Below are 225,483 nucleotides of genomic sequence, written 5' to 3'. Positions count from 1 at the left end.
CTCCTCGGGGCGGGCTAGCATGCGGAAGGACAGGTTCGGACGTTCCGGACTCTGCCCAACCGCTCTGTGAGGAGCGACGAGATGTTCGAGAGGTTCACCGACCGCGCGCGGCGGGTTGTCGTTCTGGCTCAGGAAGAGGCCAGGATGCTCAACCACAACTACATCGGCACCGAGCACATCCTCCTGGGTCTGATCCACGAGGGTGAGGGTGTGGCCGCCAAGGCGCTGGAGTCGCTCGGGATCAGTCTCGAGGCGGTGCGGCAGCAGGTCGAGGAGATCATCGGCCAGGGCCAGCAGGCGCCGTCGGGGCATATCCCGTTCACTCCGCGGGCCAAGAAGGTGCTGGAGCTGTCGCTGCGCGAGGCGTTGCAGCTGGGGCACAACTACATCGGCACCGAGCACATCCTCCTGGGCCTGATCCGGGAGGGCGAGGGTGTCGCGGCCCAGGTTCTGGTGAAGCTGGGCGCGGATTTGAACCGGGTGCGGCAGCAGGTCATCCAGCTGCTCCACGGCTACTCCGGTGGCAAGGAGCCCGCGTCGTCGGGCGGCCCCTCGGAGTCGGCCCCCTCCACCTCCCTTGTGCTCGACCAGTTCGGCCGGAACCTGACGCAGGCGGCCCGTGAGGGCAAGCTCGACCCGGTGATCGGGCGGGACACCGAGATCGAACGTGTGATGCAGGTGTTGTCGCGTCGCACGAAGAACAATCCGGTTCTCGTCGGTGAACCCGGCGTCGGTAAGACCGCCGTGGTCGAGGGTTTGGCGCAGAAGATCGTCAAGGGCGAGGTTCCCGAGACGCTCAAGGACAAGCAGCTCTACACCCTGGACCTGGGCGCCCTGGTGGCCGGTTCTCGCTATCGGGGTGATTTCGAGGAGCGGCTGAAGAAGGTCCTGAAGGAGATCCGGACCCGCGGCGACATCATCCTGTTCATCGACGAGCTCCACACGCTGGTCGGTGCGGGCGCCGCCGAGGGCGCGATCGACGCGGCGTCGATCCTGAAGCCGATGCTGGCTCGTGGCGAGCTGCAGACGATCGGCGCGACGACGCTGGACGAGTACCGCAAGCACCTGGAGAAGGACGCCGCGCTCGAGCGCCGCTTCCAGCCGATCCAGGTCGCCGAGCCGTCGCTGTCGCACACGATCGAGATCCTCAAGGGTCTGCGTGACCGGTACGAGGCGCACCACCGCGTGTCGATCACCGACGCGGCGCTGGTCGCGGCCGCGCAGCTGGCCGACCGGTACATCTCCGACCGGTTCCTGCCGGACAAGGCGATCGACCTGATCGACGAGGCGGGCTCGCGAATGCGGATCCGCCGGATGACCGCGCCGCCGGACCTGCGTGAGTACGACGAGAAGATCGCCGACGTTCGCCGGGAGAAGGAGTCGGCGATCGACGCGCAGGACTTCGAGAAGGCCGCCGCGCTCCGGGACTCGGAGAAGCAGCTGCTGGCGAAGAAGGCGCAGCGGGAGAAGGAGTGGAAGGCCGGCGACATGGACGTCGTGGCCGAGGTGACCGAGGAGCTGATCGCCGAGGTCCTGGCCACCGCCACCGGCATCCCGGTGTTCAAGCTGACCGAGGAGGAGTCCGCGCGGCTGCTGCGGATGGAGGACGAGCTGCACCGCCGCGTCATCGGTCAGGAAGACGCGATCAAGGCGCTGTCGCAGTCGATCCGCCGTACCCGCGCCGGTCTGAAGGACCCCAAGCGTCCCGGCGGCTCGTTCATCTTCGCCGGCCCGTCCGGTGTCGGTAAGACCGAGCTGTCCAAGACCCTCGCCGAGTTCCTGTTCGGTGACGAGGACGCCCTCATCCAGCTCGACATGTCCGAGTTCATGGAGAAGCACACCGTCTCGCGGCTGTTCGGCTCCCCGCCCGGATACGTCGGCTACGAGGAGGGCGGCCAGCTGACCGAGAAGGTCCGCCGCAAGCCGTTCTCGGTGGTGCTGTTCGACGAGATCGAGAAGGCCCACCCCGACATCTTCAACAGCCTGTTGCAGATCCTGGAGGACGGCCGCCTCACCGACGCCCAGGGGCGCGTGGTCGACTTCAAGAACACGGTGATCATCATGACCACCAACCTGGGCACCCGGGACATCTCCAAGGGCCAGTCCCTCGGGTTCTCCCGGCAGGACGACACCCAGGGGGACTACGACCGGATGAAGTCGAAGGTGTCGGAGGAGCTCAAGCAGCACTTCCGGCCCGAGTTCCTCAACCGTGTCGACGACATCGTGGTGTTCCACCAGCTCACCCCGAAGGAGATCATCCAGATCGTCGATCTGATGATCGCCAAGGTCGACGAGCGCCTCAAGGACCGCGACATGGGCCTCGAGCTCAAGCCCGAGGCCAAGGACCTGCTCGCCGAACGCGGCTACGACCCCGTGCTGGGCGCCCGGCCGCTGCGCCGGACGATCCAGCGCGAGATCGAGGACAACCTCTCCGAGAAGATCCTCTACGGCGAGCTGACGGCCGGACAGATCATCATCGTCGGTACCGAAGGCACCGGCGAGAACGCGAAGTTCACCTTCAAGGGCGTTCCGAAGCCGAACGCGGTGCCGGACAGCCCGCCGCCGATCGAGGGCGCGGTCAACTTCAACAAGGAGTGATCAACTCCCTCGCCTCTTCGAGGTGAGTGAAGTCGATCGCGAAAGCGAGGCGTGGGAAAGGCCCGCACCGGAAGGTGCGGGCCTTTCCCATGTCCATCGCTTGTCCGTCTCCTGCCGGCTTGTGGGACGGGATGCCGTTCCCGGGACGGATTTTGTCGGACCCGGTTCGTAGTATTTCGAACATGCGATCGAATGTGCTGGGTTCGGCGGCGGAGTTCCGGCGGCGGCCCGCGCGGCGGGTGCGCCCGCCCGTGGACTCCCATCTCGCGCAGGTGTTCATGCGGGATCTGCGCTCGCCCGCGCCACCGCAGTTGCCGATCTTCCGCTCGCGGCGGCAGGGCGAGCTGCTCGCCCGGCTGCTGATCGGCCCCGAGCGCGAGATGAGCATGCTCGACCTCGCCGTCATGCTGCGCACCGACCTCGGCACGGTCGTCCGCGAGGTGGAGCGGCTGTCCCGCGCGGGCATCCTGCGGCTGCGCCGCACCCCGGCCGGACGGCTCGTCTCGCGCGACGCGTCCTCGCCGATGTTCGCGCCGCTGGCCCGCCTGGTGATGCTCGGGTTCGGGCCGTCCGCCGTCGTCACCGAGCACTTCGCGCTGCTGCCCGGGATCGCGGAACTGCACCTGTTCGGCGCCTGGGCCGGCCACTACGCGGACGACGCGTTCCCGTCCGCCGAGGGCGAGCCCATGGGCGACGTCGAGGTCCTGGTCGTCGGTGAGGTGTCGCGTGAGGCCGCCTTCGACGCCGCGCAGGACTGCGCAGCCCGGCTCGGCCTCCCCGTCCACGCCGTCGTCCGCTCGCGCGCCTGCTGGCGTGAGGATGACGACCCCTTCCTACGCGAGATCCGCTCCGGCCCCACCCTCCGGATCCCCTTGCCCTGACCCGTGCCGCGGCGCCTTCCGCGGCCGTGTCGCGCGTTTAATGCGTTGACCGGGTACTTCCCGTATCGGAAGCATTACCGGTATGGGACTCGACGCCTTCGTGCTGTGCCGTTGTTGGCAGGACGGTCACACCACCGAGCCGCCTGTCCCGCGCGAGCTGGTCAAAATGGACGAGTACGGCCCCTATCTGGACGGCGGGTCGGCCGAAGCGGCATCCGACGCGGCGTTCCTGGAGTGGAGGCACCACGCCGCGTGCGCCCACGAGGACATGGAGATCACCAGCGAGAGGATCTCCAACTGGGCCGGCTACCGGTACCTCAGACAGGCGATGGAGACCGCCGGATGGGTGCGATTCCCCGTCCTGCACGAGTACCTGCCCCACGCGAACGGCGGCGAGTTGCCCGCCGAGCGCGCCCGGGAGGCCCTCGGCGAGCTGACGGCGTTCCGCGCGTGTGGCGACGTCGGGCGCGAGACCGTCCTGCTGGACGAGGACACCGGGGCCGTCCTGGCCGAGTACGTCCGTGCGTATGCGGGCGTGTTCGTCTGGGACGGTATGGCCAAGCGCCGCGTCGGCGTGGACGAGCGCGGGCTGTTCGTCGTCGACGACTCCGACCGGGAGCTGTTCCGGGCGCTGCGTTGCACGCAGCGGCGCGTCCGTGCGGGGCGTGTCCGGTTCCGAACCGAGGACGGCGAGGAGACGACGCTCGACCTGACGTCGACCATCGGTGAGCGGGACGGCGCGTACCCGCGGCGGCTGAACGTCGTGGAGCGGCCGCTGAGCGGAACCCACTTCGACTACGCGGTGGAACCGCTGAGACGCCTCTGCGAGGCGTCCGTCCGGACCGGCAATCCGGTCGTCTGGTGCTGAAGGCAGGTGACGAGGTCGAGGCCCCGCTCATCCTTGGGGCCCCGCCCTCGTCCTGCGGCCTGGATCAGGCGGGTGGGTCCTGGAGGACGCCGAGCGGGTTGCCGTTGGGGTCCCGCAGGGTGGCGATCAGCCTTCCGTTGCCGACGTCGCGGATCTCCTCGACGACCGACGCGCCCGCGTCGGTGAGGTCCTGGACGGCCTTCTTGATGTCGTCGACCTCGAAGAAGCAGACCGGGCCGCCCACCGCGGCGTCGCCGCGCTTCGGGGTCAGGCCGATGTCCTGCCCGCCGACCTTGTAGCCCACGTAGTAGGGCTCGTCGGAGTAGGGCTCGACGCCGAGCAGCAGGTCCAGCCGGGCCTTGGCCGCCGGGACGTCCGAGACCGAGTAGATGATCGTCTTGACGCCTGTCATGTGTGTTCTCCTTCCCTCTCACCCTGCTGACACGCGGGAGCGCGTGAGTGTGACGGATCGCTTGCCCAAATCTGGGTGAGATGTGAAGATGACGGCATGTTCCTTCGATGTGCGTAGAGAGCGCCTCGCCGCCGCGCCCGCATGCGGGTGACAACGACGGCAGACGGTGCCCTCGCACATTCACGGCGCGCGCTCTGACGCGCCGTTCGCAGAAGGAACATCCCCATGTTCGCCTCATACGGCGTTGTTCTGCGTTCCCCACGTGCCGCCCGGGTCTTCGGTGCGGCCCTGTTGGGACGCCTTTCCTACGGGACGGCCGGACTGTCCCTGACTCTGACCTTCGTCCAGGCGACCGGCTCGTACGCGCGCGCGGGTGCCATGGTCGCCTTGTTCGGCGGCGCGAGCTGCCTGCTGGCGCCCTGGCGGGCGGGCCTGGTGGACAGGTTCGGCCCGCGTGCCGCGCTCCGTCCGATGGCCGTCCTGTACGGGCTGGGCCTGATCGGGCTCGCCGTCGCCGCCCACCTGGGCTCGACGCCGGTGGCCGGCGTGGTGGCGGTCGCGGCCGGCGCCTGCACGCCGCCGCTGGGCCCGGTGATGCGGGCGCTGTGGGTCGAGCTGGTTCCCGACCGGGACCTGCTCCAGCGCGCCTACAGCCTGGACACGGTCGCCGAGCAGATCATCTTCACGGTGGGACCGCTGCTGGCCGGGTTGTTCGCCGTCCTGTCCAGCGCGACCGTCGGCCTGCTGGTGAGCGCCGGGCTGGTGATCGCCGGGACGTTCGGCCTGACCACCGTCCGCAACACGATCTCGCGCCCCGCCGGCGAAGCGGAGTCGCGTGATGGGGCCGAAAGCGATGAAGGCGGGTCTCAGGTCTCTGCGCCCGGTGCGTGGAGCGTGTTCGGGCGACTCTGGCCGATGCTGCTCGCCATGGCGGCGCTCGGGGCCGCGGAGAGCGGGCTCGCGCTGCTGAACGTCGCGTTCGCCGGAGCCGGTGGCGCGGCCTGGGCGGAGGCGGCGATGTCGGTGGCCGGAGTCCTCGGCGGACTCGTCTACGGCGCGGTGACCTGGCGGATGGCGCCGGGGACGCGGCTGCCGCTGCTGGCCGTCCCGATCGCGCTGGCGCTCGCGGCGGCGGGGCTGGCCCCCGGCGTTCCGGCGCTGATCGCGATCGTCGCGGTCTTCGGCCTGTTCATCGCGCCGACACTGACCACCGGCTACCTGGTCGCGGAGAACGCGGCGCCTCCGCAGCGGCGGACGGCCGTCTCGTCCTGGGTGAACACCGCGTTCAACACCGGATCGTCCCTGGGGGCGGCGGGTGTCGGCGTGCTCACCGACCTGGCGCCGTTGTCGCTGTGCTTCGCGTTCGCGGCGCTGCCGGTGCTGCTGTCGTCCGGGGTGACGCTGGCCGGGACGCGCCTGGCGTCCGGCCGGGCCGCGGATCAGGAGTTGGAGTCGGCGGCGGAGGACGCGCTCGCCGTCCGGTAAAGCTTCTTGACCTTGGAACCGAAGGTCACCGAGTAGGACACGTCCGGGGTGCTGCCACCCTCCTCGTGCCCGCCGATCACGCCGACGAGGGTCTTCTCGTCGTCACCGGCCAGGAACGGGCCGCCGCTGGTGCCGTTCGGGAAGCCGGCGCAGGTGAAGCGGAGCTGGGTCGTGCTGTAGGGCTCGACCCGGTTCCGGCACGCCACCGGGCGGTCGCCCGAGGACGGGTAGCCGACGACGCGGGCCTGGCCGCTCACCGGGCCCTCCGCCTCCAGGGTCATCGCGCCCGCGACGTCCTGGACCCGCCTGCCGCCGCCGTTCGCGTCCGTGACCTGGAGGAACGCGACGTCCGAGTCCTCGTCGCTGGAGGCGGCCCACTCCGGCGGGTCGTACAACGCGACCGCGCGCCAGACCCCGTAAGGCGTCTGGCCGTTGTGGTAGCCGGGCGCGAACGCCACCCCGATGTTTCCGCGCCGGGAGCCGCCGCCCACGCAGTGCGCGGCGGTGACCAGCAGGTTGTGGCCGGGGCTGTCGACGACGCTTGCCGTGCAGGTGTGGTCGTTCAGCTTGCCGTCGTCGTCCATGTCGAACAGCGCTCCGACCGCCGGCAGCCCGTCGAACGCGCTGCTGGACGACTCGGGCGGCCTCGGCGAACCGGCGGCGGCGTCCCCGATGGGCTGCGCCTCACGCGCCGCCTCGGCGGCCCCGCCTCCGGCGGCCGGGGGCCACGACACGACCGCCAGGCCGGCCAGGACCGCCGCGGCGGTCAGCGCGGGGTAGCTCCGACGCGTCACACGGTGCCCGCGTGTCCGCCTGAACAGCCCCATCCGGCCCTCCTGAAGCGATCGTCCGTCCATTCATCTCAGCCCGTGCCCGCCCGATGATTGTGCCTATCCGGTTCTGGAGAGGTCCTGGGACGACCCTGACACTTTCCTGAATGCCTCCCCACGATCGATCTACCTCTGCCCTGGGCCTTACGTTGTGCCTGGTGAGCGGGGGGGTGACATGGCCTGAAATAGGCCATTGCCCTCGCTCCGCCCCGTTGGCCGAGCCGCCCCGCCCTCGCCGACCCCAAAAGCGGGCCCGCTAAGACGAGCCGGTCAGGCAGCGCTGTTTCAGACGGGCCCGGTCAGCCAGGCGGGCCCAGGCAGGCGGTCAGGCGGGGCCGGTCAGGCGGGCCCGGTCAGGCAGGCCAGGCCTGGCAGGCAGGCCAGGCGGGGCCGGGCAGGCCCAGGCAGGCAGGCCCAGGCAGGCCGAGGCGGGCGGGGCCGGGCAGGCCGAGGCGGACGGGGCCGGGCGGGCCCGGGCAGGCGGGCCCGGGCAGGCAGGGCGGGGCAGGCGGGCCGTTTCAGGCGGGGCCGGGAGGGGGCTCCGCGCCGAACACCCAGGGCGCGAGGACGACCATCCAGCCGTCCGGATCGGCGAAGACGGCCGCGCCGTGCCGCTCCCAGTACGGGTTCGCGGGCGCGACGGCCCGATGGCCGCACGCCGTCAGGCGCTCGACGGCCGCGTCCCGCGCCTCGGGACCGCGCAGGTACAGCACGAGCTGGTTCTCCGGATGCGGCTCCGGGATCACCGGCGGAGTGCCGTGCTGCGTGATCTCCATTTGGACGGGAGTCCCGGGCAGCCCGAAGACCACGCCGTCATAGCCGTCATGGCCCCGCCAGGCCGCCAGGACGGGCAGCTCCAGGTCGTCCCGGTAGAACGCCAGGACCTCGTCATAGCGCGCCGTCGGCCGTGCGAACCGCACCGCCCCGACCTCCAGATGCGCGGGCCACACCCGCCCAGCCTCCTCGCTCATGCCTGAGCGTCCTTGGCGGCCTGCTGCGTGTCGGTCTGTGCTTGGGGGGCGGCCTGGGTGGGCTGGGGGTGGGATTCCTGCCAGGCCTGGGTGAGGGCCTCGAGGAGGGTCGTGGTCTCCTGGGCGCCGCTGATGCCGTACCTGCCGTCCAGGACGAAGAAGGGCACGCCGCGGACGCCGATGCGGGTCGCGGTCTGCTCGTCGTGGCGGACGGCGTCGGCGTAGGCGTCGCCCGCCAGGACCGAACGGACCTCGGCGGCGTCCAGCCCGACGCCGGTGGCGACCGCGGTCAGCGCGTCGGCGCCGAAGACGGAGCCCTCGCCGCCGAAGTTCGCCCGGTACAGCGCATGCCGCAGCTCCTCGCCGAGTCCGCGCTCGGCGGCGAGGTGCAGCAGGCGGTGCGCGTCGAAGGTGTTGCCGGTCGAACGGTCCGACGTGTAGGGCAGGCCCTCGGCCGCCGCGAGCCCGGCGACCCGGGCCTCGGCCTCTTCGGCCTGCTCGCGCGACATGTCGTACTTGGACATCAGCATCTCCATCACGGGCCCGGTCTCGGCGGGGGAGAGGTTCGGGGCGAGCTCGTAGGAGTGCTGGACGACCTCGATGTCGTCGCGGTGTTCGAACCCGGCCAGCGCCGCGTCGAAGCGTGCCTGCCCGATGTAGCACCAAGGGCAGACGATGTCGGTCCAGATGTCGACGCGCACGGCGGGGCCTTTCAGGTAGGGATGGGAGCCTTACCCCAAGGGCAACACCCCGCTACCGTGCGACATTTCCGCCGACCGGATGAGCGGTCGGACGGCCGACCGGGTCACGAGGCCTCCAGAGCCCGCGCCAGCGCGCCGTGGTCGTGGTAGTCGCGGCTGTGGACGATCAGCCCGTTCCGGACCCGCAGCACCTGGATGTTGCCCACCTCGAACTCGGCGCCGGTGGCGGTCACCTCACCGGCGTAGCCGAACTCGGCGACGATCACTTCGGGGTCCTGGGTCTCGTGGACGACCAGGTTCTCGACGCGCAGCCGGAACGGCCCCTTGTCCGCCTTCGCGAAGTGCTCGGCGATGGCGGCCCGGCCCTCGATGCGGGCCGGGGCCGGGGGCGTCACGAATGGCTGCTCGACCACCGCGTCCTCGGCGTAGAGGGCGGCCAGATCGCCCCAACGGCCGTCCGAGATGCCCTGGGACAGGCGCTCGAAGGTCTCGCGCGGGGTCATGAGCGGGCTCCCATCGCCGCGGTGAACGCCCGGTGGTGCGCGTAGTCGCGCGCCTCGAGGATCAGGCCGTCCCGGATCCGCATCACGAAGATGTTCGGGATCGTGAAGCGGACGCCGGTGCCGGTGTTGCGCCCGTCGTAGGCGAACTCGGCGACGATCACCTCCGGGTCGGACGTCTCGTGCACGGCGACGTCGCGGACGGTCATCTCGAACGGCATCCCCGGCACCTGGGCGAAGTGCTCGCGCAGCGCCTCGCGCCCCTCGAACCGGGACTCCGGATGGGCGAACGGGTGGGTCACGAACGCGTCCTCGGCGTAGAGGAGGTGCAGGTCATCTGTCTTCTTGGCGGCCAGGCCCTCGACCAGCCGCAGGAAGACATCCCTCGGGTCGGGCATGCTGCGCTCCCGTCGTAGAATCGGAGTGCTCACTCCGATTCCAAAAATACGGAGTCATCACTCCGCTTGTCAATCCGGGAGGTGCGATGGCCACCGAGCCGACGCCCGAGAAGTCCGCCGCGCCCGCCAGGCCGCTGCGTGCCGACGCTGCGCGCAACCGGGCGAAAGTGCTGGTCGCCGCCAGGGAGGTCTTCGCCGAGCGCGGCACCGGAGCGTCCACGGAGGAGGTCGCCAAGCGCGCCGGGGTCGGCATCGGCACGGTCTTCCGGCACTTCCCGACCAAGGAGTCGCTGCTGGAGGCCGTCCTCGGCGAGATCCTGGCCGGGTTCGCCGAGCAGGCGAGGGTGCGGACGGAGTCCCCCGACCCCGCCGGCGCGTTCTTCGACTTCTTCCAGTTCGTCGTGGGGGAGTCGGCCACCAAGAACGCCGTCTCCGCCGAGCTGACCGGCGCGGGCATCGACCTTCACGCCATCGGCGACGATGCGATGCAGGAGATGAGAAAGGAGCTGAGGGGTGCGCTGGGCGTTCTGCTCACGCGCGCGCAGGAGGTCGGGGCGGTGCGCGCCGACGTCGGCCTCGGCGAGGTGATGGCTCTGCTTGCGGGAACGTCCCAGGCCGCCCAGAACCTGGACGTCGTCGTGCGCGGGCGCGTCCTCGACGTGGTCTTCGACGGCCTCCGCGCCCAGCACCCCTGAGCGACCGCTGCGCCTCGAGCCGCTGGAGTGCTGACGCCGAGGTCAGTGCGCGGCGGGTCAAGGTCCGGCGGCGCCGAGGCTCGAGGTCCGGCGGCGACGCGGTCCGAGGTCCGGCGGTGGCGCGATGCGAGGTCCGGCGGTGGCGCGATGCGAGGTCCGGCGGTGGCGCGATGCGAGGTCCGGCGGTGACGCGGTGCGAGGTCGGGCGGCGGCGCGGTTCGAAGCCAGGCGGCGCCGAGGGTGAGCGCCTGGGCGGCGACGCCGTTCGAAGTCGGGTGGCGTCGAGGCTGCGACGGCAGGCGGCGTGGAGGGGGGAGGTCAGGTGGCGACGCGGAGGTAGTGCGCCCAGTAGCCGGCCCAAGGGCCGTACGTCTCGCCGAGTTTCCGCACGTCGGCGGGGGTGAGTGGACGGCCGTAGGCGCGGGAGGCGGCGGTGACGAGCTGCTTCTCGCCCGGCACCTCGTCCATCCGGCCGAAGCCTCTGATCAGGATGAAGGTGGCCGACCAGGGGCCGATGCCGGGGAGGTTCAGCAGGACGTCCTTGGCCTCCTCGAAGGGGGCCGTGCGCAGGTGGTCCTCGTCGAGGTCGAGCCAAGCGCGGACGGTTCCGTCGAGGTACTGGCCCTTGCGGAGGTTGCCGACGAGCTCGGCGATGCGTCCGGCGGGCAGGGACGCCAGCTGCTCGACGTCCGGGAACGCCCGGTACGGGACGTCGTCCACGGTCAGGACGTTGTCGAAGGCCTCGGCGAGGGCCTGCTTCTCCTTGGCGGCGACGGGCAGGGCCGTGCGCTGCGACAGGATCGCCCAGACGGCGTTCTCCAGCGGCGTCGGGAACTTGACCTGGTGGTAGCCGTGCAGCCGGTCGATCACCGGCGCGAAGCCGGGATCGCGGCGGCCGATCTCGTAGAAGCCGGTGAGGTCGTCGTCCAGGCTGAGCCAGGACGTGATCTGCCGCCGGACCTCCGCGATCTCGTCGTCCGAGGGCGGCCGTCCGTCGGACAGCAGGTCGCAACGCAGCCCCTCGCCGTCCGCCGACGCCGCCAGCCGGACGCCGAACGTGCGGCCGCGGGCGCGCAGGGCGCGGGTCAGCGTTCCGCCGTCCACCCGCTGCTGTCCGGCGGTCGGCCGGAACCCGGACAGGAAGCGCAGCTGCGGCGCGAAGTCGAACGGCCGGACGGCGGGAAGCGTGAACGTGGTCATGACGCCCTCTCTTTGGCTGCGCGAAGATGATCTGCGTGCATCCTAAAAGCCCCCACCGACATTCCGGCCGCGCCCGGCGCGGGCCGTCCGGGAGGGGCGGGTGGATCAGCCGGGGAGGGCGTAGCGGCCGTCGTCGAGCGGGTCGACGAGGCCGTCGGAGATCAGGCCGTCGAGGGCGCGTTCGCGCTGGACGGCGTCCGACCACACCACGTCCAGGGCCGGCTTGCCGACCGGCTCGTGGGCGTCGCGCAGGACGGCGAGCAGGCGGCCCCGGCACTGCCGGTCGGTGCCCGCGTAGGACTGTCCGCGGCGTGGCGGGCCGTCGTAGGCGGGACGGCCCCGCGCCTGCCACTCGCACTGGGAAAGGACGGGGCAGTCGACGCAGCGCGGCGAGCGGGCCGTGCAGACCAGCGCGCCCAGCTCCATGACCGCCACCGACCAGCGGGCGGCGGTCGGCGGGTCCAGGGGCAGCAGGGACTCGGCCGTCGTGACCTCGGCGCGGGTCTGCGACTTCGGCGGGTACTCGACGCCGTCGATCATCCGCGCCAGGACGCGCCGGACGTTGGTGTCCAGCACGGCGTGCCGCTGCCCGAAGGCGAAGCTCGCGACGGCCGCCGCCGTGTAGGAGCCGATTCCGGGCAGGTCGAGCAGGGCCTCGTGCGCGTCCGGAACCGCGCCGCCGTGCCGGTCGACGATCGCCTGCGCCGCCGCGTGCAGCCGGAGCGCGCGGCGCGGGTAGCCGAGCCGTCCCCAGGCGCGCACGGCCTCCCCGGACGGCTCGGCGGCGAGCGCGGCGGGCGTCGGCCAGCGCTCCATCCAGGCGTGCCAGGCCGGGAGGACCCGGACCACCGGGGTCTGCTGCAACATGATCTCGCTGACCAGGACGCCCCAGGGGGTCGCGTCGGGCGCCCGCCAGGGCAGGTCCCGGGCGTGCGCGTCGTACCAGGCCAGGATCGGGTCGGTGAACTTCCGCATGACGAGGTGCATTGTGACACGGCGGGTCGCCACGTCCCGGACGATCCCCATATGCATACTGTCCGCATGGACGCGGATACTGAACGTGATCCTGAGGAAGAGTGGGGGATCGACCAGTACTGGCGGCGGCGGGCGATCGCGCTCGCCGCGGCGCTGGGCGTGGTCGGCCTGACCGCCTGGGCCTGCGGCGCGTTCGGCGGCGCGGGCGGCGACGCGAAGAAGGCGCCGCTGCAGAGCGTCGCCGGGGTCGGATCGGCGGTGCCCGCGCCGTCGGCCTCGCCCGGCGTGCCCGTCCCGGCGCCCACGGTCACGGTCACCAAGACCTCCAAGGTCACCCTGCGGCCCAAGGTGGCGGCTCCGAAGGACGGCGACGCCTGCGCGCCCCGCGACGTCGTGGTGAACTTCGCCTCCAGCGGCGACAGTTTCGCCCGTGACGCGCGGCCGTCGTTCCGGCTCACCGTGGTCAACACGGGGCAGCGCACCTGCCGCTACGACGTCGGGACGCACAGCCTGGACGTCCGCATCACCTCCGGCTCCGACAAGGTGTGGGCGGCGTCGGTCTGCGACGGCGGCTCTGGGGCGTCCGTGCAGACGTTGCGGCGCGGCATCCCGTATGTGACCACGGTGACCTGGGACCGCAAGCGCTCCGGAGCCGACTGTTCGGGCAAGCGCGACAAGGCGCTGCCCGGGACGTACGTCGCGGCCCTGAAGGCCGACCAGGTGAAGCCCCAGAAGCAGGTCTTCCACCTGCGCTGACGGCTGCGCTGACGGCTGTGGTGACGGCGGCGGCGGTGAACCGGGTGCGTATTGGTCCTCTGGAACGGACCGCGGTTGGCCCTGTCCAGAGGACCGCCGCGGCGGCAGGGTGGTCCGCGACCATCACGCCGGACGGGGGACCATGTACTTCCAGCACTCGCCGAACCTCTGGGCCGACCACCCGGACCTGGTCGCCGGGGCCGTCGTCGTCGCGGACGGCATCACGCCGGACGCCGACGCGAGCGCCCGCGTCGCCGACCACACCGCCGCCGCCCTCGCCCGGCTGGCCGGAGCCGGCCAGGAGGCCGACCTCCCCGAGATCAAGGCCTGGCGGCGGACGTTCGCCGCGATGGGCCTCAAGCCGACGCAGTACCGGTGCGCGTCCGAGGCGCTGTTGCGGCGCGTCCGGAAAGAGGGCTCGCTGCCCGCGATCCATCCGCTGGTTGACCTGTGCAACGCGGTCTCGGCGGCCTTCGCGATCCCGGTCGCCGCGCTCGACCTCGCGGCCGTGACCGGCGGCCTCACGGTCCGTCCGGCGGACGGCACGGAGGAGTACGAGACCTTCGGCGGCGAGACCGAGCACCCTGCGCCCGGTGAGGTCACCTACGCCGACGAGGCGGGCCGCGCCCACGCGCGCCGCTGGACGAACCGGCAGAGCGGCCGGTCCGCCGTCCGCCCGGCGACCCGGTCCGTCCTGATCGTCGCCGAGGCCATGCACGAGACGGCGGTGTCGGACGTGCCGAAACTGGTCGCGGCGCTCGCCGACGAGATCGCCGGACTCTGGCCGGTCGGCCCGGTGACCGCCCGCGTCACCGCGTCCGCCCCGCGCCTCGACTTCTGACCGCGCCCGGCCGCTGCGGGGCGGCCGGGCGGGAGGTCAGACGTAGCGTTCGAGGATGGAGGACTCGGCGAGCCGGGACAGGCCCTCGCGGACGCTGCGGGCCCGCGACTCGCCGACGCCGCCGACGGCCTGGAGGTCGTCGATGGACGCGGCGAGCAGCTTCTGCAGGCCGCCGAAGTGCTCGACCAGGCGCTCCACGACCAGGCTCGGCAGCCGCGGCACCTTCGCCAGCAGCCGGTAGCCCTTCGGGGAGACGGGCAGGTCGAGCGAGTCCGGCCCGGCGAAGCCCATCACCTCGGCGACCGTGGTCAGGTCGAGCAGCTCGTTCGCCGACAGGACGTCCAGGTTCGCCAGCACCGTCTCGACCCCGACCGCGCGGGCCGTGGCGGACGGGTAGTCGCGGACGATCAGCTCGCGGTCGACGTCCACGCCGGACACCAGCTCGTCGAGCTGGAGCGACAGCAGCCGCCCGTCGGTGCCGAGCTCGACGACGTAGCCCTCGATCTCGTCGGCGATCCGGCGGACCATCTCCAGCCGCTGCACCACCGCGGACACGTCCCGGACGGTGACCAGGTCCTCGATCTCGAGGGCCGAGAGCGTGCCGGACACCTCGTCCAGCCGCAGCTTGTAGCGTTCGAGCGTGGCGAGCGCCTGGTTCGCCTTGGACAGGATGGCCGCCGAGTCCTCCAGGACGTAGCGGACGCCGTCCAGATAGAGCGCGATGATGTTCATGGACTGGCTCACCGAGATCACCGGCCGTCCGGTCTGCCGCGCGACCCGTTCGGCCGTGCGGTGCCGGGTGCCGGACTCCTCGGTCGGGATCGTGGAGTCGGGCACGAGGTGCACGGCGGCGCGCACGATCCGGCCCCGGGTGTCGTCGATGACGATCGCCCCGTCCATCTTGGCGAGCTCGCGCAGCCGGGTCGCGGAGAACTCCACGTCCAGCTCGAAGCCGCCGGTGCAGATCTCACTGACCTGCGCGTCGTAGCCGAGCACGATCAGTCCGCCGGTGTGGCCGCGCAGGATGCGCTCCAGACCGTCCCGGATCTGGGTGCCCGGGGCCACCGCGGCGAGCGTCGCGCGGCGTCGTTCGTCATGACCCTTGTCGATTGCTGGCACCTGGCCCCCGGAGGTCGCTTACCGGCGTCAGTTTACCGAGAGGGCCGGGCGGGCGGCTCCTCCCCTGGTCGCAAGCGTGACGTGAACGGAACCGATCGGTGAGGCGGACGTGTCAGGGGGCCGTGAAGGACACCTGCAGCGCCTGGGTCAGGCTGTCCACCTCCATCACCTTCATACCCTCGAAATCGCTGAGCAGGGGGTCGGCGCGCCTGAGCGGCGATCCGTCGCCGAGCTCCAGCGACCCGCGCGGCACCACCGCGTGCTTGAACCCGAGCCGGGCCGCCTCGGCCAGCCGCCGCTGGACGCCCGGCACCACCCGAACCTCGCCCGCGAGCCCGACCTCGCCGAGCGCGACCAGCGTCGGCGACAGCGACTGCTCGACCGTCGACCCGGCCACGGCCAGGGCCATCGCGAGGTCGACGGACGTCTCGTTCAGCCGCACCCCGCCGACCGTGGAGACGTACACGTCCTGCTCGTGCATGGAGATCTTGCAGCGCTGCGCGAGGACGGCCAGCACCATCGCGACGCGCGAGGCGTCCAGCCCGGAGTGCGCGCGGCGCGGGGACGGCAGGTGCGACTTGGCGACCAGGGCCTGCACCTCCGCGACCAGCGGACGGCGGCCCTCCAGCGTGACCGTCACGCAGGTGCCGGGCACCGGCTCCTCGCGCCGGGTGAGGAACAGCCCGGACGGGTCGGGCAGCCCGACGAGGCCGACTTCGGACAGGTCGAAGCAGCCCAGCTCGTCCGTCGGGCCGTACCGGTTCTTGATGGCCCGGATCATGCGCAGCCGGCTGTGCCGGTCGCCCTCGAAGTACAGGACGACGTCGACCAGGTGCTCGAGCAGCCGGGGCCCGGCGATCGCGCCCTCCTTGGTGACGTGCCCGACCAGGACGACCGTGATGCCGCGTTCCTTGGCGACCCGGATCAGGTTGGCGGCGACCTCGCGGATCTGGGTGACCCCGCCGGGCGCGCCGTCCACCTCGGACGTCCCGATCGTCTGGATGGAGTCGACGACCAGCAGCACCGGCTCGACCGCGTCGATGTGGCCCAGGATCGCCGACAGCTCGGTCTCGGCGGCCAGGTACAGGTCGTCGGTGATCGCGCCGACCCGGTCGGCCCGCAGCCGTACCTGCTCGGCCGACTCCTCCCCGGTCACGTAGAGCACCGGCGTCCGCTCATGCCCCTCGGCGCCCGCCTCTCCGGCGTCGTCGTCCGCGCCGCCCCCGGCGCGGACGGAGGCCAGCGGATCCTGCGCGGAGCCCTGGCCGGTGCGGGCCTGCGGCGGGACGTTCGCGAGCGCCGGAGCGGACGCGAGGGCCGCGACCTCCAGCAGCAGCGTGGACTTGCCGATGCCGGGCTCGCCCGCCAGCAGCAGGACCGCCCCCGGCACGATGCCGCCGCCGAGCACCCGGTCGAGCTCGTCCAGGCCGGTGGGGCGGGTGCGCGCGGACCGCACGTCCACCTGCCCGATCGGACGCGCCGGAGCCGACACCGGCCCGGCCGACACCACCCGTGCGGGCGTGGCGGAGGCGGACTCGACGATCGAGCCCCACGCCTGGCACTCGCCGCACCGCCCCACCCACTTGGACGTCTGCCAGCCGCACTCGCCGCAGTGGTAGGCCGCCCGCGCGGTCTTCGCCTTCGCCATGCGCCGAAGCGTACGTCCCGCCACTGACAGAAGCGCCGGACCCCGTCCCGACCAGGCCAGATTTGGGTCACCTCGCGTGTCCGGCCGATGACCCCCCGCCCGGAAACCCCTACCGTGACTCCGGGAGCCCGGCCCGGGGAGCGCCGGCTCACGGTTCCGCCGCGAAAGGACCCGGGACATGCGCAGACTCGCCACCACGCTCGCCCTGACGATCACCGCCGCCGCGCCACTGCCCGCCACGGCCGCCGGACGGACGGGCGGAGGCCTCCGCTACGCGGCCCTCGGCGACTCCTACACGGCCGGTCCGATGATCCCGAAGCAGCACGGCCTGGTGGGCTGCCTGCGCTCGGACCACAACTACCCGTCCCTGGTCGCCGCGTCCCTGAAGGCGAGGCTCTCCGACGCGAGCTGCACCGGCGCCGAGACCTCCGACATCACCCACCCGCAGTCCACCACGTCCGGCGACAACCCGGCCCAGATCGACTCGGTCACCCGCGACACCGACCTGGTGACCCTCGGCATCGGCGGCAACGACGTGGGCTTCAGCAAGATCCTCCTCGCCTGCGCCGCCGAGAGCCTCAGGTCCCCGAGGGGCGCCCCCTGCTCCACCCACTACGGGGACACCCTCGACAAGCGCATCAAGGACACCGCGCCGAAGATCGGGGCCGTCCTCCGCAAGATCCACGCCCGGGCCCCGCACGCGCGCGTCCTGCTCGTGGGCTACATGCGCCTCCTGCCCGACGGCGCCGGCTGCTGGCCCGCAGTTCCCTTGTCCGCCGGCGACGTCCCCTACCTGAACACCGCCGAACGCCACATGAACGCCATGCTCGCCGCCACGGCCGCCGCCAACGGCGCCACCTTCGTCGACACCTACAAGGGCACCGAGGGCCACGACGTCTGCGCCTCGTCCCGCACCCGCTGGGTGGAGGGCTTCCTCCCGGCCCACAGGGCCGCCCCAGGCCACCCCAACAAGGCCGGCATGCGCCAGATAGCCGCCCGCGTCCGCTCAGCCTTCAACTCCACCACCAACACCTGAGCGGCGGCCCGCAGGGCCTCAGAGGGAGAGGTTCTTGCGGGTTCGGGTTATGAGGTCGGCGAGGTGGTCGGAGACCGCGGCGGGGCGTTCGAGCATGGCCATGTGGCCGGCGTCGGCGAGGACCTCGAGGCGGGCGGTGGGGATCCGGGCGGCGAGGCGGAGGGTGTGGCCGACCGGGGTGAGGAGGTCGTGCTCGCCGCCCAGGACGAGGGTCTCGATGCCCGCGAGGTGGGCGCACTCGGAGACGACGTCGGTGGTGATCATCGAGTGCAGGAAGTCGAGGACGGCGTCCATGCGGGTGTCGTCGGCCATCCGCTCGGCGAAGGCGACGGCGGCGGGACTGGCGTCCGGGCCGAAGGCGACGTGGTCGATGAAGAGGAGGGAGCCGTCGCGGCCGAGGTGGCGGGCCTTCTCGATGAGGGACGAACCGGCGCCGGCCATGCGGAGGGTCCGGGGGAGGGTGTGCTGGGTCAGGCGGGCCGCGAGGGCCGGGAGGCCCAGGGTGACCTCGCCGAGGCCGCCGGACGAGGTGTTGCAGAGGGCCGCGGCGACGACGCGGTCGCCGAACAGGTGGGGGTACTCGTCGGAGAAGCGCTGGACGGTCATGCCGCCCATGGAGTGGCCGACGAGGACGACCGGAACGCCCGCCGGGACGGTCTGCTCGATCACGTCGGCGAGGTCGTGGCCGAGGCGGTGCAGGCCGTTGTCGTCGCGGGCGCCGCCGTCGGAGCGGCCGTGGCCGCGCTGGTCCCAGAAGACGAGGCGGCCGAGGTCGCGCAGGGCGCGGCGCTGGAAGTGCCAGGAGTCCTGGGAGAGCGTCCAGCCGTGGGAGAAGACGATCGCCAGGTCGGCGCGGTCCTCGCCGTCCACCTCGGCGTAGAGGCGGGTGCCGTCGGACGCGCGGACCGGGGCGGGACGGCCGCGCAGGGAGCCGAACGGCTCGGCGGCGTGCGGGTCGGGACGGTTCCGGAGGCGGCGGACGGCGCGGCGCTGCGCGGCGATCCCGGCTCCGCCGAGGAGCGCTGCCGAGCCCGCGCCGACGGCGGTCGCGGTGAGGGTGGTCCTGGCGCTGCGCATCGGTCTCCCAGGGGGCGGAGGGGGCGGGCGGACCGATTGTTATACAAGTCGTCTAGTAGGCGGAAGGGGATGTGACCTACCAGTCAGTTGTGCGCCACCAGAGGTTGACCGCGTAGTCCACCGTGAGGCCCTCGTGCTCGCGCTCGAAGGCGGCGGCGAGCTTCTCGGGGAACTCGATCCGCAGGACGGCGGCGAGGTCGGCGCGGTTCTGGAACTCCCAGCGGATCATGAGGGGCTCGCGCCGGAAGCCCCGGCGCGTCCAGAAGCGCTCGACGCCGGACGGGTCGTAGGACGGCAGCCCGCGCCGGAACCAGCCGCCGAAGGTGCTCCGGGTGGCGTCGTTGTCCACGATGAAGATCGTCCCGCCGCGCCGGACGACCCGCTCCAGCTCGGCGAGGCCCGGCTCGCAGCCCGGCCCGAAGAAGTAGGCCCAGCGGACGTGCACGACGTCGATCGACGCGTCCGGAAGGGGCAGGGCCTGGGCGGCGCCCACCCGGACGGCCACGTTCTGGAGGCCCTGGACGCGCCTGCGGGCGGCGGCGGCCAGGCCCGCGTGCGGCTCGACGCCCACGACCCGGGACGCCTCGGCCGCGAACCGGGGCAAATGGAACCCCGTTCCGCAGCCGAGATCGAGGACGGTGCGGCCCGCCCAGGGGGCGATCCCGCGCATCGCGGACTCGATCAAGCCGTCCGGGTCGACGGCGCGGTTCTCGATCTCGTAGACCGAGGGGGAGTTCCAGATGTTGGGGCTGGGCACGGCGCCCGGTGCGATCTCGACCACGCTGCAGAGGGTAGCCACCCGTCTGAGGTCGGGAAACGTCGGGAAACGCGGCGGGCGCGGCACCGGGGGGTTGAGGGCGGGGTCCTGGCGATTAGGCTGGCGACGAACGCACCCGGCGGCGCCGACGACGCCCGCCGGCCGGGAGACCGTGCGAACCGAGACGGCGAGGGAGCCTTGACCCCGCAGCACAACGGCACCGCAGCTCCGGCGATCCGCGTCCCGGACGCCCCGATCACGCTGTCCAGCGCGTCGGTGTATCCGGAGAAGGTGCCGAGCGCCTTCGAGATCGCCGCCCTGCTCGGGTACGACGGCGTGGAGGTCATGGTCTCCACCGACGCGTCCTCGCAGGACCTCAACGTCCTGCGCCGGCTGTCGGACTACCACCAGGTGCCGATCAAGTCGATCCACGCGCCCTGCCTGCTGCTCACCCAGCGGGTCTGGGGGCGCGAGCCGTGGGGCAAGCTCGTCCGCTCCAAGGAGGTCGCCGAGCAGCTCGGCGCGGACGTCGTGGTCGTCCACCCGCCGTTCCGCTGGCAGCGCGAGTACGCCCGCGACTTCATCGACGGCATCACCCGCATGCAGGACGAGACGGACGTCCACTTCGCCGTCGAGAACATGTTCCCCCTGAAGGCCCGGGGCGCCGAGGCGGGTCTGTACGCCCCCGACTGGAACCCGGTCGACCAGCCGTATCCGCACGTCACGCTGGATCTCTCGCACACGGCCGTGTCGAAGTCGGACGCGTTCGAGATGGCCGTCCAGCTCGGTGACCGGCTCCGGCACGTCCACCTGGCCGACGGCCTCGGCGTCACCAACAAGGACGAGCACCTCGTCCCGGGGCGCGGCAACCAGCCGTGCGGCCCGGTGCTGGAGAAGCTGGCCGAGGACGGCTTCGGCGGGCAGATCGTCATGGAGGTCAACACGCGCCGCGCGTCCAGCCGCGCCGAGCGCGTGGAGGACCTGGCCGAGGCGCTCGCCTTCGCCCGCCTGCACCTCGCCGCGGCCCACCGCACCTGGGAGGTCAGCGCCGCCGGCGAGGTCTCCCCCCGGACGGGCGGCCGATGACCGGCGGACCTTCGCCCTCCTCCCCGTCGGGAGCGGCCTCTCAGGAGGCGCCGGGAGCGGAGTCCGCGGGGGCGGGACGGCGTGCGCCCGGGCGTCCCGCCGGACGCACCGACACGCGGGAGAAGATCCTCGCCGCCGCCCGCGACCTGTTCGCCGAGAAGGGCTTCGACGGCGCGTCGCTGCGCGCCATCGCGCGTGAGGCCGGGGTCGACCCGGCGCTCGTCCACCACTATTTCGGCAGCAAGGAGGGCGTGTTCGTCGCGGCGATGCGCTTCCCGGTGAACCCGGCTGAGCTGCTGCCGAAGGTCATGGCCGGTGATCCGGACCGGCTCGGCGAGCTGTTCGCCCGCTCGTTCATCGGCGTCTGGGACGACCCGGACAAGCGCGCCCCGATCGTGGCCATGCTCCGCAGCGCGATGACCAACGAGCGGGCCGCCACGCTGATGCGGGAGTTCGTCACCTCGACGCTCCTGGAGCGGTTCGCCGCCGCCCGCGAGGTGCCCCTGCTGCGGATCCAGGCCGCGATCGGGCAGCTGATCGGCATGATGATCCTGCGGCACGTGATCCGGGTGGAGCCGCTGGCCTCCGCCACCCCGGACGAGCTGGTCGCCCTGGTCGCCCCGACGCTCCAGCGCTACATCGACGGCAAGTAGCCCCGGCTCACCGCCCCCCGGCCCGCACGCTTCCCCCTGCCCCACCCTCCTTCTCGGCGTTTCGCCGACCCCCTTCCCGCGCCCGCGGGTCCTTGACCTCGCCCTCGTGCGGACGTAAATTCAACACATGATGAGTTCTGTGCCGGCCGTCGAGGTCGAGGGCCTCCGGGTCGTCCGCGGTGGCAAGCCCGTGCTCCGCGACGTCTCGTTCGAGGCGCCGCGCGGAGCGGTCCTCGGCCTCATCGGGCCGAGCGGCTGCGGCAAGACCACGCTCATGCGCTGCCTGGTCGGCGTCCAGATCGTCCAGGCGGGGACGGTCACCGTGCTCGGCGAGCCCGCCGGATCCAGGGGGCTGCGGCGCCGGGTCGGGTACTCGACGCAGATCCCGGCCGTCTACGCCGACCTGTCCGTCCGGGAGAACATGCGGTACTTCGGGGCCGTCCTCGGCGCGCCGCGCACCGACGCCGACCGGGTCATCGAGGAGGTCGGCCTCGGCGACCTCCGCGACCAGGTGGTCGGAACGCTGTCCGGCGGGCAGCTGAACCGCGCGAACCTGGCCGCCGCGCTGCTCGGCGAGCCCGAGCTCCTCGTCCTGGACGAGCCGACCGTCGGCCTCGACCCCGTCCTGCGCGAGGAGCTGTGGGCGCTGTTCCGCGAGCTCTCCGGGCGCGGGACGACGCTGGTGGTGTCCAGCCACGTCATGGACGAGGCGGGCCGCACCGACCGCCTGCTGCTCATGCGGGAGGGCGAGATCCTCGCGGACGCCGCGCCGCGTGAGCTCACCGAGCGGACCGGGACCGCCGACCTGGACGCGGCGTTCCTCCACCTGATCCACGAGCGAGCGGAGAGCCCGGCATGAGTTCCGGCATCGGCGCCGTCCTGAGCCCGGCGATCACCCTCGCCACCACCCGGCGCATCCTGTCCCAGCTCAGGCACGACCACCGCACCCTCGGGCTGCTGATCGGCGTGCCGAGCCTGCTGATGATCCTGCTCCGGTACGTGTTCGACGAACCGGCGCTGTTCGACCGGATCGGGCCGATGCTGCTCGGCCTGTTCCCGTTCATCATCATGTTCGTCGTGACCTCGGTCGGCACTCTGCGCGAGCGCACCGGCGGCACGCTCGAGCGCCTGATGACCACGCCCACCGGCAAGCTGGACTTCCTGCTCGGCTACGCCCTGGCGTTCGGCCTGCTGTCGCTGGTGCAGGTCGGGGTCGTCCTGGTGATCTCGCTGTCCTGGCTGGGGCTCGACCTGAAGGGCTCGGTCTGGTCGCTGGTCCTGGTCGCGGTCCTGGACGCGCTGCTCGGCATGGCCACCGGCCTGTTCGCCAGCGCGTTCGCGCGCACCGAGTTCCAGGCCGTCCAGTTCATGCCCGCGTTCGTCCTGCCGCAGGTGCTGCTGTGCGGGCTGCTGATCCCGCGCGACAGCATGGCGACCTGGCTGCGGGTGATCTCGGACGTCCTGCCGCTGTCCTACGCGGTGGACGCCATGCAGCGGGTGTCGCGCGAGCCGTCCTTCTCCGCCTCGCTCCTCTGGGACGTGGTGGTGATCGCCGCCTTCACCCTGGCCTCCCTGGCGCTCGGGGCGGCCACCCTCCGCCGCCGCACCGGCTGACCTCCGCGGGGCGGGCCGGCCGACCTGCGAGACTCGCGGGACGGGGCCGTGATCGTTTCGCGACGGGTGGGTATGACCTCGGACGACGCGGGACGAGCACGAGGAGGTCGCCGTCCCGCTCACCGGAAGGACAGACCCGTGCTCCGTCAGGCTCTGCTGGCAGCCTCGCACAGCCGCGCCGCGCGCAAGGTCATGGAGACCGCGCCCGGCGCGCGCCGCGTCGTGCGGCGCTTCGTCGCGGGCGAGACGACCGACGACGCGCTGCGCGTCACGGGCGAGCTGACCGCCGCGGGCCTGCTGGTCAGCCTGGACGTGCTGGGCGAGGACACCCTCGACACCGACCAGGCCGACGCGAACGTCGACGACTACGCCGCGCTGCTCGTCCGCCTGGGCGAGGAGGGGTTCGCCGACCGGGCCGAGGTGTCCCTCAAGCTCAGCGCCGTCGGCCAGTCCCTGGACGAGTCGCTCGCCCTGGCCAACGCCGGCCGGGTCTGCGCCGCCGCCCGGGACGCGGGCACGACCGTCACGCTGGACACCGAGGAGTGCGAGACGGTCGACGCGACCCTGCGCGTCCTCACCGAGCTGCGCCGCGAGTACCCGGAGACGGGCATCGCGATCCAGTCCTACCTGCGGCGCTCCGAGGAGTACTGCGCGGAGCTGGCGTACGAGGGCTCGCGCGTCCGGTTGTGCAAGGGGGCCTACAGTGCGCCGGAGTCGGTGGCGTTCACCGACACGGTCGAGATCGACAAGTCCTACGTCCGGTGCATGCGGGTCCTGATGGCGGGCCAGGGCTACCCGATGCTCGCCACGCACGACCCGCGGCTGATCGAGATCGCGGGCGCGCTCGCCGCGCTGCACGACCGGGACTCGTCCGGATTCGAGTACCAGATGCTCTACGGGGTCCGGCCCCAGGAGCAGCGGCGGCTGGCGGACGAGGGCGGGCGGGTCCGCGTCTACACGGCGTTCGGACGCGAGTGGTACGCCTACTTCATGCGGCGGCTCGCTGAGAACCCCTCCAACCTGGGGTTCTTCTTCCGGTCCATGGCCGGAAGGTCCTGACCGGGCGCTCGCTACGCTGGGGTGCGTTCCCGTTCCCCGACGTCCCATGGCTAGGTGTGCACAATGATCGCGATTCTCGGTGCGGGCAAGATGGGCGAGGCGCTGCTGTCCGGCGTCCTGCGGGCCGGGCGCCGGCCGGCCGAACTGAGGGCCACGGCCCGCCGTGAGGAGCGCGCCGCGCTGCTGCGCGAGCGGTACGGCGTCGAGACGGTCTCCAACCGGGAGGCCGCCAGGACCGCCGACGTGCTCATCCTCGCGGTGAAGCCGCAGGACATGGGCGCGCTGCTGGACGAGATCGGCGCGCACGTCCCGGCCGGGACGCTGGTGATCTCGATGGCGGCGGGCATCACGTCCGGCTTCGTCGAGGACCGGCTCGGCGAGGGCGTCCCGGTCGTCCGGGTCATGTCGAACACGCCCGTCCACGTGGACGAGGCGATGAGCGTGATCTCGCCCGGATCGCACGCGGGGGAGGACCACCTCAAGCTCACCGAGGAGCTGCTCAGCCCGGTCGGCAAGGTGCTGCGCATCCCCGAGTCCCTGCAGGACGGCGCGACCGCCCTGTCCGGCAGCGGCCCGGCCTACTTCTTCTACCTGGTCGAGGCCATGGTGGACGCGGGCATCCTGCTCGGCATGCCGCGCGCCGCCGCGCTGGAGATGGTGATCCAGTCGGCCGTCGGCGCGGCGATCATGCTGCGCGACTCCGGCGAGCACCCCGTCCTGCTGCGCGAGGCGGTGACCTCGCCGGGCGGGACGACCATCGCCGCGATCCGCGAGCTGGAGAGGCACGGCGTCCGGGCGGCCGTCCTCGAGGCGATCGAGGCGGCCCGCAACCGAGGCCGCGAGCTCGCCGCCGGCTGACCGCCAGGCCATGCCGCGAGCGGGGCAGGGCCGAGAAATCCGGGATGAGTTTCGGTGGGATTGAGCCGAATGGCCTCTGCCGTACGTGTTAAGGGCATGGGACTTGTGCTTCGCCTACTCGTGGCAGCAGGGCTCGCCGTGGACGCGGTGGTGCACTGGCGGTTCGCGCCGCAGATGAAGTACGTGCCGGGCGGATCGATCCACGCCGACACGATCTTCTACGTCCAGGCGGTCGTGGCCGGGATTGCCGGGCTGCTCGTCCTCGTGCGCGCGCGCCGCTGGACGTACGCGCTCGCCCTGCTCGTCGCGGCGAGCGCCGTCGGCGCGCTGCTCCTCTACTTCTACGTGGACGTCGGCGTGCTCGGACCGATCCCGAACATGCACGATCCGATGTGGTACCCGGAGAAGACCCAGTCGATCGTCGGCGAGGGCGTGGCCGCGCTCGCCGCGCTGGTCGGGCTGCTGACCGTCCGCGGTCGGCCCAGTCCGGCCATGGAGCGCCGCGTGCCCGAGAGCGTCCGTTGACCCCGGGACGCCTCGGGCACGGGGTACGCCCCGCGCGACCGCCGTCGTCCTAGGTCAGGCCACGGCCGACGCCGGTACGGGGCCTGCCGCCGTCACGCGGGCCACGAACCGTGCGGCCTCGCTCATAGCGGCACTGGCCTCCGGCAGCATCCGGTTGAGGATCTGGAAGACGTGCATCTGGCCCGCCCAGACCTGGAGCTCGCAGTCCACGTCCGCAGAGGTCAGGACGTCCGCGAACGCCTCGGCCTCGGGACGCAGCACCTCGGCGCCGCCGACCTGGACGAGGAACGGCGGCGCGTCCCGCCACCGGCAGCCGAGCAGCGCGAGCCGCGGGTCGTCGAACCCCGTGGGCCCGACCACCAGGCGCGCGACGCGGCGGGCGGTCGACGCGCTGATGTACGGGTCGCGCGCGTTCTCCTGCTCCCTTGTGGACAACTCGCAGGTCAGGTCCACCCAGGGGGAGAACAGGACGGTCCCGGCGGGGTGCGGCAGCCCCGTCCGCAGGATCTCGCCGGTCAGTGACGCGGCCAGGTGGCCGCCCGCCGAGTCCCCGGCCAGGACGATCCCGGACGCGGGCACGCCCCGGTCCAGCAGCCACCGGTAGGCGGCGACGGCGTCCTCGAGGGGCGCGGGGAACGGGTGCTCGGGGGCCATCCGGTAGTGCGGAGCCAGGACGGGCAGCCCGGTCTCGACGGCCAGGCGCGAGGTGATCGGACGGTGCGTCCGGGGCGAGCACACCACGTATCCGCCCCCATGTAGGTAAAGGATCGCTCCGCCCGCGCCCCGCGGTGCTTCGGACTCGCGGCTGACGACCCATTCGCCGACGATGGGCGGCGCGTCCTCGCCGGTCTCGACGCGGGGGTCGACCAGGGGGAGCACTCGGGCGCGCTGCCCCGCGCGCATGAGGAGGGACGCCGCGTCCACGGTGGACCGGGCCGCGCGGAGGCTCACGGCATGGCCGGGGACGCGGTGGATGAACGGCCGCAGCCCGAGGTAGAGGGCGCGGGAGATGGCTCGGCTGCGGATGCTGGGGCGGTGGTCGTGGGTCCAGCGCTCCGGATCGTCGGGCGCGGGCAGCGGCACGGGTAGAGGCGTGGGCAGAGGGGTGGGCGTCGCCAGAGGGGTCACCTCGGCCGGACGCGGGGAGGGTGGCTTCGGGTCCATGAGCACCCCGCTCGTCATGTTTTCGGGTGTGTTACTTAAATGCCCGAAAACAGGGGTAGTTCACGCCACAACTTTGTTGCGGCTCAGCGACATCCGCTGAGGTCGGGTCATGGTCCCGGGGCCGTCCGGACGTGGAGGGCCGATCACCGGCCGCCGTCCCGGGTGGTTCCGGCGGGTCGGCGTGGCGCTACCGTGAGACCCATGACCAGCCCCTCGGCTTCCGGTGAGTGCGACCTCACGGTCTTCTGGGACGAACGGCTCACCTCCTACGACTTCGGCCCGGGGCATCCCATGAACCCCGTCCGGGTCGAGCTGACGATCGCGCTGGCCCGCGAACTCGGCGTCCTCTCCGGCCCGGACGTGCGCGTCGCCGGGTTCGAGGCGGCGGACGACAAGGTGCTCCGGCTCGTCCACGAGGAGGCCTACATCGCGGCCGTCCGGCACGCGGGCGAGACCGGCCTCGTTGAGCCCAGGCACGGCCTCGGCACCGACGACAACCCCGTCTTCCTCGGCATGCACGAGGCGTCCGCGCTGGTGGCGGGCGCGTCGGTGGCCGGAGCGCGGGCGGTCTGGCGCGGCGAGACCGGCCACGCGGTGAACGTGTCCGGCGGGCTGCACCACGCTCTCGCGGGGGCCGCGAGCGGCTTCTGCGTCTACAACGACCCGGCCGTCGCGATCGCGTGGCTGCTGGAGAATGGCGCCGAGCGCGTCGCCTACGTGGACATCGACGTCCACCACGGCGACGGCGTCCAGGCCGCGTTCTACGACGACCCGCGCGTCCTGACGATCAGCCTGCACGAGACGCCGCGCACGCTGTTCCCCGGCACGGGCTTCCCGAACGAGACCGGCGGAAGCGGCGCGGTGGGCACGGCGGTGAACGTGGCGCTGCCGCCCGGCACCGGCGACGCGCTCTGGCTGCGGGCGTTCGACGCGACCGTCCCGTCCCTGCTGCGCGCCTTCCGGCCGCAGGTCCTGGTCACCCAGCACGGCGCCGACACGCACGCCCTCGACCCGCTCGCCCACCTGATCCTCACCGTGGACGGCCAGCGCACCGCCTACGCCATGCTGCACCGGCTCGCGCACGAGGTCGCGGGCGGACGCTGGCTCGCGACCGGGGGAGGCGGCTACGAACTCGTCCAGGTCGTGCCGCGCGCCTGGACGCACCTGATCGCCGAGGCCGCCGGGCGTCCCGTCCCACCGGACACCGCGACCCCCGACGCCTGGCGCGAGCTGGTCCGGCTCCGCACCGACGAGATCGCGCCGCGCCGGATGACCGACGGTCACCAGACCGTCGAGTTCCGCCCCTGGTCGGACGGCATGGACCCGTCCAACCCGGTCGACCAGGCGGTCATGGCCACCCGCCGTGCGGTCTTCCCCGAACACGGCCTCGATCCCATGCTGGACCTCTGAACGGTGGAGCCGAACCTCTGATGGCGGACGCCCCCACTCGCGCCGAACTGCGCGCCCACCTGCTCCGCACCATGATCGCCGGGGACGTCGCGACGCCCCGCCAGAACAACCTGGTGCACTACCGGCGGATGGCCGCCCGCAACCCCTACTACCTGTTCGGGTTGCGGCTCTCCAGGCCGTGGAGCGAGCGGGACGTCCTGGCCATGATGGTCGAGCTCTGCGGCGTCGACCCGAACCCGCTGCACATCTACGGGGACGACACGATCGACCCCGAACTGACCCTCGACGCGCTGGAGGCGATGGCGGGCCGCATCGGCCTCGCCGCGCGGCGCAGGGAGACCGTCCTGCTGGCGACGGGGCATCCGGCCACGCTCAGGCCCGTCTACCAGGCCGTCTCGGAGGCCCTCGCCGCCCGGGGCTGCCAAGTCCTGACCCCGGCACGCGGCTGGACGTACGAGATCGAGCGCTACGGCGTCGTCGAGCCCCGCACCATCGTCTACACGCCCGAGGGCGTCGCGTCGGTGGAGGACGAGTCCGGGAGCGCCCAGCACACCCACGACGCCGCCCCCATGGAGGCGATGCTCGCCGAACTCCGCGGTGAGGCGGACGGGAACGGCGGGCCGAACGGCACCGCCGCGCGAGGTTCCGCTATCGCTCCGGACGGTTTTGTGGGGGCTAAACCTGCTCATTGGCCGGATCTGGCCATAGCTGACCACGGCTGGGCGGGCGCGGCGGGTGAGGCGGGCATCGACACCGTCGGATTCGCTGACTGTAACGACCCCGCGCTGTTCGCCGGGGCCGCCGAAGGCAAGATCCATGCGGTCGTGCCGCTCGACGACGGTGTATCGCCGCACCACTATGCCCCGATGACGGCCTATCTGCTGGAGCGCGCGGGGCTGGCGTGAGGCCCGGATCCCGGATTTCGTGATGACCGTGAGTCACATCGTGTGACTTCAGGGCGGCGCCGTGACGGGTGGGACGGCCGGGACCGCGTCGTTCGGCGGAGTCGCAGGTCAATGCCTGGTTCGGGGATTTCGGTCCTGATCGTTGCACGCTCGGTGCCGTCCCGATGGCGCTCCGTCCGGAACAGCACTGTGGCCCCGGCGTCAGGTCGGGTGGTGCAAATGGGTGGAACTCCCCTCTTGCGACTGCCGATACACGATTTACGCTGGGGGAAGTACACGTGCGTGATCAAAGTCACCCAAAGGGCCGGTGCGCGGCACGTGTGGAAGAGGGCGTCCGATGAGCTCAGGCGAGCGACCTCTCAGCGAGGTCAGGTTCCTGACCGTCGCCGAAGTGGCGGCGGTGATGCGGGTGTCCAAGATGACCGTCTACCGCCTCGTCCACTCGGGCGAACTCCCCGCGATCCGTGTGGGACGTTCGTTCCGCGTTCCCGAACAGGCTGTACACGACTATCTGCGCGACGCGTTCATCGAAGCCGGATAGCGGGGCAACCATCGGGGAAGACGACGACAAGGACGGCCGGAGCCCTTGCGGGCACCGGCCGTCCTGCCTTCGTCCCGCCCGCCCGGGCGCCGTCTCGCCGGTGCGATCGGGCGGCCCGTGAACGGGTGACGCGCCGGTCAGCGTCCGGACCTGCGAAGTCGTGCTCGCCGTCGCGGCGGACGGGGGCCGGGAGGTCCCTGGACGGACCGGCTTCGGCTCAGCGGTACTCTTGGGCGACGGACCATGCGCACAAGGTGGCTCGCCGACCGCGACCCGCCTCGTGACATGGCCCGTTCCCTGTACCGCACCCGACTCCGAGCGAGGTCCCGTGGGCTCTGTCATCAAGAAGCGCCGCAAGCGGATGGCTAAGAAGAAGCACCGCAAGCTGCTGAAGAAGACGCGCATCCAGCGTCGTAACAAGAAGTAAAAAAGACGCCGGCCACAAAGCCGTAAGGGGTGGGGCGCACAGTGTCCTCCATGCCCTCCACCGCGGCCCGTGTCGTCCTCGTCACGGGCGTCTCCCGTTTCCTGGGGGCGCGGGTCGCGAACACCCTCCAGGCAGACCCGGGCATCGAGCGCGTCATCGGCGTGGACACCGTTCCGCCGACGACGTCGCTGGGTCGCACCGAGTTCGTGCGGGTCGACATCCGCACGCCCGGCATCGCCAAGGTCATCTCGTCCGCCGGCGTGGACACGGTGGTCCATCTCAGTCTGGTCACCGGCCAGGCCGGGCCGCGGGCGAAGGCCAAGGAGCTCAACGTCATCGGGACGATGCAGCTGCTCGCGGCCTGCCAGCGCTCGCCCGACATGCGCAAGCTCGTCGTGCGGTCGTCGGCGGCGGTGTACGGGTCCTCACCACGGGATCCGGCGGTCTTCACCGAGGAGGACGAGGCGGTCGAGGCGCCCGCGCACGGGTTCGCCAAGGACACCGCCGAGGTCGAGGGCTACGTCCGGGGGCTGACCCGGCGGCGCTCCGACCTGACGGTGTCGGTGCTGCGCTTCGCCAACTTCCTCGGTCCGGGCGTGGACTCACCGCTCACCCGGTACCTCGCCATGCCCGTCGTCCCGACGGTGCTGGGGTTCGACCCCCGGCTCCAGTTCCTGCACACGGGTGACGGCGTCGAGGTGTTGCGCCGGATGACCGTCGAGGACCATCCCGGCTGCTTCAACGTCGCGGGCGACGGCGTCCTGCTGCTCTCGCAGGCGCTGCGCCGCGCGGGCCGTCCGCACGTCCCCGTCCCGGCCCAGTCCATCGCCGCGTTCGGCGAACTCGGCCGGCGCTTCGGCGGCATGCCCGCCTTCTCCCCTGAACTTCTGCGCTGGCTCATGCACGGGCGCGTCCTCGACACGTCCAGGCTCGCCGCGGAGCTGTCCTGGCGGCCCAAGTACGGTTCGGAGGAGGCGTTCGCCGACCACGTCTCCGGGCGCGGACGCGCCCTGCTCGACCGGCTGGCATCGGTGATCGGACGCGACTGACCGTTCGGCGAGGGAGGAGTGACCGGCATGAACGCCCACCACGAGGAACCCTTCGACGAGGTGGACGGCGCCCGGGTCATCCCGATCCGTCCCGGCGGCTCAGACCCCGACCCCGACCCGGCTCCGGAGTCCCCTGATCGGAACACGGTGGAACACGCCGTCGCGTCCGGCCTGTCCTTCCTGCGCCGCCGCCTGGCCGGTGACTACGAGGTCGACGAGTTCGGCTTCGACCCCGAGCTCAACTCGACCGTCCTGCTCCCGGCCTTCCGCGCCCTGTACGAGCACTGGTTCCGCGTCGAGCTCCTAGGCCTTGCGAACGTCCCCGCCAAGGGCGGCGCGCTGATCGTCGCCAACCACTCCGGCGCCCTCCCGCTCGACGGCATCATGCTCTCGGTCGCGACGCACGACCACCTGGACCGTCCGCTCCGGCTCCTCGGCGCCGACCTCGTCTACCAGGTCCCGGTGCTCGCCCACCTGGCCCGCAAGGCCGGCCACACCCTCGCCTGCCCCGCCGACGCCGCCCGCCTGCTGGCCAAGGACGAGCTGGTCGGCGTCTTCCCCGAGGGGTTCAAGGGCCTCGGCAAGCCCTACGGCGACCGCTACAAGCTCCAGCGCTTCGGCCGCGGCGGCTTCGTCGAGACCGCCCTGCGCGCCGACGTCCCGATCGTCCCCTGCGCCATCGTCGGCGCCGAGGAGATCTATCCCAAGATCGCCGACCTGAAGCCGCTGGCCCGCCTGCTCGGCCTCCCGTACTTCCCGATCACCCCGACCTTCCCCCTCCTGGGCGCCGCCGGGCTCGTCCCCCTGCCGTCCAAGTGGGTGATCCGCTTCGGCGAACCCATGTCCCTCGCCGAGTACGGCCCCGAGGCCGCCGACGACCCCATGACCGTCTTCAACCTCACCGACCACGTCCGCGAGGTCGTCCAGCAGATGCTCTACGAAACCCTCCTCCGCCGAGGCCACCCCTTCCTCTGAGCCCGGCGCCGCTCGCCCCGGGCCACGCAGGACGACGTCCGGGAACCGGGTGGCCGGCCGTCGGCGAGGGGCGGACGGACTCTCGGACAATCGGGACCTGAGACATCGCGTGTTCCTTCCGTTGCGCATTGCTCCCTAAGGGGATCCTCCGACTCGGGCGGAACTCACTGCAACGTGGTGCGTGACTTGTGGATAACCCTGCGTCGCTCATCGGCCGGCAACAGATTGAGTTCGGGGTGGGCGAGTTCATCCCGCGGGCTCCGCTGCCCGCGTTGTGGAGGCCGCCCGTGGACGTTCCGGAGGACGCGCCGCTGATCGACCGGATCGTGGGTGTGACCGGCCGCAACCCCGCCTGGGACGCGGGGCGCTGACGCCGGTTCACCGGAGGGGCGGCGAGGACGCCCTCGAGCTGGCGGACGAGTTCGCCGCCGCCACGGACGTCCCGACCGAGAAGTCGCTCAAGCTCTGGACGAAGGCGCCAAGGCCGTCACCGACCTCACCCCGCTGGCGGGGCTGCGCGAGCTGGTCCGGCTGGAGCTGAGCAGCAAGGAGGTCGAGTCCCGGCCCTCACCGACGTCAGGGCGCGGGACGTCAGGACGGCGACTTGTAGTGGTTGCGCAGGGCGATGCCCGCGGCCACGCCGCCCGCCAGGGCGCCCAGGCCCGCGGCGGCCGGGAGGGCGACCATGGTGACCTTGCGTCCGGTGCGGAAGTCGTGGATCGGCCAGCCGTGCTCCCGGGCGTGGTCGCGGAGGGCCGGGTCCGGGTTGACGGCGTGCGGGTGGCCGACGGCGCTCAGCATCGGAAGGTCGTTGACCGAGTCGCTGTAGGCCGAGCAGTGCGCGAGGTCGAGTCCCTCGCGCTGGGCCAGGGCGCGGATGGCCTCGGCCTTGGCGTTGCCGTGCAGGAGGTTGCCGACCAGGCGTCCGGTGTAGACGCCCGCCTCGGTCTCGGCGACGGTGCCGAGGGCCCCGGTCAGGCCGAGGCGGTGGGAGATGGTGCGGGCCACCTCGACCGGGGTGGCCGTGACGAGCCACACCTGCTGGCCCGCGTCCAGGTGCTGGAGGGCGAGGGACCGGGTGCCGCTCCAGATCCGGTCGGCCATGACCTCGTCGTAGATCTCGTCGCTGAGCCGGACGATGTCGCTGACCTTCTGGCCCGCGACGAACGCCAGGGCGGCCTCGCGGGCGCTGGAGATGTGCTCGGCGTTCTCGGTGCCGCGGACGCGGAACATCGCCTGGCCCATGGCGAAGGTGGCCAGGTCGCGCAGGGTGAACAGCTTGCGGGCGGCGAGGCCGCGGGCGAAGTAGTAGATGGACGCGCCGCGCATCATGGTGTTGTCCACGTCGAAGAACGCGGCGGCGCGGCGGTCGGCCTCGGGGACCGGCGGGCGGCGCTCCGCCGCCGCCGCCGCGGCCTCTCCCGCGCTCACGTGGTCCTCGTCTTCGCGCTGCCAGAAGTCGCGCTGCCAGATTCGCCGCATGACCCGAGCGTATTCAACCCGCCGCACGCTCAGCCCCGCAGGTCGTCCGGGAGCATCCGGGCCAGCGACCGGACGGCCCGGTACTGCAGGGCTTTGACCGCGCCCGTCTTCTTTCCCATGATCATCGCGGTCTCGGCGACCGAGAGGCCGTGCAGGAAGCGCAGCACGACGCACTCGCGCTGCTCCTCGCCCAGCCGCCGGACGGCCGCGAGCACCGTCCGGTGGGTGATCGAGTCGAGCACGGCGCGCTCCGGGCCCTCCTGCGGACGGTCCGGCTCGACGACGTCGCCGGTGGAGACCTCCAGCCGGTGCCGTCCGGACTTGAAGTGGTCGGCGACCAGGTTCCGGGCGATCGTCACCAGCCAGGCGCCGAAGTCCTTGCCCTGCCAGTTGAAGTCGCCCATCCGCCGCCACGCGCGCAGGAACGTCTCGCTGGTCAGGTCCTCGGTGAGGGAGTGCGCGCCGACCCGGTGGTAGACGTACCGGTAGACCTGGTCCAGGTACCGGTCGTAGAGCTGCCCGAACGCCTCGGCGTCGCCCTCGCGGGCCCGCAGCACCAGCGCCTTCAGCGGATCGCCCGCCTCCCGGACCCGCCGCCGCGACGAGACCGCCGTCACGCGGGAGACCCCCGCGACCCGAGGGGACGGCCGGAGGAACCGGATGTCGAGGGTCAGGCTGCCCATGCGGTTCTCCTCGGTGCGTACGCGACCCGGGGCGTGAAAGGTCACTGTAGATACGGGTCGGTATGCGGGGCAATGCCCCTGTCGGTCCGCTGCCCACGGCATCGAAGGCCGTGACCAAAAGTGCATCAATTGGCGTAAATCGCGCCCGGGTTACCTCTCATCCCTCCGCATCGGGCACCATGGGGCGCGATGCTCAACGCTCTCCTCGCCCTGCTGGCGACCCTGGGTGCCCTAATCGCCACAGGGTTGCTGGTCAAGCGCGCCTCCACGGACCGGATGCTCTTCCTGATCGCCTGGTCGGTCACGCAGGTGGCACTGTCCCTGGCGCTGCTGGCCATGGCGGCGGGCTTCCTGATGAAGTTCAACGCGCCCGTCTTCCGGGTCGTCGAACTCGGCGCGGCGCTGCTCGCCCCCGTCTGGCTCGCGCTGGGCATGGTCGAGCTGATCGCCCGTCTCGTCCAGGTGCGGTTCGCGGCCTGGCTCTTCGCGGTGTCCTACACGCTGGTGGCCACGGTCATCCTGCTGGTGGACCCGCTGAAGACCACCGAGCTCACCAAGAGCCTGCCCAAGCCGTCCGACACCTACGACGCCCTGCCGCTGCTGCTGATCGACGGCGCGCACGTGGTGTCGGTGCTGGCGTTGGTCGGGTGCGCGGGCTTCACGGCCTGGCTGGCGTCCAAGCGGGACGCCGAGGCCCAGGAGCTGATGATCCCGATCGCGCTGGTCGCGCTCGCCGGGGTCCTGGTCGTCAGCGGCACCCGCGGGCTGCTGCCCGCGCCCGCCGAGGTGATCGCGCTCGGCGTGGCCGCCGGGCTGGTCTGGTACGGCGCGACGCGCACGCTCCCGATCTTCGAGGACGACGAGGAGGCGCTCGACGGGCCCGCGACGGGCTACGACGAGCCGCCGGCGCGCCCGGTCCCCGCGGCGAACGCGATGTCCGCCGCTCCGGACCGTCCGGCCGGACGCCGCCGCCGAGAAGAGCTGACCTTCCCCCCGCCCGCCGAGGAGCCACTGCCGCCGCAGCCCGCGCTGAGCGGGCCGAACGCGCTGGCCGAAGTGATGGCCCTCGCAGCCGCCGCCGCCGGAGGATCGATCGACATGTCCCAGATCTGTGGCCAGATCACCGTCTACACGCTGGCCGAGGGCCGGGAGGCGGCGTTCGACCGGCTCGCCGCCGACCTCGCCGCGGCCGCCCGCTCGTCCGAGCCGGACACGCTCGTCTTCGCCTCCCACCAGGTGGTGAACGCGCCCACCCAGCGGATCTTCTACCAGCTGTTCCGCAACGAGGCCGCGTACGCCGCGCACCAGCGCCTCCCGCACCAGCTCCGCTTCCAGGCCGAGGCGCGCCAGCACGTCCTGGCGACGAACGTGATCGAGATCCGGCTCGGCGCGTCGAAGATGCCCGGAGAGGGGCCGTCCCAGGGGAACGCGCCCCGCCAGGGGACCGGCGGCCACCCGGGCACCGGAGGCCACCCCGGCACCGGACCCCACCCGGGCACGGGACCCCACCCCGGAGCCGGCCCCCGCCCGGGGACCGCGCCCCACCAGCGGCCGCACCGATGACCGGCTCGCCGACGGCCGACGTCCCCGCCGACGGCGGGGTCGTCGTCACCATGCTGGGCAAGCCCGGCTGCCACCTCTGCGACGCGGCGCGCGAGGTGATCACGCGGGTCGCGGCGGACGAGGGCGTCCGCTTCGAGGAGCGCGACATCACCACCGACGAGGCGCTGCACGCCGAGTACTGGGAGCAGATCCCCGTCACGCTGGTCGACGGCGTCCAGGTGGACTACTGGCGGGTCAACGAGACCCGCCTCCGCGCCGCCATCGCCAAGCGCCGCCCCTGACCCCTCCGCCACGCAGGACGCCTCCGCCGGGCCTGCTGCCTTCGCCGAGGACTGCCTCTCCGCCGGGGCCTGCCCCTCAGGCTCGCCGGGCCGCGCGGCGGGTCTGACCTTGCCGGGTTCCTCGGAGATCGGACGTCAAGCCTGGAAAAGGCTGAATGCCGAATGTTCCGTCAGTCACACTCAAGTGCGGTGAAAGTCGGGGGACGAGCGGGCGGAAACGCCCATTCTTGTGCCTCTGACGTGCGATGACGTCGTGGGAAGCCGCGGAACGCCGTCTTCGGTAAGGCGGGGGCGACTTTGTGCGCGTATTCACAAAGGCTTAATCTGGAGGGCAGCCTCGGGTCCCGGGCACGGTTCCCGTCGCTTCCGGCCGGACCACGTCGCCCGTGCCCGGACCGGACTCAGCGTCGAGCCCCCGAAGAGCAGGCCGTGACATCTCGACAGACCCGCCACCGCGAACGCGTGGACGCCGCCCGACCCCGGGGGATCCCGGAGGCCACCGTGGCCCGGCTGCCGGTCTACCTCCGGGCGCTGCACGCCCTCCAGGACCGGGGCGTCGCCACCGTGTCCTCGGAGGAGCTGGCCGCCGCCGCCGGAGTGAACTCCGCCAAGCTGCGCAAGGACCTCTCCCACCTCGGTTCGTACGGCACCCGGGGGGTCGGGTACGAGGTCGAGTACCTCGTCTACCAGATCTCTCGTGAACTGGGCCTGACCCAGGATTGGGTCGTGGCAATCATCGGCGTGGGTAACCTGGGGCGCGCCCTCGCAGGCTATGGCGGCTTCGCCTCTCGCGGCTTCCGCGTGGCGGGCCTGCTGGACGCCGACGAGCAGATCGTCGGTCAGGAGATCTCCGGCCTGACCGTGCGGCACATCGACCGGCTGGAGGACGTCATCGGTGAGCACGGCGTGTCCATCGCCGTGATCGCCACGCCCGCGGCGGCGGCGCAGGGCGTCTGCGACCGGGTGGTGGCCGCGGGCGTGACCAGCGTGCTGAACTTCGCGCCGGTGGTGCTCACGGTCCCCGAGTGGGTGGACGTCCGCAAGGTGGACCTGTCGATCGAGCTGCAGATACTGGCGTTCCACGAGCAGCGCAAGGCCGGCGGCCCGGACGGCGCCAGCGGACTGAACGGGCGTCCGGCCGCCGTCCCCGGCGACCGGCCCGAGCCCGTGCACTACGTGGAGGCGGCCGAATGACGTGCGGTCGGACGCCCCCCGGACGACCCGCGCACGCGCGGGCGACAATACGGACGAACAGGAATGGACATGCTGCGACCGGCGGGCGAGCCGCCGGGAACACGACGGACGAGCGGGCGATGAGCGAACGAGAGCGGAGAAGCGGCCGATGAGCGTGCTGGTGGTGGGACTGAGCCACCGCAGTGCACCGGTGGCGCTGCTGGAGCGGGCCGCGGTGTCGGGCGACGACCTGCTGAAACTGTTGCACTCGGTGCGCGACTGCGGGCACGTGTCGGAGACGGCGATCGTCTCCACGTGCAACCGCGTCGAGGTCTACGCGGTCGTGGACCGCTTCCACGGCGGCGTCACGGCGGTGTCCGAGCTGCTCGCCCTGCACAGCGGGGTCCCGCTGGAGGAGCTGTCCCGGCACCTGTACGTGCACTACGAGGAGCGGGCCGTCCAGCACGTGTTCGCGGTCGCGAGCGGCCTGGAGTCGATGGTCGTCGGCGAGGGGCAGATCCTCGGCCAGATCCGGAAGACGCTCAAGCTCGCCCAGGACGAGCAGACCATCGGACGCGACCTGCACGACCTGCTCCAGCGGGCGCTGCGGGTCGGCAAGCGCGCGCACCACGAGACCGGGATCGACCAGGCCGGGGCGTCCCTGGTCAGCGTCGGCCTGGAGGTCTCGGAGAAGCACCTCGGCCCGGTGGCCGGCAAGCGCGCCCTGGTCGTCGGCGCCGGGTCGATGAGCTCGCTGGCCGCGGCCACGCTGAGCCGCGCCGGCGCGGGCGAGATCGTGATCGCCAACCGCACCTTCGAGAGCGCCGTCCGGCTCGCCGCGTCCCTTTCGACCCCGGCCCGCGCGATCCCGATGGACGGGCTGAACGCCGCACTCGCCGAGGCCGACCTGATCGTCTCGTGCACCGGCGCCACCGGCCGCGTGATCACCGCCGACATGCTGACCTCGGACGACTCCGGCGCCTCCCCGGTGCAACGCCGGTTCTTCCTGGACCTGGCGCTGCCGCACGACGTGGACCCGGCCGTCCGGGAGGTGCCCGGGGTGGCGCTCGCCGGCCTGGACGACCTGCGGGTCGCGCAGGAGGCGGCGCGGGCGGTCGGGCCGGAGGCGGTCGAGCAGGTCAAGCGGATCGTCTGCGACGAGGTCTCGGCGTACCTGTCCGCGGCGCGGGCGGCGGCGGTCGCGCCGACCGTCGTGGCGCTGCGGTCCAAGGCCGCCGAGGTCGTGGACGCGGAGCTGTCCCGGCTCGCGGGCCGGTTGCCCGACATCGACGAGCGGGCCTACAAGGAGATCGCCCAGACCGTCCGGCGGGTGGCCGACAAGCTGCTGCACGCCCCGACCGTCCGGGTGAAGGAGCTGGCGGCGGCGCCCGGGGGGGACGCCTACGCCGACGCGCTGCGCGAGCTGTTCGGGTTGGACCCGAGCAGGCCCGAGGCCGTGGCGCGCGCCGACAACATCGAAGGAAGCCAGACGTGACGGAATCGGACCGGCGACTGCGGCTCGGCACCCGCAGGAGCCTCATGGCCACCACCCAGTCCGGTCTGGTCGCCGACGCATTGACGCAGGCCACGGGGCATGGCGTCGAGCTGGTCGGGGTAACGACCGAGGGTGATGTATCCAAGGCACTGCTCGCGCAGATCGGAGGGACCGGGGTCTTCGTCAACGCGCTCCGGGACCGGCTGCTCTCGGGTGAGGTGGACTTCGCGGTGCACAGCCTGAAGGACCTGCCCACCGGGCCCGCCGACGGGATCGCGCTCGCCGCCGTCCCGCGCCGCGACGACCCGCGTGACGCGCTCTGCGGCTCGCACAAGCTGGCCGACCTGCCCGCAGGCGCGCGCGTCGGCACGGGCTCGCCGCGCCGGGTCGCACAGCTGCGCGCGCTGCGCCCCGACCTCCAGATCGTGCCGATCCGCGGCAACGCCGACACCCGGCTCCGCAAGATCGCCGACGGTGAGCTCGACGCGGTCGTCCTGGCGCACGCCGGGCTGCGGCGCATCGGCCGCCTCGACGACGTCGCCGAGGTCTTCGAGACCGACGCCATGCTGCCCGCGCCCGGCCAGGGCGCGCTGGCGCTGGAGTGCCGCTCGGACGACCCGGAGCTGGTCGCGCTGCTCGCCGCCGTGGACGACCGGGACACCCGCGCCGCCGTCCTCGCCGAGCGCACGGTGCTCGCGGTGCTGGAGGGCGGCTGCTCGGCCCCCGTCGGCGCGCACGCCGTCGTCTCCGAGAACACACTGCACCTGACCGCCGCCGTCGTCGCGCACGACGGGACCCGCCAGGTGCGGCTGTCCGCGAGCGGCCGTCCGGACGAGGCCGCCGAGACGGGCCGCGCGCTCGCCGAGGCGATGCTCGACCGCGGCGCCGCCGAGTTGATGGGGGAGGATTCGTGAGCCCCGTGAACGGCCCCGGCAATCCGGTGACCGACCCGGAGGCCGGCCGGGTCTTCCTCGTCGGCGCCGGTCCCGGCGACCCGAAGCTGCTGACCCTGCGCGCCGTGGAGGTGCTGGCGGGCGCGGACGTGGTGATCGCGCCGGTCGCGCACGTCCACCCGGAGGTGCTGGCGCACCGCCGCGCGGACGCCGAGCTGGTCGACTCCGCCGAGGTCGCCGACCCGGTGAAGCTCGCCGTGAAGCACGCCCGCGCGGGCCGCCGCGTCGTCCGGCTGTTCCAGGGCGACCCGGCGCTGGCCTGCGGGATGGCGTCCTGGGGCGAGGCCCTGTACAAGTCGGGCGTCTCGTTCGAGGTCACGTCCGGTGTGTCGTCGCTGACCGGTGTGCCCGGGTACGCGGGCATCCCACTGACCGACGACAAGCACCGCGAGGTGCGGTTCATCGACGCGTCCGAGGGCGGGGTCGACTGGGCCGCGTTCTCCGACCCGTCCGCCACGCTGGTGATCATCGGCGTCGAGCAGTCGGTCGCCGAGGTCTGCAAGTCGCTGATCGCCGTCGGTCGCCCGGACTCCACGCCCGCCGCGATGACCATGCTCGGCACCACGACCGAGCAGGAGACCGTGGTCTCCGACCTCAAGCGCCTGGCCAGCGAGGCCAAGGGCATGGAGACCCCGGCGATGATCATCGTCGGGGACGTGGTGAAGTGGCGGGACAAGCTCGGCTGGTTCGAGGCCAAGCCGCTGTTCGGCTGGCGCGTCCTGGTGCCGCGCACCAAGGAGCAGGCCGCGTCGCTGTCGGAGCAGCTGCGCTCGTACGGGGCCGTCCCGGACGAGGTGCCGACGATCTCCGTCGAGCCGCCGCGCACGCCGCAGCAGATGGAGCGCGCGGTCAAGGGCCTGGTCACCGGACGGTACGAGTGGGTGGTGTTCACCTCCACCAACGCCGTCCGCGCGGTCCGGGAGAAGTTCCACGACTACGGCCTCGACGCGCGCGCGTTCGCCGGGCTGAAGGTCGCGGCCGTCGGCGAGGCGACCGCGAGGGCGCTGGTCGAGTTCGGCGTCCACCCCGACCTGATGCCGTCCGGGCAGCAGTCGTCGGAGGGCCTGGTCGAGGTCTGGCCGCCCTACGACGAGGACCTCGACCCCATCAACCGGGTCCTGCTCCCGCGCGCCGACATCGCCACCGACACGCTCATCGCGGGCCTCACCGGCCTCGGCTGGGAGTGCGAGGACGTGACCGCCTACCGGACGGTCCGGGCCGCGCCGCCGCCCGCGCCGATCCGCGAGGCGATCAAGGGCGGCGGGTTCGACGCGGTGCTGTTCACCTCGTCGTCCACCGTGAAGAACCTCATCGGCATCGCGGGCAAGCCGCACAACGTGACCGTGATCGCGTGCATCGGCCCGCAGACGGCCAGGACGGCCGAGGAGTACGGCCTGCGGGTGGACGTGATGTCGCCCACGCCGTCGGTCCAGGCGCTGGCGGAGGCCCTCGCGGAGTACGGTGCGAAGAGGAGGGCCGCCCAAGTCGAGAACGGCGACCCGCTGCGCAAGCCCAGCCAGATGCGCCGGGGCGCGCGTCGCCGCAAGTAGAACCCCGAAGGCGGGCGCGCCGACACCCCGGCGCGCCCGCCGTCCTCTTTTCTGGAGATGCCTGAGATGTCCGCCCAGTTCCCCGTCGCCCGGCCGCGCCGTCTCCGCCGCACCCCGGCGCTGCGCAGGCTGACCGCCGAGACCCGGCTCGCCCCGGCGGACATGGTGCTGCCGATGTTCGTCAAGGAGGGCCTGGACGAGCCGCAGCCGATCACGTCCATGCCCGGCGTCGTCCAGCACACCCGCGAGTCGCTGCGCAAGGCCGCGCACGAGGCCGTCGAGGCGGGCGTCGGCGGGATCATCCTGTTCGGCGTCCCCGAGGTGAAGGACGCCGTGGGCTCGGCCGCCGACGCGACCGACGGGGTCGTCCAGGTCGCGCTGCGCGACCTGGCGTCCGACCTCGGCGACTCGACCGTCCTCATCTCCGACCTGTGCCTGGACGAGTTCACCGACCACGGCCACTGCGGCATCATCACCCCGTCCGGCGAGGTCGACAACGACGCGACCCTCGAGCGGTACGCCTCCATCGCGGTCGCGCAGGCCGCCGCGGGCGCCGCCGTCGTCGCGCCGTCCGGGATGATGGACGGCCAGGTCGGCGCGATCCGCTCCGCGCTGGACTCGGCCGGCCACGAGAACGTGTCGATCCTCGGCTACTCGGTCAAGTACGCCTCCGCCTTCTACGGCCCGTTCCGCGAGGCCGCCGAGTGCGCGCCGAGCTTCGGCGACCGCTCCTCCTACCAGCAGGACCCGGCCAACGCCGACGAGTCCCTGCGCGAGGTCTTCCTCGACCTTTCCGAGGGCGCCGACATGGTCATGGTCAAGCCCGCCGGGGCCTACCTGGACGTGCTCCGCCAGGTCCGCGACGCCGTGGACGTGCCGGTCGCCGCCTACCAGGTCAGCGGCGAGTACGCGATGATCGAGGCCGCCGCCGCCAACGGCTGGCTGGACCGCGACCGCACCGTCATGGAGTCGCTGATGGCGATCCGCCGCGCCGGCGCCGACTTCATCCTCACCTACTACGCCACCGAGGTCGCCCGCACGCTGGGCTGAACCCCCGCCGCGAGGTAGGTGATCGTTTGCCGGGGATCACTTCCTCCTAGTCAATTGGAACCGTTTCCGGGGGGTTGCCGTGTCCGGGCGGCCTCCCGCCCGGCATCATCGACTAACAAGGAGCCGGACGGGGCCGGTGATCCCAGGCCCGGCGTGATTGGGGGACGTCATCGTGCTTGCGGTCTCGGGCAACAGGAACAACCGGCGGGCCCGCGAACGGAACCGCGAGCGCCCGCGGCCCCTCGCCAACGCCGCCGCCGCGTCCGCCTACGCCGCCCTCGGCTGGCCCTGCGTCCCCGGCGCGCACGCGCCCGTCGGCGGCGACCGCGCCTGCTCCTGCGACCGGGTGGGCTGTCCCGACCCCGCCGCGCACCCCGTGTCCGCCGCCTGGGCGATCCAGGCCAGCGTCGACCCCGCAGTGATCGACCGCTGGTGGACCGAGCGTCCCGACGCCAACGTCATCCTGCCGACCGGACGCGTCTTCGACGTCTTCGACGTCCCCGCCGAGGCGGGGGCCGCGGCCCTGGCCCGCATCGACGCCGAGGGCCTTCCGAACGGCCCGGTCGCGAACGTCGCCGACGAGCGGTGGCTGTTCTTCGTCGCCACCCGCACGCCCGTGGACGAGGACGAGTGGTGGTCCTGCCATCTCGACTGCTCGCCCGAGACCGTCGCCGAGACGCCCGGCATGCGCTGGCATTGCCGCGACAGCTACGTAGTAGCGCCGCCGTCGCTTCTCACCTATGGCCGGACGGTCAGCTGGATCCGTCCGCCGGAGAACCCTCTTCCCGACCCCCTGCGCCTGCTCGGCGTCCTCTCGGACGCCTGCGAAGCCCTGTAGCCGCCTCTCAGCAGCCGCCTCTCGCCAGCCCGCCACGGCCTCGGGGGTGCGATGCTCGCCCGGCACCCGCCTCAGCGGAACCGTCGAAGGGGTCACCGCGATTCGTCCCGGGAAAAGGGAAAGGCACCGGCCGGGGGATGCCCGGCCGGTGCCGTCCGTCCGGAGGCGCGGAGCGTGGCGATCGCCGTTCCCACCGCAACAGGGGAGGGCGACGCTACGCTCCGCACGACCGGCCGCCGATCAGGTGCAGTAGGTGTGACCGGCGTAGACGCAGCAGTACAAGCCGTTCGACCACCAGCACGCCTCGGCCTTGGCCTTGGTGGACGGGAGGACCCTGTCGATCATTCGGTCGCTGAGTTTGCTCAGAGCACGGACCATGGAGAACACCTCCAGACACGCCGGATTGCTCCGGTCGCAGGACAGGTCGGGCGCTTCGTCGGTTCCGGAACCCGCTCGGCGCCCGCTTGAGCAGAAATTAACCGGCGGCGATCAAGTGCTCAAGAGGCCGGTTCCACGTTGTGACTTCTGCGATCAGCCGAGAGGTGATCTTGGTGACTGTTGCCGGTTTGGCCCGTCCGCGACGCCGTCCTCGCCGCCGTCCGTGAGGGCGTCCGCGCGGCTCAGCCTGCGTACGACGACGCCCAGCATCCGGTCGCCCGAGTAGAGCCCGCGTTGCCGGGAGTCCACGCTATCCGGATTGTCCCCGAGGACGGCGAGCCGCCCGGACGGCACCGTCCCGCCCTCTCCGGGCACCCCGCGCGGCACCGGATCACCCGGCAGCGCGACGACCCGCTTCACGTTCCACACCGTCCCCGCCGTCCCCTCCGTCCCGGGGCGGGTGGAGCGGTAGTCGGGGGTGTCCGGCGGTTCGAGGACGACCGCGTCGCCGACGCGCACGCTCGCGAGCGTGCGGCGGCGGACGAGGACGCGGTCGCCGTCCTGGAACGTGGGGGCCATGCTGTAGCCCTCCACGGTGACGACGATCAGGCTGCGCCGGGCCCAGAGGAAGGTCCCGGCGCCGAGCGCGACGGCGGCGAGCGCCCAAGCGGCCGACGTCCGGGAACGCCGCATCATCTTCTGGCCATTCGTCTGGTCAACCATCTGCTCGATCTGCTGGACCGCCCGGTCAGGCGCCCGTCTTGGGCGCGGCGATCGGGGGCTTGCGGGCCCAGTCGGTGTAGTTCGTCAGCAGCCAGTGCGGCTTGGCGCCCGCGCGCAGCTTGAGCTGGACGGGCCGGTTGGCCTTGTCCACGCGCAGGAAGAACGTGACCTCCTGCGCGCCCGTGGCCCGCGCCAGATCGGCGTACAGGCCGCCGAAGCCCGGCTGCTGGCCGAGGGCGCCGAGCGCGGCCGTCCCCTGGTAGACGGCGCCGGTGTGCTGGAACTTGGTGGAGTTCTCCAGCAGTGCCGTCAGGGCCGGGACGGACCCGGCCGAGCGGATCTGCGAGGCCAGCGACGGGTAGCCCTTCGCCGACACCGGGGTCTGCCGCCACGCCTTGCCCGCGCGCACGTAGGCGTTCTCGCCGATCACGACGGTCCGGCCTGGACGCTTGGTCTCGCCGGGCCCGGCGAGCTGCATCGTGTAGGACGGCTCGGCGCCGTTGACCAGCGTGAACGAGCCGTGCGCGTTGACGTTGCCCCCGGGGCCCGACCGCTTGAACGTGAAGGTCGCGGAGGGCGTGCGGGTCGTGGCCTCCCGGATCTGGGCGGCCAGGGCGGCGCCCGGACCCGCCGGGGCGGTCGGCGTGGGGGCCGGGGTGCTGGCCTCCTGCGACGGGTGCGGCGGGTCGGCGGTGTCCTTCTTGCCGCCCATCGTGAAGTAGGCGCCGGCCGCTCCGCCGCCGAGGACCACGACGGCCAGCCCGACGACGGCCCAGCGGCGTCCGCCGCCGCTCCGCCCGCCGGACGGGGCCGCCACGCGGTTCTGGCCGGTGATCCGCATCCGGGACGGGGTGGGCTCGGGGGTGGCCGCGGCCTCCTTGACCAGCTCGGCGAGCCGTCCGCGGCCCTGGGCCTCCCAGGACGGCCCGTACGCCGCGACCGCCGCCTCCTCGAGCTCGGCGGCGAAGTCGGCGGCCGAGGCGGGCCGCTTCTCCGGCTCCTTGGCCATGCCGTGCGCGAGGACGTCGCGCAGCGGGCCGGGCACCTGGTCGACCGGGACGGGCGTCTCGCGGTGCGCCTTGGCCCAGCCGGAGTTGCCGCGGGCGCTGAACGGGGGCCGCCCGGTCAGGCACTCGAAGAAGATCGCGGCGGCCGCGTACAGGTCGGACGCGGCCGACGGCGGCGCGCCGTCCCAGAGCTCGGGGGCGGCGTAGGCGGGCCCCGCCGCCGGGCCGAAACCGAGCCCGAAGTCGGTGAGGCGGGCCTCGCCGTCCGGCGCGACCATCACGTTGGAGGGCCGGAGCGCCCCGTGGACGACCTCCCGTCCCTCGCCCGCCGCCAGTCCCAGGAGGACGCCGCCGAGCGCCGACAGGGCCGCCAGGGGCCCTCCGGGGCCGCGCGAGGCGAGGATGCGGCGGAGCGAGACGCCCTCCGCGCGCTGCATCACGATCGCCGTCCCGCCGCTCGGCGACGGGTTCTCCACGAAGTCGAAGACGTCGACGACGTTCGGATCCTCCAGTTGGGACAGCCTGCGCGCCACCATCCGGTACCGCGACAGCAGCGCCTCGTCCGATTCGAGGCGCTTGTCGAGATAGCGGATGGCGACCTTGGTCTGGGTCATGTCGTCCACCGCGAGCACAACGCGCCCCGCGGAACCCCCGCCAAGGTCCCGCTCATGGGTGAATCCCGGAACCGTCCAGCCGTCGACCACGGTGTGAGCCATCCCTCCGATCCGGCGGCGCCGGTGGAAACCCGGGGGTGTCGCCGCTCGCGACACCCGACATCCCGCCTGAAGCATTCTCGCCTGTCCCGAAGGGGCAGACGACGCCTTTGCTGGAATATCGGCCGGTACCAGGCGAGGTCAAGGCGCGTCACCGAACTGCAACTGGTTGACTGGAGGTGTGACCGAAGCAGACAAGTCCCAGGAGTTGTTCGAACGGGCCGGACGGGTGATCCCCGGCGGCGTGAACTCGCCGGTGAGAGCGTTCCGGGCCGTGGGCGGCACCCCGCGCTTCATCGCGTCCGCGCGCGGGCCCTACCTCACCGACGCCGACGGGAACGAGTACGTCGATCTCGTCTGCTCGTGGGGGCCGATGATCCTTGGGCACGCCCATCCCGTGGTCGTCGAGGCCGTGACGCGGGCCGCGGGCCGCGGCACGTCCTACGGCGCCCCGTCCGCGGGCGAGGTCGAGCTGGCCGAGGAGATCGTGGCGCGGACGCCGGTGGAGGCCGTCCGGCTGGTGAACTCCGGCACCGAGGCGACCATGTCGGCGATCCGGCTGGCGCGCGGCTTCACCGGGCGCTCCAAGGTGATCAAGTTCGCCGGGTGCTACCACGGGCACGTGGACGCCCTGCTCGCCGCAGCCGGGTCCGGCGCGGCGACGCTCGCCCTCCCCGACACCCCCGGCGTGACCGGCGCGACCACCGCCGACACGATCGTGCTGCCCTACAACGACGTGATCGGGATCGAGCGGGCGTTCGCCGTCCACGGCGACGAGATCGCCTGTGTGATCACCGAGGCGGTGCCCTGCAACATGGGCGTCGTCCCGCCGACCAAGGGCTTCAACCTGCTGCTGAAGCAGCTGTGCGAGCGGTTCGGCGCGCTGCTGATCGTGGACGAGGTGCTCACCGGGTTCCGCGCGTCCGCGTCCGGCTGGTACGGCGTGGAGGGCGTCGCGGGCGACCTCATGACGTTCGGCAAGGTGATGGGCGGCGGCCTGCCCGCCGCCGCGTTCGGCGGACGCGCCGACGTGATGGCCCGGCTCGCCCCCGCGGGCCCGGTCTACCAGGCCGGGACGCTGTCGGGGAACCCGCTGGCCACGGCGGCCGGGCTCGCAACGCTGCGGAACGCGACCGAGGACGTGTACGCGGCGATCGACCGGAACGCGAAGATCGTTTCCGAGGCGGCTTCCGAGGCGCTGGCCAAGGAGGGCGTGCCGCACCGGGTGCAGCGCGCGAGCAACCTGTTCTCGATCTTCTTCACGGACGCCCCGGTCGTGCAGAACTTCGCCCAGGCGCAGACGCAGCACACCGCCGCGTTCGCCGCGTTCTTCCACGCGATGCTCGACCGCGGCGTCTACCTGCCGCCGTCGGCGTACGAGGTGTGGTTCCTGTCGGCCTCGCACGACGACACCGCGCTCTCGAAGATCATCGAGGCCCTCCCGCACGCCGCCGCCGCCGCGGCCGCGGCCGCGGCGAAGGCGTCGGTCTAGGTTCTCCTCAGGTCGGGGGCGCACTGCTGGGGCGCCCCCGACCTGGCATTTTCGCTAGAAGGCGGCCTTCAGGGCGCGCTCCACGGTCTCCGGTCGCGGCGGCTGGAACGGCGCCCGGACGGACGGGTCGTCGATCAGCCCGCGGGCGGCCAGGCACGCCTTGAGGACGGAGGGCGACGGCTCCGAGAACAGCGCGTCCACCAGTGGGACGAGCCGGTCGTGCGTGGCGAGGTCGAGGTTCGCGTAGGCGGACGGCACGAGATTGGCCGTCGCGGCGATCGCGCCTGCCGCGCCCAGCGCGCGCATGGGGAAAACGTACGGGTCGTCCCCGCACAGGACCTTCTCGCCCGCCTCGGCCAGCAGGACGAGCGTGTCGCCGTCGAGGCCGCCCGGACAGTGCTTCATGCCGACGACGCCGTCCAGGTCCAGGATGCGCAGCAGGGCCTCGGCGGAGAGGGTTCGGCCCGTCCGGTACGGGATGTTGTACATGAGGACCGGGACGTCCACGGCGGACGCGACGGCGGCATAGTGCGCGACGACGCCGTCCTCGGTCGGCCGCAGGTAGTACGGGGCGACGACCAGCAACGTGTCCGCATAGGCCGCGCGCTCGCGTGCCTGCGCGATGGTGGCGTCCGTGCCCATCGTCCCGGCGCCGATGGTCAGCGGCACCCCGTAGGCGTCGCAGACGCCTCGTGAGACGCGCAGGACGGTCTCCAGCTCGTCCGGGGTGAGGGTCGCGGCCTCGCCGGTGGTGCCGAGCGCCACGAGGCCGTCCGCCCCGCCGTCCAGGGCGTGCCGGGCCAGCCGTTCGAGCGACGCCACGTCCACCTGGCCCTCAGGCGAGAATGGCGTGACCAGCGGGACATGAATTCCTTGCATCGGAGTCACCTCGTAGGGACGGAATCGGAGACGGGACCGGGGGCAGGGACGACGACCAGGGGCGTCCGGCGCGAGCGGATCCGGATGGCGCCGAGCGCGACCCCGCCGACGATCAGCGCGGCGGCGCCCAGCCGCGCCGGGCTCACGTGCTCGTGCAGGACGACCATCGCCGCGGCCAGTCCGAATGGAGGCACGAGCAGGGAGTACATGCTGACCGTGCTGGCCTCGTACGTGCGCATGAGGAAGCCCCACAGGCCGTAGCCGACCAGCGTGGACAGGTAGGCGATGTAGGCCAGCGCGCCCACCCCCTCCAGGGACGTGTGCGCCAGCGAGTGCCCGATCTCGCCGGGGCCCTCGAAGGCCAGCGACAGGGCGAGCATCGGCAGCGGCGGCACCAGCGACATCCACACCATGAACCCGAACGAGTCGACCGGGCCGGTGGCGTGCGCGTTCATCCGGCGCATCGCGACGTTCGCCAGGCCCCACATGAACGCCGCCGCGACGCACAGCAGGAACGCGCCGAGCGGTCCGCTCGTCCCGCCGGACTGCAGGATCCCGAGCCACGCGACCCCGCCGAACGCGACCGCCATCCCGGCGATCTGCCCCGCCTTGAGGCGCTCCCGCAGCGTCACCCACGCGATCAGCGCCGTGAACAGCGCGGACAGTTGCAGGACGACCGACGACAGCCCGGCGGGCATGCCGATCCGCATCGCGATGAACAGCAGCCCGAACTGCCCGACGCCGAGCGGCAGCCCGACCAGCAGCAGCCAGCGCGCCGGGACGGGCGGACGCCGGACGAAGAACACGGCGGGCAGCGCGGCCACGGTGAAACGCAGGGCGGCGAAGAACAGCGGCGGGTAGTGTTCGAGGCCGATCTTGATCGGCACGAAGTTGAAACCCCACACCGCGGCGATCAGCACGGCGAGCAGCACGTGGCGGAGACGCATGCCCTGATCGTCCTTAAAAGGTGTGTTTAGGACAAGCTAGAACTTCTTGACAGATGGATTTAGCATTGCTTCATGCTGGATCTCGAAAGGCTGCGCGCGCTGCACTCGGTGGCGACCTACGGGTCGGTCAGCGCGGCCGCCGACGTGCTCCACGTCACCACCTCCGCCGTCTCACAGCAGCTGGCCAAGCTGGAGCGTGAGACCGGCCAGAAGCTGCTCGAACGCAACGGCCGCGGCGTCCGGCTCACCGACGCCGCCCAGCTGCTCGTCGGGCACGCCGGCCGGATCCTCTCGCTGGTCGAGCAGGCCCAGTCCGACCTCGAGGCCCACCGCGGCGCCGTCGTCGGGCAGCTGTCGGTCGGCGCGTTCCCGACCGCGATCCGCGGCCTGTTCCCGGCCGCCCTGCGCACCCTGCACGCCGATCATCCCGACCTGCGCGTCCTGCTGAGCGAGCAGGACCCGCTGGAGAGCATGCCGCTCGTCCTGCGCGGCGACCTCGACATGGCCGTCGTCCAGGACTGGAACAACGAGCCGCTGCCGCTCGCCGAGGGCCTGGTCAAGGGCGCCATCTGCGCGGACGTCGCGGACGTCGCGCTGCCGCCCGGCCACCGCCTCGCCGGCCGCACCGGGATCAACCTGGAGGAGCTCGCGGGCGAGACCTGGATCAGCTCCACGCCCGGCTCGATCTGCTGCGACTGGCTGCACCGGACGCTGCGCTCGATCGACTGCGAGCCGCACATCGACCACCACGCCTACGAGTTCGCGACCCAGCTCGCCCTGGTCGCGGCCGGGCTGGGCGTCGCCATACTGCCCCGGCTCGGCCGCTGCGACGTCCCGTCCGAGGTCGAGATCGTCACCATGAGGGCCCCGCTCACCCGCCGCGTCTACGCGGTCTGGCGCGAGGAGGCGGCCCGCCGTCCCGCCATCCGCGCCGCCCTGGACGCCTTCCGGACGGCCGTCCCCGCCGACGTCCCCGTCCCCGCCTGACCTTCCACCCCCGACCGCCCGCCCACACGTGCGGGTGGTGAGCGGCGGGACTCACGAGCCCCGCCGCGTGCCCACCCTCGTGCGCGCGGGTGTTCACGGTCGGGGTGGGAGGATCCGCTACATTCGCCCGGATCGATCAAGGTCCGAGGGGTGCAGGCGACATGAGCGGGTGGCGGGTCCCGGGGTTCACGACGGTCCGGGAACTCGGCGCGGGCGGGCAGGGCTCGGTGGTACTCGCCCGGCACGACACCGCCGGGACGCTCGTCGCGATCAAGTACGTCGCCGCCGACGCGGACCGGGCCCTGCTCCGGCACGAGGCGGCCATGCTCGGACGCGCCGACAGCCCGCACGTCGCGCGGCTCTTCCAGCTGGTGGAGACCGACGAGGGCGCCGCGATCGTCATGGAGGCCGTGGACGGGGTGCCGCTGCGGACCGTCCTCGAGCGCGAGGGCGCGCTCGCCCCGGAGGCCGCCCTCACGGTCCTGAAGGGCTCGCTGTTCGGCCTCGCCGCGGCGCACGCGCTCGGGGTCGTCCACCGGGACTACAAGCCCGCCAACGTGGTCGTCCCGCCGGACGGGCGCAGCAAGCTGATCGACTTCGGCATCGCCGTCAGCGCCGGGCGGGAGAGCGGCGGAGCCGGGACGCCGCCGTACATGGCGCCCGAGCAGTGGCGGCGCGGCGTCGCCACTCCCGCGACCGACGTCTATGCCGCGACCTGCGTGTTCTTCGAGTGCGTCGCGGGCAGCCGGCCGTTCTCGGGATCCCTGGCCGCCATCGAGGACGCCCATCTGAACGAGCCGCCGCCGGTCGAGGCCGTTCCGGAGGCCCTGCGCCCGCTGGTCGGGCACGGGATGGCCAAGGATCCGGCGGAGCGCCCGCCGAGCGCGGCGGACTTCGTCACCGAGCTGGAAGCCGTCGCGTCCGCCGCCTACGGGCCGGACTGGGAACGCCGGGGAGTCCGGGCCCTGGCGGCCTCCGCCGCTGCTTTGGCGTCCTTGTTCCCGATCGCCGCGCTGATCGGCTCCAGTGGCGGTGCGGCAGGCGCGGGCGCGGGGGCCGGCGCCGGGGCGGGCGGCGCCGCCTCCACGGTGGCCGGGACGTCCGCGGCGGCGTCCCAGGGGCTGCTGGCGTCCACGACGGCGAAGATCGCGCTGGGCGTCGCCGCGACGGCCCTGGTCGCGGGCGGTGCGGCGACCGTCCGGCACTACGCGGCGTCGCCGCCGCCGAAGCCGCGTCCCACACCGAGCCCGACGCCGACCGTCCAGCTCGTCGCGTCCCACCAGTGCAAGGTCAGCGGGCCGTTCGGCGACGACCAGACCCCGAAGAGCGCGCCCCCGAAGGTCCGGACGGCCGTGCGCCTCCCGGCCGGGGCCGCCGTCTACCGCACCGTCCCGGGCGACTACGTGGTCGGGCCCGCCGGGCAGACCTGCTCCCACTCGTCCGGGAACAGCGCCGCCGCCGGGACGATCGGCCGGGGCGGGGCGGCCGGGAGCGTCCTCACCTACTCGCCGTTCTCGATCGGCTCGTTCAACATCTCCACGTGCCTGTACTTCCCGGACTCGCCCGAGGCCGCCAAGATCAGGAAGTCCGGCGGCGAGTGCACGTCCGACCTGCGCGTCCGCCGCCCGCTCGACCTCGGACGGCCGTCCCCGAAGATGATCGTCGGGCTGGACCCGAGCACGACCGAGGCCGCGCCGCCGTCGCCGTACGTGTCGGTCGTCCTGGGGATCATGAACGGCCCGTCGCTCACCTGCCGCCTTCCCCAGGCGCAGGCGGACGTCTGCACCGCCGCGCTGACCTTCGGCGTCGAGCGGGCGACCGCCGAGAACCCCCTCACGTCCGCGGCGCTGGCGGGGGTCCAGCGCCAGATCGCCGACGCGGTCGCCGCGTCCAAGCGCTGAGCTGGGATGATGAAGCCATGACGTACGAGCTGCTCCTCTGGCGATCCGACCGCCCGCTGACCCGGGAGGACGCGGCCGGGATCGACGAGACCGGCGCCGAGCCGACCCCGGTGATCGGGGAGTTCGTCATCGAGCTGCGCCGCCTGCACTCCGACGTCCAGGTCACCGAGACCGGCGGCGGACGCTTCGCGCGCGTCGAGATGGCCGACGACCGCGCCGACCAGGTCTCCACGGACGTCTACGCGATCGCGCAGGGCCACGGGCTGATCGTCTGGGACCCGGTCCGCGGGCTCGTCCACAACATCGCCCCGGTCGGCGTCTACCCGGGGATGCAACTCCACACCGGCGACGGGATGGTCGTGATCGATCCGGACCTCGGGCTCGTCCGGGACGTCCTGACCCGGCTCGGCCCGGAGAACCCGTTCGCCGCGCTGGTCGTGTTCGGCCACCACTTCATCCAGGTGTCCCCGGAGGAGGGCGCCTACGAGCTCGAGTACAAGGACGGCGCGCGCGGCGAGCTCTACCGCGCGCGCGTCCCCGAGCTGGCCGAGGTGCAGCGGGCCTTCACCGAGTACGCCAACGACGACCGCGGCTTCCTCGACCGCCACACCTGGGCGAACGTCAGCACGGGCTGAGCGTCACCACCGGCTGAGCGTCACCACCGGCTGGACGTCACCACCGGCTGGACGTCAGTGCCTCTTGGACGTCAGTACCGGAAGATCGCGCCCTGCGAGGTGGGGATGCCGTCCCAGACGAAGGCGCCCGTGGCCCAGGCGGACGTGCCGCCCGGCACGTGGGACAGGTGGCCGACCCGCGTGTCCTTGCCCTTCACCGTGGGCAGGGCGGCCTTCGTCCAGTGGCCCTTGCTGAAGTGGAACATCTCGGAGTGGGTGGAGGCCCACACGCCGCCCTTGCCGTCCTGGGCCATCGAGAGGACGTTGTTCTTGGTCGGCGGGTCGAACCGGCGCCAGGACTTCCCGTCGAAGTGCAGCGCCATCGGCAGGGTGGCGTAGTTCGCCGGGTTCACGTACCGCGCGCCGGCGATCCACACGTCCGAGGACGAGCGGGCGGTGACCGTCCGCAGCTCCGACGCGTGGCCGCCCACGACCGGCAGCGCGGGCAGCTTGACCGTGGACCAGGACTTGCCGTTCCAGTGCCGGGCGACCGGGGACGGCTTCGCCGACCCGTTGTCGCCGACCGCCCACATGTTCTTGCTGGAGACCGAGGCTCCGGCGGTCATCCTGAACCCGGGCTTGAGACGGCTCCAGGACTTTCCGTTGTAGTGCCAGGTGCCGAACTTGAACCCGCTGTACTCCTCGCCGTGGACCCAGACGTCCTTCGGGCCGTTGACGACCGCGCCGCCGATCTCCGACGTCGCCTTCCAGGTGTGGGAGACCGTCCACTTGGCGCCGTTCCAGCGCAGCGCGTACGCCCCGGCCGCGCCGGCCGCGAAGGCCCAGACGTTGTTGGTCGCCGATCCGGCGACGGTGTAGATGTAGCCGCTCTTCTGGAGCGCCGCGGGGAGCTTGGTGTCGGACCATCGCTTCCCGTCGAAGCGCCAGGCGTGGGGCTTCGCGCTGACGCGTCCCACGACCCAGACGTTCTTGCTGTTGATCGCGGTGACGCCGGTGTAGGTGGCCTTGGCCTCCGTGCGGGCGGTCCGCCAGGCCGGGGTGGCGGCGTCCGCGGCCGGGACGAGCGCGGCGAGCGCGACTCCGGCGGCGGCGACGATTGAGACTGAACGGCGCATCGTTGGCCTTTCTCGTGATCTTGCCAGTGGGACGCCCGAATTGATCTTCGGGTTGTCACACCCCGGGGCGGTATTTCCGGCGCGAACGGTGTCCGATTCGTCCTATCTTGTGTGGCGGAAGGGGAACGAGGTGGCGCGGCTCGGGAGTGGGCCGGTGCGTCACCAGGGTCGGGGGTGCGCCGTGTACGGAGCCGAGGTCGGAGAGCTCATCGGGGCGGTCGAGCTGGCCGCCGTCGCGTCCAGCGTGGCGCTCGCGCGCCGGTTCGTCCGGGACGAGCTGGCGGACGATCCGCGCCGCGACACGGCCGAGCTGCTGGTCTCGGAGGCCTGCACCAACAGCGTCCAGCACTCCCGCTCGGGCGACGGCGGCTGCTTCACCCTGGCCCTGCACGACCGGGGCGGCGTGCTCCGCTGCGAGGTCGTGGACGAGGGCGCCGAGACCGTCCCGACCAGGCGCGTCGGCGACGAGCCCCGCGACAACGGGTACGGGATCATCCTGATCGAGTCCCTGTCCGACCGGTTCGGGTTCTCCTCCGGCGAGTCGGGCCGCCTCCACACCTGGTTCGAACTCGGCCCCACGGCCTGAAGGCGTCCCGCCGCCCGACCGCGTCCTACCGCCCGACCGCGTCCTGTCGTCGGACCGCGTCCCACCACCTGCAGGCGTCCCACCGTCTGACCGTGTCCCGTCGTCCGGCCGCGTCCCGGCAGGTCGCGTCCATGGTCTGACCAGGCGTTTCGGTGCTCGTCCGGGCTCGGTTCTCCCGTGCGCGTGGGGGCGGGGCGGTTGGCGTCCGCGGGGCGGGTAGCCTGGCGACGCGATGACTGAGAAGACGATCGTTCACCTGCTGCGGCACGGTGAGGTGCACAATCCTGACGGGGTCCTGTACGGCCGGCTGCCCGGTTTCCGCCTGAGCGAGGACGGGAACGAGATGGCCAGGACGGCGGCCAAGTGGTTCGAGGGGCGCGACGTGACCGCGCTGTTCTCCTCGCCCATGCAGCGCGCCCTGGAGACCGCGGCCCCGCTGGTCGACGCGTTCGAGCTGCCGGTCACGGTGGACGATCGGCTGATCGAGGCGGACAACCACTTCGAGGGCCTGACGTTCGGCGTCGGCGCGGGCAGCGTGAAGCGGCCCGAGCACTGGCGCTACCTGTGGAACCCGTTCCGCCCGTCCTGGGGCGAGCCGTACACCCAGATCGCGCGCCGGATGCGGTCCGCGGTGATCGCCGCCCGGGACGCCGCGGCCGGCCACGAGGCCGTCTGCGTCAGCCACCAGCTGCCGATCTGGATCCTGCGCCTGCACGCCGAGCACCGCCGCCTCTGGCACCACCCGGGCCGCCGCGAGTGCAACCTCGCCAGCGTCACCAGCCTGGAGTTCGAGGGCAGCCGCCTGGTCGGGGTCTCCTACGCCGAACCCGCCCTGGGCATCGGCGGGGGGACCGGTGTCGCCGGCGCCTGAGCCTGTCGGTACATTGAGTACTACGTCTTGTAGTAGGAGGGTGCGTTGAGCCCCCGGATCTCCCTTGTGGGCGCCGCCGCGGCGTCCACTGCCGCCGTCGTGCTGCTCGCGGGCTGCGCGGGCGGCGGCACCGGCGGTCCCGCCGCCGGCGACAACCGGTTCATCGCCGGCAACGGCAAGATCCAGGAAGTGTCCCTGTCGAGCCGCCATGCCGCGCCGCGGGCGGACGGCAGCACGCTGGAAGGCAAGCCGGTCAAGCTGTCGGACCTGCGCGGCAAGGTCGTCGTGGTCAACTTCTGGGCGTCCTGGTGCGCGCCCTGCCGCGGCGAGGCGCAGTCGCTGGAGCAGGTCTACCAGCAGAACAAGAACAACGGCGTCGAGTTCCTCGGCGTCAACTTCAAGGACGACAAGGACAACGCCATCGCCTTCGAGCGCGGGCGCAAGGTGTCCTATCCGAGCGTGTTCGACGGCGACGGCCGCATCGGCCTGGCGTTCAAGGACGTCCCGCCGAACGCCATCCCGACCACCCTCGTCCTCGACCGGCAGGGCCGGATCGCGGCGCGGGTGCTCGGCGCGACGACCTTCTCCACGCTGAATCCGATCGTGACCAAGGTCCTCGCGGAAAAGTGATCCTCGCGGCGGTGAACACCGAGACGACCGTCACCAGCGGCTCGCTGCTGGCGGCGGCCCCGCTGGCGGCGCTCGCCGGGCTGGTGTCGTTCGTGTCGCCGTGCGTCCTGCCGCTCGTTCCCGGCTACCTGTCGTACGTGACGGGGATGACCGGCGCGGACCTCGCCGAGCAGCGGCGCGGCCGCCTGCTCGGCGGCGTCGCGCTGTTCGTCGGCGGCTTCACCTTCGTGTTCGTCAGCATGGGCGCGGTCGCGGGCGGCCTCGGCCGCTGGATGCTGGAGTACCAGACCCCGATCCAGCGCGTCCTCGGCGTCATGACGATCGTGTTCGGGCTGGCGTTCATGGGCTTCATCCCCGGCCTCCAGCGGACGCTGAAGACGGGCCGGCTGCCGAACGCGGGCCTGGCCGGGGCACCGCTGCTCGGCGTGATCTTCGGCCTGGGCTGGACGCCCTGCATCGGCCCGACGCTCGCCGCCGTCCAGTCCCTGGCGATCACCGAGGCCAGCTCGACCCGCGGCGCGCTGCTGTCGGTCGCCTACTGCGTCGGACTCGGCCTGCCGTTCCTGCTCACCGCGCTCGCCTACCGCCGCGCGCTCGGCGCGTTCGCCGCCGTCAAGCGGCACTACGCGCTGGTCATGCGGGTCGGCGGCGGGATGCTGGTGCTCATCGGGCTCGCGCTGGTGACCGGGCTCTGGAACGAACTGACCATCCAGATGAAGTCGTTCATCGGCGGCTTCGAGACCCCGATTTGAGCCATGGCCGAGACAGAGACTGAGAGCGCGAAGGCGGAGAAGGCCACCACGCCGGACGAGGTGGAGGAGGCGGCGACCGCCGCCCCGGCCGGACGCACGCCCGCCGCGGAGGGCCCGCGTCCCAAGGGCATCGGCCCGATCGGCTGGCTGCGCTGGGCGTGGCGGCAGCTCACCACCATGCGGACGGCGCTGATCCTGCTGTTCATGGTGGCGCTCGGCGCGATCCCCAGCTCCTTCCTGCCGCAGCGCCCGCAGGCCCCGGAGAAGGTCACCGTCTACTTCCAGCAGCACAAGGCGCTCGCGCCGTGGCTGGACAAGTTCTCGCTCTTCAACGTGTTCTCCGCGCCCTGGTTCGTGGCGATCTACGTCCTGCTGTTCGTGTCCCTCGCGGGCTGCGTCATCCCGCGCCTGGTCAAGCACTTCAAGGCGATGCGCGCCCAGCCGCCCGCCGCGCCCCGCAACCTGAAGCGGCTCCCGCAGTCGGCCACGTTCGAGACGATCCGCACCCCGGACGAGGTGCTCGCCGAGGCGAAGGCGCTGCTGAAGAAGCGCCGGTTCCGGGTCGCCGACGGCAAGGGGGCCGTGGCGTCCGAGAAGGGCTACCTGGGGGAGCTCGGCAACCTGCTGTTCCACCTGGCGCTGCTCGGCCTGCTGTTCTCGCTGGGCGTCGGCAACCTGTTCGGCTACCGGGGGGACGTGCTGCTCCGCGAGGGCTCGTCCTTCGCGAACACGCTCGCCCAGTACGACCAGTTCAAGCCTGGACGCGCGTTCGACACCGGCCAGCTCTCGCCGTTCTCGATCACGCTGGACGACTTCCAGGCCAAGTACGAGCTCAAGGGCCCCAAGCGCGGCCAGGCCACCGACTTCCACGCCTCGCTCACCTACCGGGACACCCCGAACAGCCCGCCCAAGCACTACAACCTGAAGGTCAACCACCCGCTGGAGATCGGCGGGACCAAGGTCTACCTGCTCGGACACGGCTACGCGCCCCAGTTCACCGTCCGGGACGGCAAGGGCCAGATCGCCTTCCGCGGCGCCGTCCCGTTCCTGCCGCAGAACCCGGTCAACCTGCAGTCCGAGGGCGTGATCAAGGTCCCGGACGCGCAGCCGGACCAGCTGGCCTTCTACGCGATCCTGTGGCCGACCGCGACCGCCACCACCGACGGCAAGCAGATCATCTCGGAGTTCCCCGCGGCGCTCCGCCCGGTGATCTCGATCGTCGGGTTCAAGGGCGACCTCGGCCTGGACAGCGGCAACGCGCAGTCGGTGTACCAGCTCGAGGGCCTCGGCAAGACGCTGAACCCGATCAAGCACGGCGAGAAGCTGATGGAGCCGGGGGAGACCTTCAAGCTCCCCGACGGCTCCGGGTCCATCACCTTCGACGGCATGAAGGAGTGGACGAGCCTCTCGGTCAACCACGACCCGGGACGCATGCCCGCCCTGGTCGCGGCCGTCCTCGCCATCCTCGGCGTGATCACCTCCTTCACCGTCCGGCGGCGCAGGGTGTGGGTCCGTGCGAGCGCCGCGGAGGACGGGCGTACCGTGGTGCATGTCGGCGGGCTCACGCTCGGGAACCCGACCCAGGAGTTCGACGACGTGGTGGCCGCGCTGCGCGGCACGCCGCAGGGCTCCGACATCCCGGAGCCGAAGACCGCGGAGCCGTCCCCGGCCCCGGTGTCCGAGGAGACCGGAACGCCGGAGGACGCGTCCACCGGCGACAAGTCCGAACAGTCCGGAGCCGAGACGACCACGTCGGCGGCGGACGACCCTTCTGACAAGGAGTGACGAGGGTGCATACCGCCGACCTCGCCAACCTGAGCGACAAACTGATGCTCAGCACCGTCGTGCTGTACATCGTCGCGCTGGTGGCCTACGCGGCCGACCTGGGCTTCGGCCGAAAGAGACAGCCCGCCGCCGCGGTCCGCACCGAGGCGAAGGTCCTCGTCGGGGCCGACGGCCCGGACGTCGCCGAGGTCGTCGCCTCGCCGGAGCCGGCGGAGGAGGACGACCGCCGCCGCATCGACTGGGCCCGCCTCGCCATCCTGCTGAACTCCCTCGGCTGGGCGTCCCACCTGGGCGTCATCCTGTCCCGCGGCCTCGCGGCGCACCGCTGGCCGTGGGGCAACATGTACGAGTTCCTCACCGCCATCGCGTTCGCCGCGGTCACCGCGTTCCTGATCGTCATGGCCCGCTACAAGGCCCGCTTCCTCGGCGCGTTCGTCATGTTCGCCGCCGTGATCGCGCTCGGCGTCGCCAACATCTGGCTGTACGACTCGGTCGGCCCGGTCACCCCGGCGCTGAACTCGTACTGGATCGCCATCCACGTCACCGCGGCGATCATCGCCACCGGCTCCTTCACCGTCGCCGGCGCCGCGACGATCATGTACCTGCTGAAGTCCCGCCGCGAGGCCGCCGGCCCGATCCCCGAGGACTCGGTCTGGTCCCGCGTCCCCGGCGTCGAGGCCCTGGACCGCCTGGCCCTCCGCGTCACCACCTTCGCCTTCCCGATCTGGACGGCCGCCATCGTCATGGGCGCCATCTGGGCCGACGAGGCGTGGGGCCGCTACTGGGGCTGGGACCCCAAGGAGACCTGGTCCTTCGTCACCTGGATCGCCTACGCCGCCTTCCTCCACGCCCGCGCCACCGCCGGCTGGAAGGGCCGCAAGGCCGCCATCCTCTCCCTGGTCGCCTTCGCCTGCCTGATCTTCAACTTCTTCGGCGTCAACTACATGTTCTCCGGCCTGCACTCCTACGCCTGAGACCCGGCCTGTGCAAGGGCGTCCTCCACACCTCGGAGGACGCCCTTTCGCATGCCCGCCAAGCCCCGGGGCCAAGAGCGACCGCGAGTTGTCCACAGGATGCGCACCGGCTTGTGATCACTCCTCGCCGTCCCGGATGATCGCTTCAGAACAGTCCGTGACGAAGGGATCACAGTCATGCATCTCACTCAGATGTGGTCGCTCATCGGCGCCGCCGTGGCGGTCATCGGTGTCATCTTCCGCCAGATGGGCCTCATCCGCTCCGAACTCACCACCCGCATCGACGGCGTCGCCACCAGACTCGACAGCAAGATCGACGGCGTCCGCGCGGAACTCGACGCCAGGATGGACGGCACCAACTCCCGCATCGACGGCCTCCGCGCCGAGATGAGCGCCAAGTTCGACGGCGTGGACGCCAAATTCGACGGCCTCCGCAACGAGATCCTGATGGCCCTCAAACCCATGGCCAGCACAATCGAGCGCCTCGACCAGGACTCCCGCGACCATCTGAAGAGTCACCACGGCCCCGGCTGACCAGCCCCCGCTTCCCCGCTCGGCCCCAGCCCACCGCCGCCCCCAGACAACAAGGTCCTCGCTCCGCTCGGGCAGTCCCATCGGGGCTCCCGCCCCAAACCCCAAGCCGGGGGCTCCGCCCCCGGACCCCCGAAGGCGGGATGGTGAGGAGGGGATGTCGTAGGAACTGACCGGAACGACTTCACTACATCATGTCGTCTTCGATGGCGTGGATATCGTTCCGCCGCGGAACTGATCGGATGGGGAGAAAATCTCCTGGCACGAGTCCCTCTTCGCCGTTTATGATCATCGCCGCCAAGGCGGTCGAATCGTCGAAGTCATGTCGAGCCTCCCTTCGGAGTCGCGTGTCGCGCTCATCGACCGTTCCGTGTGAACGCACCATCGAAGTGCGAGAAGGGCGGTCTGATGTATCGGATAAGGAATTTGACGGCGGTGGGCCCAGTGGTCGCGCTGACCGCGGCCATCGCGATTTCCGGGCTCATCGGCTCCACGGGCGCGGCGGCGGCCGAAGAGTCTCCGTGCGGGCCCAGACTCGCCACGCTCGAGTTGCCCACGACGGCGGTGCACTCGGGAGGTGTGGCCCAGGGCAGGGTGCGGCTGCGCTGCCCGGCCGGTGCCGCCACCAGAGTGGCCCTCGCCTCGGCGGACACATCCTGGGTGAGCGTGCCGGCGAGCGTCGTCGTCCCTGCGGGTGCGGCTGACGCGCCGATACCTGTCGAGACGCACCAACCAGGCAACGTGATCGGTGCACTCGGCGTCCCGATCACCGCGACGCTGGATCACCAGAGCGTGAGCCGGTCGCTTCCCCTCCAGCCTGGGCTGAAGTACTTCAAGGCCGATGTCCCGGTCATCAGCGGTGACAATGTCGGATTGCAGTTCGGACTGAACGGCAGCGCGCCCGAAGGTGGGACGGTCGTGCGGCTGTCGAGTGACAATCCCGCTCTTCGGATGCCCGCCACCGTCACTTTGGACAGGCCGAGCAGTGGGGCTTCCTTTTTCGGTTGGAGCACTCGTATTTCGCAGGATGCGAATGTCACCCTCACCGCCGAACTGCCGGGACAGAGGCTGACCGTCGATGTCGCGCTGCGCGCTTGGACCTATGACCCGGGAGACTGGAGCATCACCGCACCCCCGGTCATTCGCGGCGGCACGCTCTATGGGATGAAGCTCAACCTTCCTTATCCTGTCCCGCACGGTGGCATCAGCATCACCTTCAGTTCGAACAATCCGAAGATCGGCCTTCCGAGCGCCACGAACCTCGTGGAAGGCACGAGTGGTCCGGTGAACTTCGACATCTCCGCGGCGACCACCATCGACGCCGACGCCACGGTCACCGCGAACATCGAGGGCGTCGGCTCTCGCAGCCTGACGCTGCACGTGCTCCCCGGCCTGGCGAGCCTCGGCCTGCCCTGGGAGGTCACCGGAGGTCAGCCGTTCGAGGGGACGGTCGAGCTCGGCACGACCACGAGCGTGGCGACCACGATCCGATTGAGCAGCGACAACCCGGCGGTTCAGGTTCCCGCCGAGGTGACCGTCCCGGCCGGAGCGTCCTCGGTCACCTTCAGCGGTACGACCACGTCCGTGACGGACCTCAGCGTCGCCACGGTGACGGCCCAGTTGGAAGGGGACAGCGTCGTTCAGTACCTGATCGTCGACCCCACACCCGCAGGCTGATCATCCACCCGAGGCTCTGATCTCCGGAGCGGAGGTGCCCGCCTCCGCTCCGGACATCAAGGTCCTCGCCCCGCTCGGGCCGCCCCTATCGGGTCCCCCGCCCCGAACTCCAAGCTGGGGGCTCCGCCCCAGACCCCCGAAAGGCGACCACAGGAGCATCCAATGCTCCGAACCGGCGGACGGGTGGGCGCGATCTCAACTCTTGCAATGCACCCGCCGAAGCCGCTGATCGCACTGGCGGGCTACGTCCAGACGTCCTCGTGACGTTCGATCGCCCGGAACGTGCCTTCGCTCACCCGACGGGAGCACTCTCGCCATTCGCGGAGCACCCGCCGCTCGCCATCAGGTACAGAAGGCCAGGAGGCACGGGTGACGGGCTGACCCGCGTAGACCGGGTCCCAGCCGTGGGCGTGGAAGGCGTCCAGCGCGGGAAGCTGAGTGGCCAGGCAGTGGAGGGCGCGCCGGTGGTACCACTTGCTGACGGCCGTGATGCGAAGCCCCGATGCGAGCGCTTCGTGTATGCGAGGTAGCGAGTTCTCGACGTTCTGCCAGGTGTCGGCGGAACGGTCCTCGCAGCGGACGGCGGCCTCGGGGACGTCGCGTGCCAGAAGCTCCGTGAGGAACCACTGCCCTTCGATGATGCCGGTGTGACGGTTCACGCCGCCGGTGACGATGATCAGTGGCGCCAAACCCCGGTGGTGGCGAGCGGCGACGTGTTCGATCGGCTGGATCTGATTGGTGCCGAAGACCAGGTGCGCCGTGGGGAGGCCATCAGGCGGGGGCGCCTCGATGTCGACGAATGCGGTGGCTTCGCGGATCAGCGCCGGGGAGAGGCCGTCGTCGCTCAAGTCCCACTCCCGCTCGATTCAGGGAGGAGCTGCAGACGCTGCAGGGCGGCGCAGTCGACAGCCTCCAGGTAGCGGTCATGGTAGTGCGAGGTCGCAGCGGCGTCAGGATGGCGCGAGAGCAGCGTCCGGTCCAGCTTCTTGGCGAGCGACATCGTGGGCCAGGCGGGGCGGGGCGCTGAGAGGGCGGTGTGCCCGGCTGCCGCCGCGCTCTCCAGATCGCCTGCTCCCGCTTGGGCCAAGCCGAGGATGAGCAGGGAGCGGGCGTACCCGGACGGATGCTCGCCGCGATCGTGGACTTCGGGCTGGTAGACGGTCTGGATAACACGTCCGGTGGCGGTCACCGCTTCCTTGTAATCGCCGAGGAGCAGGAGCGATGTCGCTGTGTAGGGCGGGTCCTCGCCAAGGGCGATGGAGAAGGCGCCAGTGGTGGTCGCGTTGGCTGGCAGGATCGCGATGGCCTCGGCAGCGGTCCTACGCGCGCTCCTCATGTGGGCGCCGTCGCCGAGCAGCGCGGCGGCACGCATTTCCTGGGAGGCCAGCTTGGCGTGGATCACCGTGCCACGAGGGGCCCGCGCCGCCCCCTTGGACGCCAGGTCCAGGGACTGCCGGGAGTGGTCGCGGTAGAAGGCGATCATGGAACGGGTCAACATCGCCCAGGCGCGGAGTTCGGGGTGGTTGATCTCGGAGCCATGACGTTCGGCTTCGGCGCACCAGAGGCGGGCTGCGGTGCGTTCGCCCATGTCACAGGCGGCGATGGCCAGCAGGTTCGACAGCCATCCATTGGCGGCGATCAGGTCGCGCCTGTGGGTGGTGGTGCCTGACCTCGCGAGGATGCCGCCCACATGCGCTCTGATGGTCAGCAGCTCGTCATAGGTCTCGGCGGGCGGCTGGGTGCAGATCGTGATGGCGTAGTCGTGGAGCAGCTCGTCCAGACTGGCGATCAGGGCTCCGAGGTGCGCGCCACCCGTGGCTTCGAGCGCCTGAAGGATGCGGCCGGCGTGCGCTGTCGGAAGCGTGACCACGCCGGTCTTCAGGAACGTCCGTCGGAGCAAGCCCTCGTCCCCGCTCTCGTGCTCGTCGGCCGCTTTCATATCCGGGAGATCGAGGACCCCGTTGGCTTCAAAGGCCCGCCGATACAGCTCCGCGTACAGTGCCCGCGGATGGGTCGTCCCCGCCAGATGCATGCGGATCGTTCGCTCGACGGACGTCCGCAAAGGCAGCTTTCGGATCAGATCCGGCTTGGCGGCCCGGCGCAGCTCGGCTGCGAGCTCCTGAGGTCCCCATCCCAAGCGGTGGCTGCGCGCCCGGATGGCGCTGGCCGTCCACCTGTACGTGTTCCGATCATCGCTCATCACGTGGCCGCCAATCGGACGCTCACCTGGGCTTCTTCCGCTTGCTTCCGCCTTCTTCACCAGTGTGCTCGTGGTCACGCCCCGGGGTGAGGTGTTCGCATGGACGAGCGCGGTCGGCGATCAGGAATCCGGCTCGCGAACCACCTCATCCGACACAGAACGGAGGTGAGGCTCGTGGTGGCCCAGACGGCCATGAACGTCGGTGGCTTCAGCCTGACCACGGGGCTCGTCCTTACAGGAGGGTGCCTTTTGGTCGGCGCTCTGGGGACGGCAGTGCTGCGCGTCGTGCTGGGACGCATTGGTCCTCGGCATACCGGTCAGCAGCAGGGAGGGCGGCACCGGAGGGATGCAGGCCAGCATCACCCCGCGGCATTGACGGATCGGCATCTTCACGACCGCAAGGGAGCGCGGTGACCCCATGAGAAGGCGAGTGTGCAGGAGCCTGGGCCGTGCAAGGCGCTGTGTGTGGCGTCCGTCGATGCCGGAGATCGGGCCGTGAGAGGAGAGCGGAGCACCTCCCTGAGAAGAGGGAGATGGATGGCTGGCGGGATGGCCACCGAGCCCGGCGGGACGCTCACCGGGTGGGTGTGGGCGCTGGAGGAGATGCGCTGGCGCCGCGCCTTCCCCGGAACGCTGGATCAGGTGCCGGTGGCTCGTCGCTTCGCGGGGGCGATGTTCGAGGGCTCGCCCTGTGCCGACGTGGTCGAGTACGCGGTTGCGGAGCTGGCCGGTAATGCTCTGCGACACAGTGATTCGGCCGAGAAGGGCGGTTGGTTCGGAGTGGAGCTGGTCCACGACGACCCCGTCCACGTGGCGGTCACCGACATCGGTGGCAAGGGTGTTCCGGCCGTGCGTGACTGTGTGGACGAGTTCGCGGAGAGCGGCCGCGGCCTTCACATGTTGTCGCGGTTCGCGATCTCGCTCGGTGTCCACGGAAGTGCGGGGAAGGGGCATACCGTCTGGGTGGATCTCGATCTCGAGCAATCCCTTGAGGCCCTGCTCGAGCGCGAACTCCCTGACACCCCATGAGGGGGACCAGCCTGTGGTTGGCAGGCTGGTCCCGTGCTCAGGATAGGGAGCCAGAAGGAGGGTTTCGCCTGCCTTTCGCCCATTCCGGACGAGAGGTAGGCGAGGCTCTCCTCGTTCCTCTTCGGATCAGTTCTTGGGGGTCTGGGGGCGGAGCCCCCAGCTTCGGGGGGTGGGGCGGGAGCCCCGAGGGGCTGCCCGAGCGGAGCGAGGACCTAGCTGTTGGGCTTCGTGGCCTGGTGGTAGTGGGGGGCAGACGATCACGCGGGGCGGGCGGGGGAGTCCAGCTGGGCGATGCCTTGGTCGATCCAGGCCAGGTAGTGGGTGAGGAAGGACGGGCCGAGCCGCCAGTCGGCGGTGCTGTTGTTGATGGCCACGACGTGGCCGCGGGACGGGCCGGACGTGATGACGCCGAGGAAGTCGCCGCAGCCCTGGCTGGTGGTCAGGACGTACCCGTGTTCGAGGCCGTCCTCGTCGTCATCGCTCTGGTAGAGGGGACCGGCGTCGCCCTCGGGGAACGGGATGGCGCAGTCGGGGGTGGCGAAGTCCCTCAGGAACCCCCAGTCGATGCCGTAGTAGGGTCCGCCTCCGCAGCCGATGTCGGTGAGGAAGGCGCGGAACTCCTCGGGGAGTTCGCAGCCCATGTTCGACTCCAGGGTGGCCAGGACGTCGGCCGGGACCGGGCGGTTCTCGTACCGGTGGAGGTCGGCGCCGAACAAGACGTAGCGGTCTCGACGGTTCCCGTCGCGGTCCACGAAGCGGGACGCACCGGGTTGCGGTGGGTCGAGCTCGCGGAGCCGGTCCAGGCGGGCGCGGATGTGGTCGAGCCGGTCTCGGATCTCCTGGCGCATGGTGTCGAGCATGGAGCGTTCCGAGGCGGACGGACCACCCGTTTTCAGTCGTCGCCGCGGATGCGCCGGTTCAGGTCGCGGAGGAAGGCGGGGTCGTCGTCGGGGCCCTTCGGGGCGTCCGGGTGCCGGTCGGAACCGAACTCGGCTCCGGGCGGCCACAGCACCGACTCCATGGAGCGGCCGCGCGGACGGCCCGCCAGCAGCCAGAGGACGGAGCCGAGCACGAATCCGAGGAGGGCGATCAGCAGCCAGACGGACTTCGGGAGGAGACGCACGTCGCGTTCGTCGCTGGTGAGGACGTCCAGCAGGCAGAAGAGCCAGCCCCCGACGAGGGCGACGGCGATGAGCGCGTAAGCCATGGGTCAACGTTAGTCCCCGACTTGGGGGGATGACGGCGTGTCGGGATTCGGCTTACGCTGCCCGGAGGCCCCGCACGGGGCCCCGCGAGAACGCGAGGAGCCCGATGCGGTTCAAAGGCATCCACCGCCGGTCCCCCGGAGGCGGGGCGCGCCCCGGCGACGCCCGGTACTCGCCCTCGCCGCCCGACCCCGGACGGTCACGGGACTCGGGTTCCTGGCAGAGCCCCGAGCCGACGCAGATCCGCCCGCGGGGAGCGCAGCCGCGCGACCGGTTCGGACGGTTCCGCAAGGGCGGACGGGACGACGCGTACGCGGCCCGTCCCGAAGGCGACGCCCCGGGCCCGGACCCCGCCGCCGCGGTCGGACGCCATCGGATGCGCGCCGAGCAGCCCGCGAAGGTCTACTCGTGGAGCGACTTCGAGCTGGACGACGAGCCCGGCCCGCCGCGCGCCGCTCCGCGTCCGCCGGACAGTCCTCCCATGCTGGACGGCCTCCGCCACTGCGGCGTCCTGGAGAAGGTCCTGCACCGCCAGTGGGACGCGCGGCAGGGCCCGCCGTCACCCGAGGTCGTCCGTGCCGTCGAGAGCCTGGCGTCGCTGCCGGACGCGCTGAAACTCAAGCTCGCGGACGGTCTCTCCGGGATCTATGTCGGGCCCGGAGGCGTCCCGCACCTGGACGACATGGGGCACCTGCGTGGCCGTCCGCTGCCGTCCGGGCGCGCGACCTGGGACATCTGCGCCGGCGCCTACGGCGACCGGAAGATCGTCGTGGGCGACCGTCCGTCCCCGACCCCGGACGTGATGATGCACGAGGTCGGGCACGCGCTGGACGACGTCGACGGCGGGGACGCCGGCTGGCAGTCCGACACGCCCGCGTTCCGCGAGCTCTACGACATGTGCGGGCCGTACCTGATGAGCGACTTCCACCAACAGCCCGACGCCTTGGGCCGCCGGGAGTTCTTCGCCGACGCGTTCGCCGCGATTTCGGCCCGGCAGCGTCCGGCATTGGTGGATATGCTCTCCGGCAACATCCGCGCCGCCCTCGAGGTCATGCTCTTCTTCAACCGCCGATACGGAATCTGACCTGACCCTCCGCCAACGGAAGACCAGCCAGCGAAGGTGATTCCCGATGTACGTGATCCGGCTCCCCGACGGCACGCTCAGGGTGCCGCACGGCGTCCTGCTCGAGGGCGGTGACGACGGACGGGGCATCGCCGACGCGTACGTGGAGGTCGGCCCGGACGACCCCGACTACGACCGCCTCCTCGCCCAGTCCCTCACCGAGGACGAACTCGAGGACCGCCGCCGCTCCTGGCGCGAAGGCGACGCCGACCTCCAGGCCGTCTTCGAAGCCTGGAAACACGAACAAGACTCCTGACCCGCCCCCCGAACACCCGCCCCACCGCGAACACCGCCCCAGGGACCCCACCCCCGGATGCCGCCTTCCCCGCGATGGCGCCCCGCGCGAACACCCCACCCCTGCGTGAACACCCCGCCGCCGCGCGAACACCCCGCCGCTAGTACCCAGGGCTCCGCCCCGGCTCTCTCACTAGCTCGGTCGCCCGAAGCTGCGCCCCTGTGTGAACCCCTGCCTCCGCACGTCGCTTCCTGCGCGAACCCCTGCCTCCGCACGTCGCTTCCTGCGCGAACCCCTGCCTCCAAACGTCGCTTCCTGCGTGAACGCCATCCAGCGGAACGCGGTGACCGGGCCCACTGGAGGGACGTGTGGAACGGCGTTGGCCCTGAGTAGTGCGATTGGCGCAATCTTCCGGGTGTGGAGGCCGGGGTCGCGGAGGAAGCGGGAAATGTGGAAAGGGGGAGTGGCGGAGGTGAGAGAACGCGAAATCCGTGGAAATGCGGCACCGGGAGTGGAGAAATCAGTGGGGTTTCGGAATTGCGCCGGACGCAAGGGGACGGGAACGGCGTGATCCGTCGGCTGTGGGAACGGTACAAACCGTGAGATGTGGGAATGCTGAGAGCCACGAGGCGTCAGGACCGACGCGAAGACCTCGGACGGAGGTGTGCGGGCGTGGCCGTGGCCGACGACGTTGACGACGCGCGGGCTCGGCGGGACGCCCGCACGTCGTCAACGTGTTCGTTCCGGCGCCCGCGAACGGGCGCGCAAAACAGGAAACCGCCTGCTACCGGCGGGGTGTGCCGGGGCGGCGGTGCCGGAAAGGCGGCGGCGGGTCCGACCGCGCCGGAAGGGCGCGGGCGGGTCCCGTCAGCGGACGACCGAGTGCTCTGCGACCGGTTCGTCTCCGCGCAGCAGCGCGTGCACTTCGGACTCGCGGAAGCGGCGGTGGCCTCCCGGCGTCCGAATGCTGCTGATGCGGCCCGCAGCGGCCCATCGGGTGACCGTCTTGGGATCAACCCTGAAGAGCGCGGCGACCTCTCCGGGGGTCAGCAGGCGCTCGCTGGTGCTCTCCACGTTCTCTCTCCCCCTTTGTCCCGCTCTCGGCGCGGGTGGACTGTTTCCTAGTGTGGCGGAGCAAGACCGATTTCTCCCTTGTTTTCGCAAAACATCACGCTGCGTAGTTTGGTGAGCTGGCCAGATCACCGACCGTAAACACGGTTTTGGACACTACGGACACCGCGCCCACCTTCCGCACCTCGCACCCCGCCCGTGACGGACGCCGGGCGGTCCGTTATCGCACGCTGATCGTGAGCGAATAACCTCGCTTCCATGCCCGCACTGGTGACCCTCGCGGACGTCGAGCACGCGGCCGGACTGCTCGCCGGAACCGCCGTCCGCACCCCGCTCGTGCCGTTCCCGACGCCCGACGGGGAACGGCTGCTGCTGAAGGCCGAGTCGCTCCAGCCCGTCGGCGCGTTCAAACTGCGCGGCGCGTACGCGACCATCGCCGGACTGCCCGAGGACGAACGCGCCAAGGGCGTCGTCGCGCATTCCAGCGGCAACCACGCCCAAGCCGTCGCCTGGACGGCCCGCGCGTTCGGCATCCGCTGCGTGCTGGTCATCCCGCACACGACGCCGGGCGTGAAGGTGGACGCGTGCATGGCGCTCGGCGCGGAGATCGTCTACGTCGAGCCGACGCTCGAGGCCCGCGTCGAGACGGCCGAGAAGCTCGCCGCCGCGCACGGTTTCACGCTCGTCCCCCCGTTCGACGACCCGCGCGTGATCGCCGGGCAGGGCACGGTCGGGCTGGAGATCATCGAGGACGAGCCGGACGTCGACCTCGTCCTCGTCCCCGTCTCGGGCGGCGGCCTGGTCTCCGGGATCGCGGTCGCGGCCAAGGCACTCAACCCGGACATCAAGGTCGTCGGCGTCGAGCCGGAGCTCGCCGCCGACGCCCGCGAGTCGCTGCGCACCGGGTATCCCGTCCAGTGGACCGCCGAGGACACCGGGCGCACCGTCGCCGACGCGCTGCGCGTCCAGCGGCTCGGCGACCTCACGTACGCGCACATCCACGAGCTCGTGGACGACATCGTGACCGTCTCGGAGGACCAGATCAGGCTGACCATGCGCCGGATCGCGCGTGAGTCCCGTCTCATCGCCGAGCCGGGCGGCGCGGTCGCGGCCGCCGCGTACCTGTACCGCCGTCCGTTCCTCCCGCCCACGCGGACGGCCGTGGCCGTCCTGAGCGGCGGAAACGTGGACCCGGCCCTCTTCCTCGACGTCCTCCGCCAGGGGTGACCGGCCCCCGAACGAGCCCGAACCAGCCTTCCGCCACGCCCGATTTGAGGACCTTCGGCAGGCCGAACCGGGCTGCTCGGCCGGGAGCGCAGGGCCGACCGGCGAGGTCGGGCAGGGCCGTTCGGCGGGGCCGGACCGGGCCATCGGGAGACCGGGAGTAGCCTGGAGCCGCCATGCGTTCCGTACTGTTCTATACCTCCGCTCGCCTGGGGATCTTCGTCGCGACGACCGCCGTCCTCTGGCTGACGCCCATGCGCAAGTCGCCGGTGTTCCTGCTGCTCGGCGCCCTCATCATCAGCGGTGTCATCAGCTACGTGCTGCTGTCGACCCAGCGTGACGCGATGTCCGCGACGATCGCGAACACCGTCCGCGACAAGAAGACCAAGATCGAAGAGGCCCGCGGCAAGGAGGACTGACCTCCCCACCCCGCGGCACCCGCCCCCACGACCACCCGTGGGGGCTTTCGCATGCCCGGCCCCCGCGTCCAGGGTCCTGTTCGGGTGCGGCTCGAGGGGGTCGAGGTGGCGTTCGAGGCCGGTGGCCGTGGACCGTTCGCGTGCGTTCGCGGGGGGCCTCCTAGGCTGGAGGTATGACCCGCGCCAATCTCGACAAGAAGCCCGCCGACGTGGCGGCCATGTTCGACCGGACCGCCGACCGGTACGACCTGCTCAACACTCTGATGACCGGCGGGATGGAACGGTGGTGGCGGCGGGAGGTCGTGCGCGCCGTGGCCGCCCGGCCGGGGGAGCGGGTGCTCGACCTGGCCGCCGGGACGGGGACGTCCTCGGTGCCGTTCGCGGACGCCGGGGCCGAGACCGTCGCCTGCGACTTCTCGCTCGGCATGCTCCGCGTCGGACGTGAGCGGCAGGCCGGCGTCGGCAATCTCGCCTTCGTGGCGGGCGACGCGATGAGGCTGCCCTTCGAGGACGGCTCGTTCGACGTCGTGACGATCTCCTTCGGCCTCCGGAACGTCCAGGACACCGAGGCGGCGCTGCGCGAGATGCGCCGGGTCGCCAAGCCCGGCGGACGGCTTCTGGTGTGTGAAGTCAGTCACCCTCCGAACCGGCTCCTGGACGCTGGGCACAAGGCGCACCTCAAGATCGGGCTGCCCCTCCTGGCCCGGGTGTCGTCCAATCCGGACAGCTACACCTATCTCGCCGATTCCACCCTCGCGTGGCCCGATCAGGCTGCCCTGGCGGGGATCGTGCAGTCCGCCGGGTGGACGAAGGTGCGGTGGAAGAACCTGACCTTCGGGGTCGCGGCGATGCACCACGCCGTCAACCCGGGCTGATCCAGCCGCTCGTGGAGCTTTGCATCGGTCCAACGCCAGGTCGGCGCAGAGTTAGCCACAAGCGGCTCCAAAGGAATAGACTCCCCATCGGATTCTTGTGAAGTACTTCACAAGCGAACGAAGTAAGAGGAACGCTGTGACCGACTCCACCCGACACGCAGACGTCATCGTCGTCGGGGCCGGACCCGCCGGGTCGTCCACCGCCTACTGGCTGGCGCGCGCCGGTCTGTCCGTGTTCCTGCTGGAGAAGGCGACGTTCCCGCGCGACAAGATCTGCGGCGACGGACTGACCCCCCGCGCCGTCCGGGCCCTGATCTCGATGGGCGTCGACATCGACGCCCCCGGCTGGAGCCGCAACAAGGGCCTGCGCATCTACGGCGGCGGATCCCGCATCGAGCTTCCCTGGCCCGAACTGGCCAGCTTCCCCGACTTCGGCCTCGTCCGCTCCCGGATGGACCTGGACGAGCTCCTCGCCCGGCACGCGGCCTCCGCCGGCGCCGAGCTGATCGAGGGCTGCAACGTCACCGGCCCGATCATCGACGAGCGCACCGACCGCATCACCGGCGTGACCGCCAAGCACAAGGGCGAGGAGATCACCTTCCACGCCCCGCTGGTCGTCGCCGCCGACGGCAACTCGACCCGGCTCTCGGTGGCCATGGGCCTGGAGCGCCGCAGCGACCGTCCGATGGGCGTGGCCGTCCGGCGCTACTACGAGTCGCCGCGCTCCACCGACGAGTACATGGAGGCGTGGCTCGAGCTGTGGGACGGGCAGCGCCTGCTCCCCGGCTACGGCTGGGTCTTCCCCCTCGCCGACGGCACGGCCAACGTCGGCCTCGGCCTCCTCAACACCTCCAAGTCGTTCCAGAACGTGGACTACCGCGGCATGCTCAAGGGCTGGACGTCCCAGATGCCGCCGGAGTGGCAGTTCGACGAGGAGCACGCGACCGGCCCGATCCGCGGCGCGGCTCTTCCCATGGGTTTCAACCGGCAGCCGCACTACGCGCGCGGCATGCTGCTGGTCGGCGACGCCGGCGGGATGATCAACCCGTTCAACGGCGAGGGCATCGACTACGCCCTGGAGTCCGGCCGGCTGGCCGCCGAGATCATGGTCCAGGCGCTCGCCAGGCGAACCCCGGCGCAGCGCGAGCGGACCCTCTACGAGTACCCGCGCATCCTCAAGGACGAGCACGGCGGCTACTTCACGCTCGCTCGGGTGTTCGTGCAGGCCATCGGTGACCCGCGGGTGATGAAGTTCCTCACCGCGCACGGCCTGCCGCATCCGACGCTGATGCGCTTCACCCTCAAGCTTCTGGCGAACCTCACCGACCCCAAGGGCGGGGACGCGTTCGACCGGATCATCAACGCCATGCAGAGGGTGGCGCCCGCAGCTTGACCCCGACCCCCGGAGGGGAGTGCTATTTGATCACCTTGGACAGGACGACACCCCGGCCTTGTGACCGCAGTCGCAGGCGGGGCGTCGTCGAGGCGTGGGCTCCGCGAGCGCGGAGACCCCGTCCGTACAGCGTCGTACGCCCCGAGGAGAGGAAGTAGGACTCCGTGGACCTCTATATCCCGATCATCGTGTTGGGGGTTCTGGCGTTCGCGTTCGCGGCGGGTTCGGTGTTGATGGCCTCGATGACGGGGCCGAAGCGTTGGAACCGGGCGCGACTGGACGCCTACGAGTGCGGGATCGAGCCGACCCCGCAGCCGGTCGGCGGGGGCCGTTTCCCCGTCAAGTACTACCTGACGGCGATGCTGTTCATCGTCTTCGACATTGAGATCATCTTCCTCTACCCCTGGGCCGTCACCTTCGACAGCCTGGGGGTTTTCGGTCTTGTGGAGATGGTCCTTTTCATCCTCACCGTGCTGGTGGCGTACGCCTACATCTGGCGGCGCGGTGGTCTGGAGTGGGACTAAATGGGTCTTGAAGAGAAGCTCCCCAGCGGCTTCCTGCTGACGACCGTCGAACAGGTCGCCGGCTGGGCGCGCAAGAGTTCGGTGTGGCCCGCCACCTTCGGTCTCGCCTGTTGCGCGATCGAGATGATGGCGGCCGGCGACCCCCGGCACGACTTCTCCCGGTGGGGGATGGAGCGTGCCTCGGCGACGCCGCGGCAGGCCGACCTGATGATCGTCGCGGGCCGGGTGAGCCAGAAGATGGCGCCGGTGCTGCGCCAGATCTACGACCAGATGACCGAGCCCAAGTGGGTCATCGCGATGGGCGTGTGCGCCTCCTCCGGCGGCATGTTCAACAACTACGCGATCGTGCAGGGCGTGGACCACATCGTCCCGGTGGACATCTACCTGCCCGGCTGCCCGCCGCGGCCGGAGATGCTGCTGGACGCGATCCTGAAGCTGCACGACAAGATCCAGAACACCAAGCTCGGGCCGCAGCGGGCCAAGCAGATCGCCGAGCTGGAAGTGGCCAAGCGCCGCCAGCTCCCGCTGCTGGGACAGGGGGCCTGATGAGCAGCCAGAACCCCGAGCAGCAGGCCGAGCAGGCCGCCGACCGGCTTCCCGCGCACCGCGAGGAGGACCGGGGCGAGCAGCCGGTGGCCCGGATGGGCATGTTCGGCATCCAGGGCAGCGGCGACACCTCCGGATACGGCGGGCTCGTCGTCCGGCAGGCGCCGAAGGTGTCCACGCCGCGTCCGTTCGGCGGGCCCGAGGGCGCCGCCGACCCGGGCGAGTTCGACGAGGTCGCCGACGCGCTGGAGCGGCTGCTGCCGACCTTCGGCGACGCGGTCGAGCGGATCGTCGTCCACCGCGGGGAGCTGACCCTCCACGTGCGGCGCGAGCACCTCGTCGAGGTCGCGACGACCCTCCGGGACGCGCCGGACCTGCGGTTCGAGATGTGCATGGGCGTGAGCGGCGTGCACTACCCGAAGGACGAGGGCGCCGAGCTCCACGCGGTCTACCCGCTGCTGTCGATCACGCACAACCGGCGGATCCGGCTGGACGTGTCGTGCCCCGACGCCGACCCCCACATCCCGTCGCTGGTCCGGCTGTACCCGACCAACGACTGGCACGAGCGCGAGACCTTCGACTTCTTCGGAATCGTGTTCGACGGCCACCCGGCGCTGGTCCGGATCATGATGCCGGACGACTGGGTCGGGCACCCGCAGCGCAAGGACTACCCGCTCGGCGGCATCCCCGTCGAGTACCGCGGCGCCGAGATCCCGCCGCCCGACCAGCGGAGGTCGTACACATGAGCCCCTCCACCAAGTACACCGAGTACGACGCGTACGCGGCCGCCGCCGAGGAGGCCGCCGAGGGCCGTGTCTTCGACGTCAGCGGGCAGGACTGGGACCAGGTGGTCGCGGACGCCCGGGACGCCGGCGACGAGCGGCTCGTGGTGAACATGGGCCCGCAGCACCCGTCCACGCACGGCGTACTCCGGCTGATCCTGACGCTCGACGGTGAGACGGTCGACGAGTGCCGCGTGGGCATCGGCTACCTGCACACCGGCATCGAGAAGAACATGGAGTTCCGCACCTGGACGCAGGGCACCACGTTCGTCACCCGGATGGACTACCTCGCGCCGATCTTCAACGAGACGGCGTACTGCCTGGGTGTCGAGAAGCTGCTCGGCATCACCGACCAGATTCCGGAGCGGGCCTCGATCATCCGCGTGATGATGATGGAGCTCAACCGGATCTCCTCGCACCTGGTCGCGATCGCCACGTTCGGCCTGGAGCTCGGCGCGACGACCGTCATGCTGAACGGCTTCATCGAGCGTGAGTACACCCTCGACCTGTTCGAGGAGATCAGCGGCCTGCGGATGAACATGGCCTACGTCCGTCCGGGCGGCGTCGCGCAGGACCTGCCGTCCGGCGCGATGAGCAAGCTGCGCGACTACCTCGACCGGATGCCGAAGCGGCTGAAGGCGATGCGCAAGCTGATGGACGACAACCCCGTCTACAAGGCGCGCACCAAGGACATCGCGTACCTGGACCTGACGGGCTGCACCGCGCTCGGCATCACCGGCCCGATCCTGCGCTCCACCGGCATCCCCTGGGACCTGCGCAAGTCCCAGCCGTACTGCGGTTACGAGACCTACGACTTCGAGGTGGCCACCGAGACCACCTGCGACGTCTACGGCCGCTACCTGGTCCGGATGAAGGAGATGGACGAGTCCCTGAAGATCGTGGAGCAGTGCGTCGAGCGGCTCCAGACGGTCAAGGGCCCGGTGATGGTCGAGGACAAGAAGATCGGCTGGCCGGCGCAGCTCGCGATCGGCGCGGACGGCATGGGCAACTCGCCCCGCCACATCGCGCACATCATGGGCACCTCCATGGAGGCGCTGATCCACCACTTCAAGCTGGTGACCGAGGGCTTCCGGGTCCCGGCCGGGCAGGTGTACGCCCCGGTCGAGTCGCCGCGCGGCGAGCTCGGCGCGCACCTCGTCAGCGACGGCGGGACGCGCCCCTACCGGGTGCACTTCCGCGAGCCGTCGTTCACCAACCTGCAGGCGGCGCCCGCGATGGCCGAGGGCGGCATGGTCGCCGACGTCATCGCCGCGGTCGCCTCGATCGACCCCGTGATGGGAGGCGTGGACCGTTGAGCGAGCAACTGCTCAAGCTGGAGCCGCCGTTCCGGAACACCGAGCCGTACGACCCGGAGGTCCGGGAGCGGCTGGACCGGGACGCCAAGGACATCCTGGCGCGCTATCCCAAGACCCGTTCCGCGCTGCTGCCGATGCTGCACCTGGTGCAGTCGGTGGACGGCCACGTCACCGGACGCGGGATCGCGTTCTGCGCGGAGACGCTCGGCATCACGCCGGCGCAGGTCACCGGGGTCGCGACGTTCTACACCCAGTACAAGCGCGAGGCGGTCGGCGACTACCACGTCGGCGTCTGCATCAACACGCTGTGCGCGGTGATGGGCGGCGACCAGATCTGGTCCGAGCTGACCGACCACGTGGGCGTCGGCCATGACGAGGCGACCGAGGACGGCAAGGTCTCGCTCGAGCGCATCGAGTGCAACGCGGCCTGTGACTTCGCGCCCGTCATGACGGTGAACTGGGAGTTCTTCGACAACATGACGCCGGAGAAGGCCAAGCGTCTGGTCGACGACCTCCGGGCGGGCAAGGAGGTGCTGCCTTCGCGCGGCCCGAACAAGCTCGCCACGTGGAAGGAGGCCAGCCGCGTGCTGGCCGGCTTCGACGACGGGCTCGCCCACGAGGGCGTCCAGGCCGGACCCGAGTCGCTGCGCGGGCTCGACCTCGCGCACGAGCGCGGCTGGACGGCCCCCGACGCGGACGCCAAGCCGACCGCCGACGGGGCCGGGGAGGGAGAGAAATGACCACGCTGACTCCCATCCTCACCAGGAACTGGGACCAGCCCGACTCGTTCACCATGGCCGGGTACGAGCGCGACGGCGGCTACACCGCGCTGCGCAAGGCCCTCGCCATGGAGCCGGACGCGATCGTGCAGACGGTGAAGGACTCCGGCCTCCGCGGACGCGGCGGCGCGGGCTTCCCCACCGGCATGAAGTGGGGCTTCCTGCCCGCGGACAGCCCGAACCCGCGCTACCTGGTCGTGAACGCGGACGAGTCCGAGCCGGGAACGTGCAAGGACATCCCGCTGATGCTGGCGAACCCGCACGTCCTCGTCGAGGGCGTCATCATCAGCTCGTACGCGATCAAGTCCAACCACGCGTTCATCTACGTGCGCGGCGAGGTGCTGCACGTCATCAGGCGTCTGCAGCAGGCGGTACGGGACGCCTACGCCGCCGGGTACCTGGGCGAGAACATCCTCGGCTCGGGCTACGACCTCGAACTGGTCGTGCACACCGGCGCCGGGGCGTACATCTGCGGCGAAGAGACGGCCCTGCTGGACTCCCTTGAGGGATATCGGGGTCAGCCCAGGCTCAAGCCCCCCTTCCCCGCGGTCGCGGGACTCTACGGCGGTCCCACCGTCATCAACAACGTCGAGTCCATCGCATCCGTTCCCTCGATCGTGACGAACGGCGCCGACTGGTTCACCTCCATGGGCACCGAGAAGTCCGCCGGGTTCGGCATCTTCTCGCTGTCCGGGCACGTGACCAGGCCCGGACAGTACGAGGCCCCGCTCGGGATCACCCTGCGCGAGCTGCTCGACATGGCGGGCGGCATGCGCGGCGGCCGGAAGCTGAAGTTCTGGACGCCGGGCGGCTCGTCCACGCCCCTGTTCACCGACGAGCACCTGGACGTCCCGCTCGACTTCGAGTCGGTCGGCGCGGCCGGGTCCATGCTCGGCACCCGGGCGCTGCAGATCTTCGACGAGACGGTCTGCGTCGTCCGGGCCGTCCTGCGGTGGTCGGAGTTCTACGCGCACGAGTCGTGCGGCAAGTGCACCCCGTGCCGCGAGGGGACGTACTGGTACAAGCAGCTGCTCAAGCGGCTGGAGGCGGGCCAGGGCTCCGAGGAGGACCTGGACACCCTGCTGGACCTGTCCGACAACATCCTCGGCCGCTCGTTCTGCGCGCTCGGCGACGGCGCGACCAGCCCGGTCGTGTCCTCGATCAAGCTCTTCCGGGACGAGTACATCCGCCACTTCGAGCAGGGCGGCTGCCCGTTCGACCCGGCCAAGTCCACCCTGTGGGGAGGTGCTGCGGTATGACCGTCGCCGACGAGAAGAGCACCGTCGAGCGGCAGCAGGTCGAGATGGTGACCTGCACCATCGACGGTTTCGAGATCAGCGTCCCCAAGGGCACGCTGATCATCCGGGCGGCGGAGCTGCTCGGCATCCAGATCCCGCGGTTCTGCGACCATCCGCTGCTCGACCCGATCGGGGCCTGCCGCCAGTGCCTGGTGGAGATCCCGGACGCGGGCAACGGGCGCGGCATGCCGAAGCCGCAGGCGTCCTGCACCACCACGGTCATGCCGGGGATGGTCGTCAAGACGCAGCTGACCTCCCCGGTCGCCGACAAGGCGCAGCACGGCGTGATGGAGCTGCTGCTGATCAACCACCCGCTGGACTGCCCGATCTGCGACAAGGGCGGCGAGTGCCCCCTGCAGAACCAGGCGATGTCCAACGGGCGCGGCGAGACCCGGTTCACCGAGGCCAAGCGGACCTTCCCCAAGCCGATCCCGCTGTCCACCGAGGTGCTGCTCGACCGCGAGCGCTGCATCCAGTGCGCGCGCTGCACCCGGTTCTCCGACCAGATCGCCGGGGACGCGTTCATCGACCTGTTCGAGCGCGGCGCGAAGGAGCAGGTCGGGGCGGCGACCGACAACCCGTTCCAGTCCTACTTCTCGGGCAACACCGTGCAGATCTGCCCGGTCGGCGCGCTGACCGGCGCGGCCTACCGGTTCCGGTCGCGGCCGTTCGACCTGGTGTCCACGCCGTCGGCGTGCGAGCACTGCGCGTCCGGCTGCGCGCTGCGCACCGACCACCGGCGCGGCAAGGTCACCCGCCGCCTCGCCGGGGACGACCCGCAGGTGAACGAGGAGTGGAACTGCGACAAGGGCCGGTGGGCGTTCTCCTACGCCACCCAGCCCGACCGGCTCACGCACCCGCTCGTCCGGAACGAGAAGGGTGTGCTCGAGGTCGCGTCCTGGCCCGAGGCGCTGACGGTGGCCGCTCGCGGCCTCGCGCGCGCACGAGGCAAGGCCGGTGTCCTGCCGGGTGGACGGCTCACGCTGGAGGACGCCTACGCCTACAGCAAGTTCGCCCGGATCGCGCTCGGCACGAACGACATCGACTTCCGGGCCCGTCCGCACAGCTCCGAGGAGGCCGAGTTCCTGGCCTTCGGGGTGGCGGGCCGTCCGATCGAGGTGTCGTACAGCGACCTCGAGAAGGCGCCGGTGGTGCTCCTCGCCGGGTTCGAGCCCGAGGAGGAGTCGCCGATCGTCTTCCTGCGGCTGCGCAAGGCGTTCCGTAAGAAGGGCCTGAAGGTCGTCTCGGTCTCGCCGTTCGAGACCCGCGGCCTGAAGAAGACCGGCGGGACGCTGCTTCCGGCCGTGCCCGGCGCCGAGGCCGAAGTGCTCGGCGGCCTGGTCGCGGGCGAGAACACCGAGGTCCGCGAGCTGCTGGAGAAGCCCGGCGCGGTGATCCTGGTCGGCGAGCGCCTCGCGACGAGCCCGGGCGCGCTGTCCGCGGCCGTCCGGCTGGCGCACGCCACCGGCGCGGGCTTGGCCTGGGTGCCGCGCCGCGCGGGCGAGCGGGGCGCGGTCGAGGCCGGGGCCCTGCCCGGGCTGCTGCCGATCGGACGTCCGGTGTTCGACCCGGACGCCCGCGCCGAGACCGCCCGCGCCTGGGGCGTCGCGGAACTGCCCGCGACGCCGGGCCGCGACACCGCCGGGATCCTGGCGTCCGCGGCGGCCGGGGAGCGCGGGGCGCTGCTGGTCGGCGGGTTCGACCCGAACGACCTGGCCGACCCCGAGGCGGCGCTCGCCGCGCTCGACCGCACGCCGTTCGTGGTGAGCCTGGAGCAGCGGGTCAGCGCGGTCACCGACCGCGCGGACGTCGTGCTCCCGGTCGCGGCGGTCGCCGAGAAGGCCGGGACGTTCGTCGACTGGGAGGGCCGCGGCCGCCCGTTCGAGACCGTCCTGAAGACCGCCGGGAAGATGTCCGACCTGCGCGTCCTCGACGCGCTGGCGAACGAGATGGACGTCCACCTCGGACTGCCCGACCCGGACGCGGCGCGCCGCGAGCTGACCGGGCTCGGCGCGTTCCGCGGCGAGCGGCCGCCCGCGCCGTCGGTCGCGACCGGCGTCCTGCCGCAACCCGGACCGGGCGAGGCCCTGGTGTCGAGCTGGCGGCTGCTGCTCGACCGCGGCACCCTGCAGGACGGCGAGCCCTACCTCGCCGGGACGGCCCGCGACGCGGTCGCCCGGGTGTCCCCGGCGACGGCCGAGGAGGCCGGTGCGGACGGCGAGCTCACGGTGCGCGGCCCGCGCGGCGAGGTCACGCTGCCGCTGGTGATCACGCCCGGCATGCCCGACCGGGTGGTGTGGCTCCCGGCCAACTCCGCTCCGGTCGCGCTGCACGCCGACCTGGGCGCGGCGGCCGGGGACATCGTCTCGATCGGAGGCTCCCGATGAGTCTGGTGAGTTCGGCGGGAGCGGCGGTGCTGGCGGGTCCGGCGCCCGCCGACCCGACGCTGTCCACCTTCGGCAAGGACCCGTGGTGGCTGATCGGGGGCAAGGTCCTCGCGATCTTCGTCTTCCTGGTCCTCACCGTCCTGATGTCGATGTGGGTCGAGCGGCGCGTCATCGGCCGCATGCAGCTGCGCGTCGGCCCGAACCGGACCGGCCCGTTCGGCCTGCTCCAGGGCCTCGCGGACGGCGTGAAGCTGGCGCTGAAGGAGGACATCGTCCCCCGGAACGTGGACAAGGTCGTCTTCGTCCTCGCGCCGGTCATCTCGGCGGTGCCCGCGTTCATCTCGTTCGCCATCATCCCGTTCGGCCCGACCGTGTCGGTCTTCGGGCACCACACCGCGCTGCAGGGCACCGACCTGCCGGTCGCGGTGCTGCTGGTGCTCGCGATGTCCTCGATGGGCGTCTACGGGATCGTCCTGGCGGGCTGGTCGTCGATGTCGCCCTACTCGCTGCTCGGCGGGCTCCGCTCGTCCGCGCAGGTGATCTCCTACGAGATCGCGATGGGGCTGTCGTTCGTCGCGGTGTTCCTGTTCGCCGGGTCGATGTCCACCACCGAGATCGTCAACGCGCAGGCCGACACCTGGTACGCGGTGCTGCTGTTCCCGTCCTTCGTGGTCTACATCATCACGATGATGGGCGAGTCGAACCGCATCCCGTTCGACCTGCCCGAGGGCGAGGGCGAGCTGGTCGGCGGCTTCCACACCGAGTACTCGTCGCTGAAGTTCGCGATGTTCTTCCTCGCCGAGTACATCAACCTGGCGACGCTGTCGGCGCTGTGCACGACCCTGTTCCTCGGCGGCTGGCGCGCCCCCGCGCCGATCTCCACCGTGTGGGCCGGCGCGAACTCCGGCTGGTGGCCGGTGCTGTGGTTCATGATCAAGCTCTGGCTGTTCATCTTCTTCTTCATCTGGCTGCGCGGCTCGCTGCCCCGCGTCCGGTACGACCAGCTGATGAAGCTCGGCTGGAAGGTGCTGATGCCCTTCTCGATCGGCTGGATCCTGCTGGTCGCGATCATCCGGGTGTGGAAGAACGAGGGCCACAACGCCACAGGCGTGATGGCGGCGATCGCCGGCATCGCGATCGTCGTGATCCTGCTGACCTTCGCCTGGGAGTTCACCCGGAGCGGCGGCGACGCCACGGACATGGAGCAGCCACCACCGACCCCCGATCCGGACGCGGGCGGCTATCCCGTCCCGCCGATGGACGCCCCGCACTACCACGGCCACCGCGACGTGCCGCGGCCGCGGATCACCGAAACCTCTCGTGAGGAGGTCAGCAGTGGGACTCACTGACTTCCTGAACCCGGTGAAGGGGTTCGGGGTCTCGTTCCACCAGATGTTCACCAAGAGCGAGACCGTCCAGTACCCCGAGGTGAAGAAGCCGACGGCCCCGCGCTTCCACGGACGCCACCAGCTGAACCGCTGGCCGGACGGTCTGGAGAAGTGCGTCGGGTGCGAGCTGTGCGCCTGGGCGTGCCCCGCCGACGCCATCTTCGTGGAGGGCGCCGACAACACCGAGGACGAGCGCTACTCGCCCGGTGAGCGGTACGGCCGGATCTACCAGATCAACTATCTGCGCTGCATCCTCTGCGGACTCTGCATCGAGGCGTGCCCGACCCGGGCGCTCACGATGACCAACGAGTACGAGCTCGCCGACGACAGCCGCGAATCGCTCATCTACACCAAGGACATGCTGCTCGCGCCGCTGCGCGAGGGCATGGAGCCCCCGCCGCACGAGATGCGGCTGGGGGACACCGAGGAGGACTACTACCGCCTCGGCCTGCAGCCCGAGGAAGGCGGTGAGAAGAAATGACCACCGCCCACGTCCTCGCGGGCCACGCGGGCACGGCGCACGTGCTCGCGGGCACCGTCGCCGACAAGCAGTCGGGCGAGCCGTTCTTCTTCTGGCTCCTGGCGATCGTGTCGGTCGCCGCCGCGCTCGGCATGATCTTCATGCGGAAGGCCGTGCACTCGGCGATGCTGCTGGCGACGGTGATGCTGTCGCTGGCCGCGCTCTACGCGATCCAGGACGCGCCGTTCCTGGCGTTCGTGCAGGTCATCGTCTACACCGGCGCGGTGCTGATGCTGTTCCTGTTCGTCCTGATGCTGGTCGGCGTCTCGTCCACCGACTCGCTGGTGGAGACGCTGCGCGGGCAGCGGTTCTGGGCCGCGGTCAGCGGCATCGGGTTCATCGCGCTGCTCGGCACCGGCTTCGCCAACGCCGCGCTCGGCGACTCGGCCGGCCTCAAGGCGGCCAACGCCGAGCACGGCGGGAACATCCGCGGCCTGGCGTACCTGCTGTTCACCAAGTACGTGTTCGCGTTCGAGGCGACCAGCGCGCTGCTCATCACGGCGGCGCTCGGCGCGATGGTGCTGGCGCACCGCGAGCGCACCACGCCGAAGCCGACCCAGCGGTCGCTGTCGGTCGAGCGTTTCCGCAGGGGCGCCCAGACCGGCGCCCACCCGGGCCCGCTGCCGGGCCCCGGCACCTACGCCCGCCACAACGCGGTCGACATGCCCGCGCTCCTGCCGGACGGCACGCCGTCCGAGCTGTCGGTCAACCCGGTCATCGCGGCCCGGACCGACACCGCGCACCGGCACACCGACCTGCGGGGCAAGACCGAGCGGCAGGCCCTGGACAAGGACGTCAGGGCCGTCCGCACGGTGACCGAGACCGCCGACTCCGAGGCCGGCGCCGTCGCCGAGACCGAGGAGGTCGAGAAGTGAGCCCGGGACACTACCTGGCGCTGTCGGCGATCCTGTTCACCATTGGCGGGATCGGCGTGCTCGTGCGCCGCAACGCGATCGTGGTGTTCATGTGCGTGGAGCTCATGCTCAACGCCTGCAACCTGGCGTTCGTGTCGTTCTCCCGGAAGCAGGGGAACCTCGACGGCCAGATCATCGCGTTCTTCGTGATGGTCGTGGCGGCGGCCGAGGTCGTGGTCGGCCTCGCCATCATCATGACCATCTTCCGGACCCGCAGGTCCTCGTCGGTCGACGACGCGAACCTGCTGAAGTACTAGGGGGCCGCGGCCAGTGAAAGCGGAAGGGATCCAGGCCGCGGCCTGGTTGCTCATCGCGTTCCCGCTGCTCGGGGCGGCGGTCCTCCTGCTCGGAGGACGCCGCACCGACCGGTGGGGACATCTCCTCGGCGTCGCGATGTCACTCGCGTCGTTCGCCGTCGGCGCCGGGATGTTCGTCCAGATGCTCGGCTACGACGACGCCGAGCGCCGTCGCACGCTGCACCTGTGGAACTTCTTCGACGTCGGCTCGCTGCACGTCGGGATGGACCTGCTGGTCGACCCGCTGTCGATCAGCTTCGTGCTGCTGATCACGGGCGTCGGCTCGCTGATCCACATCTACTCGATGGGCTACATGGCCCATGACGAGGACCGGCGGAGGTTCTTCGCCTACCTCAACCTGTTCGTCGCGGCGATGCTCACGCTGGTGCTCGGCGCGAACTACGTCGTGCTGTTCCTCGGCTGGGAGGGCGTGGGTCTCGCGTCCTACCTGCTGATCGGGTTCTGGCAGTTCAAGCCGACCGCCGCGGTCGCCGCGAAGAAGGCGTTCGTGGTGAACCGCGTCGGCGACCTCGGCCTGGTCACCGCGATCATGCTGATGTTCGCCACGTTCAACTCGGTCGACTTCACCACGATCCTCGGCACGGGCGCGGAGCACGTGGGCCTGGCGGCGAAGCTGACGTCCGGCACCGCGACCGCGCTCGGGCTGCTGCTCCTGCTCGGCGCGTGCGGCAAGTCGGCGCAGCTCCCGCTGCAGTCCTGGCTGCTGGACGCGATGGAGGGCCCGACCCCCGTGTCGGCGCTGATCCACGCGGCGACCATGGTCACCGCGGGCGTCTACCTGATCGTCCGGTCCGCCCCGATCTTCGAGATGTCGCCGGACGCCCAGATGGTCGTGACCATCGTCGGCGCGGCCACGCTGCTCGCCGGTGCGATCATCGGGTCCGGCAAGGACGACATCAAGAAGGCGCTGGCCGGCTCGACGATGTCGCAGATCGGCTACATGACCCTCGCCGCCGGGCTGGGAACGCCCGGCTACGCCCTGGCCATCGCGCACCTCATCGCGCACGGCTTCTTCAAGGCGGGCCTGTTCCTCGGCGCCGGGTCGGTCATGCACGCGACCGGCGACGACGTGAACATGCGGCACTACGGCGCGCTCCGCAAGGTCATGTACGTGACCTACGGGACGTTCGGTCTCGGCTACCTCGCGATCATCGGGTGCCCGCCGTTCTCCGGCTACTTCACCAAGGACGGGATCATCGAGGCCGCCTACAACAAGGGCGGGACGTCCGGGGCGATCCTCGGCACGTGCGCGCTGGTGGGCGCCGGCATCACGGCCTACTACATGTCGCGTGTGATGATCATGACGTTCTTCGGCGAGAAGCGCTGGCAGGAGGGCGTCCACCCGCACGAGTCGCCGAAGGTGATGACCATCCCGCTGATCCTGCTGGCCGTCGGGTCGGTGTTCGCGGGCGGGTTCCTGGTCCTCGGCGGGTTCTCCGACTTCCTGGCCCCCGTGGTCGGGACGCCGGAGGAGGAGCACTTCAACCCGGTGAGCGCGCCGGGCGTCGCGACGTTCGTCCTGATGATCGTCGGCGTCGCGATCGCGTGGCGGCAGTACGGGGCGCGGCCGGTTCCGCTCGAGGCCCCGGCCGGGTCCTTCCTCACCCGCGCCGCGCGCCGCGACCTCTACGGGGACGCCATCAACGAGTCGCTGCTGATGCGGCCCGGCCAGTGGCTGACCCGGCTCGCCGTCTGGTTCGACAACCGAGGCGTGGACGGCGCGGTGAACGGCATCGCCGCCGGCGTCGGCGGGACGTCCGGCCGGATCCGGCGGATCCAGACCGGGTACGCCCGCTCCTACGCCCTCTCGATGTACCTCGGCGCGGCGATCGTGGTCGCCGCCCTCCTGGTGGTGAACGTCTCATGACCGACTTCCCCTGGCTGACCGTCCTCATCGCGCTGCCCGCCGTGGGCGCGCTGCTGGTGGGGCTGCTGCCGCGCGAGAACGAGAGCCTGGCCAAGCAGGCCGCGCTCGGGATCTCGGTGGTCGAGGCCGTCCTGGCGATCGTGATGACGACCGCCTTCAAGACCGGCGGCGACCGCTTCCAGTTCCAAGAGAAGTACTGGTGGATCAAGCAGTTCGGCGTGCACTGGGCCGTCGGCGTCGACGGCGTCGCGCTGGTGCTCGTGCTGCTGTCGGTGATCCTCGTCCCGCTCGTGATCATCGCGAGCTGGGACGAGGCGGGTCGCTCCGGCGGCACCGACACCCCCCCGAAGCGCTCCGCGAAGATCTACTTCGCGCTGCTGCTGGCGCTCGAGGCGATGATGGTCGGCGTCTTCGCGGCGACCGACGTCTTCCTCTTCTACGTCTTCTTCGAGGCGATGCTCATCCCGGTGTACTTCATCATCGGGTCCTACGGCGGTCCGCAGCGGTCCTACGCGGCCGTGAAGTTCCTGCTGTACTCGCTGTTCGGCGGGCTGCTGATGCTCGTCTCCGTCATCTGGCTGTACCCGCTGTCGCAGGAGCAGCTCGGCCACGGCACGTTCATGTTCGAAGAACTGAACAAGATGCAGCACGTGGACGGCATGACCGCCAAGTGGCTGTTCCTCGGCTTCTTCGTCGCGTTCGCGATCAAGGCGCCGATGGTGCCCGTCCACACCTGGCTGCCCGACGCGGCCGCGCAGGCCCCGGCGGGCGCCCTGGTGCTCGTCGTGGGCGTGCTGGACAAGGTCGGCACCTACGGCATGCTGCGGTTCTGCCTGGAGCTGTTCCCCGGCGCGGCCAAGTGGGCGACCCCGGTCGTCCTCGCGTTCGCGGTGATCAGCATCGTGTACGGCGCGGTCCTGGCGATCGGGCAGGTCGACCTGAAGCGCCTGGTGGCCTACACCTCGGTGTCGCACTTCGGGTTCATCGTGCTCGGCATCTTCGCCATGACCTCGCAGGGCCAGTCCGGCGCGACGCTGTACATGGTGAACCACGGGTTCTCGACCGGCGCGCTGTTCCTGCTGGTCGGCTTCATGATCGCGCGGCGGAAGTCGGCGCGGATCGACGCGTTCGGCGGTGTGCAGAAGGTGGCCCCGGTGCTCGCCGGGACGTTCCTGGTGGCGGGCCTGTCCGGGCTGTCGCTGCCGGGACTGTCCACCTTCGTGTCCGAGCTGATGGTGCTGATCGGCACCTTCAGCAGGCACCGCCTGCCGGCCGTGCTCGCCGCGTCCGGGATCGTGCTCGCCGCGATCTACATCCTGTGGACCTACCAGCGGACCATGGGCGGACCCGCCCGCGAGGAGGTCAAGGGCATGCCCGACCTCTCCCTGCGGGAGAAGGTCGCCGTCGCCCCGATCATCGCGATCATCGTGGCGATGGGCCTGTTCCCCCAGCCGGTGCTCAAGGCCATCAACCCGTCGGTCGACAAGGGCCTGAGCCGGGTGCAGGTCCAGGACCCGGCCCCGAAGATCAACGGTAACGTCGCCGAGAACGGAGCCCGGCCGTGAGCGTGTCAATGGTCGCCGCGGGACTCGCGGCAGCCCCGTCCGGCGTGGAGAAATTCCCCAGCCCGATCATCGAGTACCGGCAGCTCGCGCCGATGCTGATCGTGTTCGGCGTGGCGCTCGCCGGGGTGCTGGTGGAGGCGTTCGTCAACCGGAGCCTCCGGTACTACGTGCAGGCCCCGCTCGCCGGGGTCGGCCTGATCGCCGGCTTCCTCTGGACGGTCTACCTGGCCGGTGGGTTCAACTGGATCGGCCTGCACCACGACCCGTCGTTCCACGCCGCGGCGATGGGCGCGATCGGCCTGGACGGCCCGACCCTGCTGATCCAGGGCACCATCCTCGTGCTGGCGACTCTGTCGCTGCTGCTCATCGCCGAGCGGCGGCACGCCAGCTTCACCGCGCAGGCGGCGGCGCTGCCCGGCACGGAGGCCGAGCAGGAGACGATGGCGGCCGGGATCACCCAGACCGAGGTGTTCCCGCTGATGCTGTTCGCGGTCGGGGGCATGCTGATGTTCCCCGCCTCGAACGACCTGCTGACGATGTTCGTCGCGCTGGAGATCATGTCGCTGCCGCTGTACCTGCTGTGCGGCCTGGCCCGGCGCCGCCGCCTGCTGTCGCAGGAGGCCGCGGTCAAGTACTTCCTGCTCGGCGCGTTCTCCTCGGCGTTCTTCCTGTACGGGACGGCGCTGCTGTACGGCTACGCCGGCTCGGTGCGGCTGGCGGACATCTCCACGCAGCTCGGCAAGGACGCCGGCAGTGAGACGCTGATGCTCGCGGGCGTGGCGCTGCTGTCGGTCGGCCTGCTGTTCAAGATCGGCGCTGTGCCGTTCCACATGTGGAAGCCGGACGTCTACCAGGGCGCCCCGACCCCGGTCACCGCGCTGATGGCGTCCTGCACGCTCGTCGCGGGGTTCGGCGCGCTGATGCGCGTCTACTACGTCGGGTTCGAGACGCTCCGCTGGGACTGGCGGCCGTTCACCTGGGGTGTGGCGATTCTCACGATGGTCGTCGGCGCGATCATCGCGATCACCCAGACCGACCTGAAGCGGCTGCTGGCCTACTCGTCCATCGCGCACGCCGGTTTCCTGCTCACCGGGATCGTCGCGGTGACGCGGGACGGCCTTGCGGGCGCGCTGTTCTACCTGGTCGCCTACGGCTTCACCACGGTCGGCGCGTTCGCGGTGATCACGATGGTCCGGGACGGCGGAGGCGAGGCGGCGCACCTGTCCAGGTGGGCCGGGCTGGGCCGGAAGTCCCCGGTGGTGGCGGGCGTTTTCTCCTTCTTCCTGCTAGCCTTCGCCGGAATTCCGTTGACGTCCGGCTTCACGGGGAAGTTCGCGGTCTTCAAGGCGGCGGTCGAGGGACACGCGACCCCGCTGGTGGTCGTCGGCGTCCTGTCGTCGGCGGTCGCGGCGTTCTTCTACGTCCGGGTCATCGTGGTGATGTTCTTCAGCGAGCCCGAGGCGGACGGTCCGACCGTGGTCGCGGGCCCGATGACCGCGGCTGCCGTGGCGCTCGGCGTGGCGGCTACTGTGGTACTCGGCGTCCTGCCCCAGCCCATGCTGGATCTGGCGGGACACGCCGCGACACAGATGTTCGTCCGGTAGTGCTCCGTAGGGGGTTTGGGTGAGTAGCGCCGTTCCGTTCGGTCTGCCCGATGGGCTGACCTCAGATGTGCGGGAGCGGCTCGCCGCGGTGGAGGAGCTGTTGCTCTCCTCCGTGCAGGGCGAGGATCCGCTGCTCTCCGAGGCCTCCAAGCACCTCGTCGATGCGGGGGGCAAGCGGTTCCGGCCGATGCTGGTGCTGCTCGCCTCCCACTTCGGCTCCCCGGAGGCGCCGGGCGTCGTCCCGGCCGCCGTCGTCGTCGAGCTGACCCACCTGGCGACGCTCTACCACGACGACGTGATGGACGAGGCGACCGTCCGGCGCGGGCAGGAGTCGGCGAACTCGCGGTGGACCAACACCGTCGCGATCCTCACCGGCGACTACCTGTTCGCGCGGGCCTCGGACCTGCTGGCCGACCTCGGTCCCGAGGCCGTCCGGATCCAGGCGCGCGCGTTCGCCCGGCTCGTCCGCGGCCAGATCCAGGAGACCGTGGGCCCCGCCGAGGGCGTCGACCCGCTCAAGCACTACCTGTCGGTCATGGCCGACAAGACCGGCTCGCTGATCGCCGTCTCCGGCCAGTTCGGCGCGCTGCTCGCCGGCGCCTCTCCCGCGGTCGTGGACACCATCACGTCCGCGTGCGAGAAGATCGGCATCGCCTTCCAGTTGTCCGACGACATCCTCGACATCGCGTCCGAGACCGAGGAGTCGGGCAAGACGCCCGGCACCGACCTGCGCGAGGGCATCCGCACGCTTCCGATGCACCTGGTGCTGGAGGGCGTCGGCTCCGGGCCGGACGACGAGCGGCTCCGCGAGCTGCTGGTCACCGACCTCACCGACGACGTCCTGCACGCCGAGGCGCTCGCGCTGCTGCGCGCCCACCCGGCGATGGAGCGGGCTCGCGCCGACATGCGCTCCTGGGCCGAGGACGCGCGCGCCGAGCTGCTCACGCTCCCGGACATCCCGGCGCGGGACGCCTTCATCGGCCTCTGCGACTACGTCGTCTCCCGCACCGGCTGACGCTCCGGTTCCCGTTCATGGACATGAGAAAGGCCCTCCGAGGAGGGCCTTTCCTCTTGCTCGGGGGGCTCGGTTCACGCGCGGAATCCGAGCTCGAGCGTCGAGGCGGTGCGCGGGGGCTTCAGCGGACGCCGGGCTCGCGTGGGGGCTTGCGTGGGGCTCAGCGGACGCCGGGCGTCAGCGGCGAGGGGATCACGGCGGGCCACGGCTTGTTCGAGACGCGGACCTTGGTGACCAGGGCGCGGCCTCCGCAGTGCGCCGTCACCTTGTAGTTGCCGGACTTCACACCGTGCTTCACGACCACCTTGGCCTGGCCGTTGGCACCCTTGCCGTAGACGGTGGCGTCCTTGGCGAACGCCTTCGAGTGCACCCAGTGGCGGCTCTTGCCGACCGGGCACTTCAGGATGTCGATCCGGATGTGCTGCCCGGGCTGCGCGACGGAGGGGTTGAAGATGACGTCGCGGGACGCGGCGGTGGCACCCGAGACCGGGGCGAGTAGACCGGCTCCGACAATGGCCGTTCCGACGACGGCCGTGCTGAGCAGACGCAACCGGGGGCTCCTCGGGGGATGGGGAGTTGGATGGCTTCAGGGTGTGATCTCCCGCACTCTAGCGGGTGCAGGCATCTCACTCTATAGACAGGTTTAATCCGCCGAAGGTTGACGGTTCGCTCAGGAAATTTTCAGGGTTTTCCCTACCTGCCGCGCGCCATCCGCATCGTCCGAGGTCAGGCGGAGGGGCCGCGTCAGGTGGCGGGCTCGGCGACCGGGTCGCTTCCGCTGGGCGCGGGCACGGCCGTCGTCGAAGGCGCGGCTGCGGGCTCAGGAGCCGCCGACTGGCGGGCGAGGCGGCGGGTTCGGCGTCCGGTGAGCAGACCGTCCACGGTGAGGACGATCAGCGCGGCCCAGACGAGCAGGAACCCGGCCCAGCGGCTCGCGGGCATCTCCTCGTGCTGCACGAACAGGCCGATGAGGAACTGCAGGATGGGCGCGAGGTACTGGAGCAGTCCGATGGTGCTCATCGGCACCCGCACCGCCGAGGCGTTGAACAGCAGCAGCGGGATCGCCGTCACGACGCCCGACAGGGCGAGCAGCGCCATGTTCCCGGATCCGTGGTGGCCGAACGACGCCGTCCCGTGCGCCTGCAGGACGATCGACACCGCGGCCGCCGGGACGAACATGACCGTCGTCTCCACCGCGAGGCCCTCCGCGGACGGCATGGACACGAACTTCTTCAGCAGCCCGTAGACGCCGAACGAGCACGCGAGGGTCAGCGCGATGTAGGGGAGCCGTCCGTAGTCCACCGTCAGGACGGCGACCGCCGCCGTTCCGAGGCCGACCGCGACCCACTGCCACCGGCGAAGCCGCTCCCGGAAGATGAACACCCCGAACAGGATGCTGATCAGCGGGTTGATGAAGTAGCCGAGGGACGCCTCGATCGTCTTCCCGGTGTTCACCGCGTAGATGTAGACGCACCAGTTGATCGAGATGAACACGGACGCGAGCGCGAGCAGTCCGATCTTCCTGCGGTCCAGCGTCCGGATCCAGGACCAGTTGCGTCCCACCGCGAGGATCGCCAGGAACGCCACCAGCGACCACATGATGCGGTGCGAAACGATCTCCACCGCGGTGGCGGGCTTCAGCAGAGGCCAGTAGAGGGGGAACAGCCCCCAGAGAACGTACGCAGCGACACCGAATACCAAACCCCGACGGTTGACCACAAAAGGCACGCTATCAGCACGTAAGCAGTCAATCTAGGTGACACTGATGACTGCGAACGGGGTCACAGAGGGACGAGGGACACGGTCCGACCGGCGGTGCGTGCCCAGATCGAACGGAATCCTTACGGCGACCGCGCGACCGACGATCCCGGCGACGCGGACGTAGTCTGAGAGACATGTTCGGCTTCGCGAAGACCCAGATGGTCGCCCCTGAGAGGGCCCTGCCCGGCCGGGACGAGCCGATGCCCGTCCCGTCCCGCCACGAGGTCCTGGGCACCCCGCTCACCCCGCCCTACCCCGGCCACGCCGAGACCGCCGACTTCGCCCTCGGCTGCTTCTGGGGCGCCGAGCGCAAGTTCTGGCAGACCGAAGGCGTGATCACCACCGCTGCGGGCTACCAGGGCGGCCACACCCCCAACCCCACCTACGAAGAGGTCTGCTCAGGCCAGACAGGCCACACCGAGGCCGTCCGCGTCGTCTACGACCCGGCCAAGGTCTCCTACGAGACCCTCCTCAAGGTCTTCTGGGAGTCCCACGACCCCACCCAGGGCATGCGCCAGGGCAACGACGTCGGCACCCAGTACCGCTCGGCGATCTTCACCCACACCGAGGCCCAGCAGGCCCAGGCCGAAGCCTCCAGGGCCGCCTACCAGCAGACCCTCACCGCCGCCGGCTACCCCGAGATCACCACCGAGATCACCAAGGCCCCGCCCTTCTACTTCGCCGAGCCCTACCACCAGCAGTACCTCCACAAGGTTCCCAACGGCTACTGCGGCCTCGGCGGCACCGGCCTGAGCTGTCCCGTGGGAGTGGCCTCCGTCGAGTGAAGACGAGACGGATCGCCTGCTTCGCGCGCTCACGGACGAGGGCAGGGGGGCGATCGCACTCCTTGACCTGCAGGTCTTGACGCGAGAGAACGCCGGGCGGCGCTTCAAGGCCAGTGAGCCGACCTACGGCGTCCTCAACTGCCTGCGCGACTGGGAGATCCTGATCTCCCGTATGGAAGAGGGCCGGCCTCGCCAGGAGCGCTACATGGTGCACGTGTACCTGAACGATCTGGATGTCAGAGGAAGCATTGAGGACTTCCTCGACGACATGCCGTCGTCCCTGCGCAGCAAGGTGGGTCGTTGCCTGGAGCAGCTCGACGCGCGCTTCCGGGCTGTCACCCGCGAAGACGGCGGGGCGGAGCTGTCGCAGTACTCGCGCCCTTTGGCTGAGGGGCGTGAAGTTCGCTGGTGGTGGACTCGCCGCCCCATCGAGCTGCCGCCCGGGTGGTGAATGACCGTCCGGCAGTCGCGAAGGGCGCCTGCCAGGTCGGGGCATCGGTTGCTCACGGGTTGCCGTTCGGTGGGTGGCCGGGCCTGGCCGGAACGGGCCGGGCGCGAACCGTGCGGCGGTGGATAATCGGTGGCTGATCGTCCACGGCGGGCCTCACCATCGACGTCATGGAAGAACCACTGCACCGAATCCGTGCTCTGCACACGGCGTCCACGATCATCGTCTACCAGGCGTACGCCCCCGAGATCGGGCTGGCGGCAGCGCGCGAAGGCGGGTTCCCCGCGTCCTGGAAGCGGGATCGGATGACGTGGATCAAGCCGTCCTTCCTGTGGATGATGTACCGCTGCGGTTGGGGCACGAAGTCGGGGCAGGAGACCGTCCTCGCCGTCGAGATCACCCGCGATGGCTTCGAGTGGGCCGTCCGCCACGCGTGCCTTTCGCACTACGTGTCGGGATTGCACGCGGATCGCGACGCCTGGCGGCGCCAGCTCAAGAGCGCACCGGCCCGCGTCCAGTGGGACCCCGAACGCGATCTGCACCTGCGCCCCCTGCCCCACCGCTCCCTGCAACTGGGCCTGTCCGGTGAGGCCACACGACGTTACGCGGACGAATGGATCGTCTCCATCAACGACGTGACACCCCTCGCCCGCGAGATCCGCGCGCTCGTCGGCAACCGTGACCTGGACGCTGCCGCTCGACTCCTGCCACAGGAGTCTCCGTATCCCTCCGGAAACGACCTCCTGACACATCTCGGCGCATGAACCCGCGAACGGACAAGGCCGGTTGGTACGGAGTTCGCTGCTTGTTCCGTTGGCCGCAGGAAGCGGGGCGGCCTTACGAGGAGAGCGTCACCGTGTGGCGGGCGACGTCCTTCGACGACGCGGTGGCGAGAGCGGAATCCGCGGCGCGCGAGCAGGCCAGGACGACATCGCGCTGACCGACTCATGAGCTGTTCGTTGTGTGGGTGTGGGGGCGGCTGAGTGAGTGGGTTTGGGGAGATTCCTGACGTTCCGGCGTCGGTGTTGCGGTTGGCGGAGACACTGGTGCTGCTGGCCGCGTCGCCTTCGGAGCAGATCGCCTGGTGCGCGCGGCATGAGTGGAGCGTGGACGAGCTCGGACTGGATTTCGACTGGGCGACGAGCTGGGTCGTCCGGAGCGTCGACGAACGTGCCCCCGGGCTGTTGTCGGACGCTCTGAAGGACGAGCTGCGGGCGATCGACGGGCTGCTGAGCGAGGTGAGCGGCCGGGACGGCACGGCGCGATGGAGCGCCGAGGGGCTGGCCGAGGGTGCGCCGTGGGCGGAGGTTCGGCGGATGGCCGGCCAGGCGCTTGACGAGATCGCCTTGCTCTACCTGGTCGGTATTCCGGATCCCAAAGAGCTCTAGCGGGCGTCCGGCGGCGGGTTCTTGGTCAGCCTGGGCCGCCTTGGGTGGCGGCCCACCACCAGAGCCAGATCAGCCAAATGGTGGTGAGCACGCCTAGGAGCAGTGGCCAGTTGAATCCGGCCTTCCTGGCAGTTCGCTTGTGTGCCATGGGTGCTTCGCGTCCTTCCCTTGGGTGGGCGGGGACGGCCTCGTGCGTGCGCGCGGGTGCGCGCGTGGGCGCGGCGCTTGCGAAGAGGCGGCGCTGGGCGAGGAACGCCGCGACGGCCACCGCGACGGCGGCGGCGACTCCGGTGAGCAGCGGCCAGTTGTGCGCCGCCCTCCCGCCGGTTCGTCGGCGAACCATGAGCGCCTCGCTTCCTCTCCCCGTCAACGGGGAAGATGCGGCGAAGGTGGGGGTCGGTAACCTCACGGCCGCGCAAAGTAATTGTGGCCGCGGCGGGAGGGGCGGGCGGTGGCTCGAGGGCACGCGAATTCGGGCACATTGTGACCATGACGGATTCTGGCCTGCGGGTTGAACTGCACCTCGAGGTGACTCTGGGGGATACGGCCGTCGTCGTCGGTTCCGGAGATGTTCCTGTTCTGGCGACGCCCCGATTGGTGGCGCTGTTCGAGGCGGCCACAGTGCGGGCGCTTGAGGGACGGCTCGACGTGACGGAGACGTCGGTAGGGACGCGGGTGGAGATCGATCACCTGGTGGCGAGCCCGGTGGGGGCACTGGTGGCGATCGTCGCCGAGCTGAGCGAGCGGGACGGGCGGCGGGTGATGTTCGACGTCCGGGCCGTGGGGGAGGACGGAACGCTGCTGGCCACCGGGCGGGTGCAGCGCGCCGTGGTGGACCGGGAGCGGTTCCTGGCGCGGCTCGAGCGGGCGGACGAGGGGTAGCGGCGGGGCGCTGGAGGGCGTGTTCGCGTTCAGCGAACAGGAGACGGCGGAGCGCCGGGCCCCTCAGGTGAGGGGATCCGGCGCTCGGCTCGGTGGTTCCGCCTGAGGCGGAAGGCTGATGTCAGTACGGCAGGAGGCGGCCCGAGGGCGTCCTGAGGTCGAGCGGGCTCGGTTGACGTGGGGGTCGCGGGCGTTTGACGAGCTGCTGCCGTGCCATGGTGATCATCTCCCCCGTCGGGCCGGGTTTAACCCGTTCGATCGAGCCGATGTCGCGCTCACCTCGTTCGACGTGACCGCCGAACGCGAGGTTCGATGAGCTTATGCGACGCCCTCTGCGCCGTTCGACCGATTTTTCGGAAGTCGGTCGTGTCCTGCGCGGTGGGAAGGTGACCCAGGGGAGGGGGTGAAGATCGTTTCGGTTGTTCTCCGCAGGGGTCAGGAGACGATGTCGCGGTTGCGGAAGCGGCGGAACGCCAGGGCCAGCAGGACGAGGCCGTAGGCGACCGAGAGCGCGGTGCCCTTGATCATGCCGGTCCACTGGATCTGCGGCTGGAGGGCGTCCGTCCACGCGTACATCCAGTGGGTGGGCAGGAAGTCGCGCCAGCCGCCGAGCGCGGTCACGGCGTCCAGGATGTTGCTGACGATCACCAGGCCGACCGCGCCGCCGACCGCGCCGAGCGGGGAGTCGGTCATGACCGACAGCAGGAACGCCAGCGCCGCCACCACCAGCTCGCTGAGCAGGGCGTACGCGACGACGATCGCCATGCGGCCGAGCGCGGTGCCGACCGGGACGGTGCCGCCGGTCGGCAGCCGGACGTCGTGCCAGCCGAACGCGACGGCACCGGCGACCAGGGACATCAGCGGCAGGCTGACGACGGCGACGGTCGCGTAGGCGAGTCCGACGATCAGCTTCTGGCGGAGCAGCCGGGCGCGCGGGACGGGAGCGGCGAGCAGGTAGCGCAGCGACGACCAGCTCGCCTCGCTCGCGACGGTGTCGCCGCAGAACAGCGCCACCGCGACGACCAGCAGGAAGCCCGCCGACACGAACAGGGTGAACAGCGCGAAGTTCAGCGCGCCCGCGGTCGCCACGTCCACCAGCCCGGGTGCGCCCTGCCGGGACGAGTCACCGCCGATCTTGAACGCGGCGACCAGCACCCAGGGCAGGACGAGCAGGATCGCGAACGCCAGCAGTGTCCGGCGGCGCCGGAACTGCCGGATCGCCTCGACGCGCAGCGGCAGCGTCCGCCCGACCGCGTACCCGGTGGACGAACCGTCCGCCGCGTGCGGAGCGATCGGGGTTTCGGGCGTTGCCTGGACGGTGGTTTCGGACGGGGAGGGCGCGCTGCCGTTGAGGGGTGCGGTTCCGGTCATGATCCCTCTCCGATGATCTCCAGGAACGCGTCCTCCAGGCGGCGTCCGGCGCCGGTGAGCTCGCTGACCGGGCCCGCCGCGACGCGCCGTCCCCCGGCCATGACCACCGCGTGCGTGCAGCTCTGCTCGACCTCGGCGAGCAGGTGGCTGGACACGATCACGGTCCGGCCGGCCGCGGCGTACCGCACCAGCACCTCGCGCATCTCGCGGATCTGCGGCGGGTCGAGGCCGTTGGTCGGCTCGTCCAGGACGAGCAGGTCCGGCAGGCCGAGCATGGCCTGCGCGATGGCGAGGCGCTGCCGCATGCCCTGCGAGTAGGTGCGGACGGTCCGGTCGAGCGCCGCGCCGAGGTCCGCGATCTCCAGGGCCTCCTCGAGATGCGCGGATCCGGCCGGACGGCCCGTCGCCCGCCAGTACAGGTCGAGGTTGTCGCGCCCGGACAGGTGCGGCAGGAACCCCGGCCCCTCGACGAACGACCCGAGCCGCGACAGCACCGGCGCGCCCGGCGTCACCCGGTGCCCGAAGATCCGGATCTCACCCTCGTCCGGGTGGATCAGCCCCATCAGCATGCGCAGCGTCGTGGTCTTCCCCGCGCCGTTCGGCCCCAGCAGCCCGAGCACCTGCCCGCGCTCGACCCGGAACGACAAGTCGGACACCGCCCGGTACCCGTTCGCGTAGGCCTTGGTCAGCCCACTGATCTGCAGCGGCACCTCGGCCAGCCCCGGATCGAACGCGGCACCGGCGGACCGTCGCTCCAGCCCGTCCCCGCCCGCCCGGGAGCCGCCGCGCGACACGGCAGCGTCCGCCTGTGTGTCGTCGCTTGGGACAGCGCTGGCGTTCGCCTTTGCGTCGCTGTTGGGGACGGCGCTCGGCGGTGAGCCGTTGTTGGAGACTGACCCGTTCTCCTGTGTCTCGGCGATGGCAGGAGGCTTGGCCGGTGACGAGGCGGTGGCCTGGTCGGCCTGCGGTGCGGTGCCCGCAGTGGCCTCCTCGGCTCGCGCCTTGGTGCTTGTGGCGGCTTCGCCTGTGCGTGGGACGGCGCCTGTGGCGGGGATCGGGAGGGATGGCTTTCTGCGACCGGTGAGGAGGATCCCGGCGGCGACCGCGGCGGCGGCCAGGGGGAGGGCCCAGACCCACGCGGGCAGCGGGGCCGCCGGAGTGCGCAGGGACGGGACGGACGGGACGGTGATGCCCGACGTGGCCGCGATCGTGTACGCGGCGGGCCGGGGCGGCGTCGCGAAGCCCATGTCGGTCGTCGAGACCATGATGCGGATGCGGTGGCCCGCCTCGAAGCGGTAGTCCAGCGCGGGCAGCGTGACGGTCACGTCGTCCGGTGAGGACACGTGGAAGGGCGCGGCGAGCCGCCGGGCCTGGGTCGCGCCCCCGCCCGGAGCCACGTCGTAGAGCTTGGCGAACAGCGACGCGCCGTCCGACCCCATGCCTGTGACCTTGAGATGCACGGATGCGGCTCCCGTGAGCTGGACCGCCCCAGTGAGCGCAGGCGTGTCGAACACGGCCGACTGGCCCGGGACGTCCAGCGCGAAGCCGCCCCCGCCGCCCGCGCCGCCGCCGCCAGCGCCGCCGTCGCTGCTGCCGCCACCGTCACCGCCGCTGCCCATGACCTGGCCGCCGAGTGAGCCCAGCGCTTCCAGGCCGCCGAGGCCGGGCAGTGCGGAGATCGACGCAGGGGTGCCGCCCGCCGGGTTGTGGACGGTCTGCGCCGCTCCTGTCAGCGGCAGCGTCCGCGAGTTCGCCGACAGGCCCGGATACGTCCCGGTGGACGCGGCGCGCACGACCACACGCTGGCTGGACGAGTCGATACCGCCCGCACGCGTCACGGTGAACCCGTCACCGACCGCCCCGCCACCGCGCGAGTCGGCCGTGCCGCCGCCACCGCGCGAGCCGACCGCCGCGCCGCCGGTGGGGCCGGAGGCCGGTCTGCCGTTCTTCAGGTAGGTGTCGAACCAGGTGCGTACATAGCCCTCCAGTCGGCTCGTCTCGGGATCGCCGCCATCATGTCCCCCCTGATACCAAACGGTTCGCACGGGCGAATCGTTGTGGGCGATCGCGCGTGCGTTCGCGTCCGCCTGGTCCAGTGGGAACAATGAGTCGGATTGTCCCTGGATGAGTAGCGAGGGAACCCGGATTCGGTCAGCCACGGACGCCGGACTCGACGCGGCCAGAATGCGCACGGCCTCCTGCGTCGGACGTCCGGACTCGGCGACCTGCTGGTACATCGTGCACAGCGAGGGCAGGAAGCGGCCGCAGGCCGAGCCCCCCGCGCCGCTGGTGAAGAAGAGCCCGGCCCACAGCTTCTTGAAGACGCCGGTCTCCGGGCCCCGGCCGTCGGCGTTGGGGAAGAAGACGTCGGGCAGGCTGTTCCAGGTGATGCGCGGGGCGATCGCGTCGACGCGGCGGTCGTATCCGGCGGTCATCAGCGCGATCGCGCCGCCGTAGGACTCGCCGGTCATGCCCACACGCGGGTCGCCCGGGCCGTCCAACTGGACCTCGGGACGGCGCGAGAGCCAGTCGATCAGCTGCCGGACGTCCTTGACCTCGTAGTCGGGGGAGTCCAGCGCGATCTGACCGGTCGAGCGGCCGAAACCGCGCGCCGACCAGGTCAGGACCGCGTACCCGTCGCGGGCCAGCCGCCGCGCCTCGGCGCGCATGTCGTCCTTGGTGCCGCCGAACCCGTGGCCGAGCAGGATCGCCGGGGAGCGCCCGCTCCCGGCCGGACGGTAGAACGCCGTGTCCAGCCGGACGTGCTGGTCGTCGTGCGGGCCGTCCAGCACGGAGATCCACTGGTCGGACGAGGCGACGGCCCGTCCGTCCGACACGCCGACGCCGTAGGCCAGCCCGCCCGCTGCGACCAGGGCCGCGACGCCTCCGGCGGCCACCCAGCGTCGTCCCGGGCCTCCGATGGCCGCCCAGCGTCGCACGAATCCCCCTCCCACCCGCATATCCGGCAGACTACGTGGCGGTCCGCGCCGGTCGCTCGGCCGTTGGTCCAAATTGATCATGCGCCCGGTGACGTACTCCCGGCCCGGCCGTCCTCCTCAGGCAGGACCCGCCCCGGCCACCTGGCCGCCGGCCTGGTCGTCATGGCCGTCCGGCGCGAACCTCGAGGCCGAGCGAGCGGCCGTCAGGACTCGTCCGAGCGCTCATTGACCGCGCCCAAGCGTTCATCGACGGCGCTGGAGCGTTCATCGACGGCATCCGGGTGGACGTCGACCGCGTTGGAGCGCTCATCGGCGGCGTTCGGGCGGACATCGGCGGCGTCCGGGTGGACGCCGAGGGCGGCGGCGAACATGATGGTCAGGCGTTCGACGAGTTCGGCGTGGTCGATGGAGCGCAGGTCCTCGATGTCGAGCATCCGCCGGACCGGGCCGCCGCCCATGATGATCAGGGCCGCCACGGTCGCGCGGGCGCGCCGGTTCGGTCCGGTGAGCTTGGCGACCAGCGGTCCGAGCAGCACCTCGTCCATGTGCTCGCGCAGGATCTCCTGGACCTCGGGGTTCCCGACCGAGCGGTCCAGCATCCGCAGGAGCGGGCTCGGCGGCACCCGGTGCGTCTGCCGGACGACGTGCTCGGCCAGCCGCCGGGGCAGGCTCGTGGCGTCCGGTGTCCCGATGATCACCTCGTGCAGGGCCGACTCGCCCGCCAGAACCCGTCCGAACAGCGCCGCCTTCGACCCGAAGTAGCGGTTGACCAGCGCGACGTTCGCGTCCGCCGCGGCGGCGATCGTCCGGACGGTCACCCCGTCGTAGCCGTGCTCCCCGAACAGGTCGCGCGCCGCGTCCAGCAGCCGCCGTTCGGTCGCCTCGCGGTTCCGCTTCCGGGTGGTGTGCTCCTCGCACTTCTCGCCGCCTCCGCCGCTTTCCGGGCGGGTGCCTCCGTTGGTGGGACCGGTGGTGGCGGGCTCACGACGGGTGTCGCCGATCGGGTTGCTCATGAGGTCGATCATCGCTCCGGCTCCAACGTGATCCTGATCGCTTCCAGTATCCCCGCGTTGCAAGTAAACGGACGTCTACATAACATATATGCAAAACACAGGTAATCGATGGGCAGGAGACAGAGTGGCTCAGACCGGCATGGTGCCGCGGAGTCCGGGTGCGGCGACGGCCGGGCACGCGACGGCGCCGGTGCGGTACTCGCACCGGCAGATCCTGGAGATCCTCTCCGGGCTGATGATCGCGATGCTGACCACGATGATCTCGACATCGGTGGTCGGCACCGCGCTGCCGACGATCGTCGGGGACCTCGGCGGCCAGGACCAGCTGTCCTGGGTGGCGAGCGCGTCGCTGCTGACGATGACGGCCTCGACCCCGCTGTGGGGCAAGCTGTCGGACATCCTCGGCCGCAAGCTGATGTTCCAGTCGGCGCTGGTCATCTTCGTCCTGGCGTCGGTCGGCGCCGGACTGTCGCAGAACATCGGCCAGCTCATCGGGGCCCGCGCGTTCCAGGGACTCGGCGTCGGCGGCGTGTCCGCGCTGGCGCAGGTCATCCTCGGCGACGTCGTCCCGCCGCGCGAGCGCGGCCGCTACTCCGGCTACATGGGCGCGGTGTTCGGCGTCGCGACCGTCGCCGGGCCGATGCTCGGCGGCTTCATCGTGGACGCCGACGGACTCGGCTGGCGCTGGTGCTTCTACGTCTGCGTCCCGCTGGCGATCATCTCGCTCGCGGTCATGCAGAAGGTGCTGAAGCTCCCGAAGATCAAGCGGGACACCCGCATCGACATCTTCGGCGCCTTCACCATCACCGGCGCGGCGACCGTCGTCATGCTGATCCTCACCATGGGCGGCAAGGAGTTCGGCTGGAACTCCGCCTGGACCTACGTCCTGGCGGCCGTCGCGGTCGTCCTGGTGATCGGCGCGGTGTTCGCCGAGCGCGCGGCGCGCGAGCCGATCCTGCCGCCCCGGCTGTTCCGCAACCCGACCTTCGTGCTCTGCTCGATCGCCTCGCTGGCCGTCGGCGTCGCGATGTTCGGCGCGATGATCTACCTGCCGCAGTACCTGCAGATCGTCAAGGGCATGTCGCCCACCAAGTCCGGCCTGATGACGCTGCCGATGGTGGCCGCGATGTTCGTCACCTCGACCGGATCCGGGCAGGTCGTCACCCGCCTCGGCCGCTACAAGTGGTTCCCGGTCGCCGGCCTCGCGCTGGTCGCGAGCTCGATGTACCTGCTGTCCCGGCTGCACGTCGACTCCAGCAAGCTGGTCATCGGCGCGGACATCGCGGTGCTCGGCGCGGGCCTCGGCCTCACCCTGCAGATCATGATCCTGGCCGCGCAGAACGCCGCCGCGATCACCGACCTCGCCGCCACCACGTCCGGCGTCTCCTTCTTCCGGAACCTCGGCGGCGCGATCGGCACCGCCGCGTTCGGCGCGATCCTCAACAACCGGCTCACGCACCACCTCGCCGAGGGACTGGCCGCCGCGCACGTCCGCCCGCCGGCGGGCGGCACCTCGCTCGGCACGCCGGACGCCGTCCAGCACCTGCCCGAACCGTTCAAGGGCATCGTCCTGGAGGCGTTCACGCGGTCGCTGCAGACGGTGTTCCTGGTGGGCGTCCCGGTCGCGGTGGTCGGATTCTTCGTGGTCCTCTTCCTGAAGGAACTGCCGCTGCGCAGCGCCACGAGCCGCGTCGAGGAGACCCCGGGCGCGTCCGCCGCCCCCGCTCCGGCGGACGCCCCGGCCCCCACCCCCTCGCCGGACGCCCCGGCCCCCACCCCCTCGCCGGACGCCACGCCCGGACCGAGCAAGACCTCGTGAGCGTCGCCGCGTCCACGTCGTCGCCGGATGCCCCAGCCGCAAAACGCCCTGACCAACGCGGAAGGCAGGTCTGTGGACGCCCTGACCAGCGCGGTCGGCGCGTCTGTGGACGCTCTGACCAGCGTGAACGGTCTCGTCGCTGCTGACGGGCCTGCCGCGGGCAGTGCGTTCCGGACGGAGGCCGACCCGTTGTCCACAGGTGTGGGCGCTGGCGGCGGTGCGGAGGTGAACGGTGTCGTTCGCGGCGGGGACGGATCGCTCGTCGGCTCCGCCACGCTGACCCTCATCGACGTGAGCGGACGCCGGCTCGTCCGGCCCGAGCAGTGAGGCCCCCGGGGCCGTCGTGCGGGGCGGCCCCGGGCCGGACGCCGACGGATGCTGCCGTCGGCGTTCGCCGCCTGCGCGCGCCAGGGCAGAGCGCCCGGTAGTACGACCGGCCCACGCACTGTCCGGTGTGGACGGGCACTGGTTTTCGCGCCGTCGTGGCTAACCCGCGTGCCTCACGTGCCCTGAGCCGGCCGCCGCCAGGCGGTCACACCGAGACCGCCCCTGCTCGGGCGCTGCAAGACCCCCGGAGCGGCGGGCCGTCCGCACCCTTCGGCCCGTCGCTCCGGGCTCGGCCGTCCTGGAGGACGACGGCAAGAGTCGTGACGGCCGTGGGCTGCGCGCCGTCCGCGTCCGTTCTGATTTTCACCACGTCCGGACGCGTCGACCCAGGCAGGACCGTCCTCGCGTGGGTGGGAGGGGCGAACTCCCGCCGCCTGGCCCGTAGACGATCGACCCGGCGCACTCGTCCGTCGCCAAGACCGCTGGACCGTCGCCGACCGCTGGACCGTCGACGGCCACCTCACACTCAATGGCCACACCTGCCCGGTCTATCTGGGCTCACCTACCTCGGCACCGGGCCCGACCCGTGGGGCGGCGTCCGGGCGACCGCTCGGCTCCGCCGCGCCGACCTCGGCGTCCGCTTCACCCAGACCCCAAGGCGGGCATCGCCGCCGTGGGAGACAGCCTCAAGATCGAACTGGAGATCCAGGCTGCTCAGGGTGTTGCTCTCCCCAGCTGGCCCCAAGTTATCCACAGGTTGTGGATTGTCTTGAGGTTGTGTGGCCGCCGCGGCGACGATGGAAGCGAAGTCCACGATTCGCGCACAGGGGAAGGAGCTCTCGATGAGCTTTCAGCACATTCAGGCGTTCTCGGTCTCGGGACGCCGGTCGGACGTTCGGGGTCAGTGGCCCTTGAGGTCGCGCACCAGGCGGGTGGCGGAGGTGCGGTCCGGCGTGCCGGTGATGACGACCTTGCCGTCGGTGATGGCCATCTCGACGCGCGGAGCGGTGATCAGGCGATCACCGATGACGAACGCGACGTCCCGCCCGACGGTCGAGCGGGTGAGCTGGGCGAACGCCTTACGGTCGGTGGGACGCAACGTGACCGCGACGTCGTAGCCGGCACCGGTGCGTGCACGCTGGACGCGCAGGTCGGTGACCTTGCGGATGGCCATGCCCTGCGTGAGCTGGTAGCAGACCAGGCCCGTGGTGGTCTGCCCGGTGACGCCCTGCGTGCCCGCCGGGCACTGGCCGGGGCTCGTCTGCGCGACCGGGAAGATCTGCAACGGTGAGGTCAGCGCGACCGGGCGGTTCCGCATCGAGTTCGCGATCAGCCCGCCCGTCACGGCCACGGCGGCGATCAGGATGCCCAGGGTCAGCACCATCGTGACGAGCGCCGCGCGATGCTCGCGAGCCGCCTGGTCCCGTCCGTCCTGCCGGGTGTGCCCGCCGCGCAGCTCGGCACGGCTCCGCTTGACCTCGGCCGCTTCCTGCTGCCGAGCCTTCGAGCGTGCCCGCCGCCGCGCGACGGTGTCGTCCCCGTCCTCGTCCCCGTCGGCCTCAACGTCGAGCCGCCGGGTCATCGTCGACGTGGCAACCGCACCAGGAGCCGCGACCTTCGCACTCTCCGAGTCACCGTCGCCGAAACCGGCCGCCGCGTCACCTCGGCCCGCACTGGCCGCCACGACGCCGGCGGATGCTCCTCCGCCTCGTCCGGACGAGCCGAGGCCCGTGGAACCGGGGGACACCGTCGCGTCATCTCCGGCCGCGCCGGACAGAGGAGCCTGACGGCTTTCAGCCACGCTGGGCTTCGTCCGTCCACGACGTCCGGACGAACCAGGCCTGCCGCGACGTCCAGAGGAGGCGGGCGCGCCGGGGATGGCAGTGGCGCCGGAGCCGCTGTCCGGGGTGGACCCGGCTGCGTCAGATCCGCCCTGTGCGGGGGCCTCCGAGGCGTCCTCGGAGGCGCTCGGGAGGGCGGCGCCAGTCGAGATGGCGGCGTCCCCTCCGGTCGTGTCGGTGGGCTGGGACTCCTTGGCCTGCTTCGACCTCCTGCGGCCCTTCGCGCTGTGGCGAGGCGAGGGAGGCGTCGAAAGCGTCCCGGCCGCGGGTTCGTCGTGGGAAGGAGTGGCCGACGGCGTCGTGAGGTCGAGCCCAGCGGTTTCCGTGGGGTTGGGAGAGGGCGCGAACTGCTGGGCGGCGGTCGCGGCTTGGAGGCGTTCGAGGCGCTTGCGTTCGCGTCGGCCCAGTTTCGGCGCGGGCGGCGAAGCAGCGTGCTTCGGTGCCGATCCTGACTCCGATGCGGGTGCGGGGGCCGACGCCGATGTTGGTGCCGGCGTGGGGGCGGCGTGCTTTGGCTTGTGAGTGCCGTCGACTCCGCCGTCCTGGCCGCGCTGCTCGTCCGAGGCGTTGTGCCGCTCAGGCTCGTCGTCCGGGACGTGGTGTCGACTGCTGTCGGCGTCCGGGGCTTGGCGCTGGCCGCGCTGCTCGTCCAGGGCGTTGCGCTGGTCAGGCTTGTCGTCCGGGACGTGGTGTTGGCCGCTGTCGGCGTCCGGGGCTTGGCGCTGGCCGCGCTCTTCCTCCGGGACGGTGGGCTGCTCGGACGTGGGAGCGTCGGGGGTCTCGCTGCGGTGGCGGCCCTTGGAGGCTTGCTCTGGCGCGGGACCGGCGGACGTGTCCTGACGACCCTTGCTGCGGCGCGGAACGACCCGCATCGTCACCTCCCCGGCAGTTGATCTCCAAGTCTTGCAGGAACGGACCCGCCGCCGCACCCCTTGACGGGGCGGAGGTCGCGACACGGACGAATCCGGCCATGAACAAGTGAGCAAAACCAGACTTTGGGTGCGGACGAAATTCGCCCTCATGGGCAAAACGTGTGTCGATCATGCCGACACGCGCATCGAATGGCCCATTGGTGATGCGAACCGTGGACGCCCCGCTGGCGATCGCCGCCGCATGCTATTTCGGGCCGGGGTTGGGAGGGCCCGGGTTTGGAGGGGCGGGCGGAGGGGGTTCGTGGTGCCTCCGCCCGGCCCTCGACGTTGGGACGGTCAGTCGACTCGCCAGGTGTCGCCGCTGGCCAGGAGGGCGGCCAGGTCGCCCTTGCCCTGGGTCTCGACGGCGTCGTCGAGCTGGTCGCGCATCAGTTCGTCGTAGGACGGGCGGTCCACGTTGCGGAAGATGCCGATCGGGGTGTGCTCGAAGGCCGGGGAGTCGAGGCGGGACAGGGCGAACGCCTGGGACGGGTCCGGGTTGGACGCGTCGTGCACGGCGATCTCGGACGGGTCGACGTCCGCGGTGTTCACGACCTCGAACGAGCCGGTCGGGGTGCGGCGCAGGGCCTTCTGGCCCTCGGCGCCGAACACGATCGGCTGCTTGTCCTCGAGACGGATGGTGATGTCGTCCCGCACCGAGGCGTCCTTGAGCGGGGCGAACGCGTCGTCGTTGAAGATGTTGCAGTTCTGGTAGATCTCGACGAGGGAGGTGCCGCGGTGCTCGGCCGCCGCGCGCAGCACCGACTGGAGGTGCTTGCGGTCGGAGTCGATCGTCCGGGCGATGAAGGTGCCCTCCGCGCCGATCGCCAGCGAGAGCGGGTTGAACGGGGAGTCCAGCGAGCCCATCGGGGTGGACTTGGTGATCTTCCCGGTCTCGGAGGTGGGCGAGTACTGGCCCTTGGTCAGCCCGTAGATCCGGTTGTTGAACAGCAGGATCTTCAGGTTGACGTTGCGGCGCAGCGCGTGGATCAGGTGGTTGCCGCCGATCGACAGCGCGTCGCCGTCACCGGTGACGACCCACACTGACAGGTCGGGCCGGGACGTCGCGAGGCCGGTGGCGATCGCCGGGGCGCGGCCGTGGATCGAGTGGAACCCGTAGGTGTTCATGTAGTACGGGAACCGGGACGAGCAGCCGATGCCGGAGACGAAGGTGATGTTCTCCTTGCGCAGCCCGAGCTCGGGCAGGAAGGACTGGACGGCCGCCAGGATCGCGTAGTCCCCGCAGCCGGGGCACCAGCGGACCTCCTGGTCGGTCTTGAAGTCCTTCATGGTCTGCTTGGCGTCGGTCTTCGGCACCAGCGACAGCGCGAGGGGGCCGCTGCCGTTGACGCCGTGGCCGTTCGCGGCGCCGCCGCCATGGCCGTTGACGGCGCCGTTGCCGTTGGTCTCACTCACTGTCGATCACATCCCGGATCACGCCCGCGAGCTCCTCGGCCTTGAACGGCAGGCCGCGCACGCGGTTGTAGCTGACGACGTCGATGAGGAACCGGCCGCGCAGCAGCATCGCGAGCTGGCCGAGGTTGATCTCCGGCACCACGACCTTGTCGTAGGAGCGCAGGACGGCCTCGGTGTTGGCCGGGAAGGGGTTGAGGTGTCGCAGGTGCGCCTGCGCGATCGTGCCGCCGGACTTCCGGACGCGCCGGACGGCCGCCGAGATCGCGCCGTACGTCCCGCCCCAGCCGAGCACCAGCACCCGGGCCTCGCCGGACGGGTCGTCCACCTCGAGCGGCTCGACGTCGCTTGCGATGCCGTCGACCTTGGCCTGCCGCAGCCGGACCATCTTGTCGTGGTTGGCGCCGTCGTAGGAGATGTTGCCGGACCCGTCCGCCTTCTCCAGGCCGCCGATCCGGTGCTCCAGGCCGGGCGTGCCGGGCACGGCCCACGGCCGCGCGAGCGTTTTGGGGTCGCGGCTGAAGGGCTGGAAGTCCTCCTGGTCGGGCTCGGCGAAGTTCGGCTCGATCACCGGCAGGGAGTCGACCGCGGGGATGTTCCAGGGCTCGGAGCCGTTGGCGAGGTAGCCGTCCGACAGGACGATCACCGGGGTGCGGTACTTGACCGCGATCCGGGCGGCCTCGATGGCGGCGTCGAAGCAGTCCGACGGCGAGCGCGGCGCGACGACCGGGACCGGGGCCTCGCCGTTGCGGCCGTGCATGGCCTGCATGAGGTCGGCCTGCTCGGTCTTGGTCGGCAGGCCCGTGGACGGCCCGGCGCGCTGCACGTCGATGACCAGCAGCGGGAGTTCGGTCGCGACCGCGAGGCCGATCGTCTCGGACTTCAGCGCGATGCCCGGCCCGGACGTCGTGGTGACGCCGAGCGAGCCGCCGAAGGACGCGCCGAGCGCCGCCCCGACCGCCGCGATCTCGTCCTCGGCCTGGAACGTCCGGACGCCGAACCGCTTGTGCCTGGACAGCTCGTGCAGGATGTCGGAGGCCGGGGTGATCGGGTAGGAGCCGAGGAACACCGGCAGGCCGCTGCGCTCGCCGGCCGCGACCAGCCCGTAGGCGAGCGCGGTGTTGCCGGTGATGTTGCGGTACAGGCCGGGCGCGTGCTCGGCGGGCTTGATCTCGTACTGGACGGAGAACGCCTCGGTGGTCTCGCCGAACGACCAGCCCGCCTGGAAGGCCGCGATGTTGGCCTTCATGATCTCGGGCTTCTTGGCGAACTTGCGCTCCAGGAAGGAGAGCGTGCCCTCGGTGGGACGGTGGTAGAGCCAGCACAGCAGCCCGAGGGCGAACATGTTCTTGGCCCGCTCGGCGTCCTTCTTGGAGATCTCGAAGTCCGCGAGCGCCTTGACCGTCATCGAGGTGAGCGGCAGCGCGTGCACCCGAAACTCGCTGAGCGACTCGTCCTCGACCGGGCTCGCCTCGTACCCGACCTTGGCCAGGTTCCGCTTGGTGAACTCGTCGGTGTTGACGATCAGGTCGGCGCCGCGCGGCAGGTCGCCGAGGTTGGCCTTGAGCGCCGCCGGGTTCATCGCGACGAGCACGTTCGGCGCGTCGCCGGGGGTCAGGATGTCATGGTCGGCGAAGTGCAACTGGAAGCTGGACACGCCGGGGAGGGTGCCGGCCGGGGCGCGGATCTCGGCCGGGAAGTTCGGCAGGGTCGACAAGTCGTTGCCGAACGCCGCCGTCTCCTGGGTGAAGCGGTCACCGGTCAACTGCATACCGTCACCGGAGTCCCCGGCGAAGCGGATGATGACGCGGTCGAGTTGCTGGACCTGTTTGGTCACAGAGGAAGACCTCCTCGACGCGCAGCGTCCGTCCCGGAGGAGGCACCCGGGATCATGGCGCTACTTAGGCTTACCTTCATCGTATGTCCGGGCCGTGGTGCCTCGGTCGGCATACCGTCGAGCCCTCGCCCCGCAATTTCAGGCGTATCACCCGTGCGGGGCCGTCATATCTCTGTCCTTGCGCGGTAGGGGATTCGGGCCGTTACGACCGGAAGGACGGCCGATCGGGGCAGGTCCGGAACCGGCAAGATCGGCTTCGGTCGTTCGGGGCGTCCGAATCATCCCAGGGCCGGAGCGCCGGCGGGGTTCCCGTACCGGGAACCGACCCGCGGTCCCTGGTTCAGGGGTGGTCGCGGGTCAGGCCGTCAGGCACGACGTCGACACAGGCAGCTGGTCAGCCGGCAGTAGTCGACGTGGAGTCGCCGGACGAGCGCGGCACGGCGAGGGCTCCCCGGGGGCACGGGTTTCACGCCACGCACTATAAGCAGCGGCTTGCGTCCCGGTGCGCACCACCCCCTGCCCGGGATCCCCCTTGTGTCCCAGGTCACCGCCCTGCCCGGACGTCCCGTGTCGCGCATCGGTGACAAACCGCAGGCCGTCAGGGGGTGCCGGTCGGACGGTGCCGGTCGAGCTGCGCGAGCAACTGCGGGACGCGGGACGACGAGACCGCCTCGCCCAGCACCCTGGCCTGCGCCTCGTACGCGTGCGCGCCCGGATCGTCCAGCGCCGACTGCATCCAGGACCGCCAGCCCTTGCTCGTCACGGTGCAGCGCAACACGAGCGAGCCGTTCGACGGCACGGCGCCCGAGCCCGTGCAAGAGCCGAGATTGCGGTGGTCCGCCAGGATCGTGACGCGCAGCGTCCCCCGCGAGCCCTCCGGCGGGGAGCCGCTCGGGCGGACGAGGGTGGCCGGGACACTGACCGTGCAGCCCACGGTGTTCTGGTCGCAGTTGATGAAGCTCAGTTTGCCGGGACGGAACCGCAGCGCCGGGTCGGCCGCGCCCGCGAGCGCGGCGACGCGTGCCCGCACCTCGGCGAACGCCTTCTTCGCCGCGAAGACGGTGCCGACCGTGAAGACCGGCTGGTCGCCGACCGCCGCCTGGACCCGCAGGAGCGCGTTCGGCGCGTCCGCTTGGACGAGGTAGTCGGCGCGCGGCGTCTTCACCCGGTACGCGCGGATGTTCCCGAGCTTCTCGGTGGACGGCTCGTCCGGCGCGGACGCGAGCCGCTTGGCGATCGTGTCCGGCGCGAACACGGACTTGACGTCCAGGCCGGGGAGGTTCGCGGGGGCCTTCGTCCAGCGTCCCGCGTAGTCGGCGGCGTGTTCGACCTCGCCGCCGTAGTTCTTCCAGAAGGACGCGGCGGCGCGCAGATAGGTGTCGCCGCCCGCCGCGACGACGTCCGCGTGCTCGGGACCCGCGGTGAGCGTCCCGGACGCGGCGCCCCCGGCGAACACGGTCAGCGTCAGGTGGACGGGCCTGCCGTCGCTGCGGACCGTCCCGTCGTACCGGACACCGTTCGTCGCCAGCAGCCGCTGCCGCGCGGCGGATGCCCAGGGCGCGGTCGCGCGCGGCTTCGCGCCGCCCCGCCGCTTCTTCCCCGAGTCGTCGCCGGTCATCATGAACGCCGCGGCCGCCAGCACGATCGCGACCACAGCCGCACCGGCGATGAGCAGCGGCGACGGTATGCCGAGCACCCGTCCGAGCAGCTTCTTCCGAGACGCGGACGGCCCGGACGTCTCCGCCGCCCCAGGCTCGCCCGGCCCGGCCCCGGACGGGGCGGACGCTTCGGGCGGACGGTTCTCGACGTGGGGGGAAGGGGGAGCGGGGGAGGTCCCCTCCTGGTTGGAACTCACGCAGCGCTCTTCCTGCCGACGACCGGATCAAGAACAAAGAGTGCCGGACGGGACGCACTGGTGCAGCCCGTCCGGCACTCCTCACGCCGGTGTCACGCGGTCCTACCTGGCGCCCGTCACTCGGAGTCCAGGTTCCGCTGGAGCGTCTGGACGTCGGAGGACGACATGGCGAGCGACACCGCGTACGGCGTCACCCAGATCCGGGTGTAGTTCTTGCCCGACCGGGCCCACTCGCCGCCCGAGATCGTGCACTGCACGGGAACGTCGTCGTAGGACGTGACGGTCCCGCTGTTGGTGCAGTCGCCGAAGTACTTCCCGCCGTCCTGCTTCTCGGTCAGCCGGAAGGTGACCTTGACCGTGATGGACGACAGCGAGCCGCGGGTGCTCCAGACGTTCGCCTTCACCGTGCAGGGGCTGCCGAACGTCTTGCAGCTGACGAACTCCGCCTTGCCCTGGATGCGCGCGGTGTGGTCGGAGTCGACGGCGTCCGACAGCTGCCCCATCTGGGACCGCATGTCGGCGAGGGCCGGGGCCGCCGCGCCGCCGGTCAGCGGGGTCACGTCCGCGCTGACCCTCGGGTAGCCGCTCTCGTAGCGCAGCAGCTGCGGGTCGCCGTCGGCGGTGATGTAGAAGCTGGTCCCGATCGCGGTGATCTTGAGCGCCTTCTTGCCCTGCGCCGTGGTCTTGGTCGTCGTGAGGCGGTACTTGCTGTACTTGCGCATCTGGTCGGCGACCGCGCCCGGGGAGAGGTCCCGCTTGAAGTCGACCGAGAGGTCGCTGGAGCCCAGCGCGCCCCACTGGTCGTTGTCCTTGAGCATCCCGGAGTTGACCGTGGACGTGAACTTGCCCGTCCAGTACGACTTGGGCGCCTTCACGAACAGCTTGTCGTCGGCCGACAGGAAGGTGACGTTCTGGCCGCTCCAGTTGACCGGGCCGAAGGCGCGGCCGGCCTTGGTGACCTTGATCTCGCCGTTCAGCGTGTCGGACGACGAGCCGACCGTGCCCTTGTAGGTGAGCACGCGCGCGGCGGCGACGGCGTCGGCGGCCTTGGCGAGCCGGTCGGCCGGCTTCTGGCCGCTGTTCTTGACGACCACGACGACGACCACGACCACGATGATCGCGATGAGCAGCACCGCGCCGCCGACGATCGCGGCGATCAGGCCGCCGCTGCCTCCCGACTTGGCGGGCGCCATCGGCGGGGGCATCCCCGGTCCGGGCGGCATGCCGGCGCCGGGCGGCGGCGGTGGGCTGTAGAACGGCGGAGGGGTCTCGGGTGTGCCGTAGCCGGGCGTTCCCGGTACGCCCGCTCCGGGCATGCCGGGCGGCGGCGGCCCGTATCCGGGGGCGCCGGGTGCTCCGGGCGCGCCGGGATACCCGGGCCCGCCCGCCCCGCCGGGACCTCCGGGGCCCTCGGGCGGCGGAGGCGGCCAGGAGGGACCGGCCGGGGGGTCCCATCCGGGCGGTGGCGGCGGAGGACTACTCATCCGGTCACATCCTTCCAGGTCATATGACCTCAAATGCCTGTCCAGTGTGCAGCAAAGTGAGGCATCGTAGATCCCCGGCCCCCCAATTGACGGGTAATTGTGAGGTTTGAGTTATTCGGCGGCCAGTTCGTGCTGCATCCCGGGAACGTCCTGAGGCCCTATCGCCAGTTGCAGTGCGAGGACGCGGACCCACACGCGCGTGTACTCGCTTCCGTGCTTCGCCCACTCGCCGCCCGAGAACGTGCATCGCAAGGACCGCCCCTGCCCCGCCGGGACGACGCCCTCCGCACGGCAGTCGCCGAACACCTTGCCGCCACCGTTCTCCTGCGACGACAGCCGGAAGTACGCCCTGATCCGGGCCTGTCCGGACGTGTCCGGATCCGGCTGGACCTTCAGGCTGACCGTGCACGGCCGGCCGAACTGCTCGCAGCTCGTGAACACCGGCTTCGCGTCGGCCTTCACGGCCCGAGTCGCGTCGAACGCGTCGCCGAGCCGTCCGATATCGGCCATCATGTCCGCGACCGTAGCGGGACCCGCCGACACCGGCTGTGCGGTCACGTCCGCCGCGATCTTCGGAACGGACGACTCGTACCGCAGCAGTTCGTGCCCGCCTGTCCGGGAAATGTAGAACGCGACGCCACTCACGCTGATCTTGATCGCCTCGCGGCCGCGCGCCGTGGTCTCGGATCGCCTGGGGTGCTGCCCCGCGTGGCCGCGCATGAGCGCGGCCATCCCGGGCGGCGACAGCGAGCCCTTGAAGTCCAGGCCGAGGTCGTCCGGATCGATGGAACTCCACTTGTCGCCGTCCGGGACGAGCGCGGCGGCCGTCGTGTTCAGCTGCAACCGGTCCACCCAGGACGATTTCGATTCCTTCAGGAAGACGTGCCCATCCGCGGCGAGCAGGGTCATGGCGGTGCCATTCCAGGTGACGGGCCCGTAGGCGCGACCACCTTTGGTCACTTTCAGCTTCCCGACGAGCGTCGCCGACGCGGAGCCGATGGTCCCGGAGTAGGTGAGCGTGTGGACGTTCGCGAGCGCGGACGCCGCCTTGAGCAGCGTGTCGCGCGGCTTCTCCTTCGCGTTCGCCCGGACGGTCAGGACGATCGCGGCGGATGCGAGCCCGAGGAGCAGGAGCGTCCCGAGCGTCACGCCGACGATGAGGCCCCTCCGGCGGCGCGGGCCCGTCGGAGGAGGACCGCCCGGACCCGCGGGAGAGAACGGCGGCGGCGTGCTCGCCCCCTGCCATGGCCCGGCCCCCTCGGGTGAAGGGGGCGGGTACGGCGGCGGCGTTGCGGGCTGGGGTGCGTTCCACCAGTCGGGACGGCCGGACGGAGGCTCCCAGCCGGATGGCGGTGTACTCATGTGATCACGTCCCTCCGGTCGCCACGGCGCCGGCGGACCCCGGACGCCGTCGGAACACACCGGAACGCGGTGGCTCCTCCAGCCAACGTGAGGCGAAGTGTCCGGTTTGTGAACCCGCCATATGCGTGGACCGCGCTACGCCTCCCGCCGGAGCCGGTCGGGGATACTTGACGGGACCCGGCCACGGAGGAGCCCGTGCAGGACTATTTCCACACGTACGGCGTCGTCGCCGCGCTGCTCGTCGTCGGCGGGGGCATCGTCGCCGGCGGCCTCGCCGCCAACCGGATGCTGCGTCCGAGCCGTCCGACCGGAGAGAAGCTCACCACCTACGAGTGCGGCGTCGACCCGGTCGGCGAGGGATGGGCGCAGTCGTACGTCCGCTACTACGTCTTCGCGTACCTGTACGTCGTGTTCGCCGTGGACGCGGTGTTCCTCTTCCCCTGGGCGACGGTGTTCTCCGCGCCCGGCTACGGCATGACGACGCTGGGCGAGATGTTCGTCTTCCTGGCCTTCCTCGCCGTCGGCCTCGCGTACGCGGGCAAGAAGGGCGTCCTGTCGTGGGTGTGAGCGACGAGCCGGTCCGGCCGGCCGGTGTGACGGGTGCAGGGGACGGTGTGACGAGTGCCCGCGACGGTGTTGCGGGCGCGCGCGCAGGAGCGGGGGGTGCGGGGAACGGTGTGGGTCACAATGGCGGGATGAGCGCAGTGGATCTTCCGTCGCCCAGCGTCGGTCCCCTGTCCCGGCTCGCGCCCAAACCGGTGCGGTTCGTGCTCAACTGGGGCCGCCGCTACTCGCTGTGGGTCTTCAACTTCGGGCTCGCCTGCTGCGCCATCGAGTTCATCGCGACGTCGATGAGCCGCCACGACTTCATCCGGCTCGGCGTGATCCCGTTCGCGCCCGGCCCGCGCCAGGCCGACCTGATGGTGGTGTCCGGGACGGTCAGCGACAAGATGGCCCCGGCCGTCCGCCGCCTGTACGAGCAGATGCCCGAGCCGAAGTACGTCATCTCGTTCGGCGCGTGCTCCAACTGCGGCGGCCCCTACTGGGACTCCTACTGCGTCACCAAGGGCGTCGACCAGATCATCCCGGTGGACGTGTACGTGCCCGGCTGCCCGCCGCGTCCCGAGGCGCTGCTGCAGGGCATCATCCGGCTCCAGGAGAAGATCGCCGCCGAGTCGCTCGGCGACCGGTACCAGGGCGGGGGCGGGTCCGAGTCCGTCCTGCCCCCGCCTCCGCCGCGTCCACTTCCGGCCACGGTTCTACGCCGTCCGCTGCAGCCCGCCCCGCCGCCTCCCGAGCCCGAACCCGCGCCGGAACCTGAGCCTGAGCCCGAGCCCGAGCCGCCCGCGTCGGACGAGGCCACCCGGCCCGCGCCCGAACCGGAGACCCCGGACACGGCGTCGACGATGCCCGTCCCGCAGGTCACCGAGCCGGACGCGACGCGCCCTCTGGAGACACCGCCGCCCACCAAGAACGGCAACGGGCGAAAGCGCAGGTCACGGCTCGAGGACCACGACCCGTCGATCATCCCCGGCCTCACGGACGACGACGAACACCACGAGGGTCCCGAAGGCCACGAGGGTCGCGAAGCCGACGAACCAGACGAAGGCGACGACCAGATCGGCGGGACGCGGTGACGCCCGCCGAACTGGCCGAGGCGTGGACGACGCGGTTCGGCGACGAGGCCACCACGTCCGAGAGCCACGGCGAGGTCACCGCCGACGTCCCCGCCGAATCCTGGCTGGACGCCCTGACGTTCGCCCGCGACGACCTCGGCTGCGCCTTCTTCGACTGGCTCACCGCGGTGGACGAGCTGGAGGACGGTTTCGCCGTCGTCGTCCACCTGTACTCGCTCGAAGAGAAGCACCACCTGCTCGTGCGCACGCGCCTTCCGCGCAGGCACCCGGAGCTCCCGACCGCCACCGGCGTGTTCCGCGGCGCGAACTGGCACGAGCGCGAGACGTCCGAGATGTTCGGGATCGCCTTCGAGGACCACCCGAACCTCGTCCCGCTGCTGCTCCCGGACGGCTTCGAGGGGCATCCGCTGCGCAAGGACTTCATCCTCGCCGCGCGCGTCGCCAAGCCGTGGCCGGGCGCGAAGGAGCCGGGCGAGTCGGGGCACGGCGCGCCGTCCCGCCGCCGCGTCCGCCCGCCGGGCGTCCCGGACGACTGGGGGCCGCCGCATGCTTGAGGTCGTCGTCAAGCTGGTGCTGGTCGCCGCCGCGTTCGCGGTGCTCCCGCTGCTGGTCGGGCAGGCCGAGCACAAGGTCATGGCGCACATGCAGGGCCGCCTCGGCCCGATGTACGCCGGCGCGTTCCACGGCTGGGCGCAGCTGGTCGCCGACGGGGTCAAGTTCGTCCAGAAGGAGGACGTCGTCCCGGCCGCCGCGGACCGGCGGATCTTCAAGCTGGCCCCGGCGGTCGCGCTCGTCCCGTACCTGCTGGTGCTGCTGGTGATCCCGGTCGGGCCGCACGGCCAGGTCGCGCTGGACCTCGGCCCCGGCGTGTTCTTCGCGCTCGCCGTGATGGGCGTCGGCGTGATCGGCGCGATCATGGCGGGCTGGGCGAGCGCGAACAAGTACTCCCTGCTCGGAGGGATGCGGGTCGCGGCGCAGCTGATGTCCTACGAGCTGCCGATGGTGTTCACCGCGGCCTCGGTCGCGATGGCCGCGGGCACGCTCTCGCTGTCCGGCATCGTCGAGCAGTGGCGCTGGTACTGGCTGCCGTGGCAGCTGGTCGGCGGCGTGGTGTTCTTCATCGCGGGCCTCGCCGAGCTGCGCCGTCCGCCGTTCGACATGCCGGTCGCCGACTCCGAGATCATCTTCGGCCCGTACACCGAGTACGGCGGGCTGCGGTTCGCGCTGTTCCTGCTCGCCGAGTACGCGGGGATCGTCGTGCTGTGCGCGCTGACGACCGTCCTGTTCCTCGGCGGCTGGAAGGGCCCGTTCATGGACGGTCAGCTCGGCTGGCTCTGGACGCTCCTCAAGGTGTTCGCGCTGGCGTTCGTCGTCATCTGGGTCCGCGTCAGCTACCCGCGGATGCGCGAGGACCAGCTGCAGAAACTCGCGTGGGCCTGGCTCGTCCCGCTCTCGCTCGCGCAGCTGGCCCTGACCGGCGTCCTCGTGATCGCCCTCGGCTGACCCGGCTCTCGCGCCTCACTCGCGCTCGGCCGACCCGGCCCTGAGCGGCGTCCTCAGGACCGCGCTCGGCCGACCCGGATCTCGCGCCTCACTCCAGGAAGATCACGTACTCCTTGAGCTTCGGCGGCAGTGCGGGCGGGAGGTCGACGTCCACGGCCAGTTCCTCGACCGAGACGAAACCACCGTGCTCGGCGCGATGCGCGACGATCCGTCCGACCAGCTCGTTCGTCATCCCCGGAAGGGTGGCGAGGGCGGCGGCCGGGGCGTGGTTCACGTCGACCAGGCCGCCGTCGTCATAGGCGCGGTGCAGGTCGGGACGCCCGATCCGGAGTTCGTCCGCGAGCGCCGGGTCGTCCGCGCAGAGGCGGCGGGCCTCCGCGCGCAGCTCGCGCCGGTGCTGCGCGACCCGGATGGCGTGCTCGTTCATCTTCCGGTCGTGCGTCGCGTCGGGCGCGAAGACCGAGGACCGGACGGCGAAGGCATTGGCCGTCCCGGCGATCCACACGACCGTCATCAGGAAGCTGCCGAGCAGAAACAGGGATATATCCCCGACGCTCCACAAAAGTATCGAGAGCCCGATCCCGAACGTGTAGGCCGCCGCGCCGACCGCGAGCCCCCGCGAGTGGGTCTTGACGGACGCGTACAGGAACGCGAGCGGCGTGCCCCAGCCGAGCGTGACGAACGGGATGAAGGCCCAGCCGAGACCGCGCGGGACGAGCGGTCGAGGCGGCGGGCCGGACGGCACGGGATGATGGCCGAACGGCAGCGGACCGTCCGGGAATCGAGGGTCGGAACCCGGTGTCACGCGGCGTGCCCTCCTTCCACCCCCACACCCGAACAGACGAACGCGGCGCCCGGCGCGTTCCCCATCGCCGCCGGTTACGCAATCATGGGCCCGTGGGACGGTTGCCAGGAGGCGGGCTTGCCAAGGGGCTCGCCGTCACGTTGCGAACGATGACCAGGCGTTCGATCACGCGTCAGTACCCGGAGGCCGAACCGGACCTCCCGCCGCGCAGCAGAGGAGTGATCGCGCTCTTCGAGGAGAACTGCACGGTCTGCATGCTCTGCGCGCGCGAGTGCCCGGACTGGTGCATCTACATCGACTCGCACAAGGAGACGCTCCCCGCCGAGGGCGGTGGACGCCCGCGCACCCGCAACGTCCTCGACCGGTTCGCGATCGACTTCGCGCTCTGCATGTACTGCGGCATCTGCATCGAGGTGTGCCCGTTCGACGCGCTGTTCTGGTCGCCGGAGTTCGAGTACGCCGAGTACGACATCGCCGAGCTCACCCACGAGCGGGAACGCCTGCGCGAGTGGATGTGGACCGTCCCGCCGCCACAGGCCCCCGACGAGCGCGCCGAGCCGACCAAGGAAGTCCAGGCTGCGAAGAAGGCCGCCGAACGAGGAGGCCGCGGATGACCGCCGAACGCGGAGGCCGCGGATGACCGGCCGGGACGTGGTGTTCGCGCTGCTCGGAGTGGTCGCCGTGGGCGCGGGCCTGCTGGTCGTGACGACGCGTCAGCTCGTCCACGCGGCGCTGTGGCTGGTCGTGTCGTTCGGCGCGCTGGCGGGCTGCTACCTGGTTCTGACCGCCGAGTTCGTCGCCTGGGTGCAGGTGCTGATCTACGTCGGCGCGGTCGTCGTGCTGCTGCTGTTCGGCATCATGCTCACGCGGGCGCCGGTCGGGCCGTCCGAGGGGCTGGACTCCGGCAACCGCTGGGCCGCGCTCGCCGTCGCGGCCGGCACGGCGGCGCTGCTGGTCACGGTCCTGGTCATGGGCTTCCGCTGGACGAGACTGAACGACGCCCGGCACTGCCCGCCGGACGCGTCGTCCTGCACGGCCCAGGCGAACGGCAGCGCCGAGCACCTCGGCGCGTCGGTGTTCCGGACGTGGGTGCTGCCGTTCGAGGTGCTGTCGGTGCTGCTGCTCGCCGCGCTCGTCGGCGCGATCGTCCTGTCCAGGACGGACCTGCCGACCCGGAAGGACCGCTGATGCATCTCGCCTTCCCGCTCGTCACGGCCGCGCTGCTGTTCTCCGCCGGGGTGTACGGGGTGCTCGCGCGGCGGAACGCGATCCTCGTGCTGATGTCGGTCGAGCTGATGCTGAACGCCGTGAACCTCAACCTCGTCGCGTTCGACGTGCACCTGCGCGACCGGCTGCACGGCGGCCAGGTGCTCACCCTGTTCACCATCGTGATCGCCGCCGCCGAGGTCGGCCTCGGCCTCGCCATCGTCCTGCTGGTGTTCCGGAACCGCCGGATGATCGACGTCGACCGGCTGCGCTCGCTCGCCGAGTCCGAACCGGCGAAGTCCGAACCGGCGAAGTCCGAACCGGCGGAGCCCTCCACGGCGGAGCGCGAGGCGGTCAAGTGATCACGCTGGCGGCCCTGGTCGTCCTGCTCCCGTTCGCCGGCGCGTTCGCCGGGATGCTCGGCGGACGCCGCCTGCCGCAGCCATGGGTCGCGTGCGTCCCGGTCGCCGTCTCGACCGTCCTGGCCGCGATCGTCGCGATCGCCGTGTGGCGGTCGCCCGGCGAGCGCGCCGGCACGCTCACGCTGATCCAGACCGGTTCGCTGCCGATCCGCGTCGGACTCCAGGTGGACGGCCTGTCCGGGCTCGTCGGGATCATGGTGTGCTGCGTCGCGGTCGCCGTCCAGGTGTACTCGGTCGCCTACATGGCGGACGACCCGCGCTACCCGTCCTACGCGGCGTTCGTGTCGCTGTTCACCGCCGCGATGCTGCTGGTGGTCTTCGCGGGCGACCTCCTGCTGCTGTACGTCGGCTGGGAGGTCATGGGCGTCTGCTCGTACTTCCTGATCGGCCACCACTGGGAGGACCGCGCGAACTCCCGCGCCGCCGTCAAGGCGTTCCTGGTGACCCGGCTCGGCGACGTGGGCTTCCTCTTCGGAATCTTCGTCCTCGGCGTCGCCGCCAAGTCGTTCACCATCTCGGACGTGCTGGCTCGAGCCGGGAGCATGTCGCACACGACGCTGACCGTCGCGGCGCTCCTGCTGCTGTGCGGTGTCGTCGGCAAGTCGGCGCAGTTCCCGCTGCACACCTGGCTCCCGGACGCGATGGCCGGCCCGACCCCGATCAGCGCCCTCATCCACGCGGCAACCATGGTCGCGGCCGGAATCTACTTCGTCGCGCGCGTCTACGCGGTGTTCTGGCTGGTCCCGACCGCGCTGGCCGTGCTCGGCATCGTCGCGGTCGTGTCGATGGTCGGCTCGGCGCTGGCCGCGCTCGCCCAGGACGACCTGAAACGCGTCCTCGCCTACTCGACGATCAGCCAGCTCGCGGTGATGGCCGCCGGGCTCGCGGTCGGTGCGCGCTCGGCGGCGATCTTCCACCTGGTCACGCACGCCGCGTTCAAGGCGCTGCTGTTCCTGGCCGCGGGCTGCGTCATCCACGCGACCGCCACGAACATGCTCGCCCGTTACGGCGGCCTGCGCCGCACGATGCCGATCACGTTCTGGACGATGTCCATCGGCTTCGCGGCCCTCGTCGGCGTCCCGCCGTCCAGCGGCTGGTTCAGCAAGGACGCCGTCATCGCCGCCGCCCAGCACGGCGCCCTCCACCACGGCTACTACGACATCTCGGGCCAGACCGCCGCCTGGTTCCCCGTTCAGACGTTTCAGCCGACCACGTTGCCCAGCGCGCCGGGGGCGCCGTCTGTGTCGTTCGAGTACACCGGCACCCTCGGAGCCGCGGGCCACCAACTGCCGAGTGGCGTCGCCTGGACGATCTATATCGGGCTCCTCCTCACGGTCGCGCTCACGGCGGCGTACTCCGCGCGCGCGTGGTTGATGACGTTCTTCGGTGAGGCGCGCGGCGACGCGCGTGCGCGCGAGGGGCCGAAGCTGATGACGTGGCCCGTGATGGTGCTGGCCGTTCCTGCCGCGATCCTGGGGTTCTTCGGGCTCGGCGCGCCGGAGCTGCGCCCCGAACTGGTTCCGTCCCTGCTGGGGATCGTCCTCGCGGCGGCCGGGTTCGCCGGGGTGTGGCTGGTCTGGAGCCGTGATCCGGCACGCGACCCGGCGCGGATGCTCGGCCCGGTGCGTCCGGTCTTCGCGAAGGCGTTCTACATGGACGAGCTGTACGCGCTGGTGATCGTCCGGCCCGTCCAGGCGCTGGCGCGCGGTGTCGCCCGAGTCGACCGGGTCGGCATCGACGCGGCCGTCGTCGGGACGGCCCGGGCCACGCGCCGGCTCGGAGGGACACTGCGGATCCCGCAGAACGGCAACGCCCAGTCCTATCTGACCGCGCTGCTCGGTGGCGTGGTCGTCATCACGGCCCTGGTGGTGATCTTCAAGTGATCTTCCTGCTGATGATGGCGATCCCGGCGTGCGCGGCGCTCGCGCTGCTCGTCCCGAAGGCCCGCTTCCTTCCGGACGACGCGTCGCTCGGCCGGTTCGGGATCCTGGTGTCCGGCGCGACGCTGCTGGTCGGGCTGTCGGCGGTGACGGCGTTCGACTTCTCCCACGCCTCCCGGGCGCAGCTCGCGGTGAACCGGGCCTGGGAGCCCTCCATCGGGCTGCGGTTCCACCTCGGCGTGGACGGGATCTCGCTGCCGCTGGTCCTGCTGACCGCGCTGCTGACGTTCCTGTGCTTCCTCTACACCCGCCGGCATCCCCCGGCGGGCGGGCGGCTCCGGCTGTTCACGGCGCTGCTGCTCGTCCTGGAGATCGGGATGCTCGGCACGTTCACCGCGCTCGACCTGATCCTGTTCTTCGTGTTCTTCGAGGTCGTCCTGATCCCGATGTTCGCGGTGATCCTGCTGTGGGGCGGGCCCGGACGGCGCGCCGCGGCGACCAAGTTCATCCTCTACACGCTGCTCGGCTCCGGCCTGCTGCTCGCGGGGATGCTGCTCATCGCCGTGAACGCGGGCACGCTCGACATGACCGAGCTCGCCCGGCGGCACGGCGCGGGGATCTCCCACGGCGTCCAGGTCGCCGGGTTCCTGCTGATGATGCTGGGTTTCGGGGTGAAGGCCCCGATGTGGCCGCTGCACACCTGGCTGCCGGACGCGCACACCGAGGCCCCGACGGCCGGATCCGTCCTGCTCGCCGGGGTGCTGCTGAAGATGGGCACGTACGGGCTCGTGCGGATCGCCGTCCCGTCCGCGCCGGACGGCGCCCGCTCGTGCGCGCTGTGGCTCGGCCTGCTCGCGGTGATCGGGATCGTCTACGGCGCGCTCGCCTGCCTCGCGCAGACCGACCTCAAGCGGATGATCGCCTACTCGTCCGTCGGGCACATGGGGTTCGTCCTGCTCGGCATCGCGACGCTCACGCCGGTCGGCATCAACGCCGCGCTGTTCGGCAACATCGCGCACGGCCTGATCACCGGCCTGCTGTTCTTCCTCGCCGGATCCGTCAAGGAGCGGTACGGCACCGGCGACCTCGAACGGATCGGCGGCGGCATGCTCGGCACCGCGCCCCGGCTCGCCTCGTTCCTCACCTTCGCGGCCGTCGCGTCCCTCGGACTGCCCGGACTCGCCGGCTTCTGGGGCGAGATGCTGGCGCTGCTCGGCGCGTACCGTCCGGACGCGGGCCTGTCCCGTCCGGCGTTCGTGACGTTCATGGCGTTCGGCGGCCTCGGCGCGGTCCTGACCGCCGCCTACTTCCTCCGCCTGCTGTCGAAGATCACCCACGGCCGTCCGCGTGAGGACGCCGAGGTGATCGTGGCGCCCAGCGCGTACGAGTACGCCGCCTGGGTCCCGCTGGTCGCGCTGACCCTGCTGGTCGGACTGTGGCCGAAGACCTTGCTGGCCGTGACGTCCGAGCCCGTCCGCGCCCTGTTCGGAGGTCTCGGATGATCCAGGGGATCGACTACGTCGCGATCCTGCCGCCGGTGCTGTGCGCGGTGGCGGCGGTCGTCGTGCTCCTCGCCGACGCCTTCGACCTTCCGCGCCGCTGGCTCGGCGTGCTGACCTGCGGTTTCCTCGTCGCTGCCCTGGCCGCGGTCATCGCCTTGGCGGCAGGGGAGCGGCGCCGGACGTTCTGCGTGCCGTCCGGGCTGCGCGACGCCGGCCCGCGCTCGTGCTCCTACGTGACCGACGACTTCACGCTGCTGTTCCAAGGGCTGGTGCTCGTCGCCGCCGTCATCGTCGTCCTGCTGTCGCTGCGCGTGATCGACGCGGACGACCTGCCCGCGGGCGAGTACCACTTCCTGCTGCTCTCGGCGATCGTCGGCGCCCTCGCGCTCGTCGCCGCCCGCGACCTGGTGACGCTGGTCGTCGCGCTGGAGACGCTCTCACTCCCGGTGTTCGCGCTGGTGGGACTGCGCAGGCAGGACGGCGTGGCCGCCGAGGCCGCGCTCAAACTGTTCCTCGTCTCGGTCGTCTCCACCGCCGTGATGCTGTTCGGGATCTCCCTCCTGTACGGCGTGACCGGCGCGATGCACCTCGACCGGCTGTCCCTCGGACTGCACGGGCTGCCCGCCGACCTGAAGCCGGTCGCGTCGGCCGGCGCGGTGCTGGTGCTGGCCGGATTCGCGTTCAAGGTCGCGGCCGTCCCGTTCCACTTCTGGGCCCCGGACGTCTACCAGGGCGCCCCGCTGCCCGTCGCGGCGTTCCTGTCGGTCGTGTCGAAGGCCGCCGGATTCGCCGGGCTCGCGATCGTCGTCGGGCTCGGCATGCCGTCCTACGGGCACGTCTGGGGGCCGGTCATCGCCGCCCTGGCCGCCGTGACGATGACGCTCGGGAACCTGATGGCACTGCGGCAGGGCACCGCGATCCGGCTGCTGGCCTGGTCGTCGGTCGCGCAGTCCGGCTACATGCTCGCGCCGCTCGCGGTCGGGGAGCGCCGCCTCACCGAGGCCGTCGCCGCGACCGTCGCCTACGTCGCGCTGTACGCGGTGATGAACCTGGGCGCGTTCGCGGTCGTCGTCGCCGTCCAGAAGGCCGGTGAAGCGCCCGTCACGCTGGACGGGTTCCGCGGGCTCGCCCGCCGCGACCCCGTCTCCGGGACGGCCCTGGCGTTCTTCCTCATCTGCCTGGCCGGACTGCCGCCGGGTGTGATGGGCCTGTTCGCGAAGGTCGTCGTCTTCCGCGCGGCGGTCGCGGGCGATGTGACATGGCTCGCGGTCGTCATGGCCGTGAACACCGTCATCGGGCTGTACTACTACCTCGCCTGGGCCGTCCGCGTCTTCGGGCCGTCCGGTTCGTCCGAGGAGGGGACGGCGCGTCCCGGACCCGCGGTGCGCGCGGCGATCGCGGCCACCGGCGCGGGCGCGCTCGTGCTGTCGGCCGCGCCGCAACTGGTGCTCTCCGCCGTCACCGCCGCGACCGGCTGACGATCCGCCGCGACCGCCCGAAGCGCCGCCCTGCTCCCGGACATACTGGACCGAAGGGAACGTTTTTCCTGGTCAAGCCGTTGTCGCTAAGGAACGAACAGTCAACGGGAAGCAGGGGAACACGTGCGGTTGAACGGCATCAAGACGGCGGCCCTCATCGCCGCGCTGTCTGCGTTGATGCTGGCGGCGGGTTGGGCGCTGGGCGGCGGAGTCGGCCTGACCATCGCCCTGGTGATCGCGTTGGGCACCAACGGGGTCGCCTTCTTCTTCAGCGACCGGATCGCCCTGCGGTCCATGCGCGCCCACCCGATCAGCGAGGTCGAGGCGCCGGCGCTGTACCGGACCGTCCGGGAGCTGTCGACGTCGGCGCGCCAGCCGATGCCCCGGCTGTACGTCTCGGAGACCATGCAGCCCAACGCGTTCGCGACCGGCCGCAACCCGCGCAACGCCGCGGTCTGCGTGACGCGCGGCATCCTGCGCGTCCTGGACGAGCGGGAGCTGCGGGCCGTCCTCGGCCACGAGCTGTCCCACGTCTACAACCGGGACATCCTCATCTCCTCGGTGGCCGCCGCGATCGCGACGGTCATCACCTACCTGGCCCACCTCGCGATCTTCCTGCCCATCGGCCGCTCGGACGACGACGAAGGCCCGGGCATCATCGGCGCGCTCCTCATGATGGTCCTCGGCCCGATCGGCGCCGCCGTCGTGCAGATGGCGATCAGCCGCACCCGCGAGTACCAGGCGGACGCGTCGGGCGCGCAGCTCACCGGTGACCCGCTCGCCCTCGCCTCGGCGCTGCGCAAGATCGAGGCCGGCGCGCAGGCCCTGCCGCTCCCGCAGGACGCGGAGCTCGCCACGACCAGCTCCCTCATGATCGCCAACCCGTTCCGCGGCGGCGGCATCGGCAAGCTGTTCTCCACCCACCCGCCGACCGCCGAGCGCGTCGCCCGCCTCGAGCGCATGGCCGGCATCAACTGACCGCCGGGGAAAGCGTCAGAATCCGCTCTCTGTGAGCGGCGCGATCCGGGCCTCCACCCACATCGGAGGCCCGGATCGCCCTTTTTGAGATCTCTAGAAAAAAGACCGAACCTCTCGGCCCTCGCCTCCGTCAAAGAACACAGGAGCGCGCCGTCCGCGCCCTTCAGCGGGGGAAGGGCCGCGGGGCGCGCTCTGCCTCGGCTCACGCGGCCGGGACGCCATCCCCCCGGCGCCCCGGCCGCGTGACCGCTTTCCCCAGGACTACGGGGCGAGCGGCAGCCGCCGCTTGTGGTCCGTGAGCCGGTAGCGCCGGACGATCGTCTCGAAGGCCCGCTCACCCACCGGCTTACCTTCCAGGAAGTCGTCGATGTCGTCGTAGGTGACCCCGAGCGCGTCCTCGTCGGCCTTGCCCGGATCCAGCGTCTCCAGGTCCGCCGTCGGGGTCTTCCACACCAGCTCGGACGGCGCGCCCAGCGCGTCCGCCACGGCCCGCACCCGCCGCTTGGTCAGCCCCGTCAGCGGGACGAGGTCGGCGGCGCCGTCGCCGAACTTGGTGAAGAAACCCGAGATCGCCTCGGCGGCGTGGTCGGTGCCGACGACCAGGCCGTTGTGCGCGCCGGCCACCGCGTACTGCGCGATCATGCGCTGCCGGGCCTTGATGTTGCCGTGCACGAAGTCCTGGTGGCGGACGTCGCGGAAGGTCACGCCGGCGGCCAGCGCCGCTTCCAGCGCGGCGTCGCTCGCGGGCTTCACGTCCACGGTCAGCACGTCGTCGGGGCGGATGAAGGAGAGCGCCAGCTGCGCGTCCCGCTCGTCGGCCTGGACGCCGTAGGGCAGCCGCATCGCGTGGAAGCGCGCCTCGTGCCCGGCGGCCCGGGCCCGCTCGACCGCCAGCTGGCACAGGCGCCCGGCGGTCGTGGAGTCGACGCCGCCGCTGATGCCGAGCACCAGGGAGGACAGGCCGGTCGACGTCAGCCGCTCGGCGAGGAAGGCCACCCGGCGCTCGATCTCGTGCCCGGCGTCGAAGGTCCCGGCGACCTCGAGTTCCCGGGCGATCTCCTGCTGCAGGGCGAGGGCCGCCGGTTCGTCCATGTCTGCTCCCCTTGTTCCGATATACCGGATCCTAAAGGCGGGGCGCTCCCGTCACGGACATCACCAGCGAGTACAGCGAGCTGGACGCGGTGATGAACATCCGGTTGTTCTTCGGCCCGCCGAACGCGATGTTGGAGACGCGCTCGGGTATCCGCAGCCGTCCGATCAGGGTGCCGTCCGGGTCATAGCAGTGGACCCCGTCGTCGAGCGCGGCCGCCCAAAGACGCCCCTCGGTGTCGAGACGAATGTTGTCGAAACGGACGCCGTCACCGGCCTCGGCGAACACCTTCCGCCCGGAGAGCACGCCGTCCCCGAGATCCAGGAGGCCCACGTCATCGCGGGCGCCGCCGCCGTCCTCGTGAAGGTCCGCGCGGCGACCACCGAGCACCTCCAGGACGTCCTGCGCCGCCTGTACGCGATCGACGGCGTCAGCGGAACCCAGGCGACCGTGGTCCTGGAGACCTTCTTCGAACGCCCTCTGAACCCGGGCCAGGAAAGCCGACAGGGGCGCGACGCGTTCCGCGCCACGCCCCTGCCGTCCCGCGTCAGCGGTAGTTCACGAACTGAAGGGCGACGTCGAGGTCCTGATCCTTCAGCAGCGCGATGACGGCCTGCAGGTCGTCCCGCTTCTTGGAGCTGACGCGCAGCTCCTCACCCTGGATCTGGGCCTTGACGCCCTTCGGCCCCTCGTCCCGGATGATCTTGCCGATCTTCTTGGCGTCCTCCTGCGAGATGCCCTCCTTGAGCGAGACGCTCAGCTTGTGCACCTTGCCGGAGAGCTTCGGGTCCGACGGGTCGATCGACTTCAGCGAGATCCCGCGCTTGACCAGCTTGTCCCGCAGGACCTCCAGGACCGCGCTGGCGCGCTCCTCGGTGTTGGCCTGGATCTCGATCGTCTCCCCGGACCACTTGATACCGGCGTCCACGTTACGGAAGTCGAACCGTGTCGAGACCTCCTTGGCCGCCTGGTTCAGCGCGTTGTCGACCTCCTGGCGGTCAAGCTTGCTCACGATGTCAAAGGAAGAGTCCGCCACCGGACACCCCACCCCTTCTAGGCTGCGAATTCGTCCGCTCCGAGCAGCAGGCGCGCGACCCTGGGCCCACCCCGGCGCGCCCCGCCAGCGTAGCGACCCCGAGGGATGTCACACCCACTCCCCGGGTCCGCTATTCTTTCCAGTGCCGCCGCGACAGCGGCGACCACGGCGGGTTGCCCGAGTGGCCAATGGGAGCGGACTGTAAATCCGTCGGCTTAGCCTACGCAGGTTCGAACCCTGCACCCGCCACAGCAAGAGGATCAGCCCCTCACCAGGGAAAACTTGGTGAGGGGCTGATCGTTTTCATGCCGGTGGTTCCCGGCTCCTACCGGCGGTTGCCGGGTGTCTCTGTAACAGGCGTGAAACGCCTGACGGCTCGATCAGCCCTGACCGTCGCCCCCCGTACCCGCCTCGACCGCCGTCCGGCGCGACATCCCCATCATTGAGGGCTTCCTCGGTGTGGCCCCGAGGGTAGATCCAACGGCCGCAGAATCCCCGAGCCCGGAACGTCTGCATCCCCACGAACCCGACCCACGGCACGTCGCCCCGGAGCTTGGCCAACGACGGCCGCACACCCGGGTAGAGATCAGCCTCCCCGAACGTCTCCGGCCCCCGCGGCCCGCTTCTCCCGCTTTGAAGCCGGGGCGAACGCCTGGGACGTCTCCTGGTAGTCCAGCCCCGAGCCATGACTGCCCCGAACGCCGCGAGAACGTGTAGACGGTTGGGGCTCGCTGGTTGCCGAATTTGGCCGTTTGAGATCAAGGGGCGGCGGCGCTCGCGCCGTTGGCGCGGCCCGCCGCCAGCGCGGCCGGAGCGTGCGGCGTGGGTGCCGGTCCCCGCCCGCGCGCGCCCGGCCGCGCATCGGCGACGCTCCTGCCCTGCGTCCGGCGAACGGCGGTCGCCCGGACGCACCGCCGCCCGATGTCGCAGGCGGTGGCTACCGTGTCCACGCGCGGCCGACTTCGGGGCATCCAGCACGGTAGAGAGGCGGTCCTCCCGGTCTTCATGAGGGCGGCACACGTGCCCAACCATGAGGCCAGGCATCAGCAAGGAGCCGAAAGCAGCCCGTCAGGGTCGGCCGCGCATCGGTGACGCCCGGCCCTGTCTCCCTGCCAACGGTCGTGCGCCGGGGCGCACCGCCGCCTCACGGGCATCGGTCGCAGGCCGCCGGCCAACGGGCAAGCCCGCCCTACGGGTGCCTACGGAATTGGCAGGCCGCCCGCTCACACCGTCTGACCTGCCTATATGATCTCTCGACTATTCGGTCACAGAAAGGCCCACCGTGGCGGAACTCAGCTTCGCTGAGGTGTTGATCATGCTCGTCATCCTTGGGGGTGGGTTGGCCGTCGCCGTCACCCTGCTCCTCGTGCTCGTCAAGGTCGCCAAGCGACTCTGATAGGTCAGCGGAGCGGCATCGCTCGACGGTAGAGCGCGCCCGAACCAGGGGGCTGCGCCGCCCCCTGGACCCCCGCGAACCAGAGCACTCATTCGCGCGAATCTGTCTGTCACGGGTCCGCGCCGTTCGCGCGAACGAGCACTCCGGACCGACCCCGCCGACAGCCTGGTCAGCCTGCGCTGCGATCCGCCGCAGGGTGGCGACGCGTCGACCTGCCCAACAGCGTCACTGGAGCAGCCTGCAAGTGACCGCCCTGGCAAGGGAACGGCCTCTTGCGCGACACAGGCGAGGGGGCGTTCCGCCGTGCCCGGCGATCACCGGGTCTCTGGCTGGCCGTGCCGAATGCGTGCCGAGATTCCTGCCTGGATCTAGGCGGGACGAGGGCCGCGGACGTCCGTCCGATCCCCGAAGACTTCGAGTACGTCCGAACACGGCTGAGCGGTGAGGGCTGGGTCTCGTAGGGGACGGGCCCGAGCGTTTGAGACATGCCTGATGACATCGGCGCCACCTTTCCAAGCCTGTCCGGGCGGTGGCCATGTCGGGGTTGTGGCTGAAAGTGGGCTTGGCGGTGGAGGGCAGGGGATCGTTGCGGTACGGGCGTGGATCGGCGGGTGTTCGGCATCTGGACCGCGGTCGTGTCGCTGCTCGCGCTGGTGGACGCGCTGGGTTGGTGGAAGGACTACGCGGACGGGGCGCACAGCGTAGGGCTGGGGTTCGCGCAGACCATGGCGTCGTCACTGACGTGGGTCCTGGTGAATATCAGCGTGTACCTGCTCACCGTGTGGTTTCCGGTTGGCCGGCCTCGTGTGGTGCGGGCGGTGCTGGTTCACGTGGCGGGCTATCTGGTCACACTTTGCTGGCTCAGCGGGCGGATGTTCCTGTTCGATCCGGTGCTGCACTGGCTGCCGCCCGGACGGGGGTTCGGCGCGGAGTACCTCCGCGATCTCGGGGCCTACCTGGCGATGTACCTCGAGTGGGTCGGCGTGGCCCACGGGGTCTACTACTTCACCCAGTGCCAGCGGCGGCGCGACCAGCTGCTCGCAGGCCCGCGAGCAGCTGGCCCGGGCCAAGCCGCAGGCCCTGCGGGCGCAGGTCCGGCCGCATTTCCTGTTCAACGCGATGAACACCATCGCCTCGTTCGTCCATGACGACCTGCTGCGCGCGGAGCAGATGGTCGTCCGGCTGAGCACCATGCTGCGGCAGTCGCTGGAGCACGACGGCTCGCTGGAGGTGACGCTGCGCGAGGACCTGGAGGTCCTGACGGCATACGTGGACATCGAGCAGGCCCGGTTCGAGGACCGGCTCGCGGTGGAATGGTGGCTTCATCCCAAGGTACTGGACGCGATGGTCCCGCCGCTGCTGCTTCAGCCGCTGGTGGAGAACGCGGTACTGCACGGGTTCTCTCCCCCCCCCGGACGCACCGGGCACGGTGACCATCTCGGCCCGGCCGGACGGCTCCTGGCTGCAGCTGATCGTCACCGACGACGGCGTCGGGCTATCGTCCGACCGGCGGGGCTCCGGGATCGGACTGGCCAACGCCCGTGCCCGGCTCACCCAGATGTACGGCCCGGAGCACCGCTTCAGCGTCGACCCGAGCCCCGACGGCGGCGTCGCGGCGACCGTGCGGCTGCCACTGCGGACGGCACGGGCGTGATCAAGACCCTGGTCGTCGACGACGAGCCGCCAGCCCGGCGGCGGCTGCAGCGCATGTTGACCCCTCACGAGGACATCCGGCTGCTCGCCGGCTGCGGGTCGCCCGCGACGGCGATCGCCGCCCTCGACCGGCACCGGCCCGACCTGGTCTTCCTCGACATCCAGCTGTCCGAGGGCGACGGGTTCGACATCCTCGAGGCGATCTGGGGACGGCACGACCCGGCCGTCGTGTTCGTGACGGCCTTCAGCCAGCACGCCGTCCGCGCCTTCGAGATCGACGCGGTCGACTATCTGCTCAAGCCCTACGGCCAGGAGCGGCTGGACCTGGCGCTCACCCGGGTCCGCGGACATCTGGCTCAGCGTCCCGCCGCCCCCGCACTGGACCGGCTGCCCGTCGAGATCGGCGGCCGGATCCGGCTGCTGGACCTGGACGCGATCGACTACGTCCGGGCCGAGGACGGCTACCTGCGCATCCACACCGGCGCCCGCTCGCACCTGATCCGCGGCACTCTGGCCAGGCTTCAGGAGCGGCTCGGTTCCGCGGAGTTCCTGCGGATCCACCGCTCGGTCATCGTCCGGGTCGACCGGATCCGCGAGCTCGAGATCCTCGGCCACGGGGAGATGCAGCTGATCCTCAGCTCCGGCGACGTCCTCAGCTCCGGCCGCGCCTTTCGGGATCGGGTGCGGGCCGCGCTCGGCCTGCCGAACTGACCGCCGCTCCCGTTCGCCGGCCGCCCGCTCCCGTTCGCCATACGGCCCCGTCCACCGCCCCGGGAGCGCTCTTACGGTGAGCGCAACCCGTCTCCGGCAGGGTCGGGGCCGGCATCCGCTCGGGGGCGCATGTGCCGGTTCTTTCACACCACGTGGGAGTTCGCGATGAAGTACCCTCGCCGCCCTCGCGTGCGGCATCGCCGTCATGGCTCCGGCACCCGCCGCGAACGCCGCGCTCCAAGGCGCGCAGGCCACCGCTCAAGGCGCGCACGCCACCGTTCAGGGGCTCCGTGACCCGCGTCCGTGTCTGAACGACGGTGCCGTGCAGCCGGGCTTCACCTGCTGGAAGCTGACCGTCCCGTTCGACCATTCCGGCCGGACGCCCGGCACGCTCTACCTCCAGGTCGGCGCCGCCGACGGCCCGGCCAACCCCAAGGGGACGCTGGTGTTCCTCGCCGGCGGTCCTGGCCAGGAGGGCGTCGCCCTGCTTCAGCGCATCGCCGGGTGTATGCCCGAGGTGTTCAAGCAGTACCGCCTCGTCATGCTCGACCAGCGTGGCACCGGTCCGTTGGGCGCGGTCAACTGCCCGGCGATGCAGGCCCAGATCGGCGGCTCCGCGCCCGCCTGCGGGTTCGACCCGGCGCAGGATCTCGCCGAGCTCGTCCGGCGGCGCACCCCGGACGGTGGGCTGGCCCTGTTCGGCGACGTCGTGGGTTACGAGTTCATCGATCCGACCTACCGCAATCCCGGGCCGATTCCGGGCAGCGGCCTGCCGGGCGACCTCATCGGCGCGATGCATCAGGCCGTCGCCGGCGACACCCGAAAGCTCGACGCCATCGAGGCCGTCATGAACCCGGCGGACGGCACCCCCGCGAGCCGGCTGAGCGCCGGCCTGCACGCCGCCACCATCTGCAGTGACCTGCGCTTCCCCTGGGGCTCCTCGGCCACCCCGAACGGGCTTCGCCAGCCGTTCGTCGACCACGTCGCGCAGACCCTGCCCCCGTCGGCCACCTGGCCGTACACCTCGGCGGTCGCGCTCGCCCAGAGCAGCGTCCGGACCTGCCTGCGCTGGCCGGCCGAGCCCCCGAACTCCAATCCGTCCGGTCGGCTGCCCGCCCTGCCCACGCTGATCCTCAACGGCGACCACGATCTCAGCACCCCACTCGAGTGGGCCCGGCAGGAGCTCGCCGTCGGCCCGGCCGGCGCCGACCTGGTGGTCGTCGAGGGCGCCGCGCATTCCATCCAGAGCCGCGAATCCGGCCACGCCGGACGCGATGCAGTGGTCGAGTTCCTGCTGGGCTGAGCGGGATGAGTGGCCCCTGACCAGCGACAACGGTCGGGGGCCGCTCGCATGCCCAGTCCGTCTCGCAGCGGAGGAGCACCGTGAATCGGGACGGCTACACAGGCCGCCGCCCCCTGATCGGCGATCCACTAAGGGTCAGGGGCGTTCGAGTGTCGGTGCCGGACGGAGGTGGGCCCGTGGGCTTGCTTGCAGGACCGGGGGGGCCAGTAGGTTCTGCGGGTGGCGAATGTGTTGAACGACGCGGTGCGGCGGTTGCTGGACGAGGACAACCCCGCGGTGCTGGCGACGGTGAATCCCGACGGCAGTCCTCAGACGTCCGTGGTGTGGGTCGGACGGGACGGGGACGACCTGCTCGTCTCCAGCCAGGAGGGGCGGCGGAAGGTTCTGAACGCCCTGCGGGATCCGCGGGTCTCGTTGAGCGTGTACGACCGGAGTGACCCGCTCTGGTACCTCGAGGTGCGCGGTGAGTGCACCGTAGCCGAGGACGAGGGGCGCGCGCTCGCGGTGGCGCTGGCGGAGAAGTACGAGGGTGCGGGCGCGGGTGAGGAGTACCTGGAGCTGCCGCCCGAGCTCGTCCGTGTCGTGATGCGGATTTCGCCCCGGAAAGTCGTCGGGACGGCCGCGCAGGCATGAGCGGCCGTCCCGGGTGAGTCCGTTAGCGGCGGAACCGGATCCCTAGGCCCAGGGGCAGGATCAACGCGGCGAAGGCCGGGACGGGCCCCGGGTCGGGGGCCGGCAGTGGGGCGAACGCCTTGCTCTGCTTCAGTGCGGGCTGCTTGAACGTCCCCGGGATCGGGATCGTGCCCATCCGGTTGAGCGGCCAGACCTTGACGAACGCGCGTCCGATGACGTCCTTGGTCGGGATCGAGCCGTTCTCCGGGCCGTCCTGGTGCGCGCGCGAGTCGAGCGAGTTGGAGCGGTGGTCGCCCATGACCCAGAGCTGGCCGTCCTGGAGCGTGATGTCGAACGGGGTCTCGGACGGCTTGTCCTGCTGGTGGTCGTTCGGGTCGACGTAGATGTAGGCCGTCTCGTCGAGCGCGACGCCGTTCACCGTGATGCGGCCCTTCGCGTCACAGCACTTCACGTGGTCGCCCGGGATGCCGATGACGCGCTTGATGTAGTCCTTCTCGGTGGGCGCGACGCCGAAGGCCGTCCCGATCCAGCGCATCGCCTTGGAGAACGGGTTGCCCGGCTTCGACACCTGCACCTCGGGCTGCCACGAGGGCGGGCCCTTGAAGACGATGACGTCGCCCCGCGTGATGTCCCTGGTGTGGAACACGATCTTGTTCACCAGGACGCGGTCGCCGACCAGGAGCGTGTTCTCCATGGAGCCGGACGGGATGTAGAAGGCCTGGACCGCGAACGTCTTGATGACCAGGGCGAGGATCACGGCGACGGCGATGAGGATGGGCAGTTCCTTCCAGAACGACCCCTTCTTCTTGCCCTCGCTCTCTTGTTCCTCCTGGTCGGTGCCCTCCTGAGAGGGTTCTGAGTGCTGGTGTTCAGCGTCAGGTCGCACGTTCGAGAACCTCCCCGGGGACAGGCTTGCCAGCTTATGGTGTCCGATGCCTCAGCGCGCCTGTGGATCGGCCCCAAGTCGTGGACGTGCCACTGGGCTTCGTTGTTCCCAGACGGCCGTTGTTGTTCCCGGGACGAACGGACGTGTAGACCAGGCTCGTGCATGTGAGCTTCGCGAGCGAACCGACGCCCGGACGTCCGAACGAGGATTTCGTCGTCGCCGGCCCGGACTGGGCCGTCGTCCTAGACGGGGCCACCGCACCCCCGGGTGTGGACAGCGGATGTGTGCACAACCCCGCCTGGCTCGCGCGACGCCTGGGCGGGGCGCTTGCGCTGAGGCTCGCCGCAGAGGACGACCGGCCGCTGGACGACCTGCTCGCCGAGGCCATCAAGACGGTGTGCGAACTCCATGCCGACCGGTGCGATCTGGCCAACCCCGACAGTCCGTCCGCGACGGTCGCGATGCTGCGGCATCGGGACGACGCGTTGGAATGGTTGGTTCTTGCGGATTCGCCGGTTCTGATCGATGTGGATGGTGAGGTGCGTGTCGTCCGCGATGACCGCGTTGAACACCTGACCAGTTACACGCTTGAGGCCGTCCGTGCGGCCCGGAACGCGCCGGACGGGTTCTGGGTCGCGAGCACGCGCCCCGAGGCCGCCTACGAGGCTCTCAGCGGCCGTGTCGAGGCCGCCTCGGTCCGGCGGGCCGCGATGTTCACCGACGGCGCGTCCCGGCTCGTGGAACGGTTCGGCGCGCTCGACTGGCCGGGCCTTCTCGACCTCACCGACCGCGAGGGGCCGCGCGGGGTGATCGAGCGGACGCGCGCCGCCGAGTCCGCGGAACCGGACGGCACGCGCCGCGGGAAGCGCTACGACGACGCCACAGCCGTCATGGTCCGCCTCTAAACGCCACGCACGCCCGCACGTGGCACCCACGTGCGGGCGTGCGCCGAGCAGCTGGCCCGCAGTACCCGGCGCGCGCGGCGGTCGTGCTTAGCGGCCCTGGTCCGGAGCGATGTGCGGCCACCAGGCGTCGAGGTCCTCAGCATGGTGGACGCCCTCGACGGTGAGGGTCGCGTTCATCATCGGGAAGCGTCGTCCAGCAGGGAAGTGACGCGTGTACGAGGGCGGGTCCAGGACCACCACACGAGTGCCGTTGATGGCGGGGATGTCCGCGGGGACGCCCTCGTTGTAGATCCAGGCGCCATGGCCGTCCACGAGGTTCCACGTGCTGTTGACGACGGGACGGCCTTCCGGGTCCTGGTCGGTGAACCACGCGACCCACTCAGGCGGAAGCGGCTCTCCAGGCATGCATTCGGGACGGCCTAGAAGCGCCCCGGCCAGGAGGATGTGCAACTGGAAGTTGTCGCCGATGCCCGCGATCTGAACCGTCCAGCCCCGCTTGCTGGCACGGTCCAGCACCAGGAGGCGCTCGCCCTCCAGTACGCGCAGGACGTCCCGCACGTAGTTCATGTGCGAGTGGTACTCGACTAGTTCGTTGGCGAGGCGGCCGCGGCCCTCCCGTTCCTCGATGGCTCCACGCACCATCGCGGAGTTCTGCAGGATCGTCGTCATCGCCAGAGCGAACTGGGGAACCGAGAACCAGGCCAGCATCGCGCTGACGGAGTCTTCCCCGAGCTTCGCGATGAGGGCGTCCACGATCTCCTGGGACGGGCCGTCATCCTGCATGTCGGGCGGCGCGCTGCCCGTCGTCTCGCTCCATGCGCGCGAGAAGGCGACCGCTTCGGCGAACACCTCGGTCGCGCGCTCGACCAGGGGCAGGCCGATGGCTTCCGGAGTCGCGCCGTTCTCCACCCAGGAACCGGACAGGACCGAGAGCCAACCGCCGATGGATGGCTGCGCCTTGTTCAGGCCGTCCGCGATACGCGGCAGCGCCGCGGACAGATCGTCGGGAGAGACCTGCTGGCTCATGCCCATGACCTGGGGCAACAACTCGCTGAACGCGGGGTTGTCGTCGATCGCGGCCTGGACGAGGGCATCGCAGGCCCGGTGGAAATCCTCGGAACCCATGTGGATCACCCTGGCATACCGGATTCTAGAGTCGAATTCTAGAATCACCGGCATGGACGCTCAGGACTTCGCCGACGTCGTTTCGGCCGTGCGCGCCTTCGTGCGCGACCAAGTCATTCCCCGCGAGGACGAGATCGAAGAGTCCGACTCCATCCCGGAGTCGATCCGTCAGGGCGCGCGCGAGATGGGCCTGTTCGGATACGCGCTCCCCGAGGAGTACGGCGGCCTCGGCCTGTCGCTGAGCGAGGAGGTGAGGCTGGTCTTCGAAGTCGGCTACGCGAGTCCCGCCTTCCGGTCCATGTTCGGCACGAGCAACGGCATCGCCGGGCAGGTCCTCGTGAAGTCCGGCTCACAGGAACAGCGGGCGTCCTGGCTGCCGCGCCTGGCGTCCGGCGAGGTCGTGGGCGCGTTCGCGCTGACCGAGGCGGAGGCCGGCTCCGACCCCAGCACTCTCACCACGACCGCCCGGCGCGACGGGGACCACTACGTCATCGACGGCGCCAAGCGGTTCATCACCAACGCCACTGAGGCAGATGTGTTCATGGTGTTCGCGCGCACAGGAGGACCGGGCTCGCGCGGGATCTCCACCTTCCTCGTCCCTGGGGACGCACTCGGCCTGAAGGTCGGAACGCCGGACGCCAAGATGGGCCAACGCGGCGCGCACACGGCCGAGGTCTTCTTCGAAGGCGTCCGGGTCCCCGCGTCCGCGATGGTCGGGCAGGAGGGGACGGGCTTCCGCACCGCAATGGCCTCGCTCGCGCAAGGCCGCGTCAGCATCTCCGCCGTCTGTGTGGGGCTGGCCCAGCGGATCGTGGACGAGACCGTCGCGTACGCGCGCGAGCGCACCCAAGGTGGCCAGGCCATCGGCGAGTACCAGCTGATCCAGGGCCTCATCGCCGATTCCCAGGCAGAGCTGTATGCGGGCCGGGCGATGGTCCTGGAAGCCGCCCGCGCCTTCGACGCGGGCGAGGACACCAAGCTCGGACCGTCCTGCACCAAGTACTTCTGCTCAGAGATGGTCGGACGCGTCGCCGACAGGGCCGTCCAGGTGTTCGGTGGCATGGGCTACATGCACGGCGTCCCGGTGGAGCGGTTCTACCGGGACGCGCGGCTGTTCCGGATCTACGAGGGGACGAGCCAGATCCAGCAACTCGTCATCGCCCGGCACCTCCTCCGCTGAGCGTCCCGGAGCCCCCGCAAGAGCGTCGGCGAGCCCACGCCATGGGCTTGTCCCCGCCCTGCTGATCGCCTGGTGACGCCCCTGCCGAACGGGCCTGCGGCCCCAGCGGATTGATTTCGCACTACGCCGCCGGACCGTGTACTGTTCTTCCTGTCGCCGCGAACGGAAGAACGCGGAGGACAAGGCCCCTTTAGCTCAGTCGGCAGAGCGTCTCCATGGTAAGGAGAAGGTCTACGGTTCGATTCCGTAAAGGGGCTCAGACAGAAGAGCCGCACTCCGATCAGGGAGTGCGGCTCTTTTCGTATGTGCGCCATGTGCGCCTCGTATGCGCGCCGATCCGGCCGTGACCGGGTTCACGTATGTGGTCCATGGTGGCGGTGGTGCGGATTGTGCACGGAAGGCGCTGGTCAGGCGGGTGCGGGATTCGCTCGTACGCGGGCGTTGTGGTACCGTCCATCCGGTCCCAGCGGGATGATTCGCAGGTCACCGCGACAGCGGGTAACCTGGGGTCCGGTCCGCTGCGGGCCACGAGGAAACGAGTCCCCCCTGCAAGCCTCGGGAGCTCGCGTTTCCCCGGTCTGGTGAACTTCCGGTATCCTTGCAATCCGGTCGTCACCGACCATCACGGCGGGGTAGCTCAGTCAGGCAGAGCAAGCGGCTCATAATCGCTGTGTCGCCGGTTCAAGTCCGGCCCTCGCTACTACCCGAACCTCTCGGCCCCCCACGGGGTCGAGAGGGCTGGGTTGAAACAGCCGGCCTTCCACTCCTGGACGGCCGACCGAGAACGTCCATGTCCCTAGCCCAGAAAGGCACTCCAACGTGGCTGCCACCGACGTCCGGCCAAAGATCACGCTGGCCTGCCAGGAGTGCAAGCACCGCAACTACATCACGCGGAAGAACCGGCGGAACGACCCGGACCGCCTGGAGATCAAGAAGTACTGCCCCAACTGCCGGACCCACCGGCCGCACCGCGAGACCCGCTAGTAGCCGTTCGAGCACAGCGGTCCGCGCAGGCAGCTTCGCGCTTGCCTCAGACGCGCCACAGCCCGTCCTCGCCCTACCCGCGAGGGCGGGCTGAACGTCGTTCTGTTAGCGTCCCGGAGCGAGGCCGGTAAGCGGGTGCTTCGGCGCGGGTGCCCTCCCCGGTCTCCGCGCGCACGAGCCCGGACGGGAACTCCACGCGCGAGCCGGCGGACTCCACCGGGGAGTCCGCACGCGAGCGAGAAGGACGGAGTGCATGGCGATCAACCGTGAATTCATCGGGCGGACGTTCCCGACCAGCGATCCCTACGAGGTCAGCCGGGTGAAGATCCGGGAGTTCGCGGACGCCATCGGCGACGCCAATCCCGTCTACCGGGACCCCGAGGCCGCCCGCGCCGCCGGCCACCCCGACGTCATCGCGCCCCCCACCTTCCCGATCGTGGTGTCCCTCGGCGGTGGCGCGCTCGGCGACCCCGAGCTGGGAATCAACTTCGCCATGGTCGTCCACGGCGAGCAGCGCTTCGAGTACGTCCGCCCCGTGCGCGCGGGGGACGTCGTCACCTGCACCTCGACGATCACCGAGATCAAGGCGATCGGCAATAACGAGAAGGTGGACATCGTCACCGAGGTCCGCACGGCCGAGGGTGAACTCGTCTGCAAGTCGTACAACACGATCGTGGAGCGGGGGGCCTGATGACCGCCAAGGTGAAGTTCGACGAGGTCGACGTCGGCGACGAGCTGCCCGCCCAGACCTACCACGTGGACCGGGCGAACCTCGTCATGTACGCGGGCGCGTCCGGTGACTTCAACCCGATCCACTGGCGGGAGAGCTTCGCCAAGCAGGTCGGACTGCCGGACGTCATCGCCCACGGCATGTACACGATGGCCCAGGGCGGCCGTTACGTGACCGACTGGGCTGGCGATCCCGGCGCCGTCGTCGACTACGGCGTGCGCTTCTCCGCGCCCGTCGTCGTGCCCGACGAGGGCGGCGCCGATCTCGAGATCACCGGGAAGATCGAGGAGAAGCGCGACGACAACACGGTCGTCGTGGCCCTGACGGCCCGGTCGGTGGGGCAGAAGGTCCTGACCCGCGCCAAGGCCGTCGTCCGGCTCGCCTGAGTCCGGTCGAGGTCCGCGAGTACGGTACACATGAGCCGGGGGCGGCTGGCCGCCCCCGGCTCATGCGCGCGTAGGGGAGGGGAGACACCACGTGGCGGTGTTCGCTGAAGAGGTGAACCTGGCCGGATACACGACGCTGCGTCTCGGCGGCCCGGCCCGGCGGTTCGTCGAGGCCACCACCGAGGCCGAGGTCGTCGACGCCGTCCGGGAGGCCGACGCGGAGGGCGAGCCCGTCCTGGTGCTCGGCGGCGGCAGCAACCTCGTGGTGTCGGACGAGGGTTTCCCCGGGACGGTCGTCCACGTCGGAACCCGGGGCGCCGAGCAGCTGACGGACGGCCAGGGGCGCGTCCTCGTGCGCGTGCAGGCGGGTGAGGAGTGGGAACCGTTCGTGGCCCGCTGCGTCTCCGACGGCCTCTCCGGAGTCGAGTGCCTGTCGGGCATCCCCGGACGTGTGGGCGCGACCCCGATCCAGAACGTCGGGGCCTATGGGCAGGACGTGTCGGAGACCATCGTCGAGGTCCGCGCCTACGACCGCCGGTCAGGGGCGATCGTCACTCTCTCCCGGGAAGAGTGTCGTTTCACCTACCGCAACAGCCTCTTCAAGCAGACCCCGGACCAGTACGTCGTCCTTGGCGTCACCTACGCCCTGCAGGAATCCGACGAGTCCCAGCCGATCGCCTATGCCGAGCTCGCACGTCGGGTAGGTGCCGAACCGGGTGAGTGCGTCCCCCTGAAAGAGGCGCGTGACGCCGTCCTGGAACTGCGGCGAGGCAAGGGCATGGTGCTCGACCCCTCCGACCCGGACACGCGCAGTGCTGGATCGTTCTTCACCAACCCGATCCTGGACGCGGCGTCCCTCGCCGGTCTCGAACGACGCGTCGCTGAGCGCCTTGGGCCGGACGTGACGTTCCCGCGCTTCCCCGAAAGCGAAGGCCGTACCAAGACGTCCGCCGCATGGCTCATCGACCGAGCCGGGTTCGCCAAGGGCCACACCCGCGGGCGCGCGCGCATCTCCACCAAGCACACCCTCGCGCTCACCAACCCGGATGGCGGCAGCACCGAGGACCTGCTCGCGCTCGCGCGCGAGGTCCGCGCCGGCGTCCATGCCGCTTTCGGCGTCGAGCTGGTCAACGAGCCGGTGTTCGTCGGCGTGACGCTCTGACCTGCAAGATCACTCCTCGCCGCCGGTCACTTTCCGAAACGGAAGAAGAGTGTGGCGGGCCCGGGTTGACGAAGTTAGTGATTGACCAATAACTTGGGACCCATGAGTCCACGGATGAGCGCCGACGAGCGCCGCGAGCAGACGATCAGGGCCGCGATGGCCGAGTTCGCCCGCAGTGGCTTCGACGGCACCTCCACCGCGGCGATCGCCGAGCGGGTCGGGGTGTCGCAGCCCTACCTGTTCCGGCTGTTCCCGTCCAAGCGCGCGCTGTTCCTCGCCGCCGCCGAGCGCTGCTTCGACGACATGGAGCTGGCGATGCGCGACGCGGCCGGCGGCCTGTACGGCGGCGAGGCGATCACCGCCATGGGCCATCGCTACCGCGAGATCCTGGCCGGTGACTCGACCCTGCTCCGCCTCCAGCTGCAGATCTACGCCGCCGCCGTGGACGACCCCGAACTCCGTGCCCTCGGCAATGCCAAGTGGGCCAAGCTGTGGCGAACGATCGGAGAGCTCTCCGGCGAGACCCCCGAAGAGGTGATGCGGTTCATCTCCGTCGGCATGCTCCTGAACGTCCTGACCGCCTTCAATATCCCGTTCGACCGTGGCGAGCGGCTGCCCCACGTGCTGGTGGAGTGGTCGGAGCATCCCTATGAGGCTCCGATGGGGCATCGCGCCACCGACGGCTCACCGCCGATCCCGACCTCCCCGGCACCCCCCGCCGGAGAGGAGTAGCCGAGACCGGCGAAGCCTTCTTCGATTGAGCGCGCGTCCAGGCGCGCGCCTTCTTTTGCCCACTGAAGTTAGTGACTGATAACTAATCAAGGAAACTGCATGAGACCTCACGCTCTCCGCACCTTCGTGGTGACCGGCATCGCGTTGTTCATGGTCACCCTCGACAACCTCATCGTCACGAACGCCCTGCCCGCCATCAGCGAAGACCTCGGCACCGGCCTCGAGGGCCTCCAGTGGACGGTCAACGCCTACACGCTCACCTCCGCCGTCCTGCTGCTGCCCGCGGCCGCCGTCGCCGACCGGCACGGCCGACGGCGCCTGTTCATGCTCGGAATCGCCCTGTTCACCTTCGCGTCGGCCGCCGCGGCACTCGCCCCCGGCGTCGGCGTCCTCGTCGCCGCGCGGGCCGTCCAGGGCATCGGCGGTGCGATCGTCGCCCCGCTGACCCTCACCCTGCTGGCCCACGCGGTCCCGCCCGCCCGCCGGGCCGTCGCCCTGGCGGCGTGGAGCGTGATGAGCGGCCTCGGCGTCGCCCTGGGCCCGGTCGTCGGCGGTGCCATCACCGAGTACACCACCTGGGAATGGATCTTCTGGATCAACGTCCCCGCCGGCCTGCTGGTGCTCGTCCTCGCCCCGCGTTTCCTGACCGAGAGCCACGGCCCCGCCAAGCGTCTCGACCCACTCGGCACCGTCCTGGTCACCCTCGGCCTGCTCGGCGTCGTCCTCGGCCTGGTCCGCGGCAACGAGCACGGCTGGACGAGCCTTCAGGTCCTCGGGTCCGTCATCGTGGGCCTCGTCCTGCTGGGCGGCTTCCTCGTCCACGAGGCCCGCACCCCACACCCGATGCTCCCACTGACCCTGTTCCGCTCCCGCGGCTTCACCCTCGTGAATCTGATCAGCCTCGCCATGAGCTTCGGCATGTTCGGCGTGACGTTCCTGCTGATCCAGTTCCTCCAGCTCATCGGTCACATGTCGCCGCTCGAGGCCGGCGTCCGCACCCTGCCCTGGACGGCCATGCCGCTCCTGGTGGCGCCCCTCACCGCTCCACTAGCGTCCCGCATCGGCACCCGCACGGTGCTCGCCCTGTCCCTGCTCTTCCAGGCCGCAGGGCTGGCCTGGCTGGCCCTCCGCCTGACTCCCACCTTCAGCTACGCCGAACTCGTCCCCGGCTTCGTCCTGGCGGGCATCGGCATGGGTCTGTTCTTCGCACCGGTCACCCGCCTCGTCCTGTCCTTCGCCCCGGCCGCCCAGACCGGAGTGGCGTCCGGTATCAGCAACGTCGGCCGCCAACTCGGCACCGTCCTCGGCGTGGCGGCCCTGGGCGCCGTCTTCACCGCCACCGGCGACATGACCACCCCCCACCACTTCGCCACCGGCGTCACCACCGCCCTCTGGACGGCAATGGCAGTCCTGACCACCGCCACCCTGGCCACCTTCGCCGTCCCCCAACTCACCTCACCCCCCACCCAGACCACCCCCAAGCCCACCCCCCAATCCACCCCAACCCCCACCACCTGACCCACCCGCCGCGCGCGCGGCCCACCCCTCGACGCAGGCCCGCACCGCCCCCATGCTCAGCTCAACTCCCCCCGCATGAGCCAGCCCCCGCGCCGTCCCCACCCGCGCGGGGGCACGGTACTCAGCTCAACCTCCCTGGGAGCCCGCCTCCGCCGCGCCCCACCCGCGTGGGGCACCACCCGCGTGGGGCACCACCCGCGTGGGGCACCACCCGCGCGGGGCTCACGCCTGTGCTTGTGGCCGCGCCGCCGCGTGGGCCCACGCCGCCGCGTGGCCTGCGCTGTCGCGTTGGCCCACGCCGCCGCGTGGCCTGCACTTTCGTGCAGGCCCTAAGCCTGTGCGCGGCGCGAGCCTCTGTGTGGGTTTCGCCTTGGTGTGGGGATGCACCTCAGGTGCAATCCCGGTCCTTGCCTGGCGTGAGCCTGCGCGGGGCTGCGGCTTCATGGGGGCTGCACTTTCGTCTAGACCCTGAGCCTGTGCGCGGCGCGAGCCTCTGTGGGGTGCGCTTTGGTGTGGGGATGCACCTCAGTGCAGGTACGAGCCTTTGCCTGGCGTGAGCCTGTGCGCGGCGGCGACCCTGCCTTGCCTGGCGTGAGCCTGTGCGTGGCACCGCGCCTTTGTGATGGCCCGAGCCTGCGCACGGGGGTGAACCTGCGTGGACGACCCAGCTCAGCGCGGGTTCGCATCTCGGCGCATGGTCTAGTTTTTGCGTACGGAGCGCCTTCCAGTGCACGGCCCAAACCCGGTGTTGGCTACTGCCTTCGGGGGCCCCGCCCGCATGTGGGGCTCAATTGGGTGCAGGCCTCGCAGTCCGGTGCTTGGCGCGGCCTCCGCCCCGGATGGTCCTGTCGCTCGGGCGCGCCGGTTGGCCTAGCGTCGCGCATGGCGCATGGCGCAGCGTGGCGCATGGTGCTTGGCTCAGCGTCCGCACATGGTTCAGCGTCCGCACATGGTTCAGCGTCCGCGCGGGGCGCTTGGCTCGGCCTTCGTGTGCGGCATGTTTTGGCGGGCGGTCCGGCTCAGACGGGCCTGCCTCCGTGGTGGCCTTCTGTGCGTGTGGCCGCGTCTTCGAGTAGGTCCGAGTCTTTGTGTTGGGGCCTGCCTGGCGCGGGCCCGCGCTTTCGTGCCTGGCTTGGCTCTTGGGGACGGCGCTGTCTGCTTCTCCAGCAGTCGCGTTCGCGTGGCGTCGACCTGGGGGCGTCGGTCCGCGAGGGGTGCTTGTTCGTGACTGCGGTTGGGCGCCCTCTGCGGTTGGGCGCCCTCTGACCTCTGTGGGTGGGCGCCCTCCGTGGGGGCGCCCTCTGTGGGTGGTGCGGTCTTTCGCGCTTGGCCTCCCGCGCTTGGCCTGCTGTGCGTGGTCTTCCGCGTGCGGTCTTTCGTGCGTGGGTTGTCGTCTGCGGCTTGCCGTCTGCGGGGGAGGGGGTGCGGGGTGGGCGTCTGACGGCGGGCAGGGGGATGGGGGGATGGTGCGGGATGTGTGGGTGGGCGGGGTTATTCGGGGGGGTTTGCCAGCCAGGTGTCGACTTGGGCGAGGAGGCGGGTGCGGAGGGGGGTGGGGGCGGCGGAGGCTTGGATGGAGTGGCGGGCCAGGTCGGCGAGCTCGGGGTCGGTGAAGTGGTGGACTTCGCGGGCGAGTTCGTACTGGCGGGCCAGACGGGAGCCGAAGAGGAGGGGGTCGTCGGCGCCCAGGGCGAGGTGGGCGCCCGCCTCGTAGAGGGTGCGGAGAGGGACGTTGGACGGGGTGGAGGCGACCCCGAGGCTCACGTTGGAGGCAGGGCAGACCTCCAGGGCGACGCCGCGGTCGGCGATGCGGGCGAGGAGGCGGGGGTCCTCGACGGCGCGGACGCCGTGGCCGATGCGGTCGGCCTCGAGGGTGTCCAGGCACTCGCGGATGCTGGCCGGGCCGAGGAGTTCGCCGCCGTGCGGGACGGACAGGAGACCCGCGCGCTTGGCGATGCGGAAGGCGCCGTCGAAGTCGTAGGCGCGGCCTCGGCGTTCGTCGTTGGAGAGGCCGAAACCGACGACGCCCTGGTCGACGTAGCGGGTCGCCAGGCGGGCGAGGGTCTTGGCGTCCAGGGGGTGGCGGGTGCGGTTCGCGGCGACGATCACGCCGATGCCGACGCCCGTGGCCTTCTCGGCCTCGCGGGCGGCCGACAGCACCAGTTCGACGGTGGGGGTGAGGCCGCCGAAGCGGGCCGCGTAGCCGCTCGGGTCGACCTGGATCTCCAGCCAGCCGGACCCCTCGGCGGCCTCGTCCTCGGCGGTCTCGCGGACCAGCCGGCGCAGGTCGTCAGGGGACTGCAGGACGGACCGGGCGATGTCGTAGAGGCGCTGGAACCGGAACCAGCCGCGTTCGTCGGTGGCGCGGAGCCGGGGCGGCCAGTCCTCCACGAGGGCGTCCGGCAGATGGACGCCGTACTTGCCGGCCAGCTCCACCAGGGTCGAGTGACGCATCGAGCCGGTGAAGTGCAGATGCAGGTGGGCCTTGGGGAGCGTCGCCACCGGACGCGGGCGCGGAGTCTCGAGCAGTGGGGACGCGACGGACGTGGTAGGGGCCTCCATGAGCCAATGTTGCCGGATCCGAGCCGGTGTGGAACCCGCGCCTCACCAGGATCATCAGTCCGGACTACCCGCCATGACCCGTTGCGGCCATCCGCCACATGATCCTTTAGGTGGTCCGGACGGACGCCTCCACGCATCGAAAACCCCGCAGGACAGGGTGATATGAAGATTCCGGACGTTGGCGGGAACGAGGGAACGAATCGCGTGAGCCCGGGCGCGCTGTGTGGAAAATCACCTCGCACGTCCCGCGCGGGGCATGGGAAAGCCCCGGCCCGAAAACCGAGGGCCGGGGCTTCACGAATCCGGTCAGTGGGCCTCGTTGAGAAGCTTGGCGACCCGGGACACGCCCTCGACGAGGTCGTCGTCGCCGAGCGCGTAGGAGAGGCGGAAGTAGCCGGGGGTGCCGAACGCCTCACCCGGGACGAGCGCGACCTCGGCCTCGTCCAGGATCAGGGCGGCCAGCTCGACCGAGGACTGCGGGCGCTTGCCGCGGATCTCCTTGCCGATCAGCTCCTTGACCGACGGGTAGGCGTAGAACGCGCCCTCCGGCTCGGGGCAGAGGACGCCGGGGATCTCGTTGAGCATCCGGACCATGGTCTGGCGGCGGCGGTCGAACGCCTTGCGCATCTCGGCGACGGCCGACAGGTCGCCGGTCACGGCGGCGAGCGCGGCGGCCTGCGAGACGTTCGCGACGTTGGACGTGGCGTGGGACTGCAGGTTCGCGGCGGCCTTCACCACGTCCTTCGGACCGATCATCCAGCCCACCCGCCAGCCGGTCATCGCGTAGGTCTTGGCGACGCCGTTGAGCACCAGCGTCCGGTCGGCCAGCTCAGGCACGACCACCGGCATCGAGTGGAACTCCGAGTCCCCGTACACCAGGTGCTCGTAGATCTCGTCGGTGACGACCCAGAGGCCGTGCTCGGCGGCCCAGCGCCCGATCGCCTCGATCTCGTCCCGCGGGTAGACCGCGCCGGTCGGGTTGGACGGCGAGACGAACAGCAGCACCTTGGTCCGCTCCGTGCGGGCGGCCTCGAGCTGCTCCACGGTGACCCGGTAGCCGGTGGTCTCGTCCGCCACCACGTCCACCGGGACGCCGCCGGCGAGCTTGATCGACTCGGGGTAGGTCGTCCAGTACGGGGTCGGGACGATGACCTCGTCGCCCGGGTCGAGCAGCGTCGCGAACGCCTCGTAGACCGCCTGCTTGCCGCCGTTGGTCACGAGCACCTGGGCGGCGTCCACCTGGAGGCCGGAGTCGCGCAGCGTCTTCTCGGCGATCGCCTCGCGCAGCTCCGGCAGGCCGCCGGCGGGGGTGTACTTGTGGAACCGCGGCACGCGGCACGCGGTCACGGCCGCCTCGACGATGTAGTCGGGCGTCGGGAAGTCGGGCTCGCCGGCGCCGAACCCGATGACCGGACGGCCCGCCGCCTTCAGCGCCTTGGCCTTGGCGTCGACGGCCAGCGTGGCGGACTCGGAGATGGCGGCGATGCGCCTGGAGATGCGGGGACGCTCAGTGCTCATGTCCGTAACGTTACCGAGGGCCGGGCATGACTTCAGCGAGATATCGCAGCCGTTGTGGCTGGTCGGAGAGACATGCCGGGGGCGGTTTTGGGTTTCCGGTTCGACGGGAGGGCGTTCGGGGCCGTAGACTCCACTGCCTAGTGACGCGTCACCGGGATACGGCCCTGTCCGCACAAGCCGTAAGCTGGGACCGGCACGAACCGTTCCGCGAGGAACGGAGTCTCCTCCGGGAGGCGTTGAAGGGCAGTGGCTCAATTGGTAGAGCTCCGGTCTCCAAAACCGGCGGTTGGGGGTTCGAGTCCCTCCTGCCCTGCGAGGTGCGGTGCGCGCTTCCCCGCGCGGCCACGGGCTGCCGGGGTCCGCGCGAACAACCACGACGTGGTTGAACACGACCTATGAGGTGAACGGCGGCACAATGGCGACTGAGACGCGCGGCGAAGCCGCGGCCAAGGACGAGGGCAAGTCGAGCTCCGCGCCCAAGCGGACGACGCCCCCGCTCTTCGTACGCCAAGTGATCGCCGAGCTGCGCAAGGTCATCTGGCCGACGCGCCGTGAGCTGATCACCTACACCACGGTCTCCCTGGTCTTCGTTCTGGTCATGGTCGCGCTCGTCGCGGGCATCGACTGGGGTCTGCAGAAGGGCGTGTTCTGGCTCTTCGGCTGATCCGCGCCGACCGCGGGACGCACGTTCGCCGCGTGTCCCCGTCGCCGGAGACGTGATCTCCGGCGCCGTCCCCGTGGTCCGCGTCAGCAGAACGAGTCGACCAGCCCCCCGCGTCCGGTCTCACCGCCGGAAAACTCCAGCCATGCCAGACCGAGAGAAGAAGGATCAGCACCGTGTCCGAGTCCTCACAGCCCAACGACGAGGCCATCGAAGAGGCCCAGTCCGCTGCGGCTGACGCGGCCGAGCCGACGGACGAGGCGGCCGCCGCGCCCGCCGACGGTGTCGCGGACGCCCCGGCCGGCGAGGACGCCGCCGCAGAGGGCGACGCCACGGAGGACGCCGCTGCGGAGGACGCCGCTGCGGAGGGCGACGCCACGGAGGCCGAGGCCGCCGGGACCGAGGCCGAGGTCGAGCAGACGGACGCCGAGGATGGCGAGGACGCCGAGGACGCCGAAGAGGCTCCGCCCGCGCCGCCGGCCGACCCGTACGCGGACTTCAAGATGCAGCTCCGGCTCCAGCCGGGCGACTGGTACGTCGTGCACTCCTACGCGGGGTACGAGAACCGGGTCAAGACCAACATCGAGACCCGTACCCAGACGCTCAACATGGAGGACTACATCTTCCAGATCGAGGTTCCTCAGCACGAGGTGACCGAGATCAAGAGCGGCAAGCGCCAGAAGGTCAACGAGAAGGTCCTGCCGGGTTACATCCTGGTCCGCATGGAGCTGACCGACGAGTCGTGGGCCGCGGTCCGCAACACGCCGGGCGTCACCGGGTTCGTCGGCCTGTCGAACAAGCCGTCCCCGCTGATGCTGGACGAGGTCGCCAGGCTGCTGGCCCCGGAGCCGGAGGAGACCCCGGAGACCAAGGCCAAGGAGACCGCCAAGATCGCCAGTACCGTGGACTTCTCGGTCGGCGAGTCGGTCACCGTCATGGACGGCCCGTTCGCCACCCTCCCGGCCACGGTCAACGAGATCAACATCGAGCAGCAGAAGCTCAAGGTGCTGGTCTCGATCTTCGGCCGCGAGACCCCGGTGGAGCTCTCCTTCAACCAGGTCTCCAAGATCTGACGAGGCTTCCCGCGAACGCTCCCGCCGCCACCCGGCGCGGGGGCGTTCCGCTTTTCCGGCCCTGACCGTGTCCCGCTGGACGAGTCGCTCCGCCGGATCGCCTACACTTGCTGGTCGGCCCCGCCTCGGCGGGGAAGGCTCCGAACGTCGCGGACGGGTCGCACGACCTCCGCGCCGGCCCCGCGTTCCGCGGGATGCCGGAGCCGCCTTTTCCCGGCTTCTACACGGCGGGTTCGTCCCGGCCGTCGTGTTGCCCGTTCCCACGGGAGTCGAAGCCACCATGAAACGGGACAGAGGAGGGCGCATGCCTCCCAAGAAGAAGAAGATCTCCGCGATCGTCAAGGTCCAGCTGAACGCCGGCGCCGCGACCCCCGCGCCGCCCGTCGGTACCGCGCTCGGTCCGCACGGCGTCAACATCATGGACTTCTGCAAGCAGTACAACGCTGCCACGGAGTCCCAGCGCGGCAACGTGATCCCGGTCGAGATCACGATCTACGAGGACCGCTCGTTCACCTTCGTCACCAAGACCCCGCCGGCCGCGCAGCTGATCCTGAAGGCCGCGGGCGTCGAGAAGGGCTCGGGCGAGCCGCACAAGACCAAGGTCGGCAAGGTGACCCGCGACCAGATCCGCGAGATCGCGACCACCAAGATGCCCGACCTGAACGCCAACGACCTGGACGCCGCCGAGAAGATCGTCGCCGGCACCGCCCGCTCCATGGGCATCGAGGTCGAGTAGTGCTCCGGCGCCCGCCCCGTGCGGGCGCCACCACCCGCTGATCGGTGGGTACCGGCCGTCCACCTGCCCGGTGGACGGCCGCCCGTCCGCCCCGCGCGGACGTCGAGAAGACAGTGGAAGGGCCGCTGCGAGGCCCGCACCACGATCCCCTGAGGAGGGAACATGAAGCGCAGCAAGGCGTACCGCGCCGCCATCGAGAAGATCGAGAAGGACCGTCTCTACACCCCGGCCGCCGCTGTGAAGCTGGCCAAGGAGACCACGGTCACCAAGTTCGACGCGACCGTCGAGGTCGCCCTGCGCCTGGGCGTCGACCCGCGCAAGGCCGACCAGATGGTCCGCGGCACCGTCAACCTGCCGCACGGCACCGGTAAGACCGCCCGCGTGCTGGTCTTCGCCGGTGGCGCCAAGGCGGACGAGGCCCGCGAGGCCGGCGCCGACATCGTCGGCTCGGACGACCTGATCGAGCGGATCCAGGGCGGCTTCCTGGACTTCGACGCGGTCGTCGCGACCCCGGACCAGATGGGCAAGGTCGGCCGCCTGGGCCGCGTGCTCGGTCCGCGTGGCCTGATGCCGAACCCGAAGGTCGGCACCGTCACCATGGACGTCGCCAAGGCCGTGACCGACATCAAGGGCGGCAAGATCGAGTTCCGCGTCGACCGGCACTCGAACCTGCACTTCATCATCGGCAAGGCCTCCTTCTCCGAGACCCAGCTGGTGGAGAACTACGCCGCCGCGATCGAGGAGATCATGCGGCTCAAGCCGTCCGCCGCCAAGGGCCGGTACGTGAAGAAGGCCGCGATGACCACCTCGATGGGCCCGGCCATCCAGGTCGACCCGAACGTGGTCCGCAACCTCACCGCCGAGCTCGAGGGTTCCGCCGCCTGAGCGGTCCCCGTGAGCGGCTCGGCGAGCCGAGCGTGCTGAATTGGACGTCCCCGGACACGGGGGCGTCCTTTTCGCTTTCCGGGACGGAATCGACGCCTCATGGTCCCCTGGGGTACGCCCATGGTCGTACCGGAGGGGAAGGTGTTCGTACCACCGGGGGATGCGGAGCGGTGTGCGCCAGCGCAGACTGAAGGTCATCAAGCAGTGAGACCTAGGAGGCACCTTTCATGAAGCGCCGAATCGCCGTGGCCGCCGGCGCGACCTCCGTCGGTGCCGTCCTTCTCCTGTCGGGGTGTGGCGGGACGGGAACGAAGGGCGGAACCACGGGTGACATCAAGCTCACCGCGGCCGACGCCGTGATCAAGGCGTCCGAGAAGACGGGGAAGGCCGACACGTTCAAGGCCGACCTCACCGTCGCCGACTCCGCCAAGGGCGGTTCGGTGCACGCGACCGGGCAGTTCCGGCTCCGCCCGACGCTCCAGTTCAACGCCACGCTCGACAACGTCTCCAAGGGCGGGCAGGGCCTGTCCGGCCTGAGCGGGCAGGCGATCTTCACCGGGGACACCCTGTACGCCAAGGTGCCCCAGCAGTTCAGCCAGTTCGTCGGCGGCGGCAAGCCGTGGGTGAAGATCAGCGTGGCCCAGGCCCAGCAGCAGTCCGGCATGGACCTGCGCGGCGTCATCGACCAGATCCAGCAGGTCGACCCCGCCGAGCAGACCAAGATGTTCACCGCGTCCAAGGACGTGCACAAGGTCGGCACCGAGTCCGTGGACGGCGTCCAGACCACGCACTACCAGGGCACCGTGACGGCCAAGGAGGCGCTGCAGCAGCTGAACGCGCAGCAGCGCGCGAACGCCCAGAAGTGGCTGTCCAAGGCCGCGAACTCCGACCGGAAGATGAACTTCGACCTGTGGGTCGACTCGTCCAACCTGCCGCGCAAGATGACGACCAAGAGCGCCGCCAACGGTGACGGTGGCACGGTGACCGTCCTGTACAGCGACTACGGCAAGTCCTTCAAGGCGAGCCCCCCGCCGTCGGACCAGGTCGGCGACTTCTCGCTGCAGGGCCTGTTCGGCAAGCACAACTGATCCGGTCCGCGCGATCGGAGGCGGCCGCCCGCGGGACCACCCGCGCGCGGCCGCTCGTCCGTATGCAGGGGGGGCTTGGACGCGGCCGGCCGGACGTACACGCGGCGGGTCGGGCGCACACGCGGTCGGCCGGGCGTGCACGGCCGGTCTCGATGACGTTTCTGTCGGTGATCTCCCGTATAGTGCCGGATCCCCGCGGCTAGTGGAGATCATCGAAAAGGGAGCTTGGTCATGAAGCGTCGTCTCGTCGCCGGAACCGCAGTATCGGCGGGACTGGTCCTCTCTCTGACCGGCTGCCTCGGCGACTCCGGGGGTGACAAGGGCACCGGCGCGTCCGGAAGCGGCAAGGGCGTGGTGCTCGCCGCCGCGGACATGGTGCGCAAGTCGTCCGAGAAGACCTCGAAGGTGCAGACCGTCAAGGCCGAGCTCCAGACCGAGGTCACGGTTCCCAGTGTGGGCAAGCCGGTCACCATGCACATGCGGATGGCGTCGAAGCTGCGTCCTGAGCCGGCCTTCCGGATGACCATCGACTCGATGGCCATGGGCGGCACGAGCATGGCCGGTCAGGAAGGCATGGAGCTGGTCATGGTCGGCCGCACCGTCTACATGAAGTCGGCGGTGTTCGCCCAGCTGTCGCACGGCAAGCCGTGGCTGAAGCTGTCCGCCTCCGAGCTGGGCGCCGCGTCCGGGCAGAACTTCGACCAGCTGATCGAGCAGCAGAAGCAGGCCGACCCGGCCGAGCAGACCCGGATGCTCACCGCCTCCAAGGACGTCCGCGAGGTCGGCAAGGAGACGGTGAACGGCGTCCAGACCACGCACTACCAGGGCACGGTGTCGGTCCAGGAGATCGCCGCCAAGCTGCCCGACGCGACGCGCCAGCAGCAGATGAAGAACTTCCAGAAGCTCGGTCTCCAGTCGCTCGCGTTCGACCTGTGGGTGGACGGGCAGCAGCTTCCGGCGAAGGTCGTGATGAAGTCGCCGGAGGGCTCGTCCACGAAGATGAACACCACGGTCACCTACTCCGGCTGGAACACCCCGGTCACGGTCACCGCGCCGCCCGCCTCCGAGGTCGGCAAGATGCCGAAGCTGCCGGGCCTCACCCCGGGCGCCTGACCTCAGCCCGGGCGTCTGACCTCAGCCCAGGCTCCTGGCCTCGGCCCGGGCGTCTGACCCGTCCGGCCCCGGCTTCCGTGGCCCCTGGGCCGCTGTCACCCGCGCGATTTGGCATCGGCGGCCTTCGGCACGTAATCTGAGCTCTGCCGAAGACCGCCGGTCGCCGTTCCTGTGTTCGCACAGCGAACGGCCGAAGGACTCGGCCTCCGATCCGTCGGAGGACGAGCGGCCCGCGTAGGTGAGACGAGAGCTTCCCGCATGACTTTCCCGTGGTCGTGCCTGACGCCCCGTGCGCCTGCGCCGGGGCGTTTTTGTTTTCTTCGCCCCGGCGGCTTCCCACCCAAGGTAATCGGAAGGAGGCCACATGGCTAAGGCCGAAAAGGCCACGGCGATCGCCGAGCTCAAGAACGACTTCGAGAGCTCGAACGGCGCCGTGCTGACCGAGTACCGCGGGCTCACGGTCGCCCAGCTCAAGGAGCTGCGCACCAACCTCGGCGAGAACGCGAAGTTCTCCGTGGTGAAGAACACGCTGACCAAGATCGCCGCGAACGACGCCGGTGTGGACGACGACTTCAAGAATCTTCTTGAGGGCCCGTCCGCCATCGCGTTCGTCCAGGGTGACGTGGTCGAGGCCGCCAAGGGCCTGCGTGACTTCGCCAAGGCGAACCCGCTGCTGGTGATCAAGGGTGGCTTCATCGACGGCAAGTCGATGGACGCCTCCGAGATCAACGTGCTCGCGGACCTCGAGTCCCGCGAGGTTCTCCTCGCCAAGCTCGCCGGCGCGATGCAGGCGTCCATGGCCAACGCCGCGGCCCTGTTCAACGCGCTGCCGACCAAGACGGCCCAGCTCGCGGAGGCGCTTCGCGCCAAGCGCGAGGAGGCTGGCGAGACGGCCGAGGTTCCGGCCGCCGACGCCGCCGCCGAGGCTCCGGCCGAGGCTGCTGCCGACGAGGCGTCCGCCGAGTAACGGTCCGTCCGGACTGAGACCCGCGGTCATCACTGACCACCCGTACCAAGCCATAGCGGAGGAAACATCATGGCGAAGCTCACCACCGAAGAGCTGCTCGACGCTTTCAAGGAAATGACCCTTCTCGAGCTCTCCGGCTTCGTGAAGCTGTTCGAGGAGACCTTCGACGTCAAGGCCGCCGCCCCGGCCGCGATCGCCGTCGCCCCGGCCGCCGGTGGCGGTGGCGGTGGCGCCGAGGCCGTCGAGCAGGACGAGTTCGACGTCATCCTCGAGTCGGCCGGCGACAAGAAGATCCAGGTCATCAAGGAGGTCCGCGGCCTGACCTCGCTCGGCCTCAAGGAGGCCAAGGACCTGGTCGACGGCGCGCCGAAGCCGCTGCTCGAGAAGGTCAACAAGGAGGCCGCGGAGAAGGCCAAGGAGGCCCTGGAGAAGGCCGGCGCCACGGTCACGGTCAAGTAAGACCCTTCAGGACTCTCTTTCAGAGCGTCTTTCCGCGCGAGGCGGTCGTCCCACATCGGTGGGGCGACCGCCTCGCCGCTTTCCGCCTCAAAGACGCCTTGGGGCGGGGCCCCGGCTCGTATGCGCGCGATGTGAGTGACCGGCGGGACGAAGTTGTCCACAGGTGAGCGCACCGGTTGTGCGGGCTCTCGCACGGCGCGTAGCGTCTGCTGAGTCAGGGGAGACGGAAGTTTTCCGAAGATTCCTCCGATACCCGCCTTGAAGTGCTGGTTCTCGGGGCAGTAGTGTCACCCGCGATGTAAGTAACGATTGTCTTACGGCGTCGCCTTTCGTGGTAGTTGCGGCCTCGCACCTCTTCCATTTCGGGCGTGGACCGCTACGGTAGTGGCACCCGCCACAGCTACCGGACGGTAGTAACCGGCCCGGCACCTGATGTCACGGCGGATGTCAGGGCGGCGACCCCGGTGAGCCGGCGGACAACACAACTGCACGGCGATCCCGTCCGCGGCGCGGCGGCGCGGGACCGCACCCCGCCTGAGTGCTACTCGCCTCATTGGTTCCGGATTCCCCCCGGCCTGGACGAAAGGTGACGAGTGGGCGTCGAGATCAGAGTCGAGGGGCTGACCAAGTCCTTCGGCCGCCAGGTCATCTGGCAGGACGTGTCGCTGAGCATTCCCGCAGGAGAGATCTCCGTCCTGCTGGGCCCCTCCGGCACCGGCAAGTCGGTCTTCCTGAAATCGCTCGTGGGGCTGCTGAAGCCCGACCGCGGGCATATCTACATCGGCGACCGCGACCTGCCCTACCTCCCCGAACACCAGCTCTATGAGACCCGCAAGCTGTTCGGCGTCCTGTTCCAGGACGGCGCCCTGTTCGGGTCGATGAACCTTTTCGACAACATCGCCTTCCCCCTGCGCGAGCACACCCGCAAGACCGAGGCCGAGGTCAAGCGGATCGTCCTGGAGAAGATGGACCTGGTCGGCCTGATGGGCGCCGAGGGCAAGCTGCCCGGTGAGATCTCCGGCGGGATGAAGAAGCGCGCCGGGCTCGCCCGCGCGCTGGTGCTCGACCCCGAGATCCTGCTGGTGGACGAGCCGGACTCCGGCCTCGACCCGGTCCGCACGGCGTTCCTGAACCAGGTGTTCATCGACCTGAGCGCGCAGCTCGACTGCACCTTCCTGATCGTCACCCACGACATCAACACCGCGCGCACCGTCCCGGACAACATCGGGCTGCTGTACCAGCGGCACCTGGCCATGTTCGGACCGCGCGAGATGCTGCTGTCCAGCGAGGAGCCGGTCGTCCGGCAGTTCCTCAACGCGAGCAAGGTCGGCCCGATCGGCATGTCGGAGGAGAAGGACGCCTCCGAGCTCGAGGCCGAGGCCAAGATGGGCCTCGACTCCGGCAAGCTGCCGCCGATCCCGCCGCAGCAGATGCCGAGCAACGGCCTGGTCCGGCGCGGCCAGCACGCGCCCGGCGCGTGGTGCGCGGCGCACGGCGTCACCCCGCCGCCCGGCTCGTTCATCGACGAGCTCGGCCGCAACTGGGTGGACGAGTGGCCGCGGTACGTCGCGTCGATGCAGGCCGGGCAGGCCGCGGGCGCGGCGGGAGTCACCCCACCGGGCGGCCCCGGCTTCCCGCCGCCCGCGCCCGGACCGGGCGGTGCCGCGTACTGATGACGACCGACGGCATCACCCCGGGGGGCATCGGGGGATCGAACCCCCCGGGTCGTTCGACCTCCCGGCGCGCGCGTCGCGCCGGGGGAGGAGGAGGCGGCTCCGCCGCGCTCCGCAAGATCTCCGACGGCGCGGTGAACGTCGCCGTCAAGGAACCCGGCCGCTTCTTCGCCCTGTGTCTCGACACGTTCCGGGCGATCTTCAAGTGGCCGTTCCAGTGGCGCGAGTTCATCGAGCAGTCCTGGTTCATCGTCAGCGTGACCGTCATCCCCACGATGCTGGTCGCGATCCCGTTCGGCGGCATCCTGTCGCTGCAGGTCGGCGGGCTGATCCGGCAGCTGGGCGCGCAGTCCTACACGGGCGCGACCGCGGTGGTCGCGATCGTCCGCGAGGCCAGCCCGCTGGTCACCTCGCTGCTGGTCGCGGGCGCGGCCGGGTCGGCGATGTGCGCCGACATCGGCTCGCGGAAGATCCGTGAGGAGATCGACGCGATGGAGGTGCTCGGTATCAATCCGCTGCACCGCCTGGTCGTCCCGCGCATGTTCGCCTGCGCGTTCATCGCGCTGTTCCTCAACGGCCTGGTGTCGGTCGTCGGCCTGGTCGGCGGCTACGTGTTCAACGTGATGCTGCAGGACGGCACGCCGGGCGCGTACCTGGCGTCGTTCAACGCCATCGCGCAGCTGCCCGACCTGCTGCAGGCCGAGTTCAAGGCGTTCGTGTTCGGCATCACCGCCGGGCTCGTCGCGGCCTACAAGGGCCTGAACGCCAAGGGCGGCCCGAAGGGCGTGGGCGACGCGGTCAACCAGACCGTCGTCATCACCTTCATGCTGCTGTTCGTGGAGAACTTCATCATCTCCACGCTGTACTTCCAGTTCGTCCCGTCGAAGGGCATGTGAGCATGGCCGCCCAAGGAAGGACGGGAAGGGCCGTCAGGACCGCCGTCAACGCGCCGTTGTCGCGGCTGGACGACTTCGGTCACCAGATGTCGTTCTACGTGCGGGCCTTCGCCTGGACGTTCCGGGTGCTGCGCCGCTACCGCACCGAGGTGCTGCGGCTGCTGGCCGAGGTGTCGCTCGGCACCGGCGGGCTCGCGGTGATCGGCGGCTCGGTGGTGATCGTCGGGTTCATGACGTTCTTCACCGGATCGCAGGTCGGCCTGCAGGGCTTCAACTCGCTGAACTCGATCGGCGTCTCGGCCTTCACCGGATTCGTCGCGTCCTACTTCAACACCCGTGAGATCGCGCCGCTGGTGTCGGCGCTGGCCCTGTCGGCGACGGTCGGCTGCGGGTTCACCGCGCAGCTCGGCGCGATGCGGATCTCGGACGAGATCGACGCGCTGGAGGTCATGGCCGTCCCGTCGATGCCGTTCCTGGTGACCACCCGCATGATCGCGGGGATGGTCGCGGTGATCCCGCTGTACGTGGTGGGCCTGCTGGCGTCCTACGGCGCGACCCGGATCATGGTCACGCTGTTCTACGGGCAGTCGACCGGCACCTACGACCACTACTTCCATCTGTTCCTACCGCCGAACGACATCCTGTGGTCGTTCGGCAAGGTCATCATCTTCTCGGTGCTGGTGATGCTGATCCACTGCTACTACGGCTACCACGCCAGCGGCGGTCCCGCGGGCGTCGGTATCGCGGTCGGCCGGGCGGTCCGCACCAGCATCGTCGTGATCAACGTGGCCGACCTGATGCTCGGCATGGCCATCTGGGGTTCCAGTATGAACGTCCGGATCGCGGGGTGACCGGGCGATGACCATCCCCGCACCCCCCACCCCCGCGGTCCCCGCCCCGGCCGGGACCCCGCCTCGCACCGGACTCAGCGAGCGCACGCGGTCCCGCCTGCTCGGCCTCTCGATGATCGTCGTGATCATCATGCTGGTCGCGCTCACCATCGGCTTCTACGAGAAGGCGTTCACCCCCGTCCTGAAGGTCCGGGTGGAGGGCGCGCGCGCCGGGCTGCAGCTGCTGCCGCACTCGGACGTGAAGGTCCGCGGCCTGATCGTCGGCGAGGTGCGCGGCACGCACGCCACCGCGAACGGCGCGACCCTCGACCTGGCGCTCGACCCGGACAAGGCCAAGCTGGTCCCGGGCAACGTCCAGGCGCGGCTGCTGCCGAAGACGCTGTTCGGCGAGAAGTACGTCGACCTGGAGATCCCGGCGCAGGCCGGCCCGCTCGGGCTGAGGCGCGGCCAGGTCATCCAGCAGGACCGGTCGCAGGCCGCGGTCGAGATCGACCAGGTGCTCGACAAGCTGCTTCCGCTGCTCCAGGCCGTCCGGCCGGAGAAGCTGAACACGACGCTGAACGCGCTGGCGACGGCGCTGCAGGGCCGCGGCGACCAGATCGGCCGCGACCTGGAGCAGGCCGACTCGCTGCTGGCGAAGGTGAACCCGCAGCTCGGCACGCTCGTGCACGACCTGAACGCGCTGTCGGCGACGTCCGAGATCTACGCGGACGCCACGCCCGACCTCATGCAGGCGCTGCGCAACCTCAACGTCACCAGCAAGACGATCACCGACAAGAAGCGGCAGATCGAGGACCTGATCCCGATGGTCACCGGGTTCGCCCGGGACGGGAACCGGTTCGTCCAGGACAACGGCCCGAAGATCATCGGCTTCAACGTGGCGAACCGGCCCGGCCTCGAGCTGCTGTCGTACTACTCGCCGTCGCTGCCGTGCGTGTTCAACACCTTCGAGAAGATCAAGCCCGAGATCGAGCGGGTCGCCGGCGGGAACGGCGGCACCACCTTCAACCTCACGATCGAGATCGTGAAGCCGCGTCCGGCGTACAAGTACCCGCTGGACCTCCCCGAGGCCAAGGACCGGCGCGGTCCCCGCTGCTACAACCTGCCGAACCCGAAGGTCCCGTTCCCGGACTACCTCGCGCGGGACGGCACAGAGGACGACCTGTGGTGGAAGAACCCCGACCCGGCCAACGCCCCCGCGAACGCCCGCGGCCGGGCCGTGTCGGACGTCTTCGTGGACCCGGGCTCCATGAGTGAGAAGGACAAGATCAAGAGCATCGTCGGCCCGGCCACCCGCACCCCCGCGGACCAGGTCACCGACGCCGTCCAGCTGTGGTGGGGCCCGCTCATGCAGGGATCGGTGGTGAACGTCCGATGAGAGGCAGGACGCTCTCCGCCGGCATCAAGCTGGTGATCTTCGTGGTGCTCACCTCGCTGGCGACCGGTGTGCTGGCGATGACGATCAGCAACCTGCGGTTCGCCGACACGCGCAGCTACAAGGCGCTGTTCACCGACGTCACGGGCCTGCTCGACAAGGACGACGTGCGGGTCGCGGGCGTCCGGGTCGGCCAGGTCGAGAAGATCAGGCTGACCAGGGACAATCAGGCCGAGGTCACCTTCTCCGTCGAGAAGGGCGGCGTGTTCGCGGCCGGACTGCCCTCGTCCACGCAGGTCAACGTCCGGTACCGGAACCTCATGGGGCAGCGGTACCTGTCGCTGACCGAGGGGCCGGGCACGGTCGGGCAGACGCTGCGTCCGGGCGGGACGATCCCGGCGGCGCAGACCCACCCGGCGCTCGACCTGACCGTCCTGTTCAACGGGTTCCGGCCGCTGTTCAAGGCGCTGGAGCCGCAGGAGGTCAACAAGCTGGCCTACGAGATCGTGCAGACCCTCCAGGGCGAGGGCGGCACGGTGAACAGCCTGCTCACGCACGTCGCGTCGCTGACCAACACGATCGCCGACCGGGACAAGGTCATCGGCGACGTGATCACCAACCTGAACAGCGTTCTCGGGACGATCGACGACCGCCACCAGCAGGTGGAGCAGGTCGTCGGCGACCTGCGCTCGCTGGTCAGCGGCCTGTCGAACGACCGGGAGGCGATCTTCCAGTCGGTGGACGCCATCAACGGCCTCACCGGCACCACCGCCGATCTGCTGAAGGACGCGCGGCCGGACCTGAAGAACGACATCGCCGGGCTGCGTCAGCTCGCGTCCACGTTCGACCAGAACCAGGACGCGCTGAACACGCTGTTCCAGCGCAGCCCGCTGCGGCTGCAGCGGCTGGTCAACATCTCGTCCTACGGCTCGTGGTTCAACATGTACATCTGCGGCCTCGACGCGCGGGTGCGGCTGCCGGGCGGTCCGGTCTACCAGACCCCGGCGATCGTGAACGAGAACGCGAGGTGCAAGTAGATGAGGATCCCGTTCCGGGAACGCAATCCGGTCCCCATCGGGCTCACCGCGTTCGCCGTGATCATCACCGCGCTGGTCGTCGCGATGAACCTGGACAGCATCCCGTTCATTGCGGGCGGCAAGACCCACACCGCCTCGTTCGCCGAGGCCGCCGGGCTGAAGCCGGACGAGGAGGTGCGGATCGCGGGCGTCAAGGTCGGCAAGGTCGAGTCGCTGTCGCTGCAGGGCGACCACGTCAAGGTCACCTTCCGGGTGGACGACGGGCTCCGGCTGGGCGACCAGACCCGCGCCGAGATCAAGATCAAGACGCTGCTCGGCTCGCACTTCCTGGCCCTCGACCCGCGCGGGTCGGGCCGGCTCGGCAAGAACATCCCGGTCGAGCGGACGGCCACGCCGTTCGAGGTCGTCCCGGCGATCAGCCAGCTCAGCCAGCATCTCAGCGCGATCGACCATGTGCAGGTCGCCAAGTCGTTCAACGTCCTGTCCGACACGTTCAAGAACTCCGGGCCCGAGGTGCGCGCGTCGCTCCAGGGGCTCCAGCGGCTGTCCAAGACCGTCGCCTCGCGCGACGACCAGCTGCACGAGCTGGCGGGCAAGGCCAAGAACGTCTCCGGGATCCTCGCCGACCGCAACCAGGACTTCGCCAAGCTCATCCAGGACGGCGACAAGGTGCTGGCGGCGGTGCAGGCGCGGCGGACGGTGATCCACCAGCTGCTGGTGAACACCGTGGCGCTCTCCGAGCAGGTGAACGCCCTGATCCGGGAGAACCGGGCACAGCTCAAGCCGATGCTCGACAACCTGAGGAACGTGACGGCGCTGCTCGTCCGGAACCAGGACAACCTGGACAAGATCCTCAAGTTGTTCACCCCGTTCGCGCGGCAGTTCACCGACGTCACGGGCACAGGGCGCTGGTTCGACAGCTACATCCAGAACCTCCTCCCGATCCCGGCCTCCATCCAGAACCCGCCGTCCGGCTCCGGCAACACCGGACGGCAGGGGACCGGACAGCAGGGCAACGGCCAGTCGGGCGGCGGCAAGAACAACCCGCTGCCGTTCCTCCCGTGATCGCGACCAGGCAGGTGCACCACCGTGCGTAACTCAGGACTGATCCTCCGCATCGGCGGGGCGGTGCTCGCCCTCGCCGTCGTGGCGGCCGCGGTCGTGCTGCTGCTGCGCGAGCCGAAGCAGAAGCACGTGACGGCGTATTTCACCCGCAGCGTCGGCCTGTACAAGGGCGCGGACGTGCGGATCCTCGGCATCCCGGTCGGCAAGGTGACCAAGGTCCAGCCGGTCGGTCCGGCGGTCAGGGTCGAGCTGACCTACGACGCCAAGTACAAGGTGCCGAGCGACGCCACCGCGGTCATCGTCAACCAGACCCTCGTCGCCGACCGGTACGTCCAGCTCACCCCGGTCTACAAGGGCGGCGCCACGCTGCCCGACCGGACGACCCTGACCACCGCCCGCACCCAGGTGCCGGTCGAGGTGGACGAGGTCGGCTCCAGCCTGAGCGACCTCAGCAAGGCGCTCGGGCCGCAGGGGGCGAACAAGGACGGCGCGCTGTCCCGGCTGCTCCAGGTCGGCGCCGACACCCTGCAGGGCACCGGCGGCGACGTCAACGCGACCATCCACGACTCGTCCAAGGCGCTGAGCACGCTCAGCCAGGACCGCGAGGACGTGGCCACGACGATCGCCAACCTCAAGGTGATCACCGACACGCTGCGCCAGAACGACGACCAGGTGCGGTCCCTGACCGGGCACCTGAACTCGGTGTCCGGTCAGCTCGCGGGGGAGAAGGACGACCTCACCGCCGCGCTGCGCACGCTCGGGCCGACGCTGCGGAACGTCCAGCAGTTCGTGAAGGAGAACCGGGACGGGCTGTCGACCAACGTCCGGCAGCTCGCCCAGGTCACCGGCGTCCTGGTCAAGGAGAAGGACTCCTTCGCCGAGCTGCTCGCGACCGCGCCGCTGGCCATCAACAACCTGGCCCGCGCGTACGACCCGATCAGCGGGACCATCCACAACCGGGCCGACCTGCGCCAGTTCCACGACCTGGCCGACTGGGTCTGCTCGCTGGCCTACTCGGTCGGCGCGCCGCCCAAGCAATGCCTGAACTTCGTCCGGCCCTACAACGGCATCGGCAAGGCCCTCACCGGCCTCAGCCTCGACCTGTCCTGGATCACCGCGCTGACCACGCACTACGACCCGGTCCCGATCCCGCCGGACGCCTACGGCCCCGGCGAGGAGCGCCCGACCACCAAGGGCAAGACGAGCAAGTCGGGCAAGACCGCCAAGCCGTCCACGACCAAGCGCGACTTCACCGCCCTGCTGCCGGGAGGTACCCGATGACCCGCCGGTCGTTCCGGTCCCCCCTCGGCCGCGGGACGCTCCGCGCCGCCGCCGGGGCGGGGGGCCTGGCCAGGACACCCGTCCGCCTGGGCGTGATCGCCCTCGCGGGCGCGACGGCCCTGTCGGGCTGCTCGTTCCGCGGCGTCGACTCGATCCCGCTGCCCGGAGGCCCCGACCTCGGCTCCCACCCGCGGACGGTCAAGGTCGAGTTCGGCAACGTGCTCGACCTCGTCCCGCAGTCGGTGGTCAAGGTCAACGACGTGTCGGTCGGCAAGGTCGACGGCATCAGGCTCGGCGGCGGGCAGGAGGGCTGGCACGCCGTCGTCACCCTCAAGATCCGCTCGGACGTGAGGCTGCCCGAGAACGCCTACGCCCGGATCGGCCAGACGTCCCTGCTCGGCGAGAAGTTCGTCGAGCTGGACCCGCCGCCCGTCGGCGAGCCGGCCCGCGGGCAGCTGAGCGCCGGAGCGGTGATCCCGCTGTCGCGCACCAGCCGGTCCACCGAGATCGAGGAGGTCCTGTCGGCCATGTCGCTGCTGCTCAACGGCGGCGGACTGGAGCAGGTCACCACGATCACCCGGGAGCTGAACGCCGCGATGAGCGGCCGTGAGGCCACCATCCGGTCGGTGCTGGCGCGGATCGACACCTTCGTCGGGACGCTCGACCGGAACCGTCCGGCGATCACCAAGGCCTTGGACTCGCTCGACCGGCTGACCACCAAGCTGGCCGCCGAGCGCAAGACGATCAAGGCCACGATCGACACCACCGGCCCGGCGATCACCGTCCTGAAGGACAACCGGGCCGACCTCACCGAGATGCTGGTCGCGCTGGACAAGCTCAGCCGCACCACGACCAGCGTGGTGAACCAGTCGCGGGACGACCTGCTCGCCAACCTGAAGACGCTCGACCCGCTGCTCCGCAACCTCAACAAGGCGGGCGCCAACCTGCCGCGCAACCTGGAGATGCTGACGAGCTTCCCGTTCCCGCCGACGTTCGGCAACGTCGTCCGGGGCGACTACGGCAACATCCGGCTGACGCTCGACCTGGACTTCCAGAGCATCGCCCACAACCTGCTGGGCGGCACCGACCTGGAGGGCCTGGCGGGCGGCCAGCAGATGCGTTCGATGCTGAAGGTTCCGAACGTGACCCTGCCGCGGACGCCACTCGGCATCCTGCCGCAGCTGCCGTCCACCGGCGGCCTGCCCGGCCTCGGCGGCAAGACCGGCCAGAACGGCGGCAAGACCGGGCAGACCGGGAAGCCGAAGCCCAAGGCGCTCCAGGGCCCGGGCGACCTGCACACGCTGATGACCGGGGGGCTGTCGTGATCCTCAAGCGCGGCGTCAAGATCCAGCTCATCGCCTTCGCCCTGATCACGATCATCGGCATCTCGATCGTGTCGGTGAACTACATCGGGTTCGGGAAGAAGGCGCTCGGGCAGCAGTACTACGCCTACGTCGACCTCAGCGACTCCGGCGGCGTGTTCACCAACGCCGAGGTCACCTACCGGGGCGTCCCGGTCGGACGCGTCGGGCCGATCCAGCTCACCCCGGACGGCATCAAGGTCAAGCTGCTGCTCGACAAGAGCCACCGGATCCCGCGCGAGGGCACCTCCGCCATCGTCGCGAACCGGTCGGCCGTCGGCGAGCAGTACATCGACCTGGAGCCGAGCCGCGACAGCGGCCCCTACCTCGACCAGGGCAGGCCGTACACGATCCCGCGCCGGCTGACGAAGCTGCCGGTGTCGACCGAGGAGCTGCTCCGCAACGTCGACCAGCTCGTCGGCTCGGTGGACCCGAAGAACCTCGGCACGATCGTGGACGAGCTGGACAAGGCGTTCTCCGGCACGTCCACCGACCTGCAGAAGATCCTCGACGACACCGACCGGATCCTGAAGACGGCGAACCGGGCCTACCCGGACACCAAGGCCCTGCTCGACAACAGCCGGGTCGTCCTGGACACGCAGGCCGCCGAGGGCGCCAACATCCGCGGCTTCGCCCGCAACCTGAACAGCCTGACCGCCACGCTCCGGGACAACGACGGCGCGATCCGGGACGACATCGCCGCCGCCCCCGGCGCGATCACCCAGGCGGACGGCACGATCAAGGACCTGGCCCCCACCCTGCCGGTGTTGCTGGCCAACCTGACCACCACCGGGCAGATCATCGCCTCCCGGAAGGCCGGGCTGCGGTCCCTGATGATCCTCTACCCGGTCACGCTGGCCGGCGTGTTCACCGTCATGCCGGGCGACGGCACCCAGCACCTCGGCCTCGCCCTGAACATCGACTCGCCGCCGCCCTGCACCAAGGGCTACGAGAAGACCCCGCACCGCTGGCCCCAGGACACCCGGGACCGCATGCCCGACCTGAACACCGGGTGCAAGGCGGCGCACAACGCCCCCACCGACGTGCGCGGCGCGCGGAACTTCCCGAAGGACGCCATCGAGCCGGCCCCGAAGGTCCCGCCGGGCGCGACGTCCGGCGCGGGCTTCCCGGCGACCGGCGGCTCGGGCGACGCGTCCGGGAAGAAGGGCGAGGACGGCAAGTCCGCCGCGGCGGGCTCCGACGCGGCGCCCGGCCCGATGGGACAGCTGACCGGCATCAACGTCCCGGTCGCCGACAACACCGTGGAACTGGCCGGGTACGATCCTTCGACCGGCGTGATCTACGGGCCGGACGGCCACCGCTACGGCCTCGGGAACACCGGCGGACAACAGCGCCTCCTCGGGGACGCCTCCTGGAAGATGCTCCTGCTCGGCCCCCTCATGGGTGGGAAGTGACCCCACATCCTGGGCCCGGAGCAAACCCCCACAACGCGATGAAGGAGACGACGCGATGAAGTACGGCGCGACCGACGCGGTCGACGCCGCGGCGTCGAGGGGCGGTGGCGGCGTCTCGATCGCCGCGATCGTCCTGGGCGTGCTGGCCGCCGCCCTCGCTGTGGCGACGGTGTTCGCCGGCGTCCGGTACTGGTCGGCGGACGGCGACTCCGGGGACCGCAAGGACGTCCTGCAGTCGGCGCGGCAGACCGGGGTGAACCTCGCGAGCATCGACTACCGGACCGTCCAGCAGGGCGTCGAGCGGGTCACCAGCGGGATGACCGGCGACATCAAGGCCCAGTGGGCCACGCAGGCCAAGCAGATCGCCGACATCGCGACCAAGTCCCAGTCCACCTCGTCGGTCCAGCAGGTCCGCGCGGGCGTCGTGTCCCTGGAGGGCGGCTCGGCCGAGGTCCTGGTCTCGATCTCCGCGACGACGACCAGCCCGAAGGTGCCGAACGGCCAGCCGCGGTACTACCGGTTCGCGATGGACATGACCAAGGTCAAGGGCAAGTGGCTCGTGTCGAAGATGGGGATGGTCCCGTGACGACCGACATCAACGCCGAGGAGAGGGCCCGCCGGGCCCAGGAGGCCAAGCTCAAGGCCGAGATCACCCGCCGGATGGCCGAGGAGGCCGCTCGAGAGGCCGAGGAGGCCGCTCGAGAGGCCGAGGAGGCCGAGCGGGAGGCGGAGCAGGCAGCTAAAGCCGGGGATGCCCCGGAACCGCCGGAGAAGCCCGCTGAGGCCCGTACGGACGCCAAGCCGGCCAAGCAAGCCGACGCGGACAAGGGCGCGGCCAAGGACGCCGAAGCCGCTCCCGCCGAAGCCGACGCCGACGCCGACGACACGAAGATCGCCGACGCGCCGGACGAGGCCGACGACGAGACGTCCACCGCGTCCGACACGATCACCGACACGCCGACGTCCGCCAAGGACGAGCCCGCCGACGACACCGAGCCCGAGCCCGAGCCCGAGCCCGAGGACGAGGACGAGGACGCCGAGAAGGCCGAAACGCCCAAGGACGAGGACGCCCCGGCGGCGGCCGAGGAGTCCGGCGCCGAGAAGGCCGACGCCGAGAAGGCCGACGCCGAGAAGGCCGACGGGAAGAAGAAGCGGAAGCGTGCTTCCCGGGCCGAGATCATCGCGGTCGATGACGACGACGAGACCGACGACGAGCCCCAGGCCGAGCCCGCTGAAGCGAAGGTCGCCAAGGCGAAGGTCGCGAAGGCCGAGAAGCCTCGCCGGACGCGAGCCTTCTTCGCGTCGATCAGCGGAACGGTTTGGGCCCTGATCGCGGTGAACATCGCGCTCGCGGCCGCGCTGGGCGGCTTCCTGTACGGCAAGGCGGACATCCCGGGCGGCAGCGCCAAGGAGACCAAGCAGGTCCAGTTCGCCGCGACCCAGGCGGCCGAGGACATCTCGTCCTACGACTACCGGACGATCGACTCGGACCTGAAGCGCGCCGCGGGCCACACCACCGGCAACTTCAGGACCCAGTTCGACCAGCAGATCACGCAGGTCAAGGGCAGTGCCGCCCAGCAGCAGGCGGTGGTCCAGGGCCAGGCCGTGAAGACCGCCGTGGAGAGCGTGGACGGCGACAGGGCGATCGCGCTGGTCTACCTGGACCAGACGACGGCCAAGCAGGCCACCGCGTCCCGAACCCCGAACCAGTACACGCTGCGCATGGTCATGAAGAAGATCAAGGGCCAGTGGCTGGTCTCGGACCTCCAGATGCTCTAGCCCGGCCCGCCGCGCACGGCCTCGGCCCGCCCCCGAAACCGGACAAGGCCCCCGCGAGCGGACCCGCGATGGAGCGGGGCCCCGGCCGGTGAACCGTCCCGAATCCGGACGGCGGCCGGCCCGGAATCGGGCCCCATGACAGCCCGTCACGTCGAGCGACCTCCCTGCCCGGGACGGTCGCTCGTCGCGTTTCGGCACGCCGTCGCACCGAGCCTGCGGGGAGGCCGCCGCGAGGGCTCTAAACTATGGCCTTCCTCACTGCAGGTCAGAGCCCGAAAAGTCCAAGTGCGCTCTTGACTAGTCGGGTCGGAGGAGCGATGCTCGCAGGCAACTGTGATGCATACTGCGGCGCTGGAGTTGCGAGCGGTGTGGTTGTCGACTACACTGCCCCTTTGCGCTGCCCTCTGACTATTCACGTGCGAGAGCACACCTGCCATGGTCCGTTTTGGACCTCATCGTGCCGGTCTCGCTACTTGGATCGTCTGGCGTGCGTGTCGTCAGTTACGCCGCGAGCCCTCGGAAGGACCACTCTTGGCAGCCTCGCGCAACGCCTCGAATACCGCAACCGGTCCGAACCGCGTCTCCTTCGCGCGCATCAAGGAGCCGCTCGAAGTCCCGGACCTCCTTGCCCTTCAGACCAACTCTTTTGACTGGCTGCTGGGCAACGAGAGGTGGAAGGCCCGGGTCGAGGCGGCCCAGAAGGCCGGTAGTAAGAGCGTCCCGACGCAGTCGGGCCTCGAAGAGATCTTCGAAGAGATCAGTCCCATCGAGGACTTCTCCGGGACCATGTCCCTCTCGTTCCGCGACCACCGGTTCGAGCCGCCCAAGTACTCCGCGGAGGAGTGCAAGGACAAGGACATGACCTACTCCGCCCCCATGTTCGTCACGGCGGAGTTCATCAACAACACCACCGGTGAGATCAAGAGCCAGACGGTGTTCATGGGCGACTTCCCGCTCATGACCTCCAAGGGCACCTTCATCATCAACGGTACCGAGCGGGTCGTCGTGTCCCAGCTCGTCCGCTCGCCCGGCGTCTACTTCGACCGCGCGCTCGACAAGGCCAGTGACAAGGACATCTACGGCTGCCGGGTCATCCCCAGCCGCGGTGCCTGGCTCGAGTTCGAGATCGACAAGCGCGACAACGTCGGTGTGCGCATCGACCGCAAGCGCAAGCAGCCCGTCACGGTGCTGCTGAAGGCGCTCGGCTGGGACGAGGCGCGCATCCGCGAGCGCTTCGGCTCCTACGAGTCGATCAACATCACCCTGGAGAAGGACCACACCTCCGGCCAGGACGACGCGCTGCTGGACATCTACCGCAAGCTGCGTCCGGGCGAGCCGCCGACCAAGGAGTCGGCGCAGACCCTGCTGGAGAACCTGTACTTCAACCCGAAGCGCTATGACCTGGCCAAGGTGGGCCGTTACAAGGTCAACAAGAAGCTCGGGCTGGAGCTGGAGACCAACCAGGGCACGCTGACCGAGGACGACATCGTCGGGACGATCGAGTACCTCGTCCGCCTGCACGCGGGTGAGGAGGAGGCGTCGCTCGGCGGCGCGTCCGTGCCGATCGAGGTCGACGACATCGACCACTTCGGCAACCGTCGCCTGCGCACCGTCGGCGAGCTGATCCAGAACCAGGTCCGCCTGGGCCTGGCGCGCATGGAGCGTGTCGTCCGCGAGCGGATGACGACCCAGGACGTCGAGGCGATCACGCCGCAGACCCTGATCAACATCCGGCCGGTCGTCGCCTCCATCAAGGAGTTCTTCGGCACCAGCCAGCTCTCGCAGTTCATGGACCAGACCAACCCGCTCGCGGGCCTGACCCACAAGCGCCGCCTCAACGCGCTGGGTCCGGGCGGTCTGTCCCGTGAGCGCGCGGGCATGGAGGTCCGTGACGTCCACCCGTCGCACTACGGCCGCGCCTGCCCGATCGAGACGCCGGAAGGCCCGAACATCGGCCTGATCGGCTCGCTCGCCGCGTTCGGCCGGGTGAACCCGTTCGGGTTCGTCGAGACGCCGTACCGCAAGGTCGTCGACGGCCAGGTCACCGAGCAGATCGACTACCTGACCGCCGACGAGGAGGACCGCTTCGTCGTCGCCCAGGCGAACTCGCTGCTGGACGATGACGGCCGGTTCACCGAGAACCAGGTCCTGATCCGCAAGAAGGGCGGCGAGATCGAGCTGATCCCGCCGCAGGACGTGCAGTACATGGACGTCTCGGCGCGTCAGATGACCTCGGTCGCGACCGCGATGATCCCGTTCCTGGAGCACGACGACGCGAACCGCGCGCTGATGGGCTCCAACATGCAGCGCCAGTCGGTGCCGCTGCTCCGCAGCGAGGCCCCGCTGGTCGGCACGGGCATGGAGTACCGCGCGGCCGTGGACGCCGGCGACGTCATCGTCGCCGACAAGGCCGGCGTGGTCGAGGAGGTCTCCGCCGACTACGTGACCGTCATGAACGACGACGGCACCCGCAACACCTACCGGGTGTCCAAGTTCAAGCGGTCCAACCAGGGCACCTGCTTCAACCAGAAGCCGATCGTGCTCGAGGGCCAGCGGGTCGAGGTCGGCCAGGTCGTCGCCGACGGCCCCTGCACCGACACCGGTGAGATGGCCCTGGGTAAGAACCTCCTCGTGGCGTACATGCCGTGGGAGGGCCACAACTACGAGGACGCGATCATCCTGTCGCAGCGCCTCGTGCAGGACGACGTCCTGTCCTCGATCCACATCGAGGAGCACGAGGTCGACGCCCGGGACACCAAGCTCGGCCCCGAAGAGATCACCCGGGACATCCCGAACGTCTCCGAGGAGGTCCTGGCGGACCTGGACGAGCGCGGCATCATCCGGATCGGCGCCGACGTCGTCCCCGGTGACATCCTGGTCGGCAAGGTCACCCCGAAGGGCGAGACCGAGCTGACCCCGGAGGAGCGGCTGCTCCGCGCGATCTTCGGTGAGAAGGCGCGCGAGGTCCGTGACACCTCGCTGAAGGTGCCGCACGGCGAGCAGGGCAAGGTCATCGGCGTCCGGGTGTTCTCCCGTGACGAGGGCGACGAGCTCCCGCCGGGCGTGAACGAGCTGGTCCGCGTCTACGTGGCCCAGAAGCGCAAGATCACCGACGGCGACAAGCTGGCCGGCCGGCACGGGAACAAGGGCGTCATCTCCAAGGTGCTGCCCGTCGAGGACATGCCGTTCATGGAGGACGGCACGCCCGTCGACATCGTGCTGAACCCGCTGGGCGTCCCCGGCCGAATGAACGTCGGCCAGGTCCTCGAGTCCCACCTCGGCTGGGTCGCCAGCCAGGGCTGGAAGGTCGAGGGCGACGACGCCGAGTGGAAGCGCGAGCTCAGGGAGATCGGCGCGGACGAGGCCGAGCCCTGGACCCGCGCGGCCACCCCGGTGTTCGACGGCGCCCGCGAGGACGACGTCACCGGCCTGATCTCGTCGACCCTGCCCAACCGGGACGGCAAGCGCATGGTCGGCCCCGGCGGCAAGGCGAGGCTGTTCGACGGCCGCACCGGCGAGCCGTACCGCGACCCGATCGCGGTCGGCTACACCTACATCCTGAAGCTGCTGCACCTGGTGGACGACAAGATCCACGCTCGTTCCACCGGCCCGTACTCGATGATCACCCAGCAGCCGCTGGGTGGTAAGGCGCAGTTCGGTGGCCAGCGCTTCGGTGAGATGGAGGTGTGGGCGCTGGAGGCGTACGGCGCCGCCTACGCCCTGCAGGAACTGCTCACCATCAAGTCCGACGACGTTCTCGGCCGTGTGAAGGTCTACGAGGCCATCGTCAAGGGCGAGAACATCCCCGAGCCCGGCATCCCCGAGTCCTTCAAGGTCCTCATCAAGGAGATGCAGTCGCTCTGCCTCAACGTCGAGGTGCTTTCGAGCGACGGCATGTCCATCGAGATGCGGGACACGGACGAGGACGTCTTCCGCGCCGCGGAAGAGCTCGGCATCGACCTCTCCCGTCGCCCCAATGAGGGCGCGATGAGCGTCGACGAGGTCTGATCAAACTCAAGGGGAATCAAGTTGCTTGACGTCAACTTCTTCGACGAGCTTCGCATCGGCCTCGCGACCGCCGACGACATCCGCCAGTGGTCGCATGGCGAGGTGAAGAAGCCGGAGACCATCAACTACCGGACCCTGAAGCCGGAGAAGGACGGGCTCTTCTGCGAGAAGATCTTCGGTCCTACCCGCGACTGGGAGTGCTACTGCGGCAAGTACAAGCGCGTCCGGTTCAAGGGCATCATCTGTGAGCGCTGCGGCGTCGAGGTGACCCGTGCCAAGGTGCGCCGTGAGCGGATGGGCCACATCGAGCTGGCCGCGCCCGTCACGCACATCTGGTACTTCAAGGGCGTGCCGTCCCGGCTGGGCTACCTGCTGGACCTGGCGCCCAAGGACCTCGAGAAGATCATCTACTTCGCGGCCTACATGATCACCAGCGTGGACGCGGAGCGGCGTGACCGCGACCTGCCCACGCTCGAGGCCCACATCTCGGTCGAGCGCCAGCAGGTCGAGCAGGCTCGTGACGCCCAGGTGGAGGCCCGCCAGCAGAAGCTGGAGGCCGACCTGGGCGAGCTCGAGGCCGCCGGGGCCAAGGCCGACCAGAAGCGCAAGGTGCGCGACAGCGCCGAGCGTGAGATGAAGCAGCTGCGCGACCGCGCCCAGCGTGAGCTGGACCGCCTCGACGAGGTGTGGAACCGCTTCAAGAACCTCAAGGTCCAGGACCTCGAGGGCGACGAGATGCTCTACCGCGAGATGCGGGACCGGTTCGGCAAGTACTTCGAGGGCGGCATGGGCGCCGCGGCCATCCAGGCCCGGATCCAGAACTTCGACCTCGACGCCGAGGCCGAGAAGCTGCGCGAGATCATCCGCACCGGCAAGGGCCAGAAGAAGGCCCGCGCGCTGAAGCGGCTGAAGGTCGTCTCGGCGTTCCTGAACACCAGCAACAGCCCGCTCGGCATGGTGCTGGACTGCATCCCGGTGATCCCGCCGGACCTGCGTCCGATGGTCCAGCTGGACGGTGGCCGCTTCGCGACCTCCGACCTGAACGACCTGTACCGCCGCGTGATCAACCGGAACAACCGGCTCAAGCGTCTGCTCGACCTCGGCGCGCCCGAGATCATCGTGAACAACGAGAAGCGGATGCTGCAGGAGGCCGTCGACGCGCTGTTCGACAACGGCCGCCGCGGCCGTCCGGTCACGGGTCCGGGCAACCGTCCCCTGAAGTCCCTCAGCGACATGCTGAAGGGCAAGCAGGGCCGGTTCCGCCAGAACCTGCTGGGCAAGCGCGTCGACTACTCCGGCCGTTCGGTCATCGTCGTCGGCCCGCAGCTGCGCCTGCACCAGTGCGGTCTGCCCAAGCAGATGGCGCTGGAGCTGTTCAAGCCGTTCGTCATGAAGCGGCTGGTCGACCTCAACCACGCGCAGAACATCAAGTCCGCCAAGCGGATGGTCGAGCGCGCGAAGTCGGTCGTGTGGGACGTCCTCGAAGAGGTCATCACCGAGCACCCGGTGCTGCTGAACCGTGCGCCCACGCTGCACCGTCTGGGCATCCAGGCGTTCGAGCCGCAGCTGGTCGAGGGCAAGGCCATCCAGATCCACCCGCTCGTCTGCACGGCGTTCAACGCCGACTTCGACGGCGACCAGATGGCGGTGCACCTGCCGCTGTCCGCCGAGGCGCAGGCCGAGGCGCGGATCCTGATGCTGTCGACCAACAACATCCTGAAGCCGTCGGACGGCAAGCCCGTCACCATGCCCACCCAGGACATGGTCATCGGCCTGTACTGGCTGACGACGCAGAAGGACGGCTCGGCCGGCGAGGGCCGGGCGTTCGGCTCGATCGCCGAGGCGATCATGGCCTACGACCGGCGCGAGCTGGACCTGCAGGCCAAGATCCAGCTGCGCTTCAAGGACGTCCCGCCGCCGCGCGAGTGGGTCGCCCCGGAGGGCTACGAGCCCGGCCAGGCGTACCGGCTGGAGACCACCCTCGGCCGCGCGCTGTTCAACGAGACGCTGCCGTCGGACTTCCCGTTCGTCGACGCCGAGATCGGCAAGAAGCAGCTCTCCGCGATCGTGAACGAGCTGGCCGAGACCTACCCCAAGGTCGAGGTCGCCGACGCTCTGGACGCCCTCAAGAGCACCGGGTTCCACTGGGCCACCCGGTCCGGTGTGACCATCTCGATCGAGGACGTCATCACGCCGCCGAACAAGGCGGAGATCCTGACGCAGCACGAGCGCGACGACGCCAAGGTCCAGCGCGAGTACAACCGCGGCCTGATCACCGACGAGGAGCGCAAGCAGGAGCTCATCGGGATCTGGAACAAGGCCACGGCCGAGGTCGCCGCCGACATGGAGAAGGCGTTCCCGAAGGACAACCCGATCTGGATGATGATCCAGTCGGGCGCCCGAGGCAACCCGCTCCAGCTGCGGCAGATCGCCGGTATGCGTGGTCTGGTGTCCAACCCCAAGGGTGAGACCATCCCGCGTCCGATCAAGTCGTCCTTCCGCGAGGGCCTGTCGGTCGTCGAGTACTTCATCTCGACGCACGGCGCCCGCAAGGGTCTGGCCGACACCGCGCTGCGTACCGCCGACTCGGGTTACCTGACCCGTCGTCTGGTGGACGTCGCGCAGGACGTGATCGTCCGCGAGATCGACTGCGGCACCGACCGCACGATCGCCTTCCGGGTCGCCGACCGCGCCGCGGACGGCACCCTGAGCAAGCCGGTGCAGTCCGAGACCAGCCTGGTCGGCCGGACGATCGCCGAGGACGTGACGGTGGACGGGACGGTCATCTTCCCGGCCGACACCGACCTGTCCGACACGGTGATCACCCGCCTGGTCGAGGTCGGCGTGGAGGAGGTGCGGACCCGGTCCGCGCTCGTCTGCGAGGCCAAGATCGGTGTCTGCGCCGCGTGCTACGGCCGCTCGCTCGCCACCGGCAAGCGCGTGGACGTCGGCGAGGCCGTCGGCATCATCGCCGCCCAGTCCATCGGTGAGCCCGGTACGCAGCTGACCATGCGTACCTTCCACACCGGTGGTGTCGCGGGTGGAGACATCACCCACGGTCTGCCGCGTGTCCAGGAGCTCTTCGAGGCCCGCATCCCCAAGGGTGTGGCCCCGATCTCCGAGGTCGCCGGCCGGATCAAGATCGACGAGACCGAGAAGACCCGGAAGATCGTCGTGGTGCCGGACGACGGCACCGACGAGATCGCCTACCAGGTCCCGATGCGGGCCCGGCTGTCGGACGGCGTCTTCGAGGGCGCCCACGTCGACGTCGGCCAGCAGCTGATCGTCGGTGCGCAGAACCCGCACGAGGTGCTGCGCATCCTCGGCCCGCGCGCGGTGCAGCTCCACCTGGTCCACGAGGTCCAGGAGGTGTACCGGTCGCAGGGTGTGTCGATCCACGACAAGCACATCGAGATCATCGTCCGCCAGATGCTCAAGCGGGTGAACATTCTCGAGTCGGGCGACACCGACCTGCTGCCGGGCGACCTGGTCGAGCGGCCGATGTTCGAGGAGACCAACCGTTCGGTGGTCGCCGAGGGCGGCAAGCCCGCGGCGGGCCGTCCGGTCCTCATGGGCATCACCAAGGCCTCGCTCGCGACCGAGTCGTGGCTGTCGGCGGCGTCCTTCCAGGAGACGACCCGGGTGCTCACCGAGGCGGCCATGCACGCCAAGAGCGACCCGCTGCTCGGCCTCAAGGAGAACGTCATCATCGGTAAGCTCATCCCGGCCGGTACGGGCATGCCCCAGTACCGCAACGTCCGGGTCGAGCCGACCGAAGAGGCGAAGGCGGCCGTCTACTCCGTCGGTTCCTACGACGATGGTGCGGACTACTCGTTCGGGCAGGGCTCCGGCGAGGCCGTCCCGCTGGAGGAGTACGACTTCGGCCAGTACAACCGCTGACCGTAGCCAGTCGGTGAAGGGCCCCCGCTTCGGCGGGGGCCCTTTCCCGTTCCCGCCGGACGTCCGTAGGCCTGGGCGGCGCGTCCGGCGCGCCGTCCTCTCACGTACCCGGACGTTCTATAACGGCCGCGTCATCAGCGTCGGTTTAGGGCTGGATGGGACGTCACGGGCGGGAACGGACGGACGGACAGGGGCGTCGAACCGGGTGATGATTTGCGATTCCCCCGGAGATCGGGGCAGGCTTGAGCCGATGCGTCACATCGTGGGGACCCCCCTCACGTGGGAATATCCGCCCGAAGGAGCCTGACGATGACCGACAACGACGGCACGCAGGGACCGCAGTGGCCGTCGCCCCGGGACGACGAGAAGTCCGGGGGCGCGGAGAGCCGGGCGGCCGGTTCCAGTGAGGACGGCAAGGGCGCCGAACCGCCCGCGCGTCCGATGGGTGACCGCACGGTCGTGTTCGGAGCGCCGCAGCTCGGCGGCGCCGGCGGCGGGCAGCCGTCCGCGCCGCGGCCTCCCGCCCCGGCTCAGCCCGAGCGGCCCGCACCGCCGGCCGCTCCGCCCACGATGATCGAGTCGATGCCGGTGCTCGGCCAGCAGCCCCCCACTCCGCCGCACGAGCCGCAGGGCACGCCCGGTGGTTTCGGCGCTCCGCCCGCGGACCCGCAGGGCGGCTTCGGCGCGCCGCCCGTCCAGCCGGGTGACCAGCAGCCCTACGGCCGGCAGCCCGGCCCGCCGCCCTTCGGGCAGCAGCCGCACGAGCAGCAGGGCTACGGCGCACCGCAGGGCCCGTACGGCCAGCCCTCGGCTCCGTCGCAGGGCTTCGGCGGCCAGCCGCACCCGGGTCAGCAGCAGGCGGGGGACCCCGGTTACCCGCAGCAGCCCTACGGCCAGCAGCCGGAGGCCGGTCAGTTCGGCCAGCCCGGCCAGCAGCCGTTCGGCGCGCCGGACCCGTACGCCCCGCCGCAGGGCTCCGCCTACCCGCCCGCCGGTGAGCCGTTCGCGCCGCCCGCGGAGCCGAAGGCCCCGGCGGCCGAGGCGCCCGCCCCCGTGCAGGGCGAGGACCGGACGCTCATCGTCCCCGGCCCCGCCGTGACCTCTCCGGTGCCCGCCGGGTCCGACCGCAAGGCCCCGAAGGTGGACGACCAGGCGACCGTCGCGTGGTCGCCCGGGCCGGACGTCCCGGTGGCCTCGGGCCCGGAGCGGCGTCCCGCCGAGCCGTGGCAGGCCCCGGCGGCTCCCGACGGCCCGGAGCCGTGGGCGACCCCGCAGCCCGGCCAGCCGGGCGGTCGGCAGGGCGGCGACCACGAGCGCACGCTGATGGTCCCGCCGCCGGACAAGGGCCTCGGCACGCCCGTCGCCGGGTATGAGGCGTCCAGGCCGTCCACGCCGGCTGCGCAGTCCGGCCCGTCCGGGTTCGGCGGCGACCGCCCGCAGGCCGAGGACGGCATGCCCACCCAGGCGTTCGACCCGTCCGCGCAGGGCCGGCAGCCCGGCCAGCAGGGCGAGGGCCTGGGCGAGGCCACCCGCATGGACGTCGGCCGCCAGCAGTGGGACGCGCCGGCGCAGCAGGGCCAGTTCGGCCAGCAGCCTTACGGCCAGCAGGACCAGGGACAGTACGGCCAGGGTGCCCAGCAGGGCCAGGGCCAGTTCGGGCAGCCGGACCAGGGACAGTACGGCCAGCAGCCCTACGGCCAGCAGGACCAGGGGCAGTTCGGTCAGGGCGGCCAGCAGCAGTACGGCCAGCAGGACCAGGGGCAGTTCGGCCAGGCCCAGCAGGGTCAGTTCGCTCAGGGGCAGCAGGATCAGTTCGGCCAGGCGACGACGGCCTTCAGCCAGGGTCAGGCGCAGGGCGGCGGCCAGTTCGCCGGTCAGCAGCCGTACGGCCAGCCTGCCCAGGGCGGCGAGGTGTATCCCGGCTACCAGCAGGCCCCCGAACAGCCGGGTGGTGGGAAGAGCAACAAGAAGCTCTGGTTCATCGTCGCCGGCGCCGCCGTCGCGGTGATCGTCATCGCGGCACTGGTCGTCAACTTCGTCATCTGATCAGAACCGAAGCGGAAGCCGGTGCCGAAGCGGTGTCGCGCGGCAGCGACACGCAAAGATCCAGACCGGATTCCTTGACCCCGGCCCGGAGGCCGGGGATGGTGAGAGCGAAACGCCGACGGGATTTGCGTCACATGACGGGAACATCCCGTCGGCGTTCGACCGTTGTGACTACGGGAAGATGGCCCGCAGGGGCGCCGTGAGCTTGCGCCGGAGGGTGCGCTCGCGATAGTGCACCGTTCGCTTTGACCTTTCGCGTAGTGGTCGGTAACCTCTTAGCTTGTGCCCGCTGTGTGCGGGCCAATCTGCGTGCGCGTCGGCAGGTCCCTGCGATTTGACAGGGCGGCCCAGTGCCGCAGCAAACTCCCCGGCTTGTTTCGGCCCATGCACTGGGCCGGGCGGTCTCGTGTCGGATCCTGGTCATCTTTGGTGAGCAAGATGCGACACGCCCGACCGCGTGGGTCGGAGAGGTCGGGAAACCGGCAGGTCACAGCCTCGCACGAGGTGGTGATGACGGGCCTCGTCCATACGGGGTTCAGGCAGAACAAGACTTACCGGCTCGGTACGAGGAAGACGGAGACGCGGTGCCCACGATCCAGCAGCTGGTCCGAAAGGGCCGCCAGGACAAGGTGACCAAGAACAAGACGCCGGCGCTGAAGGGCAGCCCCCAGCGCCGGGGTGTCTGCACGCGCGTCTACACGACGACGCCAAAGAAGCCGAACTCTGCGCTTCGCAAGGTCGCCCGTGTCCGGCTGACCAGCGGGATTGAGGTCACGGCCTACATCCCCGGCGTCGGCCACAACCTGCAGGAGCACTCGATCGTGCTCGTGCGCGGCGGCCGAGTGAAGGACCTCCCGGGCGTTCGGTACAAGATCATTCGCGGTTCGCTGGACACCCAGGGCGTCCGCAACCGCAAGCAGGCGCGCAGCCGCTACGGCGCCAAGAAGGAGAAGAGCTAATGCCGCGCAAGGGCCCTGCTGGCAAGCGCCAGCTCATCGCCGACCCGGTGTACAACTCGCCGCTGGTCACCGCGCTGATCAACAAGGTTCTGCTGGACGGCAAGCGCTCCATCGCGCAGAGCATCGTCTACGACGCCCTGGAGGGCGCGCGCGAGAAGACCGGCAACGACCCGGTCGTCACGCTCAAGCGCGCGCTGGACAACGTCAAGCCGACCCTGGAGGTCCGCTCCCGCCGTGTCGGTGGCGCGACCTACCAGGTCCCGGTCGAGGTCCGGCCCGCCCGCTCCACGACCCTCGCGCTGCGCTGGCTGGTGCTCTACTCCCGGCAGCGTCGCGAGACGACCATGACCGAGCGCCTGATGAACGAGCTGCTCGACGCCTCCAACGGCCTCGGCGCGTCCGTCAAGAAGCGCGAGGACACGCACAAGATGGCGGAGTCCAACAAGGCCTTCGCTCACTACCGCTGGTAATCCGGCGGATCCAGGTTTACGACGAGACGACGCGAGGACGAAAGTGGCTACCAAAACCGGTGTAGACCTCTCCAAGGTCCGCAACATCGGCATCATGGCCCACATCGACGCCGGCAAGACCACCACCACTGAGCGGATCCTGTACTACACGGGCATCAGCTACAAGATCGGTGAGGTCCACGACGGCGCGGCCACGATGGACTGGATGGAGCAGGAGCAGGAGCGGGGAATCACCATTACCTCCGCGGCCACCACCTGCACCTGGCCGGTCGAGGACGTCAAGCACACCATCAACATCATCGACACTCCGGGCCACGTCGACTTCACCATCGAGGTGGAGCGGTCGCTGCGCGTCCTGGACGGTGCCGTCGCGGTGTTCGACGGTGTCGCCGGTGTCGAGCCGCAGTCCGAGACCGTGTGGCGCCAGGCGGACCGCTACGGCGTCCCGCGGATCTGCTTCGTCAACAAGCTCGACCGGGTCGGCGCGGAGTTCCACCGCTGCGTCGACATGATCAAGGACCGCCTCAACGCGACTCCGCTGGTCATGCAGCTCCCGATCGGCGCCGAGGCGGACTTCAAGGGCGTCGTCGACCTGGTCACGATGAAGGCCCTGCTCTGGAACGCCGAGGCCAAGCTCGGCGAGATGTACGACACGGTCGAGATCCCCGACACGCACGTTGAGGCCGCCCAGGAGTGGCACAACACGCTGATCGAGACGCTGGCCGAGGCCGACGACGAGATCATGGAGCTGTACCTGGAGGGCACCGAGCCCACCGTGGAGCAGCTCTACCCGGCGATCCGCCGCGCCACCATCGCGGGCAACCTGTTCCCGGTCCTGACCGGAACGGCCTTCAAGAACAAGGGCGTGCAGCCCCTGCTCGACGCGATCGTGCGCTTCCTGCCCTCGCCGCTGGACGACGGCGGCGTGGACGGCCACGCGGTCCGCGACGAGGAGAAGACCATCCACCGCAACGCCAGCGAGGACGAGCCGTTCTCCGCCCTGGCGTTCAAGATCGCCTCCGACCCGCACCTGGGCAAGCTGACCTTCATCCGCGTCTACTCGGGCGTGCTGGAGGCAGGTTCCTCGGTCCTGAACTCCGTCAAGGAGCGCAAGGAGCGGATCGGCAAGATCTACCGGATGCACGCCAACAAGCGTGAGGAGATCAACCTGGTGGGCGCCGGCGACATCGTCGCCGTCATGGGTCTGAAGCAGACCACCACCGGTGAGACCCTCAGCGACGAGAAGGACCCCGTCGTCCTCGAGTCGATGAACTTCCCGGCGCCGGTCATCCACGTGGCGATCGAGCCGAAGACCAAGGCCGACCAGCAGAAGCTCGGCACCGCCATCCAGCGGCTCGCGGAGGAGGACCCCTCCTTCCAGGTCCGCACGGACGAGGAGACCGGCCAGACGGTCATCTCCGGCATGGGCGAGCTGCACCTGGAGATCCTGGTCGACCGCATGAAGCGGGAGTTCAAGGTCGACGCCAACGTCGGCAAGCCCCAGGTGGCCTACCGCGAGACCATCACGCGGAAGGTCGAGAAGGTCGAGTACACGCACAAGAAGCAGACCGGTGGTTCCGGTCAGTTCGGTCGCGTGATCATCAACCTGGAGCCGGCGGGCGAGGGCAACGACGGTTACGAGTTCGAGAACAAGGTCACCGGTGGCCGCATCCCGCGGGAGTACATCCCGTCGGTCGACGCGGGCTGCCAGGAGGCCGCCGAGTTCGGTGTACTCGCCGGCTACCCGATGGTGGGCGTGAAGGTCACCCTTCTCGACGGTGCCTACCACGAGGTGGACTCCTCGGAAATGGCGTTCAAGATCGCCGGTTCCATGGCGTTCAAGGAGGCCGCCCGCAAGGCCGGGGCGACCATCCTCGAGCCGCTGATGGCCGTCGAGGTCAGCACGCCCGAGGACAACATGGGCGATGTCATCGGCGACATCAACTCCCGGCGCGGTCAGGTCCAGTCGATGGACGAGCGCGCGGGGCTGCGGGTCATCAAGGCGCTCGTGCCCCTCTCGGAGATGTTCGGCTACGTGGGTGATCTGCGCAGCAAGACCCAGGGCCGGGCTGTTTTCACCATGCAGTTCGACTCCTACGCCGAGGTTCCCAAGAACGTCGCGGAGGAGATCATCGCCAAGGCCCGGGGCGAGTAGTAGCCGGCCCCGGCCCGGCGACGGTCGTCGAGCCAGCACAGTCACCCAGCCAGCACACGAAGCGGCCTCCAGCAGGCCGAGGATCGCAACAAGGAGCAACCAGTGGCGAAGGCCAAGTTCGAGCGGACCAAGCCGCACGTGAACATCGGCACCATTGGGCACATCGACCACGGTAAGACCACGCTTACCGCGGCGATCACCAAGGTGCTCCACGACGCTTACCCGGACATCAACCCCTTCACGCCGTTCGAGGACATCGACAAGGCGCCGGAGGAGCGCGAGCGCGGTATCACGATCTCGATCGCGCACGTCGAGTACCAGACCGAGTCGCGGCACTACGCGCACGTCGACTGCCCGGGTCACGCCGACTACATCAAGAACATGATCACCGGTGCGGCGCAGATGGACGGCGCCATCCTGGTGGTCGCCGCCACCGACGGCCCGATGCCGCAGACCAAGGAGCACGTGCTCCTGGCCCGCCAGGTCGGCGTCCCCTACATCGTCGTCGCCCTGAACAAGTGCGACATGGTGGACGACGAGGAGATCCTGGAGCTCGTCGAGCTCGAGGTCCGCGAGCTGCTGTCGGAGTACGAGTTCCCGGGCGACGACGTCCCGGTCGTGCGCGTCTCCGCCTTCCAGGCGCTGCAGGGCGACGAGAAGTGGGGCAAGTCCATCCTCGAGCTCATGGCCGCGGTGGACGAGAACGTTCCCGAGCCCGTGCGTGAGACCGAGAAGCCGTTCCTGATGCCGATCGAGGACGTCTTCTCGATCACCGGCCGTGGCACCGTCGTCACCGGCCGCATCGAGCGCGGTGTCGTCAACGTCAACGAGGAAGTCGACATCATCGGCATCAAGGAGACGTCGACCAAGACGACGGTCACCGGTGTCGAGATGTTCCGCAAGCTGCTCGACCAGGGCCAGGCGGGCGACAACGTCGGCCTCCTGCTCCGTGGCATCAAGCGCGAGGACGTCGAGCGCGGCCAGTGTGTCATCAAGCCGGGCACCAACACCCCGCACACCGAGTTCGAGGCTCAGGTCTACATCCTGTCCAAGGACGAGGGCGGCCGCCACACGCCGTTCTTCAACAACTACCGCCCGCAGTTCTACTTCCGTACCACGGACGTGACCGGCGTCGTGTACCTCCCCGAGGGCACCGAGATGGTCATGCCGGGCGACAACACCGAGATGCGCGTCGAGCTGATCCAGCCCGTCGCCATGGAAGAGGGCCTGAAGTTCGCCATCCGCGAGGGTGGCCGGACGGTCGGCGCGGGTCGCGTCACCAAGGTCATCAAGTAACACTCTCGTAGTTCGGCGGGCTGACCACTGGCCTGGAACGCCATGTCGGCCCGCCGTTCCACGACTGACGAAGCAACAGCGGCACTACCAGCAAAGGACACCGAGGCCACCATGGCGGGACAGAAGATCCGCATCCGGCTCAAGGCCTACGACCACGAGGTCATCGACACCTCCGCGAAGAAGATCGTTGAGACGGTGACGCGGACGGGCGCCAAGGTCGCGGGCCCGGTGCCGCTGCCGACCGAGAAGAACGTGTACTGCGTCATCCGCTCGCCGCACAAGTACAAGGACAGCCGCGAGCACTTCGAGATGCGCACGCACAAGCGGTTGATCGACATCATCGACCCGACGCCCAAGACGGTCGACTCGCTGATGCGACTCGACCTTCCGGCCGGCGTTGACATCGAGATCAAGCTCTGAGGGACGCACCAAAATGAGTACGCAGAGGAAGGGCGTCCTGGGCGAGAAGCTCGGCATGACCCAGGTCTTCGACGATGAGGGCCGGATGGTTCCGGTAACCGTCGTCCAGGCCGGGCCGTGCGTGGTCACCCAGCTCAAGGACCAGGAGAAGGACGGCTACACCGCCGTTCAGATCGGCTTCGGCCAGATCGACCCGCGCAAGGTCAACAAGCCGCGCACGGGCCACTTCGAGAAGGCCGGCGTCACGCCGCGCCGGTACCTTGTCGAGCTGCGCGTGGACGACGCCGCCGAGTACGAACTCGGCCAGGAGATCACCGCCAGCGTCTTCGAGGCCGGCCAGAAGATCGACGTGACCGGCACCAGCAAGGGCAAGGGCACCGCGGGTGTCATGAAGCGCCACGGCTTCAAGGGCCTCGGCGCCTCGCACGGCACCCAGCGCAAGCACCGCTCGCCGGGATCGATCGGCGGCTGCGCGACCCCCGGTCGCGTCTTCAAGGGCCTCCGCATGGCGGGACGGCACGGCAACGCCCGTACCACCGTCCAGAACCTTACCGTCCACGCGATCGACGCGGAGAAGGGCCTGCTCCTCATCAAGGGCGCGGTCCCCGGTCCCAACGGCGGCGTGGTCCTGGTCCGCGACGCAGTGAAGGGGACGGGCAAGTGACCTCCAAGCTCGACATCGAACTGCCCGCCGAGATCTTCGACCGGAAGACCAGCGTTCCGCTGATCCACCAGGTCGTCGTCGCGCAGCTCGCGGCGGCTCGGCAGGGCACGCACTCCACCAAGACCCGGGGCGAGGTCTCCGGTGGTGGCAAGAAGCCGTACCGGCAGAAGGGCACCGGCCGCGCGCGCCAGGGTTCGACCCGTGCGCCGCAGTTCGCCGGTGGTGGCATCGTCCACGGCCCGCAGCCGCGCGACTACTCGCAGAAGACGCCCAAGAAGATGAAGGCCGCCGCGCTCCGCGGCGCGCTGTCGGACCGCGCCCGCTTCGGCCGGGTGCACGTCGTCGACAGCCTCATCGAGGGCGACGCTCCGAAGACGAAGACGGCGCTCGCCGCCCTGCGCGGCGTGACCGAGGCCAAGCGCGTGCTCCTGGTGCTCGACCGTGAGGACGAGACCACCTGGAAGTCGCTGCGCAACGAGCCGAGCGTGCACGTCATCGTCGACGACCAGCTCAACACCTACGACGTGCTCGTCAACGACGACGTGGTCTTCACCCAGAAGGCGTACGAGTCGTTCCTGGCGCGCGCCGCGAAGTAACGAGGGCAGACATGAACAAGATCTCTGACCCCCGCGACATCATCCTCGCGCCGGTCGTCTCGGAGAAGAGCTACGGGCTGCTCGACGAGGGTAAGTACACCTTCATCGTCCGCCCGGACGCCAACAAGACGCAGATCAAGCAGGCCGTCGAGGCGATCTTCGATCGCAAGGTGGCCGGCGTCAACACGATCAACCGTCCTGGGAAGCGCAAGCGGACCCGCTTCGGCTACGGCCAGCGCAAGGGCACCAAGCGCGCGATCGTGAGCCTGGCCGAGGGCGAGCAGCCGATCGACATCTTCGGCGGACAGACCTCCTGACGAGGTCCGAGCCCCGAAGCGTGAACTAAGGGATTGCACGAAAAAGATGGGCATCCGTAAATACAAGCCGACGACCCCGGGTCGTCGCGGCTCCAGCGTGGCCGACTTCGTCGAGATCACGCGCACCGAGCCGGAGAAGTCGCTGCTGCGTCCTCTCCCGAAGAAGGGCGGCCGTAACAACCACGGCCGCATCACCACCCGGCACCAGGGCGGTGGCCACAAGCGCGCGTACCGGCTGATCGACTTCCGCCGGCACGACAAGGACGGCGTCCCGGCGAAGGTCGCTCACATCGAGTACGACCCGAACCGCACCGCGCGCATCGCGCTGCTGCACTACGCCGACGGTGAGAAGCGCTACATCCTCGCGCCGCAGGGGCTCAAGCAGGGCGACCGGGTCGAGAACGGCCCCGGGTCGGACATCAAGCCCGGCAACTGCCTGCCGCTTCGCAACATCCCGACCGGTACGGTCATCCACGCCATCGAGCTGAAGCCCGGTGGCGGCGCGAAGATCGCCCGGTCCGCGGGCGCCGGCGTCCAGCTGCTCGCCAAGGAGGGCAAGTACGCCACGCTGCGTATGCCGTCCGGCGAAATGCGCATGGTGGACGTCCGCTGCCGCGCCACGGTGGGCGAGGTCGGCAACGCCGAGCAGTCCAACATCAACTGGGGCAAGGCCGGCCGTATGCGCTGGAAGGGCAAGCGCCCGACCGTCCGCGGTGTGGCCATGAACCCGATCGACCACCCGCACGGTGGTGGTGAGGGTAAGACCTCCGGTGGCCGCCACCCGGTCAACCCGAACGGTAAGAAGGAAGGCCGGACTCGCAAGCAGAACAAGTCCAGCGACCGTCTTATCGTCCGTCGTCGCAGCAAGAAGAAGCGGTAGGAGTCGCTCGCAATGCCACGTAGCCTTAAGAAGGGCCCCTTCGTGGACGCTCACCTGATCAAGAAGGTGGACGCCCAGAACGAGAAGGGGACGAAGAACGTCATCAAGACGTGGTCGCGGCGCTCCATGATCGTGCCGGACATGATCGGTCACACGATCGCCGTGCACGACGGCCGCAAGCACGTCCCGGTGTTCATCACCGATGCCATGGTGGGACACAAGCTCGGCGAGTTCTCGCCGACGCGCACGTTCCGCAGCCACGTCAAGGAAGACCGTCGCAGCCGTCGCGGCTGAGCGGGCAGGAAACTGTAGGAGAGAGGAACAGCGATGGAAGCCAGGGCCCAGGCACGGTTCATCCGTGTCACGCCCATGAAGGCTCGGCGCGTGGTGGACCTCATCCGCGGCCTGCCTGCCGCGGAGGCGCAGCAGGTGCTGCGGTTCGCCCCTCAGGCGGCGAGTGAGCCCGTGGGCAAGGTGCTCGCGAGTGCCATCGCCAACGCCGAGCACAACTTCAAGCTCGACACCGAGACGCTGGTCGTGAGCCACGCGTACGTGGACGAGGGGCCGACGCTCAAGCGTTTCCGCCCCCGCGCCCAGGGTCGGGCTTACCGCATCAACAAGCGCACGAGCCACATCACGGTGGTCGTCGCCCCGCGTGACGAGGTCGCTGCGGCCGGCGGTAAGAAGACGAGGAGGGCCCGGTAGTGGGTCAGAAGATCAACCCGCACGGGTTCCGGCTCGGGATCACCACCGACCACAAGTCCGTGTGGTTCGCCGACAAGCTCTACAAGGACTACGTCAAGGAGGACGTCCAGATCCGGCGCATGCTCTCCAAGGGCATGGACCGGGCTGGCATCTCCAAGGTCGAGATCGAGCGCACCCGTGACCGCGTCGAGGTGAACATTCACACCGCGCGTCCGGGCATCGTGATCGGCCGGCGTGGCGCCGAGGCCGAGCGCCTCCGGGGCGACCTGGAGAAGCTCACCGGCAAGCAGGTGCGGCTGAACATCCTCGAGGTCAAGAACCCCGAGATCGACGCCCAGCTCGTCGCGCAGGGCGTGGCCGAGCAGCTGAGCTCCCGCGTGGCCTTCCGCCGCGCGATGCGCAAGGCGATCCAGTCGTCCATGAAGTCCGGCGCCAAGGGCATCAAGGTCCAGTGCTCGGGCCGTCTCGGCGGCGCCGAGATGTCGCGGTCGGAGTTCTACCGCGAGGGCCAGGTCCCGCTGCACACGCTGCGCGCCGACATCGACTACGGCTTCTACGAGGCCCGGACGACCTTCGGCCGCATCGGCGTCAAGGTGTGGATCTACAAGGGCGAGGCCGCCCAGACCCGCGCCGAGCGCGAGGCCCAGGCCGCGCAGCAGCGCGCCGCGGGCGGCGGTGGCCGTGGCGGCGAGCGTCGTGAGCGCCGTGGCGGCGGCGGTGGCGGCGGCCGTGGTGGCCGTGGCGGCCGCGGCGGCCAGGGCGGCGGCGGCGACCGCGCGCCCCGTCAGCAGCAGAACACCGAGCAGCAGGCCCCCGCCTCCGAGGCTGCTCCGACTGGTGAGGGGAGCTGAACCCGATGCTGATCCCTCGTAAGGTCAAGCACCGCAAGCAGCACCACCCGAAGCGCCGGGGAATGGCCAAGGGCGGTACGAAGGTTACGTTCGGTGAGTACGGCATCCAGGCCGTCGAGCCCGCGTACGTGACCAACCGGCAGATCGAGGCCGCGCGTATCGCCATGACCCGCCACATCAAGCGTGGCGGCAAGGTCTGGATCAACATCTTCCCGGACCGCCCGCTGACCAAGAAGCCCGCCGAGACCCGCATGGGTTCCGGTAAGGGTTCGGTCGAGTGGTGGGTGGCCAACATCAAGCCGGGCCGCGTGATGTTCGAGATCTCCTACCCGAACGAGCAGATCGCTCGGGAGGCGCTCACTCGCGCGATCCACAAGCTGCCCATGAAGTGCAAGATCGTGAAGCGAGAGGTGGGTGAGTCCTGATGGCCAAGGGTCTTACCGCCGATGACCTGCGGACCGAGCCTGAGGACGTGCTGGTCACCAAGCTCAAGGAGGCGAAGGAGGAGCTCTTCAACCTTCGTTTCCAGGCAGCGACCGGACAGCTCGAGAGCCACGGGCGTCTGCGTACGGTGAAGCAGGAGATCGCCCGCATCTACACCGTCATGCGCGAGCGCGAGCTCGGCATCGTCACGGTTGCCGACGACGCCGCGGAGGGCGGGAAGTAATGGCTGAGCAGACCGAAGCGCGCGGCACCACTCGCAAGGTGCTCGAGGGCCTGGTGGTCTCCGACAAGATGGACAAGACCGTGGTCGTGTCCGTCGAGGACCGCGTCAAGCACGCGAAGTACCACAAGGTCATCCGCCGCACGAAGAACTACAAGGCGCACGACGAGGCCAACGAGTGTGGCATCGGCGACCGCGTCCGCCTGATGGAGACCCGCCCGCTGTCGGCGACCAAGCGCTGGCGCGTGGTGGAGATCCTCGAGAAGGCCAAGTAACCAGGGAGCTCCGCCCCATCCGGGGCGCCTCCCGACAGACTCCCCGTGTACGGGCCCTCCTTGAGAGGGCCCGTGTTCGGGGGGAGACCAGTGAAGGTTCCGCCAGGCTCCACGAGCGAGGCTCTGTGGAGAACCGGTGTGACGAAATGGAGTTGACGTGATCCAGCAGGAGTCGCGACTCAAGGTCGCCGACAACACGGGTGCGAAGGAGATCCTTTGCATCCGCGTTCTCGGTGGCTCGGGTCGGCGCTACGCGGGAGTCGGCGACGTCATTGTCGCGACGGTGAAGGACGCCCTTCCCGGCGCGGGCGTGAAGAAGGGTGACGTCGTCAAGGCGGTCGTCGTGCGCACCCGCAAGGAGCGCCGGCGCCCGGACGGCTCCTACATCCGCTTCGACGAGAACGCGGCCGTCCTGATCAAGGACGGCGGGGACCCCCGCGGCACCCGCATCTTCGGCCCGGTCGGCCGTGAACTGCGCGAGAAGAAGTTCATGCGCATCGTCTCGCTCGCGCCGGAGGTGCTGTGATGAAGATCAAGAAGGGCGACGAGGTCGTCGTCATCGCCGGCAAGGACAAGGGTGCGACCGGCAAGGTCATCCGTGTCATTCCGCGTGAGGAGCGCGTCGTCGTCGAAGGCGTCAACCTCATCACGAAGAACATCAAGGCCGACGCCCAGCGAGCCGGCAAGGAGAGCGGCCGCGTGACCGTCGAGGCGCCGCTCCACGTGAGCAACGTGGCCCTGGCCGAGGACGGCAAGCCCGTCCGGGTCGGCTACCGCTTCAACGAGGACGGCACCAAGGTCCGGATCTCGCGCCGTAGCGGCAAGGAGATCTGAGATGACCGAGACCGTTACCGAGCGTCCCGTGCCGCAGCCGCGCATGAAGCTCCGCTACCGTGACGAGATCGTCAAGGGCATGCAGGAGGAGTTCGGCTACAGCAACATCATGCTGGTGCCGGGCCTGACGAAGATCGTCGTCAACATGGGTGTCGGCGACGCCGCCAAGGACGCCAAGCTGATCGAGGGCGCCGTCCGCGATCTGGCCGCGATCACCGGCCAGAAGCCGGCCGTCAACCGGGCCAAGAAGTCCATCGCGCAGTTCAAGCTGCGTGAGGGCATGCCGATCGGTGCGCACGTCACGCTGCGCGGCGACCGCATGTGGGAGTTCCTGGACCGGCTGCTCGCCACCGCGCTCCCCCGTATCCGCGACTTCCGCGGCCTGTCGCCGAAGCAGTTCGACGGCAACGGGAACTACACCTTCGGTCTGACCGAGCAGGTCATGTTCCACGAGGTGGACCCGGACAAGATCGACCGCGTCCGTGGCATGGACATCACCGTGGTGACCACCGCCAAGACCGATGACGAGGGCCGGGCGCTGCTGAAGCTCCTGGGCTTCCCGTTCAAGGAGAACTGAGCATGGCGAAGAAGAGCCTGATCGCCAAGGCGGCTCGGAAGCCCAAGTTCGGCGTGCGCGCGTACACCCGCTGCTCGCGCTGCGGCCGTCCGCGCTCCGTGTACCGCAAGTTCGGCCTGTGCCGCGTCTGCTTCCGCGAGATGGCGCACCGGGGCGAGCTGCCGGGCATCACGAAGTCGAGCTGGTAAACAGCCCAGCCTGTAATAACCACCGGGCACCTGACGAAGGTGCCCATGACCGCGCCAAAGGTCCATCCGTCCCGCCCGCCGAGCGGGCCGGGCGGATGGAAACCGTGGCGAGGGAGGGCCAGTAGGCCATGACGATGACCGACCCGATCGCAGACATGCTTACGCGTCTGCGGAACGCTAACTCGGCGTACCACGACTCGGTGTCGATGCCGTACTCGAAGATCAAGGCGCACATCGCCGAGATCCTGCAGCAGCAGGGTTACATCTCGGGCTGGAGCGTCGAGGACGCCGAGGTGGGCAAGAAGCTCGTGATCGAGCTGAAGTTCGGCCCCACCCGCGAGCGTTCGATCGCCGGCATCAAGCGCGTTTCCAAGCCCGGTCTCCGGGTGTACGCGAAGAAGGACAACCTGCCCAAGGTCCTGGGCGGCCTGGGCGTCGCGATCATCTCGACGTCCTCCGGCCTCATGACCGACCGGCAGGCGGGCAAGCGCGGCGTGGGCGGCGAAGTCCTCGCCTACGTCTGGTAGAGGGGAGGATTCAGAGAATGTCTCGCATTGGACGTCTCCCCGTCACCGTGCCCGGCGGCGTTGAGGTGAAGGTCGACGGCCGTGACGTTTCGGTCAAGGGCCCCAAGGGCGCCCTGTCGCTGACCGTCGCCGAGCCGATCGAGGTCGTGCTGGAGGACGGTCAGGTGACCGTGACCCGGCCGAACGACATCAACACGGTTCGCGCGCTGCACGGCCTGACCCGGTCGCTGATCAACAACATGGTGGTCGGCGTCACCGAGGGGTACAAGAAGACCCTGGTCATCCAGGGCGTCGGTTACCGCGTGGTGGCCAAGGGCAAGAACCTCGAGTTCTCGCTCGGGTACAGCCACTCGATCACGGTCGAGCCGCCGGAGGGCATCACCTTCACGGTGGAGAAGCCGACCCAGCTGGTCGTCGAGGGCATCGACAAGCAGAAGGTCGGCGAGGTCGCCGCCAACATTCGTAAGCTGCGCAAGCCCGACCCGTACAAGGGCAAGGGTGTGCGGTACGAAGGCGAGCAGATCCGCCGCAAGGTCGGAAAGGCTGGTAAGTAGTCATGGCAGGCACGAAGCACCTGGCCGGCAAGGCCACGTCGAAGCGTGCGATGGCCCGCAAGCGGCGGCACCTGCGGGTCCGCAAGAAGGTCGTCGGCACCGCCGAGCGTCCTCGCCTTGTCGTGACGCGCTCCAACCAGCACATGTTCGCTCAGGTCATCGACGACTCCAAGGGCCACACCGTGGCGTGGGCGTCGACGATGGAGGCCGACCTGCGCGGCTCCGACGGCGACAAGACGGCGAAGTCCCGCAAGGTCGGCGAGCTCCTCGCCGAGCGCGCGCAGGCCGCCGGAGTGACCGCTGTGGTCTTCGACCGTGGCGGCAACAAGTACCACGGTCGCGTCGCCGCCGTCGCGGATGGCGCTCGTGAGGGGGGCCTGAAGCTCTGATGGCTCTCACGACCAACGAGAAGAGGAACCACTGATGGCAGCGCAGAGGCGTGGTGGCGGTCAGGGTGGCGACCGTCGCGACGGCCGCCGCGATGACCGTCGCGGTGGCGCCGACAAGGGCCAGTCGTACATCGAGAAGGTCGTGGCGATCAACCGTGTCGCCAAGGTCGTCAAGGGTGGACGGCGCTTCAGCTTCACCGCCCTGGTGATCGTCGGTGACGGCAACGGCACCGTCGGCGTCGGCTACGGCAAGGCCAAGGAAGTGCCCGCGGCGATCGCCAAGGGCGTCGAAGAGGCCAAGAAGCACTTCTTCAAGGTGCCGCGGATCCAGGGCACCATCCCTCACACCGTTCAGGGTGAGGCCGCCGCGGGCGTCGTCCTGCTGCGTCCCGCCTCCCCCGGTACCGGTGTGATCGCGGGTGGCCCGGTGCGCGCCGTGCTGGAGTGCGCCGGCATCCACGACGTGCTGAGCAAGTCGCTCGGCACCGACAACGCGATCAACATCGTCCACGCCACCGTGGACGGTCTGAAGCAGCTCAAGCGTCCCGAGGAGATCGCGGCCAAGCGTGGCCTGTCGGTCGAGGACGTGGCGCCGGCCGCCATGCTGCGGGCCCGGGCCGCCGGCTCGGAGGCCCGGACGGAGGCCACCGCGTCATGAGCCAGCTGAAGATCACGCAGACCAAGTCTGTGATCAGCGAGAAGCAGAACCAGCGTGACACGCTGCGGACGCTGGGCCTCAAGAAGATCGGCCAGTCGGTCGTCCGTGAGGACACCCAGCAGGTCCGTGGCATGATCCGGACGGTTGACCACCTGGTCGCCGTCGAGGAGGTCGACTGACATGGCGGACGCCATCGAGGGCACTCCGCTCAAGGTGCACGACCTGCGTCCGGCCCCCGGCGCCAACCGCGCGAAGACCCGCAAGGGTCGCGGCGAGGCGTCCAAGGGCAAGACCGCGGGCCGCGGCACCAAGGGCACGAAGGCCCGTAACACCGTTCCGGTCGGGTTCGAGGGCGGTCAGATGCCCCTGATCCGCCGGATTCCGAAGCTCAAGGGCTTCAAGAACCCCAACCGGGTCGAGTTCCAGGTCGTGAACCTGGACAAGCTCGGCGCCCTCTACCCCGAGGGTGGCGAGGTCACCGCCGAGGACCTGGCGGCCAAGGGCGCTGTGCGCTCCGGCCGTCCGGTGAAGATCCTCGGTACCGGTGAGATCTCCGTCGCCGTCCAGGTGAAGGTGCACGCCTTCTCCGGCGCGGCCAAGGAGAAGATCGCGGCCGCCGGCGGAACCGCCGAGCAGCTCTGAGATCGCACCCGTGAGACCGGGGCCAGAGTCCACCACGTGTCCGGGCCGGTGGGCCCGCCACGCGGGGACCGGCCCCGGTCTCATCTGCTGTTAGAGTCTCCCCGGCGGTGGTGGTCGGCGTTTCGCACGTCAGACCCCCCGCCGTCGTTGCCCAAGGGCTGATTTTCCGCAAGCTCCGCAGGAGGAATGGTGCTGACCGCGTTCGCTCGGGCCTTTAGAACGCCCGATCTGCGTAAGAAGCTGTTCTTCACGCTCTTCATGATCGTGGTGTTCCGAGTCGGCCAGAACCTGCCGACCCCGAACGTGAACGTGGAGGTGCTCAAGCAGACGGCCGACGCGGCCAAGAAGTCCAACCAGCTCTACGGTCTGGTGGACCTGTTCTCCGGCGGCGCGCTGCTGAAGCTGTCGGTGTTCGCGCTGGGCATCATGCCCTACATCACCGCGTCGATCATTCTGCAGTTGTTGACGGTGGTGATCCCCCGGCTGGAGGCCCTGAAGAAGGAGGGCCAGGCCGGGACGACGAAGATCACGCAGTACACCCGGTACCTGACGGTGGGTCTGGCGATCCTGCAGGGCACCGGCATCGTCGCGATGGCCGCGACCGGCAGCCTGTTCCAGGGCGCCGGCGGCAACCAGGACATCCTGTACAAGACCAGCATCTTCCCCGTCATGACGATGGTGATCTGCATGGTCGCCGGCACGTCGGTGATCATGTGGCTGGGTGAGCTGGTCACCGACCGCGGCGTCGGCAACGGCATGTCGATCCTGATCTTCACGCAGGTCGTGGCGGTGTTCCCGTCCCAGTTCTGGTCGATCTACAAGGCCAAGGGCGGCTTCGTCTTCACCCTGGTGATCGTGGTGGGTCTGGCGATCATGGCCGGTGTGGTGTTCGTCGAGCAGGCCCAGCGGCGGATCCCGGTGCAGTACGCCAAGCGGATGGTCGGACGCCGCATGTACGGCGGGACCTCGACCTACATCCCGCTGAAGGTGAACCAGGCCGGCATCATCCCGGTCATCTTCGCCTCCTCGCTGCTCTACCTGCCCGTCCTGGCGACCCAGCTGTGGCCGAACGTCAAGTGGCTGCAGAAGGTCCAGCCCTACCTGCACCAGGACAACCCCTGGCACATGGGCATCTTCTTCGTCTTCATCATCTTCTTCACCTACTTCTACGTCGCGATCACCTTCAACCCCACTGAAGTCGCCGACAACATGAAGAAGTATGGTGGGTTCATCCCAGGTATCCGTCCGGGTCGGCCGACCGCCGAATATCTGGACTACGTGCTGACCCGGATCACCACTCCGGGTGCGCTCTACCTGGGGCTCGTCGCGCTGATTCCGATGGTGGCGTTCGCCATGCTGAACGCCACGCAGAACTTCCCCTTCGGCGGGACGAGCATCCTGATCGTCGTCGGCGTCGGACTGGATACCGTGAAGCAGATCGAATCTCAGCTCCAGCAGCGCAATTACGAAGGTTTCCTGCGGTAGATGCGTATCGTTCTTGTGGGCCCCCCCGGAGCGGGCAAGGGGACGCAGGCCCAGTACATCGCGTCGCATCTGTCGATCCCGAAAATCTCGACGGGTGACATCTTCCGCGCCAACATCAAGCAGCGCACCGAGCTCGGCCAACTGGCCAAGCAGTACATGGACCGGGGCGACCTGGTGCCGGACGAGGTCACCATCAGCATGGTGCGCGACCGGCTCCAGCAGGAGGACGCCGTCGACGGCTTCCTTCTGGACGGTTTCCCGCGCAACGTGCCGCAGGCCGAGACCCTGAAGAAGATGCTCGCCGAGTGGGACAGCAGGCTGGACGTCGTCCTCGAGCTCGTCGTGGACGAGGACGAGGTCGTCCGGCGGCTGTCCGGGCGCCGGCAGTGCTCGCAGTGCAACCGCATCTGGCACGTCGACTTCGACGACAAGAAGGACGACGTCTGCGACGACTGCGGCGGGCGGCTGTACCAGCGTGACGACGACCGCGAAGAGGTCGTCCGGCACCGCCTGGAGGTCTACGCGGAACAGACCGCGCCTCTCGTCCAGTTCTATTCTGATGAGGGCATCCTGCGCGGCATCGACGCGACCGGACCGGTCGAGGACGTCACCCGGCGGGCCATGGACGCGCTGCGTCCGTTCGAGAAGTAGATCGCCGGGTAGGCGGGAGTCGGGTCACCCCCGAGGCCCCGGCCGCCCCTGGGGGAGTGACAGTGTTCAAGAGGCGCAAGCCCGCCATCCAGATCAAGACGCCCGAGCAGATCGAGCTCATGCGCGCGGCCGGCCTGCTGGTCGGCCGCACGCTGCAGCTGCTGCGCGAGTCGGTGAAGCCCGGCATCACCACGCTGGACCTCGACCGGCTGGCCGAGCAGCACATCCGGGACAACGGCGGCGTGCCGTCCTTCAAGGGCTACCACGGGTTCACCGGCACGATCTGCGCCTCGGTCAACGAGGAGATCGTCCACGGGATCCCGCGGCCGGACAAGACGCTGCGCGACGGTGACGTGATCTCGATCGACTGCGGCGCGATCGTCGAGGGCTGGCACGGCGACTCGGCGATCACCGTTCCGGTGGGGGAGGTCACTCCCGAGCTGCGGAAGCTGCTCGAGGTGACCGAGGCCTCCATGTGGCACGGCCTCGCCGCCGGGATCGTCGGCGCCCGGCTGACCGACATGTCCCACGCGATCGAGAAGCACATCCGGTCCGAGGGCGAGTACGGGATCGTCGAGGGCTACGGCGGGCACGGCATCGGCACCGAGATGCACATGGACCCGCTGATCCCGAACCACGGCGCCCCCGGCCACGGGCCGGTGCTGGAGGCGGGCATGTGCTTCGCCGTCGAGCCGATGGTCAACCTCGGCACCAAGGACACCGCCGAGCTCGAGGACGGCTGGACCGTGATCACCACGGACGCCAAGGCCTCGGCGCACTTCGAGCACACCTTCGCCGTGACGCCCGAGGGTCCGCGCGTGCTGACCGCCCTGGACGAGGGCCGGGAGTGGTTCGCCAAGCTCGGCCTCTGATCTTCCCCCGCCGCCACCCGGACGGGGTGGTCCAGGGGACCGGGGCAAGGTGAAGCTGTCTACCTTGAGAGCACCGCGAATCTTTGGGCACTCTGGGAGGTAGCGGTGGATCGTTCCTCCCCCGCTCCGAACGACGCGTGAAGGGGTCGCCATGGCGCCCAATCCTGATATCCGAGCCTCGGACGCCGACCGGGACCGGGTGGCCGCCAGTCTGCGCGAGCACACCGCGGACGGCCGGCTCACCATGGACGAGCTCGAGGGGCGCCTGGAGGCGACCTACGCCGCCAAGACCATGGGTGATCTGGAGCGGGTGACCGCCGACCTGCCCGAGGCCGACCTGCACAACCGTCCGATACCGGCCTACCAGCGGACGACCGTCGCGCCGCCGGCCCGGCGAGGCGCGATCTGGTACGGCACGCGGGCGATGTGGAGCGCCTGGGCCGTCGTCGTGGGGCTGAACATCGCCATCTGGGCGATCGTCGCGGTGACCTCGCCGGTCGTCCCGTACCCGTGGTGGCTCTGGATCGCCGGTCCCTGGGGCGTGATGTTGCTGGTCCGGAGCATCTTCGGGCAGGACGGCAAGCGCTAGGCCAGCGAGATCGACACGAGAAGGGGCCCGCCGGATTCCGGCGGGCCCCTTCTGTGCGCCCTGGGTTCTCGGGGTTCCCCGGTTTAGTCGACCTCCATCAGCGGGCGGTAGTTGCCCGTCGGGACGAAGTGGGTGACGGCCGACTCGCCCTCGATCCGGTGGATCGCGAAGCCGGCGGGCTCGCCGGTGAGCGCGGCCCGTCCCGGCCGGGTGAGGTCGAGGAACAGCTGCCGGTAGGTGCTGGACGTGGTGGAGCAGACCGTCCCGGCGAGGGAGCCGACCGAGCTGCGGTGCACGTATCCGCTGATCACCCGGACGACCTGGCGGTGCCTCTTGAGGATCTCGGCGAGGCCCTCGGTCCCGGACAGGCCCATGTCGTCGATGAACCGGATGCCGATCGGGTACGGCGGGTGGTGCATGGCGATCACGGTCGGGACGGTCGGCTGCTCGGCGAGCGTCGCGTCCAGCCAGGCCAGCCGCTCCACGTCGAGCTCACTGGCCGTGGAGCCGGGGACCGTGGTGTCGCAGCAGATCAAGCGGGTTCCGGCGACGTCCACGGCGTACTGGACGGGAGCGCCGGGGCCGCCGCTTCCGGCCACGGCCGGGTGGTCGCGGAAGGCGTGCCGCAGCGCGTCTCGGTCGTCGTGGTTGCCGGGGAGCGGGTACACCGCCATCGGCAGCGGGGACAGCAGCGCGTGCAGCCGGGCGTACTCGGCCGGAAGGCCGCCGTCGGCCAGGTCGCCGGTCAGGACCACCGCGTCCGGCCGGGCGGGCAGCGCCAGCAGACTGGACACCGCGGCGCGCAGCGAGCGGACCGGCCCCGAGCCGTCGTCCACCTCGCCGTTCTGGCCGACCGCGAGATGGATGTCGCTGAGCTGCGCAATGATCGCCATCGATCCTCCCCCTCCTCCAAGCGAACCACGGACCGGACGGGTTCGCACGCCCGGCCGCCGCCCGCCCACGGCGTCCACGCCGGAGGGAGCGCTTACCCGATCTTTGTCCCCGGTTGACCGGGCTGTCGAGGTGGCCGGGCAAAAAATGATCATCGGTTCCGTCCGACCCCGGGACCGGTGGGGGAGACCATGCCCTTCCAGCGGCCCGGCAGGCGTGCGGCGCAGGCCCGAGTCCTGCTCCTGACCGCGCCGCTCCTGACCGCGCTCGCCACCCCGGCCGCGTCCGCGGACGATGGGGTGACGCTGAAGCCTCGGAAGGGGCACCTTCGGGCAGGGCGGACGCTCACGATCATAGCCCCGCCGGACTGCGTCGATCCCGAGGTGAGGTCCGACGCGTTCCCCGGGGAGATCGTCAGGCCGGTCGCGCCGAAGGGCGGCACGGGCCCTTCCCGCGGGCGGGTGACGATCGCCGCGGACACCGCTCCAGGCCCTTACGGGCTGATGGTCACGTGCGCCGGCGCCGATCCGGGAATGGGCGACGACAAGCTGCTCTATGCCCAGGTGGACGTGTTGCCGCCGCTTTCTCGACGTGAACATCACCACCGTGGGCCGCATCGGACGGAGAACGCCCTCTCCCCGGCCTTCCAGACCTCGCCGTCCTCGCTGTTCCCGGTCCTCCAGGCCCCGTCCGCGCCCCAGAACCAGGCGATGACGGTGCTGGCCCCGGCGCCCGCGGCCTACGGCCGGGCGACCGGCAGCGGCTGGCTCGCGTTCCACGGCGAGCGGGCGCCCGGTGGATTTCCGCTCGGACTGGTCATCGTGCTGGGCTCCGCACTGGGTTCCACGCTGGCCGGAGGGGCCCTTGGCGGGCTCTGGTGGGGCCAGTGGCAGCGGAGGAGGGCGGATGCCTAGGCCGTGTCCGGGGCGACGCCGGCGGCGGGCACGCTGCGTCCTGGCGGCCGCGCCGGGGGTGTCCCCGGCGGTCTTCGCCTGTGCGCTCGGACGTCGTGATCACGTGCCGCTCGCGCTTCCCGAGATCGTCCCGCCGAGCCGGACGGGGGCTCCGGCGCCGCTGCGCGCGGCGCTGGCGCACGCCGTCCCGACGCGGCTGCTGATTCCGCGGATCGACGTCTCCGCGCCGCTCGGACGCGTCGGGCGCGGGCCGTCCGGCGTGATCCAGGCGCCGCCGGCGTCCGATCCGGACCGCGTGGGCTGGTTCGCGTCCGGGCCGAGTCCGGGCGAACCGGGCGCCGCACTGCTGCTCGGCCACCTGGACACCACGTCCGGCCCGGCGGTCTTCGCCCAGCTGGACGAGCTGCGGCCGGGGGACATCATCGGCGTCGCCCGGACGGACGGGACGGTCGCGGTGTTCCGCATGACCCGCTCCGAGCAGGTGCCGAAACACCGGTTCCCGGAGGGGCGGGTGCTGCTGGCCGGGGCCGTCCCCGAACTGAGGCTGATCACCTGCGCCGGGCGGTACGACCAGGTCAGGCGCGCATATGACGACAATCTCATCGTCTACGCGACCTTCGCGGCCGCCTACCGGACCGCCGACCTGGCCTCCATGCCCGGCGCCTGACCGGGTGACGCCCCCGGGAGGGGCGGGTGCGGGCTCAGGCCACGTGGGTGAGGACGGCGCTGAGCGCCGACGTGACGGCCTCCGGGGCGGGCGCTATGTCCGGCACCACGTCGCGGAGCGCGAGCCAGCCATTGATGGCCTGGGTGGTGGGACGGGCCTCCCGGAGCTGGGGGTCCTCGATGTCGTACCAGGCGGCGATCTTGGACCAGCGCCAGAGCCGGTGCCCGCCGGTGGACATCTCCGAGGCCGGGAAGCCGCCCGGCCCCCGCGCGCCCGTGATCGACAGCCGCACGGACTCGACGGACCGGCGGACGCGTTCGGCGATGTCCCGCATGGTCAGCAGCGGGTCGGCCTCGACCTGCCGGACGTGCAGCCCGGGCGCCGCGTCCTCCAGGTGGGCGACCACCTGCATGACCGCCTCGGCCAGCGTGGACGCGTGCCAGGACGCGGTGGCGTTGCCGGGCCGTCCGGCGTGCTGGGGCTCGGTGATGATGGAGACCGTGACCTGACCGTGGGTGCGGTCGAAGAGGGGGTCCAGCTCCTCCTCGTAGAGGGGACGGCTGAGGATCAGCGCGAAGTCATAGCTCGGCATCCGTCCTCCCCTGGGCGTTGGTCCTCCTGGAAAGGTACAACGCGCGAGCGCTGTATGCTTGTGTCGGGAGCAGTATCCGGTGCCGGGTCATGGGATGATTTCGCGTTCCACCGCCCGGTGACGTACACTCTTGTGTCGGTCCGTGTTCGGCCGCCTTGAATCCCTGCTTTGACGCGTGTGTGCGTCCGGGCGTGGGTGCGGCCGGGTTCTCCACCTCGTCGGTGATCTTCAGATCCTCATGACGTGATGGGACGTCGCGGACCGCGTCCAATGAGCCGATCAGCGAAGCGCGGAGGACATGCCCAAGAAGGAAGGCGCCATCGAGATCGAGGGCACCGTCATCGAGTCCCTCCCGAACGCCATGTTCCGGGTTGAGCTGGACAACGGGCACAAGGTGCTCGCCCACATCAGCGGCAAGATGCGGATGCACTACATCCGGATCCTGCCGGACGACCGCGTCGTCGTGGAGCTGAGCCCCTACGACCTCACGCGCGGTCGGATCGTCTACCGCTACAAGTAATCACTGGGGTTGCCTTCCTCGCGTGTGGCGGCGTGAGGGTGACCCTGATCTATAGGAGACCCAGTGAAGGTCAAGCCGAGCGTCAAGAAGATCTGCCAGAAGTGCCGCGTCATTCGCCGGCACGGCCGGGTCATGGTCATCTGCTCCGACCCGCGTCACAAGCAGCGTCAGGGCTGACGTTCAACAACTGATCCACGCATCGCAGCCTTCGCACGTGGTCGCCGTACGGTTCCGGTCCACCAAGATCGGGTCGTGCGGCACCGTCGTGTGAAGGGGCCACCCCCGGACGGAGGCCGGGGCCGCCACCCGAACGATTGTCGGGTGTGTGCGGACGCGATGCGACTGACACCTCCGCATAACGAAGGGAAACGCCAGAGATGGCACGCCTCCTCGGCGTCGACCTCCCGCGCGACAAGCGCGTGGAGATCGCTCTCACCTACATCTTCGGCATCGGTCGCACCCGGGCCCAGGAGACGCTGGCGCAGACCGGCGTCTCCGCGGACACCCGCGTTCACCAGCTCACCGACGACGAGCTGCTGAAGCTGCGCGACTGGATGGAAGCCAACTACAAGACCGAGGGTGACCTCCGTCGCGAGATCCAGGCTGACATCCGCCGCAAGATCGAGATCGGCTGCTACCAGGGCATTCGGCACCGCCGCGGTCTGCCCGTGCACGGTCAGCGGACGCAGACGAACGCGCGTACCCGCAAGGGCAAGAAGAAGACCGTGGCCGGCAAGAAGAAGGCCGGCAAGAAGTAGTAGTCCGTCGGGACTCATCCGTCCCGGACGGATCGACGACCTCAAAGGAAGAGAGCAGAGATGCCTCCCAAGAGCCGTGTCGGCGCGAAGAAGGTGCGCCGCAAGGAAAAGAAGAACGTCGCTCACGGGCACGCCCACATCAAGAGCACGTTCAACAACACCATCGTCTCGATCACCGACCCCAACGGGAACGTGATCTCCTGGGCCTCGTCCGGCCACGTCGGCTTCAAGGGCTCCCGCAAGTCCACCCCGTTCGCCGCGCAGCAGGCCGCCGAGGCCGCCGCCCGGCGCGCGATGGAGCACGGGATGCGCAAGGTCGACGTGTTCGTCAAGGGTCCGGGCTCGGGCCGTGAGACCGCGATCCGCTCCCTCCAGGCCACCGGCCTCGAGGTGGGTTCGATCCAGGACGTCACGCCCGTTCCGCACAACGGCTGCCGCCCGCCCAAGCGTCGCCGGGTCTGAGCACCGTAGGGGAGATCACAGAACAATGGCTCGTTACACCGGTGCGGACTGCAAGCTCTGCCGCCGCGAGAAGATGAAGCTGTTCCTCAAGGGCAGCAAGTGCGAGGGCCCGAAGTGCCCGATCGAGATCCGGCCCTACCCGCCGGGTGAGCACGGCCGCGGTCGTCCGAAGGAGACCGAGTACCTGCTCCAGCTTCGTGAGAAGCAGAAGGCCAAGCGCATCTACGGCGTGCTTGAGCGGCAGTTCTCGAACTACTACGTCGAGGCCAACCGCCAGCAGGGCAAGACGGGTGACAACCTGCTCTCGCTGCTGGAGCGCCGCCTGGACAACGTCGTGTACCGCGCGGGCTTCTCCAAGTCCCGCGACATGGCGCGCCAGCTGATCCGGCACGGTCACATCCGGGTCAACGGCAAGAAGGTCGACATCCCGAGCTTCCTCGTCTCCGAGGCCGACATCGTGGACGTCAAGGCCAAGTCCCTCGAGATGACGCCGTTCCAGGTCGCCAAGGCCGAGGTCGGCGAGCGTCAGGTTCCGGCCTGGCTGGGCGTGGACGCCGAGCGGATGCGCATCTTCGTGCACTCGCTGCCGGTCCGCCAGCAGATCGAGGCTCCCGTCCAGGAGCAGCTGATCGTCGAGCTCTACTCCAAGTAAGAGCTCACCGGGCCCCGCCCGGCGGCGGGGCCCTCGTGGCCTCGCCTCCGGGCGGGGCCGACGGGTTTCCGCCTTTCGGCGGGGATCAAGGTCCTCGCCGCGAGGCGGGGGCCGTCGGGCCTCCGCCTTTCGGCGGGCGCCCGTTCGTCCCGCCGTCCGTCCGCGTCACGCGTGGGTGGACGGCGGACAGGGAAGAACTCCACTGCGGTCGTCATATAGCGGGCACCGCGGAAAGAAGGAACACCCATGCTCATCGCTCAGCGTCCCACCCTCACCGAGGAGCAGGTCGACGAGTACCGGTCGCGGTTCACCATCGAGCCGCTGGAGCCGGGCTTCGGCTACACGATCGGCAACTCGCTCCGCCGCACCCTGCTGTCGTCCATCCCCGGAGCCGCTGTCACCAGCATCCGGATCGAGGGCGTCCTGCACGAGTTCTCCACCGTTCCGGGGGTGAAGGAGGACGTCACCGACATCATCCTGAACCTCAAGGAGCTCGTCGTCTCGTCCGAGCACGACGAGCCGGTGGTCATGTACCTGCGCAAGCAGGGCCCCGGCGAGGTCACCGCGGCCGACATCGCGCCGCCGGCGGGCGTGGAGGTCCACAACCCGGACCTGCACATCGCCACGCTGAACAACAAGGCCAAGCTGGAGATGGAGCTGACGGTCGAGCGCGGCCGCGGCTACGTCTCGGCCGCCCAGAACAAGCAGCCGGGCCAGGAGATCGGCCGGATCCCGATCGACTCCATCTACTCGCCCGTGCTGAAGGTCACCTACAAGGTCGAGGCGACCCGAGTCGAGCAGCGCACCGACTTCGACCGCCTGATCCTGGACGTGGAGACCAAGGCCGCGATGCTGCCGCGCGACGCGGTGGCCTCGGCCGGCAAGACCCTCGTCGAGCTGTTCGGCCTGGCCCGGGAGCTCAACGTCGAGGCCGAGGGCATCGACATGGGCCCGTCCCCGACGGACGCCGCGCTCGCCGCTGACCTGGCCCTGCCGATCGAGGAGCTGAACCTCACGGTCCGCTCCTACAACTGCCTCAAGCGCGAGGGCATCCACTCCGTGGGCGAGCTGGTGGCCCGCAGCGAGCAGGACCTCCTGGACATCCGCAACTTCGGTGCGAAGTCCATCGAGGAGGTCAAGCAGAAGCTCAACGACATGGGCCTCTCGCTGAAGGACTCCCCGCCCGGGTTCGACCCGTCCGCCGCCGCCGACAACTACGGCGACGACGACGGTGGCTACGCCGAGACCGAGCAGTACTGATCCCGGCATACCGTTAACACGTCCGTTTGACCCGTCGCCGGTACCTCGTACGGCCGGCGCGGAGATTTGCCACCGGTTCCTGAACCGGCCGGTGCAAGAAGGGAACGACCATGCCTCAGCCCACCAAGGGCGCCCGTCTGGGCGGCAGCGCGGCTCACCAGAAGCTGCTTCTGGCGAACCTGGCGACCTCGCTGTTCGAGCACGGCCGCATCACCACCACCGAGGCCAAGGCCCGCCGCCTGCGCCCGCTGGCGGAGAAGCTGATCACCAAGGCCAAGAAGGGCGACCTGCACAACCGTCGCCTCGCGGCCAAGACGATCCGCGACAAGGGCGTCCTGCACGTCCTGTTCACCGAGATCGCTCCGGCCATGGCCGAGCGTCCCGGCGGCTACACCCGGATCACCAAGGTCGGCCCGCGCAAGGGCGACAACGCCCCCATGGCGGTCATCGAGCTGGTGACCGAGCCGGTGTCGGGCTCGTCCCGTCCGGCCACCGCCGCTCCGGCGGAGGTCGAGACCGAGGCCGCGGCCGAGGAGAGCGCTGAGTAAGACCCCTCCGGGGATCTTTCTCGCTCGACATGTGAGGGCCCGCCGTTCCCCTACGGGACGGCGGGCCTGATCTTTGAAAGACTGGATCACATGGTCAGGGGGTCGATGATGCACTGGGGCACTCCGTTCTCGGGAGACGGCCTGAGGTCGGCCGTCCGCTCCGGCGGGACTGGCGACAAGGGTTGGGACGCGCTATGGCCGACGCTCACGACAAGGAATCCCCGGCACCCATGACCGCTCTCGTACGACTCCGGCTCGACATCGGCTACGACGGGTCGGACTTCGCCGGCTGGGCCCGGCAGCCCGGCCAGCGCACCGTCCAGGGCGTGATCGAGGACGCGCTGGCCCGGGTGCTGCGCCTCGACCCGCCGCCGGTGCTGACCGTCGCCGGACGCACCGACGCGGGCGTCCACGCGCGCGGCCAGGTCGCCCACGTGGTCGTGCCGGTCGCCGCCTACTCGGCGATCAACGGCACGCTGCCACGGCGGCTCGCCGGCCTGCTACCACCGGACGTGCGCGTCTGGCGCGTCACCACCGCTCCCGAGGGCTTCGACGCCCGGTTCTCCGCGCTGTCCCGCCGCTACGCCTACCGCGTCTGCGACGACCCCGTCGGCGTCGACCCGCTGCGCCGCCACGACGTCCTGTGGCACCCGCGTCCGCTCGACGTCGACCGGATGAACGCCGCCACGAGGCTGATGCTCGGCGAGCACGACTTCGCCGCGTTCTGCCGCAAGCGGGAGGGCGCGACGACCATCCGCGAGCTCCAGATCTTCGAGTGGAACCGCGAGGAGAAGCACCTGGCGGTCGCCACCGTGAAGGCCGACGCCTTCTGCCACTCCATGGTCCGCGCCCTGGTCGGCGCGATGCTGGTCGTCGGCGACGGCCGGCGCGCGATCGAGTGGCCCTCCGAGGTGCTGGGCGCCCGGGTGCGCGACTCGGCGGTCAACGTCGCCCCGGCCCACGGCCTGTCCCTGGAGGAGATCTCCTACCCGGACGAGGCGGACCTGGCCACGCGGGCTCAGCAGACCCGCCGTGTGCGGACGCTGTCCGGCTGACCGTCCGTCTCATGGAGCGTGCAACGTGACGCGCCCGGTGCCTTCCGGCACCGGGCGCGTTCGTTCTCAGGTGCGGGTCAGCCTCGGGCGCGGGCGTCCAGGGCCTTGGTGCCGTAGTCGAGGAACTGCTGTGCCAGGCCCTTGATCTGGGTGTCCTGGGGCGTGACGTGGGTTCCGTCGACGTAGGCCGCGTACGCGTAGGCGACGTAGCGGCCTCGAACGGTGGCGGCGGCGTAACCGCCCGCGCCGTCGATGTCCGGGGCGTGCGGGCCGGTGAGGCCGCGGAACCATTCGTACTTGCCCGGGTTTCCGGCGCGGCTCACCCTCAGGGCGGCCTCGTGGTTCGGCAGGACGGCCACGCCGCTGGTGACGGCGAACTTCTTGTCGTCGCTGACGAACGTCACCCGGACGACGGCACGGCAGCCGTCGTGCGCGAGCGCCGCGGCCATCGAGCCGCGCGCGGTCAGGCCGCACTGGTGGTTGACCGACGAGCGGTCGCGCTGGAAGGCGTGCCCGGCCAGCTGGACCGCAGGGCTCGGGAACACCTCGGTCAGCGCGAGCGGCTTGGTGTCGCTCTTCTCGTTGTTGATGTCCACAGGGTGGTGGACGGGCCCGCTCGGCGACGGCGAGCCGGGCACGCCCGGCGCCGCCGTCGTCTTGTGCTTGCCCTTGTGCCTGCTCTTTCCGTCGTCGTCCCCGGAGACCGCTCCGGCCACGGCGACGCCGCCGATGGCGATGATCGCCGCAGCGACGCCACCGCCGATCAGCAGCTTCCTCCGGCTCGCCGGGTTCCCCTTGAAGCCGCCGCCCAGCGGACCGGACGGGAACGGCTGCGGGCCCGTGTTGCCGTCGTTCGAGGCGTTCGGGCTGCTTTGTCCGGGGAAGGGCGAGTGGGGCACGGGGGTGCCCGCCGACGCGTCCGGTGGGGGTGGCGGCGGGGCGGGGGAGCTCGATGGCATCGGCGGAGGCGCCGCGTTCGGGATGGGCTGAGGCGTCGGCGGGACGACCGGCATGTCGGTGGCCGTGGCCCGCCCGTCCTGTTTGCGGAATTCCGGCTTTGGAATGTCCGGCTTCGGGGTCTCCCTGACGACCTTTTCTGCCGGGGGCAGGACCACCGCGGGCGGCAGGGTCACCCCTGGCGGGAGGATCGCGTCCGGCGTGAGGACGGGCCCGGACGACCGGCTGTCGGTGTTCGCCTCCAGTGCCGCCATCTCGGGGGCCACCGGTGCGGCCAACGGCATCGGCTGGGGGCCGGTGCCTGCGGGCAGGCCGGCCGGAGGGTGGATGGGAGTGCCGTCCGGGACGGTCTCCCGGGCGGCTCGGGTCTCGGGGCGGGGGACGGCCCGGCGTGAGTCCACGCCGGGGGCGCCCTGACCGGCGACGAGCCGGTCGTCGGGCGAGGGGTTCGCCGAGGGCGCCGGAGTCCCGGCGGCGGGGGCCCCGGGGGGCCCGGCCTGGGCGGATTCGTCGGATTCCGGCTCGTCCGAGTCGGGGGACTCGGCGGCCCACCAGGGGGCCTGGAGCCGGAACGGGGTCGGGATGCGCAGTTCGCCGTCCACGCGCAGCGGCTCGTCATGGCCGAAGCTCGGGGGCGCGGAGGGGGCGGGGTCCGCCGCCGCCTCGGCGGGACGGATCTCGTCAGGTTCAGGCATGGGGGTTCAGAGTCCTCGTGCCGATCAGCTCCGGAGGGGCTTGCCCTCGGTCTCCCGGTAGCGCAGCGCCATGCCGAGGCCGCTGCCCTTGATCACCTGTTGTCCGAAGTCGGAGACGTCCTTGTGCGCGCTGTCGGCGATCTTCTTGCCGTCCGGGCGCTGCACCCAGGTCATGACCAGGTAGTGGCCCTGTGCCTCGGCGGTGCCGAGGGCGAGCCCGGTGCCGATCTTCTTGGTGTTGCCGGAGCCTTGCAGCGGCTTGAGGTAGGCGTCCTTGGCGGCCGCCGCCTTCACCGCCGCCTTGGCCGCGGTCTCGGTCTTGAGGTTGAAAACTCCGACGGTGCCGATGAGCTTGCCGTCGCCGCGCGTGTAGGTGGCGCGGAGCACCTGGGAGCAGCCGCCCTTCTTCACTTGTGAGGTCAGGGCCGTGCCGCCGATCGCACCCGTGCAGGTCTTGGCGGCGTTCCAGCCGGTCCGCTTGTACTTCTCGCCCGCGCCCGAGAAGGACGACTTGCCGAAGATCTCGCTCAGGCTCAGCGGGCTGGGGTCGGTGGCCCGGGTCTTGAGCTTCACCGGGCTGAGGGTCTGGGAGGGGGAGGCGGACGGCGTCGACGACGTCTTCGGCGAGGCCGACTTCCCCGCCGCGGTCTTCGTCTTGGGCTTGGAGTCGCCCTTGAACATGGACGCGGCGGCGACGCCGCCGCCGATGAGCACGATGCCGGCCACGGCCGCGCCGCCGATGATCAGCGGCAGCTTGCCCTTCTTCTTCGCGCCCGGGGGCGGGCCGGCCACGTGCTGGTCGAAGCCGCCACCCTGATCGAAGCCGCCGCCCTGGTCGAAGCCGGGGCCCTGGTCGAATCCGGAGCCGGGCTCGGAGCCGCCCGGACCGTGCGGGCCGCCGAAGCCGTTGCCGTCGGCGAAGCCGTGCTGCTGCTGCTCGCCGAAGCCCTGCTGAGGGCCGCCGAAGGCGCTGCCCTGGTCGTCGTACCCCGCTCCGCCGAAGCCCTGCGGGGCGTCGCCGAACTGCCCGGCGCCGCCGAACGAGGACGGCTCGCCGAGGGCGGCGGTGCCGTTCGGGTCGCCGAGCGCGGCCGTGCCGTTCGGGTCGCCGGGGCCGGACGCGGCGCGCGGCGGCTCGTTCGTCAGACCGCCCGGGGGCGCGCCGAAGGAACCGGGGGCGAACCGGTTCTGGTCGTCATCCCACGAGACCGGCGCGGACTCCGCGCCGCCGGGACCGTGGGGCTGTCGCGGCGGCTGCTCCGGAGGCCAGCCACCGTTATTGCCTGTGTCACCGGGGTAACCCATGGCTTGGACCCTACCGTTCTCCACTCAGGGCTCTGGACTCATCGGCACACCCACCATGACATGGGGGCGAACCGGACGCCGCCGATTTCGGGAAGCTCACGCGGCGTCCGGAAAGGCTCACTTCCAGCCGAAGTCCTGCGTCCAGAGGGTGCCTCCGGAGCCGTCCGCGCGGCCGACGCCGAGGGCCTTCAGGCCGCAGTTCAGGATGTTGGCGCGGTGCCCGGGGCTGTTCATCCAGCCCTTCATGACCGACGCGGCGTCCGAGTAGCCCTTGGCGATGTTCTCCGCGCCCGGCTGGGAGTAGCCCTGCCGGGCGATCCGGTCCCACGGGCTGTCGCCGTTCTGGGAGTCGTGGCTGAAGTAGTTGTGCGCGGCCATGTCCTGCGAGTGCAGGCGGGCGGCGCGGGTGAGGCGCGCGTCCAGCCGCAGCGGGGAGCATCCCGCCTTCGCGCGCTGCTTGTTGGTGAGCTGGAAGACGGCCGCCTCGGACGCGGTCGCGCTTCCTCCGCCGCCGGAGCCGGAGCCTGAGCCGCCGTTCCCACCGGATCCCGAGCCTGATCCCGATCCGGAGCCGCCGCCGCTGCCCGACCTGCGGGGGGACGAGCCCGAGCCGCCGCCGGACGTCCCGCCGGGCTTGCTGGAGGTGGGCTTCGAGCTGGGCTTCTTCGAGCTCGGCTTGGCCTTGGGCGTGCTGCTGGGGGTCTTGGACGGCGTCCGGGACGGGGTGTCGCTGGGAGTGGCGTCCGGCTGGGCGCCGCCCTGGCCGCCGGTCGCGCCGTCCGGGGCCGCGGCCGCGGTCGGCTTGCGCTTGCCGTCGTCCGAGGTGAGCCGGCTCACGGCGACGCCCGCGCCGACGACCAGGGCCATCGCCCCGGCCGCGCCCGCGATGATCAGCGGCGTCCGGCGCCTGCGGCTCGGGCCGCCGCCGGGCGGGGAGCTCCAGAAGTCGCGTCCACCGGGGCCTCCAGGGCCGCCCGGGCTGCCCGGGGCGTCGGGTCCGCCGGGGCCCGCAGGGCTTGCGGGGATGTACTGGGTGCGTCCGGTGGGGGAGTAGGCGAGCCGGTCGCCCTCCTCGGGGACGTAGGCCCTTGTGGCGTCCATCGCGCGGTCGGCGTCACCCGGTCCGAAGCCGTGGGCCTGCGGGGCCTCGGCGGCGGTCGGACGGTGCCGCTCGTGCTCCAGCGGCCGCGGGCCCGAGGGAGGGGCGAACCGGGCCGGGTCACCGCCATGGGACGGGCCGGGGCCGTACGGCTCGGGCGGGGGAAAGGCCCCGTTCCCAGGGACGGGGCCGGGATTGCCAGGGAACGGGGAACCTGGCGTGGGGCCGCCGGACGCGTGGCGTCCGGGACCGTCCCGGTGGGGGTCGCCCGCCCGGGGATCTCGGGGACGGGACGAGCGGGAGGCGCGGCGGGGAGGGCGCATCGTGAGCTCCTGGGGGCCGGGCCGGCGCGCTGCCGGCGAGGGTTACCGGACGGGCGGCACCTTATCCATATATGGGGCATTAGTCGTGGATCGCCTTCCGGATGATCTCCCCGAGGGGGCGGGAGCGGGCCGGGACGGGGTCGGGGCACGGCGCGGGATGGTGCATACTGGAGGATGGCCGGGAAAGTAGCCGTCGGCGGTTGACGCACGAGCATGTGAGAGCGCAGCGTGAGCACCGTGTAGCGGCCACGCTTTGACCCGTGCCCGCGCGGCTGGATATGCTGCCCAGTCGCTGTATTGCGTGCCCGACCTCATGGGCGGGCGGCGATCACAACCGCGCGGCACGCCCGTCCCGCGATCCGCGGGGTCCGGGCGAGATCAACCGCCAGTCGACTAGAAACGAAGGTCTACGACCGTGCGCACGTACACGCCTAAGCCCGCTGACGTCCAGCGTCAGTGGCATGTCATCGACGCGACCGACGTCGTGCTGGGCCGGCTCGCGAGCCAGGCCGCGCAGCTGCTCCGGGGTAAGCACAAGGCGATCTACGCGCCGCACCTCGACACCGGTGACTTCGTCATCATCATCAACGCCGACAAGGTCGCGCTTTCGGGCAACAAGCTCCAGGACAAGCGCGCCTACCGGCACTCGGGGTACCCGGGCGGCCTCCGCTCGATGTCCTACGCGGACCTGCTCGCGAAGCACCCGCAGAAGGCCGTCGAGAAGGCGATCAAGGGCATGCTGCCCAAGAACACCCTCGGCCGTCAGATGCTCGGCAAGGTGAAGGTCTACGCAGGCCCGAACCACCCGCACGCCGCGCAGAAGCCGGTTCCGTTCGAGATCTCCCAGGTCTCTCAGATCATCAAGAAGTAAGACCCCGCGCGCCCTCGGGTGCGCACGACGATCCGTGGCCGCCGGGGCACCCGTGACATCGCGGGCCAGCCGCCCTGGCTAGAAGACTTCATGAGGAGAACAGTGTCCGAGACCGGCATTGAGACGCCCGCCGAGGGCGTCGAGTACGACTCGTACGAGGACGCGCCGTCCGAGTACTCGACGGAGACCCCCGAGGCCGAGGCCGGCTTCCTGGGCCAGCCCGTCGCCACCGGCCCCGCGGCCGCCACCGGCCGCCGCAAGGAGGCCATCGCGCGCGTCCGCATCGTCCCGGGCTCGGGCAAGTGGACCATCAACGGCCGCACCCTGGACCAGTACTTCCCGAACAAGGTCCACCAGCAGATCGTGAACTCGCCGTTCGTGCTGCTGGGTCTGGAGAACCAGTTCGACGTGATCTGCCGGGTCAACGGCGGTGGCACCACCGGCCAGGCCGGCGCTCTGCTCCTCGGCATCTCCCGGGCGCTCCAGTTCGCCAACATCGAGCACCGCCCGGCGCTGAAGAAGGCCGGGTTCCTCACCCGTGACGCGCGGGCGACCGAGCGTAAGAAGGCCGGTCTCAAGAAGGCCCGCAAGGCGCCGCAGTACAGCAAGCGCTAAGCGTTCCGATCGAGCCGCCGCGTTCCGTGTGGCACGCCGCCGACCCCCCTCTGCGCGGGGTCGGGCGGCGTCCGCGGGCGCGGCGGCTCGTTCGCATTTCACGGGGACGGTCGGGGCGCGCACCGCAATCCGGGCGCGCACGCCATCGCGGACTACATTGAGCGTGCCGGCGCGCGGGGTTCGGGGTTTCCGCGCCCGGTCGAGCTAGGAGTTGATCGTGGGTCGTCTGTTCGGAACCGACGGAGTGCGCGGGCTCGCCAACCGCGATCTCACCGCGCCGCTCGCCATGGACCTGTCGGTCGCGGCGGCGAGGGTCCTCGGCGAGGCCGGGGCCTTCACCGGTCACCGTCCGGTGGCGGTGGTGGGCCGTGACCCGCGCGCCTCGGGCGAGTTCCTGGAGGCCGCCGTCGTCGCGGGCCTCGCCAGCGCCGGGGTGGACGTGCTGCGGCTGGGCGTCCTGCCGACCCCGGCCGTGGCGCACCTCACCCACGCGCTGGACGCCGACCTCGGCGTGATGCTGTCGGCCTCGCACAACCCGGCCCCGGACAACGGGATCAAGTTCTTCGACCGCAGCGGCTTCAAGCTGGCCGACGACATCGAGGACCGGATCGAGGCGACCCTCGGCCAGGACTGGGAGCCGCCGACCGGCTCGGGCGTCGGCCGCGTCCGCGAGGCGCACGGCGCGGTCGAGCAGTACGTCGCGCACCTGCTGAGCACGCTGCCGGTGTCGCTGGACGGCCTGAAGGTCGTGGTGGACTGCGCCCACGGCGCGTCCTGCGAGGTGGCGCCCGAGGCGCTGCGCCGCGCCGGGGCCGAGGTGATCACCATCGGCGCCGCGCCGGACGGCCTGAACATCAACGCCGGCGTCGGCTCCACCCACCTGGACGCGCTGAAGGCGGCCGTCCGCGAGCACGGCGCGGACGCGGGCATCGCCAACGACGGCGACGCCGACCGCTGCCTGGCCGTCACCGCGGGCGGCGACGAGGTGGACGGCGACCAGATCATGGCGATCCTGGCGCTGGACCTCCGCGAGGCCGGACGGCTCGCCGACGACACCGTCGTCGCCACCGTGATGTCCAACCTGGGCTTCAAGCTGGCCATGCGCGAGGCGGGCCTGACGGTCGTGGAGACCGCCGTCGGCGACCGCTACGTCCTGGAGGCGATGAAGGAGCGCGGGTTCAACTTCGGCGGCGAGCAGTCCGGCCACGTGATCATGCTGGACCACGCCACCACCGGCGACGGCGTGCTGACCGGCCTGCACCTGCTCGCCGCGATGGCCCGGCTCGGCCGTCCGCTGGACGAGCTGGCCAAGGCCATGACCCGGCTGCCGCAGGTGCTGATCAACGTCCGGGGCGTGGACAAGGACCGCGCGGGGTCGTCGCCCGAGCTGTCGGCGGCGATCGCCGAGGCGGAGGCCGAGCTCGGCGCGTCCGGACGGGTCCTGATCCGGCCGAGCGGCACCGAGCCCATGGTCCGCGTCATGGTCGAGGCCGCGTCCGAGGACCAGGCCCGCGGCGTGGCCGAGCGTCTCGCCGAGGTCGTCCGCAGCGCTCTCGGCTAGCGCCCGCAAGGGGTCGCGCGGCCTTGATCGGAGGGCGGCCCCTGCTCTTGGTCGAGGCGTTCGGATCGGTGTTCCAGGCCCGGGTGAGGCCTCGCGCGGGCCTCACCTAGGCTGGCCCCATGACCCAGCCTGACGAGAACAAGCCCGGCGAGCAGCGGGAAGAGGAACGGGGCGGGGAGCGTCCGCACGTCCGCACCGAGCGCGGGATCGGCGCTCGCGCCGTCGGGGCCGAGGTGACCGGCGCGTCCGCGACCGGCGCCACGCTCAGGCCGCTGAACGGCCTGGGCTCCCTGGCCCTGGGGTCCGCCGCCGTCGGCGCCCTGGCCATCGGGGCCGTCGCCATCGGGCGTCTGGTGGTCAAGCGGGCCGTGATCGGCCACCTCGAGGCCGGGGTCGTCGAGATCGCCCACCTCAAGGTCGGCCGCCTGGAGATCACCGAGAGCTGACCGTCCGCCTCGGGTGCTGATCAGGGCTGCCGATCAGGGCGCCCTGCCGGGTGCGGGACGATGGTGCGTGTGTTGCACCTGAGATCGATCGTCCCGGCCGGCCGTACGGACGCGGTGTGCGCGGCGCTGGCCGCGCACGTCGGCGTCACGAACGTCGTGGTGCTGCCGGGCGCGGCGCGCAGCCCGGAAGGCGACGTGGTCACGGCCGACGTGGCCCGGGAGGCCGCCAACGAGATCCTGGACGCGCTGCGGGAGCTCGGCGTCGACAGGGACGGCTCGATCGCCGTCGAGAAGATCGACCTGTCGCTGTCGGAGACCGCGGACGAGGCGGAGCGGCGGGCGCCCGGCGCGGGCGACGACGCGGTCGTCTGGGAGGAGCTGGACCGGCAGACGGCCGAGGGGGCCCGGCTGACCTGGTCCTATCTGACCTTCCTCACGCTCGCCACGCAGCTCGCGGGGATCGCCGCGATCACCGACTCGGCGATCCTGGTGGTCGGCGCGATGGTGCTCGGGCCGGAGTTCTCCTCGGTGGCGGCGATCTGCTACGGCCTGGTCACCCGGAACTGGGGGCGCATCCGCGGCGCCGCCTGGACGCTCACCGTGGGGTTCGCCGTCGCGATCGCGATCACCTATGTGTGCGCGGTGGTCGGGCGGTGGACCGGCGTGATCGACATCAGCCGGTTGCCGGCCGAGCGTCCGGCCACGGCGTTCATCTACAGCCCGGACCGCTGGTCGTTCATCGTCGCGGTGCTCGCGGGCGCGGCCGGGGTGCTGTCCATGACGGCGGGCAAGTCGTCCGCGCTGGTCGGGGTGTTCATCTCGGTCACGACCGTCCCGGCGGCGGGGAACCTCGCGGTCGCCCTCGCGCTGAAGCACGGCAGCCAGATCGACGGATCGATCCTGCAGCTCGCGCTCAACCTCGCGGGGATGCTCGTCGCGGGCGTGCTCACACTGCTGGTGCAGCGGACGGTGTGGTCATGGGTGGGAAGCCGACGGCGCGTCCGCGAGTAGGTGTGGTTCCGGAGTGGCAGCGGGCGGGGTGGTCCTGGGTAGTACGCCGCTTGGGGGATAGGCCGAACGGCCTACTCCCGTGGGGTGACGACTAACACATGGAATGCCGCTAAGTTCTGGGTATGCCGCCGATCATCGCGACCCGGGGCCTCTCGATGAGGTTTCCGAGGGTGACCGCGCTCGACGACCTGACGCTCGCGGCGCCCGCGGGCGTGGTCGGTCTCGTGGGCGCCAACGGGGCCGGGAAGTCGACCCTCATCAAGATCCTGCTGGGCCTGCTGCCGCCGTCCGCCGGCGGCGCGGAGGTGCTCGGTCTGGACATCGCCCGGCAGGGCGACCAGATCCGGCGCCTGGTCGGGTTCATGCCTGAGTACGAGTGCCTTCCGCCGGACGTCTCGGCCACCGAGTTCGTCGTCCACATGGCCCGGATGTGCGGGCTGCCTCCGACCGCCGCCCGCGAGCGCGCCGCCGACACGCTGCGGCACGTCGGGCTGTACGAGGAGCGCTACCGGCCGATCGGCGGCTACTCCACGGGCATGCGGCAGCGCGTCAAGCTGGCCCAGGCGCTGGTGCACGACCCGCGCCTGGTGTTCCTGGACGAGCCGACCAACGGCCTCGACCCGGCCGGACGCGACGAGATGCTCGGCCTGATCCGCCGGATCGGGACCGACTTCGGGATCAGCGTCCTGGTCACCTCGCACATGCTCGGCGAGCTGGAGCGGGTCTGCGACCACGTGATCGTGATCGACGGCGGGAAACTGCTGCGCTCGCAGGCCGTCGAGGCGTACACCGAGGCCAGCGGCATGCTGGTCGTGGAGGTGGACGAGGGCCGCGACGATCTCGGCCGCTGGCTGCACGAGCGCCAGGTCGCCGTCCGTCCCGAGGGACGGCAGCTGGTGATCGACATCGGCGACGAATCCGTCTACGACCTCGTCCGGGACGGAGCCGCCGAGCTCGAGCTGCGGCTCGTCCGGATGGAGCAGCGCCGCCACCACATCGAGGAGATCTTCTCGATCGCCCAGCAGCCCGTTCCGGGGCCGCCCGCCGTGGCGAGGATGACCGGATCGTCCGCCGAGGATCTGAGGGGAGGCGCCCAGTGAACGTCAGCACCATCCATGACATCGGCTACCGGCACTACGAGGGCAAGCGGCTCGGCCGCGCCTACGTGACACGGTCGTTGTTCGTGCACAACCTGCGCGCCGCCTACGGGCTGGGGCGTCCGGCGCGTGCCAAGGTCATGCCGTTCATCCTCGTGGGGATCATGCTGCTGCCCGCCGTCGGCGACATCGCGGTGGTCGCGATCGCCAAGCGGCCCGAGGCGCTGTTCCCGTACACGCGCTACCAGTTCATGCTCCAGCTGATCATCTCGATCTTCGTGGCGACGCAGGCGCCGGTGCTGGCGTCCCGGGAGATCCGGTTCCACTCCGTCCCGCTGTACTTCTCGCGACCGGTCGGGCACCTGGACATCGTCCTCGCCAAGCTCGCGGCGTTCACGACCGCGCTGTTCGCGCTCACCGCGGTCCCGGTCACCGTGCTGTACGTCGGCGGCCTGGTCACCCAGGTGCCGGACTCGGGCAAGCAGCTGCTGCACTACCTCGGCGGGCTCGCCGCGTGCCTGCTGCTGTCGCTCGTCCTCGGCGCGCTCGGGCTGGTCGTCGCCGCGTTCACGCCACGCCGCGGATTCGGCGTGGCGGCCGTGATCGCCGTGCTGCTGATCTCCGGGGCGCTGGTGTCGATCCTGCAGGGGATCACCGAGCGGACCGGGCACTGGACGCTGTCCGGCTGGCTCGGCCTGCTCACCCCGTACAGCCTGGTGGACGCCGTGTCGTACCGGCTGCTCGGCGGGAAGCTGTCGGCCGTCTCCGCTCCGCCCGGCGCCGGTGGCGGCCTCGCCGCCCTGGCGGTGTGCGTCGCGATCGTGCTCGGCGCGGTCGCCGTCCTGTACGCGCGGTTCCGGAAGGCGGGCCTGTCGTGACCGAGATCAGGCTGCGGGACGTGTCCCGCTGGTACGGCAACGTGGTGGCTGTCAACGGCGTGACCATGACCATCGGCCCCGGCGTGACCGGGCTGCTCGGGCCGAACGGCGCGGGCAAGTCGACGCTGATCCACATGATGGGCGGGTTCCTGTCGCCGTCGTCCGGCTCGGTGACCCTGGACGACGAGCCGATCTGGCAGAACCCGGGCATCTACCCCAAGCTCGGCCTGGTCCCGGAGCGCGAGAGCGCCTACGACTTCCTGACCGGCAAGCAGTTCATCCTGGCCATGGCCAAGCTGCACAAGCTGGCCGAACCGGGCAAGGCGGCCGCCCGCGCGATCGCCGAGGTCGAGATGGACCAGGCCGCCGACCGGACGATCGGCACCTACTCCAAGGGCATGAAGCAGCGGATCAAGATGGCGTCCGCGCTGGTCCACGACCCGCCCGTGCTGCTGCTGGACGAGCCGTTCAACGGCATGGACCCGCGCCAGCGCCTCCATCTGATGGACCTGATCCGCCGGATGGCCGCCGAGGGCCGGACGATCCTGTTCTCCTCGCACATCCTGGAGGAGGTCGAGCGGCTCGCCGGGCACATCGAGGTGATCATCGCGGGCCGGCACGCCGCGTCCGGCGACTTCCGCGAGATCCGGCGGCTGATGACCGACCGTCCGCACCGGTTCCGGGTCCGCTCCGGCGACGACCGCGCGCTCGCCGCCGCGATCATCGCCGACGGCTCGGCCCGCGGCGTCGAGCTGACCCCGGAGGGCCTGTCGGTCGAGGCGTCCGACTTCGGCCGGTTCACCTGGCTGCTGCCCCGGCTCGCCAAGGACGCGGGCGTCCGGCTCTGGGAGGTCGTCCCGGCCGACGAGTCCCTGGAATCCGTCTTCTCCTACCTGGTGGCCCGTTGACCTCCTCCCCCCGGGACAACGAGGGGATTTCGACCAGTGCCCCCCGGAGGGAGGACAGGTTGTGGTTCACGGTTCGTCCGCCCCGGCGTTCCGGAGCGTCCCCGTGCAGCAACGGCCGGTCCGGCCGCCGTCCACGCCAGCCTTGCTTGGCGTGCGATGTTGCGTGCCGCGTTCACATCGGCGTTGGACGCGATGCCGCAGGATCGGCACCGGAACCGCGCTTGGCTCTCGCGCGCCTTCCGGTCCCTGATCCCGCACGCCGAACAACGTTGCGAGGTGTACGCGGGGTTGATCTTGTATACGCGGCCGGGGGCCTTGTGTTCCAACCGCTGCACCAGTCCGCCCCAGCCGGCTGCGAGGATGCCCCGGTTCAGTCCGGATTTGGCGGCGATGCCGCGGCCCGGCCGTGCGGTTGTGCCCTTCGCCGATCGGGTCATACTCCTGATGTCGAGGTCCTCAACGCCGATCACCTCGAACGACCGCGCGATATGTGTGCTGGTTTGTTCCACCCAGTTCCTGCGGCGGTCGGCTTCGCGCGCCTTGAGCCGAGCGAGCGCGTTCTTGAGGGCGGTCCGTCGGCCGGAGCCCCGTTTGGCCCGCCCCAGGCGACGGGTCAACAACCTCAGACGGCGCTTTCCCCCAGAGGTGAGGCCCGGGAGGTGCAGGAGGGCCCCGGTGGACAGGGCGGCGCTGACCGCGATACCCCGGTCCACTCCGACCACCGTGCCGTTTCCGGGCCCGGGGAGCGGGCTGGGAACCTTCACGAACGCCACATGCCAGCGCCCGGCGCGGTCACGTGTGACCCGATAGGACTTCGCTCCACTCGGTACCGGCCGCGACAGGCGGAACCTGACCCATCCGCACTTGGGCACCAGCACGGCGCACCACTTGCGCGAGAGGCGCGTGACCTGACGCGGCTTCACTCCCACCTGCCGAAATCCCTCGTGAACCCCCCGCTTTCGCCAGGAGGGTCGTCGGTGCGTTCCGGCGAAGAAATTCGTCATTGCCTGGGCGTAGTCGCGCAGGGCCTGCTGCTGCACTGTCTGGGACCCGGCTCGAAGCCAGTCGAACTCGGCACGTGCCTCGGTCAACTGTCGCGACTGCTCGTTGTAACCGGGGGCCCTGCCTCGGGAGCGGGACCAGAAGCCGTGCTGCTCGACCGCCAGGTTCCACACGTACCGGGCGTGCGCGCAATGCGAGAGCAGAACTTTCTCTTGCCGGGACGTTGGAAACAGTCGGTAGCGCGACATGTGCCGAGCGTACGGCACATGGTCGAACGTAGTGGCGAAAGCGTGCCGGACGGTTGCCGACCGACCGATCTTCGTCATGCGAAGCGGGGGCCGGTCTCCTTCCCCGATCTTCAGGGGATCCGTTTCTCCCCTGGCCTTGAGGTCAGGGTCTTCTCGGAGGTTCTTCGATGAACTCCACGATCGCGATGATCACGTTCCGGTCGATGCTCGGCCGGCGGCGGGCGCTGCTGCTGTTCGTGCTGCCGGGCGTCCTGCTGCTGCTGGCGCTGATCCTGCGGCTGACCAACACCAACGACCTGCAGGTCGACACGGACGTCCTGCAGAAGTTCGCGCTCGGCGCGGTGCTGCCGCTGCTGGCGCTGATCGCGGGCACCGGCGTGATCGGCCCGGAGATCGACGACGGTCAGATCATGTACATCCTGACCAAGCCGATCCCGCGCCAGGTCGTCATCCTGACGAAGCTGGCCGTGGCGATCGTCCTGGTCGCGCTGTTCGCGGCCGTCCCGACCCTGCTGGCCGGGCTGATCCTGGGCGCGCCGGCGGGCATCACCCCGGCGTTCACCGTCGGCGTCCTGGCCGGTGGCGTGGCCTACGCCTCGGTCTTCGTGGCGCTCGGCGTCATGAGCCGCAACGCCGTGACGATCGGCCTGCTCTACGCCCTGGTCTGGGAGAGCCTCTTCGGCAACTTCGCGCCCGGCGCGAAGAAGGCGTCCATCCTGCAGTGGGCCCTGTCGGTCACCGACTCGCTGACCGACGCGTCCACGGTCAAGTCCGCCGTCTCCCTGCCGACCGCGGCCATCCTCCTGGTGGTCGTCACCCTGGCCTCCACGGTCCTGGCCTCCGTCCGCCTCCGCTCCCTCACCGTCGCCAGCGCCGAGTGATCCGGACGATCGGCTAGATGCGGCGGAGGCGGACGCGGTTGATGGAGTGGTCGCGGCTCTTGTGCAGGACGAGGGTCGCGCGGCCGCGGGTCGGGAGGATGTTCTCGACCAGGTTGGGCTCGTTGATCGAGCCCCAGACGCCGATCGCGAAGTCCTCGGCCTGCTGCTCGCTGAGCTTGGCGTACTCGCGGAAGTAGGAGCGGGGGTCGGTGAAGGCCGTCCGGCGGAGGGCGAGGAGCCGGTCGATGTACCAGCGCCGTATGTCCTCGACCTTGGCGTCCACGTAGATCGAGAAGTCGAAGTAGTCCGAGACGCCGAGGCCGCCGGGCGGCGGGGCCTGCAGGACGTTCAGGCCCTCGACGATCAGGATGTCCGGACGTTCCACGGTCTGCCGGGCCTTCGGCACGATGTCGTACTCGAGGTGGGAGTAGATGGGGATGTCCACCCGCGACTCGCCCGACTTCACCGACTGGACGAATCTCACCAGCGCCCGGCGGTCGTAGGACTCCGGGAAGCCCTTGCGCTCCATCAGCCCGCGGTCGGCCAGAACGGCGTTCGGGTACAGGAAGCTGTCCGTGGTGACGAGTTCCACACGGGGGTGCTCGGGCCACCGCGCCAGCAGCGTCCGCAGCAGCCGGGACGTGGTGGACTTGCCCACCGCGACCGAGCCCGCCACGCCGATCACGAACGGGGTCGGCGGGACGGTCTCGCCGAGGAACCCGCTGACCGTGTCCCGGGTCCCGCCGCGGGCCACGAAGAACAGGTTGAGCAGGCGGGAGAGCGGCAGGTAGACCTCTTCGACCTCGGTGATGTCGATGGGGTCCCGGACGCCGCGCAGCTCGTCCAGCTCGTCCAGGGTGAGGGTGAGTGGGGTGGAGGCCCGCAGCGCCCGCCATTGCGCGCGGTTCAGTTCGACGTATGGGCTGGGCACAAGCGCCAACGGTACTGGTCCGGGGGGTGTGCCGATCCACCAGGGCCGGTCTAGTCCGGGCGGCCGCGCCCCGATCGAGACCGAATAGGCTGGCCGCCATGTGCGGAATCGTGGGTTACGTCGGCGACAGGCCGGCACTGGACGTCGTGGTCGAGGGTCTGGCGAGGCTCGAGTACCGCGGCTACGACTCGGCCGGGGTGGCCGTGCTCGCGGACGGGGGCCTCGCCACCGCCAAGCGGGCGGGCAAGCTGGTCAACCTCCGCGAGGCGCTGGCTGAGGAGCCGCTCCCGGCCGGGACGCTCGGCATGGGCCACACCCGCTGGGCCACGCACGGCGCGCCGAACGACCGCAACGCGCACCCGCACACCGACTGCGCGGGCGAGGTCGCGGTCATCCACAACGGGATCATCGAGAACTTCGCGGCGCTCCGGTCCGAGCTGGAGGAGGCCGGCCACAAGCTGCGCTCCGACACCGACACCGAGGCCGTCGCGCACCTGCTGGAGGACGCGCTCAAGACCACCGGCGACCTCGCCGAGGCCATGCGCCGCGTGTGCGGCCGCCTGGAGGGCGCGTTCACGCTGGTCGCGGTGCACTCGGGCGACGACGACCTGGTGGTCGGCGCGCGCCGCAACTCGCCGCTGGTCGTCGGCGTCGGCGAGGGCGAGAACTTCCTCGCCAGCGACGTCTCCGCGTTCATCGCGCATACCCGCGACGCCATCGAGCTCGGCCAGGACCAGGTCGTCGAGCTGCGCAAGTCCGGCGTGACGGTCACCGACTTCCAGGGCCGTCCGGCCGAGACCAAGGCGTACCACGTGGACTGGGACGTCTCGGCCGCCGAGAAGGGCGGCTACGACTACTTCATGCTCAAGGAGATCGCCGAGCAGCCGCGCGCGGTCGCCGACACCCTGCTCGGCCGGATCGGCGCCGACGGCCGCCTCACCCTGGACGAGATGCGCATCTCCGACCAGGAGCTGCGCGAGGTCGACAAGATCATCATCGTCGCCTGCGGCACGTCCTACCACGCGGGCCTGATCGCCAAGTACGCCATCGAGCACTGGGCCGGGCTGCCCTGCGAGGTGGAGCTGGCCAGCGAGTTCCGCTACCGCGACCCGATCCTGTCCCGCTCCACGCTGGTGATCGCCATCTCCCAGTCGGGCGAGACGATGGACGCCCTGATGGCCGTCCGGCACGCCCGCGAGCAGCACGCCAAGCTCCTCGGCATCTGCAACGTGAACGGCTCGACCCTGCCCCGCGAGTGCGACGGCGTCCTCTACACGCACGCGGGCCCGGAGATCGCGGTCGCCTCGACCAAGGCCTTCCTCACCCAGCTCGTCGCCGTCTACCTCATCGCCCTCTACATCGCCCAGGTGCGCGGCACCAAGTTCGGCGACGAGGTCTTCGCGATGATCCAGCTCCTGGCCAAGATGCCGGAGAAGGTGGACGAGGTCCTCGGCACCATGGAGCCCGTCCGCGAGCTGGCCCGCTCCCTCGCCGGCGAGAAGTCCGTCCTGTTCCTCGGCCGCCACGTCGGCTTCCCGGTCGCCCTCGAGGGCGCCCTGAAGCTCAAGGAACTCGCCTACATGCACGCCGAGGGCTTCGCCGCCGGCGAGCTCAAGCACGGCCCGATCGCCCTGATCGAGCCGGGCCTCCCGGTCATCGTCGTCGTCCCGCCGCGCTCCCGCGTCGTCCTGCACGACAAGATCGTCTCCAACATCCAGGAGATCCGCGCCCGCGGCGCCCGCACCATCGTCATCGCCGAGGAGGGCGACACCTCCGTCGAGCCCTACGCCGACACCCTGATCGGCGTCCCGGCCGTCCCCACCCTCTTCCAGCCCCTGGTCACCACCGTCCCGCTCCAGGTCTTCGCCTGCGAGCTGGCCACCGCCAAGGGCCACGACGTCGACCAGCCCCGCAACCTCGCCAAGTCCGTAACCGTCGAGTAACCACCTCCGACACCCGCCCGCCCGCCGCTCCCACCAGGCCGGCGGGCGGTCGCATGTCCGGGAGCACACGGCGGCGCCGGAGACTCGGCGCGGCGGACGGTAGCGCTGCGGTCGGGTTGGGCTTGGTGGTTGCGCGGTGGGCCATACGGCGGGGCGACGGTCGGCCGTCCCGCCGCACGGCTTGTGTCAGGCGGGCGTCACGCCGGTAGGTCCAGTGCGCCTTCGCGGATGTCGGTCAGGAGTGCGTGCCATTCCTCGGCCGAGAGGCGGAGGACAGGGCTGGCGTCGCCGATGCGGGCGTCGCGTGCGCCGACCAGGTGGTTCGGGAGTTCCGCCACTTCCACGCAGGCGCCGCTGGCGCTGCAACGGGAACTCCTCGTCCACCGGACGGCTCGCTCGATGGGCCGGTTGTCCAACGGGATTACCTCAGACCTTTCTCACGGGCGCCGCCAACGGTCCGCGATCCTCGTGATCAGGTCGCGCGACTCACCGGGAGACGAGGCGAACCGCGTCATCCCCTCGAAGGCGAGCCGGTACATGAAGGCCAGCTTCTCGTCGATGACCTGGTTGTCCGTCAGGGCTCCGACGTAGACGACGTCCGGGAACACGATGTCCCAGACCGGCTCGTACTCCATGAGCTGGAAGGCCCCCTCCACGATCGTGTGGAGGACGTCCAGCCGGATGACGCGCAGGTCCACGTGCGGAAGTTCGGAGACGTCGAGCAGATGCCGGAGCTGGCCGTGCATCGTGGCCGGGTCGCCGACCAGCCGCTGCAGGACGGACTCGTCGAGCAGCACCGAATACTGGATGGGCGTTTCTCGGAAGAGGATCTGCTGCCGGCGCATCCGGACCTCGATCCGGCGTTCGATCTCGCGTGGCGGCGCGGGGTCGTAGGACCGCGCTCCGCCCATCACCGACCTGGCGAAGTCCTCGGTCTGCAGCAGCCCCGGGACCAGATAGGTCTCCCAGTGGACGATGCGGGTCGCCTCGTCCTCCATCGCGATGAACTGCGTGTACGCACCGGGCAGCTCCCGATATCCCTCCCACCAGCCCTTCTGTGCCGCGTCGTGGGCGAGGGCGAGCAACTCCGCATGGTGGGAGAGGTCGATCTGGTACAGCTGGGTGAGCTTCCGGACGTCGCTGATCCTGGTGCTGGTGCGCGCGTTCTCGATCCGGCTGACCTTGGCTGTGGACCAGGACAGCCGCGCTGCGACGTCGTCGCCCGTCAGCCCCCTCTCCTCACGCAGCCGACGAAGCTCGGCCGCCAGCCGGCGCTGCCGGACGGTCGGTCCTCGGAAGGGGCTCATGGCACCCGCTGAACCGCGAGACGTCGTCATGTCTCCGGTCGCCTCCCGACCAGCGCGAGTTACTCAGCGAAGTGTGCCCTATGCAATGTGCGTTCCTTGGGGAGGACACGTCAACGTGTGAGGGCTCTTACTGGCTTTGCGTTCAGGTGGATCTTCCTGGCGTCAATGGGGGTGAAACTTTCACCGAATCGTGCGTTGCTACACCATTGACTCGTCAGGGCGCACCCGTCAAGCCGAAGGTCGCGTGGCACCCTGGAGGAAATGATCGCGGAAAGGGGCCGGGGTGAGATACGCGCACGAGGTCGGTAAGGTGCGGGCCGCCGAGGGCGCGCTGATGGCGCGGCTGCCCGAGGGGGCGCTGATGCAGCGCGCGGCGGCCGGGCTGGCGCGGGTGTGCGCAGGGCTGCTGGGCCGGGTGTACGGCGCGGACGTCGTGGTGCTCGTCGGGTCCGGCGACAACGGCGGGGACGCGTTGTACGCGGGCGCGCGGCTGGCCCGGCGCGGGGCGCGGGTGCGGGCGGTGGCGGCCGGGTCCCGGCTCCACCGGGAGGGGCTCGCCGACCTGCGGGCCGCGGGCGGGCGGATGATCGAGCTCGCGGACGCGGACGAGGCGGTCCGGGCGGCCGACCTGGTGATCGACGGCCTGACCGGGATCGGCGGGTCCGGGGGGCTTCGGGAGCCGCACGCGTCGCTGGCGCGGGCGGCGTCCGGTTCGGGCGGGATCGTGGTGGCCTGTGACGTGCCCAGCGGCGTGGACGCGTCGTCCGGGCGGGTCGAGGGCGCCGCCGTCCGGGCGGACGTGACCGTCACGTTCGGGACGCTCAAGCCGGGCCTGCTGGTCGATCCCGGGGCTTCGCACTGCGGGGTCGTCGAGCTCGTCGACATCGGTCTCGGGCCGTACCTGGACGATCCGGACGCCGTCTCCCCGGCCGCCGAGGACGTCCGGCCGCCCGTCCCAGGTCCCGAGTCGGACAAGTACCGGCGCGGCGTGGTCGGCATCCTCGCAGGTGGCGAGGAGTTCACCGGGGCGGCGGTGCTGGCGGCGGGCGGGGCGGTGCACGGGGGAGCCGGAATGGTCCGGTTCGCGTCGGTGCGGCATGCCGTCGAGCTGGTGCGTCAGCGCTGGCCGGAGGCCGTGACCACGGTGATCGAGCCCGGTGAGAAGGCGCTGGACAAGATCGGCCGGGTGCAGGCGTGGGTGGTCGGGCCGGGGCTCGGCACCGGCGAGGACGCCGAGGGGCTGCTCCAGGCCGTCCTGTCGACCGAACTGCCCGTCCTGGTCGACGCCGACGGGCTGACCGTCCTGGCGCGGCGGCGTGATCTGCTGACCCGGGACGCGCCGACCCTGCTGACGCCGCACGCGGGGGAGCTGGCCCGGCTCCTGGCCGCGGACCGCGGGGACATCGAGGCCCGGCGGCTGGAGTTCGTCCGCGCGGCCGCGGCCGAGCTGGACGCGACGGTGCTGCTCAAGGGGTCGACGACGGTGATCGCGGAGCTGGACCGTCCGGTCCGGGTGAACCCGACCGGGACGTCCTGGCTCGCGACGGCGGGCACCGGGGACGTCCTGTCCGGTCTGACAGGCGCGATCCTGGCGGGCGGGTTGTCCACCCTGGACGCCGCCACCGCGGGCGCGTACCTGCACGGACTCGCGGCGCGCCTGGCGGCGGGAGGCCCCTCGGTGGACGCCGGGGAGGCCCCGATCGGCGCGTTCGACGTGATCACCGCGCTGCCCGCCGCGTTCCGGACCCTCTCATAGTGACGCGAACCACACGGATCACTCCGGCATCCAAGGGAGACGGGCCCCCGGACGAGGCATCGACCGGCGGCGGGCACACTGGGGTGACTATGAGTAATCCTGCGCAGGCACGCATCGACCTCGACGCGATCAGCGGCAACGTGGCCCTGATTCGCGAAGCGGCCGATGGGGCCGAGGTTATGGCGATGGTCAAGGCCGAGGCGTACGGGCACGGGCTCGTCCCGGCGGCGCGCGCGGCGCTGGCCGGCGGCGCGACGTGGCTCGGCGTGGCCAAGCTCGACGAGGGCCTGCGGCTCCGCGACGCCGGGGTGCGGGACGTCCCGGTGCTGGTCGGCCTGGCCGTGCCCGGCGAGGATTACACGCGTGCCGTCACCGAGCGGCTCGACATCGCGGTCGGCGCGCGCTGGCTGCTGGACGAGCTGACCGCCGCCGCCGAGCGCGCCGGACGGCCCGTCCGCGTCCACCTGAAGGCCGACACCGGCATGACCCGCGGCGGGGCAACCCCGGAGGACTGGCCGTCCCTGGTCGACGCGGCCCTCGCCGCCGAGGCGACCGGCCTGGTCAACGTGGTCGGGCTCATGTCGCACTTCGCCTGCTCGGACGAGCTCGACCACCCGTCGGTGCCGCGCCAGCTCACCACCTTCACCGACATGGTCGAGGCGGCGGAGAAGGCCGGGGTGCGGCCCGAGGTCCGGCACCTGGCGAACTCGGCCGCCGCGCTCACCCTGCCGGACTCCCGGTTCGACCTCGTCCGGCCCGGGATCGCGACGTACGGGCTGAGCCCGGTGCCGTCGCTCGGCTCGTTCGGCCTGCGCCCGGCGATGACGCTGACCGCCTCGACGTCCCTGGTCAAGCGGGTTCCGGCGGGCAGCGGCGTGTCCTACGGGCACACCTACACGACCGACCGCGAGACGAACCTCGCGGTCGTCCCGGCCGGGTACGGCGACGGGGTCCCCCGGCATGGCTCGAACGTGATCGACGTCCTGGCGGGCGGCAGGCGCCGCAGGATCGCCGGGCGCGTCTGCATGGACCAGTTCGTGATCGACCTCGGCGACGACGTCATCGCGGCGGGCGACGAGGTCGTCCTGTTCGGCCCCGGCGACCGCGGCGAGCCGACCGCGCAGGACTGGGCCGAGGCCCTGGACACCATTTCCTATGAGATCGTCACTCGTATCGGCGTCCGGGTGCCGCGCGTGTACGAGGGCGGCCCGGCGCTCAGCTAGGCGACGGGGTAGAGGCGACGGGGAATGGACGCGAAGCACAAGCGCAGGATGGGCGTGGCCGGGGCCGTGGCGGGCCTCGGCGCGGCCGGGGTGGGCGCCGCGGTCGGCATCCGGCACCTGGCGGTCGGACGGGTCAGGCTGCGTCCCGACCCGGACGCGGCCGAGCCGTTCGGCGGGCTGCGAGGCCGCGCGCTGACGGTGACCGCGGACGACGGCGTGCCGCTGCACGTCGAGGTGGACGGCCCGGACGAAGCGCCGCTGACCGTCGTGTTCTGCCACGGCTACACGCTCAACCAGGACGTCTGGCACTACCAGCGACGCGACCTGGCCGGCCGGCCGGCGGACGGGCGGCGCCTGCGCATGGTCTTCTGGGACCAGCGCAGCCACGGCCGGTCCGGACGCGGCGAGGCGGGCGGCGCGACGGTCGAGCAGACCGGTTCCGACCTGTACGAGGTGCTGCGCGCCACGGTCCGTCCGGGCACTCCGGTGATCCTGGCCGGGCACTCCATGGGCGGTATGTCGATCATGGCGCTGGCCGAGCGGCACCCCGAGCTGTTCGAGGACGGCCCGGACGCGCTGTGCCGGGTGCGCGGGGTCATGCTGGTCAACACCTCCGGCGGCGACCTGGCCGAGGAGATGACGCTCGGGCTGCCGCAGGCGCTGATCAAGGTCGTCCGGCCGATCGCGCCGACCGCGCTGCGCGGGCTCGGCCGGCAGGCCAGAATGGTGGACCGGGCCCGCGGCCTCGGCGCTGACCTGGCGTTCGTCGTCACCCGCCACATGGCGTTCGCTGACAAGCGGGTCAGCCCGACCGTGGTCGACTTCCTGGAGCAGATGATCCGGGCCACCCCGATCGATGTGATCGCCGAGTACTACCCGGCGCTGATGGCGCACGACAAGGCGGCGGCGCTGAAGACCGTCGGGCGCGTCCCGGTGCTGGTCCTGGCGGGCGGACGGGACCGGCTGACCCCCGCCGCGCACGGCCGCCGGATCGCCGAGGCGCTGCCGGACGCCGAGCTCGTCGAGGTCGACGAGGCGGGCCACGTGCTCCCGCTGGAGTACCCCGGCGTGGTGACCGGCTCGCTGCGCCGCCTGGTGGACCGGGTCCCGCCCGGCCCGGAGGAACGCGGCGCATGAACACGCCGCACGAACCGCGGGCGCGGCGCGTGGCCGCGCCCGAACCGCGAGCGCGGCGCGTGGACGAGGGACGCCGCGCATGACGAACGAGGGGGAGCCGATCGTGATCGAGGTGCCGACGTCCGAGGACATGCGGGCGCTGGGCGTCCGGCTGGGCGGGATGCTGCGCGCCGGCGACCTGCTGGTGCTGACCGGTGACCTCGGCGCGGGCAAGACGACGCTGACCCAGGGCATCGGCGAGGGCCTGAAGATCCGCGGGCCGGTGACCTCGCCGACGTTCGTGATCGCGCGCGTCCACCCGTCGCTGGCGGGCGGCCCGTCCCTGGTGCACGTGGACGCCTACCGGCTGGGCGGTTTCGCCGAACTGGACGACCTCGACCTGGACGCGTCGCTCGACGAGTCGGTGACGATCGTGGAATGGGGCGAGGGCCTGGCCGAGGGGCTCGCCGAGGACCGTTTGGAGATCACCATTTCGCGGGGGCCCGCCGGGGCGTCCGAAGAGCGCGCGGTAAAGATCATCGGAGTGGGCGGCCGCTGGGCGGCCGTTCTCGATGATCTTGCCTGATCAGGCCACGTTCGAATTCAGGTAAGTGGAAGGCGACCACCGCCCCGATCCATGTCGTACTCTTTGCCGGACGAAACCCGACAATTTGGATTACTGATCGGGAGTGGATCCGGTGAGTGGCAACCATCGCGGCGGTGGTCACCGCGGCTCGCGCAGCGGGGAGTACCGCTCGTTCAGCGGAGAGCCCCGCGCGGGCGGACACCGCCCCGTAGAGGGCCTTCCCGGCGAGTACGGCCGACCCACGGGCGAGTACGCCGCTCCTTCCGGTGAACACGGCGGCCGCTCCGGCGAGTACACCGGTCGTCCGGACGAGCACGGCCGCCGGTCCATCGAGTACGACGCCCGCGCCAACGAGTACGCGGCCCCTCCCAGCGAGTACGCCGCCCGCACAGGCGAACACGGCGGACGGACGGGCCAGTACGACGCCGGCCAGTACGACGCCCGCTCCGGCGACTACGCGGGCCCGTCTGGCGAGTACACGGGCCGTTCCGGCGGCTACGCGGGCCGCTCTGGCGAGTACGCGGGCCGGTCCGGCGACTACACCGGCCGCTCTGGCGAGTACGCGGGTCGTTCCGGCGACTACGCGGGTCGTTCGGGCGAGTACGACGGTCGTTCGGGTGAGCATCGGCCCCGCAGCGGCGAGTACCGGACGCGGAGCGGCAGTCACCGGGTCGTCCGGGAGCGCCGCAAGGGCAGGCGGCTCGCGGCCGTGCTGCTCGGGATCGGGGCCGGGGCGGGGGCCTGCGCGCTCGCCGCGTTCGTGGTCACCAGCGGCCTCGGCGGCCACGACCGGGGCACGACCGGGCAGGTCGTCGGCAGCACCGCCCGGACCCCGGCGGCCAAGGCGGAGAAGACCGCCGTGCCGGACGCCTGCACCCTCCTCGACACCAGGATCGCCGA

Annotated in this window: 228 protein-coding genes, 4 tRNA genes and 1 pseudogene (1 of these 233 running past the window's edge); 178 read left to right on the top strand and 55 right to left on the bottom strand. The window is 70.6% G+C overall.

The window, feature by feature from the left end; all coding sequences use genetic code 11:
• Positions 1-81: 81 nt before the first annotated feature.
• The 3 genes from AB0L06_RS06090 (at position 82) to AB0L06_RS06080 (ending at position 4,347) form a co-directional block, all read left to right on the top strand.
• The gene (locus tag AB0L06_RS06090; protein ID WP_500229797.1) at positions 82-2,598 is read left to right on the top strand and encodes an ATP-dependent Clp protease ATP-binding subunit; all 2,517 of its coding nucleotides are present in this window, start codon (positions 82-84) and stop codon (positions 2,596-2,598) included.
• 182 nt (positions 2,599-2,780) lie between these two features.
• Positions 2,781-3,479 carry a hypothetical protein gene (locus AB0L06_RS06085; RefSeq protein ID WP_500229796.1) on the top strand — a complete coding sequence of 233 codons (699 nt, stop codon included), beginning with the start codon at positions 2,781-2,783 and terminating at the stop codon, positions 3,477-3,479.
• 82 nt (positions 3,480-3,561) lie between these two features.
• Positions 3,562-4,347 carry a hypothetical protein gene (locus AB0L06_RS06080; RefSeq protein WP_500229795.1) on the top strand — a complete coding sequence of 262 codons (786 nt, stop codon included), beginning with the start codon at positions 3,562-3,564 and terminating at the stop codon, positions 4,345-4,347.
• Between the two features lie 64 nt (positions 4,348-4,411).
• On the opposite strand, the gene AB0L06_RS06075 is transcribed toward AB0L06_RS06080, so the two are convergent.
• Positions 4,412-4,759 carry a VOC family protein gene (locus AB0L06_RS06075; RefSeq protein ID WP_500229794.1) on the bottom strand — a complete coding sequence of 116 codons (348 nt, stop codon included), beginning with the start codon at positions 4,757-4,759 and terminating at the stop codon, positions 4,412-4,414.
• A 225-nt stretch (positions 4,760-4,984) separates the two neighbouring features.
• On the opposite strand from AB0L06_RS06075, the gene AB0L06_RS06070 reads away from it, so the two are divergent.
• Positions 4,985-6,244 (top strand): MFS transporter, encoded by a 1,260-nt coding sequence (locus AB0L06_RS06070; RefSeq protein ID WP_500229793.1) that lies wholly within the window; start codon positions 4,985-4,987, stop codon positions 6,242-6,244.
• Here AB0L06_RS06070 and AB0L06_RS06065 read toward each other — a convergent pair.
• The 5 genes from AB0L06_RS06065 to AB0L06_RS06045 all read right to left on the bottom strand — a co-directional run bounded on the left by AB0L06_RS06065 (position 6,199) and on the right by AB0L06_RS06045 (position 9,644).
• Complete coding sequence (locus AB0L06_RS06065; RefSeq protein WP_500229792.1) at positions 6,199-7,071, bottom strand: trypsin-like serine peptidase; 873 nt, start codon at positions 7,069-7,071, stop codon at positions 6,199-6,201. The two genes, AB0L06_RS06070 and AB0L06_RS06065, sit on opposite strands and share 46 nt — an antisense overlap.
• 521 nt (positions 7,072-7,592) lie before the next feature.
• Positions 7,593-8,045: a VOC family protein gene (locus tag AB0L06_RS06060; protein WP_500229791.1), complete on the bottom strand. Its 453-nt coding sequence runs from the start codon at positions 8,043-8,045 to the stop codon at positions 7,593-7,595.
• Entirely contained in the window at positions 8,042-8,746 is a 705-nt protein-coding gene (locus AB0L06_RS06055; RefSeq protein ID WP_500229790.1) for a DsbA family oxidoreductase, read from the bottom strand. The genes AB0L06_RS06060 and AB0L06_RS06055 overlap by 4 nt, the downstream gene beginning before the upstream one ends.
• Positions 8,747-8,850: 104 nt before the next feature.
• A complete protein-coding gene (locus tag AB0L06_RS06050) occupies positions 8,851-9,249 on the bottom strand; it encodes a nuclear transport factor 2 family protein (RefSeq protein WP_500229789.1) in 399 nt (132 codons plus the stop codon).
• Positions 9,246-9,644 carry a nuclear transport factor 2 family protein gene (locus AB0L06_RS06045; RefSeq protein WP_500229788.1) on the bottom strand — a complete coding sequence of 133 codons (399 nt, stop codon included), beginning with the start codon at positions 9,642-9,644 and terminating at the stop codon, positions 9,246-9,248. The genes AB0L06_RS06050 and AB0L06_RS06045 overlap by 4 nt, the downstream gene beginning before the upstream one ends.
• Before the next feature lie 86 nt (positions 9,645-9,730).
• On the opposite strand from AB0L06_RS06045, the gene AB0L06_RS06040 reads away from it, so the two are divergent.
• The gene (locus AB0L06_RS06040; RefSeq protein WP_500229787.1) at positions 9,731-10,339 is read left to right on the top strand and encodes a TetR/AcrR family transcriptional regulator; all 609 of its coding nucleotides are present in this window, start codon (positions 9,731-9,733) and stop codon (positions 10,337-10,339) included.
• A gap of 318 nt (positions 10,340-10,657) precedes the next feature.
• Here the strand turns inward: AB0L06_RS06040 and AB0L06_RS06035 are convergent, their stop codons facing one another.
• Positions 10,658-11,539, bottom strand: a complete 882-nt coding sequence (locus tag AB0L06_RS06035; protein WP_500229786.1) for a DNA-3-methyladenine glycosylase 2 — start codon at positions 11,537-11,539, stop codon at positions 10,658-10,660.
• Between the two features lie 105 nt (positions 11,540-11,644).
• Entirely contained in the window at positions 11,645-12,514 is an 870-nt protein-coding gene (locus AB0L06_RS06030; RefSeq protein ID WP_500229785.1) for an HhH-GPD family protein, read from the bottom strand.
• A 66-nt stretch (positions 12,515-12,580) separates the two neighbouring features.
• On the opposite strand from AB0L06_RS06030, the gene AB0L06_RS06025 reads away from it, so the two are divergent.
• Positions 12,581-13,270, top strand: a complete 690-nt coding sequence (locus AB0L06_RS06025) for a hypothetical protein (protein ID WP_500229784.1) — start codon at positions 12,581-12,583, stop codon at positions 13,268-13,270.
• 142 nt (positions 13,271-13,412) lie between these two features.
• Positions 13,413-14,111 carry a B3/B4 domain-containing protein gene (locus AB0L06_RS06020; RefSeq protein ID WP_500229783.1) on the top strand — a complete coding sequence of 233 codons (699 nt, stop codon included), beginning with the start codon at positions 13,413-13,415 and terminating at the stop codon, positions 14,109-14,111.
• A 36-nt stretch (positions 14,112-14,147) separates the two neighbouring features.
• Here the strand turns inward: AB0L06_RS06020 and disA are convergent, their stop codons facing one another.
• Both disA and radA read right to left on the bottom strand, forming a co-directional pair.
• The gene (disA, locus tag AB0L06_RS06015) at positions 14,148-15,230 is read right to left on the bottom strand and encodes a DNA integrity scanning diadenylate cyclase DisA (protein ID WP_500229782.1); all 1,083 of its coding nucleotides are present in this window, start codon (positions 15,228-15,230) and stop codon (positions 14,148-14,150) included.
• A 112-nt stretch (positions 15,231-15,342) separates the two neighbouring features.
• Positions 15,343-16,878, bottom strand: a complete 1,536-nt coding sequence (gene radA / locus AB0L06_RS06010) for a DNA repair protein RadA (RefSeq protein ID WP_500229781.1) — start codon at positions 16,876-16,878, stop codon at positions 15,343-15,345.
• Positions 16,879-17,056: 178 nt separating this feature from the next.
• Here radA and AB0L06_RS06005 point away from each other — a divergent pair, with 178 nt between their 5' ends.
• The gene (locus tag AB0L06_RS06005; protein ID WP_500229780.1) at positions 17,057-17,914 is read left to right on the top strand and encodes an SGNH/GDSL hydrolase family protein; all 858 of its coding nucleotides are present in this window, start codon (positions 17,057-17,059) and stop codon (positions 17,912-17,914) included.
• Positions 17,915-17,932: 18 nt separating this feature from the next.
• Here AB0L06_RS06005 and AB0L06_RS06000 read toward each other — a convergent pair whose 3' ends face one another.
• Together AB0L06_RS06000 and AB0L06_RS05995 are read right to left on the bottom strand one after the other, a co-directional pair.
• Entirely contained in the window at positions 17,933-18,991 is a 1,059-nt protein-coding gene (locus AB0L06_RS06000) for an alpha/beta fold hydrolase (RefSeq protein ID WP_500229779.1), read from the bottom strand.
• A gap of 76 nt (positions 18,992-19,067) precedes the next feature.
• Positions 19,068-19,772 (bottom strand): class I SAM-dependent methyltransferase, encoded by a 705-nt coding sequence (locus tag AB0L06_RS05995; RefSeq protein ID WP_500229778.1) that lies wholly within the window; start codon positions 19,770-19,772, stop codon positions 19,068-19,070.
• Between the two features lie 174 nt (positions 19,773-19,946).
• On the opposite strand from AB0L06_RS05995, the gene AB0L06_RS05990 reads away from it, so the two are divergent.
• The 7 genes from AB0L06_RS05990 to AB0L06_RS05960 all read left to right on the top strand — a co-directional run bounded on the left by AB0L06_RS05990 (position 19,947) and on the right by AB0L06_RS05960 (position 25,543).
• On the top strand, positions 19,947-20,834 hold the full coding sequence (locus AB0L06_RS05990; RefSeq protein WP_500229777.1) for a sugar phosphate isomerase/epimerase family protein: 888 nt from the start codon (positions 19,947-19,949) through the stop codon (positions 20,832-20,834).
• Positions 20,831-21,487, top strand: a complete 657-nt coding sequence (locus AB0L06_RS05985) for a TetR/AcrR family transcriptional regulator (RefSeq protein ID WP_500229776.1) — start codon at positions 20,831-20,833, stop codon at positions 21,485-21,487. Before AB0L06_RS05990 ends, AB0L06_RS05985 begins: the two co-directional genes overlap by 4 nt.
• A gap of 127 nt (positions 21,488-21,614) precedes the next feature.
• The gene (locus tag AB0L06_RS05980) at positions 21,615-22,346 is read left to right on the top strand and encodes an ABC transporter ATP-binding protein (protein ID WP_500229775.1); all 732 of its coding nucleotides are present in this window, start codon (positions 21,615-21,617) and stop codon (positions 22,344-22,346) included.
• Positions 22,343-23,101: an ABC transporter permease gene (locus AB0L06_RS05975; protein WP_500229774.1), complete on the top strand. Its 759-nt coding sequence runs from the start codon at positions 22,343-22,345 to the stop codon at positions 23,099-23,101. The genes AB0L06_RS05980 and AB0L06_RS05975 overlap by 4 nt, the downstream gene beginning before the upstream one ends.
• A 138-nt stretch (positions 23,102-23,239) precedes the next feature.
• On the top strand, positions 23,240-24,160 hold the full coding sequence (locus tag AB0L06_RS05970) for a proline dehydrogenase family protein (protein WP_500229773.1): 921 nt from the start codon (positions 23,240-23,242) through the stop codon (positions 24,158-24,160).
• A gap of 63 nt (positions 24,161-24,223) precedes the next feature.
• Positions 24,224-25,018, top strand: coding sequence for a pyrroline-5-carboxylate reductase (proC, locus tag AB0L06_RS05965; protein WP_500229772.1), 795 nt, complete (start codon positions 24,224-24,226; stop codon positions 25,016-25,018).
• A 96-nt stretch (positions 25,019-25,114) separates the two neighbouring features.
• Positions 25,115-25,543 carry a hypothetical protein gene (locus AB0L06_RS05960; protein WP_500229771.1) on the top strand — a complete coding sequence of 143 codons (429 nt, stop codon included), beginning with the start codon at positions 25,115-25,117 and terminating at the stop codon, positions 25,541-25,543.
• Between the two features lie 54 nt (positions 25,544-25,597).
• Here AB0L06_RS05960 and AB0L06_RS05955 read toward each other — a convergent pair whose 3' ends face one another.
• Positions 25,598-26,725 carry an alpha/beta hydrolase gene (locus AB0L06_RS05955; RefSeq protein ID WP_500229770.1) on the bottom strand — a complete coding sequence of 376 codons (1,128 nt, stop codon included), beginning with the start codon at positions 26,723-26,725 and terminating at the stop codon, positions 25,598-25,600.
• Between the two features lie 183 nt (positions 26,726-26,908).
• Between AB0L06_RS05955 and AB0L06_RS05950 the strand changes: the two genes are divergently transcribed.
• From AB0L06_RS05950 to AB0L06_RS05920, 7 genes are all read left to right on the top strand, one after another.
• Positions 26,909-28,117, top strand: coding sequence for an acetoin utilization protein AcuC (locus tag AB0L06_RS05950; RefSeq protein WP_500229769.1), 1,209 nt, complete (start codon positions 26,909-26,911; stop codon positions 28,115-28,117).
• 20 nt (positions 28,118-28,137) lie between these two features.
• Positions 28,138-29,022, top strand: coding sequence for a phosphatase (locus AB0L06_RS05945; protein ID WP_500229768.1), 885 nt, complete (start codon positions 28,138-28,140; stop codon positions 29,020-29,022).
• Positions 29,023-29,359: 337 nt separating this feature from the next.
• Positions 29,360-29,563 carry a helix-turn-helix domain-containing protein gene (locus AB0L06_RS05940; protein WP_026414196.1) on the top strand — a complete coding sequence of 68 codons (204 nt, stop codon included), beginning with the start codon at positions 29,360-29,362 and terminating at the stop codon, positions 29,561-29,563.
• Between the two features lie 328 nt (positions 29,564-29,891).
• Positions 29,892-29,990, top strand: a complete 99-nt coding sequence (locus AB0L06_RS05935) for a 30S ribosomal protein bS22 (protein WP_018654693.1) — start codon at positions 29,892-29,894, stop codon at positions 29,988-29,990.
• 50 nt (positions 29,991-30,040) lie between these two features.
• Positions 30,041-31,039, top strand: a complete 999-nt coding sequence (locus AB0L06_RS05930; RefSeq protein ID WP_500229767.1) for an NAD-dependent epimerase/dehydratase family protein — start codon at positions 30,041-30,043, stop codon at positions 31,037-31,039.
• Positions 31,040-31,066: 27 nt separating this feature from the next.
• Entirely contained in the window at positions 31,067-32,014 is a 948-nt protein-coding gene (locus tag AB0L06_RS05925; RefSeq protein ID WP_500229766.1) for a lysophospholipid acyltransferase family protein, read from the top strand.
• 236 nt (positions 32,015-32,250) lie between these two features.
• On the top strand, positions 32,251-32,385 hold the full coding sequence (locus AB0L06_RS05920) for a hypothetical protein (RefSeq protein WP_500229765.1): 135 nt from the start codon (positions 32,251-32,253) through the stop codon (positions 32,383-32,385).
• Positions 32,386-32,605: 220 nt separating this feature from the next.
• On the opposite strand, the gene AB0L06_RS05915 is transcribed toward AB0L06_RS05920, so the two are convergent.
• Positions 32,606-33,496: an HAD family hydrolase gene (locus AB0L06_RS05915; RefSeq protein ID WP_500229764.1), complete on the bottom strand. Its 891-nt coding sequence runs from the start codon at positions 33,494-33,496 to the stop codon at positions 32,606-32,608.
• A gap of 29 nt (positions 33,497-33,525) precedes the next feature.
• Positions 33,526-34,179, bottom strand: a complete 654-nt coding sequence (locus AB0L06_RS05910) for a sigma-70 family RNA polymerase sigma factor (RefSeq protein ID WP_500229763.1) — start codon at positions 34,177-34,179, stop codon at positions 33,526-33,528.
• Between the two features lie 189 nt (positions 34,180-34,368).
• Between AB0L06_RS05910 and AB0L06_RS05905 the strand changes: the two genes are divergently transcribed.
• From AB0L06_RS05905 to AB0L06_RS05870, 8 genes are all read left to right on the top strand, one after another.
• Positions 34,369-35,742: a putative quinol monooxygenase gene (locus AB0L06_RS05905; RefSeq protein WP_500229762.1), complete on the top strand. Its 1,374-nt coding sequence runs from the start codon at positions 34,369-34,371 to the stop codon at positions 35,740-35,742.
• Entirely contained in the window at positions 35,739-36,023 is a 285-nt protein-coding gene (locus AB0L06_RS05900; protein ID WP_500229761.1) for a glutaredoxin family protein, read from the top strand. Before AB0L06_RS05905 ends, AB0L06_RS05900 begins: the two co-directional genes overlap by 4 nt.
• A 429-nt stretch (positions 36,024-36,452) precedes the next feature.
• On the top strand, positions 36,453-37,217 hold the full coding sequence (locus AB0L06_RS05895; protein WP_500229760.1) for a redox-sensing transcriptional repressor Rex: 765 nt from the start codon (positions 36,453-36,455) through the stop codon (positions 37,215-37,217).
• Between the two features lie 148 nt (positions 37,218-37,365).
• On the top strand, positions 37,366-38,691 hold the full coding sequence (locus tag AB0L06_RS05890) for a glutamyl-tRNA reductase (RefSeq protein WP_500229759.1): 1,326 nt from the start codon (positions 37,366-37,368) through the stop codon (positions 38,689-38,691).
• 44 nt (positions 38,692-38,735) lie between these two features.
• Positions 38,736-39,605, top strand: coding sequence for a hydroxymethylbilane synthase (gene hemC, locus AB0L06_RS05885; protein ID WP_500229879.1), 870 nt, complete (start codon positions 38,736-38,738; stop codon positions 39,603-39,605).
• Between the two features lie 5 nt (positions 39,606-39,610).
• The gene (locus AB0L06_RS05880; protein WP_500229878.1) at positions 39,611-41,194 is read left to right on the top strand and encodes a bifunctional uroporphyrinogen-III C-methyltransferase/uroporphyrinogen-III synthase; all 1,584 of its coding nucleotides are present in this window, start codon (positions 39,611-39,613) and stop codon (positions 41,192-41,194) included.
• A 66-nt stretch (positions 41,195-41,260) separates the two neighbouring features.
• Positions 41,261-42,244, top strand: coding sequence for a porphobilinogen synthase (hemB, locus tag AB0L06_RS05875; RefSeq protein ID WP_500229758.1), 984 nt, complete (start codon positions 41,261-41,263; stop codon positions 42,242-42,244).
• A gap of 172 nt (positions 42,245-42,416) precedes the next feature.
• Positions 42,417-43,082, top strand: coding sequence for a bifunctional DNA primase/polymerase (locus tag AB0L06_RS05870; RefSeq protein WP_500229757.1), 666 nt, complete (start codon positions 42,417-42,419; stop codon positions 43,080-43,082).
• A gap of 240 nt (positions 43,083-43,322) precedes the next feature.
• Here AB0L06_RS05870 and AB0L06_RS05865 read toward each other — a convergent pair whose 3' ends face one another.
• The 3 genes from AB0L06_RS05865 to AB0L06_RS05855 form a co-directional block, all read right to left on the bottom strand.
• On the bottom strand, positions 43,323-43,460 hold the full coding sequence (locus tag AB0L06_RS05865) for a hypothetical protein (RefSeq protein ID WP_500229756.1): 138 nt from the start codon (positions 43,458-43,460) through the stop codon (positions 43,323-43,325).
• Between the two features lie 153 nt (positions 43,461-43,613).
• Positions 43,614-44,183 (bottom strand): S26 family signal peptidase, encoded by a 570-nt coding sequence (locus AB0L06_RS05860; protein ID WP_500229755.1) that lies wholly within the window; start codon positions 44,181-44,183, stop codon positions 43,614-43,616.
• A gap of 25 nt (positions 44,184-44,208) precedes the next feature.
• Positions 44,209-45,906, bottom strand: coding sequence for a serine/threonine-protein kinase (locus AB0L06_RS05855; RefSeq protein WP_500229754.1), 1,698 nt, complete (start codon positions 45,904-45,906; stop codon positions 44,209-44,211).
• Positions 45,907-46,084: 178 nt separating this feature from the next.
• Here AB0L06_RS05855 and hemL point away from each other — a divergent pair, with 178 nt between their 5' ends.
• Positions 46,085-47,395, top strand: a complete 1,311-nt coding sequence (hemL, locus tag AB0L06_RS05850; RefSeq protein WP_500229753.1) for a glutamate-1-semialdehyde 2,1-aminomutase — start codon at positions 46,085-46,087, stop codon at positions 47,393-47,395.
• Positions 47,396-47,449: 54 nt separating this feature from the next.
• On the opposite strand, the gene AB0L06_RS05845 is transcribed toward hemL, so the two are convergent.
• Positions 47,450-48,274: a dihydrodipicolinate synthase family protein gene (locus AB0L06_RS05845; protein WP_500229752.1), complete on the bottom strand. Its 825-nt coding sequence runs from the start codon at positions 48,272-48,274 to the stop codon at positions 47,450-47,452.
• A gap of 5 nt (positions 48,275-48,279) precedes the next feature.
• Positions 48,280-49,221 carry an EamA family transporter gene (locus tag AB0L06_RS05840; protein WP_500229751.1) on the bottom strand — a complete coding sequence of 314 codons (942 nt, stop codon included), beginning with the start codon at positions 49,219-49,221 and terminating at the stop codon, positions 48,280-48,282.
• A gap of 72 nt (positions 49,222-49,293) precedes the next feature.
• On the opposite strand from AB0L06_RS05840, the gene AB0L06_RS05835 reads away from it, so the two are divergent.
• The 3 genes from AB0L06_RS05835 to AB0L06_RS05825 all read left to right on the top strand — a co-directional run bounded on the left by AB0L06_RS05835 (position 49,294) and on the right by AB0L06_RS05825 (position 52,744).
• Complete coding sequence (locus tag AB0L06_RS05835; RefSeq protein ID WP_500229750.1) at positions 49,294-50,208, top strand: LysR family transcriptional regulator; 915 nt, start codon at positions 49,294-49,296, stop codon at positions 50,206-50,208.
• Positions 50,209-50,369: 161 nt separating this feature from the next.
• Positions 50,370-52,109, top strand: a complete 1,740-nt coding sequence (locus AB0L06_RS05830) for a serine/threonine-protein kinase (protein WP_500229749.1) — start codon at positions 50,370-50,372, stop codon at positions 52,107-52,109.
• 17 nt (positions 52,110-52,126) lie between these two features.
• Complete coding sequence (locus AB0L06_RS05825) at positions 52,127-52,744, top strand: hypothetical protein (RefSeq protein ID WP_500229748.1); 618 nt, start codon at positions 52,127-52,129, stop codon at positions 52,742-52,744.
• Positions 52,745-52,815: 71 nt separating this feature from the next.
• Here AB0L06_RS05825 and AB0L06_RS05820 read toward each other — a convergent pair whose 3' ends face one another.
• Positions 52,816-53,859, bottom strand: a complete 1,044-nt coding sequence (locus AB0L06_RS05820; RefSeq protein WP_500229747.1) for a hypothetical protein — start codon at positions 53,857-53,859, stop codon at positions 52,816-52,818.
• A 181-nt stretch (positions 53,860-54,040) separates the two neighbouring features.
• Between AB0L06_RS05820 and AB0L06_RS05815 the strand changes: the two genes are divergently transcribed.
• From AB0L06_RS05815 to AB0L06_RS05780, 8 genes are all read left to right on the top strand, one after another.
• On the top strand, positions 54,041-54,445 hold the full coding sequence (locus AB0L06_RS05815; protein WP_500229746.1) for an ATP-binding protein: 405 nt from the start codon (positions 54,041-54,043) through the stop codon (positions 54,443-54,445).
• Positions 54,446-54,677: 232 nt separating this feature from the next.
• Positions 54,678-55,316, top strand: a complete 639-nt coding sequence (locus AB0L06_RS05810) for a histidine phosphatase family protein (protein ID WP_500229745.1) — start codon at positions 54,678-54,680, stop codon at positions 55,314-55,316.
• Between the two features lie 45 nt (positions 55,317-55,361).
• Positions 55,362-55,946 carry a TlpA family protein disulfide reductase gene (locus AB0L06_RS05805; protein WP_500229744.1) on the top strand — a complete coding sequence of 195 codons (585 nt, stop codon included), beginning with the start codon at positions 55,362-55,364 and terminating at the stop codon, positions 55,944-55,946.
• A gap of 11 nt (positions 55,947-55,957) precedes the next feature.
• Positions 55,958-56,698, top strand: coding sequence for a cytochrome c biogenesis CcdA family protein (locus tag AB0L06_RS05800; protein ID WP_500229743.1), 741 nt, complete (start codon positions 55,958-55,960; stop codon positions 56,696-56,698).
• A gap of 3 nt (positions 56,699-56,701) precedes the next feature.
• Positions 56,702-58,483 carry a cytochrome c biogenesis protein ResB gene (gene resB / locus AB0L06_RS05795; RefSeq protein ID WP_500229742.1) on the top strand — a complete coding sequence of 594 codons (1,782 nt, stop codon included), beginning with the start codon at positions 56,702-56,704 and terminating at the stop codon, positions 58,481-58,483.
• Between the two features lie 5 nt (positions 58,484-58,488).
• Entirely contained in the window at positions 58,489-59,457 is a 969-nt protein-coding gene (ccsB, locus tag AB0L06_RS05790; protein WP_500229741.1) for a c-type cytochrome biogenesis protein CcsB, read from the top strand.
• A 177-nt stretch (positions 59,458-59,634) separates the two neighbouring features.
• Positions 59,635-59,991, top strand: coding sequence for a hypothetical protein (locus AB0L06_RS05785; protein WP_500229740.1), 357 nt, complete (start codon positions 59,635-59,637; stop codon positions 59,989-59,991).
• A 441-nt stretch (positions 59,992-60,432) separates the two neighbouring features.
• On the top strand, positions 60,433-61,665 hold the full coding sequence (locus tag AB0L06_RS05780) for a hypothetical protein (RefSeq protein ID WP_500229739.1): 1,233 nt from the start codon (positions 60,433-60,435) through the stop codon (positions 61,663-61,665).
• A 242-nt stretch (positions 61,666-61,907) separates the two neighbouring features.
• Here the strand turns inward: AB0L06_RS05780 and AB0L06_RS05775 are convergent, their stop codons facing one another.
• Both AB0L06_RS05775 and AB0L06_RS05770 read right to left on the bottom strand, forming a co-directional pair.
• Positions 61,908-62,513 carry a YdcF family protein gene (locus AB0L06_RS05775; protein ID WP_500229738.1) on the bottom strand — a complete coding sequence of 202 codons (606 nt, stop codon included), beginning with the start codon at positions 62,511-62,513 and terminating at the stop codon, positions 61,908-61,910.
• Positions 62,510-63,925 (bottom strand): NsdA family TPR-like regulatory protein, encoded by a 1,416-nt coding sequence (locus tag AB0L06_RS05770; protein WP_500229737.1) that lies wholly within the window; start codon positions 63,923-63,925, stop codon positions 62,510-62,512. Before AB0L06_RS05770 ends, AB0L06_RS05775 begins: the two co-directional genes overlap by 4 nt.
• 489 nt (positions 63,926-64,414) lie before the next feature.
• Between AB0L06_RS05770 and AB0L06_RS05765 the strand changes: the two genes are divergently transcribed.
• Entirely contained in the window at positions 64,415-64,894 is a 480-nt protein-coding gene (locus AB0L06_RS05765; protein ID WP_500229736.1) for an ATP-binding protein, read from the top strand.
• 257 nt (positions 64,895-65,151) lie between these two features.
• Here the strand turns inward: AB0L06_RS05765 and AB0L06_RS05760 are convergent, their stop codons facing one another.
• Together AB0L06_RS05760 and AB0L06_RS05755 are read right to left on the bottom strand one after the other, a co-directional pair.
• Positions 65,152-65,754 (bottom strand): SMI1/KNR4 family protein, encoded by a 603-nt coding sequence (locus AB0L06_RS05760; RefSeq protein WP_500229735.1) that lies wholly within the window; start codon positions 65,752-65,754, stop codon positions 65,152-65,154.
• Between the two features lie 32 nt (positions 65,755-65,786).
• Entirely contained in the window at positions 65,787-66,101 is a 315-nt protein-coding gene (locus tag AB0L06_RS05755; RefSeq protein WP_500229734.1) for a PLD nuclease N-terminal domain-containing protein, read from the bottom strand.
• 104 nt (positions 66,102-66,205) lie between these two features.
• Here AB0L06_RS05755 and AB0L06_RS05750 point away from each other — a divergent pair, with 104 nt between their 5' ends.
• Complete coding sequence (locus AB0L06_RS05750) at positions 66,206-67,183, top strand: hypothetical protein (RefSeq protein WP_500229733.1); 978 nt, start codon at positions 66,206-66,208, stop codon at positions 67,181-67,183.
• 46 nt (positions 67,184-67,229) lie between these two features.
• The gene (locus AB0L06_RS05745; RefSeq protein WP_500229732.1) at positions 67,230-67,478 is read left to right on the top strand and encodes a hypothetical protein; all 249 of its coding nucleotides are present in this window, start codon (positions 67,230-67,232) and stop codon (positions 67,476-67,478) included.
• Positions 67,479-68,324: 846 nt separating this feature from the next.
• Here AB0L06_RS05745 and AB0L06_RS05740 read toward each other — a convergent pair.
• Entirely contained in the window at positions 68,325-68,531 is a 207-nt protein-coding gene (locus AB0L06_RS05740) for a BldC family transcriptional regulator (protein ID WP_026414219.1), read from the bottom strand.
• A gap of 255 nt (positions 68,532-68,786) precedes the next feature.
• Between AB0L06_RS05740 and AB0L06_RS05735 the strand changes: the two genes are divergently transcribed.
• The 19 genes from AB0L06_RS05735 to AB0L06_RS05645 all read left to right on the top strand — a co-directional run bounded on the left by AB0L06_RS05735 (position 68,787) and on the right by AB0L06_RS05645 (position 89,261).
• Positions 68,787-69,755, top strand: a complete 969-nt coding sequence (locus tag AB0L06_RS05735; protein WP_500229731.1) for a threonine ammonia-lyase — start codon at positions 68,787-68,789, stop codon at positions 69,753-69,755.
• A 173-nt stretch (positions 69,756-69,928) separates the two neighbouring features.
• On the top strand, positions 69,929-70,171 hold the full coding sequence (locus AB0L06_RS05730) for a DUF4229 domain-containing protein (RefSeq protein WP_500229730.1): 243 nt from the start codon (positions 69,929-69,931) through the stop codon (positions 70,169-70,171).
• Between the two features lie 173 nt (positions 70,172-70,344).
• Positions 70,345-71,046, top strand: a complete 702-nt coding sequence (locus tag AB0L06_RS05725) for a demethylmenaquinone methyltransferase (protein WP_500229729.1) — start codon at positions 70,345-70,347, stop codon at positions 71,044-71,046.
• Positions 71,047-71,182: 136 nt separating this feature from the next.
• Complete coding sequence (locus AB0L06_RS05720; protein WP_500229728.1) at positions 71,183-72,439, top strand: geranylgeranyl reductase family protein; 1,257 nt, start codon at positions 71,183-71,185, stop codon at positions 72,437-72,439.
• A 164-nt stretch (positions 72,440-72,603) separates the two neighbouring features.
• Positions 72,604-72,963: an NADH-quinone oxidoreductase subunit A gene (locus tag AB0L06_RS05715; protein ID WP_026414223.1), complete on the top strand. Its 360-nt coding sequence runs from the start codon at positions 72,604-72,606 to the stop codon at positions 72,961-72,963.
• Positions 72,964-73,509, top strand: coding sequence for a NuoB/complex I 20 kDa subunit family protein (locus AB0L06_RS05710; protein ID WP_500229727.1), 546 nt, complete (start codon positions 72,964-72,966; stop codon positions 73,507-73,509).
• Positions 73,509-74,255 carry an NADH-quinone oxidoreductase subunit C gene (locus tag AB0L06_RS05705; protein WP_500229726.1) on the top strand — a complete coding sequence of 249 codons (747 nt, stop codon included), beginning with the start codon at positions 73,509-73,511 and terminating at the stop codon, positions 74,253-74,255. The genes AB0L06_RS05710 and AB0L06_RS05705 overlap by 1 nt, the downstream gene beginning before the upstream one ends.
• Positions 74,252-75,607: an NADH-quinone oxidoreductase subunit D gene (locus AB0L06_RS05700; RefSeq protein ID WP_500229725.1), complete on the top strand. Its 1,356-nt coding sequence runs from the start codon at positions 74,252-74,254 to the stop codon at positions 75,605-75,607. The genes AB0L06_RS05705 and AB0L06_RS05700 overlap by 4 nt, the downstream gene beginning before the upstream one ends.
• Positions 75,604-76,347 carry an NADH-quinone oxidoreductase subunit NuoE gene (nuoE, locus tag AB0L06_RS05695; RefSeq protein ID WP_500229724.1) on the top strand — a complete coding sequence of 248 codons (744 nt, stop codon included), beginning with the start codon at positions 75,604-75,606 and terminating at the stop codon, positions 76,345-76,347. Before AB0L06_RS05700 ends, nuoE begins: the two co-directional genes overlap by 4 nt.
• Positions 76,344-77,645, top strand: coding sequence for an NADH-quinone oxidoreductase subunit NuoF (gene nuoF / locus AB0L06_RS05690; RefSeq protein ID WP_500229723.1), 1,302 nt, complete (start codon positions 76,344-76,346; stop codon positions 77,643-77,645). The genes nuoE and nuoF overlap by 4 nt, the downstream gene beginning before the upstream one ends.
• Entirely contained in the window at positions 77,642-80,071 is a 2,430-nt protein-coding gene (locus tag AB0L06_RS05685; protein ID WP_500229722.1) for an NADH-quinone oxidoreductase subunit G, read from the top strand. Before nuoF ends, AB0L06_RS05685 begins: the two co-directional genes overlap by 4 nt.
• Positions 80,068-81,420, top strand: a complete 1,353-nt coding sequence (gene nuoH / locus AB0L06_RS05680; protein ID WP_500229721.1) for an NADH-quinone oxidoreductase subunit NuoH — start codon at positions 80,068-80,070, stop codon at positions 81,418-81,420. The genes AB0L06_RS05685 and nuoH overlap by 4 nt, the downstream gene beginning before the upstream one ends.
• Entirely contained in the window at positions 81,407-81,940 is a 534-nt protein-coding gene (nuoI, locus tag AB0L06_RS05675; RefSeq protein ID WP_500229720.1) for an NADH-quinone oxidoreductase subunit NuoI, read from the top strand. The genes nuoH and nuoI overlap by 14 nt, the downstream gene beginning before the upstream one ends.
• On the top strand, positions 81,937-82,854 hold the full coding sequence (locus tag AB0L06_RS05670) for an NADH-quinone oxidoreductase subunit J (RefSeq protein WP_500229719.1): 918 nt from the start codon (positions 81,937-81,939) through the stop codon (positions 82,852-82,854). The genes nuoI and AB0L06_RS05670 overlap by 4 nt, the downstream gene beginning before the upstream one ends.
• Positions 82,851-83,150: an NADH-quinone oxidoreductase subunit NuoK gene (nuoK, locus tag AB0L06_RS05665; protein WP_500229718.1), complete on the top strand. Its 300-nt coding sequence runs from the start codon at positions 82,851-82,853 to the stop codon at positions 83,148-83,150. Before AB0L06_RS05670 ends, nuoK (AB0L06_RS05665) begins: the two co-directional genes overlap by 4 nt.
• Positions 83,151-83,163: 13 nt before the next feature.
• Entirely contained in the window at positions 83,164-85,077 is a 1,914-nt protein-coding gene (nuoL, locus tag AB0L06_RS05660; protein ID WP_500229717.1) for an NADH-quinone oxidoreductase subunit L, read from the top strand.
• Entirely contained in the window at positions 85,074-86,642 is a 1,569-nt protein-coding gene (locus AB0L06_RS05655; RefSeq protein WP_500229716.1) for an NADH-quinone oxidoreductase subunit M, read from the top strand. Before nuoL ends, AB0L06_RS05655 begins: the two co-directional genes overlap by 4 nt.
• Positions 86,643-86,650: 8 nt before the next feature.
• Entirely contained in the window at positions 86,651-88,246 is a 1,596-nt protein-coding gene (gene nuoN / locus AB0L06_RS05650; protein WP_500229877.1) for an NADH-quinone oxidoreductase subunit NuoN, read from the top strand.
• 19 nt (positions 88,247-88,265) lie between these two features.
• Positions 88,266-89,261 carry a polyprenyl synthetase family protein gene (locus AB0L06_RS05645; protein WP_500229715.1) on the top strand — a complete coding sequence of 332 codons (996 nt, stop codon included), beginning with the start codon at positions 88,266-88,268 and terminating at the stop codon, positions 89,259-89,261.
• A gap of 160 nt (positions 89,262-89,421) precedes the next feature.
• On the opposite strand, the gene AB0L06_RS05640 is transcribed toward AB0L06_RS05645, so the two are convergent.
• Entirely contained in the window at positions 89,422-89,811 is a 390-nt protein-coding gene (locus AB0L06_RS05640; RefSeq protein ID WP_500229714.1) for a hypothetical protein, read from the bottom strand.
• A 194-nt stretch (positions 89,812-90,005) separates the two neighbouring features.
• Entirely contained in the window at positions 90,006-90,962 is a 957-nt protein-coding gene (gene rarD, locus AB0L06_RS05635) for an EamA family transporter RarD (RefSeq protein ID WP_500229713.1), read from the bottom strand.
• A gap of 194 nt (positions 90,963-91,156) precedes the next feature.
• Between rarD and msrA the strand changes: the two genes are divergently transcribed.
• From msrA to AB0L06_RS05615, 4 genes are all read left to right on the top strand, one after another.
• Positions 91,157-91,807, top strand: a complete 651-nt coding sequence (msrA, locus tag AB0L06_RS05630) for a peptide-methionine (S)-S-oxide reductase MsrA (protein ID WP_500229712.1) — start codon at positions 91,157-91,159, stop codon at positions 91,805-91,807.
• Between the two features lie 76 nt (positions 91,808-91,883).
• Entirely contained in the window at positions 91,884-92,258 is a 375-nt protein-coding gene (locus AB0L06_RS05625; protein WP_500229711.1) for a hypothetical protein, read from the top strand.
• A 167-nt stretch (positions 92,259-92,425) separates the two neighbouring features.
• On the top strand, positions 92,426-93,019 hold the full coding sequence (locus tag AB0L06_RS05620; RefSeq protein ID WP_500229710.1) for a DUF4291 domain-containing protein: 594 nt from the start codon (positions 92,426-92,428) through the stop codon (positions 93,017-93,019).
• Between the two features lie 267 nt (positions 93,020-93,286).
• On the top strand, positions 93,287-93,643 hold the full coding sequence (locus AB0L06_RS05615; protein WP_500229709.1) for a hypothetical protein: 357 nt from the start codon (positions 93,287-93,289) through the stop codon (positions 93,641-93,643).
• A 25-nt stretch (positions 93,644-93,668) separates the two neighbouring features.
• Here AB0L06_RS05615 and AB0L06_RS05610 read toward each other — a convergent pair whose 3' ends face one another.
• Positions 93,669-93,986 (bottom strand): hypothetical protein, encoded by a 318-nt coding sequence (locus AB0L06_RS05610; protein WP_500229708.1) that lies wholly within the window; start codon positions 93,984-93,986, stop codon positions 93,669-93,671.
• 146 nt (positions 93,987-94,132) lie between these two features.
• On the opposite strand from AB0L06_RS05610, the gene AB0L06_RS05605 reads away from it, so the two are divergent.
• The gene (locus tag AB0L06_RS05605; RefSeq protein WP_500229707.1) at positions 94,133-94,525 is read left to right on the top strand and encodes a thioesterase family protein; all 393 of its coding nucleotides are present in this window, start codon (positions 94,133-94,135) and stop codon (positions 94,523-94,525) included.
• 435 nt (positions 94,526-94,960) lie between these two features.
• On the opposite strand, the gene AB0L06_RS05600 is transcribed toward AB0L06_RS05605, so the two are convergent.
• The 3 genes from AB0L06_RS05600 to AB0L06_RS05590 all read right to left on the bottom strand — a co-directional run bounded on the left by AB0L06_RS05600 (position 94,961) and on the right by AB0L06_RS05590 (position 99,848).
• A complete protein-coding gene (locus AB0L06_RS05600) occupies positions 94,961-95,896 on the bottom strand; it encodes an ABC transporter permease (RefSeq protein ID WP_500229706.1) in 936 nt (311 codons plus the stop codon).
• Positions 95,893-98,835: an alpha/beta fold hydrolase gene (locus AB0L06_RS05595; RefSeq protein WP_500229705.1), complete on the bottom strand. Its 2,943-nt coding sequence runs from the start codon at positions 98,833-98,835 to the stop codon at positions 95,893-95,895. The genes AB0L06_RS05600 and AB0L06_RS05595 overlap by 4 nt, the downstream gene beginning before the upstream one ends.
• A 203-nt stretch (positions 98,836-99,038) precedes the next feature.
• Entirely contained in the window at positions 99,039-99,848 is an 810-nt protein-coding gene (locus tag AB0L06_RS05590; protein ID WP_500229704.1) for a TetR/AcrR family transcriptional regulator, read from the bottom strand.
• 139 nt (positions 99,849-99,987) lie between these two features.
• On the opposite strand from AB0L06_RS05590, the gene AB0L06_RS05585 reads away from it, so the two are divergent.
• Both AB0L06_RS05585 and AB0L06_RS05580 read left to right on the top strand, forming a co-directional pair.
• Complete coding sequence (locus AB0L06_RS05585; RefSeq protein WP_500229876.1) at positions 99,988-101,667, top strand: MDR family MFS transporter; 1,680 nt, start codon at positions 99,988-99,990, stop codon at positions 101,665-101,667.
• Positions 101,668-101,694: 27 nt separating this feature from the next.
• Positions 101,695-101,994 (top strand): hypothetical protein, encoded by a 300-nt coding sequence (locus tag AB0L06_RS05580; RefSeq protein WP_500229703.1) that lies wholly within the window; start codon positions 101,695-101,697, stop codon positions 101,992-101,994.
• Between the two features lie 901 nt (positions 101,995-102,895).
• On the opposite strand, the gene AB0L06_RS05575 is transcribed toward AB0L06_RS05580, so the two are convergent.
• A complete protein-coding gene (locus AB0L06_RS05575; RefSeq protein ID WP_500229702.1) occupies positions 102,896-103,576 on the bottom strand; it encodes a SecDF P1 head subdomain-containing protein in 681 nt (226 codons plus the stop codon).
• 765 nt (positions 103,577-104,341) lie between these two features.
• On the opposite strand from AB0L06_RS05575, the gene AB0L06_RS05570 reads away from it, so the two are divergent.
• Positions 104,342-104,728, top strand: coding sequence for a hypothetical protein (locus tag AB0L06_RS05570; protein WP_500229701.1), 387 nt, complete (start codon positions 104,342-104,344; stop codon positions 104,726-104,728).
• A gap of 315 nt (positions 104,729-105,043) precedes the next feature.
• On the opposite strand, the gene AB0L06_RS05565 is transcribed toward AB0L06_RS05570, so the two are convergent.
• The 5 genes from AB0L06_RS05565 to AB0L06_RS05545 form a co-directional block, all read right to left on the bottom strand.
• On the bottom strand, positions 105,044-106,072 hold the full coding sequence (locus AB0L06_RS05565) for a 2-oxoacid:ferredoxin oxidoreductase subunit beta (RefSeq protein WP_500229875.1): 1,029 nt from the start codon (positions 106,070-106,072) through the stop codon (positions 105,044-105,046).
• A gap of 82 nt (positions 106,073-106,154) precedes the next feature.
• A complete protein-coding gene (locus AB0L06_RS05560) occupies positions 106,155-107,996 on the bottom strand; it encodes a 2-oxoacid:acceptor oxidoreductase subunit alpha (protein ID WP_500229700.1) in 1,842 nt (613 codons plus the stop codon).
• Between the two features lie 598 nt (positions 107,997-108,594).
• A complete protein-coding gene (locus AB0L06_RS05555; RefSeq protein ID WP_500229699.1) occupies positions 108,595-109,851 on the bottom strand; it encodes a hypothetical protein in 1,257 nt (418 codons plus the stop codon).
• A gap of 116 nt (positions 109,852-109,967) precedes the next feature.
• Positions 109,968-111,335, bottom strand: a complete 1,368-nt coding sequence (locus AB0L06_RS05550; protein WP_500229698.1) for a hypothetical protein — start codon at positions 111,333-111,335, stop codon at positions 109,968-109,970.
• 111 nt (positions 111,336-111,446) lie between these two features.
• A complete protein-coding gene (locus AB0L06_RS05545; RefSeq protein ID WP_500229697.1) occupies positions 111,447-112,484 on the bottom strand; it encodes a hypothetical protein in 1,038 nt (345 codons plus the stop codon).
• A 408-nt stretch (positions 112,485-112,892) separates the two neighbouring features.
• Here AB0L06_RS05545 and AB0L06_RS05540 point away from each other — a divergent pair, with 408 nt between their 5' ends.
• From AB0L06_RS05540 to AB0L06_RS05525, 4 genes are all read left to right on the top strand, one after another.
• Positions 112,893-113,264 carry an NADH-quinone oxidoreductase subunit A gene (locus AB0L06_RS05540; RefSeq protein WP_500229696.1) on the top strand — a complete coding sequence of 124 codons (372 nt, stop codon included), beginning with the start codon at positions 112,893-112,895 and terminating at the stop codon, positions 113,262-113,264.
• Positions 113,265-113,392: 128 nt separating this feature from the next.
• Complete coding sequence (locus AB0L06_RS05535) at positions 113,393-114,334, top strand: NADH-quinone oxidoreductase subunit B (protein ID WP_500229695.1); 942 nt, start codon at positions 113,393-113,395, stop codon at positions 114,332-114,334.
• Positions 114,331-114,888, top strand: coding sequence for an NADH-quinone oxidoreductase subunit C (locus AB0L06_RS05530; RefSeq protein WP_500229694.1), 558 nt, complete (start codon positions 114,331-114,333; stop codon positions 114,886-114,888). Before AB0L06_RS05535 ends, AB0L06_RS05530 begins: the two co-directional genes overlap by 4 nt.
• Positions 114,881-115,837: a complex I subunit 1/NuoH family protein gene (locus tag AB0L06_RS05525; protein ID WP_500229693.1), complete on the top strand. Its 957-nt coding sequence runs from the start codon at positions 114,881-114,883 to the stop codon at positions 115,835-115,837. Before AB0L06_RS05530 ends, AB0L06_RS05525 begins: the two co-directional genes overlap by 8 nt.
• A gap of 88 nt (positions 115,838-115,925) precedes the next feature.
• Here the strand turns inward: AB0L06_RS05525 and AB0L06_RS05520 are convergent, their stop codons facing one another.
• On the bottom strand, positions 115,926-116,642 hold the full coding sequence (locus AB0L06_RS05520; protein ID WP_500229692.1) for a helix-hairpin-helix domain-containing protein: 717 nt from the start codon (positions 116,640-116,642) through the stop codon (positions 115,926-115,928).
• A 149-nt stretch (positions 116,643-116,791) separates the two neighbouring features.
• On the opposite strand from AB0L06_RS05520, the gene AB0L06_RS05515 reads away from it, so the two are divergent.
• The 7 genes from AB0L06_RS05515 to htpX all read left to right on the top strand — a co-directional run bounded on the left by AB0L06_RS05515 (position 116,792) and on the right by htpX (position 124,108).
• Positions 116,792-117,256, top strand: coding sequence for a 4Fe-4S binding protein (locus AB0L06_RS05515; protein WP_500229691.1), 465 nt, complete (start codon positions 116,792-116,794; stop codon positions 117,254-117,256).
• Between the two features lie 22 nt (positions 117,257-117,278).
• Positions 117,279-117,830 carry an NADH-quinone oxidoreductase subunit J family protein gene (locus AB0L06_RS05510; protein WP_500229690.1) on the top strand — a complete coding sequence of 184 codons (552 nt, stop codon included), beginning with the start codon at positions 117,279-117,281 and terminating at the stop codon, positions 117,828-117,830.
• Positions 117,830-118,210 (top strand): NADH-quinone oxidoreductase subunit NuoK, encoded by a 381-nt coding sequence (gene nuoK / locus AB0L06_RS05505; protein WP_500229689.1) that lies wholly within the window; start codon positions 117,830-117,832, stop codon positions 118,208-118,210. The genes AB0L06_RS05510 and nuoK (AB0L06_RS05505) overlap by 1 nt, the downstream gene beginning before the upstream one ends.
• Positions 118,207-120,153, top strand: coding sequence for an NADH-quinone oxidoreductase subunit 5 family protein (locus AB0L06_RS05500; protein WP_500229688.1), 1,947 nt, complete (start codon positions 118,207-118,209; stop codon positions 120,151-120,153). Before nuoK (AB0L06_RS05505) ends, AB0L06_RS05500 begins: the two co-directional genes overlap by 4 nt.
• Positions 120,150-121,652 carry a complex I subunit 4 family protein gene (locus tag AB0L06_RS05495; protein WP_500229687.1) on the top strand — a complete coding sequence of 501 codons (1,503 nt, stop codon included), beginning with the start codon at positions 120,150-120,152 and terminating at the stop codon, positions 121,650-121,652. Before AB0L06_RS05500 ends, AB0L06_RS05495 begins: the two co-directional genes overlap by 4 nt.
• The gene (locus AB0L06_RS05490; protein ID WP_500229686.1) at positions 121,649-123,130 is read left to right on the top strand and encodes an NADH-quinone oxidoreductase subunit N; all 1,482 of its coding nucleotides are present in this window, start codon (positions 121,649-121,651) and stop codon (positions 123,128-123,130) included. Before AB0L06_RS05495 ends, AB0L06_RS05490 begins: the two co-directional genes overlap by 4 nt.
• 123 nt (positions 123,131-123,253) lie before the next feature.
• Positions 123,254-124,108 (top strand): zinc metalloprotease HtpX, encoded by an 855-nt coding sequence (gene htpX, locus AB0L06_RS05485; protein ID WP_500229685.1) that lies wholly within the window; start codon positions 123,254-123,256, stop codon positions 124,106-124,108.
• Between the two features lie 261 nt (positions 124,109-124,369).
• On the opposite strand, the gene nadE is transcribed toward htpX, so the two are convergent.
• Positions 124,370-125,200 (bottom strand): NAD(+) synthase, encoded by an 831-nt coding sequence (nadE, locus tag AB0L06_RS05480; protein ID WP_500229684.1) that lies wholly within the window; start codon positions 125,198-125,200, stop codon positions 124,370-124,372.
• A gap of 31 nt (positions 125,201-125,231) precedes the next feature.
• Positions 125,232-125,588 carry an SMP-30/gluconolactonase/LRE family protein gene (locus AB0L06_RS05475; protein ID WP_500229683.1) on the bottom strand — a complete coding sequence of 119 codons (357 nt, stop codon included), beginning with the start codon at positions 125,586-125,588 and terminating at the stop codon, positions 125,232-125,234.
• Here AB0L06_RS05475 and AB0L06_RS05470 point away from each other — a divergent pair.
• Positions 125,559-125,807, top strand: coding sequence for an Lrp/AsnC ligand binding domain-containing protein (locus tag AB0L06_RS05470; protein WP_500229682.1), 249 nt, complete (start codon positions 125,559-125,561; stop codon positions 125,805-125,807). The genes AB0L06_RS05475 and AB0L06_RS05470 overlap by 30 nt on opposite strands.
• On the opposite strand, the gene AB0L06_RS05465 is transcribed toward AB0L06_RS05470, so the two are convergent.
• Positions 125,746-126,234: a YajQ family cyclic di-GMP-binding protein gene (locus tag AB0L06_RS05465; RefSeq protein WP_500229681.1), complete on the bottom strand. Its 489-nt coding sequence runs from the start codon at positions 126,232-126,234 to the stop codon at positions 125,746-125,748. The genes AB0L06_RS05470 and AB0L06_RS05465 overlap by 62 nt on opposite strands.
• A gap of 167 nt (positions 126,235-126,401) precedes the next feature.
• Here AB0L06_RS05465 and AB0L06_RS05460 point away from each other — a divergent pair.
• The 7 genes and pseudogenes from AB0L06_RS05460 to AB0L06_RS05430 all read left to right on the top strand — a co-directional run bounded on the left by AB0L06_RS05460 (position 126,402) and on the right by AB0L06_RS05430 (position 131,930).
• Positions 126,402-126,483: transfer RNA gene (locus tag AB0L06_RS05460), tRNA-Tyr, on the top strand.
• A 1,758-nt stretch (positions 126,484-128,241) separates the two neighbouring features.
• Positions 128,242-128,778, top strand: coding sequence for a hypothetical protein (locus tag AB0L06_RS05455; RefSeq protein WP_500229680.1), 537 nt, complete (start codon positions 128,242-128,244; stop codon positions 128,776-128,778).
• A pseudogene (locus AB0L06_RS05450) lies at positions 128,750-128,875 on the top strand (hypothetical protein); the annotation flags it as partial. The gene AB0L06_RS05455 and the pseudogene AB0L06_RS05450, both read left to right, overlap by 29 nt.
• Positions 128,876-129,059: 184 nt before the next feature.
• A complete protein-coding gene (locus AB0L06_RS05445; RefSeq protein ID WP_500229874.1) occupies positions 129,060-129,284 on the top strand; it encodes an ATP-binding protein in 225 nt (74 codons plus the stop codon).
• A complete protein-coding gene (locus AB0L06_RS05440) occupies positions 129,281-129,994 on the top strand; it encodes a LytR/AlgR family response regulator transcription factor (RefSeq protein WP_500229873.1) in 714 nt (237 codons plus the stop codon). Before AB0L06_RS05445 ends, AB0L06_RS05440 begins: the two co-directional genes overlap by 4 nt.
• A 205-nt stretch (positions 129,995-130,199) precedes the next feature.
• Positions 130,200-131,297 (top strand): alpha/beta hydrolase, encoded by a 1,098-nt coding sequence (locus AB0L06_RS05435; protein WP_500229679.1) that lies wholly within the window; start codon positions 130,200-130,202, stop codon positions 131,295-131,297.
• Positions 131,298-131,516: 219 nt separating this feature from the next.
• Positions 131,517-131,930: a PPOX class F420-dependent oxidoreductase gene (locus tag AB0L06_RS05430; RefSeq protein ID WP_500229678.1), complete on the top strand. Its 414-nt coding sequence runs from the start codon at positions 131,517-131,519 to the stop codon at positions 131,928-131,930.
• 22 nt (positions 131,931-131,952) lie between these two features.
• Here AB0L06_RS05430 and lepB read toward each other — a convergent pair whose 3' ends face one another.
• The gene (gene lepB, locus AB0L06_RS05425) at positions 131,953-132,816 is read right to left on the bottom strand and encodes a signal peptidase I (protein WP_500229677.1); all 864 of its coding nucleotides are present in this window, start codon (positions 132,814-132,816) and stop codon (positions 131,953-131,955) included.
• Positions 132,817-132,980: 164 nt separating this feature from the next.
• On the opposite strand from lepB, the gene AB0L06_RS05420 reads away from it, so the two are divergent.
• Positions 132,981-133,721: a protein phosphatase 2C domain-containing protein gene (locus tag AB0L06_RS05420; protein ID WP_500229676.1), complete on the top strand. Its 741-nt coding sequence runs from the start codon at positions 132,981-132,983 to the stop codon at positions 133,719-133,721.
• A gap of 87 nt (positions 133,722-133,808) precedes the next feature.
• Here AB0L06_RS05420 and AB0L06_RS05415 read toward each other — a convergent pair whose 3' ends face one another.
• Entirely contained in the window at positions 133,809-134,846 is a 1,038-nt protein-coding gene (locus AB0L06_RS05415; protein ID WP_500229675.1) for a hypothetical protein, read from the bottom strand.
• 52 nt (positions 134,847-134,898) lie between these two features.
• Here AB0L06_RS05415 and AB0L06_RS05410 point away from each other — a divergent pair, with 52 nt between their 5' ends.
• The 9 genes from AB0L06_RS05410 to AB0L06_RS05370 all read left to right on the top strand — a co-directional run bounded on the left by AB0L06_RS05410 (position 134,899) and on the right by AB0L06_RS05370 (position 141,538).
• Complete coding sequence (locus AB0L06_RS05410) at positions 134,899-136,026, top strand: acyl-CoA dehydrogenase family protein (protein WP_500229674.1); 1,128 nt, start codon at positions 134,899-134,901, stop codon at positions 136,024-136,026.
• Positions 136,027-136,210: 184 nt separating this feature from the next.
• Positions 136,211-136,283, top strand: a tRNA-Thr gene (locus AB0L06_RS05405).
• Between the two features lie 369 nt (positions 136,284-136,652).
• Positions 136,653-136,726, top strand: a tRNA-Met gene (locus AB0L06_RS05400).
• Between the two features lie 119 nt (positions 136,727-136,845).
• Positions 136,846-137,010 (top strand): 50S ribosomal protein L33, encoded by a 165-nt coding sequence (rpmG, locus tag AB0L06_RS05395; protein WP_026404241.1) that lies wholly within the window; start codon positions 136,846-136,848, stop codon positions 137,008-137,010.
• A gap of 253 nt (positions 137,011-137,263) precedes the next feature.
• Positions 137,264-137,701, top strand: coding sequence for a MaoC family dehydratase N-terminal domain-containing protein (locus AB0L06_RS05390; protein ID WP_500229673.1), 438 nt, complete (start codon positions 137,264-137,266; stop codon positions 137,699-137,701).
• Entirely contained in the window at positions 137,701-138,126 is a 426-nt protein-coding gene (locus AB0L06_RS05385) for a MaoC family dehydratase (RefSeq protein WP_500229672.1), read from the top strand. The genes AB0L06_RS05390 and AB0L06_RS05385 overlap by 1 nt, the downstream gene beginning before the upstream one ends.
• Positions 138,127-138,217: 91 nt before the next feature.
• Positions 138,218-139,288, top strand: coding sequence for a UDP-N-acetylmuramate dehydrogenase (locus tag AB0L06_RS05380; RefSeq protein ID WP_500229671.1), 1,071 nt, complete (start codon positions 138,218-138,220; stop codon positions 139,286-139,288).
• A gap of 102 nt (positions 139,289-139,390) precedes the next feature.
• The gene (locus AB0L06_RS05375; protein ID WP_500229670.1) at positions 139,391-140,020 is read left to right on the top strand and encodes a TetR/AcrR family transcriptional regulator; all 630 of its coding nucleotides are present in this window, start codon (positions 139,391-139,393) and stop codon (positions 140,018-140,020) included.
• Positions 140,021-140,119: 99 nt separating this feature from the next.
• Complete coding sequence (locus AB0L06_RS05370) at positions 140,120-141,538, top strand: MFS transporter (RefSeq protein ID WP_500229669.1); 1,419 nt, start codon at positions 140,120-140,122, stop codon at positions 141,536-141,538.
• Between the two features lie 1,491 nt (positions 141,539-143,029).
• On the opposite strand, the gene AB0L06_RS05365 is transcribed toward AB0L06_RS05370, so the two are convergent.
• Both AB0L06_RS05365 and AB0L06_RS05360 read right to left on the bottom strand, forming a co-directional pair.
• Positions 143,030-144,100 (bottom strand): adenosine deaminase, encoded by a 1,071-nt coding sequence (locus AB0L06_RS05365; protein WP_500229668.1) that lies wholly within the window; start codon positions 144,098-144,100, stop codon positions 143,030-143,032.
• 306 nt (positions 144,101-144,406) lie between these two features.
• Positions 144,407-145,618, bottom strand: coding sequence for a pyridoxal phosphate-dependent aminotransferase (locus AB0L06_RS05360; protein ID WP_500229667.1), 1,212 nt, complete (start codon positions 145,616-145,618; stop codon positions 144,407-144,409).
• A 240-nt stretch (positions 145,619-145,858) separates the two neighbouring features.
• Here AB0L06_RS05360 and AB0L06_RS05355 point away from each other — a divergent pair.
• The 52 genes from AB0L06_RS05355 (at position 145,859) to AB0L06_RS05100 (ending at position 193,505) form a co-directional block, all read left to right on the top strand.
• Positions 145,859-145,931: transfer RNA gene (locus AB0L06_RS05355), tRNA-Trp, on the top strand.
• A 102-nt stretch (positions 145,932-146,033) separates the two neighbouring features.
• Positions 146,034-146,282: a preprotein translocase subunit SecE gene (gene secE, locus AB0L06_RS05350; RefSeq protein ID WP_500229666.1), complete on the top strand. Its 249-nt coding sequence runs from the start codon at positions 146,034-146,036 to the stop codon at positions 146,280-146,282.
• Positions 146,283-146,455: 173 nt separating this feature from the next.
• The gene (gene nusG / locus AB0L06_RS05345) at positions 146,456-147,352 is read left to right on the top strand and encodes a transcription termination/antitermination protein NusG (RefSeq protein WP_500229665.1); all 897 of its coding nucleotides are present in this window, start codon (positions 146,456-146,458) and stop codon (positions 147,350-147,352) included.
• Positions 147,353-147,656: 304 nt separating this feature from the next.
• Positions 147,657-148,088, top strand: a complete 432-nt coding sequence (gene rplK / locus AB0L06_RS05340) for a 50S ribosomal protein L11 (RefSeq protein ID WP_500229664.1) — start codon at positions 147,657-147,659, stop codon at positions 148,086-148,088.
• A 162-nt stretch (positions 148,089-148,250) separates the two neighbouring features.
• A complete protein-coding gene (gene rplA, locus AB0L06_RS05335; protein WP_500229663.1) occupies positions 148,251-148,973 on the top strand; it encodes a 50S ribosomal protein L1 in 723 nt (240 codons plus the stop codon).
• 227 nt (positions 148,974-149,200) lie between these two features.
• The gene (locus AB0L06_RS05330) at positions 149,201-150,061 is read left to right on the top strand and encodes an SCO4651 family lipoprotein (RefSeq protein ID WP_500229662.1); all 861 of its coding nucleotides are present in this window, start codon (positions 149,201-149,203) and stop codon (positions 150,059-150,061) included.
• 231 nt (positions 150,062-150,292) lie between these two features.
• Positions 150,293-151,174, top strand: a complete 882-nt coding sequence (locus AB0L06_RS05325) for an SCO4651 family lipoprotein (RefSeq protein WP_500229661.1) — start codon at positions 150,293-150,295, stop codon at positions 151,172-151,174.
• Between the two features lie 364 nt (positions 151,175-151,538).
• The gene (rplJ, locus tag AB0L06_RS05320) at positions 151,539-152,141 is read left to right on the top strand and encodes a 50S ribosomal protein L10 (RefSeq protein ID WP_500229660.1); all 603 of its coding nucleotides are present in this window, start codon (positions 151,539-151,541) and stop codon (positions 152,139-152,141) included.
• Between the two features lie 69 nt (positions 152,142-152,210).
• Positions 152,211-152,600 (top strand): 50S ribosomal protein L7/L12, encoded by a 390-nt coding sequence (rplL, locus tag AB0L06_RS05315; RefSeq protein ID WP_500229659.1) that lies wholly within the window; start codon positions 152,211-152,213, stop codon positions 152,598-152,600.
• Between the two features lie 593 nt (positions 152,601-153,193).
• Positions 153,194-154,273, top strand: coding sequence for an ABC transporter ATP-binding protein (locus tag AB0L06_RS05310; RefSeq protein ID WP_500229658.1), 1,080 nt, complete (start codon positions 153,194-153,196; stop codon positions 154,271-154,273).
• Entirely contained in the window at positions 154,273-155,169 is an 897-nt protein-coding gene (locus AB0L06_RS05305) for an MlaE family ABC transporter permease (protein WP_500229657.1), read from the top strand. Before AB0L06_RS05310 ends, AB0L06_RS05305 begins: the two co-directional genes overlap by 1 nt.
• A 2-nt stretch (positions 155,170-155,171) precedes the next feature.
• Positions 155,172-156,020 carry an MlaE family ABC transporter permease gene (locus AB0L06_RS05300; RefSeq protein WP_500229656.1) on the top strand — a complete coding sequence of 283 codons (849 nt, stop codon included), beginning with the start codon at positions 155,172-155,174 and terminating at the stop codon, positions 156,018-156,020.
• A gap of 7 nt (positions 156,021-156,027) precedes the next feature.
• Positions 156,028-157,398 carry an MCE family protein gene (locus AB0L06_RS05295; RefSeq protein WP_500229655.1) on the top strand — a complete coding sequence of 457 codons (1,371 nt, stop codon included), beginning with the start codon at positions 156,028-156,030 and terminating at the stop codon, positions 157,396-157,398.
• On the top strand, positions 157,395-158,432 hold the full coding sequence (locus tag AB0L06_RS05290) for an MCE family protein (RefSeq protein ID WP_500229654.1): 1,038 nt from the start codon (positions 157,395-157,397) through the stop codon (positions 158,430-158,432). Before AB0L06_RS05295 ends, AB0L06_RS05290 begins: the two co-directional genes overlap by 4 nt.
• Entirely contained in the window at positions 158,433-159,497 is a 1,065-nt protein-coding gene (locus AB0L06_RS05285; RefSeq protein ID WP_500229653.1) for an MCE family protein, read from the top strand.
• Positions 159,498-159,521: 24 nt separating this feature from the next.
• Positions 159,522-160,778: an MCE family protein gene (locus AB0L06_RS05280; RefSeq protein WP_500229652.1), complete on the top strand. Its 1,257-nt coding sequence runs from the start codon at positions 159,522-159,524 to the stop codon at positions 160,776-160,778.
• Positions 160,775-162,103 carry an MCE family protein gene (locus AB0L06_RS05275; protein WP_500229651.1) on the top strand — a complete coding sequence of 443 codons (1,329 nt, stop codon included), beginning with the start codon at positions 160,775-160,777 and terminating at the stop codon, positions 162,101-162,103. Before AB0L06_RS05280 ends, AB0L06_RS05275 begins: the two co-directional genes overlap by 4 nt.
• Positions 162,100-163,554: an MCE family protein gene (locus AB0L06_RS05270; protein ID WP_500229650.1), complete on the top strand. Its 1,455-nt coding sequence runs from the start codon at positions 162,100-162,102 to the stop codon at positions 163,552-163,554. Before AB0L06_RS05275 ends, AB0L06_RS05270 begins: the two co-directional genes overlap by 4 nt.
• 55 nt (positions 163,555-163,609) lie before the next feature.
• Positions 163,610-164,140 carry an Rv1363c family protein gene (locus AB0L06_RS05265; RefSeq protein WP_500229649.1) on the top strand — a complete coding sequence of 177 codons (531 nt, stop codon included), beginning with the start codon at positions 163,610-163,612 and terminating at the stop codon, positions 164,138-164,140.
• Positions 164,137-165,333 (top strand): Rv1363c family protein, encoded by a 1,197-nt coding sequence (locus AB0L06_RS05260; RefSeq protein WP_500229648.1) that lies wholly within the window; start codon positions 164,137-164,139, stop codon positions 165,331-165,333. The genes AB0L06_RS05265 and AB0L06_RS05260 overlap by 4 nt, the downstream gene beginning before the upstream one ends.
• 531 nt (positions 165,334-165,864) lie before the next feature.
• Positions 165,865-169,341 carry a DNA-directed RNA polymerase subunit beta gene (gene rpoB / locus AB0L06_RS05255; protein ID WP_500229647.1) on the top strand — a complete coding sequence of 1,159 codons (3,477 nt, stop codon included), beginning with the start codon at positions 165,865-165,867 and terminating at the stop codon, positions 169,339-169,341.
• 21 nt (positions 169,342-169,362) lie between these two features.
• A complete protein-coding gene (locus AB0L06_RS05250; protein WP_500229646.1) occupies positions 169,363-173,241 on the top strand; it encodes a DNA-directed RNA polymerase subunit beta' in 3,879 nt (1,292 codons plus the stop codon).
• Between the two features lie 309 nt (positions 173,242-173,550).
• Positions 173,551-175,287 (top strand): hypothetical protein, encoded by a 1,737-nt coding sequence (locus AB0L06_RS05245; protein ID WP_500229645.1) that lies wholly within the window; start codon positions 173,551-173,553, stop codon positions 175,285-175,287.
• 584 nt (positions 175,288-175,871) lie between these two features.
• Positions 175,872-176,246 carry a 30S ribosomal protein S12 gene (gene rpsL / locus AB0L06_RS05240; protein WP_019632621.1) on the top strand — a complete coding sequence of 125 codons (375 nt, stop codon included), beginning with the start codon at positions 175,872-175,874 and terminating at the stop codon, positions 176,244-176,246.
• On the top strand, positions 176,246-176,716 hold the full coding sequence (gene rpsG, locus AB0L06_RS05235) for a 30S ribosomal protein S7 (protein ID WP_026414298.1): 471 nt from the start codon (positions 176,246-176,248) through the stop codon (positions 176,714-176,716). The genes rpsL and rpsG overlap by 1 nt, the downstream gene beginning before the upstream one ends.
• 43 nt (positions 176,717-176,759) lie before the next feature.
• Complete coding sequence (gene fusA / locus AB0L06_RS05230; protein ID WP_500229644.1) at positions 176,760-178,871, top strand: elongation factor G; 2,112 nt, start codon at positions 176,760-176,762, stop codon at positions 178,869-178,871.
• A 102-nt stretch (positions 178,872-178,973) separates the two neighbouring features.
• On the top strand, positions 178,974-180,167 hold the full coding sequence (gene tuf / locus AB0L06_RS05225) for an elongation factor Tu (RefSeq protein WP_500229643.1): 1,194 nt from the start codon (positions 178,974-178,976) through the stop codon (positions 180,165-180,167).
• 111 nt (positions 180,168-180,278) lie between these two features.
• Positions 180,279-180,587, top strand: coding sequence for a 30S ribosomal protein S10 (rpsJ, locus tag AB0L06_RS05220; RefSeq protein ID WP_018657599.1), 309 nt, complete (start codon positions 180,279-180,281; stop codon positions 180,585-180,587).
• A gap of 13 nt (positions 180,588-180,600) precedes the next feature.
• Positions 180,601-181,251 carry a 50S ribosomal protein L3 gene (gene rplC / locus AB0L06_RS05215; RefSeq protein ID WP_500229642.1) on the top strand — a complete coding sequence of 217 codons (651 nt, stop codon included), beginning with the start codon at positions 180,601-180,603 and terminating at the stop codon, positions 181,249-181,251.
• Positions 181,248-181,847 carry a 50S ribosomal protein L4 gene (gene rplD, locus AB0L06_RS05210; protein WP_500229641.1) on the top strand — a complete coding sequence of 200 codons (600 nt, stop codon included), beginning with the start codon at positions 181,248-181,250 and terminating at the stop codon, positions 181,845-181,847. Before rplC ends, rplD begins: the two co-directional genes overlap by 4 nt.
• Before the next feature lie 11 nt (positions 181,848-181,858).
• Positions 181,859-182,164 carry a 50S ribosomal protein L23 gene (gene rplW, locus AB0L06_RS05205; protein WP_026414303.1) on the top strand — a complete coding sequence of 102 codons (306 nt, stop codon included), beginning with the start codon at positions 181,859-181,861 and terminating at the stop codon, positions 182,162-182,164.
• 46 nt (positions 182,165-182,210) lie between these two features.
• The gene (rplB, locus tag AB0L06_RS05200; RefSeq protein ID WP_500229640.1) at positions 182,211-183,044 is read left to right on the top strand and encodes a 50S ribosomal protein L2; all 834 of its coding nucleotides are present in this window, start codon (positions 182,211-182,213) and stop codon (positions 183,042-183,044) included.
• 12 nt (positions 183,045-183,056) lie between these two features.
• The gene (gene rpsS / locus AB0L06_RS05195; protein WP_500229639.1) at positions 183,057-183,338 is read left to right on the top strand and encodes a 30S ribosomal protein S19; all 282 of its coding nucleotides are present in this window, start codon (positions 183,057-183,059) and stop codon (positions 183,336-183,338) included.
• A 33-nt stretch (positions 183,339-183,371) separates the two neighbouring features.
• A complete protein-coding gene (gene rplV / locus AB0L06_RS05190) occupies positions 183,372-183,749 on the top strand; it encodes a 50S ribosomal protein L22 (RefSeq protein WP_026414306.1) in 378 nt (125 codons plus the stop codon).
• Complete coding sequence (rpsC, locus tag AB0L06_RS05185) at positions 183,749-184,600, top strand: 30S ribosomal protein S3 (protein ID WP_500229638.1); 852 nt, start codon at positions 183,749-183,751, stop codon at positions 184,598-184,600. The genes rplV and rpsC overlap by 1 nt, the downstream gene beginning before the upstream one ends.
• Before the next feature lie 5 nt (positions 184,601-184,605).
• Positions 184,606-185,025, top strand: coding sequence for a 50S ribosomal protein L16 (gene rplP, locus AB0L06_RS05180; RefSeq protein WP_500229637.1), 420 nt, complete (start codon positions 184,606-184,608; stop codon positions 185,023-185,025).
• Positions 185,025-185,267: a 50S ribosomal protein L29 gene (gene rpmC / locus AB0L06_RS05175; protein WP_500229636.1), complete on the top strand. Its 243-nt coding sequence runs from the start codon at positions 185,025-185,027 to the stop codon at positions 185,265-185,267. Before rplP ends, rpmC begins: the two co-directional genes overlap by 1 nt.
• The gene (gene rpsQ / locus AB0L06_RS05170; protein ID WP_026414310.1) at positions 185,267-185,539 is read left to right on the top strand and encodes a 30S ribosomal protein S17; all 273 of its coding nucleotides are present in this window, start codon (positions 185,267-185,269) and stop codon (positions 185,537-185,539) included. The genes rpmC and rpsQ overlap by 1 nt, the downstream gene beginning before the upstream one ends.
• Positions 185,540-185,696: 157 nt before the next feature.
• Positions 185,697-186,065: a 50S ribosomal protein L14 gene (gene rplN / locus AB0L06_RS05165; protein ID WP_018657588.1), complete on the top strand. Its 369-nt coding sequence runs from the start codon at positions 185,697-185,699 to the stop codon at positions 186,063-186,065.
• Positions 186,065-186,373, top strand: coding sequence for a 50S ribosomal protein L24 (gene rplX / locus AB0L06_RS05160; RefSeq protein WP_500229635.1), 309 nt, complete (start codon positions 186,065-186,067; stop codon positions 186,371-186,373). Before rplN ends, rplX begins: the two co-directional genes overlap by 1 nt.
• A gap of 1 nt (position 186,374) precedes the next feature.
• On the top strand, positions 186,375-186,950 hold the full coding sequence (gene rplE, locus AB0L06_RS05155; protein ID WP_500229634.1) for a 50S ribosomal protein L5: 576 nt from the start codon (positions 186,375-186,377) through the stop codon (positions 186,948-186,950).
• A gap of 2 nt (positions 186,951-186,952) precedes the next feature.
• On the top strand, positions 186,953-187,138 hold the full coding sequence (locus tag AB0L06_RS05150; protein ID WP_018657585.1) for a type Z 30S ribosomal protein S14: 186 nt from the start codon (positions 186,953-186,955) through the stop codon (positions 187,136-187,138).
• A gap of 128 nt (positions 187,139-187,266) precedes the next feature.
• On the top strand, positions 187,267-187,665 hold the full coding sequence (gene rpsH, locus AB0L06_RS05145) for a 30S ribosomal protein S8 (RefSeq protein WP_500229633.1): 399 nt from the start codon (positions 187,267-187,269) through the stop codon (positions 187,663-187,665).
• A 17-nt stretch (positions 187,666-187,682) separates the two neighbouring features.
• The gene (gene rplF / locus AB0L06_RS05140) at positions 187,683-188,219 is read left to right on the top strand and encodes a 50S ribosomal protein L6 (RefSeq protein ID WP_500229632.1); all 537 of its coding nucleotides are present in this window, start codon (positions 187,683-187,685) and stop codon (positions 188,217-188,219) included.
• 2 nt (positions 188,220-188,221) lie between these two features.
• On the top strand, positions 188,222-188,608 hold the full coding sequence (gene rplR, locus AB0L06_RS05135) for a 50S ribosomal protein L18 (RefSeq protein ID WP_500229631.1): 387 nt from the start codon (positions 188,222-188,224) through the stop codon (positions 188,606-188,608).
• 34 nt (positions 188,609-188,642) lie between these two features.
• Positions 188,643-189,266, top strand: coding sequence for a 30S ribosomal protein S5 (gene rpsE / locus AB0L06_RS05130; RefSeq protein ID WP_500229630.1), 624 nt, complete (start codon positions 188,643-188,645; stop codon positions 189,264-189,266).
• Positions 189,263-189,445, top strand: coding sequence for a 50S ribosomal protein L30 (gene rpmD / locus AB0L06_RS05125; RefSeq protein ID WP_500229629.1), 183 nt, complete (start codon positions 189,263-189,265; stop codon positions 189,443-189,445). The genes rpsE and rpmD overlap by 4 nt, the downstream gene beginning before the upstream one ends.
• Position 189,446: 1 nt before the next feature.
• The gene (rplO, locus tag AB0L06_RS05120; protein ID WP_500229628.1) at positions 189,447-189,908 is read left to right on the top strand and encodes a 50S ribosomal protein L15; all 462 of its coding nucleotides are present in this window, start codon (positions 189,447-189,449) and stop codon (positions 189,906-189,908) included.
• 189 nt (positions 189,909-190,097) lie between these two features.
• Positions 190,098-191,393, top strand: a complete 1,296-nt coding sequence (gene secY, locus AB0L06_RS05115) for a preprotein translocase subunit SecY (RefSeq protein ID WP_500229872.1) — start codon at positions 190,098-190,100, stop codon at positions 191,391-191,393.
• Entirely contained in the window at positions 191,394-192,044 is a 651-nt protein-coding gene (locus AB0L06_RS05110) for an adenylate kinase (protein WP_500229627.1), read from the top strand. It begins immediately after the preceding gene.
• A 62-nt stretch (positions 192,045-192,106) separates the two neighbouring features.
• Positions 192,107-192,916, top strand: coding sequence for a type I methionyl aminopeptidase (gene map / locus AB0L06_RS05105; RefSeq protein ID WP_500229626.1), 810 nt, complete (start codon positions 192,107-192,109; stop codon positions 192,914-192,916).
• Positions 192,917-193,067: 151 nt separating this feature from the next.
• Positions 193,068-193,505: a DUF1707 SHOCT-like domain-containing protein gene (locus AB0L06_RS05100; RefSeq protein WP_500229625.1), complete on the top strand. Its 438-nt coding sequence runs from the start codon at positions 193,068-193,070 to the stop codon at positions 193,503-193,505.
• 83 nt (positions 193,506-193,588) lie between these two features.
• On the opposite strand, the gene AB0L06_RS05095 is transcribed toward AB0L06_RS05100, so the two are convergent.
• On the bottom strand, positions 193,589-194,398 hold the full coding sequence (locus tag AB0L06_RS05095; RefSeq protein ID WP_500229624.1) for a phosphodiesterase: 810 nt from the start codon (positions 194,396-194,398) through the stop codon (positions 193,589-193,591).
• 189 nt (positions 194,399-194,587) lie between these two features.
• Between AB0L06_RS05095 and AB0L06_RS05090 the strand changes: the two genes are divergently transcribed.
• Both AB0L06_RS05090 and AB0L06_RS05085 read left to right on the top strand, forming a co-directional pair.
• Complete coding sequence (locus AB0L06_RS05090) at positions 194,588-195,310, top strand: hypothetical protein (protein WP_500229623.1); 723 nt, start codon at positions 194,588-194,590, stop codon at positions 195,308-195,310.
• Positions 195,303-195,977 carry a class F sortase gene (locus AB0L06_RS05085; RefSeq protein ID WP_500229622.1) on the top strand — a complete coding sequence of 225 codons (675 nt, stop codon included), beginning with the start codon at positions 195,303-195,305 and terminating at the stop codon, positions 195,975-195,977. Before AB0L06_RS05090 ends, AB0L06_RS05085 begins: the two co-directional genes overlap by 8 nt.
• 34 nt (positions 195,978-196,011) lie before the next feature.
• Here AB0L06_RS05085 and AB0L06_RS05080 read toward each other — a convergent pair whose 3' ends face one another.
• Positions 196,012-196,569: a hypothetical protein gene (locus tag AB0L06_RS05080; RefSeq protein ID WP_500229621.1), complete on the bottom strand. Its 558-nt coding sequence runs from the start codon at positions 196,567-196,569 to the stop codon at positions 196,012-196,014.
• A 298-nt stretch (positions 196,570-196,867) separates the two neighbouring features.
• Here AB0L06_RS05080 and infA point away from each other — a divergent pair, with 298 nt between their 5' ends.
• The 8 genes from infA (at position 196,868) to truA (ending at position 201,824) form a co-directional block, all read left to right on the top strand.
• Entirely contained in the window at positions 196,868-197,089 is a 222-nt protein-coding gene (gene infA, locus AB0L06_RS05075; protein WP_018657567.1) for a translation initiation factor IF-1, read from the top strand.
• Between the two features lie 63 nt (positions 197,090-197,152).
• Positions 197,153-197,266, top strand: coding sequence for a 50S ribosomal protein L36 (gene rpmJ / locus AB0L06_RS05070; RefSeq protein WP_018657566.1), 114 nt, complete (start codon positions 197,153-197,155; stop codon positions 197,264-197,266).
• A gap of 200 nt (positions 197,267-197,466) precedes the next feature.
• Complete coding sequence (rpsM, locus tag AB0L06_RS05065) at positions 197,467-197,847, top strand: 30S ribosomal protein S13 (protein ID WP_500229620.1); 381 nt, start codon at positions 197,467-197,469, stop codon at positions 197,845-197,847.
• Positions 197,848-197,907: 60 nt separating this feature from the next.
• On the top strand, positions 197,908-198,309 hold the full coding sequence (rpsK, locus tag AB0L06_RS05060) for a 30S ribosomal protein S11 (protein WP_021596710.1): 402 nt from the start codon (positions 197,908-197,910) through the stop codon (positions 198,307-198,309).
• A 25-nt stretch (positions 198,310-198,334) separates the two neighbouring features.
• A complete protein-coding gene (gene rpsD / locus AB0L06_RS05055) occupies positions 198,335-198,961 on the top strand; it encodes a 30S ribosomal protein S4 (RefSeq protein WP_500229619.1) in 627 nt (208 codons plus the stop codon).
• A gap of 246 nt (positions 198,962-199,207) precedes the next feature.
• A complete protein-coding gene (locus tag AB0L06_RS05050) occupies positions 199,208-200,221 on the top strand; it encodes a DNA-directed RNA polymerase subunit alpha (protein WP_026415301.1) in 1,014 nt (337 codons plus the stop codon).
• Between the two features lie 110 nt (positions 200,222-200,331).
• A complete protein-coding gene (rplQ, locus tag AB0L06_RS05045) occupies positions 200,332-200,769 on the top strand; it encodes a 50S ribosomal protein L17 (protein ID WP_500229618.1) in 438 nt (145 codons plus the stop codon).
• A gap of 230 nt (positions 200,770-200,999) precedes the next feature.
• Entirely contained in the window at positions 201,000-201,824 is an 825-nt protein-coding gene (truA, locus tag AB0L06_RS05040; protein ID WP_500229617.1) for a tRNA pseudouridine(38-40) synthase TruA, read from the top strand.
• Between the two features lie 77 nt (positions 201,825-201,901).
• Here the strand turns inward: truA and AB0L06_RS05035 are convergent, their stop codons facing one another.
• From AB0L06_RS05035 to AB0L06_RS05025, 3 genes are all read right to left on the bottom strand, one after another.
• Positions 201,902-203,476 (bottom strand): hypothetical protein, encoded by a 1,575-nt coding sequence (locus AB0L06_RS05035; protein ID WP_500229616.1) that lies wholly within the window; start codon positions 203,474-203,476, stop codon positions 201,902-201,904.
• A gap of 24 nt (positions 203,477-203,500) precedes the next feature.
• Positions 203,501-204,781, bottom strand: coding sequence for a hypothetical protein (locus AB0L06_RS05030; protein WP_500229615.1), 1,281 nt, complete (start codon positions 204,779-204,781; stop codon positions 203,501-203,503).
• 117 nt (positions 204,782-204,898) lie between these two features.
• Positions 204,899-206,203: a CAP domain-containing protein gene (locus tag AB0L06_RS05025; RefSeq protein WP_500229614.1), complete on the bottom strand. Its 1,305-nt coding sequence runs from the start codon at positions 206,201-206,203 to the stop codon at positions 204,899-204,901.
• A 415-nt stretch (positions 206,204-206,618) separates the two neighbouring features.
• Between AB0L06_RS05025 and rplM the strand changes: the two genes are divergently transcribed.
• From rplM to AB0L06_RS04985, 8 genes are all read left to right on the top strand, one after another.
• Positions 206,619-207,074, top strand: coding sequence for a 50S ribosomal protein L13 (gene rplM, locus AB0L06_RS05020; protein WP_500229613.1), 456 nt, complete (start codon positions 206,619-206,621; stop codon positions 207,072-207,074).
• A 90-nt stretch (positions 207,075-207,164) separates the two neighbouring features.
• Positions 207,165-207,689: a 30S ribosomal protein S9 gene (rpsI, locus tag AB0L06_RS05015; RefSeq protein WP_500229612.1), complete on the top strand. Its 525-nt coding sequence runs from the start codon at positions 207,165-207,167 to the stop codon at positions 207,687-207,689.
• A gap of 217 nt (positions 207,690-207,906) precedes the next feature.
• Entirely contained in the window at positions 207,907-209,250 is a 1,344-nt protein-coding gene (gene glmM, locus AB0L06_RS05010; protein ID WP_500229611.1) for a phosphoglucosamine mutase, read from the top strand.
• Positions 209,251-209,369: 119 nt separating this feature from the next.
• Positions 209,370-209,696, top strand: a complete 327-nt coding sequence (locus AB0L06_RS05005) for a hypothetical protein (protein ID WP_500229610.1) — start codon at positions 209,370-209,372, stop codon at positions 209,694-209,696.
• Between the two features lie 69 nt (positions 209,697-209,765).
• Positions 209,766-210,707, top strand: a complete 942-nt coding sequence (locus tag AB0L06_RS05000; RefSeq protein ID WP_500229609.1) for a DUF389 domain-containing protein — start codon at positions 209,766-209,768, stop codon at positions 210,705-210,707.
• Positions 210,708-210,877: 170 nt separating this feature from the next.
• Complete coding sequence (locus AB0L06_RS04995; protein WP_500229608.1) at positions 210,878-211,807, top strand: ABC transporter ATP-binding protein; 930 nt, start codon at positions 210,878-210,880, stop codon at positions 211,805-211,807.
• Positions 211,804-212,682 (top strand): ABC transporter permease, encoded by an 879-nt coding sequence (locus AB0L06_RS04990; protein ID WP_500229607.1) that lies wholly within the window; start codon positions 211,804-211,806, stop codon positions 212,680-212,682. Before AB0L06_RS04995 ends, AB0L06_RS04990 begins: the two co-directional genes overlap by 4 nt.
• Positions 212,679-213,590 carry an ABC transporter ATP-binding protein gene (locus tag AB0L06_RS04985; protein WP_500229606.1) on the top strand — a complete coding sequence of 304 codons (912 nt, stop codon included), beginning with the start codon at positions 212,679-212,681 and terminating at the stop codon, positions 213,588-213,590. The genes AB0L06_RS04990 and AB0L06_RS04985 overlap by 4 nt, the downstream gene beginning before the upstream one ends.
• Here the strand turns inward: AB0L06_RS04985 and AB0L06_RS04980 are convergent.
• On the bottom strand, positions 213,572-214,840 hold the full coding sequence (locus AB0L06_RS04980) for an RNA-guided endonuclease InsQ/TnpB family protein (RefSeq protein ID WP_500229605.1): 1,269 nt from the start codon (positions 214,838-214,840) through the stop codon (positions 213,572-213,574). The two genes, AB0L06_RS04985 and AB0L06_RS04980, sit on opposite strands and share 19 nt — an antisense overlap.
• A gap of 167 nt (positions 214,841-215,007) precedes the next feature.
• Between AB0L06_RS04980 and AB0L06_RS04975 the strand changes: the two genes are divergently transcribed.
• Positions 215,008-215,721 (top strand): ABC transporter permease, encoded by a 714-nt coding sequence (locus AB0L06_RS04975; protein ID WP_500229604.1) that lies wholly within the window; start codon positions 215,008-215,010, stop codon positions 215,719-215,721.
• A 13-nt stretch (positions 215,722-215,734) separates the two neighbouring features.
• Here AB0L06_RS04975 and coaA read toward each other — a convergent pair whose 3' ends face one another.
• Positions 215,735-216,652, bottom strand: coding sequence for a type I pantothenate kinase (coaA, locus tag AB0L06_RS04970; RefSeq protein WP_500229603.1), 918 nt, complete (start codon positions 216,650-216,652; stop codon positions 215,735-215,737).
• Positions 216,653-216,750: 98 nt separating this feature from the next.
• Here coaA and glmS point away from each other — a divergent pair, with 98 nt between their 5' ends.
• The gene (gene glmS, locus AB0L06_RS04965; RefSeq protein ID WP_500229602.1) at positions 216,751-218,595 is read left to right on the top strand and encodes a glutamine--fructose-6-phosphate transaminase (isomerizing); all 1,845 of its coding nucleotides are present in this window, start codon (positions 216,751-216,753) and stop codon (positions 218,593-218,595) included.
• Between the two features lie 197 nt (positions 218,596-218,792).
• Here glmS and AB0L06_RS04960 read toward each other — a convergent pair whose 3' ends face one another.
• Both AB0L06_RS04960 and AB0L06_RS04955 read right to left on the bottom strand, forming a co-directional pair.
• A complete protein-coding gene (locus AB0L06_RS04960; protein WP_500229601.1) occupies positions 218,793-219,011 on the bottom strand; it encodes a DUF397 domain-containing protein in 219 nt (72 codons plus the stop codon).
• 21 nt (positions 219,012-219,032) lie between these two features.
• Positions 219,033-219,902: a helix-turn-helix domain-containing protein gene (locus AB0L06_RS04955; RefSeq protein WP_500229600.1), complete on the bottom strand. Its 870-nt coding sequence runs from the start codon at positions 219,900-219,902 to the stop codon at positions 219,033-219,035.
• A 283-nt stretch (positions 219,903-220,185) separates the two neighbouring features.
• Between AB0L06_RS04955 and AB0L06_RS04950 the strand changes: the two genes are divergently transcribed.
• The 5 genes from AB0L06_RS04950 to AB0L06_RS04930 all read left to right on the top strand — a co-directional run.
• On the top strand, positions 220,186-221,658 hold the full coding sequence (locus tag AB0L06_RS04950) for an NAD(P)H-hydrate dehydratase (protein WP_500229599.1): 1,473 nt from the start codon (positions 220,186-220,188) through the stop codon (positions 221,656-221,658).
• An 89-nt stretch (positions 221,659-221,747) separates the two neighbouring features.
• Entirely contained in the window at positions 221,748-222,881 is a 1,134-nt protein-coding gene (alr, locus tag AB0L06_RS04945) for an alanine racemase (RefSeq protein ID WP_500229598.1), read from the top strand.
• A gap of 24 nt (positions 222,882-222,905) precedes the next feature.
• A complete protein-coding gene (locus tag AB0L06_RS04940) occupies positions 222,906-224,018 on the top strand; it encodes an alpha/beta fold hydrolase (protein ID WP_500229597.1) in 1,113 nt (370 codons plus the stop codon).
• 79 nt (positions 224,019-224,097) lie between these two features.
• A complete protein-coding gene (tsaE, locus tag AB0L06_RS04935) occupies positions 224,098-224,583 on the top strand; it encodes a tRNA (adenosine(37)-N6)-threonylcarbamoyltransferase complex ATPase subunit type 1 TsaE (RefSeq protein WP_500229596.1) in 486 nt (161 codons plus the stop codon).
• Between the two features lie 112 nt (positions 224,584-224,695).
• Positions 224,696-225,483: the 5' portion of a hypothetical protein gene (locus AB0L06_RS04930; protein ID WP_500229595.1), read on the top strand. Its footprint extends 463 nt past the window's final position; 788 of the gene's 1,251 nt are visible here — the first part of the coding sequence; its start codon is at positions 224,696-224,698; the stop codon falls past the right edge of the window.

The organism is Spirillospora sp. NPDC052269, from assembly GCF_040679435.1.
GTDB lineage: Bacteria > Actinomycetota > Actinomycetes > Streptosporangiales > Streptosporangiaceae > Spirillospora.
Note: the sequence above shows the minus strand (reverse complement) of the source record. Positions and strands in the feature narration are given on the sequence as shown.

Bases quoted from the DNA above. Each gene is read 5' to 3' on its own strand.
- AB0L06_RS06090 (WP_500229797.1), top strand. From the start codon at position 82: ATGTTCGAGAGGTTCACCGACCGCGCGCGGCGGGTTGTCGTTCTGGCT.
- AB0L06_RS06085 (WP_500229796.1), top strand. From the start codon at position 2,781: ATGCGATCGAATGTGCTGGGTTCGGCGGCGGAGTTCCGGCGGCGGCCC.
- AB0L06_RS06080 (WP_500229795.1), top strand. From the start codon at position 3,562: ATGGGACTCGACGCCTTCGTGCTGTGCCGTTGTTGGCAGGACGGTCAC.
- AB0L06_RS06075 (WP_500229794.1), bottom strand. From the start codon at position 4,759: ATGACAGGCGTCAAGACGATCATCTACTCGGTCTCGGACGTCCCGGCG.
- AB0L06_RS06070 (WP_500229793.1), top strand. From the start codon at position 4,985: ATGTTCGCCTCATACGGCGTTGTTCTGCGTTCCCCACGTGCCGCCCGG.
- AB0L06_RS06065 (WP_500229792.1), bottom strand. From the start codon at position 7,071: ATGGGGCTGTTCAGGCGGACACGCGGGCACCGTGTGACGCGTCGGAGC.
- AB0L06_RS06060 (WP_500229791.1), bottom strand. From the start codon at position 8,045: ATGAGCGAGGAGGCTGGGCGGGTGTGGCCCGCGCATCTGGAGGTCGGG.
- AB0L06_RS06050 (WP_500229789.1), bottom strand. From the start codon at position 9,249: ATGACCCCGCGCGAGACCTTCGAGCGCCTGTCCCAGGGCATCTCGGAC.
- AB0L06_RS06045 (WP_500229788.1), bottom strand. From the start codon at position 9,644: ATGCCCGACCCGAGGGATGTCTTCCTGCGGCTGGTCGAGGGCCTGGCC.
- AB0L06_RS06040 (WP_500229787.1), top strand. From the start codon at position 9,731: ATGGCCACCGAGCCGACGCCCGAGAAGTCCGCCGCGCCCGCCAGGCCG.
- AB0L06_RS06035 (WP_500229786.1), bottom strand. From the start codon at position 11,539: ATGACCACGTTCACGCTTCCCGCCGTCCGGCCGTTCGACTTCGCGCCG.
- AB0L06_RS06030 (WP_500229785.1), bottom strand. From the start codon at position 12,514: ATGCGGAAGTTCACCGACCCGATCCTGGCCTGGTACGACGCGCACGCC.
- AB0L06_RS06025 (WP_500229784.1), top strand. From the start codon at position 12,581: ATGGACGCGGATACTGAACGTGATCCTGAGGAAGAGTGGGGGATCGAC.
- AB0L06_RS06020 (WP_500229783.1), top strand. From the start codon at position 13,413: ATGTACTTCCAGCACTCGCCGAACCTCTGGGCCGACCACCCGGACCTG.
- radA (WP_500229781.1), bottom strand. From the start codon at position 16,878: ATGGCGAAGGCGAAGACCGCGCGGGCGGCCTACCACTGCGGCGAGTGC.
- AB0L06_RS06005 (WP_500229780.1), top strand. From the start codon at position 17,057: ATGCGCAGACTCGCCACCACGCTCGCCCTGACGATCACCGCCGCCGCG.
- AB0L06_RS06000 (WP_500229779.1), bottom strand. From the start codon at position 18,991: ATGCGCAGCGCCAGGACCACCCTCACCGCGACCGCCGTCGGCGCGGGC.
- AB0L06_RS05985 (WP_500229776.1), top strand. From the start codon at position 20,831: ATGACCGGCGGACCTTCGCCCTCCTCCCCGTCGGGAGCGGCCTCTCAG.
- AB0L06_RS05980 (WP_500229775.1), top strand. From the start codon at position 21,615: ATGATGAGTTCTGTGCCGGCCGTCGAGGTCGAGGGCCTCCGGGTCGTC.
- AB0L06_RS05975 (WP_500229774.1), top strand. From the start codon at position 22,343: ATGAGTTCCGGCATCGGCGCCGTCCTGAGCCCGGCGATCACCCTCGCC.
- proC (WP_500229772.1), top strand. From the start codon at position 24,224: ATGATCGCGATTCTCGGTGCGGGCAAGATGGGCGAGGCGCTGCTGTCC.
- AB0L06_RS05960 (WP_500229771.1), top strand. From the start codon at position 25,115: ATGGGACTTGTGCTTCGCCTACTCGTGGCAGCAGGGCTCGCCGTGGAC.
- AB0L06_RS05955 (WP_500229770.1), bottom strand. From the start codon at position 26,725: ATGACGAGCGGGGTGCTCATGGACCCGAAGCCACCCTCCCCGCGTCCG.
- AB0L06_RS05950 (WP_500229769.1), top strand. From the start codon at position 26,909: ATGACCAGCCCCTCGGCTTCCGGTGAGTGCGACCTCACGGTCTTCTGG.
- AB0L06_RS05945 (WP_500229768.1), top strand. From the start codon at position 28,138: ATGGCGGACGCCCCCACTCGCGCCGAACTGCGCGCCCACCTGCTCCGC.
- AB0L06_RS05940 (WP_026414196.1), top strand. From the start codon at position 29,360: ATGAGCTCAGGCGAGCGACCTCTCAGCGAGGTCAGGTTCCTGACCGTC.
- AB0L06_RS05930 (WP_500229767.1), top strand. From the start codon at position 30,041: ATGCCCTCCACCGCGGCCCGTGTCGTCCTCGTCACGGGCGTCTCCCGT.
- AB0L06_RS05925 (WP_500229766.1), top strand. From the start codon at position 31,067: ATGAACGCCCACCACGAGGAACCCTTCGACGAGGTGGACGGCGCCCGG.
- AB0L06_RS05915 (WP_500229764.1), bottom strand. From the start codon at position 33,496: ATGCGGCGAATCTGGCAGCGCGACTTCTGGCAGCGCGAAGACGAGGAC.
- AB0L06_RS05910 (WP_500229763.1), bottom strand. From the start codon at position 34,179: ATGGGCAGCCTGACCCTCGACATCCGGTTCCTCCGGCCGTCCCCTCGG.
- AB0L06_RS05905 (WP_500229762.1), top strand. From the start codon at position 34,369: ATGCTCAACGCTCTCCTCGCCCTGCTGGCGACCCTGGGTGCCCTAATC.
- AB0L06_RS05900 (WP_500229761.1), top strand. From the start codon at position 35,739: ATGACCGGCTCGCCGACGGCCGACGTCCCCGCCGACGGCGGGGTCGTC.
- AB0L06_RS05890 (WP_500229759.1), top strand. From the start codon at position 37,366: ATGAGCGTGCTGGTGGTGGGACTGAGCCACCGCAGTGCACCGGTGGCG.
- hemC (WP_500229879.1), top strand. From the start codon at position 38,736: ATGGCCACCACCCAGTCCGGTCTGGTCGCCGACGCATTGACGCAGGCC.
- hemB (WP_500229758.1), top strand. From the start codon at position 41,261: ATGTCCGCCCAGTTCCCCGTCGCCCGGCCGCGCCGTCTCCGCCGCACC.
- AB0L06_RS05865 (WP_500229756.1), bottom strand. From the start codon at position 43,460: ATGGTCCGTGCTCTGAGCAAACTCAGCGACCGAATGATCGACAGGGTC.
- AB0L06_RS05860 (WP_500229755.1), bottom strand. From the start codon at position 44,183: ATGGTTGACCAGACGAATGGCCAGAAGATGATGCGGCGTTCCCGGACG.
- AB0L06_RS05855 (WP_500229754.1), bottom strand. From the start codon at position 45,906: ATGGCTCACACCGTGGTCGACGGCTGGACGGTTCCGGGATTCACCCAT.
- AB0L06_RS05845 (WP_500229752.1), bottom strand. From the start codon at position 48,274: ATGCAAGGAATTCATGTCCCGCTGGTCACGCCATTCTCGCCTGAGGGC.
- AB0L06_RS05840 (WP_500229751.1), bottom strand. From the start codon at position 49,221: ATGCGTCTCCGCCACGTGCTGCTCGCCGTGCTGATCGCCGCGGTGTGG.
- AB0L06_RS05835 (WP_500229750.1), top strand. From the start codon at position 49,294: ATGCTGGATCTCGAAAGGCTGCGCGCGCTGCACTCGGTGGCGACCTAC.
- AB0L06_RS05830 (WP_500229749.1), top strand. From the start codon at position 50,370: ATGAGCGGGTGGCGGGTCCCGGGGTTCACGACGGTCCGGGAACTCGGC.
- AB0L06_RS05825 (WP_500229748.1), top strand. From the start codon at position 52,127: ATGACGTACGAGCTGCTCCTCTGGCGATCCGACCGCCCGCTGACCCGG.
- AB0L06_RS05820 (WP_500229747.1), bottom strand. From the start codon at position 53,859: ATGCGCCGTTCAGTCTCAATCGTCGCCGCCGCCGGAGTCGCGCTCGCC.
- AB0L06_RS05810 (WP_500229745.1), top strand. From the start codon at position 54,678: ATGACTGAGAAGACGATCGTTCACCTGCTGCGGCACGGTGAGGTGCAC.
- resB (WP_500229742.1), top strand. From the start codon at position 56,702: ATGGCCGAGACAGAGACTGAGAGCGCGAAGGCGGAGAAGGCCACCACG.
- AB0L06_RS05785 (WP_500229740.1), top strand. From the start codon at position 59,635: ATGCATCTCACTCAGATGTGGTCGCTCATCGGCGCCGCCGTGGCGGTC.
- AB0L06_RS05765 (WP_500229736.1), top strand. From the start codon at position 64,415: ATGGCCACCGAGCCCGGCGGGACGCTCACCGGGTGGGTGTGGGCGCTG.
- AB0L06_RS05760 (WP_500229735.1), bottom strand. From the start codon at position 65,754: ATGCTCGACACCATGCGCCAGGAGATCCGAGACCGGCTCGACCACATC.
- AB0L06_RS05755 (WP_500229734.1), bottom strand. From the start codon at position 66,101: ATGGCTTACGCGCTCATCGCCGTCGCCCTCGTCGGGGGCTGGCTCTTC.
- AB0L06_RS05750 (WP_500229733.1), top strand. From the start codon at position 66,206: ATGCGGTTCAAAGGCATCCACCGCCGGTCCCCCGGAGGCGGGGCGCGC.
- AB0L06_RS05745 (WP_500229732.1), top strand. From the start codon at position 67,230: ATGTACGTGATCCGGCTCCCCGACGGCACGCTCAGGGTGCCGCACGGC.
- AB0L06_RS05735 (WP_500229731.1), top strand. From the start codon at position 68,787: ATGCCCGCACTGGTGACCCTCGCGGACGTCGAGCACGCGGCCGGACTG.
- AB0L06_RS05730 (WP_500229730.1), top strand. From the start codon at position 69,929: ATGCGTTCCGTACTGTTCTATACCTCCGCTCGCCTGGGGATCTTCGTC.
- AB0L06_RS05725 (WP_500229729.1), top strand. From the start codon at position 70,345: ATGACCCGCGCCAATCTCGACAAGAAGCCCGCCGACGTGGCGGCCATG.
- AB0L06_RS05710 (WP_500229727.1), top strand. From the start codon at position 72,964: ATGGGTCTTGAAGAGAAGCTCCCCAGCGGCTTCCTGCTGACGACCGTC.
- AB0L06_RS05705 (WP_500229726.1), top strand. From the start codon at position 73,509: ATGAGCAGCCAGAACCCCGAGCAGCAGGCCGAGCAGGCCGCCGACCGG.
- AB0L06_RS05700 (WP_500229725.1), top strand. From the start codon at position 74,252: ATGAGCCCCTCCACCAAGTACACCGAGTACGACGCGTACGCGGCCGCC.
- nuoF (WP_500229723.1), top strand. From the start codon at position 76,344: ATGACCACGCTGACTCCCATCCTCACCAGGAACTGGGACCAGCCCGAC.
- AB0L06_RS05685 (WP_500229722.1), top strand. From the start codon at position 77,642: ATGACCGTCGCCGACGAGAAGAGCACCGTCGAGCGGCAGCAGGTCGAG.
- nuoH (WP_500229721.1), top strand. From the start codon at position 80,068: ATGAGTCTGGTGAGTTCGGCGGGAGCGGCGGTGCTGGCGGGTCCGGCG.
- AB0L06_RS05670 (WP_500229719.1), top strand. From the start codon at position 81,937: ATGACCACCGCCCACGTCCTCGCGGGCCACGCGGGCACGGCGCACGTG.
- AB0L06_RS05655 (WP_500229716.1), top strand. From the start codon at position 85,074: ATGACCGACTTCCCCTGGCTGACCGTCCTCATCGCGCTGCCCGCCGTG.
- nuoN (WP_500229877.1), top strand. From the start codon at position 86,651: ATGGTCGCCGCGGGACTCGCGGCAGCCCCGTCCGGCGTGGAGAAATTC.
- msrA (WP_500229712.1), top strand. From the start codon at position 91,157: ATGTTCGGCTTCGCGAAGACCCAGATGGTCGCCCCTGAGAGGGCCCTG.
- AB0L06_RS05620 (WP_500229710.1), top strand. From the start codon at position 92,426: ATGGAAGAACCACTGCACCGAATCCGTGCTCTGCACACGGCGTCCACG.
- AB0L06_RS05610 (WP_500229708.1), bottom strand. From the start codon at position 93,986: ATGGTTCGCCGACGAACCGGCGGGAGGGCGGCGCACAACTGGCCGCTG.
- AB0L06_RS05605 (WP_500229707.1), top strand. From the start codon at position 94,133: ATGACGGATTCTGGCCTGCGGGTTGAACTGCACCTCGAGGTGACTCTG.
- AB0L06_RS05600 (WP_500229706.1), bottom strand. From the start codon at position 95,896: ATGACCGGAACCGCACCCCTCAACGGCAGCGCGCCCTCCCCGTCCGAA.
- AB0L06_RS05590 (WP_500229704.1), bottom strand. From the start codon at position 99,848: ATGAGCAACCCGATCGGCGACACCCGTCGTGAGCCCGCCACCACCGGT.
- AB0L06_RS05585 (WP_500229876.1), top strand. From the start codon at position 99,988: ATGGTGCCGCGGAGTCCGGGTGCGGCGACGGCCGGGCACGCGACGGCG.
- AB0L06_RS05580 (WP_500229703.1), top strand. From the start codon at position 101,695: ATGCCCCAGCCGCAAAACGCCCTGACCAACGCGGAAGGCAGGTCTGTG.
- AB0L06_RS05575 (WP_500229702.1), bottom strand. From the start codon at position 103,576: ATGACCCGGCGGCTCGACGTTGAGGCCGACGGGGACGAGGACGGGGAC.
- AB0L06_RS05550 (WP_500229698.1), bottom strand. From the start codon at position 111,335: ATGAGTAGTCCTCCGCCGCCACCGCCCGGATGGGACCCCCCGGCCGGT.
- AB0L06_RS05535 (WP_500229695.1), top strand. From the start codon at position 113,393: ATGAGCGCAGTGGATCTTCCGTCGCCCAGCGTCGGTCCCCTGTCCCGG.
- AB0L06_RS05525 (WP_500229693.1), top strand. From the start codon at position 114,881: ATGCTTGAGGTCGTCGTCAAGCTGGTGCTGGTCGCCGCCGCGTTCGCG.
- AB0L06_RS05515 (WP_500229691.1), top strand. From the start codon at position 116,792: ATGACCAGGCGTTCGATCACGCGTCAGTACCCGGAGGCCGAACCGGAC.
- AB0L06_RS05510 (WP_500229690.1), top strand. From the start codon at position 117,279: ATGACCGGCCGGGACGTGGTGTTCGCGCTGCTCGGAGTGGTCGCCGTG.
- nuoK (WP_500229689.1), top strand. From the start codon at position 117,830: ATGCATCTCGCCTTCCCGCTCGTCACGGCCGCGCTGCTGTTCTCCGCC.
- AB0L06_RS05490 (WP_500229686.1), top strand. From the start codon at position 121,649: ATGATCCAGGGGATCGACTACGTCGCGATCCTGCCGCCGGTGCTGTGC.
- nadE (WP_500229684.1), bottom strand. From the start codon at position 125,200: ATGGACGAACCGGCGGCCCTCGCCCTGCAGCAGGAGATCGCCCGGGAA.
- AB0L06_RS05435 (WP_500229679.1), top strand. From the start codon at position 130,200: ATGGCTCCGGCACCCGCCGCGAACGCCGCGCTCCAAGGCGCGCAGGCC.
- AB0L06_RS05415 (WP_500229675.1), bottom strand. From the start codon at position 134,846: ATGGGTTCCGAGGATTTCCACCGGGCCTGCGATGCCCTCGTCCAGGCC.
- AB0L06_RS05410 (WP_500229674.1), top strand. From the start codon at position 134,899: ATGGACGCTCAGGACTTCGCCGACGTCGTTTCGGCCGTGCGCGCCTTC.
- AB0L06_RS05390 (WP_500229673.1), top strand. From the start codon at position 137,264: ATGGCGATCAACCGTGAATTCATCGGGCGGACGTTCCCGACCAGCGAT.
- AB0L06_RS05385 (WP_500229672.1), top strand. From the start codon at position 137,701: ATGACCGCCAAGGTGAAGTTCGACGAGGTCGACGTCGGCGACGAGCTG.
- AB0L06_RS05375 (WP_500229670.1), top strand. From the start codon at position 139,391: ATGAGTCCACGGATGAGCGCCGACGAGCGCCGCGAGCAGACGATCAGG.
- AB0L06_RS05370 (WP_500229669.1), top strand. From the start codon at position 140,120: ATGAGACCTCACGCTCTCCGCACCTTCGTGGTGACCGGCATCGCGTTG.
- AB0L06_RS05365 (WP_500229668.1), bottom strand. From the start codon at position 144,100: ATGGAGGCCCCTACCACGTCCGTCGCGTCCCCACTGCTCGAGACTCCG.
- AB0L06_RS05360 (WP_500229667.1), bottom strand. From the start codon at position 145,618: ATGAGCACTGAGCGTCCCCGCATCTCCAGGCGCATCGCCGCCATCTCC.
- secE (WP_500229666.1), top strand. From the start codon at position 146,034: ATGGCGACTGAGACGCGCGGCGAAGCCGCGGCCAAGGACGAGGGCAAG.
- rplK (WP_500229664.1), top strand. From the start codon at position 147,657: ATGCCTCCCAAGAAGAAGAAGATCTCCGCGATCGTCAAGGTCCAGCTG.
- rplA (WP_500229663.1), top strand. From the start codon at position 148,251: ATGAAGCGCAGCAAGGCGTACCGCGCCGCCATCGAGAAGATCGAGAAG.
- AB0L06_RS05330 (WP_500229662.1), top strand. From the start codon at position 149,201: ATGAAGCGCCGAATCGCCGTGGCCGCCGGCGCGACCTCCGTCGGTGCC.
- AB0L06_RS05325 (WP_500229661.1), top strand. From the start codon at position 150,293: ATGAAGCGTCGTCTCGTCGCCGGAACCGCAGTATCGGCGGGACTGGTC.
- rplJ (WP_500229660.1), top strand. From the start codon at position 151,539: ATGGCTAAGGCCGAAAAGGCCACGGCGATCGCCGAGCTCAAGAACGAC.
- rplL (WP_500229659.1), top strand. From the start codon at position 152,211: ATGGCGAAGCTCACCACCGAAGAGCTGCTCGACGCTTTCAAGGAAATG.
- AB0L06_RS05305 (WP_500229657.1), top strand. From the start codon at position 154,273: ATGACGACCGACGGCATCACCCCGGGGGGCATCGGGGGATCGAACCCC.
- AB0L06_RS05300 (WP_500229656.1), top strand. From the start codon at position 155,172: ATGGCCGCCCAAGGAAGGACGGGAAGGGCCGTCAGGACCGCCGTCAAC.
- AB0L06_RS05295 (WP_500229655.1), top strand. From the start codon at position 156,028: ATGACCATCCCCGCACCCCCCACCCCCGCGGTCCCCGCCCCGGCCGGG.
- AB0L06_RS05290 (WP_500229654.1), top strand. From the start codon at position 157,395: ATGAGAGGCAGGACGCTCTCCGCCGGCATCAAGCTGGTGATCTTCGTG.
- AB0L06_RS05285 (WP_500229653.1), top strand. From the start codon at position 158,433: ATGAGGATCCCGTTCCGGGAACGCAATCCGGTCCCCATCGGGCTCACC.
- AB0L06_RS05275 (WP_500229651.1), top strand. From the start codon at position 160,775: ATGACCCGCCGGTCGTTCCGGTCCCCCCTCGGCCGCGGGACGCTCCGC.
- AB0L06_RS05265 (WP_500229649.1), top strand. From the start codon at position 163,610: ATGAAGTACGGCGCGACCGACGCGGTCGACGCCGCGGCGTCGAGGGGC.
- AB0L06_RS05245 (WP_500229645.1), top strand. From the start codon at position 173,551: ATGACCGACAACGACGGCACGCAGGGACCGCAGTGGCCGTCGCCCCGG.
- rpsG (WP_026414298.1), top strand. From the start codon at position 176,246: ATGCCGCGCAAGGGCCCTGCTGGCAAGCGCCAGCTCATCGCCGACCCG.
- rpsJ (WP_018657599.1), top strand. From the start codon at position 180,279: ATGGCGGGACAGAAGATCCGCATCCGGCTCAAGGCCTACGACCACGAG.
- rplC (WP_500229642.1), top strand. From the start codon at position 180,601: ATGAGTACGCAGAGGAAGGGCGTCCTGGGCGAGAAGCTCGGCATGACC.
- rplW (WP_026414303.1), top strand. From the start codon at position 181,859: ATGAACAAGATCTCTGACCCCCGCGACATCATCCTCGCGCCGGTCGTC.
- rplB (WP_500229640.1), top strand. From the start codon at position 182,211: ATGGGCATCCGTAAATACAAGCCGACGACCCCGGGTCGTCGCGGCTCC.
- rpsS (WP_500229639.1), top strand. From the start codon at position 183,057: ATGCCACGTAGCCTTAAGAAGGGCCCCTTCGTGGACGCTCACCTGATC.
- rplV (WP_026414306.1), top strand. From the start codon at position 183,372: ATGGAAGCCAGGGCCCAGGCACGGTTCATCCGTGTCACGCCCATGAAG.
- rplP (WP_500229637.1), top strand. From the start codon at position 184,606: ATGCTGATCCCTCGTAAGGTCAAGCACCGCAAGCAGCACCACCCGAAG.
- rpmC (WP_500229636.1), top strand. From the start codon at position 185,025: ATGGCCAAGGGTCTTACCGCCGATGACCTGCGGACCGAGCCTGAGGAC.
- rpsQ (WP_026414310.1), top strand. From the start codon at position 185,267: ATGGCTGAGCAGACCGAAGCGCGCGGCACCACTCGCAAGGTGCTCGAG.
- rplX (WP_500229635.1), top strand. From the start codon at position 186,065: ATGAAGATCAAGAAGGGCGACGAGGTCGTCGTCATCGCCGGCAAGGAC.
- rplE (WP_500229634.1), top strand. From the start codon at position 186,375: ATGACCGAGACCGTTACCGAGCGTCCCGTGCCGCAGCCGCGCATGAAG.
- AB0L06_RS05150 (WP_018657585.1), top strand. From the start codon at position 186,953: ATGGCGAAGAAGAGCCTGATCGCCAAGGCGGCTCGGAAGCCCAAGTTC.
- rpsH (WP_500229633.1), top strand. From the start codon at position 187,267: ATGACGATGACCGACCCGATCGCAGACATGCTTACGCGTCTGCGGAAC.
- rplF (WP_500229632.1), top strand. From the start codon at position 187,683: ATGTCTCGCATTGGACGTCTCCCCGTCACCGTGCCCGGCGGCGTTGAG.
- rplR (WP_500229631.1), top strand. From the start codon at position 188,222: ATGGCAGGCACGAAGCACCTGGCCGGCAAGGCCACGTCGAAGCGTGCG.
- rpsE (WP_500229630.1), top strand. From the start codon at position 188,643: ATGGCAGCGCAGAGGCGTGGTGGCGGTCAGGGTGGCGACCGTCGCGAC.
- rpmD (WP_500229629.1), top strand. From the start codon at position 189,263: ATGAGCCAGCTGAAGATCACGCAGACCAAGTCTGTGATCAGCGAGAAG.
- rplO (WP_500229628.1), top strand. From the start codon at position 189,447: ATGGCGGACGCCATCGAGGGCACTCCGCTCAAGGTGCACGACCTGCGT.
- AB0L06_RS05110 (WP_500229627.1), top strand. From the start codon at position 191,394: ATGCGTATCGTTCTTGTGGGCCCCCCCGGAGCGGGCAAGGGGACGCAG.
- AB0L06_RS05100 (WP_500229625.1), top strand. From the start codon at position 193,068: ATGGCGCCCAATCCTGATATCCGAGCCTCGGACGCCGACCGGGACCGG.
- AB0L06_RS05095 (WP_500229624.1), bottom strand. From the start codon at position 194,398: ATGGCGATCATTGCGCAGCTCAGCGACATCCATCTCGCGGTCGGCCAG.
- AB0L06_RS05090 (WP_500229623.1), top strand. From the start codon at position 194,588: ATGCCCTTCCAGCGGCCCGGCAGGCGTGCGGCGCAGGCCCGAGTCCTG.
- AB0L06_RS05085 (WP_500229622.1), top strand. From the start codon at position 195,303: ATGCCTAGGCCGTGTCCGGGGCGACGCCGGCGGCGGGCACGCTGCGTC.
- AB0L06_RS05080 (WP_500229621.1), bottom strand. From the start codon at position 196,569: ATGCCGAGCTATGACTTCGCGCTGATCCTCAGCCGTCCCCTCTACGAG.
- infA (WP_018657567.1), top strand. From the start codon at position 196,868: ATGCCCAAGAAGGAAGGCGCCATCGAGATCGAGGGCACCGTCATCGAG.
- rpsM (WP_500229620.1), top strand. From the start codon at position 197,467: ATGGCACGCCTCCTCGGCGTCGACCTCCCGCGCGACAAGCGCGTGGAG.
- rpsK (WP_021596710.1), top strand. From the start codon at position 197,908: ATGCCTCCCAAGAGCCGTGTCGGCGCGAAGAAGGTGCGCCGCAAGGAA.
- rpsD (WP_500229619.1), top strand. From the start codon at position 198,335: ATGGCTCGTTACACCGGTGCGGACTGCAAGCTCTGCCGCCGCGAGAAG.
- AB0L06_RS05050 (WP_026415301.1), top strand. From the start codon at position 199,208: ATGCTCATCGCTCAGCGTCCCACCCTCACCGAGGAGCAGGTCGACGAG.
- rplQ (WP_500229618.1), top strand. From the start codon at position 200,332: ATGCCTCAGCCCACCAAGGGCGCCCGTCTGGGCGGCAGCGCGGCTCAC.
- truA (WP_500229617.1), top strand. From the start codon at position 201,000: ATGACCGCTCTCGTACGACTCCGGCTCGACATCGGCTACGACGGGTCG.
- AB0L06_RS05035 (WP_500229616.1), bottom strand. From the start codon at position 203,476: ATGCCTGAACCTGACGAGATCCGTCCCGCCGAGGCGGCGGCGGACCCC.
- AB0L06_RS05030 (WP_500229615.1), bottom strand. From the start codon at position 204,781: ATGGGTTACCCCGGTGACACAGGCAATAACGGTGGCTGGCCTCCGGAG.
- AB0L06_RS05025 (WP_500229614.1), bottom strand. From the start codon at position 206,203: ATGCGCCCTCCCCGCCGCGCCTCCCGCTCGTCCCGTCCCCGAGATCCC.
- rpsI (WP_500229612.1), top strand. From the start codon at position 207,165: ATGAGGAGAACAGTGTCCGAGACCGGCATTGAGACGCCCGCCGAGGGC.
- AB0L06_RS05005 (WP_500229610.1), top strand. From the start codon at position 209,370: ATGACCCAGCCTGACGAGAACAAGCCCGGCGAGCAGCGGGAAGAGGAA.
- AB0L06_RS04980 (WP_500229605.1), bottom strand. From the start codon at position 214,840: ATGTCGCGCTACCGACTGTTTCCAACGTCCCGGCAAGAGAAAGTTCTG.
- AB0L06_RS04975 (WP_500229604.1), top strand. From the start codon at position 215,008: ATGAACTCCACGATCGCGATGATCACGTTCCGGTCGATGCTCGGCCGG.
- glmS (WP_500229602.1), top strand. From the start codon at position 216,751: ATGTGCGGAATCGTGGGTTACGTCGGCGACAGGCCGGCACTGGACGTC.
- AB0L06_RS04955 (WP_500229600.1), bottom strand. From the start codon at position 219,902: ATGAGCCCCTTCCGAGGACCGACCGTCCGGCAGCGCCGGCTGGCGGCC.
- alr (WP_500229598.1), top strand. From the start codon at position 221,748: ATGAGTAATCCTGCGCAGGCACGCATCGACCTCGACGCGATCAGCGGC.
- AB0L06_RS04940 (WP_500229597.1), top strand. From the start codon at position 222,906: ATGGACGCGAAGCACAAGCGCAGGATGGGCGTGGCCGGGGCCGTGGCG.
- tsaE (WP_500229596.1), top strand. From the start codon at position 224,098: ATGACGAACGAGGGGGAGCCGATCGTGATCGAGGTGCCGACGTCCGAG.